General features: G+C 72.5%; 185 protein-coding genes and 11 pseudogenes (1 of these 196 cut by a window edge). 90 read left to right on the top strand and 106 right to left on the bottom strand.

What is annotated here, in order from left to right; all coding sequences use genetic code 11:
• From AB0K02_RS12680 to AB0K02_RS12660, 5 genes are all read left to right on the top strand, one after another.
• Positions 1-229, top strand: partial view of a TIGR03364 family FAD-dependent oxidoreductase gene (locus AB0K02_RS12680; protein WP_365992383.1) — the end only. The gene continues 905 nt to the left of window position 1, outside the view; the window shows 229 of its 1,134 coding nt (coding positions 906-1,134); its start codon lies beyond the left edge, outside the window; it ends in the stop codon at positions 227-229.
• A 637-nt stretch (positions 230-866) separates the two neighbouring features.
• Positions 867-1,907 (top strand): lyase, encoded by a 1,041-nt coding sequence (locus AB0K02_RS12675; RefSeq protein WP_365992382.1) that lies wholly within the window; start codon positions 867-869, stop codon positions 1,905-1,907.
• Complete coding sequence (locus tag AB0K02_RS12670; RefSeq protein WP_365992381.1) at positions 1,904-3,274, top strand: cytochrome P450; 1,371 nt, start codon at positions 1,904-1,906, stop codon at positions 3,272-3,274. Before AB0K02_RS12675 ends, AB0K02_RS12670 begins: the two co-directional genes overlap by 4 nt.
• A 273-nt stretch (positions 3,275-3,547) precedes the next feature.
• Entirely contained in the window at positions 3,548-6,361 is a 2,814-nt protein-coding gene (locus AB0K02_RS12665) for an AAA family ATPase (protein ID WP_365992380.1), read from the top strand.
• Positions 6,358-6,510: a hypothetical protein gene (locus AB0K02_RS12660; protein ID WP_365992379.1), complete on the top strand. Its 153-nt coding sequence runs from the start codon at positions 6,358-6,360 to the stop codon at positions 6,508-6,510. Before AB0K02_RS12665 ends, AB0K02_RS12660 begins: the two co-directional genes overlap by 4 nt.
• Here the strand turns inward: AB0K02_RS12660 and AB0K02_RS12655 are convergent.
• From AB0K02_RS12655 to AB0K02_RS12645, 3 genes are all read right to left on the bottom strand, one after another.
• A complete protein-coding gene (locus tag AB0K02_RS12655) occupies positions 6,504-7,961 on the bottom strand; it encodes an aldehyde dehydrogenase family protein (protein ID WP_365992378.1) in 1,458 nt (485 codons plus the stop codon). The genes AB0K02_RS12660 and AB0K02_RS12655 overlap by 7 nt on opposite strands.
• Positions 7,962-8,153: 192 nt before the next feature.
• Positions 8,154-9,017 (bottom strand): acyl-CoA thioesterase II, encoded by an 864-nt coding sequence (locus tag AB0K02_RS12650; protein WP_365992377.1) that lies wholly within the window; start codon positions 9,015-9,017, stop codon positions 8,154-8,156.
• 24 nt (positions 9,018-9,041) lie between these two features.
• Entirely contained in the window at positions 9,042-11,564 is a 2,523-nt protein-coding gene (locus AB0K02_RS12645; RefSeq protein ID WP_365992376.1) for a DUF3516 domain-containing protein, read from the bottom strand.
• 112 nt (positions 11,565-11,676) lie between these two features.
• Here AB0K02_RS12645 and AB0K02_RS12640 point away from each other — a divergent pair, with 112 nt between their 5' ends.
• A complete protein-coding gene (locus tag AB0K02_RS12640; protein WP_365992375.1) occupies positions 11,677-12,468 on the top strand; it encodes a metal-dependent hydrolase in 792 nt (263 codons plus the stop codon).
• 48 nt (positions 12,469-12,516) lie between these two features.
• On the opposite strand, the gene AB0K02_RS12635 is transcribed toward AB0K02_RS12640, so the two are convergent.
• The gene (locus AB0K02_RS12635; RefSeq protein ID WP_365992374.1) at positions 12,517-14,298 is read right to left on the bottom strand and encodes an ABC transporter ATP-binding protein; all 1,782 of its coding nucleotides are present in this window, start codon (positions 14,296-14,298) and stop codon (positions 12,517-12,519) included.
• Positions 14,295-16,097: an ABC transporter ATP-binding protein gene (locus AB0K02_RS12630; protein ID WP_365992373.1), complete on the bottom strand. Its 1,803-nt coding sequence runs from the start codon at positions 16,095-16,097 to the stop codon at positions 14,295-14,297. The genes AB0K02_RS12635 and AB0K02_RS12630 overlap by 4 nt, the downstream gene beginning before the upstream one ends.
• 177 nt (positions 16,098-16,274) lie before the next feature.
• On the opposite strand from AB0K02_RS12630, the gene AB0K02_RS12625 reads away from it, so the two are divergent.
• A complete protein-coding gene (locus AB0K02_RS12625; protein ID WP_365992372.1) occupies positions 16,275-17,864 on the top strand; it encodes a peptide-N4-asparagine amidase in 1,590 nt (529 codons plus the stop codon).
• A 229-nt stretch (positions 17,865-18,093) separates the two neighbouring features.
• On the opposite strand, the gene AB0K02_RS12620 is transcribed toward AB0K02_RS12625, so the two are convergent.
• Positions 18,094-18,540, bottom strand: coding sequence for a MarR family transcriptional regulator (locus AB0K02_RS12620; RefSeq protein ID WP_365992371.1), 447 nt, complete (start codon positions 18,538-18,540; stop codon positions 18,094-18,096).
• A gap of 111 nt (positions 18,541-18,651) precedes the next feature.
• Between AB0K02_RS12620 and AB0K02_RS12615 the strand changes: the two genes are divergently transcribed.
• The 3 genes from AB0K02_RS12615 (at position 18,652) to mltG (ending at position 22,282) form a co-directional block, all read left to right on the top strand.
• Positions 18,652-20,478 (top strand): ABC transporter ATP-binding protein, encoded by a 1,827-nt coding sequence (locus AB0K02_RS12615; RefSeq protein WP_365992370.1) that lies wholly within the window; start codon positions 18,652-18,654, stop codon positions 20,476-20,478.
• Positions 20,479-20,663: 185 nt separating this feature from the next.
• A complete protein-coding gene (locus AB0K02_RS12610) occupies positions 20,664-21,257 on the top strand; it encodes a hypothetical protein (RefSeq protein ID WP_365992369.1) in 594 nt (197 codons plus the stop codon).
• 164 nt (positions 21,258-21,421) lie between these two features.
• Entirely contained in the window at positions 21,422-22,282 is an 861-nt protein-coding gene (gene mltG / locus AB0K02_RS12605; RefSeq protein WP_365992368.1) for an endolytic transglycosylase MltG, read from the top strand.
• A 94-nt stretch (positions 22,283-22,376) separates the two neighbouring features.
• Here mltG and AB0K02_RS12600 read toward each other — a convergent pair whose 3' ends face one another.
• Complete coding sequence (locus AB0K02_RS12600) at positions 22,377-23,477, bottom strand: FAD-dependent oxidoreductase (protein ID WP_365992367.1); 1,101 nt, start codon at positions 23,475-23,477, stop codon at positions 22,377-22,379.
• A gap of 89 nt (positions 23,478-23,566) precedes the next feature.
• On the opposite strand from AB0K02_RS12600, the gene AB0K02_RS12595 reads away from it, so the two are divergent.
• Complete coding sequence (locus AB0K02_RS12595) at positions 23,567-23,989, top strand: YjbQ family protein (RefSeq protein WP_365992366.1); 423 nt, start codon at positions 23,567-23,569, stop codon at positions 23,987-23,989.
• Between the two features lie 151 nt (positions 23,990-24,140).
• Here the strand turns inward: AB0K02_RS12595 and AB0K02_RS12590 are convergent, their stop codons facing one another.
• From AB0K02_RS12590 to AB0K02_RS12570, 5 genes are all read right to left on the bottom strand, one after another.
• Entirely contained in the window at positions 24,141-26,168 is a 2,028-nt protein-coding gene (locus tag AB0K02_RS12590; protein ID WP_365992365.1) for a VWA domain-containing protein, read from the bottom strand.
• A 411-nt stretch (positions 26,169-26,579) separates the two neighbouring features.
• On the bottom strand, positions 26,580-28,166 hold the full coding sequence (locus AB0K02_RS12585; RefSeq protein WP_365992364.1) for a hypothetical protein: 1,587 nt from the start codon (positions 28,164-28,166) through the stop codon (positions 26,580-26,582).
• Between the two features lie 46 nt (positions 28,167-28,212).
• Complete coding sequence (locus tag AB0K02_RS12580) at positions 28,213-29,859, bottom strand: serine/threonine-protein kinase (RefSeq protein WP_365992363.1); 1,647 nt, start codon at positions 29,857-29,859, stop codon at positions 28,213-28,215.
• On the bottom strand, positions 29,856-31,601 hold the full coding sequence (locus tag AB0K02_RS12575) for an FHA domain-containing protein (protein WP_365992362.1): 1,746 nt from the start codon (positions 31,599-31,601) through the stop codon (positions 29,856-29,858). The genes AB0K02_RS12580 and AB0K02_RS12575 overlap by 4 nt, the downstream gene beginning before the upstream one ends.
• Positions 31,602-31,640: 39 nt before the next feature.
• Positions 31,641-33,245 (bottom strand): hypothetical protein, encoded by a 1,605-nt coding sequence (locus AB0K02_RS12570; protein WP_365992361.1) that lies wholly within the window; start codon positions 33,243-33,245, stop codon positions 31,641-31,643.
• A gap of 797 nt (positions 33,246-34,042) precedes the next feature.
• Here AB0K02_RS12570 and AB0K02_RS12565 point away from each other — a divergent pair.
• A complete protein-coding gene (locus tag AB0K02_RS12565) occupies positions 34,043-43,144 on the top strand; it encodes a SpvB/TcaC N-terminal domain-containing protein (RefSeq protein ID WP_365992360.1) in 9,102 nt (3,033 codons plus the stop codon).
• Between the two features lie 158 nt (positions 43,145-43,302).
• On the opposite strand, the gene AB0K02_RS12560 is transcribed toward AB0K02_RS12565, so the two are convergent.
• Positions 43,303-44,334, bottom strand: coding sequence for a saccharopine dehydrogenase NADP-binding domain-containing protein (locus AB0K02_RS12560; protein WP_365992359.1), 1,032 nt, complete (start codon positions 44,332-44,334; stop codon positions 43,303-43,305).
• Positions 44,335-44,436: 102 nt separating this feature from the next.
• Here AB0K02_RS12560 and AB0K02_RS12555 point away from each other — a divergent pair, with 102 nt between their 5' ends.
• On the top strand, positions 44,437-45,435 hold the full coding sequence (locus AB0K02_RS12555; protein ID WP_365992358.1) for a helix-turn-helix domain-containing protein: 999 nt from the start codon (positions 44,437-44,439) through the stop codon (positions 45,433-45,435).
• Here AB0K02_RS12555 and AB0K02_RS12550 read toward each other — a convergent pair.
• The 5 genes and pseudogenes from AB0K02_RS12550 to AB0K02_RS12530 form a co-directional block, all read right to left on the bottom strand.
• Positions 45,396-47,003 carry a DUF4139 domain-containing protein gene (locus tag AB0K02_RS12550; RefSeq protein WP_365992356.1) on the bottom strand — a complete coding sequence of 536 codons (1,608 nt, stop codon included), beginning with the start codon at positions 47,001-47,003 and terminating at the stop codon, positions 45,396-45,398. The genes AB0K02_RS12555 and AB0K02_RS12550 overlap by 40 nt on opposite strands.
• Positions 47,004-47,011: 8 nt before the next feature.
• Positions 47,012-49,129: a DUF4139 domain-containing protein gene (locus AB0K02_RS12545; protein WP_365992355.1), complete on the bottom strand. Its 2,118-nt coding sequence runs from the start codon at positions 49,127-49,129 to the stop codon at positions 47,012-47,014.
• Positions 49,130-49,205: 76 nt separating this feature from the next.
• Positions 49,206-49,469, bottom strand: coding sequence for a hypothetical protein (locus AB0K02_RS12540; protein WP_365992354.1), 264 nt, complete (start codon positions 49,467-49,469; stop codon positions 49,206-49,208).
• Positions 49,470-49,640, bottom strand: a complete 171-nt coding sequence (locus AB0K02_RS12535) for a hypothetical protein (protein ID WP_365992353.1) — start codon at positions 49,638-49,640, stop codon at positions 49,470-49,472. It abuts the gene before it with no gap.
• A 426-nt stretch (positions 49,641-50,066) separates the two neighbouring features.
• Positions 50,067-50,162: pseudogene (locus tag AB0K02_RS12530) on the bottom strand (RHS repeat domain-containing protein); the annotation flags it as partial.
• Between the two features lie 203 nt (positions 50,163-50,365).
• Between AB0K02_RS12530 and AB0K02_RS12525 the strand changes: the two are divergent.
• Positions 50,366-50,587 carry a hypothetical protein gene (locus AB0K02_RS12525; protein WP_177148189.1) on the top strand — a complete coding sequence of 74 codons (222 nt, stop codon included), beginning with the start codon at positions 50,366-50,368 and terminating at the stop codon, positions 50,585-50,587.
• A gap of 72 nt (positions 50,588-50,659) precedes the next feature.
• Here the strand turns inward: AB0K02_RS12525 and AB0K02_RS12520 are convergent, their stop codons facing one another.
• The 13 genes from AB0K02_RS12520 to AB0K02_RS12460 form a co-directional block, all read right to left on the bottom strand.
• A complete protein-coding gene (locus AB0K02_RS12520; RefSeq protein WP_365992352.1) occupies positions 50,660-52,876 on the bottom strand; it encodes a glycosyl hydrolase in 2,217 nt (738 codons plus the stop codon).
• 166 nt (positions 52,877-53,042) lie between these two features.
• A complete protein-coding gene (locus AB0K02_RS12515) occupies positions 53,043-54,641 on the bottom strand; it encodes a polyamine aminopropyltransferase (RefSeq protein WP_365992351.1) in 1,599 nt (532 codons plus the stop codon).
• Positions 54,642-54,647: 6 nt separating this feature from the next.
• Positions 54,648-55,085 (bottom strand): DUF350 domain-containing protein, encoded by a 438-nt coding sequence (locus AB0K02_RS12510; protein WP_177148190.1) that lies wholly within the window; start codon positions 55,083-55,085, stop codon positions 54,648-54,650.
• A 56-nt stretch (positions 55,086-55,141) separates the two neighbouring features.
• Positions 55,142-55,543, bottom strand: coding sequence for a DUF4247 domain-containing protein (locus tag AB0K02_RS12505; RefSeq protein ID WP_365992350.1), 402 nt, complete (start codon positions 55,541-55,543; stop codon positions 55,142-55,144).
• A complete protein-coding gene (locus AB0K02_RS12500; RefSeq protein WP_365992349.1) occupies positions 55,540-56,034 on the bottom strand; it encodes a DUF2617 family protein in 495 nt (164 codons plus the stop codon). Before AB0K02_RS12500 ends, AB0K02_RS12505 begins: the two co-directional genes overlap by 4 nt.
• Before the next feature lie 267 nt (positions 56,035-56,301).
• A complete protein-coding gene (locus AB0K02_RS12495) occupies positions 56,302-56,511 on the bottom strand; it encodes a Trm112 family protein (protein ID WP_365992348.1) in 210 nt (69 codons plus the stop codon).
• Between the two features lie 69 nt (positions 56,512-56,580).
• Positions 56,581-57,462 carry a hypothetical protein gene (locus tag AB0K02_RS12490; protein WP_365992347.1) on the bottom strand — a complete coding sequence of 294 codons (882 nt, stop codon included), beginning with the start codon at positions 57,460-57,462 and terminating at the stop codon, positions 56,581-56,583.
• 4 nt (positions 57,463-57,466) lie between these two features.
• Positions 57,467-58,216 (bottom strand): class I SAM-dependent methyltransferase, encoded by a 750-nt coding sequence (locus AB0K02_RS12485; protein ID WP_365992346.1) that lies wholly within the window; start codon positions 58,214-58,216, stop codon positions 57,467-57,469.
• Positions 58,213-59,523 carry a condensation protein gene (locus AB0K02_RS12480; RefSeq protein WP_365992345.1) on the bottom strand — a complete coding sequence of 437 codons (1,311 nt, stop codon included), beginning with the start codon at positions 59,521-59,523 and terminating at the stop codon, positions 58,213-58,215. Before AB0K02_RS12480 ends, AB0K02_RS12485 begins: the two co-directional genes overlap by 4 nt.
• Positions 59,520-63,701, bottom strand: coding sequence for an alpha-(1->3)-arabinofuranosyltransferase family protein (locus AB0K02_RS12475; protein WP_365992344.1), 4,182 nt, complete (start codon positions 63,699-63,701; stop codon positions 59,520-59,522). The genes AB0K02_RS12480 and AB0K02_RS12475 overlap by 4 nt, the downstream gene beginning before the upstream one ends.
• The gene (locus AB0K02_RS12470; protein WP_365992343.1) at positions 63,698-64,417 is read right to left on the bottom strand and encodes a class I SAM-dependent methyltransferase; all 720 of its coding nucleotides are present in this window, start codon (positions 64,415-64,417) and stop codon (positions 63,698-63,700) included. The genes AB0K02_RS12475 and AB0K02_RS12470 overlap by 4 nt, the downstream gene beginning before the upstream one ends.
• A complete protein-coding gene (locus tag AB0K02_RS12465) occupies positions 64,414-65,613 on the bottom strand; it encodes a glycosyltransferase family 4 protein (protein WP_365992342.1) in 1,200 nt (399 codons plus the stop codon). The genes AB0K02_RS12470 and AB0K02_RS12465 overlap by 4 nt, the downstream gene beginning before the upstream one ends.
• A 166-nt stretch (positions 65,614-65,779) precedes the next feature.
• The gene (locus AB0K02_RS12460; protein WP_365992341.1) at positions 65,780-66,763 is read right to left on the bottom strand and encodes a DUF3068 domain-containing protein; all 984 of its coding nucleotides are present in this window, start codon (positions 66,761-66,763) and stop codon (positions 65,780-65,782) included.
• A 184-nt stretch (positions 66,764-66,947) separates the two neighbouring features.
• Between AB0K02_RS12460 and AB0K02_RS12455 the strand changes: the two genes are divergently transcribed.
• Positions 66,948-67,100, top strand: a complete 153-nt coding sequence (locus AB0K02_RS12455; RefSeq protein WP_365992340.1) for a hypothetical protein — start codon at positions 66,948-66,950, stop codon at positions 67,098-67,100.
• Positions 67,097-68,305: a helix-turn-helix domain-containing protein gene (locus tag AB0K02_RS12450; RefSeq protein WP_365992339.1), complete on the top strand. Its 1,209-nt coding sequence runs from the start codon at positions 67,097-67,099 to the stop codon at positions 68,303-68,305. Before AB0K02_RS12455 ends, AB0K02_RS12450 begins: the two co-directional genes overlap by 4 nt.
• 360 nt (positions 68,306-68,665) lie before the next feature.
• Here the strand turns inward: AB0K02_RS12450 and AB0K02_RS12445 are convergent, their stop codons facing one another.
• The gene (locus AB0K02_RS12445; RefSeq protein ID WP_365992338.1) at positions 68,666-69,352 is read right to left on the bottom strand and encodes an HAD family phosphatase; all 687 of its coding nucleotides are present in this window, start codon (positions 69,350-69,352) and stop codon (positions 68,666-68,668) included.
• Between the two features lie 36 nt (positions 69,353-69,388).
• Positions 69,389-69,871 (bottom strand): Lrp/AsnC family transcriptional regulator, encoded by a 483-nt coding sequence (locus tag AB0K02_RS12440; protein WP_365992337.1) that lies wholly within the window; start codon positions 69,869-69,871, stop codon positions 69,389-69,391.
• A gap of 238 nt (positions 69,872-70,109) precedes the next feature.
• Between AB0K02_RS12440 and AB0K02_RS12435 the strand changes: the two genes are divergently transcribed.
• Both AB0K02_RS12435 and AB0K02_RS12430 read left to right on the top strand, forming a co-directional pair.
• Entirely contained in the window at positions 70,110-71,639 is a 1,530-nt protein-coding gene (locus AB0K02_RS12435; protein ID WP_365992335.1) for an FUSC family protein, read from the top strand.
• Between the two features lie 132 nt (positions 71,640-71,771).
• Positions 71,772-72,809, top strand: coding sequence for a lactonase family protein (locus AB0K02_RS12430; RefSeq protein ID WP_365992334.1), 1,038 nt, complete (start codon positions 71,772-71,774; stop codon positions 72,807-72,809).
• Positions 72,810-72,902: 93 nt separating this feature from the next.
• Here the strand turns inward: AB0K02_RS12430 and AB0K02_RS12425 are convergent, their stop codons facing one another.
• The 5 genes from AB0K02_RS12425 to AB0K02_RS12405 form a co-directional block, all read right to left on the bottom strand.
• Complete coding sequence (locus AB0K02_RS12425) at positions 72,903-73,820, bottom strand: hypothetical protein (protein WP_365992333.1); 918 nt, start codon at positions 73,818-73,820, stop codon at positions 72,903-72,905.
• A gap of 95 nt (positions 73,821-73,915) precedes the next feature.
• Complete coding sequence (locus AB0K02_RS12420) at positions 73,916-74,899, bottom strand: BadF/BadG/BcrA/BcrD ATPase family protein (protein ID WP_365992332.1); 984 nt, start codon at positions 74,897-74,899, stop codon at positions 73,916-73,918.
• A complete protein-coding gene (locus AB0K02_RS12415; protein WP_365992331.1) occupies positions 74,896-75,573 on the bottom strand; it encodes a uracil-DNA glycosylase in 678 nt (225 codons plus the stop codon). The genes AB0K02_RS12420 and AB0K02_RS12415 overlap by 4 nt, the downstream gene beginning before the upstream one ends.
• Positions 75,574-75,663: 90 nt before the next feature.
• Entirely contained in the window at positions 75,664-76,749 is a 1,086-nt protein-coding gene (locus tag AB0K02_RS12410) for an exo-alpha-sialidase (protein WP_365992330.1), read from the bottom strand.
• A gap of 288 nt (positions 76,750-77,037) precedes the next feature.
• Positions 77,038-78,117 (bottom strand): NADH:flavin oxidoreductase/NADH oxidase, encoded by a 1,080-nt coding sequence (locus AB0K02_RS12405; RefSeq protein WP_365992329.1) that lies wholly within the window; start codon positions 78,115-78,117, stop codon positions 77,038-77,040.
• 214 nt (positions 78,118-78,331) lie between these two features.
• Between AB0K02_RS12405 and AB0K02_RS12400 the strand changes: the two genes are divergently transcribed.
• Positions 78,332-78,682: a helix-turn-helix transcriptional regulator gene (locus AB0K02_RS12400; protein ID WP_365992328.1), complete on the top strand. Its 351-nt coding sequence runs from the start codon at positions 78,332-78,334 to the stop codon at positions 78,680-78,682.
• Positions 78,683-78,948: 266 nt separating this feature from the next.
• Here the strand turns inward: AB0K02_RS12400 and AB0K02_RS12395 are convergent, their stop codons facing one another.
• Positions 78,949-80,295: an FAD-dependent oxidoreductase gene (locus AB0K02_RS12395; protein WP_365992327.1), complete on the bottom strand. Its 1,347-nt coding sequence runs from the start codon at positions 80,293-80,295 to the stop codon at positions 78,949-78,951.
• 98 nt (positions 80,296-80,393) lie between these two features.
• Positions 80,394-81,059, bottom strand: coding sequence for a DUF305 domain-containing protein (locus tag AB0K02_RS12390; protein WP_365992326.1), 666 nt, complete (start codon positions 81,057-81,059; stop codon positions 80,394-80,396).
• A gap of 176 nt (positions 81,060-81,235) precedes the next feature.
• Here AB0K02_RS12390 and AB0K02_RS12385 point away from each other — a divergent pair, with 176 nt between their 5' ends.
• Positions 81,236-82,747, top strand: a complete 1,512-nt coding sequence (locus AB0K02_RS12385; protein WP_365992325.1) for a hypothetical protein — start codon at positions 81,236-81,238, stop codon at positions 82,745-82,747.
• Here AB0K02_RS12385 and AB0K02_RS12380 read toward each other — a convergent pair.
• The 5 genes from AB0K02_RS12380 to AB0K02_RS12360 form a co-directional block, all read right to left on the bottom strand.
• On the bottom strand, positions 82,723-83,391 hold the full coding sequence (locus AB0K02_RS12380) for a helix-turn-helix domain-containing protein (protein WP_365992324.1): 669 nt from the start codon (positions 83,389-83,391) through the stop codon (positions 82,723-82,725). The two genes, AB0K02_RS12385 and AB0K02_RS12380, sit on opposite strands and share 25 nt — an antisense overlap.
• Positions 83,392-83,548: 157 nt before the next feature.
• The gene (locus AB0K02_RS12375; protein ID WP_365992323.1) at positions 83,549-83,671 is read right to left on the bottom strand and encodes a hypothetical protein; all 123 of its coding nucleotides are present in this window, start codon (positions 83,669-83,671) and stop codon (positions 83,549-83,551) included.
• Positions 83,672-83,690: 19 nt separating this feature from the next.
• Entirely contained in the window at positions 83,691-84,389 is a 699-nt protein-coding gene (locus AB0K02_RS12370; protein ID WP_365992322.1) for a phosphatase PAP2 family protein, read from the bottom strand.
• A 33-nt stretch (positions 84,390-84,422) separates the two neighbouring features.
• The gene (locus tag AB0K02_RS12365; protein ID WP_365992321.1) at positions 84,423-85,358 is read right to left on the bottom strand and encodes a M56 family metallopeptidase; all 936 of its coding nucleotides are present in this window, start codon (positions 85,356-85,358) and stop codon (positions 84,423-84,425) included.
• 96 nt (positions 85,359-85,454) lie between these two features.
• Positions 85,455-86,006: a DUF5134 domain-containing protein gene (locus AB0K02_RS12360; protein WP_365992320.1), complete on the bottom strand. Its 552-nt coding sequence runs from the start codon at positions 86,004-86,006 to the stop codon at positions 85,455-85,457.
• A 226-nt stretch (positions 86,007-86,232) separates the two neighbouring features.
• On the opposite strand from AB0K02_RS12360, the gene AB0K02_RS12355 reads away from it, so the two are divergent.
• Positions 86,233-86,787: a GNAT family N-acetyltransferase gene (locus AB0K02_RS12355; protein WP_365992318.1), complete on the top strand. Its 555-nt coding sequence runs from the start codon at positions 86,233-86,235 to the stop codon at positions 86,785-86,787.
• A gap of 15 nt (positions 86,788-86,802) precedes the next feature.
• Here the strand turns inward: AB0K02_RS12355 and AB0K02_RS12350 are convergent, their stop codons facing one another.
• Positions 86,803-87,486, bottom strand: a complete 684-nt coding sequence (locus AB0K02_RS12350; protein WP_365992317.1) for a glycerophosphodiester phosphodiesterase family protein — start codon at positions 87,484-87,486, stop codon at positions 86,803-86,805.
• Between the two features lie 314 nt (positions 87,487-87,800).
• Here AB0K02_RS12350 and AB0K02_RS12345 point away from each other — a divergent pair, with 314 nt between their 5' ends.
• From AB0K02_RS12345 to AB0K02_RS12325, 5 genes are all read left to right on the top strand, one after another.
• Positions 87,801-89,195, top strand: a complete 1,395-nt coding sequence (locus AB0K02_RS12345) for a DUF6421 family protein (protein WP_365992316.1) — start codon at positions 87,801-87,803, stop codon at positions 89,193-89,195.
• A gap of 26 nt (positions 89,196-89,221) precedes the next feature.
• Positions 89,222-89,977 carry an SDR family NAD(P)-dependent oxidoreductase gene (locus AB0K02_RS12340; protein ID WP_365992408.1) on the top strand — a complete coding sequence of 252 codons (756 nt, stop codon included), beginning with the start codon at positions 89,222-89,224 and terminating at the stop codon, positions 89,975-89,977.
• Positions 89,974-91,035, top strand: coding sequence for a low specificity L-threonine aldolase (locus AB0K02_RS12335; protein WP_365992407.1), 1,062 nt, complete (start codon positions 89,974-89,976; stop codon positions 91,033-91,035). The genes AB0K02_RS12340 and AB0K02_RS12335 overlap by 4 nt, the downstream gene beginning before the upstream one ends.
• Before the next feature lie 75 nt (positions 91,036-91,110).
• Complete coding sequence (locus AB0K02_RS12330; RefSeq protein ID WP_365992315.1) at positions 91,111-91,713, top strand: transglutaminase family protein; 603 nt, start codon at positions 91,111-91,113, stop codon at positions 91,711-91,713.
• An 11-nt stretch (positions 91,714-91,724) separates the two neighbouring features.
• The gene (locus AB0K02_RS12325) at positions 91,725-92,417 is read left to right on the top strand and encodes a phenylalanine--tRNA ligase beta subunit-related protein (RefSeq protein ID WP_365992314.1); all 693 of its coding nucleotides are present in this window, start codon (positions 91,725-91,727) and stop codon (positions 92,415-92,417) included.
• 18 nt (positions 92,418-92,435) lie between these two features.
• Here AB0K02_RS12325 and AB0K02_RS12320 read toward each other — a convergent pair whose 3' ends face one another.
• A complete protein-coding gene (locus AB0K02_RS12320; RefSeq protein WP_365992313.1) occupies positions 92,436-93,158 on the bottom strand; it encodes a lysophospholipid acyltransferase family protein in 723 nt (240 codons plus the stop codon).
• Positions 93,159-93,402: 244 nt separating this feature from the next.
• Between AB0K02_RS12320 and AB0K02_RS12315 the strand changes: the two genes are divergently transcribed.
• The 5 genes from AB0K02_RS12315 to AB0K02_RS12295 all read left to right on the top strand — a co-directional run bounded on the left by AB0K02_RS12315 (position 93,403) and on the right by AB0K02_RS12295 (position 97,976).
• Positions 93,403-93,729, top strand: a complete 327-nt coding sequence (locus tag AB0K02_RS12315) for a thioredoxin family protein (RefSeq protein WP_365992312.1) — start codon at positions 93,403-93,405, stop codon at positions 93,727-93,729.
• Positions 93,730-93,928: 199 nt separating this feature from the next.
• A complete protein-coding gene (locus AB0K02_RS12310; RefSeq protein WP_365992311.1) occupies positions 93,929-94,534 on the top strand; it encodes a flavin reductase family protein in 606 nt (201 codons plus the stop codon).
• 181 nt (positions 94,535-94,715) lie between these two features.
• Positions 94,716-95,501 (top strand): electron transfer flavoprotein subunit beta/FixA family protein, encoded by a 786-nt coding sequence (locus tag AB0K02_RS12305; RefSeq protein ID WP_365992309.1) that lies wholly within the window; start codon positions 94,716-94,718, stop codon positions 95,499-95,501.
• Between the two features lie 55 nt (positions 95,502-95,556).
• Positions 95,557-96,519, top strand: coding sequence for an electron transfer flavoprotein subunit alpha/FixB family protein (locus AB0K02_RS12300; RefSeq protein ID WP_365992308.1), 963 nt, complete (start codon positions 95,557-95,559; stop codon positions 96,517-96,519).
• 167 nt (positions 96,520-96,686) lie between these two features.
• Entirely contained in the window at positions 96,687-97,976 is a 1,290-nt protein-coding gene (locus AB0K02_RS12295; protein ID WP_365992307.1) for an aldolase/citrate lyase family protein, read from the top strand.
• A 215-nt stretch (positions 97,977-98,191) separates the two neighbouring features.
• Here the strand turns inward: AB0K02_RS12295 and AB0K02_RS12290 are convergent, their stop codons facing one another.
• Complete coding sequence (locus tag AB0K02_RS12290) at positions 98,192-99,172, bottom strand: LacI family DNA-binding transcriptional regulator (RefSeq protein ID WP_365992306.1); 981 nt, start codon at positions 99,170-99,172, stop codon at positions 98,192-98,194.
• Between the two features lie 227 nt (positions 99,173-99,399).
• Between AB0K02_RS12290 and AB0K02_RS12285 the strand changes: the two genes are divergently transcribed.
• On the top strand, positions 99,400-100,359 hold the full coding sequence (locus AB0K02_RS12285) for an ROK family protein (RefSeq protein WP_365992305.1): 960 nt from the start codon (positions 99,400-99,402) through the stop codon (positions 100,357-100,359).
• Positions 100,360-100,510: 151 nt separating this feature from the next.
• On the opposite strand, the gene AB0K02_RS12280 is transcribed toward AB0K02_RS12285, so the two are convergent.
• Positions 100,511-100,687 carry a hypothetical protein gene (locus AB0K02_RS12280; RefSeq protein ID WP_365992304.1) on the bottom strand — a complete coding sequence of 59 codons (177 nt, stop codon included), beginning with the start codon at positions 100,685-100,687 and terminating at the stop codon, positions 100,511-100,513.
• A 166-nt stretch (positions 100,688-100,853) separates the two neighbouring features.
• Here AB0K02_RS12280 and AB0K02_RS12275 point away from each other — a divergent pair, with 166 nt between their 5' ends.
• Positions 100,854-101,888, top strand: a complete 1,035-nt coding sequence (locus AB0K02_RS12275; RefSeq protein ID WP_365992303.1) for an NUDIX domain-containing protein — start codon at positions 100,854-100,856, stop codon at positions 101,886-101,888.
• Here the strand turns inward: AB0K02_RS12275 and AB0K02_RS12270 are convergent.
• Both AB0K02_RS12270 and AB0K02_RS12265 read right to left on the bottom strand, forming a co-directional pair.
• A complete protein-coding gene (locus AB0K02_RS12270) occupies positions 101,862-102,569 on the bottom strand; it encodes an MBL fold metallo-hydrolase (RefSeq protein WP_365992302.1) in 708 nt (235 codons plus the stop codon). The genes AB0K02_RS12275 and AB0K02_RS12270 overlap by 27 nt on opposite strands.
• A gap of 96 nt (positions 102,570-102,665) precedes the next feature.
• Positions 102,666-104,030 (bottom strand): dipeptidase, encoded by a 1,365-nt coding sequence (locus tag AB0K02_RS12265; RefSeq protein WP_365992301.1) that lies wholly within the window; start codon positions 104,028-104,030, stop codon positions 102,666-102,668.
• Between the two features lie 110 nt (positions 104,031-104,140).
• Between AB0K02_RS12265 and AB0K02_RS12260 the strand changes: the two genes are divergently transcribed.
• The 3 genes from AB0K02_RS12260 (at position 104,141) to AB0K02_RS12250 (ending at position 107,816) form a co-directional block, all read left to right on the top strand.
• Complete coding sequence (locus AB0K02_RS12260) at positions 104,141-105,409, top strand: geranylgeranyl reductase family protein (protein WP_365992300.1); 1,269 nt, start codon at positions 104,141-104,143, stop codon at positions 105,407-105,409.
• A gap of 515 nt (positions 105,410-105,924) precedes the next feature.
• On the top strand, positions 105,925-107,154 hold the full coding sequence (locus AB0K02_RS12255) for a sensor histidine kinase (RefSeq protein ID WP_365992299.1): 1,230 nt from the start codon (positions 105,925-105,927) through the stop codon (positions 107,152-107,154).
• Positions 107,151-107,816 (top strand): response regulator transcription factor, encoded by a 666-nt coding sequence (locus tag AB0K02_RS12250; protein WP_365992298.1) that lies wholly within the window; start codon positions 107,151-107,153, stop codon positions 107,814-107,816. The genes AB0K02_RS12255 and AB0K02_RS12250 overlap by 4 nt, the downstream gene beginning before the upstream one ends.
• Before the next feature lie 66 nt (positions 107,817-107,882).
• Here AB0K02_RS12250 and AB0K02_RS12245 read toward each other — a convergent pair whose 3' ends face one another.
• Complete coding sequence (locus AB0K02_RS12245) at positions 107,883-109,358, bottom strand: MFS transporter (protein ID WP_365992297.1); 1,476 nt, start codon at positions 109,356-109,358, stop codon at positions 107,883-107,885.
• Between the two features lie 87 nt (positions 109,359-109,445).
• Here AB0K02_RS12245 and AB0K02_RS12240 point away from each other — a divergent pair, with 87 nt between their 5' ends.
• The gene (locus tag AB0K02_RS12240; RefSeq protein WP_365992296.1) at positions 109,446-109,856 is read left to right on the top strand and encodes a MarR family transcriptional regulator; all 411 of its coding nucleotides are present in this window, start codon (positions 109,446-109,448) and stop codon (positions 109,854-109,856) included.
• A 21-nt stretch (positions 109,857-109,877) separates the two neighbouring features.
• Here the strand turns inward: AB0K02_RS12240 and AB0K02_RS12235 are convergent, their stop codons facing one another.
• The 3 genes from AB0K02_RS12235 to AB0K02_RS12225 all read right to left on the bottom strand — a co-directional run bounded on the left by AB0K02_RS12235 (position 109,878) and on the right by AB0K02_RS12225 (position 112,414).
• A complete protein-coding gene (locus AB0K02_RS12235) occupies positions 109,878-110,615 on the bottom strand; it encodes a maleylpyruvate isomerase family mycothiol-dependent enzyme (protein ID WP_365992295.1) in 738 nt (245 codons plus the stop codon).
• Positions 110,616-110,698: 83 nt separating this feature from the next.
• A complete protein-coding gene (locus AB0K02_RS12230) occupies positions 110,699-111,043 on the bottom strand; it encodes a hypothetical protein (protein WP_365992294.1) in 345 nt (114 codons plus the stop codon).
• A 66-nt stretch (positions 111,044-111,109) separates the two neighbouring features.
• Positions 111,110-112,414, bottom strand: coding sequence for an MFS transporter (locus tag AB0K02_RS12225; protein ID WP_365992293.1), 1,305 nt, complete (start codon positions 112,412-112,414; stop codon positions 111,110-111,112).
• 76 nt (positions 112,415-112,490) lie between these two features.
• Between AB0K02_RS12225 and AB0K02_RS12220 the strand changes: the two genes are divergently transcribed.
• Together AB0K02_RS12220 and AB0K02_RS12215 are read left to right on the top strand one after the other, a co-directional pair.
• Positions 112,491-113,705, top strand: coding sequence for an ROK family protein (locus tag AB0K02_RS12220; RefSeq protein WP_365992292.1), 1,215 nt, complete (start codon positions 112,491-112,493; stop codon positions 113,703-113,705).
• A gap of 82 nt (positions 113,706-113,787) precedes the next feature.
• Positions 113,788-114,636: a YhjD/YihY/BrkB family envelope integrity protein gene (locus AB0K02_RS12215; RefSeq protein WP_365992291.1), complete on the top strand. Its 849-nt coding sequence runs from the start codon at positions 113,788-113,790 to the stop codon at positions 114,634-114,636.
• Positions 114,637-114,673: 37 nt separating this feature from the next.
• Here the strand turns inward: AB0K02_RS12215 and AB0K02_RS12210 are convergent, their stop codons facing one another.
• Together AB0K02_RS12210 and AB0K02_RS12205 are read right to left on the bottom strand one after the other, a co-directional pair.
• On the bottom strand, positions 114,674-115,255 hold the full coding sequence (locus AB0K02_RS12210) for a DUF4865 family protein (protein ID WP_365992290.1): 582 nt from the start codon (positions 115,253-115,255) through the stop codon (positions 114,674-114,676).
• A gap of 7 nt (positions 115,256-115,262) precedes the next feature.
• Positions 115,263-115,850, bottom strand: a complete 588-nt coding sequence (locus tag AB0K02_RS12205) for a TetR/AcrR family transcriptional regulator (RefSeq protein WP_365992289.1) — start codon at positions 115,848-115,850, stop codon at positions 115,263-115,265.
• 176 nt (positions 115,851-116,026) lie between these two features.
• Here AB0K02_RS12205 and AB0K02_RS12200 point away from each other — a divergent pair, with 176 nt between their 5' ends.
• Positions 116,027-116,311 carry an SHOCT domain-containing protein gene (locus AB0K02_RS12200; protein ID WP_365992287.1) on the top strand — a complete coding sequence of 95 codons (285 nt, stop codon included), beginning with the start codon at positions 116,027-116,029 and terminating at the stop codon, positions 116,309-116,311.
• A gap of 131 nt (positions 116,312-116,442) precedes the next feature.
• On the opposite strand, the gene AB0K02_RS12195 is transcribed toward AB0K02_RS12200, so the two are convergent.
• Both AB0K02_RS12195 and AB0K02_RS12190 read right to left on the bottom strand, forming a co-directional pair.
• Positions 116,443-116,964, bottom strand: coding sequence for an ATP-binding protein (locus AB0K02_RS12195; protein WP_365992286.1), 522 nt, complete (start codon positions 116,962-116,964; stop codon positions 116,443-116,445).
• Between the two features lie 182 nt (positions 116,965-117,146).
• Positions 117,147-117,470, bottom strand: coding sequence for a hypothetical protein (locus AB0K02_RS12190; protein WP_365992285.1), 324 nt, complete (start codon positions 117,468-117,470; stop codon positions 117,147-117,149).
• A 196-nt stretch (positions 117,471-117,666) separates the two neighbouring features.
• Here AB0K02_RS12190 and AB0K02_RS12185 point away from each other — a divergent pair, with 196 nt between their 5' ends.
• Positions 117,667-118,863, top strand: coding sequence for a PLP-dependent cysteine synthase family protein (locus AB0K02_RS12185; RefSeq protein ID WP_365992284.1), 1,197 nt, complete (start codon positions 117,667-117,669; stop codon positions 118,861-118,863).
• Positions 118,864-118,913: 50 nt separating this feature from the next.
• On the opposite strand, the gene AB0K02_RS12180 is transcribed toward AB0K02_RS12185, so the two are convergent.
• From AB0K02_RS12180 to AB0K02_RS12170, 3 genes are all read right to left on the bottom strand, one after another.
• Positions 118,914-119,396 (bottom strand): SRPBCC family protein, encoded by a 483-nt coding sequence (locus AB0K02_RS12180; RefSeq protein WP_365992283.1) that lies wholly within the window; start codon positions 119,394-119,396, stop codon positions 118,914-118,916.
• Between the two features lie 297 nt (positions 119,397-119,693).
• Complete coding sequence (locus tag AB0K02_RS12175) at positions 119,694-120,134, bottom strand: SRPBCC family protein (protein WP_365992282.1); 441 nt, start codon at positions 120,132-120,134, stop codon at positions 119,694-119,696.
• A 5-nt stretch (positions 120,135-120,139) separates the two neighbouring features.
• Entirely contained in the window at positions 120,140-120,985 is an 846-nt protein-coding gene (locus tag AB0K02_RS12170) for a DeoR/GlpR family DNA-binding transcription regulator (RefSeq protein ID WP_365992281.1), read from the bottom strand.
• A 309-nt stretch (positions 120,986-121,294) separates the two neighbouring features.
• Here AB0K02_RS12170 and AB0K02_RS12165 point away from each other — a divergent pair, with 309 nt between their 5' ends.
• Complete coding sequence (locus tag AB0K02_RS12165) at positions 121,295-123,643, top strand: hypothetical protein (protein WP_365992406.1); 2,349 nt, start codon at positions 121,295-121,297, stop codon at positions 123,641-123,643.
• Between the two features lie 43 nt (positions 123,644-123,686).
• On the opposite strand, the gene AB0K02_RS12160 is transcribed toward AB0K02_RS12165, so the two are convergent.
• From AB0K02_RS12160 to AB0K02_RS12150, 3 genes are all read right to left on the bottom strand, one after another.
• Positions 123,687-126,119 (bottom strand): right-handed parallel beta-helix repeat-containing protein, encoded by a 2,433-nt coding sequence (locus AB0K02_RS12160; protein ID WP_365992280.1) that lies wholly within the window; start codon positions 126,117-126,119, stop codon positions 123,687-123,689.
• Positions 126,120-126,249: 130 nt separating this feature from the next.
• Positions 126,250-126,858: a hypothetical protein gene (locus AB0K02_RS12155; RefSeq protein WP_365992279.1), complete on the bottom strand. Its 609-nt coding sequence runs from the start codon at positions 126,856-126,858 to the stop codon at positions 126,250-126,252.
• Positions 126,859-127,379: 521 nt separating this feature from the next.
• On the bottom strand, positions 127,380-127,844 hold the full coding sequence (locus AB0K02_RS12150) for a DUF6643 family protein (RefSeq protein WP_365992278.1): 465 nt from the start codon (positions 127,842-127,844) through the stop codon (positions 127,380-127,382).
• Positions 127,845-128,095: 251 nt separating this feature from the next.
• Between AB0K02_RS12150 and AB0K02_RS12145 the strand changes: the two genes are divergently transcribed.
• Positions 128,096-129,376, top strand: coding sequence for a TerD family protein (locus tag AB0K02_RS12145; RefSeq protein WP_365992277.1), 1,281 nt, complete (start codon positions 128,096-128,098; stop codon positions 129,374-129,376).
• An 18-nt stretch (positions 129,377-129,394) separates the two neighbouring features.
• Here AB0K02_RS12145 and AB0K02_RS12140 read toward each other — a convergent pair whose 3' ends face one another.
• Positions 129,395-130,585: a glycosyltransferase gene (locus AB0K02_RS12140; RefSeq protein ID WP_365992276.1), complete on the bottom strand. Its 1,191-nt coding sequence runs from the start codon at positions 130,583-130,585 to the stop codon at positions 129,395-129,397.
• A gap of 58 nt (positions 130,586-130,643) precedes the next feature.
• Here AB0K02_RS12140 and AB0K02_RS12135 point away from each other — a divergent pair, with 58 nt between their 5' ends.
• From AB0K02_RS12135 to AB0K02_RS12110, 6 genes are all read left to right on the top strand, one after another.
• A complete protein-coding gene (locus AB0K02_RS12135) occupies positions 130,644-131,432 on the top strand; it encodes an aspartate/glutamate racemase family protein (protein WP_365992275.1) in 789 nt (262 codons plus the stop codon).
• Between the two features lie 103 nt (positions 131,433-131,535).
• Positions 131,536-132,096: a hypothetical protein gene (locus tag AB0K02_RS12130; protein ID WP_365992274.1), complete on the top strand. Its 561-nt coding sequence runs from the start codon at positions 131,536-131,538 to the stop codon at positions 132,094-132,096.
• 96 nt (positions 132,097-132,192) lie between these two features.
• Positions 132,193-133,815, top strand: a complete 1,623-nt coding sequence (gene lnt / locus AB0K02_RS12125; protein ID WP_365992273.1) for an apolipoprotein N-acyltransferase — start codon at positions 132,193-132,195, stop codon at positions 133,813-133,815.
• 43 nt (positions 133,816-133,858) lie between these two features.
• On the top strand, positions 133,859-134,341 hold the full coding sequence (locus AB0K02_RS12120; RefSeq protein ID WP_365992272.1) for an NUDIX domain-containing protein: 483 nt from the start codon (positions 133,859-133,861) through the stop codon (positions 134,339-134,341).
• Positions 134,342-134,395: 54 nt separating this feature from the next.
• Positions 134,396-135,199: a 3-hydroxybutyrate dehydrogenase gene (locus tag AB0K02_RS12115; RefSeq protein ID WP_365992271.1), complete on the top strand. Its 804-nt coding sequence runs from the start codon at positions 134,396-134,398 to the stop codon at positions 135,197-135,199.
• Positions 135,200-135,282: 83 nt separating this feature from the next.
• Positions 135,283-137,184 carry a GAF domain-containing protein gene (locus AB0K02_RS12110; protein ID WP_365992270.1) on the top strand — a complete coding sequence of 634 codons (1,902 nt, stop codon included), beginning with the start codon at positions 135,283-135,285 and terminating at the stop codon, positions 137,182-137,184.
• A 181-nt stretch (positions 137,185-137,365) separates the two neighbouring features.
• On the opposite strand, the gene AB0K02_RS12105 is transcribed toward AB0K02_RS12110, so the two are convergent.
• The gene (locus AB0K02_RS12105) at positions 137,366-138,757 is read right to left on the bottom strand and encodes an MFS transporter (RefSeq protein ID WP_365992269.1); all 1,392 of its coding nucleotides are present in this window, start codon (positions 138,755-138,757) and stop codon (positions 137,366-137,368) included.
• Between the two features lie 272 nt (positions 138,758-139,029).
• Here AB0K02_RS12105 and AB0K02_RS12100 point away from each other — a divergent pair.
• Together AB0K02_RS12100 and AB0K02_RS12095 are read left to right on the top strand one after the other, a co-directional pair.
• Positions 139,030-139,137: pseudogene (locus AB0K02_RS12100) on the top strand (IS5/IS1182 family transposase); the annotation flags it as partial.
• A 377-nt stretch (positions 139,138-139,514) separates the two neighbouring features.
• Positions 139,515-140,276, top strand: a pseudogene (locus AB0K02_RS12095) (collagenase); the annotation flags it as partial.
• 218 nt (positions 140,277-140,494) lie between these two features.
• Here the strand turns inward: AB0K02_RS12095 and AB0K02_RS12090 are convergent.
• Positions 140,495-140,599, bottom strand: a pseudogene (locus AB0K02_RS12090) (ATP-binding protein); the annotation flags it as partial.
• A gap of 63 nt (positions 140,600-140,662) precedes the next feature.
• Here AB0K02_RS12090 and AB0K02_RS12085 point away from each other — a divergent pair.
• Together AB0K02_RS12085 and AB0K02_RS12080 are read left to right on the top strand one after the other, a co-directional pair.
• Positions 140,663-141,108, top strand: a pseudogene (locus tag AB0K02_RS12085) (sigma-70 family RNA polymerase sigma factor); the annotation flags it as partial.
• 53 nt (positions 141,109-141,161) lie between these two features.
• The gene (locus AB0K02_RS12080) at positions 141,162-141,536 is read left to right on the top strand and encodes a metalloregulator ArsR/SmtB family transcription factor (protein ID WP_365992268.1); all 375 of its coding nucleotides are present in this window, start codon (positions 141,162-141,164) and stop codon (positions 141,534-141,536) included.
• A 73-nt stretch (positions 141,537-141,609) separates the two neighbouring features.
• Here AB0K02_RS12080 and AB0K02_RS12075 read toward each other — a convergent pair whose 3' ends face one another.
• From AB0K02_RS12075 to AB0K02_RS12065, 3 genes are read right to left on the bottom strand one after another with little or no spacing between them, the layout of a single operon-like run.
• A complete protein-coding gene (locus AB0K02_RS12075; protein ID WP_365992267.1) occupies positions 141,610-142,665 on the bottom strand; it encodes an ArsO family NAD(P)H-dependent flavin-containing monooxygenase in 1,056 nt (351 codons plus the stop codon).
• Positions 142,662-143,432, bottom strand: a complete 771-nt coding sequence (locus AB0K02_RS12070; RefSeq protein WP_365992266.1) for an aquaporin — start codon at positions 143,430-143,432, stop codon at positions 142,662-142,664. Before AB0K02_RS12070 ends, AB0K02_RS12075 begins: the two co-directional genes overlap by 4 nt.
• A gap of 36 nt (positions 143,433-143,468) precedes the next feature.
• Positions 143,469-143,777, bottom strand: coding sequence for a metalloregulator ArsR/SmtB family transcription factor (locus AB0K02_RS12065; protein ID WP_365992265.1), 309 nt, complete (start codon positions 143,775-143,777; stop codon positions 143,469-143,471).
• A gap of 91 nt (positions 143,778-143,868) precedes the next feature.
• Between AB0K02_RS12065 and AB0K02_RS12060 the strand changes: the two genes are divergently transcribed.
• Positions 143,869-144,282: an arsenate reductase ArsC gene (locus AB0K02_RS12060; RefSeq protein WP_365992264.1), complete on the top strand. Its 414-nt coding sequence runs from the start codon at positions 143,869-143,871 to the stop codon at positions 144,280-144,282.
• Between the two features lie 15 nt (positions 144,283-144,297).
• Here AB0K02_RS12060 and AB0K02_RS12055 read toward each other — a convergent pair.
• From AB0K02_RS12055 to AB0K02_RS12045, 3 genes and pseudogenes are all read right to left on the bottom strand, one after another.
• Positions 144,298-144,793 (bottom strand): annotated as a pseudogene (locus AB0K02_RS12055) (GyrI-like domain-containing protein); the annotation flags it as partial.
• Between the two features lie 265 nt (positions 144,794-145,058).
• Positions 145,059-145,826 (bottom strand): annotated as a pseudogene (locus tag AB0K02_RS12050) (peptidase dimerization domain-containing protein); the annotation flags it as partial.
• Positions 145,827-145,911: 85 nt separating this feature from the next.
• Complete coding sequence (locus AB0K02_RS12045; protein ID WP_365992263.1) at positions 145,912-146,331, bottom strand: spore germination protein GerW family protein; 420 nt, start codon at positions 146,329-146,331, stop codon at positions 145,912-145,914.
• A 338-nt stretch (positions 146,332-146,669) separates the two neighbouring features.
• Between AB0K02_RS12045 and AB0K02_RS12040 the strand changes: the two genes are divergently transcribed.
• Positions 146,670-147,374 carry a GNAT family N-acetyltransferase gene (locus AB0K02_RS12040; RefSeq protein ID WP_365992262.1) on the top strand — a complete coding sequence of 235 codons (705 nt, stop codon included), beginning with the start codon at positions 146,670-146,672 and terminating at the stop codon, positions 147,372-147,374.
• Positions 147,375-147,574: 200 nt separating this feature from the next.
• Here AB0K02_RS12040 and AB0K02_RS12035 read toward each other — a convergent pair whose 3' ends face one another.
• The 3 genes from AB0K02_RS12035 to AB0K02_RS12025 form a co-directional block, all read right to left on the bottom strand.
• On the bottom strand, positions 147,575-147,904 hold the full coding sequence (locus tag AB0K02_RS12035) for a sulfurtransferase TusA family protein (RefSeq protein WP_365992261.1): 330 nt from the start codon (positions 147,902-147,904) through the stop codon (positions 147,575-147,577).
• Positions 147,904-148,575, bottom strand: a complete 672-nt coding sequence (locus tag AB0K02_RS12030) for a carbonic anhydrase (RefSeq protein WP_365992260.1) — start codon at positions 148,573-148,575, stop codon at positions 147,904-147,906. The genes AB0K02_RS12035 and AB0K02_RS12030 overlap by 1 nt, the downstream gene beginning before the upstream one ends.
• A gap of 118 nt (positions 148,576-148,693) precedes the next feature.
• Positions 148,694-149,179 (bottom strand): Lrp/AsnC family transcriptional regulator, encoded by a 486-nt coding sequence (locus AB0K02_RS12025; RefSeq protein ID WP_365992259.1) that lies wholly within the window; start codon positions 149,177-149,179, stop codon positions 148,694-148,696.
• Between the two features lie 81 nt (positions 149,180-149,260).
• On the opposite strand from AB0K02_RS12025, the gene AB0K02_RS12020 reads away from it, so the two are divergent.
• The 3 genes from AB0K02_RS12020 (at position 149,261) to AB0K02_RS12010 (ending at position 152,530) form a co-directional block, all read left to right on the top strand.
• The gene (locus AB0K02_RS12020) at positions 149,261-150,508 is read left to right on the top strand and encodes a MalY/PatB family protein (protein WP_365992258.1); all 1,248 of its coding nucleotides are present in this window, start codon (positions 149,261-149,263) and stop codon (positions 150,506-150,508) included.
• A 246-nt stretch (positions 150,509-150,754) separates the two neighbouring features.
• Positions 150,755-151,792 (top strand): PP2C family protein-serine/threonine phosphatase, encoded by a 1,038-nt coding sequence (locus AB0K02_RS12015; protein ID WP_365992405.1) that lies wholly within the window; start codon positions 150,755-150,757, stop codon positions 151,790-151,792.
• 78 nt (positions 151,793-151,870) lie between these two features.
• Positions 151,871-152,530, top strand: coding sequence for a TetR/AcrR family transcriptional regulator (locus tag AB0K02_RS12010; protein ID WP_365992257.1), 660 nt, complete (start codon positions 151,871-151,873; stop codon positions 152,528-152,530).
• A 114-nt stretch (positions 152,531-152,644) separates the two neighbouring features.
• On the opposite strand, the gene AB0K02_RS12005 is transcribed toward AB0K02_RS12010, so the two are convergent.
• The 8 genes from AB0K02_RS12005 to AB0K02_RS11970 form a co-directional block, all read right to left on the bottom strand.
• Positions 152,645-154,294 carry a carboxylesterase family protein gene (locus AB0K02_RS12005; RefSeq protein ID WP_365992256.1) on the bottom strand — a complete coding sequence of 550 codons (1,650 nt, stop codon included), beginning with the start codon at positions 154,292-154,294 and terminating at the stop codon, positions 152,645-152,647.
• Positions 154,291-155,571 (bottom strand): choice-of-anchor Q domain-containing protein, encoded by a 1,281-nt coding sequence (locus tag AB0K02_RS12000; RefSeq protein ID WP_365992255.1) that lies wholly within the window; start codon positions 155,569-155,571, stop codon positions 154,291-154,293. Before AB0K02_RS12000 ends, AB0K02_RS12005 begins: the two co-directional genes overlap by 4 nt.
• Positions 155,572-155,986: 415 nt before the next feature.
• Complete coding sequence (locus AB0K02_RS11995; protein WP_365992254.1) at positions 155,987-156,739, bottom strand: class I SAM-dependent methyltransferase; 753 nt, start codon at positions 156,737-156,739, stop codon at positions 155,987-155,989.
• Between the two features lie 138 nt (positions 156,740-156,877).
• The gene (locus tag AB0K02_RS11990) at positions 156,878-157,930 is read right to left on the bottom strand and encodes an alcohol dehydrogenase catalytic domain-containing protein (RefSeq protein WP_365992253.1); all 1,053 of its coding nucleotides are present in this window, start codon (positions 157,928-157,930) and stop codon (positions 156,878-156,880) included.
• Between the two features lie 26 nt (positions 157,931-157,956).
• Positions 157,957-158,964 carry an NADP-dependent oxidoreductase gene (locus tag AB0K02_RS11985; RefSeq protein ID WP_365992252.1) on the bottom strand — a complete coding sequence of 336 codons (1,008 nt, stop codon included), beginning with the start codon at positions 158,962-158,964 and terminating at the stop codon, positions 157,957-157,959.
• 335 nt (positions 158,965-159,299) lie between these two features.
• On the bottom strand, positions 159,300-159,764 hold the full coding sequence (locus AB0K02_RS11980; RefSeq protein ID WP_365992251.1) for an SPW repeat protein: 465 nt from the start codon (positions 159,762-159,764) through the stop codon (positions 159,300-159,302).
• A gap of 152 nt (positions 159,765-159,916) precedes the next feature.
• The gene (locus AB0K02_RS11975) at positions 159,917-160,600 is read right to left on the bottom strand and encodes a hemerythrin domain-containing protein (RefSeq protein ID WP_365992250.1); all 684 of its coding nucleotides are present in this window, start codon (positions 160,598-160,600) and stop codon (positions 159,917-159,919) included.
• A gap of 57 nt (positions 160,601-160,657) precedes the next feature.
• Positions 160,658-161,086, bottom strand: a complete 429-nt coding sequence (locus tag AB0K02_RS11970) for a DUF4383 domain-containing protein (RefSeq protein ID WP_365992249.1) — start codon at positions 161,084-161,086, stop codon at positions 160,658-160,660.
• A 463-nt stretch (positions 161,087-161,549) separates the two neighbouring features.
• Here AB0K02_RS11970 and AB0K02_RS11965 point away from each other — a divergent pair, with 463 nt between their 5' ends.
• The 3 genes from AB0K02_RS11965 (at position 161,550) to polX (ending at position 165,149) form a co-directional block, all read left to right on the top strand.
• Positions 161,550-162,371: an alpha/beta fold hydrolase gene (locus tag AB0K02_RS11965; RefSeq protein WP_365992247.1), complete on the top strand. Its 822-nt coding sequence runs from the start codon at positions 161,550-161,552 to the stop codon at positions 162,369-162,371.
• Positions 162,372-162,706: 335 nt separating this feature from the next.
• Positions 162,707-163,378 carry a triacylglycerol lipase gene (locus tag AB0K02_RS11960; RefSeq protein WP_365992246.1) on the top strand — a complete coding sequence of 224 codons (672 nt, stop codon included), beginning with the start codon at positions 162,707-162,709 and terminating at the stop codon, positions 163,376-163,378.
• 55 nt (positions 163,379-163,433) lie between these two features.
• A complete protein-coding gene (gene polX, locus AB0K02_RS11955) occupies positions 163,434-165,149 on the top strand; it encodes a DNA polymerase/3'-5' exonuclease PolX (protein ID WP_365992245.1) in 1,716 nt (571 codons plus the stop codon).
• A 230-nt stretch (positions 165,150-165,379) separates the two neighbouring features.
• Here the strand turns inward: polX and AB0K02_RS11950 are convergent.
• From AB0K02_RS11950 to AB0K02_RS11930, 5 genes and pseudogenes are all read right to left on the bottom strand, one after another.
• Positions 165,380-167,028: pseudogene (locus AB0K02_RS11950) on the bottom strand (FAD-dependent oxidoreductase).
• Between the two features lie 69 nt (positions 167,029-167,097).
• Positions 167,098-168,024, bottom strand: coding sequence for a diiron oxygenase (locus AB0K02_RS11945; protein WP_365992244.1), 927 nt, complete (start codon positions 168,022-168,024; stop codon positions 167,098-167,100).
• 410 nt (positions 168,025-168,434) lie between these two features.
• The gene (locus AB0K02_RS11940; RefSeq protein ID WP_365992243.1) at positions 168,435-170,756 is read right to left on the bottom strand and encodes an FtsX-like permease family protein; all 2,322 of its coding nucleotides are present in this window, start codon (positions 170,754-170,756) and stop codon (positions 168,435-168,437) included.
• Between the two features lie 2 nt (positions 170,757-170,758).
• Entirely contained in the window at positions 170,759-171,667 is a 909-nt protein-coding gene (locus AB0K02_RS11935) for an ABC transporter ATP-binding protein (RefSeq protein ID WP_365992242.1), read from the bottom strand.
• Positions 171,664-172,170: a PadR family transcriptional regulator gene (locus AB0K02_RS11930; RefSeq protein WP_365992241.1), complete on the bottom strand. Its 507-nt coding sequence runs from the start codon at positions 172,168-172,170 to the stop codon at positions 171,664-171,666. The genes AB0K02_RS11935 and AB0K02_RS11930 overlap by 4 nt, the downstream gene beginning before the upstream one ends.
• Positions 172,171-172,338: 168 nt before the next feature.
• Between AB0K02_RS11930 and AB0K02_RS11925 the strand changes: the two genes are divergently transcribed.
• From AB0K02_RS11925 to AB0K02_RS11900, 6 genes are all read left to right on the top strand, one after another.
• Positions 172,339-173,610 (top strand): ABC transporter substrate-binding protein, encoded by a 1,272-nt coding sequence (locus AB0K02_RS11925; protein WP_365992240.1) that lies wholly within the window; start codon positions 172,339-172,341, stop codon positions 173,608-173,610.
• 210 nt (positions 173,611-173,820) lie between these two features.
• Positions 173,821-175,500 carry a glycoside hydrolase family 13 protein gene (locus AB0K02_RS11920; RefSeq protein WP_365992239.1) on the top strand — a complete coding sequence of 560 codons (1,680 nt, stop codon included), beginning with the start codon at positions 173,821-173,823 and terminating at the stop codon, positions 175,498-175,500.
• Between the two features lie 29 nt (positions 175,501-175,529).
• Positions 175,530-176,861 (top strand): ABC transporter substrate-binding protein, encoded by a 1,332-nt coding sequence (locus AB0K02_RS11915; protein ID WP_365992238.1) that lies wholly within the window; start codon positions 175,530-175,532, stop codon positions 176,859-176,861.
• Between the two features lie 10 nt (positions 176,862-176,871).
• Positions 176,872-178,203, top strand: coding sequence for a sugar ABC transporter permease (locus AB0K02_RS11910; RefSeq protein WP_365992237.1), 1,332 nt, complete (start codon positions 176,872-176,874; stop codon positions 178,201-178,203).
• The gene (locus AB0K02_RS11905) at positions 178,200-179,129 is read left to right on the top strand and encodes a carbohydrate ABC transporter permease (RefSeq protein ID WP_365992236.1); all 930 of its coding nucleotides are present in this window, start codon (positions 178,200-178,202) and stop codon (positions 179,127-179,129) included. The genes AB0K02_RS11910 and AB0K02_RS11905 overlap by 4 nt, the downstream gene beginning before the upstream one ends.
• A gap of 225 nt (positions 179,130-179,354) precedes the next feature.
• Positions 179,355-181,574 carry an NADP-dependent isocitrate dehydrogenase gene (locus tag AB0K02_RS11900; RefSeq protein WP_365992235.1) on the top strand — a complete coding sequence of 740 codons (2,220 nt, stop codon included), beginning with the start codon at positions 179,355-179,357 and terminating at the stop codon, positions 181,572-181,574.
• Positions 181,575-181,799: 225 nt separating this feature from the next.
• Here AB0K02_RS11900 and AB0K02_RS11895 read toward each other — a convergent pair whose 3' ends face one another.
• The gene (locus tag AB0K02_RS11895; RefSeq protein ID WP_365992234.1) at positions 181,800-182,726 is read right to left on the bottom strand and encodes a glutamate ABC transporter substrate-binding protein; all 927 of its coding nucleotides are present in this window, start codon (positions 182,724-182,726) and stop codon (positions 181,800-181,802) included.
• 380 nt (positions 182,727-183,106) lie between these two features.
• On the opposite strand from AB0K02_RS11895, the gene AB0K02_RS11890 reads away from it, so the two are divergent.
• Complete coding sequence (locus AB0K02_RS11890) at positions 183,107-183,511, top strand: hypothetical protein (protein WP_365992233.1); 405 nt, start codon at positions 183,107-183,109, stop codon at positions 183,509-183,511.
• 499 nt (positions 183,512-184,010) lie between these two features.
• On the opposite strand, the gene AB0K02_RS11885 is transcribed toward AB0K02_RS11890, so the two are convergent.
• On the bottom strand, positions 184,011-186,461 hold the full coding sequence (locus AB0K02_RS11885; protein WP_365992232.1) for a SpoIIE family protein phosphatase: 2,451 nt from the start codon (positions 186,459-186,461) through the stop codon (positions 184,011-184,013).
• A gap of 141 nt (positions 186,462-186,602) precedes the next feature.
• Here AB0K02_RS11885 and AB0K02_RS11880 point away from each other — a divergent pair, with 141 nt between their 5' ends.
• The 4 genes and pseudogenes from AB0K02_RS11880 to AB0K02_RS11865 all read left to right on the top strand — a co-directional run bounded on the left by AB0K02_RS11880 (position 186,603) and on the right by AB0K02_RS11865 (position 190,296).
• Positions 186,603-187,076: a VOC family protein gene (locus AB0K02_RS11880; protein WP_365992231.1), complete on the top strand. Its 474-nt coding sequence runs from the start codon at positions 186,603-186,605 to the stop codon at positions 187,074-187,076.
• 185 nt (positions 187,077-187,261) lie between these two features.
• Entirely contained in the window at positions 187,262-188,626 is a 1,365-nt protein-coding gene (locus AB0K02_RS11875) for a cytochrome P450 (protein WP_365992230.1), read from the top strand.
• Positions 188,627-188,778: 152 nt separating this feature from the next.
• Positions 188,779-189,332 (top strand): annotated as a pseudogene (locus tag AB0K02_RS11870) (maleylpyruvate isomerase N-terminal domain-containing protein); the annotation flags it as partial.
• 67 nt (positions 189,333-189,399) lie between these two features.
• Positions 189,400-190,296 carry a hypothetical protein gene (locus AB0K02_RS11865; RefSeq protein ID WP_365992229.1) on the top strand — a complete coding sequence of 299 codons (897 nt, stop codon included), beginning with the start codon at positions 189,400-189,402 and terminating at the stop codon, positions 190,294-190,296.
• Positions 190,297-190,339: 43 nt separating this feature from the next.
• Here the strand turns inward: AB0K02_RS11865 and AB0K02_RS11860 are convergent, their stop codons facing one another.
• The 3 genes from AB0K02_RS11860 to AB0K02_RS11850 all read right to left on the bottom strand — a co-directional run bounded on the left by AB0K02_RS11860 (position 190,340) and on the right by AB0K02_RS11850 (position 192,215).
• Entirely contained in the window at positions 190,340-190,537 is a 198-nt protein-coding gene (locus tag AB0K02_RS11860) for a hypothetical protein (RefSeq protein ID WP_365992228.1), read from the bottom strand.
• A gap of 298 nt (positions 190,538-190,835) precedes the next feature.
• Complete coding sequence (locus AB0K02_RS11855; RefSeq protein WP_365992227.1) at positions 190,836-191,561, bottom strand: hypothetical protein; 726 nt, start codon at positions 191,559-191,561, stop codon at positions 190,836-190,838.
• Positions 191,562-191,828: 267 nt separating this feature from the next.
• Positions 191,829-192,215, bottom strand: coding sequence for a VOC family protein (locus AB0K02_RS11850; protein WP_365992226.1), 387 nt, complete (start codon positions 192,213-192,215; stop codon positions 191,829-191,831).
• A 396-nt stretch (positions 192,216-192,611) separates the two neighbouring features.
• On the opposite strand from AB0K02_RS11850, the gene AB0K02_RS11845 reads away from it, so the two are divergent.
• Positions 192,612-195,032, top strand: coding sequence for a SpoIIE family protein phosphatase (locus AB0K02_RS11845; protein WP_365992225.1), 2,421 nt, complete (start codon positions 192,612-192,614; stop codon positions 195,030-195,032).
• A gap of 41 nt (positions 195,033-195,073) precedes the next feature.
• A complete protein-coding gene (locus AB0K02_RS11840) occupies positions 195,074-195,541 on the top strand; it encodes a MarR family transcriptional regulator (RefSeq protein WP_365992224.1) in 468 nt (155 codons plus the stop codon).
• A gap of 30 nt (positions 195,542-195,571) precedes the next feature.
• Here the strand turns inward: AB0K02_RS11840 and AB0K02_RS11835 are convergent.
• Positions 195,572-196,742, bottom strand: a pseudogene (locus AB0K02_RS11835) (Tm-1-like ATP-binding domain-containing protein).
• Between the two features lie 223 nt (positions 196,743-196,965).
• Between AB0K02_RS11835 and zwf the strand changes: the two are divergent.
• The 6 genes from zwf to AB0K02_RS11805 all read left to right on the top strand — a co-directional run bounded on the left by zwf (position 196,966) and on the right by AB0K02_RS11805 (position 206,434).
• Positions 196,966-198,501 (top strand): glucose-6-phosphate dehydrogenase, encoded by a 1,536-nt coding sequence (zwf, locus tag AB0K02_RS11830; RefSeq protein WP_365992223.1) that lies wholly within the window; start codon positions 196,966-196,968, stop codon positions 198,499-198,501.
• On the top strand, positions 198,498-199,442 hold the full coding sequence (gene opcA, locus AB0K02_RS11825) for a glucose-6-phosphate dehydrogenase assembly protein OpcA (RefSeq protein ID WP_365992222.1): 945 nt from the start codon (positions 198,498-198,500) through the stop codon (positions 199,440-199,442). The genes zwf and opcA overlap by 4 nt, the downstream gene beginning before the upstream one ends.
• Positions 199,443-200,028: 586 nt before the next feature.
• Entirely contained in the window at positions 200,029-200,247 is a 219-nt protein-coding gene (locus AB0K02_RS11820) for a type A2 lantipeptide (RefSeq protein WP_365992220.1), read from the top strand.
• A 151-nt stretch (positions 200,248-200,398) separates the two neighbouring features.
• A complete protein-coding gene (locus AB0K02_RS11815) occupies positions 200,399-201,205 on the top strand; it encodes an HlyD family efflux transporter periplasmic adaptor subunit (RefSeq protein ID WP_365992219.1) in 807 nt (268 codons plus the stop codon).
• Positions 201,202-203,490: an NHLP family bacteriocin export ABC transporter peptidase/permease/ATPase subunit gene (locus tag AB0K02_RS11810; protein ID WP_365992218.1), complete on the top strand. Its 2,289-nt coding sequence runs from the start codon at positions 201,202-201,204 to the stop codon at positions 203,488-203,490. The genes AB0K02_RS11815 and AB0K02_RS11810 overlap by 4 nt, the downstream gene beginning before the upstream one ends.
• 67 nt (positions 203,491-203,557) lie before the next feature.
• Positions 203,558-206,434, top strand: coding sequence for an NHLP bacteriocin export ABC transporter permease/ATPase subunit (locus tag AB0K02_RS11805; protein WP_365992404.1), 2,877 nt, complete (start codon positions 203,558-203,560; stop codon positions 206,432-206,434).
• A 107-nt stretch (positions 206,435-206,541) separates the two neighbouring features.
• Here AB0K02_RS11805 and AB0K02_RS11800 read toward each other — a convergent pair whose 3' ends face one another.
• Positions 206,542-206,952 (bottom strand): hypothetical protein, encoded by a 411-nt coding sequence (locus AB0K02_RS11800; RefSeq protein WP_365992217.1) that lies wholly within the window; start codon positions 206,950-206,952, stop codon positions 206,542-206,544.
• Positions 206,953-207,279: 327 nt separating this feature from the next.
• Entirely contained in the window at positions 207,280-208,203 is a 924-nt protein-coding gene (locus AB0K02_RS11795; protein WP_365992216.1) for a MurR/RpiR family transcriptional regulator, read from the bottom strand.
• Between the two features lie 105 nt (positions 208,204-208,308).
• On the opposite strand from AB0K02_RS11795, the gene AB0K02_RS11790 reads away from it, so the two are divergent.
• The gene (locus AB0K02_RS11790) at positions 208,309-210,885 is read left to right on the top strand and encodes a SpoIIE family protein phosphatase (protein ID WP_365992215.1); all 2,577 of its coding nucleotides are present in this window, start codon (positions 208,309-208,311) and stop codon (positions 210,883-210,885) included.
• 95 nt (positions 210,886-210,980) lie between these two features.
• Positions 210,981-211,712 (top strand): annotated as a pseudogene (locus AB0K02_RS11785) (uracil-DNA glycosylase).
• On the opposite strand, the gene AB0K02_RS11780 reads toward AB0K02_RS11785, so the two are convergent.
• The 4 genes from AB0K02_RS11780 to AB0K02_RS11765 all read right to left on the bottom strand — a co-directional run bounded on the left by AB0K02_RS11780 (position 211,648) and on the right by AB0K02_RS11765 (position 217,077).
• Positions 211,648-213,774 (bottom strand): xanthine dehydrogenase family protein molybdopterin-binding subunit, encoded by a 2,127-nt coding sequence (locus AB0K02_RS11780; RefSeq protein ID WP_365992214.1) that lies wholly within the window; start codon positions 213,772-213,774, stop codon positions 211,648-211,650. The pseudogene AB0K02_RS11785 and the gene AB0K02_RS11780 sit on opposite strands and share 65 nt — an antisense overlap.
• Entirely contained in the window at positions 213,771-214,766 is a 996-nt protein-coding gene (locus AB0K02_RS11775; protein WP_365992213.1) for a xanthine dehydrogenase family protein subunit M, read from the bottom strand. The genes AB0K02_RS11780 and AB0K02_RS11775 overlap by 4 nt, the downstream gene beginning before the upstream one ends.
• On the bottom strand, positions 214,763-215,338 hold the full coding sequence (locus AB0K02_RS11770) for a 2Fe-2S iron-sulfur cluster-binding protein (RefSeq protein WP_365992212.1): 576 nt from the start codon (positions 215,336-215,338) through the stop codon (positions 214,763-214,765). Before AB0K02_RS11770 ends, AB0K02_RS11775 begins: the two co-directional genes overlap by 4 nt.
• 128 nt (positions 215,339-215,466) lie before the next feature.
• Complete coding sequence (locus tag AB0K02_RS11765; RefSeq protein ID WP_365992211.1) at positions 215,467-217,077, bottom strand: FAD-dependent oxidoreductase; 1,611 nt, start codon at positions 217,075-217,077, stop codon at positions 215,467-215,469.
• 164 nt (positions 217,078-217,241) lie between these two features.
• Here AB0K02_RS11765 and AB0K02_RS11760 point away from each other — a divergent pair, with 164 nt between their 5' ends.
• Together AB0K02_RS11760 and AB0K02_RS11755 are read left to right on the top strand one after the other, a co-directional pair.
• Positions 217,242-217,394, top strand: a complete 153-nt coding sequence (locus AB0K02_RS11760) for a hypothetical protein (RefSeq protein WP_365992210.1) — start codon at positions 217,242-217,244, stop codon at positions 217,392-217,394.
• Positions 217,395-217,437: 43 nt separating this feature from the next.
• Complete coding sequence (locus tag AB0K02_RS11755) at positions 217,438-217,800, top strand: hypothetical protein (protein ID WP_365992209.1); 363 nt, start codon at positions 217,438-217,440, stop codon at positions 217,798-217,800.
• Between the two features lie 51 nt (positions 217,801-217,851).
• On the opposite strand, the gene AB0K02_RS11750 is transcribed toward AB0K02_RS11755, so the two are convergent.
• From AB0K02_RS11750 to AB0K02_RS11735, 4 genes are all read right to left on the bottom strand, one after another.
• The gene (locus AB0K02_RS11750) at positions 217,852-218,559 is read right to left on the bottom strand and encodes a DUF6766 family protein (RefSeq protein WP_365992208.1); all 708 of its coding nucleotides are present in this window, start codon (positions 218,557-218,559) and stop codon (positions 217,852-217,854) included.
• Positions 218,560-218,646: 87 nt separating this feature from the next.
• Positions 218,647-219,060 carry a hypothetical protein gene (locus AB0K02_RS11745; RefSeq protein ID WP_365992207.1) on the bottom strand — a complete coding sequence of 138 codons (414 nt, stop codon included), beginning with the start codon at positions 219,058-219,060 and terminating at the stop codon, positions 218,647-218,649.
• Positions 219,061-219,065: 5 nt separating this feature from the next.
• Positions 219,066-219,458, bottom strand: a complete 393-nt coding sequence (locus AB0K02_RS11740) for a DUF6479 family protein (RefSeq protein WP_365992206.1) — start codon at positions 219,456-219,458, stop codon at positions 219,066-219,068.
• A 132-nt stretch (positions 219,459-219,590) separates the two neighbouring features.
• Positions 219,591-220,595 carry a LacI family DNA-binding transcriptional regulator gene (locus AB0K02_RS11735; protein WP_365992403.1) on the bottom strand — a complete coding sequence of 335 codons (1,005 nt, stop codon included), beginning with the start codon at positions 220,593-220,595 and terminating at the stop codon, positions 219,591-219,593.
• 402 nt (positions 220,596-220,997) lie between these two features.
• On the opposite strand from AB0K02_RS11735, the gene AB0K02_RS11730 reads away from it, so the two are divergent.
• The 6 genes from AB0K02_RS11730 to AB0K02_RS11705 are packed head-to-tail and all read left to right on the top strand — an operon-like array spanning position 220,998 to position 230,618.
• The gene (locus AB0K02_RS11730; protein WP_365992205.1) at positions 220,998-222,296 is read left to right on the top strand and encodes a sugar ABC transporter substrate-binding protein; all 1,299 of its coding nucleotides are present in this window, start codon (positions 220,998-221,000) and stop codon (positions 222,294-222,296) included.
• 24 nt (positions 222,297-222,320) lie between these two features.
• Positions 222,321-223,292 carry a sugar ABC transporter permease gene (locus tag AB0K02_RS11725; RefSeq protein ID WP_365992204.1) on the top strand — a complete coding sequence of 324 codons (972 nt, stop codon included), beginning with the start codon at positions 222,321-222,323 and terminating at the stop codon, positions 223,290-223,292.
• On the top strand, positions 223,289-224,149 hold the full coding sequence (locus AB0K02_RS11720) for a carbohydrate ABC transporter permease (protein ID WP_365992203.1): 861 nt from the start codon (positions 223,289-223,291) through the stop codon (positions 224,147-224,149). The genes AB0K02_RS11725 and AB0K02_RS11720 overlap by 4 nt, the downstream gene beginning before the upstream one ends.
• A gap of 36 nt (positions 224,150-224,185) precedes the next feature.
• A complete protein-coding gene (locus AB0K02_RS11715) occupies positions 224,186-225,508 on the top strand; it encodes a glycosyl hydrolase (protein WP_365992202.1) in 1,323 nt (440 codons plus the stop codon).
• A 30-nt stretch (positions 225,509-225,538) separates the two neighbouring features.
• Positions 225,539-227,557 (top strand): endo-beta-N-acetylglucosaminidase, encoded by a 2,019-nt coding sequence (locus tag AB0K02_RS11710; protein ID WP_365992201.1) that lies wholly within the window; start codon positions 225,539-225,541, stop codon positions 227,555-227,557.
• Between the two features lie 28 nt (positions 227,558-227,585).
• On the top strand, positions 227,586-230,618 hold the full coding sequence (locus AB0K02_RS11705; protein WP_365992200.1) for a glycoside hydrolase family 38 C-terminal domain-containing protein: 3,033 nt from the start codon (positions 227,586-227,588) through the stop codon (positions 230,616-230,618).
• The last annotated feature ends 68 nt before the right edge of the window (positions 230,619-230,686 follow it).

The raw sequence follows: 230,686 nt of genomic DNA, 5'->3' as shown, positions 1-230,686 counted from the left end.
CTTCGAGAACGAGGAGATCAACGAAGCCGTCCTCGCCTACCTGGCCACCTTCGCCACGCTTCCCGACGCTCGTGTCACCGAACGCTGGACGGGCTACTACCCCTCTCTGCGGGACGGGCGCACCGAACTCGTCGTCTCCCCCGAGCCGTCCGTCACCGTCGTCAACGGCGTCGGCGGAGCGGGCATGACGCTCTCCTTCGGCCTCGCCGAGGAGGTCCTCGGCGCCTGACGGCTGGAAGCGCCCCGGCAGTAACGCCCTGACGGTGTCGGCCCGTACGGGCCCGAGCGTGACGTCGGCCTTCACGACCCGGTTGTGGTGGTGAGGGCCGACGTCGTGCGGTGGGCGGCGCGCAGCGCGAAACGTCGGCGCACGAGGACGGACACGGGCGCTTGACGGGCTCTCGCGCACCTGGCGCTCCTCCCGGCCGGCCCTGCAGTTCTCGGCTTCCCGCGTCGAACACGTCCCTCCGCGACCGGTGCTGACGCAGTGACGGTTCCCGACCCATGACCTGCGGGGTTCCCCGGCCGGCCGTGCGCTCCGCGCGCGCGTGGACGGTCCTTCGGACTCCCCGGCGCCATGACTATGGCATTCGCATATGACTTCCCGAATAGCCGTCTGGCGATTGCCTGATGCGCCCCTGTATTTCGTGGCCGGATCGCGTTGACAGTCTGCTCGGTTTCGCGCGTTAATTGACCAGCTGAGGTCTTGGATCTTCTTGCACGGATGCGTAAATCGACCAATTTGGTGACCAGGGTGATCGTGGAAACATGTCGGGTCATACCGGAGTTCGGTGCGATCGCCTGGTCGTCGACGCGAGGAGCATTTCGGCGGGAAGTGTCGAATCCGGATTCCCCATGGAGGATTTGTGGCTCTTCTCGACTCCTTCACCATTCCAGATTTCCATCTTCCCTTCGAAGCCTCCAAACATCCGCAGTCGGCCCGGGCCAATGACGAGGCGACCTCATGGGCGCTTCACCATGGGCTGATCACCGACGCGGCGGAGCAGTTCGCCGGCATCGGCTTCGGGCACCTGTCCGGACGGGTGTGTCACGACGTGCCCTACCGGCACGTCGTGCTGCTTGCCGAGTGGATGGCCTGGTCGTTCGTACTCGACGACCAGCACGACCACCTCATCAGGGCGGATCGGCTGGAGGCATGGCGCCCCGTCACCGATGCGATCACCGGGTACCTGGCCACGGGGAGGATCGACAGCGCGCCGCAGCTGCGCCGGAATCCGCTGGTCGCCGGATTCGTCGACCTGTGCGACCGCATCCTCGCCGAGATGCCGCCGACCGTCCGTGAGCGCTACCGCGAGCACATACCCCTCATGCTGCGCTCCCTCGACCAGGAGGCGGCCAACCGGAACGCCGCCGAGCAGCCGGCGATCGACGACTACGTCCGCATGCGCCGGCACAGCTCCCAACTGCTGCCGATGATGGACATGGTGGAGGCCGCCCTGGGCCTCGAAGTGCCCCCCGAGGTGTACGACAGCTCCGCGTTCCAGGACCTCATGAGCAGTGCCCTGGACGTCATCTCATGGGGCAACGACGTCTTCTCCCTGCGCAAGGAGTTCTCCTGCGGGGACAACAACAACCTCGTCTCGCTCCTTGCCTGGTGGAACGAGTGGTCACTGCCGCAGGCCGTGCTCACAGTCCAGGAGCGCACCCGTTCCCGCGTCGAGGACTTCCTGACCGCCGCGCGGGAGCTGCCCGGCGTGCTGGACGCGCTCGGGGTGACGGACCCCTCCGCGCGTGCCGGGGTCACGCGCTGTGTGAAGAGCCATCAGGACTGGATGATCGGCGCGGACCTCTGGCAACGGTACGAGTGCACCCGCTACAGCGACGAACGGTGGGTCGCGGGCCTCGAGTCCACGTACACCCGCCCCGACCTGGTCCCGGGGACATGAGCGGCACGAGGGAGAAGTCGCCCATGGAGCACGCCGGCCCGTCACGCGACGCGGCGGTGGCTCCGGGGAGTCTGCCCGTCCTCGGCCACGCACTGCAGTTGTGGCGCAGGCCGATAGGGTTCCTGGAGTCGCTGCGGGAGCACGGCGATGTCGTGCGGGTCGACGTGGCCACCTGGCCCGTCCACGTGCTCACCAGCCCGGAACTGATCCAGACCGTACTGGTCGGCGACGCGAAGAACTTCGGGCGCGGCAGGGTCTTCGAGAGGCTGCGCCCGCTGTTCGGCAACGGTCTTCCGCTGACGGACGGCGAGTTCCACCGCAGGCAGCGCCGTCTGCTGCAACCGGCGTTCCACCGCCGGCACATCACCGCCTACGCGGAGATGATGTGCGGGCTGGCGGACGAGATGGCCACGTCGTGGACCGCCGGACAGCAGATCTCGGTGACGACGCAGATGCGCCGGTTCGCGCTGTCCTCGGTCGCGGCGATGATCTTCTCCGGCGACCTCGGGCGGTCGGCTGTCGAGGAAGTGCACCGCTCGTTCCCGATCCTCGTGGAGGGCATCCTCAGGCGAGCGATCATGCCGAAGTCGCTGGACCGGTTCCCTGTCACGATGAACCGCCGGTTCGACACGGCCGCCGCACGACTGCGCCGGATCATCGACGAGGTGATCGTGCGCTACGGCACCGAGGAGTCGGGCCGTGACGACTTTCTGTCTCTGCTGCTGTCGGCCGTGGACGCCGAGACGGGCGAACCCATGAGCGACGAGCAGGTGCGGGACGAAGTGATCTCCACCTTCTTCGCCGCGACGGAAACCTCGGCCACGGTGCTGTCCTGGATCTTCCATGAACTCGCCCGTCATCCGGAGGTGGAGGAGCGCCTGCACACCGAAGTCGACGAGGTGATCGGCACGCGGCCCGTGCGTCCCTCCGACATCGCCGCTCTCCCGTACGTGAACAACGTCTTCCAGGAGGCGCTTCGCCTGCATTCGCCGCTTCTGTTCACCAGGCGCGCCCTGGTCCCGGTGAAGCTCGGTGGCGTCTCTATCCCGGCCGGAGCCGAACTGGGCTACAGCCCCTACGCGCTCCATCGGGACCCCGCGCTGTTCCGCGAACCCGGAAGATTCGATCCGGACCGCTGGGACACCGACTCGGTGGACCGGCCGCGCCCTCACCGGTTCATTCCGTTCGGGGCCGGTCAGCACAAGTGCATCGGGGATTCCTTCGCGGCGTCGGAGATCGTCATCGCCGTGGCGGCCGTGGCGTCCCGGTGGCGGTTGGTCCACGCTCCGGGCACCACGGTGCGCGAAGTTCCCGCAGGCATCCCGCAGCCGGATGCGCTGACCATGATTCCCCTCGCACGGCACTGACGGAACAGGGCCCCGGCGTCTTCGAGACGGTGTCCGGCACGTCTCGCGCCTCCGCGCCTCCGGCCGCGTCAGCGGATGATACAGGCTCACCCACAAATGAGTGGCCGATTTCCCCGAAAATGGTCGCAAGGAGTATCACCCCATGCCCCTGACCGTACACTCGGCGGCACGCGCTTGAGGGGGCTACAGGTGACGCAGGTCGTGGAGCAGCAAGGGTGGGCTCATCAGCCCATTCTCGAACGGGAATCCGAAGTCACAGCGATCCAGCACGCGTTGGACCAGTTGCACGGAGCCGCGGCCAACGGCTCTGGTGCGCGACGAGGCGGGGTGCTCGTCTTCGCGGCACCGGCAGGCATGGGCAAGACCACCCTGCTCGCCGAAGCCCGCCGGCACGCCACCGAACGCGGCTGCACGGTGCTGTCCGCGCGCGGCGGCGAGCAGGAGAAGCAGGTGCCGTTCCATGTGGTGCGCCAGCTCCTCCAGCCCGCGGTCGCCGCCATGAGCGAGGGCGAGCACCGCGAGATCCTGGGGCACTGGTACGGCATCGTCGCACCGGCGATCGGTCTGACCGCCGCGCAGGACGGTGCCGCACCCGACCCCCAGGGTGTGCGCGACGGTCTCGACTGGGTCGTCACCCGCTTGTCGGTGCGCTCCGCGCCCGTCGTGCTCGTTGTCGACGACGCGCACTGGGCCGACGCGGAATCCCTCGCATGGCTCACCGCCTTCGCCACACGTGCCCAGGACCTCGGGATGCTGATCGTCGTGGCCTGCCGGCCGGACGAACTCCCGCACGGTGCCTCCGTGTTGAACGCCCTGGCCTCGCGCCACGGGGCACGCCCGCACCAGCTGGAGCCGCTCACATCGAGTGCGGTGGCGCGCATAGTGCGCAGCGCCCTCGGCGACGGCGCCGACGACCTGTTCTGCCGGGAATGCTGGGCGATCACCGGCGGAAATCCGTTCGAGGTCGTCGAGCTCACCGCGAAGGCCCGCGACCGCGGCCTGGAGCCACTGCGCGACAACATCGCCCACCTCCGTGATCTCGCATCGGCCGTCAAGGGCAGCGGGCTCATCGAACGGCTCGAACAGCTCGGTCCCTCCACCGTCCGGCTCGCCTGGGCCGCCGCGGTGCTGGGCACCGGCATCTCCACAAGGATCGCGGCGAGCGTGGCCGCGCTCGGCGACGCGCAGGTCAACGAGGCCATCGACCAACTGCACGCCGCGCGCATCCTGACCGTACTGACCACGGTGAAGCGCGACGAGGTCGTGGAGTTCTTCCACCCGCTGATCGCCACCGCCGTGTACCGGTCCATCCCTCCGGGCGTACGCGTCGCCATGCACGGCATGGCGGCGAAGGCAGTGATCGACGCCGGCCTCGGCGCCGGGGTCGCCGCCCGCCACATGCTGGAGATGCACCCGGAAGGCGACCCCTGGGTCGTGCAGCAGTTGCGCCAGGCCGCCCGTGAGAACTTCTCCGCGGGAGCCCCCGATGCGGCCCGCCGCTATCTGGCCCGCGCGCTGCGTGAACCGCCGGTTTTCGAGGACCGTGCCCACGTGCTGTTCGAACTCGGTTCAGCCAGTCTCCTCCACGAACCCACGACCACGATCAACCACCTGCGGGCCGCACTGGAAGAGCCCGAGATCGAACAGGGTCTGCGGGAAGACGTCGTCTACCGGCTCGCACAGGCCCTCGCCCACACCGGCAGGCTGGCCCAGGCGACCGAACTCCTCGCGGACGAGGCCCGTCGCACCTCCAGCGCCCGCGCCAAACTCCGTATGCAGGCCGAGCAGTTCAAATGGAATGCGGTCCGCGCCGACGAGCATGACTCGTCGGCCCGTTCCCGGCTGCTGGCCCAGTTCGCCAAGCGCCTCACCGGCCGCAGCCTGGCCGAACGCCACATCCTGGGGCTGCGGGGCTGGGACTGCGTGATGCGCGGCGAACCCTCCGCCAGGGCGCTGCAGTACGCGGAACGGGCTCTGGACGGCGGCCTGAGGTGGACCGACCAGGACTTCGGGTTCGAGGTGCCGGCCGTCATCGCTCTCACCCTCATGTACTGCGATCAGCCGGGCAGGGCCGAGGACCTGTTCAGCGACGCCATCACCGAGTTCGAAGCACGAGGATGGCGCGGCGCGCACCTGTCCTTCGCCTACACCCTGCTCGGCTACGTCCGCTACCGGCGCGGACGGCTCACCGAAGCAGAGGACTTCGTACGCCAGGGACTTGAGATCGCCGACCGGGTGGGGCACGGAATTCCCGCCCAGTGGCAGGCGATCGGCACCCTCATCGAGACCCAGCTGGCCCACGGACACACCGCCGAGGCCCAGAGCGTCGCCGAGTCCTACGACTTCGGCAGCAACTTCCCCAACTCGGTCATCTACCCCGACCCCCAAGCGGTCTGGGGAAAGCTCCTCCTGGCCAGCGGCATGAGCGACGAGGCCGAGCGGCAGCTCGCGGAAGCGGGCCAACGCCTCGACGGCCGGGGCACACGCAACCCCTCGTGGAGCCCCTGGCAACTCGACCTCGCCCTGGCGCAGGCCAGGCACCAACCGGAGAAGGCCCGTGCCACCGCGCAGGAGGCCGTGGCGCGTGCCCGCGCGTTCGGCACCGCCAGTGCCATCGGTCACGCACTGCGCGTCCAGGCGGCGACCACCGACGCGGCCGAGGCGGTCGTCCTGCTCCAGGAAGCCGTCGGGCACCTCGAGAAGTCCCCGGCCGCGTACGAACTCGCCCACGCGCTCGTCGACCACGGCACCGCCCTGCACGCCCTCGGCGACCTGGAGCGCGCCGCCCACCAGCTCTACTCCGGCATGGAGGCCGCGACCGGCTGCGGCGCCGAAGCCCTCGCGACCCGCGCCCGAACCGAACTCGCCGCCGCCGGACTGCGCCCGCGCCGCCGCCAGACCGCGGAACAGGACACCCTCTCCGAGGCCGAGAGCGCGGCGGCCCGCCACGCCGCTCTCGGACTCGACAACGCGGCGATCGCCGCCGAGCTCGGCATCGGAGAGGCCGCCGTGTCGAAACTGCTGTCCGCGGTCTTCACCAAACTGGGAACCGACCCCGTGGGCCTGCGCCGCACGCTCGGCATGTGATCCGGCGGGGCCGGACGGACGCCCTCCCCGAACACAACGTCGGCCTCCACGACCGCCACCAGGTCGTGGAGGCCGACGTCACGCGTGAACCGGACGTGACCGACAGCGTCGGTGACGTCCTGGCGGGGCCGCCGTTGTGCGCTCAGTAGGAGATACAGGCCGAATGCCACGCGGTGTAGAACTCCCACACCTGAGGCGAGCACTCCGGAGGACCGTACTGGGACGCCTTCGCGCCGGTGTGCGGCAGATGCGCGTACGCGCCGACGCCCGGCCGGTTCACGTGCAGCATCCCGGCCTCGAACCGTTCCACCGCCTCGAACGCCCGCGACTGGGAAGCCGTGAACACCGTCCCGCTCATTCCGTACCTCACCGAGTTCGCCGTGCGCATCGCGTCGTCGAACCCGTCCGCGTCGATGACGGCCAGCACGGGCCCGAACACCTCCTCCTGGGCGAGTTCGCTGTCCCAGGGAACATCCCGGATCACCGTCGGCTGCACGTAACACCCCTCCGGCAGCCCCTCCCGATCCTCCGTGCCGCCGCCGCACAGGATCTTGCCGCCGTCGCGCTGCGCCCCGGCGACCGCGGACAGCGCGGCGTCCCTGCGCACCGTGTCGACCACCGGGCACACCTGCGAGGCGGGATCGTCGCCCGGCCCCACCCGCAGGGCCGCCACCCGCGGCACCAGCCGCTCCAGGAACTGCTCCCGCACCCGTACGTCCACCACCGCCCGGCTCGTCGCACTGCACCGCTGCCCGGCCTGCCCGAACGCGCCGTGCACCACCGCGTCCACGGCCCGGTCCAGGTCGGCGTCGTCGCACACCACGACCGCGTTCTTGCCGCCCAGCTCCAGCTGCGTCCGCAGCAGCCGGTGCGCGCCGCCGGTGTGGATCGCGGTGCCCACGGCGAGGGAACCGGTGAAACTGATGCCCGCGACGTCCGGGTTGGCGACCAGCGCCTCACCGGCCGCCACATCGCCCTGCACCAGGTTGAGCACCCCGTCGGGCACCCCGGCCTCCTGGAAGACCTCCACCAGCAGCGCCGCGGTGAGCGGTGTGAGCGGCGAGGGTTTGAGCACCGCCGTGCATCCCGACAGCAGCGCCGGTGCCACCTTCCACATGGGGATGGCGAGGGGGAAGTTCCACGGCGAGATCAGACCCACCACACCGATCGGGCGGCGGAAGGTGTACGCGAGGGTCCGCTCGTCCTCCGCGGGCGCGGTCACCCCGCCGAGCAGGCGCGCCTGGCCCGCCGTGAAGTCGAGCACGGCACGCGCCCTGGCCACCTCGCCGCGCGCCTCGGCGAGCAGCTTGCCCTGCTCGCGCGTGATGACGGCGGCGAACTCCTCGGCGCGTTCGGTGACGAGCGCGCCCGCCCGCGCGAGACACGCCGCCCGCCTGATCGGCCCGAGCCCGCGCCAGCCGGGCAGCGCGGCCCGCGCCGCGTCGACCGCCCGGTCCACGTCGACGCCGCCCGACTCGGCGAACTCGCCGACGGCGTCGGTGAAGTCGGCCGGATTGATGTTCTCTCTGGTCAGTCCCGACTCGGCCGGGACCCACTGTCCGTCGATGAAGTTGAGCCCGAGGTGCTGTGACTGAGCCATGCCCTCCCCTTCGCTGGACCACGTCGGCACTGCTGCCGGACCCGGCCAGGCTCTCCGACGGAGCGGGCCGTCACAACGCGCGATTGCCGAATGCGGCCGATAGCCCCGGCCTATCGGTGGACGCGGGCGGTGGAGCGGCTGTCCCGAGGGGACGTCCGCGCCTGCTGCCGGCGGGCCCGGGGACCGGGACGGTCACACCGGCCGGAACAGGCCCTCCTGCACCACCGACACCAGCAGCCGGCCCGCCTGGTTGTAGATCCGGCCGCGCGCCAGGCCCCGGCCGCCGGTCGAGATCGGGGACTCCTGGTCGTACAGGAACCACTCGTCCGCCCGGAACGGGCGGTGGAACCACATCGCGTGGTCCAGCGACGCCATGTCGAAGCCGCGCGGCCCCCAGAGCGGCTCGACGGGGATGCGCACCGCGTCCAGGAGGGTCATGTCGCTCGCGTACGTCAGCGCACACGTGTGCACCAGCGGGTCGTCGCCCAGCGGTCCCACGGCGCGCATCCACACCGCGCTGCGCGGGTCCGCGTCCTTCAGCTCCTCGCGGGTCCACCGCAGCCGGTCGACGTAGCGGATGTCGAACGGCTGGCGCCGGGCCATCCGCTCCAGTGACTCGGGCAGAGCGCCCAGGTGGTCGCGGATCTCGTCCACGAGCATCGGCAGGGTCTCCGGGGCGGGAAGGTGCCGCGGCGGCAGCTGGTGCTCGATGCCGCCGGGTTCGGGGCGGTGGAAGGACGCCGTCAGATTGAAGATCGTCTTCCCCTGCTGGACGGCGGTCGTGCGGCGCGTGGTGAACGACCGGCCGTCCCGGACCCGTTCGACCTGGTAGACGATCGGCACACCCGGAATGCCCGGCCGCAGGAAGTACGCGTGCAGCGAGTGCACCGGACGCTCCCCGTCCGTCGTCCGGCCGGCCGCGACCAGCGCCTGGCCCGCGACCTGCCCGCCGAAGACGCGCTGAAGCGACTCCTCGGGGCTGCGCCCGCGGAAGATGTTGACCTCGATCTGCTCCAGGTCGAGCAGATCGACCAGCCGCTCGGCCGGATTCGTCATGACGGGTCGTCCTCTCGGTGCGGTTCAGAGCTGGCCGACGGAGGTGACGCGCACGACCGCCCGGCCCTCCTCGTCGGAGGCCGCCAGATCGACCTCCGCGCTGATGCCCCAGTCATGGTCGCCGTTCGGGTCGGCGAACGTCTGGCGCACACGCCACAGACCGTGCGCCGGGTCCTCCTCGATGGCGAGGAGCTTCGGGCCGCGGGCGTCCGGGCCGGTGCCCAGATCGTCGTACTCGTCCCAGTAGGCGTCCATCGCCTCGCCCCACGCCTCCTCGTCCCAGCCGGACTCGGCGTCCAGCTCGCCCAGTTCGCCGACCTGGTCGAGGGCGGCGAGCTCCACCCGGCGGAACATGGCGTTGCGGACCAGGACGCGGAAGGCACGGGCGTTCGCCGTGACCGGCTTGACCTGGTCGGCCTTCTCCTGCGCCTCCTCGGCCGTCTCCACCTCGGGGTTCGCCAGCTGCTCCCACTCGTCCAGCAGGCTGGAGTCCACCTGACGGACCATCTCGCCCAGCCAGGCGGTCAGATCCTCCAGGTCCTCGGTCTTGCGGTCGTCCGGGATGGTGTGGTCCAGCGCCTTGTACGCGCTCGCCAGATAGCGCAGCACGATGCCCTCGGTGCGGGCCAGCTCGTAGAAGGACGTGAACTCCGTGAAGGACAGCGCCCGTTCGTACATGTCACGGATGACCGACTTCGGCGACACGGGGTGGTCGCCGACCCACGGGTGCGACTTCCTGTACGTGTTGTACGCGTGCCACAGCAGCTCTTCGAGCGGCTTGGGGTACGAGATGTCCTGGAGCCGCTCCATCCGCTCCTCGTACTCGACGCCGTCCGCCTTCATCGCGCCCACGGCCTCGCCGCGCGCCTTGTTCTGCTGGGCGGCCAGGATCTGGCGCGGGTCGTCGAGCGTCGACTCGACGACGGAGACCATGTCGAGCGCGTACGACGGAGACTCCGGGTCCAGCAGCTCGAACGCTGCCAGCGCGAACGTCGACAGCGGCTGGTTGAGCGCGAAGTCCTGCTGGAGATCCACCGTGAGCCGGATCGTGCGGCCCTCGGCGTCGGGCTCGTCGAGCTGCTCGACCACTCCGCCGTCCAGCAGCGAGCGGTAGATCGCGATGGCGCGGCGGATGTGCCGCAGCTGGTTCCTGCGCGGCTCGTGGTTGTCCTCCAGCAGCTTGCGCATCGCCTCGAAGGCATTGCCCGGCCGGGCGATGACCGACAGCAGCATGGTGTGGGTGACACGGAAACGTGAGGTCAGCGGCTCGGGCTCGGAGGCGATCAGCTTCTCGAAGCTGTTCTCCGTCCAGCCGACGAAGCCCTCCGGGGCCTTCTTGCGCACCACCTTGCGGCGCTTCTTCGGGTCGTCGCCCGCTTTCGCGAGCGCCTTCTCGTTCTCGATGACGTGCTCCGGCGCCTGCGCGACCACGAAGCCCGCCGTGTCGAAGCCCGCGCGCCCGGCCCGGCCCGCGATCTGGTGGAACTCGCGCGCCCGCAGGGTGCGCACCCGGTTGCCGTCGTACTTGGTGAGCGCCGTGAACAGCACCGTGCGGATGGGGACGTTGACCCCGACGCCCAGCGTGTCGGTGCCGCAGATGACCTTCAGCAGACCCGCCTGGGCCAGCTTCTCCACCAGGCGCCGGTACTTGGGCAGCATGCCCGCGTGGTGCACGCCGATGCCGTGCCGCACGTAACGGGACAGGTTCCTGCCGAACGTGGTGGTGAAGCGGAAGTTGCCGATCAGCTCGGCGATCCTGTCCTTCTCCTCGCGCGAGCACATGTTGATGCTCATCAGCGACTGTGCCCGCTCGACGGCCTGCGCCTGCGTGAAGTGGACGATGTAGACCGGCGCCTGCTTGGTCTCCAGGAGCTCGGTCAGCGTCTCCGTGATCGGCGTCAGCCGGTACTCGTAGGAGAGGGGGACCGGACGCGTCGCGGAGCGGACGACGGACGTGGGCCGTCCCGTGCGGCGCGTGAGGTCCTTCTCGAACATCGACACGTCGCCGAGCGTCGCCGACATCAGGACGAACTGCGCCTGCGGCAGTTCCAGCAGCGGGATCTGCCAGGCCCACCCGCGGTCCGGCTCCGCGTAGAAATGGAACTCGTCCATCACTACCTGGCCGATGTCCGCGTCCTTGCCGTCACGCAGCGCGATCGAGGCGAGCACCTCGGCGGTGCAGCAGATCACGGGGGCGTCGGCGTTGACCGAGGCGTCGCCCGTCAGCATGCCGACGTTCTCCGTACCGAACAGCTTGCACAGGTCGAAGAACTTCTCCGACACCAGCGCCTTGATCGGCGCCGTGTAGAAGGTGACCTGGTCATTGGCCAGCGCCGTGAAGTGCGCACCCGCCGCGACCAGGCTCTTCCCGGAGCCCGTGGGGGTGGACAGGATCACGTTCGCCCCCGAGACCACCTCGATCAGGGCCTCCTCCTGAGCCGGGTACAGCGTGATGCCCCGCTCCTCGGTCCAGGAGGAGAAGGCGTCGAAGAGGGCATCGGGGTCGGCGTCGGGCGGCAGCTGATCGATAAGGGTCACGCCCCCCATCTTGCCTGGCTTCCGCCCGGATGAGGGAACCGGCCGCCGCAGTGAAGATCACGAACGGTACGCTGCCCTGTCAACTGGGGTGGAGCACAACGGCAATGGGGCGGGAACACACATGATGGGACCGGCGCACTCTCTGTCCGGGGCGGCTGCCTGGCTGGGGGTCGGAGCGGCGACGGCTGCCGCCGGCCACCCGATGCCGTGGCCCGTTCTCGTCGTCGGAGCGCTGATCTGCGCGGGCGCTGCGCTCGCCCCGGACCTCGACCACAAGGCGGCGACGATCTCCCGTGCCTTCGGTCCGGTCTCGCGCGGGCTGTGCGAGATCGTCGACAAGCTCTCGTACGCGGTCTACAAGGCGACGAAGAAGCCGGGGGACAAGCGCAGGACCGGCGGCCACCGGACCCTCACGCACACCTGGCTGTGGGCGGTGCTGATCGGCGGCGGGGCCTCGGTCCTGGCGATCACGGGCGGCCGGTGGGCCGTGCTCGCGATCCTTTTCGTCCACATGGTGCTCGCGGTCGAGGGCCTGCTGTGGCGGGCCGCTCGCGTATCCAGCGACGTCCTGGTCTGGCTGCTGGGCGCGACGAGCGCGTGGATCCTGGCGGGCGTGCTGGACAAGCCGGGCAACGGGGCGGACTGGCTGTTCACCGCGCCCGGTCAGGAGTACCTGTGGCTCGGCCTGCCGATCGTGCTCGGCGCCCTCGTCCACGACATCGGCGACGCGCTGACGGTCTCCGGCTGCCCGATCCTGTGGCCGATCCCGGTGTCCGGCAAGCGGTGGTACCCGGTGGGCCCGCCGAAGGGTATGCGTTTCCGGGCGGGCAGCTGGGTGGAGCTGAAGGTGCTGATGCCGGCGTTCATGCTGCTGGGAGGCGTGGGCGGGGCGGCGGCGCTGAACGTGATCTGAGAGGGCTTCCCGGAACCGGGGCAGCGCCCCGGCCCCAGGGCAGGGGCGTCACCCGTGCCAGGAGCGCCAGAGCGCCGCGTACGGTCCCTGCGCCGACACCAGTTCGTCGTGGCTGCCGAGCTCGCTGATGCGGCCGTTCTCCACCACCGCGATCACGTCCGCGTCGTGGGCCGTGTGCAGCCGGTGCGCGATCGCCACCACCGTGCGGCCCTCGAGCACCCGCGACAGCGAGCGCTCCAGGTGGCGCGCCGCCCGCGGGTCCAGCAGCGACGTCGCCTCGTCCAGCACCAGCGTGTGCGGGTCCGCCAGCACCAGGCGGGCCAGCGCGATCTGCTGGGCCTGGGCCGGGGTGAGCGGGACACCGCCCGAGCCGACCTCGGTGTCCAGGCCCCCGGACAGCGCCCGTGCCCACCCGTCCGCGTCGACCGCCCCGAGCGCCCCCCACAGCTCCGCGTCCTGCGCGGACGTACGGGCGAGGAGCAGGTTGTCACGGAGCGAGCCCACGAAGACGTGGTGCTCCTGGTTGACCAGCGCCACATGCTCGCGCACCCGTTCCGCCGGCATCCGGGACAGCTCGGCCGCGCCCAGCGTGACCCGGCCGGTGCGCGGGGCGTAGATGCCCGCGAGCAGCCGGCCCAGCGTGGACTTGCCCGCGCCCGAGGGGCCCACGAGCGCCAGCCGGGTGCCGGGCGCCACGTCCATCGAGACGCGGTGCAGCACGTCGACGCCCTCCCGGTACCCGAAGTGGACCCGGTCCGCGCGGACGTCGCGACCCTCCGGGCGCACCGCCCCTTCGCCCGCGTCCGGCTCGATCTCACGGACGCCGACGAGCCGTCCCAGCGACACCTGGGCGACCTGGAGCTCGTCGTACCAGCGCAGGATCAGGTTCACGGGGTCGACCATCATCTGGGCGATCAGCGCGCCCGTGGTCAGCTGTCCGACGCCGATCCAGCCCTGGAGCACGAACACGCCGCCGATCACGAGAACGGAACCGAGCACGGTGGCGTGCGTGACGTTGAGGACGGGGAAGAGCACGGAGCGCAGATAGAGGGTGTACCGCTCCCACGCCGTCCACTCCTTGATCCGCCGGTCGGACAGCGCCACCCGGCGCGCCCCGAGGCGGTGCGCCTCCACGGTGCGGCCCGCGTCGACGGTCTCGGCCAGCACGGCGGCGACGGCGGCGTATCCCGCGGCCTCCGACCGGTAGGCGGAGGGCGCCCGCCTGAAGTACCAGCGGCAGCCGATCACGAGCACCGGCACCGCCACGAGCACCGCGGGCGCCAGCGGCGGCGCGGTCACGGTGAGCCCGCCGAGCAGCAGCACGATCCAGAACACGCCGATCGTCAGCTGCGGGACCGCCTCGCGCATCGCGTTCGCCAAGCGGTCGACGTCCGTCGTGATACGGGACAGCAGGTCGCCGGTACCCGCTCGCTCCAGCACGCCGGGTGGCAGCCCGACCGACCGCACGAGGAAGTCCTCGCGCAGGTCCGCCAGCATCCGTTCGCCGAGCATCGCACCCCGCAGCCGTACCAGGCGCACGAACGCGGCCTGGATCACCAGCGCGACCGCGAACAACGCGACCGTCCGCTCCAGATGGAGCTCGCGCGCCCCCTCCGCCGCCCGCTCCACGAGCGAGCCGAGCAGCCACGGGCCCGCCATCGAGGCCACGACGGCGACGGTGTCGACGAGGACGAGGAGCCCGAAGGCCCGCCGGTGGCGGCGCAGCAGCCCGGCCACGTAGGCCCGCACCGTCGCGGGCGACCCCACCGGCAGAGTGGTCGCCGTCCGGGCAGCCGCCGGGTCGTGGTCGGGTGGCGCCACGCCGATCATGCTGTCTCCTCGATGTCGATCCCGGTCTTGAGGGCACCGTCGCCCGACGCGTGGACCGGGGAGAGCTGCTCCTGGTCGGTCTCGCGGGTGACGACCGCGCGGTACCGCGGTTCCCTGTGCAGCAGTTCGCGGTGCGTGCCCACTGCCGCCGCCTCGCCGTCGTGGACCAGGACGACCCGGTCGGCGCGGTCCAGCAGCAGCGGCGAGGACGTGAAGACGACCGTCGTGCGTCCGGAGCGAAGCGACCGCACTCCCTCGGCGATCCGCGCCTCCGTGTGCGAGTCGACGGCCGACGTCGGTTCGTCGAGCACCAGCACCTCGGGGTCGGCCACCAGCGAGCGCGCCAGTGCCAGGCGCTGGCGCTGGCCGCCGGACAGGGAGCGGCCGCGCTCGGTGATCGGCGCCTCCATCGGGTCCCCGTCGAGCGACGCCTGCGCGAGCGCGCCGAGCACGTCCCCGCACTCGGCGGCCGCGAGCGCGTCCGCCGCCGACACCGCACCGGACGCGGGCACGTCGAGCAGCTCGGTCGGCGTCCCGGACAGCAGGACCGGGTCCTTGTCCTGGACGAGGACCGCCGCCCGTGCGGCGTGCAGTGGCAGGTCGTCCAGGGCGACGCCGCCGAGCAGCACGGACGGCAGGCCCTCCGGCTCCGCGGGGTGCCCGCCGAGCCGTTCGGCCAGCCGGCCGGCCGCGTCCGGGTCGCCGCACACGACCGCGGTCAGCAGGCCGGAGGGCGCGTGCACTCCGGTGGACGGGTCGTACAGGTCTCCCGACGCCACCGCGTCGGTGCCCCTGCCGCTCGTGGATCGCTCCAGTGACAGGACCCGGGCCGCCCGGCGCGCGGAGGGACGGGAGAAGGAGTACGCCATGGCGATCTCCTCGAAGTGCCGCAGGGGATAGGCCAGCAGCATCACCGCGCTGTACGCGGTGACCAGTTCGCCCACCGCGATGCGGCCGTCGCCGACCAGCCCGACGCCGTGGTGGACGACGGCGATGATCAGGAGACCCGGCAGCAGCACCTGTACGCCCGCGATCAGCGACCACATCCGGGCACTGCGCACCGCCGCCCTGCGCACCTCCTGGGAGGCGCGGCGGTAGCGGGCCAGGAACAGCTCCTCGCCGCCGATGCCGCGCAGGACGCGAAGGCCCGCGACCGTGTCGGAGGCCAGTTCGGTCGCCTTGCCCGCCTTTTCGCGCTGCGTGTCCGCGAGCCGGGTCGCGCGCGGCAGCAGCGGCAGCACGCCCAGAGCCAGGACCGGCACCCCGATCGCGACCAGCACACCGAGCGTCGGCTGGTGGACCAGCAGGGCGACGCAGACGACCACGACCGTGACGGCCGCCGCCAGGAAGCGGGAGACCGCCTCGACGAACCAGCCGATCTTCTCGACATCGCCGGTCGAGACCGCGACGACCTCACCCGCCGCCACCCGGCGGGTGAGGGCCGAGCCCAACTGCGCTGTCCTGCGGGCCAGTAGCTGCTGGGTGCGGGCCGCGGCCGTGATCCAGTTGGTGACGGCCGTACGGTGCAGCATCGTGTCGCCCAAGGCGATGCCGGCCGTCGCGAGGGCCATCAGGCCGCCCGCCGCGGCGAGTGCGGACCCGGAACGCTCCACCACGGCCTGGACGGCGAGACCGACGCAGTACGGCAGCGCCATCACGGACACGAAGTGCAGCAGGCCCCAGCACAGGGACTTGACCTGTCCGCCCAGCTGGCCGAGGCCCAGCCAGAGGAGGAAGCGGGTGCCGGACCGGACGTCGGGTACTCCTGGATCGGGATAGGGAAGATCGCGAATCTGCATGACGTCCCAGAGCTCGTCGAAGAGGGGGAGGGAGCAGGGTGGTTCAAACCGTGCAAGGTTCGCGGTTCACCGCGCCTGTGAGCAAATGATTTTCTGCGCACGGCGGCACAGAACGCGCCAATGTCCATCAGCGGCGGTCTGGCGCGGCACAGCCCCCACACGCTTCACTCCTGAGCCATGAAGCGAAAGATCATGTCCATGATCATGGGGGCGGTCGTCGCCCTCGGCACGCTCATCGGAACGGGCCCCGCGGCAGCGGCCGAGACCCCGCCCGCGGAGTTCGGCAGCGACTGGCACGATCCCGTCAGCGCCGCCCCGCCCGTGGCACGCCCCGACACCAGATCGTGCCGAGTCACCGTCGCCGAGGCCCAGTTCCGCGACTTCACGCCCTACCGCGGCGCGTACGCACCGCCCGCCGAATGCGGCACCCGCTGGAGCAAGGTGGTGCTGCGGCTCGACGGCTCCGTGAAGGGACGCCAGTACGACCGGCTCGGCCACCTCGCCATCGGCGGGATCGAGATCCTGCGGACGTCCACCCCCCAGCCCTCGCCGGACGGCATCACCTGGTCCGTGGAGAAGGACGTCACCCGCTACAGCGACACCCTGCGCCGGGCGCAGCCCGTCGAGATGCTGATCGGCAACGTCGTCAACGAGACGTACACCGGCGTCATCGACGTCAAGGTCACCTTGACCTTCCACACCCCGGGGCGGGGCGCCCGGCCCGCCGAGACGCCCGACCAGGTGCTCACCCCCGACGGCACCGCCCTCACCACCCCGCGCAACAGCGAACGCATCGTCGCGGAGGTCTACGCGACCGGCTCGGGCGGCGGCTGCGAGGAGTACTGGTACATGACCGTCCCCGACGCCGCCCCGTACTCCTGCAAGGCCGCCGACGGGCCCTACCGGGAGGTGCAGATCCGCGTCGACGGGCAACTCGCGGGCATCGCCGCACCGTTCCCGACCGTGTGGACCGGCGGCTGGTCCAACCCGTTCCTCTGGTACGTCGTTCCGGGGCCGCGGGCCCTCGACGTCAAGCCCGTCCAGTACGACCTCACCCCCTTCGCCGCGCAGCTCAACGACGGCCGGCCGCACCGCCTGGAGGTGAACGTCGTCGGCGTGCCGCCCGGGCAGACCGGCTGGAGCACCCCTGTCAACGTCCTCGTGTGGCAGGACGAGGGGCAAGACGTCGTCACCGGCACGCTCACCCGCCACGAGGAGAGCCGCCCGCTGAACTCGGCGACGTACACGTCCGGTGCCGAACACCGCCTGGACACCCGCGGCGCACACCGCCTGACCGTCGCCGGGCACCTCGACACCTCGCACGGCAGGGTCGCCACGACGGTCGCCCGGTCCGTGGCGAACACCTCGGTCCACCGCTGGAGCGACGGCGAGAACCCCGACGCGCTCACCGCCGCGTGGACCGACGACGAGACGGTCACCAGGGGAGGCACCGTCACCACCACCCACCGCACGTACGAGATGGACGGGGTGACCACGCTCGGCGAGGGTGACCGGCTGCGCACCGTCCTCACCCTCGCGGACAAGGCCGACACCACCGTCACCCGGGGCGCGCGCAGGCTGTCGTGGTCGCGCCTCGACGACACGTACACCGGTGATGCCACGTACACGGCGAACGTTCCCCGCGACCAGCGGCACGCGGTCGGCACGACGGCCGAGCGCTACCGGCTGTACGGCTCCGGCGGCTGCTACGACCGCAGCCTGCGCACGGTGCAGGGGGTGCTGACCGAGGACCGGCGTCTGTGCTGAGGTGACAGGAGGGAGGGGGCCCGGCCGGCACGCAAGGCGGCCGGGCGGGCACCCGGCCGCGGGCCGGCCGGGCACGCGACGGCCCCCAGGGCTTCGAGCGGGCCAGGGCCTCAGGCCGACGGAGGGCACTGGCGGCGGCCGGGATGCGCCCGCAACGCCCGCTGTGGGCCTCCACCGGCGTGAGGGAACCTGCCACGGGGCCGGCGGCACCCGCTCCGGGAGGTGGCTCTCAGCAGCGCCGGCCCGGTCCGTCGACCAGTGTGGACAGCAGCTCGCCCAGGATCTCCCGCTGGTCGGCGGTGAGCGGGGCAAGGATGTCCTCCGCCGCCGCGCGGCGCGCGTCGCGCAGGGTCCGGAGCGCGGAGCGGCCGGTGTCCGTCAGCTCGATGCGGGTCACCCTGCGGTTGGCCGGATCGGGGACCCGCCGCACGCAGCCGCCCGCCTCCAGGCCGTCGACCAGGCTGGTCACGGCGCGCGGCACCACTTCCAGGCGCTCCGCGAGATCGGCCATGCGCGGCGGCCGGTCGTAGTGTGCGACGGTGCGCAGCAGGCGGGACTGCGCCGGGGTGATGGCGATGTCGGCGGACTCCAGCTGGCGCTTGTGACTGCGGTGGAGGCGGCGGGTCAGCCGCAGCAGCTGCTCGGCGAGCAGGCCGTCGGCATCGGAGGTGCTCATGACGGAACATTAGCAGGATGTCGTTCATTGTGAATACAGGTAACAGTGAGCTAGGCTCCCTGATGTCGTCCGCCGGACACCCCTGTCCGCCCGCCCACCGGAAGGAGCCCATTGCGCCCCGAGCACCCGACCTGGACCCCGCCGCCCAAGGACCCCGACCAGCCGCCCGCCGACGTGCGCCGCATCCTCCGCCTCTTCCGGCCGTACCGCGGCAGGCTCGCCGTCGTCGGGCTCCTCGTCGGCGCGTCCTCGCTGGTGTCCGTCGCGTCGCCGTTCCTGCTCCGCGAGATCCTGGACACCGCGATCCCGCAGGGCCGCACCGGGCTGCTCAGCCTGCTCGCCCTCGGCATGATCGCCACCGCGGTGATGACCAGCGTCTTCGGAGTGCTGCAGACGCTGATCTCGACCACGGTCGGCCAGCGTGTCATGCACGACCTGCGCACCGGCGTCTACGCACAGCTCCAGCGCATGCCGCTCGCGTTCTTCACCAGGACCCGCACGGGCGAGGTGCAGTCCCGCATCGCCAACGACATCGGCGGCATGCAGGCGACCGTCACCTCCACCGCCACCTCCCTGGTCTCCAACCTCACGGCCGTGGTCGCCACCGTCGTCGCGATGCTCGCCCTGGACTGGCGGCTCACTGTCGTCTCGCTGCTCCTGCTGCCGCTGTTCGTCTGGATCAGCCGCCGCGTCGGCCGTGAGCGCAAGAAGATCACCACACAGCGGCAGAAGCAGATGGCGGCGATGGCCGCCACGGTCACCGAGTCCCTCTCGGTCAGCGGCATCCTCCTCGGCCGCACCATGGGCCGGGCCGACTCGCTGACCCGGTCCTTCGCGGACGAGTCCGAGCGGCTCGTCGACCTCGAAGTGCGCTCCAGCATGGCGGGCCGCTGGCGGATGTCGACGATAGGCATCGTCATGGCGGCCATGCCTGCCCTGATCTACTGGGCGGCCGGACTCGCGCTCAGGACGGGCGGCCCGGCGATCTCCATCGGCACGCTCGTCGCCTTCGTCTCGCTCCAGCAGGGACTCTTCCGCCCGGCCGTCAGCCTGCTGTCCACCGGCGTGCAGATGCAGACGTCGCTCGCGCTCTTCCAGCGGATCTTCGAGTACCTCGATCTGTCCGTCGACATCACCGAGCCCGCGAAGCCCGTGCGGCTCGACAAGATCAGTGGCGACGTGCGCTTCGAGGCGGTCGACTTCGCGTACGACGCCGCGCAGAAGCAGCCGACCCTCGACCGGATCGACCTCGCCGTGCCGGCCGGCGGCTCCCTGGCCGTCGTGGGCCCCACCGGCTCCGGCAAGTCCACGCTCAGCTACCTGGTGCCCCGGCTCTACGACGTCACGGGCGGCCGCGTCACCATCGACGGCGTCGACGTCAGGGACCTCGGCTTCGACACCCTCGCGCAGGCCGTAGGCGTCGTCTCCCAGGAGACGTACCTCTTCCACGCCTCCGTCGCCGACAACCTGCGCTTCGCCAAGCCCGACGCCACCGACGAGGAGGTCGAGGCCGCGGCCCGCGCCGCGCAGATCCACGACCACATCGCGTCGCTGCCCGACGGCTACGACACCCTGGTCGGCGAGCGCGGCTACCGCTTCTCGGGCGGTGAGAAGCAGCGGCTCGCCATCGCCCGCACCATCCTGCGCGACCCGCCCGTGCTGATCCTCGACGAGGCGACCAGCGCCCTCGACACCCGCACCGAGCACGCCGTGCAGCAGGCCATCGACTCCCTGTCCGCCGGACGCACCACGATCACCATCGCCCACCGTCTGTCGACCGTCCGCGACGCCGACCAGATCGTCGTGCTGGAATCCGGACGCATCGCCGAGCGCGGCACGCACCAGGAGCTCCTCGACCGGGACGGCCGCTACGCCGCGCTGGTCCGCAGGGACGCGGAGCTGCGGCCCGACGCGGCCGTGACCGCCGACGTCACCTGACGGCCCGCGCCTGGGGCACCCAACGGCCTGCGTCCCACGGTCTCCTGACGGCCCGCGCCCCCTACGTCACCCAACGGCCTGCCCCTGACCGTCGCCTGACGGCATGTCGGCTCGTGGCAGTCCCCGGCTCATGAGCGGTACCCCGCGGGCCCGCCGAGTCGCCCCGTGCGGCATGATCGCCGGCCATGAGAGCTCTTCTTGGTGTCGACCTGCCGGGATTCCGTTCCATCGACCACGACGTATGGGCCGGCGACGAAGGCGACATCCTGTCGCTGCACTTCTTCGACCTGCCGCCGGACCTGCCCGCGTCCCTCGACGACGGCCCCACGCTGCGCGCCGCGCTCACCCGGCACACCGCCGAGGCCGGCGGCGGACTGATCGAGGCATCGGTCAAGACGCTGGGATCCCTGCCCGCCCTGCGCCAGATACTCAAGCTGCCGCTCCCGGGGCAGCCGAGCGGGCAGGTCTTCATCGGCAGCTTCACGGTGCCCCGCGCCACCTGCAGCACCGTCGTGAAGATCCAGGCGCCCGAGCGGGGGACGACCGGTATGCGCGAGGCGATGGTCATGGCCGAGGTCGGCCCCACCGACTACTTCCGCCCGCACCCCTACGCACCGGAGGTGCGGGGCGGTCTGCCCTTCCACGCGGCCGACCACGTCCAATGGGACGCCCGGTTCCCCGACCATCCGCTCAGCCGGGTCCGCCGCGTACTCGCCGCCCTCGCGGAAGGGGCGCGGCCGGCGCCGGAGTTCGCCGCGCTGCCCCCGTTCGCACCCTGAACGGAGCCGTGCGCGACGGCGACGCCGCTTCGCGGTGACGGTGGGGCGGTGGCGCTGCGGGCGGGCCGGACCCGAAGTGGGCGGCTCCGTCGAGCAGACGCGTCCTTCGTGTCGCGGCGCGGGAGGTACGGGGGCGAACGGGGTGTCCGCGTTAGCGTGCCCGTATGACGAACGCGCGCTCGTCGGCCCGCCGGGGGCGCGGATACCGCCTCACCCGGCGCGGCCGGCTGGTCCTGCTCCTCGGCACGGCCGTGGTGCTGGCTGCGGCCGCCGTCCTGGTGCCCTTCCTGCTGAGGGAGGAGAAGAGCGAGCGGCGCCGCCCCGCCCCCGTGTCGCTGGTGATCCCGGAAGGATGGCGCGCGGGCCAGGTGTACGCCGCCGTCGACAAGGCCCTGAAGCGCCCACCCGGCACCACGCGGACCGCGATCCGCTCGGCCCGGCTGAAGCTGCCGCCGGAGGCCCGGGGCAACCCCGAGGGGTACCTCTTCCCGGCCACCTATCCCATCGACGCGAAAACCACTCCGGCGAGCCTGCTCAGCTTCATGGTCAACACGGCGCACCAGCGGTTCGGGGCCACGGCCGTCACCGGGAGCGCCCGCAGGCGAGGACTCACCCCCTACGAGGCGGTCAACGTCGCCAGCATCGTGCAGGCCGAGGCGGACACGGCGTCCGACATGGGGAAGGTGGCCCGCGTCATCCACAACCGGCTCGCCAAGGGCATGCCGCTCCAGATGGACTCCACCCTCAACTACGCCCTCGATCGCAGCACGGTCGACACCACCGCCGCGGACACACGGCTCGACAACCCGTACAACACCTACGGCCGCACCGGCCTGCCGCCGACGCCCATCGACAACCCGGGCGAGGAGGCGATGCGCGCGGCCGTCGCACCGCCCGCGGGCGACTGGCTGTACTTCGTCACCGTCGAGCCCGGTGACACCCGCTTCACCAGTGACTACGAGGAACACCGGCGCAATGTGGCGGAGTTCAACGCGCGCCGGGCCGAGGCCCGGAACGCGGGCTGACCGCAGGCTCCGCTCCCGGGCACCGCCGCGGGACCCCGCTCCCGGGCGCCCCCGCAGGCCCCGCTCCCGGGCGCCGTCGCGGGACGGCCGCGCCTCACACCAGCGCGGGTTCGTGGCCCGGCGCCGGTTCGCGTTCCAGAAGCCGGGTGATCTCACGGACCGCCGCCCGCCCGGCCCGGTTCGCCCCGATCGTCGACGCCGAGGGGCCGTAGCCGACGAGATGGACGCGTGCGTCCCGTACGGCCCGCGTCCCCGCGAGCCGGATGCCGCCACCCGGCTCCCGCAGCCGCAACGGGGCCAGGTGGTCGATCGCCGCCCGGAACCCGGTCGCCCACAGAATCACATCGGCCTCCACCGTCCGGCCGTCGTCCCAGGCCACCCCCGTCGGCGTGATCCGGTCGAACATCGGCTCGCGCTCCAGCACCCCGGTCTCACGAGCGCGCCGGACGGCGTCGGTCAGCGGCAGCCCGGTCACCGACACCACGCTCAGCGGAGGCAGGCCGCGCCGCACGCGCTCCTCGACCATGGCGACGGCCGTCCGTCCGGCGTCCTCGTCGAAGGGCCCCTCGCGGAAGACGGGGGGCCGACGGGTCACCCAGGTGGTCTCCGCCGCCACCTCGGCGATCTCCATCAGGTGCTGGGTCCCCGACGCCCCGCCGCCCACCACGACGACGCGCTGCCCGGCGAACTCCTCCGGGCCGGGGTAGTCCGCGGTGTGCAGCTGACGCCCCCGGAACGTCTCCTGACCGCGGTAGCGGGGCCAGAACGGCCGGTCCCAGGTGCCGGTCGCATTGATCAGCGCGCGCGCCGACCACACTCCCTCGGAGCTCTCGACCGCCAGCCGGCCACCCTCCGCCTCGCGCACCGCGCGCACCTGCACGGGGCGATGGACCCGCAGGCCGAAACGCTCCTCGTACGCCGTGAAATACGCCCCGATCACCTCGGAGGACGGCCGGGCGTCGTCGGCACCCGTCAGTTCCATGCCGGGCAGGCTGTGCATGCCGTGGACCTTGCCGTAGGTGAGCGAGGGCCAGCGGAACTGCCAGGCGCCCCCGGGGCGCGGGGCGTGGTCCAGGACCACGAAGTCCCGGTCGGGCGCCAGGCCGGCGCGCCGCAGGTGATAGGCGGCGGACAGCCCCGCCTGCCCGGCGCCGATGACGACCACGTCCACGTCCTGTGCCCCAAAGTTGTTCACGGTTCTACCAACCGTGGGCGGGCCCGGGATCTTCCCGAAGGCGGCCGCGCGACGCGCGCCGGGCGGGCGACGGGCGGGAGTATGGAGCCATGCCAGGACACTTCACCACCACGACCCTGACCCTCACCACCGGATCGGGCGAGACGGTCACCGATCTGACGCACGCCTGTGAGCAGTTTCTCGCCCAGCACGCGGACGGCAGGGACGGCCTGCTCAACGTCTTCGTCCCGCACGCGACGGCCGGCGTCGCCGTCATCGAGACCGGGGCGGGCAGCGACGACGATCTGCTGGCGGCCCTGCACACACTCCTGCCCGCCGACGACCGCTGGCAGCACCGCCACGGCAGCCCCGGCCACGGCAGGGACCACGTCCTGCCCGCCTTCGTCCCGCCGCACGCGACGCTCCCGGTGCTCGGCGGCCGCCTGGAACTGGGCACCTGGCAGTCGGTCTGCCTGGTCGACACGAACAAGGACAACCCCAGCCGTCAGGTGCGGCTCTCGTTTCTCGGGTAGCGGCAGGTACGGCGGGACCGCGGGATCTCCGGCCGCACCACCGATGGCCCTGGGCGTCGGCTCTCGTGTGCCGCGTGCCTGATCCTCGACCGTACGGCCGAACCACCGGCCCGCCCCTTCCTGGCGGACCGGTGGTTCGGCGTCGGGGGCGTCAGCCCTTGTGGATCACGATCGACCCTCCCGCGAGGGCGGTCGTCGGGTCGGCGTCGGGTGCCGCGCCGATCTGGTTGTCGTAGACAAGCGTGTCGTCCGCGGTCTTCCACACCCGCATCCGGAAGGTGTCCGGCGCACCGTCGGTCGCGCTGAGCATGAACGAGTACCCGGTGGCGCCGTTGACCGTGCCCGTGCCCTTGAAGATGGCCTTGTCACCGGCGACGACCAGCCACTGGTAGTCGGCGGAGTGGAAGTTCAGGTTCCCGGCCTTGAACTGGAACTCCGTGCTGCCGGTGGGAACGGTCGCGCCCTTCTTGTACTTCGACACGAAGCCGAAGTTCGCGCGCCCGGTGGCCCCCGGGTCGGCCGGGTAGGCGCCGGCCGGAGAGTTGATCCAGCCGCCGCCGGTCACGAAGCCGCCGTCGGGGTCGTACACGACGACGAAGCCGCAGTGCTGGGTGTCGGACCCGCCGTCGTCGTCCGTGACGGTGACGGCGATGTCGTAGATGCCCGCGGCCGCGTACTGATGCGTGCTGCCCACCGGGGAGTTCACGCCGGGCACGTCGGTCGTCGTGCCGTCGCCCCAGTCGACGGACATCGTGTGGGTGTCGAGCGTGCCCGGGTCGGTGAACGTTCCGCCGAAGGAGACGTCCGTGTTCACCGCGTGCGGGTCGACCGGGCAGCTGGTGAGGGTGAGGTTCGGGGCGACGTTCTTGACCGTCACGGTCGCCGAGTCGTCGTCCGTGAGGCCGTTGTCGTCCGTCACGGTGAGCGTCACGGCGTCATCACCGTCGTCGAGACCGTTGTACGTGGCCACTGCCGCACCGGCGTTCGCCAGCGCCCCGATGCCGGCGTCGGCGCCGCTCCAGGCGTACGAGACGACGGTGCCGTCCGGGTCGTGGCTGGCGGAGCCGTCCAGGGTGACCGCGGAGCCCTCGTCGACGGTCTTGTCGGGACCGGCATCGGCGACGGGCGGCAGGCAGTTGACGGTGACGACGACCTTCGGGAAGACCACGGAGGCGTTCTGGTCGTCGTGGTAGACGACGGACTTGTTCACGTCCAGCGGCCCGCAGGGGGCACCGCGGTGCTTGACCTGGTATGTGATCTCCAGGTCCTCGTCCCCGAGTTCGGCACGGGACCAGGTGAACCCGTCGGCGGTGACGTTGTTCACGGCCGATCCGGCGAGGTTCGCGGTCACGGAGCCGGCCACGAGCTGCCAGGGCGCGTCGAGTGTGACGGCGATCGACGGGTGGGTGGCACCGGGGACCACGACCGCCTCGACGATCGCCTTCAGCAGGGTGTCGAGACTGCCGAAGTCACTTGCCGAGAAGGTGTTGTCGGAGCCCGGGCCGCTGGCGATGACCTCCAGGGTGGCGTGCTGGATCCCCCCGCCGACGCCGACGGCGAGGACGGTGGCCTTGGCCTGCAGGGCGGATGCCTCGGCGGCCGTGTTGCCGCTGGTCGCCTCGCCGTCGGTGATCACGATCACCAATTGGTTGCGGGCCGGGTCGTCGGGCCCCATGACGGCGTTGGCCTCGGCCAGGCCGCAGGCGATGCAGGTGCCGGTGTTCTGCTTGGGGTTGGTGTCGATGGCGTTCAGCACGGCGTCCTTGTCGCCGCTGAGGGCGCTGACGGGCGGTGTCACGCCGTCGGCGAAGCCGACGACACCGACCCTGCCGCCGTTGGTGAACAGCCCGTGGGCCGCCACACCGTTGACCACGCTCTTGGCGAAGTCCTTCAGCTGTCCCCACTCGGTGCCGTCGATGCTGCCGGACTCGTCGAGGACGAGCACCAGGTCGGTCGGTGTCGACTGGGTGCTGGACTCGCCGTCGAGTCTGAGTTTCACGGTCGAGGTGCCGTACCGGGCGACGGCCGTGGGACTGGCCGAGGCATCGGGCACGGGCGCCGCCGCGGCGCTGGGCGCCAAGGCGACCAGGCTGGTCAGGGCGAGGGCCAGGACCGCGAGTCCGGCCAGGAGCGTCCGTACGGGCATGGGCGTGCGCAGACGCGTCGATAACGCGTGCATTGATTCCCCCCTAGGAATCCAAGCGGCGAGACGGGAACGCCGATGTGCCCGTCTCTGCCGTTGTCCGCACGGAGCGTGCCGACTCGACCTCGTTTGCGTCAAGACGTTGAGCAGATCGGATATGTGTACGCATCTCCGGCCTCGGTGGAAAAGGGTGTGGTGAAGGGCTTTACCGATACGTCCGGTCTGCCGCATGGTGTCCCCTGTGCCTGTAGCCGAACCATGGGGGGTCCGGCAGGGCCGCAGACGTCTGGGGGGATGCGTGGTCTCACATGGAGTCGCGAGTTCGGCGGGCCGGGCGCCACGGGCACAGTGGGCGCCATGCCGGGGCAACGGCGGGGCGGCCCCCGCCGAGAGGGCGGGGGCCGGTCAGAGGTGAGTGCCCGTCAAAGAGACACCGTGCGGAACGCTTCAGGCGCAGGAGTAGCTGAAGGTGCCCTCCGCCTCGATCGGTGAGCCGTCCGGGCGCAGGACCTGGAGGCGGGCGGTGCCCCGGAAAAGGCCGGGGCCGCGAACGGTCCACTGGAGGTGGACCATGACCTCGCGCTCCCCCCTGCGGGCCGTTCGGGTCAGCTCGCCGGACTCCTGGCCGTCGCTGCGCAGCCAGCGGTAGGTGAGGGGCCCGCCGCGACCGTCGGTGGTCACGACGCCGGTCACTTCGGCGGTCTGGCCGCAGCTCAACTGCTGTGTGGGGGCCTTGACCTCGGCCGCCGTCACCGTCGGGCCGGCCGTTGGGCGCAGCAGCAGCCACAGGACGACGGCGACCGCCGCCGGCACCGCGACCGCTGCGAGCAGGCCGGCTCGTCGCCGACGACGCCCGCGCGTGGCGGCGGGCGCGGGGGCCGCCCACAGCGCGCGCAGGCTCTCCTCCTCGGTGAGCGGGACGCCGGGGCCGAAGCGCAGCAGGATCTCGTTGCCGCCGTCGCCGTCGCCGTCGCCGTCGCCGTCGCCGTCGCCGTCGCCGTCGCCGTCGCCGTCGCCGTCGCCGTCGCCGTCGCCGTCGGCGGACGCCGGGGTGGGGTGCGGGGCGGGGGTGCGCTGGTTCCGTTTGCCGAAGACGGTGGCCTGTTCGTCCGCGGCAGCGGTGGGCGGCGCGGACCGCCCACGCCTGCTGAGGACCGTGTCCTCGGGGTCGGATGCATCGGAGACGGCCGCCGTACGGTCCGCCGCCGTCGCGTCCGTGGCCCCCTCGGCGGCCCCCGTCTCGCGGTGCGCCGCCTCCGTGAGCTCCGTCAACGCGGCGGCCGCCGCCGTGCGCAGTGCGGCCCGGCGCAGGAAGTCCTGAGGAAGGGCCGCGCGCCCGGCGGTGAGCGTCGTACGTGCCGCGGCGAGGTCCCCGGACTCGGCGGTGGCGGAGCAGCGGGCGAACAGGTCCGCCGCCGGTGTACCTGGCTGCGCCCAGGCGGTGCCGAGCGTACGGGCGAGCGCCGCCCACGCCGCGATGTCGTCGTGCTGGGCGGATGCCGTCGAGGTGACGTGCCTGTCGTCGGCGTCCTCGGCCAGGGCCGTGGCCAGCGACGCCTCTACGAGCAGAGCGGTGCCGTCCGGGGCGAGTACGACGGAGCCCGGGGTGAACGAACCGTGGGCAAGTCCGGCCGCGTGCAGGGCGAGCAGGGTCTGCGCGGTCTCGTTGAGGACGCTCGCCGCGCTGCCCTCGTCCAGCCCGGGCGCGCCCGCGGCCAGCAGGTCGGCGACCGTACGCGCCGGCGGGCGCGCGACGATCAGCCACAGGTCCCCGGACTCCTGCACGAGGTCGACCGTGGCGGGCACACCCGGAAGCCGGAGTTTCGCCACCGCGACCACTGTGGCCGCGAGCCGCTCCCGCGCCCCCGGCGGAGAGAGCAGGGCGCGGTCGATCCGCAGTACGCCGTGCGGCGGTTCGCCGGCGTCGCCCGCTCCCAGGGCATGCCAGCTGCCGAACCGCCCCGCACGCGACCAGTCCGAGAGGGCACGTCCGGAGACCGTGGCGGGCATCGGGGTCGCCGGGGGTGTCGTCATCGTGTTCCGTTCTCCTCGCTGCTTGCTGCTCGCCGCCGGCTGTCGCTCAGCACGGCGGTGCGTCCGCGGATGCCGTCTGACGTCCGCTCGCGGACTGCGGGCTGCTGCTCACGGCGATGTTCCAGGTGCCCCTGCACGGGTGGCTCGAGAAGTCGCCCTCGAAGGTCACGGAGTACTCCGTGCCGCCCGACAGCCGGCGGGACTGCGAACCGTAGGACTCGGCGGGCGTGTTGCGGTAGAAGTCCGCGGTGAGCGTCAGCGGCCCGGTGCCGGTGGTGCGGACGGTCACATCGGCGATCAGCCGATATCCCGGTCCACGGCGCACGGAGCCGATGACGATCGTGATCGTGCCCGGCGTCGGCGGAGCGGGGGTCGTGGTCGTGGGGACCGGAGCGGTCGTCCCGGCCGGTCCGGGCTTGTCGCCCGGGGGAGGGGTGGCCGCCGTCGGCGTCCCGCCCGTCGCCGGGGCCGTCGTCGTTCCGCTCGGCAACGGGTCGGCCGAGGCGCTGCCGGACGGTGACCCGCTCGGCGTCGGCGTGGTCGTCGCCGTCGACGGCGATGCCGAGGGCGAGGGCGAGGAGGACGACGTGGCCGAGGAGGGGAAACCGGGCGCGAGGGTCCCGGACGGTACGGAGCCGGCCACCGTCGTCTTCGTGTCGTCCGGGCCGGCGGTCGCCACCGTCACCCCACCGGCCACCATGGCCAGTGCGGCCACCCCGACGGCCGTCTTCCAGAGGTGGCGCTTCAGGCGTCCCAGTACGGTCAGCGCCGGTGTCACCTCGTACACCGCCCCCGTCATCGCGAACGGGAACAACAGCGCCAGCAGGGCGGCGAGTTCGGCGAGCCTACGGCGCCCCCGCTCCTCCCAGCGCGCGCCGTACGCGTGGGTGGCAGCGTGCTCGAGCTCGGCGAGGAACGCCTCGATTCCGGGGCGGTCCGCCGGGTCCTTGGCCATGCCCATGCGCAGAAGATCGCGTACCGGCTCGGGGACGTCGTCCACCGGGACCGGTGCCCGCAGGTGCTGCAGCCGCAGCGCGATGAAGTCGTCGGCGAGGAACGGCCGCTGTCCGGCCAGGCACTCGTAGAACACAGCCGCCGCCGCATACACGTCACCCGCGGGACTCGCCGGCTCGCCGTCCCACTGCTCGGGCGCCATGTACGCGGGCGTGCCCGCGGCCTCCGCCTCGCGCCCGGCGCGCACGGCGATGCCGAAGTCGGCGAGGGTGCTCGAACCGTCGGCGCGGACCAGCACGTTCGCCGGTTTGTAGTCGCGGTGGACCACCCCGGCCGCATGGGCCGCGGCAAGGCCCAGGAGGGAGCCCTTGAGCAGGACCAGCGCCGCCTCAGGGCCCGTGGGCCCGTGCGCGCGCAGCATCTCACGGAGGGTGACCCCGTCCACCGCCTCCATGACGATCGCCGCGCCCCGCCGGGCCTCCACGTACTCGTACAGCCGCACCACGCACGGGTGCCGCAGATCGCCGAGCAGCCGCGCCTCCGCGCGGAACCGGGCCAGGAACCCCTGGTCACCGTGGAGCCGCTTGCTCAGGTACTTGACGGCCACGGGCACGCCCGTCGCCTCGTGCCGCGCCAGTACGACCCGGCCCCCGGCGCCCTGGCCGAGCGTACGCACGGTCGCGTAGCCGGGAACGGCCCAGTCGCCGTCCCCGTTCGGAACATTCCGCATCTTCGTCATGCCGCCCCCTCCACGGCCGCACCGTCCACCGGGCGCACCGGACTTTCGCCCGCCGCCCCGCGACGCCGCTTCACCACTCGTATCAGCCACCGAACCGGCGCCGCCCACACCGGGAACGCCACCAGCGCGACGACCACCGCCACGATCACCGTGTCCCACGGCGCGTCCACCCGCCCCTGCAGCCAGTCCCCGAGCCGGGAACGCCAGGCCAGCACGGCCATCACCAGGAATCCGTACGTCCCGACGATCACCGAGAAGCCGTACGCGGCCATGCCGGCCTGGCGTGCCCCCGGCCGGCGGCGCGCCCGCAGGTCCCGCCAGAGGCCCTTGCGGAAGTACGCGCTCGCCTCCTCGCGCAGCCGCGGCACGCGCAGCGCGTCGGTGAGTGCCTGGTAACCGTCCAGAGGCATCAGCGGATTGAAGTTGAACAGGGTGTTCAGATACAGCCCGAAGGCCAGGTGGAACAGTACGGCCGAGACGGGGCCGGCCGGCAGGTACGCCGCGCCCGCGGCGCACCAGCCCGCGAGGGCGGCGGTCGAGATCGGTCCCGAGAGCGCCACTACGACGCGGGACCAGCGGGTGCCGAACCACATGTCGCTCGTGTCCACGAACGCGAACGGCATCCCCATCATGAGCATGAAGCCGCCGCGCCGGACCGTGCGGCCGTAAGACTTCACGGCCAGCGCGTGAGCCAGCTCGTGCACCACCAGGGCCGAGATGTAACCGGCGGCCAGCGCCACCGGGCCCCAGACACCGGCTCCGCCGAAGTCCAGCAGGTGCTGCCGTCCCTGCGCCGTGAAGAACGCCACGGCACCGCCGACCACCGAAAGCCACACGAGCGTCACCCCGGTACGGGTGAAGAACCGCCAGCCGAAGAGGCCGTAGAGGCGCGTCACCGCGCCGTCGAGGCCCGGTACGGACACCTCCAGCTTGAGCAGGGACCGGTACACCGCCCGCCAGAACCGTCGCCAGGCCGTGGCCTCCTGCTCGTCCCGCTGTCCGGGCAGGCCGCGCAGCAGTTCCGCGCCTTCGAACGCCGCGAGCGCGGCCTCGATCCGCGGCAGCGCCAGCTCACCGAAGCGGTCGGCGTAGGAGAACAGCAGGTCCCGCACGGTGTTCTCGCCGTCGAGGGCGTTCCACAGGAACACCTCGCGCTCGTCCAGCTGGAGATACACGCCGGTTCGGGTGTTGCTCAGCACCCAGTGCGGTTCGCCGGGCCTGTCCGTGGGCACCTGCTTGAGCGCCCACCCGCTGCGGCGGCGGGGCCGCGCGGTGAGCGGTCCGTTCGCCTCCGGCACCTCCTGCTCGGGTGTGGCGGCCGGCAGCTCGGTGAGCTGGGTGCCGACCACCATGGTCCGGGAGCCGATTCGCGCGTTCCGCGGCTGCTCGAACACCATGCGGACGTCGCCGACGGACAGTTCGGCGCCGTCGGCGAGCCGCGCCGACCCGCCGTGGAGGTCCACACCCGCGACGGCCGTGCCGTTGAACGAGTCGAGGTCCTCGATCCGGAAGCCCGACGCGTCACGGACGACGCGGGCGTGGCGGCGCGACACACTTCCGTCCGAGAGGACGACGTCGTTGTCGGCGCCGCGGCCCAGCGTCGTGACCTGACCGGTCAGAGATACGAGGAGGGTGGGGTCGTCGAGGCCGCGCAACTGGGGCGCGGTGAACGACGTCGGTGCCGCGCCGCGGCGGAGAGTGCCGCAGCGCAGGCAGTACGGGAAGTCGCGGCGAACGTGCACGCGACAGGCGTGACAGAGCATTCCGGTGGGTCCGCCGCCTCAGGAACCGGTGATGAACGAACCGCCGGACAGGCCGCCGGGCGCGGCGTTTCCGAGGCGTGTCGAGTGGAGGTGGCTGCCGCCGAGGCGGTCGAAGCCAGGGCGGAACACGCCGCTGCCCGTACCGTCGGAGTCGGGGGCGGGGGTGTCCGCGTGGCCTCCGCCGCGGCCGCCCCCTTCACCGCCGTCACCGCCGCCGCTGCTACCGCCGCCGGTGTCGTCGCCGCCTTCGCCGGGGGCGTTGGGGCCGTGGCCGGGTCGGCGTTCGTTCTCCTGGCTGCCGCCGGAGTTGCCGCCGTCGCCGTCGCCGCCGGTGCCTCCGGTGTCACCACCACCGCTGCCGCCGCCCGTGTCGCCGCCGCCGTTTCCACCGCCGGAGTCGCCGCCGGGGGCGTTGGGGCCGTGCCCCGGGCGCCGTTCGTTCTCCTGGCTGCCGCCGGAGTTCCCGCCGCCGCCGGTGCCTCCGGTGTCACCACCACCGCTGTCGCCGCCCGTGTCGCCACCGCCGCCGTTGCCGCCGCCGCCATTGCCGGTGTCGCCGCCGGGGGCGTTGGGGCCGTGGCCGGGTCGGCGTTCGTTCTCCTGGCTGCCGCCGCTGTTTCCGCCGCTGCCACCGGAGTCACCGCCACCGCCGCTGTTCCCACCGCCGGAGTCGCCGCCTCCGCTGCCGCCCTCGCCGCGCTCGTACACGCCGCCGTTCCCGAAGCCACCGGGACCGCCGCCCGCATCGCCGAAGCCGTCGCCGGGGCCGCCGTCGAATCCACCGCCGAGGCCGCCGAACCCGCCTTCGCCCGCACCGCCGAATCCTCCGCCCAGGCCGCCACCACCGTGGCCGCCGAGGCCGCCGTCACCGTCGCCGAATCCTCCGCCCAGGCCGCCCGGTCCGTCACCGAACCCGCCGGGACCGTCGCCGAATCCTCCGCCGAATCCGCCGGGTCCGTCGCCGCCCAGGCCGCCGGGGCCGTCGCCGAATCCTCCGCCGAATCCGCCGGGTCCGTCGCCGCCCAGCCCGCCCGGTCCGTCACCGAACCCGCCGGGGCCGTGGCCCTCGCCGCGGAATCCGCCGGGTCCGTCAACCCCCAGGCCGCCGGGCCCGTGGTCGCCGAAGGAGCCGAAGTCACCGAACCCGCCCGCGCCGCCGAAGTCTCCCGGGTTGCCGAGGTCGTCCAGCAAGGAACCCCCGTCGCCGAAGCCCGGATCGGCGAGCGCGTCGCCGAGCAGGCTGCCGACGGCGGCGGCAGCCGTGTCGAGCGTGCCGGCCAGCTCGCGCGCGTCGCCCGGGTCAGCCGCGTCCACGTGCGGCGCCGCCGTGACGTCCGCGGCCGAGGCGTCCTGCGCGACGTGGTCGACGGACACGTCGTGGTGCGCCAGGGCGTGTCCCGCGTTGCCGAAGAAGAGCGCCGACTTGGACAGGCGTGCGTCGAGGGTGGCCGGACCTTCCGCCGAACCGGATTCCACGCGAAGCCCCCGCAACTCGGTGACCTGCTCGGGGCTCAGGCCGAGTCTTCGCGACACCTCGCCGGTGTCGCCATCGAGTTGGGCCGCGAACGCCGGGTCGACCGCCAGGCGGGTCATGGCATCGCGATAGGCGTTGTTTTCGGTCATGGCTGCCTCACGTTCTCCGTCGGTCTGCGTGTGATCGTGCTGATCCCGGCGGGAATGGAGGGTCCCCCTGGCCGGTGGCATGGATACCATTCCGGCCATCCCAACCGATGCCTGTTCGAAGCTTATAGGGGCCGTTGCCCGGCTCGCGCAAGGGCCTCAGGCGAGCGCCGGACGACCGCCGGTCATCGCTTCGACGGGCACGCGGGGTCGGTCCGCCTTCTGCGACTGCTCGGCGATGCCCGCCGCTCCTCGACGCTCCCGGCCGTGCTGCCGGCGCCTTCGGAGGAGCTTCCCGGTTCGCGGGTGACGACGAACGGCTCGACGCCGAGGCGGCGTTTGAGGCGTCGGTGGCCGCCCGCGGCGCCGGCACCGCCGGCACCGCCGGCCGGTCCGGGGCACGCAGGCCGCCACCGTACGGAGCGGCCGGGCGCGGCGGTCCGCGCCGAACCGGGGACTCCCCAGTTGTGCGCATCACGTGGCCGACTCGCCCACATTTCCTTCACAACCTGACCGGTTTCGTGCTGGTGGCGTGTGCGTGGCGCGGGTCATGATGCGTGCCGCGCTGCGGATCACCGCCGTACGCGCGTACGCGCCGACCACCGTGGCCGTCGCCGTTTCCCTTGCTCACCCGGCTCCGCTCGGACACGGACCGCCGGACAGGACAGATGCCGTGGCATGCACGAGGTGAAGGGTCGGGCTGGTCGATGACCGTTCAGGTGTGGAGACGTTTCCGGGTGGCCCCGGCGGCAGGAAAGCGCCGCCGTGCTCTTTCGGTCACGCTGGGACTCGCACTGTTTGTGTCCCTTCTGTCCGGCGGCAGCGGCGTCGTGCCCGGTGAGCCGAGCCAGGCCTCCGCCGCCGAACTCCCGCTCGGAGGCTGCATACCCGGCGGTTCGGCCGAAGCCTCGGCGGCGGGGCCCCGAGCCGCCGCCACCCCCGCCCGGCTGCTCGTCACCCCGGACAGCGGGCTGTTGCGGCGCGTCGAGCACCAGGGCGCCGAAGTGGCCATCGCCCCCGAAGCGGTCGCACAGTCGACGGAGATCGGCATCCAGGCGCTGACACAGGGGGAGCTGCCCGGGCTCGGCGCGGGGATGGAGAACGTCACCGGGGGCCCGCGCGGCTATCGGTTCACGCCCACCCCGCACCAGTTCGAGGCGGGCCTGACGGTCTCGCTGCCGTACGACCCGGATGCGCTGAAGGCAGCCGGGACGACTCCGGCGGACGTGCGCACCTTCTTCTTCGACGAGCCGCAGGGATGCTGGCGGGCGCTCGAGCGGATCGCCGTCGACGAGGAACGGCACCTGATCGTCTCGCGCACCGACCACTTCACCGACATGGTCAACGCGACGGTCACCGCCCCGGAAGGCCCCGAGCAGGTGTCGTACGACCCCACCCAGATCAAGGGCATCACCGCTGCCGACCCCACTGCCGGCCTGAACCAGATCGCGCCGCCTGCCGCGAACAACCAGGGCGACGCGCGTCTGACCTACCCGCTGGACCTGCCCGGCGGCCGCGGCGGACTCGAGCCCTCGCTCGCCGTGACGTACTCCTCCGCCGCTACGGGCAGCTGGCTGGGCACCGGCTGGAGTCTGACCACGCCCGCCATCGGAATCGAGACCCGCTGGGGTGTGCCGCGCTACGACGAGCAGGACGAGACCGAGACGTATCTTCTCGGCGGTGAGCAGCTGACCCCGGTGGCGCACCGCGCCGAGCTGCGGCCTCGCACCGTCGACAAGGTCTTCCACACGCGCGTGGAGGGCGGCTTCGCCCGCATCGTGCGCAACGGCGACTCGCCGAAGAACTACGCCTGGGAGGTCACCGACAAGTCCGGGGTGCGCTGGCTGTACGGCGGGGAGGGCGCCACACTCTCCGACAACGACGGCAACATCTTCTCCTGGGCCCTGCGCGAGGTGCGCGACCCGCACGGCAACACGGTGCGCTATCGCTACGCCCTCGTCGAGGACGCCGGGGTCGCGGGCGGCACCGTCAAGGGCCGTGAGCTGTACGTGCGGAAGATCTCCTACACCGGGCGCGGCGACCAGGACGGCCCGTACACCGTCACCTTCCTGCGGGACCGGGACCTCGAAGAGCCGCGCCGGACGGACGTGGCCATCGACGCCCGCGGCGGGTTCAAGCGCGTCACCGCCGATCTGCTGCGCCGCGTCGAGGTGCGGTTCGGCGGGCAGCCGGTCCGCCGCTACGACTTCGGCTACACAACCGGAGCGTTCCACAAGACGCTCCTGACGGCGATCGAGCAGTTCGACGCCGACGGCAAGGCGTTCAACCGGCACGAGTTCGACTACTTCGACGACATCCGCGACGCCAGGGGGCAGTACGAGGCGTTCGCCAAGGTCGACTGGACCTCGCCGGACGACAACGTCCGCAACGGCACGGTCGACGCCGTCAAGTCCGGCGCCGGCGAGGCGGGCGCACTCAACGGCAACACCTCGCGCGGCGCCGGAGGTCACCTCTACGTCGGATGGGGCGCGAAGCCGGGCAAGAGCGGCTCCATCGGTGTCAAAGCGGGCTACAACCGCAGCAAGGACGAGGGACTGCTCGCCCTGGTCGACGTGGACGGCGACAGCCTGCCGGACAAGGTGTTCGAGTCCAGCGGCGGATTCGTCTTCCGCAAGAACCTCTCCCGGCCGGGTGGACAACCGCGGTTCGCGGACCGGACCACCGAGCTGAAGAACCTGCCCGGCGTCCTGAGCGAGTCCGCGAGTTCGCGCACCATCGGTATCGAGGCCTATCTGGCGGGTGCCGCGCAGCTCGACTACGTCGACACCTTCTCCACCACCCGCCGCTACTTCACCGACGTCAACGCCGACGGCGTGGTGGACCTGGTCAACGGCTCATCCGTACTTTTCGGGCGCGTCGACGCGGACGGCACCCCCAGCTACGGCGCAGCCGCCGACACCCCGGTGCCGATCGGCTCCGGCACGGTCGACACCGACGCGCTGCTGCCCGACTACGGTCCGGACCGCGAGCGGCGCATCGCCTCGTTCCCGCTGATCGACTCCGTACGGCGGTGGACCGCGCCGTACGACGGCACCGTGCGGGTCACCGGCGCGGTCGCCCTCAAGCAACCCGAGGGGGAGCGGGCCGAGTTCACCGACCCCGACGGCGTGCGCGTCGCCATCCAGCACCAGGACCGCGAGCTCTGGTCGAAGCGCATCGGCGCCGACGACTACGAGGAGCAGACCCCCGAGGGCGTCGGCGCGATCGAGGTCCGGCGCGGCGAGCACCTCTACTTCCGCGTGGGCTCCGTCTTCGACGGCGCCCATGACCAGGTCGCCTGGGACCCCGCCATCACCTACGCCGGGCCGGCGAACGGCGACGCCACCGACGCCAACGGGCTGCCCCTGGGCACGTACACCGCGTCCGGGGACTTCACCCTTGCCGGGCGCTCCGCCACGATCACCGTGCCCGCCGACGGGACTCTGCACCTGTCCGGCGACGTGCGCAAGAAGGCCGCCACCACCGACGACGTCACCGTGCTGATCACCCGCGGCGACGAACCGGTCCTCGAGAAGACCATCGCCGCCGACGACAGCGGCAGCGTCCCCGTCGACCTGAACGTGCAGGTCACCGAGGGCCAGAAGTTGTCCTGGCGCCTCAAGACCGACTCGGCGATCGACGTGCGCGCCCTGGAATGGGCGCCGGTGGCCCGCTACACCACCGGCGTGGGCGAGCAGGCCGAGGTGGAGTTCCACGCCCCGTACGACATCGACACCTACCCGCACTCCAGCGCGAGCGCGCCGCCGGAGCCGTACACCGTCGCCGGTGGCGGCACCCTCACCGTGACTCCCCGCCTGACGGCGGCCGAGAGAGTCGAGGGCCGCGCGGTGTTCACGATCAAGAAGCGAGGCGCCCTGCTGGCCAAGCACGTCGTCCGGCTCGGCGCCGAGCCGCCCCGGCTGACCGTGCCCGCCCAGGCGGGCGACGAGCTGTACTTCGACTTCGCGGCGGCCGACCCGGCCCTGGCCGGAAAGCTCACCGGCCACACGGTGACGGTGGGCGGCGAGGAGCGGGTTGCCACCGTGCACAGCGCCGCTGTCGAGGGCGTCTTCGCCAGGCCCTACCGGGGCTGGGCCGCTGTCGGCTACAACGGCAACAAGGACCGGGCCGAACAGCCCATCAGGCAGGGGGACCTGACCGCTGAGAGCATCCGCGAGGGGCTGCCCGACAAGGTCGACCCGGCCGCGGACCGCGAGAACTTCGAGAAGGACCCGCGGATCACCCCGCCGAACGTGGTGCCCTTCACCCCGGACGCCGAGCACCGCCGCTGGGGCGCGGGCGAGTTCACCTGGGTGGCGGCCGCCACCGCCTCCAGCTCCCGCTACGGCGGCCAGAGCATCGGTCTGCCCACCGCCGGCGAGCTGGCCTCGGCGCACGCCGTACCCCGCATGTCCCGCAGCCGGCAGATCTCGCTGACCGGCAGCCTCGGCGGCGGCGTGGGCAGCATCGGCGGGAGCGTCTCCTTCGGCACCTCCAGCGGCGAGCTGGACTACCTCGACATGAACGCGGACGGGTTCCCCGACGTGGTCGGCGCGGGCGGCATCCAGTACACGGGCCCGACCGGCGTCCTCGGCACCACCCGCGGCACCGTTCCCGGCGGCAAGGTCCGCGAGTCCGAGACCCGCAGCGGAAACGCCAGCGCGGGCAGCGCCGCCCGCACGATCACCACCGGGCGCGGCCACGCCGACCCGCCGGCCTCCTCCAGCGCCAACACCGCCAGTTCCGGCAACGACATGCCCCCGCTCGGAGTGGGCGGCAACCTCGGCGCCAGCACGTCGGACGGCACCTTCGACCTGCTCGACATCAACGGCGACAACCTGCCCGACCGCGTGTACGAGGACGGCCGCGCCGCCCTCAACATCGGCTACCGCTTCGCCGCCCCCGAGCCCTGGCCCGGCGGCGAGCTGAACGAGGGCTCCGGTTCCAGCAGCGGTCTGAACCTCGGTTTCAACACCGACTTCTACGGCTTCGCCGGCGGCGTCTCCTTCGACCAGGACGCGTCCGCCACGAAGAGCTCCCTGGCCGACGTCAACGGCGACGGTCTGGACGACCGTGTCTTCGCCGGTGACCCCATCAAGGTGGCGCTCAACACCGGCAGTGGGTTCGCCGACCCCGTCCCCTTCCACGGCAGCCTGGGCGGCATCAACGCCGACAACAACGCCAAGGTCGGCGGCGGCGCCTACTTCACCATGTCCTACTGCTTCGTCACCGGCTGCATCGTCATCAACCCGGGCGCGAGCGTCTCCACAGGAGCGTCCCGCGCCCAGCAGATGTTGCGCGACATCGACGGCGACGGCCTGGCCGACCACCTCGCCTCCACCAAGGACAGCGAGCTGACGGTCGCCGCCAACCGCACCGGCCGCACCAACCTCCTCAAGAGCGTGGCCCGGCCGCTGGGTTCACGTATCGACCTCGCGTACACCCGCGACGGCAACACCTACGATCAGCCCGGCTCCCGGTGGCTGATGACCAGGGCGGCGGTCCACGACGGCCTGCCCGGGGACGGCGCCGACACCCAGACGCGCACCTTCCGCTACCAGGACGGCGCCTACGACCGGCTGGAGCGCGAGTTCCTCGGCTACGGCGAGGTGGCCACCGAGGAGCGCGCCGGCAACGGCACGGTCTACCGCACCGCGACCCGCGCCTACGACACCCGCGGCCACTACACCCGGGGTCTGCCCACGCGTGAGACGCTCGCCGGCGCCTCTGGCGCGCTGTTCACCGAAACCCTCTTCACCTACCGGCTGCGCGACATCGCCACCGACGAGGAGACCGGCGCCCGCTCCACCACCGCCACCGTCTTCCCGCAGCTCGTGCGCACCGAGCGACGCTGGTACGAAGGCCGGGCCGAGCCGGGCAAGCGCACCGTCGCGGAGCTGTCCTACGACCGGCTCGGCAACCTGACCCGCACCGTGGACCACGGCGAAGCGGGCACCGCCGACGACGTCGAGACCCTCACCCGCTACACCGAGTGCACCGACACCCACATCGTGGGCATCGCCCGGGCCGTCGAGGTCCGCGGCGCCGGCAAGCCGATGCGCAAGCGGGAGGCCACCGTCGACTGCGACACCGGCGACGTCACCCGGCAGATCGCCGAACTGGCCGACGGCACCGAGGCGGTCACCGACCTCACCTACCACGACAACGGCACGCTCAAGACGCTGACCCAGCCGGCCAACCACCGCGGCCAGCGCTACCAGCTGACCTACACCTACGACGGGCCCACCGGCACGTACGTCACCCAGACCCTCGACAGCTTCGGCCACCGCTCCACCGCGGCGCACGACCTGCGCTTCGGACAGCTGACCCGTTCGACCGACATCAACGGCCAGGAAATGAGGTCCGGTTACGACGCGGTGGGCCGGGTCACCTCGGTCACCGGCCCGCACGACCATGACGCGGGCCGCCCCACCATCGCCTTCGCCTACCACCCCGAGGCCGCCGTGCCCTATGCGGTCACTCGGCACCTGGACCGAGCCTCGGACGGCTCGGTCGGCGACGACACCATCGACACCGTCACCTTCACCGACGGCACGGGCCGCGTGGTGCAGACCAAGAAGGACGCGACGGTCGAGGGCACGGACGTGATGACCGTCTCGGGCCGCACCGTCTACGACGCGCTAGGCCGCGACATCAAGCAGTACTACCCGGTCACCGAACCGAAGGGCGCGGCCAACCTCACCTTCAACGACAGCTTCGACACGGTGCCCCCGGCCACGATCGGCTACGACGTCCTGGACCGCACCGTGCGCGCGCAGCTGCCGGACGGGACCGTGACCACCACGGCGCACGGCTTCGGCGAGGACCGCGTCGGCACCCAACAGTTCGAGACGGTGACCACCGACGCGAAGGGCATCCAGACCCGCACCTACGACGACGTGCGCGGACAGCGGACCGCCGTGCGCGAACCGGGCGCGAAGGACGGCCAGGCGCCCATCTGGACCAGCTACCTCTACGACCCGCTGGGGCAGCTCACCCAGGTACGCGACGGCAAGGGCAACACCACCACGTCCGCGTACGACGACTTCGGCCGCCGCACCACGCTCGACAGCCCCGACGCGGGCCGGACCACCACGGTCTACGACCCCGCCGGCAACGTCGTCCAGAAGATCACCGCGAACCTCGCGGCCAAGGACCAGGCAGTCACCTACACCTACGACCACAATCGCCTCAGCGAGATCAAGTACCCCGTCTTCACCGGCAACGACGTCCGCTACACCTACGGCGGACCGGGGGCACCCGGTAACGGCGCCGGCCGCGTCACCAGGATCGAGGACGCGGCGGGCGAGGTCCGGCGCACCTACGGCCCGCTGGGAGAGACCGCCGAGGAGACCCGCACCCTGCCCGGGCCCGGCCCGCACATCCGCTCATTCACCACGAGCTACCGCCACGACAGCTTCGGCCGCGTCCTGCAATTGACGTATCCCGACGGCGAGGTGCTGTCGTACGACTACGACAGCGGCGGGCAGGTGCGCGCGGCCAAGGGCACCAGGAACGGGTTCGGCTACGACTACCTCAAGCGACTGGACTACGACAAGTTCGACCAGCGCGTCCTGATGGAGCTCGGCAACGGCACCCGCACCCGCTACGACTACGACGCCGAGGACCGCCGGCTGGCGACACTGAAGTCCACGCTGCCCACCGGCTACGCCTTCCAGAACGTCAGCTACGGCTACGACGAGGTCGGCAACGTCACCCGCCTCGCCAACGACACCGAACTGCCCACCGACACCACCCCGAAGCTGGGCGGCCCCAGCACCCAGACCTTCGGCTACGACAACCTGTACCGCCTCACCGAGGCCAAGGGTTCGTACCGGTTCATGAAGAACAAGACCGACACCTACTCGCTCAGTACGTCGTACGACACGATCCACAACATCACCGGCAAGACCCAGCGGCACGCCGTCGTCGTCGGCAACGGCCATGAGCAGGTGCAGCGGAACACCACCTACAGTCACGCCTACGCGTTCGGCGGCGGCCGCCCGCACGCCCCCTCGGCCGTCGGCCCGGAGACCCTGTCGTACGACGCGAACGGCAACCTCGTCGACAGCGTGTCCGACACGCCGGGCAGCCCGCGACGCCAGCAGGTCTGGGACGAGGACAACCGCCTGGTCTGCGTCCACGACACGGCCAAGAACCAGGATCAGGCCCAGGATCCCTCGGCCTGCTACCAGCCGGGCAAGCCGCCGACGGTGCGCTTCACCTACAACGACCAGGGTGAACGGGTCGTCAAGGACGGCGCCCAGACGACGCTGTACCCCAACCAGCACTACTCGGCGCGCAACCAGACCGAGTTCAAGCACGTCTTCGTGGGCACCACGCGGATCGCCACCAAGACCTCCAAGCCGGGCAACGCCTACGAGAAGGACCAGTTCTTCTACCACGGCGACCACTTGGGCTCGACGGCCTTCGGCACCGACGGCACCGGCCGCCTCGCCGAACACCTCAACTACTTCCCCTCCGGCGAGACCTGGGTCGACGAGAATCCGGGGGAGAAGAACTCCTACCAGTTCACCGGCAAGGAACTCGACCAGGAAACCGGCTACTACTACCACGGCGCCCGCTACTACGACCCGCGCAAGGGTCTGTGGCAGGGGACGGATCCAGCCCTCGGCGACTACCTGGGAGGCTCGCCCAACGGCGGCGTCTACACGCCGGCGAACCTCTCCTCGTACGCCTACGCGATCAACAACCCGCTCAAGTTCACCGATCCGTCGGGCGCCTACCTCGACCTGGCCATCGAAGTGGTGAGCATCGGCATCGGCGTCACCAGCTTCGTCAGCAACGTCCGGCAGGGGAACTACTGGGCCGCGGCCGCGGATGCGGCGGGTGTGGTGGTCGACACGACACTGGCCGTGGTTCCCGGCGTACCCGGCGGCGTGGGCCTGGCCCGCAAGGCCGTCACCAAGGGTGCCGACGCCGTGCAGGCCGCCAAGGGCGCGGCCCACACGGCGGGCGCGGCCAAGGACGCCGCCCAGGCCGCGAGAGCCGCGGTCACGAAGGTCGACGACGCGGCGGGCGGAGCCCAGGCGGCGAGGTCGGTCAACGCGCCGTGCCCGCTGCCCAACAGCTTCCTGCCGAAGACCGAGGTCGTCATGGCCGACGGTTCCGCCAAGCCGATCGAGGACGTGGGCCTCGGGGAGCTGGTGCTCGCCACCGACCCGGAAACCGGCCGTACAGAGGCCAAGCCCGTCACCCACCTGATCGAGGGCACCGGCGCGAAGAACCTCGTCAAGGTCACCGTGGACGTCGACGGCGACAACGGGAACCGCACGGCCTCCGTGACGGCGACCGACGAACACCCCTTCTGGGTCGGGGAGTCAAAGCGCTGGGTCGACGCCGGGGATCTGAGGGCCGGCATGTGGCTGCGCACCGACACGGGCGCACACGTCCAGGTCACCGCGGTCACGGCGTGGACCGCCCAGCAGCGGGTCAACAACCTGACCGTCGCCGGCCTGCACACGTACTACGTACGCGCCGGGGCGTCACCGGTCCTCGTCCACAACTGCAAGGGAACCCTCAAGGAGGGAGACGCGGGGAGCTTCGGCGCCCTGAACAAGAAGGGCGACATCGGCGACGACCTCACCGCGCACCACATGCCGCAGAACGCGCTGGGGCACCTGCCGCGGAACGAGGGAGGCGCCCTGGCCATGCCGACGAAGCTCCACGAGCAGACCCGGACCTTCGGCGGCAAGGGGAACGGGACCAAGGCGGCGGACATGGGCAAGCCCTTCCGGCAGGTCCTGGCCAAGGACATCCGCGACGTCCGGCGCATCGGCAAGGACGCGTACGGCACCACCCGCTACTACAACCAGGGGCTGGGCGACCTCATGACCTACTACCGGACGTACTACCCGAACCTCCTGACCAAGACCCCGTAGCGCACGGACACGCACAGGGGCCCTGCCGGGTGATCCGGCAGGGCCCCTGTGTTCGGTGCCGGTACGGACCTCGGCGAGCGGCCGGCCTGCCGTCACGGAGCGGAGGGATCTGCGAGGCCGGCCCGCCGCGGGACGGCCTGGGGCGGCCGGCCCGCTCGTCACGGGCGCAGTTCCAGGGTGATGTGCGGGGACAAGGCGCGGAGGAAGTCGGGTGCGTCGAAGATCTCGCCGGCGGAGGCGACGCCGACCGTCCTGGTCCGTCCGGTGAGGATGCGGTCGACCGCTTCCACGGCGAGCGGTGCCGTGACGGCGTAGATGTCCTGGCCGCCGGCCACGGCGCGCCGTTCGGTGGTGCCGGAGCGTACGACGACGTCGACGAGGAACGTCTGTGCGGACCGCCCGTGTTCGTCGACCGCGGTGGGGGCCGGCGTGTCCGGGTCCGCCAGGCCGCCGGCCGCCTCGGTCGTCATGTAGGTGCGTACCTCGGGGACGGGCAGGTGGCTGGGGATGGTGACGACGTCGGCCATCGTGAACTCGCCGATGACGGCGCGGGGGCCCATCGGGTCGGGGAAGGACCACTTCAGGGTGGGCAGGTCGTCGTCGTGGTACTCCAACTGCCCGCCCGTGAAGCGGACGCGGCGGCCGTTTCGCCGCTCGGCGGAGACCTTGCCTGCGGCGCGTGTCCCGTCCGTGGGCTCCCAGCTGTTCAGGCCGTACGCGATGTGTGCCTCGTCGGCCTCGGTCCAGTCGCCCATCGCGGCGGTGGCCAGCAGGTCGCCGAGGCCGCCGTAGAAGGCCATCGCAGGGACGATCACCGCGCCCGCGTCGCGGGCACGGTCCGCGAAGTACGCGAACGTGTCGGCGTTGGCCTCGATCTCGGCCGCCACGTCCACGTAGGGAATCCCGGCGCGCAGGGCCGCTTCGATCACGGGGGCGGCCGTCGTGGCGAAGGGACCCGCGCAGTTGATGACGGCTGCCGCGCCGGCCAGCGCGTGGTCGAGCGAGCCCGGGTCGTCGACGGATGCGGGACGGACGTCGAGTCCGGGGTGCTCGTCCGCCAGCGCGTTCAGCTTGTCGGTGTCGCGCCCGGCCAGGACCGGGACGAATCCGCGCTCTCGCAGATGTGCCACCACGAACCGGCCGGTGTGCCCGTATGCGCCGTACACCGTCACCGTATGCCGCACTGCCATGACGTCTCTCCTGTGCTTCGACCGATCAACTGCGGCCATCCTCACGTGGTTGAGCACTCAGCCGTCAGTGTCTGGAACGACATGCCCCGTACACTTTCGGACATGGCAACTGTCGCGCTGGCCGTCACCGACGGAATGCTCCACTTCGAACTGTCCGTGGCCCACGAGGTCTTCGGCTCCGCCCCGGCCGCGGTCACCGTCCCCTGGTACGACCTTTCCGTCTGCGGGCCGGGCACCGTGCCCTTCGGCCGGTTCCACCTGGAGCCCGAGCACGGTCTCAACCGGCTCCAGGACGCCGACACCGTGATCGTCCCCGGCTGGGCCGACGTCGACGTGGACCCGCCCGCCGAACTGATCGACGCAGTGCGCGCGGCCCATGACGCGGGCGCCCGCGTCGCCTCCCTGTGCACCGGCGCGTTCGTGCTGGCCGCCGCCGGTCTGCTGAACGGAAAGCGCGCCACCACGCACTGGGCGCACACCGACGTCCTGGCCTCCCGCCACCCCGAGGTGGAGGTCGACCCGGACGTGCTCTACGTGGACAACGGCAGTGTGCTCACCTCCGCCGGCAAGGCCGCCGCGCTGGACCTGTGCCTTCATCTGGTCCGCCTCGACCACGGCTCGTCGATCGCCAACGCCGTCGCCCGCCGGCTCGTCGTCCCACCGCACCGGTCCGGCGGCCAGGCCCAGTTCGTCACGGCCCCCGTGCCCGCCCAGGACGACCAACCGCTCACCGCCCTGTTCCCCTGGATCATCGAGCGGCTCGACCAGCCGCTGACCGTGGAGGACCTGGCCCGCCAGGCCCGGATGAGCTCACGCCACCTGGGCCGCCACTTCCGCGCGGCAACGGGCACCACCCCGCTGCAGTGGCTCCTGGCCCAACGGATCCGTCACGCCCAGGAACTGCTGGAGAAAACCGACGACAGCATCGACGCCGTCGCGGCGGCCACCGGCATGGGCACCGCCACGACGCTGCGCCGTCACTTCAACCGCACTCTCGGCGTGCCGCCGGACACCTACCGCCGCACCTTCCGCTCACGAACCCGCCAGTCGACTCACCGGGCTCAGAGCCCGGTGACCTTGGCGCTCGCCGACAGCTCGTAGACCAGGGTGACCGTGCGGCGGCCGCCGGGAGGGAGGGCGACGTCCCAGCGGGCGATGCCCTCGGCGTCGACCGCGTCGGGCGCCGGGGAGCACGATTCCTTGCGCAGGCGTATCTCCACCGCCGAGACCTCGGAGACCGGGATCCGCTCCCGGAGCACGACCACCCGCTCGTCGCGCTCCCCGGGGGCGGAGAACCGGGACAGGTGCAGCCGGACCGTGTGGGTGACCACGGTCCGCTGGGTGATTCCGGCGGTGTCGCGGGACTCCTCGGCGTGCCGGACCACCCGGTAGTCGTCGCAGCTGCCGAAGGCGAGCTCGACGGCGGCGCCGGGGGCGGTGAAGTCCAGCGTGCCGCGGCCGCTGAAGCCGCTGCCGCGGACCAGATCCACGGGACCGGCGAGCAGCGCGTGGCCGGACAGGTTGTCGAACCGCACCACCCGCGTGACCAGGGGGGACAACTCGGGTGAGCAGGCGTACTCGCTGCGCGCCGGTGTGGTGAACGCGGAGAGCGGCACCCGGTGGGCGCGGCCGTCTCCGGGCACCGAGACCCGCGCGGGGGAGCTCAGCACCCGCGTCTCGCCGCCGTCGTCCACCCCCGGCAGGCCGACCACGGAGGCGGGGCCGAGGTCCCCGATCTCTTCCTCGCGCAGCTCGACGTCGACGGTGCGACGCTCCGCGGCCGTGCGCTCCTTGAGCGTCAGCCGGTCCTCGTCCAGCCGCGGCGGATCGCCGGCCGCCGCCGACCGTGCCGTCGACAGCGTCAGCCGTACGTCCGACCAGTCCTCGCCGGTGCGCTGCCAGACCATCGCGTCGGTCTCCAGCGTCAGGGACTCCCCGTCGAGCACGGCCCGGTAGGCGGGCCGCCACAGTGCGCAGGGGGTGAGGTGGCTCAGGCGCAGCCCGACCGGCCCGGCGGCAGCGGCCTCCACGGTCAGCTCGATGTGGGCGACCAGCTCGGCGGGCTCCTGCTCGGAGAGGTGCACGGTCCGCTGGGCTTCCCCGAGTTCGGCGGTCAGGGCGGCCAAGCGCGCTTGCGCAGCGCGGAGTTGCTCGCCACAGATGTCGCGCTCGTGGTCGACCCGGTCCAGTTCACGGGCCCAGCGGGGCCGTTCGCTCTCCCCGTAGCCGGCACCCTCGCCGATCTCGCGCAGGAGATCGGCGGCGAGGCGGCTGAGCAGGTCGAGGCGTGCCCGCAGCCGGTCGCGTCGCTGCCCCAGGGCCCGCCGCTCCTCCTCGAGGGCGTGTACGCGGCGGCGCAGGGCGGACTCGTCGTCGCTGGGCGGCAGCGGACCGCGCGGCGTCCAGCCGCGGACGATCCGGGCGTCGAGCACGGTGGCGGGGTGATCGGCGGTCAGCTCGGTGTGCAGCGTCCGGTCGACGGCCAGCGCGGTGACCGGCCCCAGACGCAGCCGCTGGACCCCGCTCTCCAGATCGAGCACGACGGCGCGTTCGATGTGGGCGCGGTCCTCGAGGCACGTGACGGCGGTGACGGGGAGGGGGATCGGCTGCGGTGCCGCGGTCTGCGGTGCCGCGGGCGGGGGCGCCGTGGGCTGGGGTGCCGTGGACATCAGAGGTGTCAGCTCCTGCGGTTGCCGCCGACCAGGGCCTTGCCGGTCGGAATGCGGATCTCGTAGCCGCCGTCGAGGGCGGCGGTGGCGCCTGCGGGCAGCTCCAGCCGCCAGACGCGCGTGCCCGGCGCATGACGCTCGGGCCCCGTGCCTTCCTCGGGCGCCGTCCAGTCGGCCCGTTCCTCGATGCGCACGTCCGGATCGGAGGTGACCGGCACGCGCTCACGGACCTCGACGGTGACGGGCCTCGCGAGCCGGTTGGCCAGCTCCACATGGACGCGGTGGTCGAGCACGGTGGTGTTGTTGCGCAGGCCCGCGGTCGACTCGTACAGGTTCGTACGGCGGGTGACGCGGATGCCCTCGGCCGGCCCGAGCCCGACCCGGCGGACCTCGCCGGGGGCGAGCGTGGGCAGCGCGGCGGTCAGCAGGAAGTCGTCGTCGACGGTGACCTCCACCGGGCCGGCCAGCAGTGCCTGGTCCGTGGCGTTGGACAGCACCGACGTCGCGTACGCGGTCTGCTCCACGGACGGCACGCAGAGGTACTCGGTGCGCAGTCCGACCGGGATCTCGCCGACGGTGACGGTGTGCCAGGTGCCGTCCGACGGAATGTCGACGCGGGCGGCGGCGTCGAAGCGGTGGTCGAAGGAGCCCGCCGACTCGCGGGGGCGCACGGCGTGTTCCGGCAGCGGCAGCGCGGCCACCGACTCGGCGCGGCGGCGGTACTCGGTCGCCACCGGATCGATGGGCGAGCCGGGGAACAGCCGGCCCCGGCGGCCGCCTTCCTCCTCGGGGCCGCACAGGACGAGGCCGGCGTAGTCGAGCTCGGCGCCGTCCGGCCGCGGCGGACCGACAGCCGGTGGCGGAGGCGGCGGCCCCGCCGTGCCGGGAGCCGCGGGTCCGGCCGGTGCCGTGGCGGCGGGGGCCGCAAAGGGCCCGCCCCCGGCCCCCGGCCTCCCACCGGGCCGCGACCGGGCCCCCCGCGTGTCGTGCTCGGGTGCCGCGCCGCGGAAGACCTCCGGGGGGCCGCCGTACGCGCCCCCGGGCGCGGCGAGCCCCGGGGGCGGCGCGCCGTAGGCCGGCGGCGCGGCGGCCGGTACCGGGGGTGGCGGCAGGGCCTGCGATGCCGGAACGGGCCCGGACGCGGCGACCGCCACCGGCGCGGCGGTCGTGGCGGCGGGGCGCGGGCCTGCCGCGTCGTAGCCGGAGAACAGGCCGGCGAGCCCGGCGGGTGGCTCGCGCCAGCCGGACGGCGCGGGGGCGGGCTGACGGCGCCCGATCCGGACCGAGCGGAGCCTCGGCAGGTCGGTGCGGCGCCGGAGGTCTGCGGTGGCCAGCGCGATGCGCACGCCGGTCCAGTCCTCGCCGGTCCGCTGGGCGACCGAGGCACGGAGCAGCAGACGGCCGCTTTCGTCGCCCTGACGGTGAGTGAGACGGTAGGTCGGCGCCCAGACGGCACCCGGCACTCCGTACTCCAACTCCAGCTCCACCTCCGCGTCACCGGAGCCGTCACCTGCACCGGCACCGGTGCCGTCGAGAGTGAGGACCGCGCAGACCGTGGTTTCCCCATGTGCTGACGGTGCGTCGGTGGAGGCCCGGACGAGCCGGTCGGCGGCGACGGTGAGCTCGTGTTCGACGGTGCGCAGCGCCTCCTCCAGTTCGACGAGGCGGGTGTGCAGACCCGTCAGCCGCTCGTCGACGAAGTCGGCGAGTTCCAGCCACGCGTCGACCGGCGTGCGGCGGTGCGGCTCCTCGCGCCTGCGGGCAGGCGGGACCGGGCGGAGAGCCCCGACTTCCTCGATCAGGCTCAGCTGTCGGTCCCGGCGAGCCTGCGCCGCCGCGCACTCGTCGCTCAGCCGCTCGACCTCGCGCCGCAACGTTTCGGACGTACCGGTGCCGAGCGGCTCGGCCTCGACGTCCACCCGTGCCTCGGTGACACGCAGCCCGGGGGCGCCCAGGACCCGGGCCCGCAGCGAGTCCGCGTCCAGCGAGCGGGGCAGCCCCGTCACCCGCACCCGGCCGTCGGGCGGCACGGTGCCCCGGGCCAGGCGGCGGCAGACCGCGCCCTGCGCGTACACCACGACCGCATCGAGGGTCGATCCCCACCTGTGTGCCGGCTCAGCTGTCATCTGCTCCGCCCCCCGCGCCGCGTTCATACTGCGCGAAGCCTACGCCGAGGCCGTCTGCGCGTCCGCGGCCGGAGGTTCACGGCTTCTGCTCGGTGGGCCGGCCGGCGTAGTGCTCGACCAGGTCGCCGATGAGCGTGAGCAGGGCCCCGGTCCGGTTCCGGTCCTCGCGCTGGTTCCGCAGCTTGTGGCCGAGCGTTCGGAGACCGGCCAGGGCGGCCGGGTCCCGGCGCCTCACCGCGTCGAGCAGCGGCGTGGTGACCAGATCCAGGCATTCCGTGAGCAGGCGACGGGTGGCTGGGGAGGACGGATTGGGGTCAGGGGCGGCGAACCCGCTGGTCACCTACCGGGCCGGGTCGGTCAGGCTCCAGCCGACGACGGTGCCGTGCTGGACGAGGAGCGCCACGTCGGGGGCGATGCCGATGCGGGCTTCCAGGGGCTCGTCGAGGACGTCGAGGTCGCGCAGGCAGGTGAGCACAGTGTCTCCGGGGGCACGGCAGAGCTCCGTGGTCACCCTCCAGGCGGAAGTACCGGGCCTCGTCGGCGCGGAGGCCGCCCGGGCGGACGGGGGGTGCGGCGGGGAGGCGCGCGGAGTCCTCGGCATCGGCGGCCTCACCGGCGATCTGGAACTCGGCGCCGACCAGGTCCCGGCTCGTCCGATCGAACCGGAGCTCGTCAGGCGTGTCCCACAGCCACGGCTGACTGCCGAAGGTGCCCAGGAGGAACCGCCCGCGTTCCTCGACGTCCGCGTACGTCGCGACGCGCACACGGAAGTCCCAAAAATCGAAGCGTGGCGTGATGGGCAGCGGATCGTCCGTCGCGCTCGCGCACCAGCCGTCACCGAACGTCAGCTTCATGGTCACTCCTGCCTCATCCGATCTGCTTCGCCGGTGCCATGTGTCCTCGTTGGCGGGACCTGCACGATGTCCTCGTGAGCGGCCGCCAGACGCTGTTCCGCGGTGCGGCGGCCGAGCGGGTCGTAGCGGTACCTCCACCGGGTCCTGTGGGGTGTGGTGACGGACGTGAGGCGGTTCTCCGTCCCACTCGACCAGTCGGAGGTGACTGATGCGCCGTAGACCACGACACGGGTCGGGGAGGGTTGGTTCTCCCGCGCCTTCGTTCGGGACCGGAACAGGTCCGCCCAGAGCCAGCGGCTCCTTGGCGGACGGGCGACCGACGTCGACCGAGGCCGGCCGGAGAGGGCCCGTGACCCGCTCGGCGGGGCATACTGGCTCCACGATGACGAATAGATCCGCGCCCCGGCGCCATCTGCCCACCAGCCCCTTCGCAGCCCCCACCGATCCGGTGATCAAGGACTTCGCCCTCGGAGACCGCGTCTCCCACGACCGGCACGGCCTCGGAAAGATCGTCGGTCAGGAGGCCGCTGGTGCCTTCCTCGTCGACTTCGGTGCCTGCCAGACCCGCATCGTCAGCCCCTACAAGGGCATGCACAAGCTCTGACCGCCCGGCTGCTGCCCGCGGACGTCCCGGGGCCCGGCCGCCGCGCGGCCGGGCCCCGGGTGCGTACAGCGGTCAGCCGGTGGTGAGCTCGTAGAAGCCCCGGCCGAACGTGGCCGCCACCATGCGGTGGTGGCCGGCGTCGTACTCGATGTCGTCCACCGGGACCGCGGGCATGCCCCGGCCCAGGCGGTACCACTGCCGCCCGCCCGACGGCGACGTGAAGACACCCTGGTCGGTGCCGATGTACAGCACCTTGCCGCGCCCGACGACCAGATCGTTGACGGGTGCGTCCGGCAGGTTCCCGGACAGGTCCTTCCAGTTCCTGCCGCCGTCCGTGCTGCCGTACACGTGGGCGAGTCCGGAGCCCGAGCGGTAGGCGGAGTGCGTGGTGTAGACCCGGTCGGGGTCGGCGGGGTCGACGACGACGCGGGTCACCCAGGGCAGCCCCTCCGCAAGCTTCGTCCAGGTGGCACCCAGGTTCCTGGTGACCCAGACCCGGCCGTCGTCGGTGCCGGCGTAGACGGTCCGGCCGTCACCGGCCGGTGCGATCGAGGTGATCGTCCCGTAATTGGTGTAGATCGGGTCGGGCCCGGGGCCGCCGGACAGGTCCGGGCTGATGGCCTTCCAGGTCGCGCCGCCGTCCGTGGAGCGGTTGAGCACCTCGGCGCCGTAGTACACGATCTTCGGGTTCCGCGGGTCCAGGACGACGGGCGTGAACCAGTTGCGCCGCTTGAAGGCCGTGCGGTCGGCGAAGTACGTCAGGGTGTCGCCGCCGTCGGTGGACCGGAAGCAGTTGCCGTACTGGTAGCAGGCGTACACCGTGTTCACGTCGGTCGGGTCGATGACGTTCTCCTCGCCGTCCCCGCCGAGGTACTCGTTGAAGGCGTCCCCTCCCCAGGAGCGCAGCGAGCCGTTGTCCTGCGATCCGCCGGAGATGCGCGAGGTGTCCTGCGGGCTGATCGCCGCGCTGTAGAGCTGGGTGTACGGCTCGTGGCGGGCCTTGACCCAGCCGCCGTCCCCGTTCGCGTCCGAGCGGTAGACCCCGCCGTCGTTGCCCAGGTAGACCCGGCCAGGCCTGCGCGGGTCCCAGACCATCGCGTGGTGGTCGACATGGATGCTGGTGTCGTCGTACGTCCAGGTGGCGCCGGCGTCCTTGGTGGTCATCAGCGGTACGCCGGCGACGTGCACGTGGCGCGCGTCCTTCGGGTCGGCCCAGATCTTCCCGAACCACCATCCGAAGGACGACTGCGACTGCGCGAGGTTCTGGTCCGCAGGGGTCCGGCTCCAGGTGTCGCCTCCGTCGGTGGAGGTGTAGAAGCCCTCGAAGGGGCCGCTGGTCCGGTTGACGATGGCGTACAGCCGCTCGCCCGCGACGGCGAGTCCGATCCGGCCCACTTCGGGGCCCGGTGCGGGCAGGCCGCCGCCGAGGCGCTGCCAGGTCCTTCCGTCGTCGGTGCTGCGGAAGATGCCGGAGCCCACGCCGCCGTAGGTGCGCAGTTCCGGCGTGCGGCGGTGGTCCCACATCACGGCGTACAGCGTCGAGCCCCGGACGAACACCTCGGTGGCGCCGGTGAACTGATTGGCTCCCGCGAGAATCCGCCCCCACGTGTCCCCGCCGTCCTCCGAGCGGTACACCCCACGGTCGCCGCCGCTGTTGTAGAGCGAACCGGCCGCGGCCACATAGACGCGCCGCGGATTGGCGGGGTCCACGGTGATCGCGCTGATCGCGCCGGAGTCGCGCAGTCCGATCGGCTGCCAGTGCCCGCCGCCGTCGCTGCTGCGGTACAGGCCGGTGCCCTCGTACGTGATGCTGCCGCCACCGGGGTTGGGCTCGCCGGTCCCCGCGTACAGGGTCCCGTCCGGGGCCGTGGCGACCGCTCCCATGGCCTGTGTCATGTCGTCCGGCCAGGCGGACTCGAAGGTCTGCCCGGCGTCCGTGCTGCGCCAGATCCCTCCGCTCGCGGCGGCGGCGTACACGGTGTCGGCCCGACGCGGGTCGAGCGCGAGCGAGACGATCCGCCCGCCGATGTTCGTGGGGCCGACCGCCTTCCAGCGTCCCCCGACCGTGGGCAGCCGGCGTGCCTGCGCGGCGGCGTCCGCGTGGGCGTGGCGCGGGATCGGCTGTCCGGGCAGTGTCTTCTGCAGGTACCGGTACTCGGCCGGTGCGGCGGGCCCGCGGACCGGGCGGTACACGTCGGGCGGACCCGGTGGTGCGGCGGCGGCCGGCGCCGCGATCACCGCGAGGCCCGCCGCAAGAGCTAAGACCAGCTGAAGGAGACGCTTGTGCATGGGCACCCTCTTCTTCGTCATGGCCATCTCAGGCCGTGCTGACGTTACGAGAGTCGGCAGCGCAACAGAAGGTCACGGGCGGGACTTTGCGCCGGACGGGTCTCAAGGGGCCACGGGTGGAGGCGTGTCGGGTGAGGGTGCGGGGGCGGGCGGGCGACGCGCCGGGTCAGTAGTTCTGCCACTCGCTGCTGGTGTACTCCAGGATCACGGGGTCCATCAGCGTGCTGGCCCGTACGTTCTGCGGGCGGCGGTCCACGGGGAAGACGGTGGCCGCCTCGAGGACGGCGTCGTCCAGGAAGCGCAGCGGCGGGGCGTCCTCGGCCAGGCGCAGGGCCGGCGGCGGCCCGGCCCTGCCGGGCGTCGCCAGGACGAAGCCCCAGTTGCCGAAGCTGGGGACGTCCACCTGGTACTCGGTGGTGCGGTAGCCGGCCTCGCCGATCGTCGCGGCGATGGACCAGTACGACTTGGGTGCGAAGAAGGGGGAGCCGCCCTGCACCATGACCTGGCTGTCCGGCTTCAGGACGTGGCGCAGCAGGTGGTAGAACTCGACGGAGTAGAGCTTGGCGAGCGCCGCGTTGTCCGGGTCGGGGAAGTCGATGACGACCGTGTCGTAGCGCCGGCCCGCGTCGCGCAGCCAGTTGAAGGCGTCGGCGTTGACGGCCGTGACCCTCGGGTCGTCGAGCGCCCGGCCGTTGAGTTCGCGCAGCGGTGCGAAGGTGCGGGCGAGCCGCGTCATCGCCGGATCGAGGTCGACCAGCGTGACCGTCTCGACGTCGTCGTAGCGCAGGACCTCCCGCAGGGCCAGGGCGTCGCCTCCGCCCAGGATCAGCACGGAGGACCGCTTCGCGGACAGGGCGGGGTGGACGAGGGCCTCGTGGTAGCGGTACTCGTCGACGGACGAGAACTGGAGGTCGCCGTTGAGGAACAGCCGGGTGTCCGGCTCCCCGGTGAACGCGGTGGACCGGGTGACCACGATGTCCTGGTACGGCGTGGTCTCGGCGTGGATGATCGGGTCGCGGTAGAGCTGCTGCCGCGCGGTGACCTCGATGTCGTCCGCCAGCGCGTACACGGTGCCGAGTACGGCCAGGACGGCGGCCATGCCGGCCAGCAGCGCGACGCGCACGAACCGGCGGGTCTGGCGGCGGAAGATCCACAGGACGACGAGGACGCCCGCGACCGCGTTGACGGCGCCCACCACCAGGGCGCCCTTGAGCTGGCCGAAGGCCGGGAGGAGCAGCAGCGGGAAGCACAGACCGCCGACCAGGGCGCCGATGTAGTCCACGGCGAACATGTCGGCGACGGCGCTGCCGGCCTCCTGACGCCTGATCCGCTGAAGCAGGGTCATCAGCAGCGGTATCTCGGCACCGATGAGCAGGCCGACGACGAAGGACACCACCACCATGGACGGCATGTAGATGCGCAGCCAGGCGAACGACACGTACAGGACGAGCACCGACAGCCCGCCGGCGAGCGCGAGCAGGCCCTCGACGAGGGCGAACGCGCCGACCGCGCGCCGCTGGAGCGGCTTGGCCGCCAGCGACCCGATCCCCATGGCGAACACCATGACCGAGATGACCACGGAGGTCTGCATCACGGAGTTGCCGATGAGGTAGCTGCCCAGCGCGGTGAGCGCCAGTTCGTAGACGAGGCCGCAGGCCGCGCAGAGGAACACCGAGAACAGCAGCAGGAAGCGCGCCCCCCGCGAGCGGGTCGCGGGCGGGCGGGCGGGGACCGGGGTGGTGCGGTCGAGCATGGTGGTGCCCATGCGAGGTTACGAGACGGCGGCGCCGACCATGAAGGCCGTGCCGATGTACATCGCGGCCTGCACCCAGGCTGCGGGGTGGGGGCGGTCCCCGTTGTCGTCGAGCACGGCATGACCGAGGCGGCCCGGGGTCAGCAGACCCACGACGCAGGAGATGAACGTCATCACGGCGACACCCGCGAGGCCGTACAGCAGGGTGCTGAAGAGGCCGAGGCCGAGGCCCAGTTCGGACTCGCTCGCCCTGATGGACTGGTCGATGACGAGGCCGATGGCGATCGTCTGGCCGGCGAGCAGGACCGCGGCCCCGCGGTTGCGCTCGGTCCAGACCACGTGCAGGAGCTTGCCGGGTGTCACGAGGTCGAGTGCGATGAAGCCGACCGCCATCACGATGAAGCCGACCAGACCGTAGAGCAGGGCGGTGCCTGCCGACTCGAGGATCTCTGCCACGGGGTGTGCCTTTCGGGGACGTCGTCGGTGGGTTCGGGTGGGTGGACCGGATGCGGTTACTTGCCGGAGCCGGGGCCGCCGCCGCGGAACGCGTCGCTGTCCGGGTCCGGCCACACGTTGCCGATGCGGGACTTCCAGCGGCGGTGGCCGTCGCGGTAGTCGTCGATCTCGATCATGCTGCCGCCCTGGTGGGGGCTGATCGCGACGATGTCGTCGCGATAGCGGAGGAACACGTGGCCGTCGTCCTCGACGCGGTCCTGCGACGTGGTGTTCTTGTGGATCTCGTCCCCGACCGCCGCCGGTGTGTCGACACTGTCGGTGTACGTCGGCCCGATGCCGTCGTACTCCTGGTGGATCCACGACCTCGGTACGTCGTTGATGTCGTCGGACCCACCGGCACAGGCGGTGAGCGCGACCGTGGCGAGCATCGTCACGCTGATGAGTCGGGCGGTCTTCATCGGGCCTCCAGCCGGGTGTGCGTCGCCACGATCTGGCGGCTCTGCGGATAGGTGTGCCAAGTGCGCCAGCTCAGTCCGGTGGCGTGCCGGTCGACGGTCAGCGCGGTGACGGCTTCGGGGGAGCCCGGGAAGATCCCGTACAGCGCCTCGGGGTTGTGGTCCGACCGGCTGCGGATCCATGCCACCCGGTTGCTGAACCCGGCCGGGGTGAAGTGCCGGACGCGCGCGCCGAATCGGTAGGTCCAGTCGTCGAACTCCTGGACCGCCGTCCCGGGCAGACCTCCCGCGACGCCGGGCAGACAGGCCACGGTCTCCCGGACCGGCCCGGCGAAGACCTGATGGGAGGCGCCCAGGAGTCTGAGCCGGACGTCGAGCCCGCCGACCTTCAGATCGCGCTCGGCGAGCGCGTCGAGCGCGGGCAGGGCCAGCGAGAAGGAGAGCTGGTCCGCGTCGGTGTCCAGATACGGGGTCGTCAGTGCTATGCCGCTCACGTACCGCTGCCCGCCCGGGGGTCGCAGGCGGCAGCCCCGGCGGGGCGCCCTCCTGGCGCGGCCGTCCGCTCACCGCGACCGGCACCGCGGACGGATCCGGTGGCGAGGACGGCGGACTGGGGCTTCAACGGTGATCCCTGTGACATGGAACGGGCAATGAGCGCGCTGAGTATGGCACAGCCGTTCCGCGTCACGGTGCGGGGGTGGCCCCCGCGGTCCGGGTCGGCGGGCGGCGGCGGCCCTGAGGCCGCGCCGCCGCCGGGGCGGTCAGCCGGTGGCCGCCCGCACGAAGCGCTCGTGGTCGTCCGCGGAGACCTTGACCCCGGAGGAGGGCAGCAGCTGCGGAATGCCGTCCACGATCGGGTAACTCAGATGGAGGCGCGGGTTGTACAGCACGCTCTCACCGGCAGGCAGCGTCAGCGGGCCCTTGTCCAGCGGGCAGGCCAGGATGCGCAGCAGCGGGTCGTCGGGATTCATGGGACGGGCTCCTCGTTCTCGTGGGAGGCACAGGCAGTGCAGGTGGCACAGGCGGTACGGCGGGCCGGGTCAGGTCTGCGGGTCGTGGCGCGGCATGGCCAGCAGCACGGACAGCGCCAGCGCGGTGCCCGCCACCCGCAGGGTCAGCAGCAGCGGATCGTCCGGCAGACGTTCCCCGAAGGTCAGCGTCCCCAGCACCGCCGTGAACAGGCAGGTGACCGTCGTGCAGACGGGCACGATCAGGGAGGCCCTGCACCGCTGCAGCGCGGCCTGCGACATGACGAGACCGGCGACGGCCGTGAACAGCAGCAGATACGGATACGGGGAGGCGAACAGCGACCGCGCCGCCTCGCCGACGCCGGCGCCCGTCAGCCGGCCGGACGCGCCCTTGATCGCCAGCGAACTGACCCCGTACAGCAGCCCGACGGCCACCCCGTAGCCGATGCCGTTCGTCGGCACCCGGTGCCGCCTCCTGGCCCGCGCCTCCACGCGTCCGTACAGCCATACCCCGCCCGCGAGCGCCGGCACGCATACGAGGAGCACCAGGGTCCACGGAGCCCCCGTGCCCACGACGTCCTCGCCCTCGCGGACCGAGGCGACGACCATCAGCAGCGCGACGAGCACGGCGCCGAACGCGTAGCGCTCGCGACCGGAGGGCTGTTCTCCGAGCACGGCGGAGGACAGCAGCAGGAGCAGGACGAGACCGGAGACGAAGATGCCCTGCGCGGCCGCGATCGGCAGCGCACGGTAGACGATCAGCTGGGCGACGAAGCCGGCGGCGAGCGCCAGCGCCCCGGCGATCCACAACGGGCTCGCCACCAGCACCGCGACGACGCGCGCCGGCCGCCGGGCCGACAGGGCGGGCAGGCCGCCGAGCGCCCGTTTCTCCAGCACGAACCCCACGCTGTACAGCACGTTGGCCAGCAGCGCCGCGCCCACACCCCACCACATGCCGCTACCTCCGCCGGGCGTGGGCCAGCAGGATGGACGACGCCGAGGGCACGGCGCAGACCGCCCGGTCCAGCAGCCGCAGCCCGCGCGGCACCCCGTGGAACGGAGCGCCCGCGATCCGTACGACCTCGAAACCGGACGCGGTGAGGAAGGAGCGCAGCGCGCGGGCGGTGTACAGCCGCAGATGACCGACCACTTCGCGGCCCGGCCGGCCGTGGACGGCGCGCAGGCTCACCTCCGAGAAGACGGGCTGCCATCCGGCCAGCAGCAGCGCACGGTTGTACCAGGCGGCCAGATTCGGCGTGGACAGCATCAGATGACCGCCGGGCTTGAGGATCCGCCGCAGCTCGTCCAGGGCCGAGTCGGGGTCGACGAGATGCTCGACGACCTCGCTGAACAGCACGGCGTCCGCACAGCCGGCCGCGAACGGGAGGCCGCCGTCGCCCAGTTCCCCGCGCACCGCGTGTGCGAGCCGGGGCCGGGCCCGGCGCAGGGCGTCCTGCGACCAGTCGACACCGACGATCCGGTGTCCGGCGAGGTACGGGGCCGCGGTGGCGGCCGCGCTGCCGTCCCCGCAGCCGACGTCGACGACGAGCGCGCCCGGCACGTCGAGCGCCCGGGCCAGCAGCAGCGCCTGGCGCCTGCTGCGCGCGTCGCCCGACGCCACCGGCACGGCGGGGTTCTCGTAGAAGGCGCGCAGGCCCGGGGGAACGGTGCCGCTTTCGCGCAGGCCGGGGGGAGCGGTGCCGCTCACAGGGCCTCCGCATCCGTCGCCGCCAGACGGCGGGCGAACACCTCGCGCAGCCGCAGCCCGTCGTCGTCGCCCAGCAGGGCCCGGGACCAGCGCAGTACCAGGTGCAGCCGGCCGCCCGTGGACGCCGTGGTGACGGTCAGACCGCGCGGCATCCGGGCGGGCGCCGAGAACCAGACGGCGCCCGCCCGGCCGGCCTCGCCGAAGTCCAGGGGGTAGGGGACGCGGCCGATGTTGCTGAGCAGCGTCGTGGACGTCCACGGCGCGGCCAGCCGCGTCAGGCCCCGGGTCGTCGCGGCCCTGGCGCCGACGGGCAGTACGGGCGCGGTCACCAGGGACGCGCCGCGCCCCAGTGGGGGACGGGGCCGTGCCTTGAGGGCGCGGGTGCGTTCCGCGGTGAGCCGCAGCAGGACGGCCATGTCGGCGCCGGCCGCCACTTCCGCTGCCCTGAAGCCGACCTCCACCAGGCGGGTGCCGTTGCCGATCGGCATCTCGGGACCGCGGCTGCGGTCGTCGACGGGCATCGTGATGCGCAGCGGACGCTCGGGCGCGCCGTGCTCGCGGTTCCAGTCGGCGACGGTCAGGGCCGTGGCGGCCATCAACTGGTCGTTGACCGTGTAGGGAGCGTCCGGCTCCCGTCGGGGCACGGGCAGTTCGGCCACCAGCATCGCGTTGCCGGGCACCGGCCCCGGTCTGCCCGCGGCGACCCGGGCGGGTCTGGCCAGTACGGGCGTACGGGCCGCCCTTTGAGCCGGTGCGGCCAGGGGCCGGACCGGGGACGGCACGACAGGGGCCGGGCGGCCGCTGAGGAACTCCGCCGCCGTCGCCGCGATCCGCAGGCACGACGGGCCGTCGAGCGCCGTGTGGTGCACCGTGAACAGGAGCACGCAGCCCGGTGTCCCCGGCTCCTCCACGACCTCCAGGCGCAGTGGAGGGGACGCCGACAGCGGCGGCGCCACGGTGAGCGCGCGTGCGCGGGCGAGCGCGAGGGCACCGGGCACGGGCGGCGGCACCGAGACGACGTCGGTGTCCGGCCCGTCCGTCAGCTCCCACTCGTAGCGCCGCGCGAACGGGCCGTGCGGCCGCTCCCTCATCAGCGCCCGCGGATGCCGGCGCAGCGCGTGGGTGAACGCCTCGCGCAGCCGGTCCGGTGGGATGCGGCCCGGCAGGTGGATCTCGATGTGCACCGTGTTGGGCTCCAAGGGGTCCGCGCAATGCCGGGCCACCTCGTCGACGACCGGAAACGGCACCCGGGCGAGCGGTCCCTCCGCGGCTGCTCGGGCGGTGGACTGTCGTTGAACGGTGGTCATCGGACCCTCCCTCTTTCGCTGTGGGACTCGTGTCCGTCGCCCGACGTCGCTCCGGTGGCCCGGTGAGACCCGCTCCGGCGTTCCCGGCCCACCGTCACCAGAGCGGCGAACAGCGCGGTCAGGGCGAGGAGTTGGGCCACCGGGCCGTACGCCCCCCGGCCCAGCGCTGCCGCCTCCCCGCTGCCGGCGACGGCGGCGGCCCCGGCACCGGCCATGGCCGCGAACGCGAGCGGACCGAGAACCGCCGGACGCAGCCACGCCACGACCGCGAGCAGGGGCACCACAACGGCGACGGGGCCGGCGACCACCGCACCCGCCAGCGTCAGCGCGACGGTGCCGAGCAGCAGCCCGGGGCCGGGCGGCGCAGCCTGCTCCGGCAGCGCCGACGCGGCAGGGGAACGACGGCGGACGAGGGCGAGTGCGGCCAGCAGGACCAGCAGCGCCCCGGCGCCGATCATCCCGGCGTCGTACACACGTGAGGGCTCGTAGAGGAGCGTCACCGTGCCGCCCTGGCCGGCCGGGACGAGCCAGGCCTGCTGCCAGCCGTCGATCCGCAGCGGCGTCAGCTCCCTGCCGTTCAGCGTGGCCTTCCAGCCCGCGTTGTGGTTCTCGTGGATCTGGAGGTACGAGGCCTCTCCCGCGCCCACCCGCACGGTGCGGTGGTCGCCGCCGCCCGAGACGGTCTCCACCCGGCGGGGCGTGCCGGCCTCGGCCCGCGACGGCCCGGTCGCGAGCGTGATCCCGGTGACGGCCAGCGGGCCGGCGTCCCCGGCCTCGACGGTGTGCGTGCCGCGGTCGAGCGGCACACGTCCGCCCTTGGTGCAGAGCGAGACGGCGACGGGCCGGCGCTCGGTCAGATCCCGTACCCGCCCCTCGGCGCGTGTCCCGAGGAACTGTCCGTCGACCGAGACGACCGGTCCCTTGCCGCAGGGCAGCGTGAACGTCGCGTCCGGGTCCGGCCGCGGCGCGCGGAACTTCTCCAGGGCGGGGATGTGGACCTCGCTCAGCCCGACCGGCAGCTGCAACCGGTCGTCGGCGACCGGGTTGTGGAGCGTCAGCGGCGCCGCACGGGAGATCGTGATGTCCATCCGGTCGGTGGTGATGGGGGAGAACCGCGCCATGCCGTTCTCGTCCACCGCCGCCACCGCCGTCCCGTCGGGCGAGCTGATCTGCACCTGCTCGGGCCGGGTGGCGAGCCCCCCTGCCGCCGCGAACACGATCTCGCCGACCGGCGTCTTCTTCGGCCAGGACAGGTGCAGGACGGGGCGTTCGCCCGCGACCCAGGCCGTGGTCAGGTCGCCGTCCGTGAGGTTCCTGGCGCTCAGGTTCGTGCCGAGGCGTGCCGTGGAGTCCGCGCTCACCAGAATCTTGTCGCGCTGTCCGGTGAGGCCGAACAGCAGCTGGTCGAGCGCGTCGCCCGGCACGGGCAACGCGCTCGCCCGCACCGAGTAGTCGCCGGGGCGAGCGGCGTCGAACTGCCGGTGCAGCCCCACCTCGGCCGGCACCGCGGACAGTCCGCCCGGATCGCTGCCGCGCCGGAGCGAGTAGACGACGGCGCCCGCGCCCTCGCGCGGAGCGTCGGCGGGCAGCTCCAGCATCCGGGTCACCTGCACACCGGGAACCGAGATCTCCGTGAATCCCGCGCCGGTCAGGCCGGGACGGCCCTGCTGGGAGTCCAGGATCGTGACCTTCAGCCACCGCGCGTCGCCCTCCGGGGCGGCCACCTGCTGCGCCGTTCCGTCCGGCCGCAGCGGGGACACCCTGCTGCCCCGGTCCGTCTCCACCCGCACCGACGTGGGAGCCGCGCGTACGTTGCCGCTCGGCAGCGGGGTCAGGGAAAGCGTCGCGGGTATCCGTGTGGGGCCGGTGAACGCGACGCGCAGCCACTCGCCCTCGGGCGAGCCCGGCGATCCCTCCGCCCAGCCGGTGTCGGGATTGCCGTCGAAGGCGTTCACCGGGTCGTACTGGGGCAGATGGAACAGCCAGTTCCCCACGGAGGACGCGCTGACGGACGCCGCTCCCCGCAGCACGGCCGTCGTGCGGTGCCGCTCCGCCGTCAGGGGCAGGATCTGCCGCGGCTGCGCGCCCGGGTCCTGCGCCGCCTTCTCGGGGTTGCGCTCCTGACGCGTGTACGTGTGCGACGTGTGCGAGTTCACCAGTCCGAAGCGGGTGTCGGCACGGCGCATCCCGTCGCCCGCCGCGTACAGGGAAGGACGGTCCACCCCGGGACGGGCGTCCCCCGCGAGGACGGCGGGGCGCCCGATGAGGGCGCCGTCGGCGGACAGCGGCAGCAGGGTCTCGGGCCCGCCGCTGACCACCGCCGTCGACGCCACCGGTGCCATCCGTGCCGTGCCGGGGCGGGCGGTCCCGGCGGGCGGCTCGTAGACCTCCACCGCGCGCTGGCGCGGGAAGAGGCCCTCGACCTGCACGGGGGTGTCGTCCGCGATGCGTCCGCCGGTGACCACCGGACCGAACCCGGTGACCCGCCTGTACCCGGACGCCTCCAGCGTGCGCTTCACCGTCGTGGTCGGGACGTGGCCGATCTGGTCCGGGTCGAGGTCGTTGCGCACGACGACGTGGTGGAGCCCCGCGCGGCCCAGGAACTCGCTCAGGCCCGGCACTTCGCCGCCGGACGTCAGCGCCTGCTCCACCGCGTCCATGGCCCGCCGGTTGCCCGGAGTGCCGAAGGGCACGTAGTCGCGCTGCGCCCAGGGCGAGCGGGCGAGGACGTCCAGCGGCTGGTCGATCGGCGAGCCCCACGTGTACAGGCCGTGCGCGGTCGCCGGCACGACGAGCGCCCGGTCCTCGGCCGCGTTCTCGGCCAGCCAGTCGGCGGTCGCCTCCCAGTACGCGGGCAGCTTCCGGAACGAACCGGGCTGCAGGATCGAGCCGTTGAGGTAGGGCCAGCAGAGGCCGGGCAGCACGAGGGCGGCCGCGGCCACGGGCGCGAGGCGGCGGGCGCGGGCGGGCACGGTGCGCGGCACCACGGCCGTGAGGTGCGTCAGGCCGAGGGCGAGCGCCAGCGCCATGCCGGTCTGGAACTTGTAGATGTTCCGGAACGGCACCAGGGGCCCGTTCAGCCAGCCCTGCACCGTCTCGTGGAAGGGGCCGCCCAGCGCGCCGCCGTACCCGGCGAGGGTCACGAGGGCGACCGTCAGCACGGTCAGCACCAGCCAGCGCCGCTCGGGGAGATCGCGCCGCGCGAGACCGGCGAGTCCGAGCGCGGCCGCGAGCGCCGACCCGGCGATCACCAGGGCTGAGGTGGCGACGGTCCAGCCGGCGGGCAGCCACGCCTCCCCGAAGTTCAGGTAGCCGACCCAGTTGCCCGCGCCGCGCAGCACCTCGGTCGCCGACATCGTCGCGGTGGTGGTCTGCGACGTCTCCACGTACGGCATGAAGTTCTCGCCGTACGTGCCGAGCAGCAGCAGCGGCACGATCCACCAGGCGGTCGCGAGGACCACGCACGGCGTCCACCAGGCGATCAGCGCGCGCTTGCGGGGCCCGGCCGGCCGGCACAGCAGGTACAGGCCGACGGGCAGCAGCGAGGCGAGGGTGGACGCAGCGTTCACACCGCCCATGAGGGGGATGACCAGCGCGGAGCGGGCAGCGGCGGTCCGGGGGCTCGTGCGGGGGTCGGTCAGCGGCAGCAGCACCCACGGGAGGAGGGCTCCGGGGAGGGCGGCGGCCGACGTCGAGCCGACGACGATGGTGTACGTCGGCCACAGGGCGTACACCGCGGCGCCGAGCAGCCGGGTCGCGGCGGAGCCGGTGCCCAGGCGCTCCGCAAGGCGCAGCGCACCCCAGAAGGCCGTGGTGACCACCAGCGAGAGCCACAGCCGCTCGGCGAGCCACACGGGCAGCCGCACGAGGTCGGCGGCCGCATGGAACGGCAGCATGGGGATCAGGTAGCCGGCGTACTGGTCCGCGATGCCGCCGAACCCGGCCCGGTCGTGCCACAACTGGCCCAGGTCGCGGAGGAACTTCCAGGGGTCGGCCACGACACCGAGCTTCGTCTCGAACGTCATCCGCCCCGGCGAGACGGCGAGGAACGCGACGAGGACCGCGGCCCAGAAGCCGAGCAGCCAGCGGCGCGAGCGCCGCGGCGGGGGCGGCGGGCCCGGCGGCGGGGGGCCGGCCGCGGGGGAGGCGGGCGGGCGGGCGTGGACAGCGCTGGTCATGGACACCGCCGGAGGATGAGGAGGAGGTTCCAGGTGGCGAACTCGCGCAGCCCCGGCACGAGGGGGACGAGCTGGGGGACGACGGGCCAGTACCGCGACCGCGCGGAGACGATCTGCACGTCGCCGCGGCCCCTGACGTGCCGCAGCGTCGCGCCGACGCCCACGGCGAAGAGGTTCTCCCCGAGGCGGTGCTTGGCCGGCCGGCCCGTCCGCCGCTCGTAGCGGGTCCGGGCGCGCTCCGCACCGAAGTAGTGCCAGGGCGCCCACTCGTGACCGCCCCACGGGGACAGCCAGTTGGTGAACGAGACGTAGACGAGCCCCCCCGGCCGGGTGACCCGCACCATCTCGCTGAGGAAGGTGCGGGGGTCGGACACGTGCTCCAGCACGTTGGACGAGAAGCACACGTCCGCCGCGCCGTCGGCGAGCGGCAGCAGATAGCCGTCCGCCACGACCGTGCCCGCGCCCGGCTCGGCGGCGAGCTCGGCCGGGTCCGGTTCGAACAGGTAGCCGTGGGCGCCGCGCCTGCGGAACTCCCGCGTGAAGTACCCGCGTCCGCCGCCGACGTCGACGACGACGCGGCCGCTCAGCCCCATGTGGCGCTCCACCTGGTCGGCCGCGTCCCGCGCCAGCAGGCGGTAGGCGGCATGGGGATCGTCCTGCTCGCGCAGGAAGGCCCGGAAGAGGGTGAGGGAGCGGCGGAACGACGGGTCCCTCACCTGCCCGCGCCCGTCGTCCCCGCGCCGCCCTGTGCGCCGGCGCGCTCCACGGCCTCGGCCGCCACCGCCCCGAACCGCCGTACGGTGCTGCTCCAGTGGAAGGCGGCGGCGCGCTCGGCCGCGGCCTTGCCCATGCCCTCACGCCGGTCGTCGTCGAGCGCCAGGGTGCACCACGCGGCCGCGAACGACGACTCGCCGCCGACGAGAACGCCGGTGACGCCGTTCTCCACCGAGTCCCGCAGGCCCGGCACGTCGAAGCCGAGAGCAGGCGTGCCGCGCGCCCCGGCCTCGGTCACCACGAGCCCCCAGCCCTCGACGGCCGCGGGGTGCAGCAGGAGCCAGGACGCGCACAGCAGCCGGTGCTTCTCCTCCTCGGTGACATGGCCGGTGAACTCGACGGACGGGCCCGCGAGGCGTTCGAGCCGCTGCCGTTCGGGACCGTCGCCGACGATGAGGAGCCTGCCGCCGGTCACTGGCCGGACCCGTTCCCACAGCCGCAGCAGGAGGTCGATGCGCTTGTAGTCGACCAGGCGGCCCAGGGCAAGGAAGAGCGGCGTCGTGGAGCGAGGCGTGCGCACGCCGGGCTCGTGGACCCCGTTGTGCACCACGCGGATCTGCCCCGGGTCCACGCCGATCGCCCGCAGCGCGCCCGCCGTGGACGGGGAGACGGCGACCAGGAGGTTGCCCCGGTGCGCCCGCGCCAGGGCCCAGTGCTCCAGCAGCCGCCCGGCCCGGGCGACGGGCGGGGGGAAGCGCATGTCCCACAGCTCGGTGTGCACGTGGTTGACCAGGCACAGGGTGGGACCGCGGTGCCACAGCGGTGTCAGGTACGGCATCCCGTTGCAGACCTCGACGAGCAGATCGCACGTGCCGATCTGCCGGGCGAAGGCCGAACGGGCGGCGGCGTAGTGCCCCAGCGCGCCGCCCGCCGACACGACGCGGTAGGGCCGTCGGTGCCCGGCGGGGCCGCCGCACAGGAGGGTGACGTCGTGGCCGCGGTCCGTGAGACCGCCGGCGAGCCGGTCGATCAGCAGCTCCGAGCCGCCGGCGGCGGGGTTGTCCAGGTCGCGGTGGGCGAGGAAGACGATGCGGCGGGGCGGCCCGGGGTCCTGCGGGGCTGCCACGGAGCGGCCGAGCGGGTGCCGGTGCGGGTGCCGTCCGGCGTCGAGCAGTGGGGGAGGTACGTGCTGGGGCATGCGTGCTCCAACTCGTTTCGCTGTGTGGGAGGTTGGGGGAGTGCGGCACAAAGGCCGCACGGTGGGGGAAAGGTGACCGGGTGGGGCCGTGCTCTGGTGGGGACAGCCAGTGTTCGGCACGTGTTCGACACACGGCTACTCACCGGTATGACAACTTGTGGGGCGGTCAGGCGGCCTGATTCGTCATCAGGTGAGCATCCGGATTCGCGCGTTCCGGTCGGCGTCCGCGTGCGACCAGCGCACCGCCGAGGAGGGCGAGCAGCGCGCCCAGGACCGCCGCCCCGGCCGGTGCGGTGGTACCGAGCAGCGCGAGCTTCTCGCTGTCCGCCGCGGCCAGGTCCACCTGCTGCCGTTGTGTACGGGGCGTGAAGGCGATTTTCTCGCTCGCCAGGAGCACGACCGCGTCCTTGTCCGAACCGGGCGCGCGCAGGGTCTTGCGAGGTCCGATGGCCGCGTACACGATACGGCCGGTGCGCCGGTCCGCGACCAGCTCGACAGCGCTGTTGGCGTACCACTCCTCGGCGAGCACCTGCGGCGTCCGCGGGCGCCCGACGAGCCGGCCCGGCACCTGGCGCACACCCGTCCTCGTGGGTGCGACGCTGCCGGTGAACCGCAGGCCCTCGTACCCCTGCACCGTCCTGCGGCCGGCGTAGCGGAGCTGCACCACCGCGCCGAGTGTGCCGTCCCACCAGCGGTAGGAGCGCTCCTCGACGTCGAAGGGGAACTTCAGGTACGCCTCGCCGTCGAAGGTGGGCGTCTCCTCGCAGCAGTGCACCGGCTCGTTGGTGGAGCGGTCGGTCACCCAGCGCTCCAGCGTCCACTGGAGGGAGTCGCGGGTGTCGGACGCGGGCAGCGTGCGATCGGTGTCGACGGATGTCGACACGTCCCAGACGGCGTTGCCGCTCCTGACACTGTCGGACACGTCGCCGCGGACCTGGCGGGTGATCGTGATCGTCTTCCCGTGCACGGTCCTGAGCTTCGAGGTGTCGAAGTAGCTTCCCTTACCGGTGAACACCGTGGTGGTGTCGACGTCGATCGGGGTGCGCTTGGCGTGCGGCTGGACGTACGCGACCAGGAGGGGGGCCAGGACCAGCAGGAAGACCCCGGCTCCCAGCAGGACAAGGGACATCGGTGAAGCGGTACGGCGCATCCGGGCACTCCTGAATCGAGAAACTCGCACGGAGATGCACGGGCCCGGGCCGGTCAGCCCTCGCGGGCCATGACAGTAGGGGCGCACTTGACGGATTGTCAATGTCCCGTCAACACTGTGCCTCCAGCCGGTGGGGCCGGCCGTACGGGGTGGGGATCGTCTCCAACGAGGAGCTGACCCGACTATGCGCAGACTGTTCGCCGCCGCAGCGACCGCGGTGGTCGCCGCGGCACTCGCCGTGGGCACGGCCTTCGGGATCGTCGCCGTGCTCGACGCCACTCCCGAGCAGCCGAACGTCCCGTTGATCAGCTACGACACCGCCCCGCCGGGACGATGACCCGCCCGGCATGGCGCGACGTGCCCCGGCCCAAGGTGGAGCGGTTCGCCGCCATCGCCCTCGGCGAGGCCGGTGAACTGGCCGAGGCGATCCTGCGTGAGATCCGCCACGACTTCCCGCACCTGCGGCTCGTGGAGGACGAGTCCGGCGAGCCCATGGCCCTCGTCGGCATCCGGCGCGCGATCGAACGCTTCGTGCAGCACCTGGCGTCCGGTGCCCAGGACCCCCGCGTGCCGCCCGAGGTGTTCCAGGAGTTCGGGCGGGGCGAGGGCCTGAACGGCCGCAGTCTCGACTCCCTCCAGGCGATCTACCGGCTCGGCGTCCGGCTCGCGTGGCGGAGGTTCGCCGAGATCGGCCAGCTGGTCGACATCGCCGCGCCCGCCATGTACGAACTCGCCGAATCCGGCTTCGAGTACCTGGACGGGCTCGTGGAGCAGTCGGTGCGCGGCTACGCCGAGGCGGCGGCCCGCCGTGCCGGGGAACGCCTGCGCCTCCAGCGTCAGTTGATCGACCGATTACTGGTCGAACACCGCGGCGACCCGGCCGCCGCGCTCGGCGAACGGGCCGCCCGCATCGGCTGGGAGCTGCCCCGGACGATCGCCGTGGGCTTGCTCATACGGCCGGCCAGGGAGGCCGTGGCGCCGGCCGTCGGGCAGGGCATCCTCCTCGACATGGAGAGCGAGCAGCCCCGCATCGTCATCCCCGAACCGGACACCGCGGGCCGCTGGGACATGGTGCGCCGGGCCACTGCCGGCTGGTCCGGCGCCATCGGGCCCTCGGTGCCGCTCGCCGCCGCCGCGACCTCGCTGCGCTGGGCGGAGACTGCGGTGCGGCTGGTGGAGAGCGATCTGCTGCCGCGGGGAGAGGTGCTGCACTGCACCGAACGCACGGAGGAATTGGTGCTGTTGCCCTCCCAGGAACTGATCGACGCGGCGGCGCCGCGCTGTCTCGCACCGCTGGAGGGCACGAGCCCCGTCCAGGCCCGCCGCCTCGCCGCGACACTGCTCGCCTGGATCGAGACCTCGGGCGGCGCCCCCGAGGTCGCGACCCGCCTCGGTGTCCACCCCCAGACGGCCCGCTACCGGCTGCGCCAGATCCGCGAACTGTGGGGCGACGCGATCGACGACCCGGACCGCCGCTTCGAAATGCTCCTGGTCCTGCGCGCCCAGCGCCTGCGCGGCGAACTGAAGGACGCCACGGAATGAACGCCGGGCAACTGACGACGAGGTCGCCGCCCCCGTGTGGGTTCTGCGCCTGGAGTGCCCGCGCCGGCTGCCTCGGCCGCCGCCCCGTCACCGGTCCGGCGTCGGCCGCCGTGGGCACTGCGTGCCGGCTGCTTCGGGCCGCCGCTTCGTCCCCGGTCCGGCGTCGGCCGCCGCCCGGCGCAGGGTCGTGGGCCCCCTGGGCTTCCGGCCGGCGCCACGGCCAGAGCATCCGCGGTGCTTCGCCCCCCGGACCGGGCGGCTCCGCCCCCTCGTTCGCACCGTCACCCACCGGAGGGTGGTGCCCCTGTCCCGGGAACCGGGCCCCTTGGCACTCCGCTCCCCGGTGCGGCCCGCCGCCCGTCAGCGCGGGGCCGTCGTCCAGGCGTACGCCGTCTGCGACGTGAACTCCCGCTGGCCGCCCGCGAACAGCAGGTCCGCCGCCAGGAACGCCGGGTCGGCCGCCGTGCCGGGGACGTACGGCACGGCGATGCAGCGCATGCCCGCCGCCCGTGCGGCCGCCGCGCCGGGCGGCGCGTCCTCCAGGACGACGCAGTCCGCCGGGTCCGCCCCCAGTCGGCGGGCCGCCTCCAGGAAGACGTCCGGCTCCGGCTTGCCGCGTCCGACCTCCTCCGCGGAGACGGTCAGCGGGATGTACGCGTCGAGGCCGGTCCCCGCGAGGACGGCCTCGATCGCGGCCCGCGACGAGCCGGACGCGACCGCCATCGGCACCCCGTCCGCCGCCAGACGCTCCACGAACGTCCGCATCTCGGGGAAGACGTCCGTCGACGCCCGTGCCAGCTCCAGGTAGATCCGGTTCTTCTCCGCCAGCAACTCGTCGAGCGGCGCGTCGATGGTGTACCGGGCCCGCAGGATCTCCAGCGTCTCGCGCGTGCCGATGCCGATGAAGGAAGTGTGCTCCGCCCAGTCGAAACCGGTCACCCCGTGCGCGGCGAGCACTCTGCGCCCCGCCTCGTAGTAGTTCGGCTCGCTGTCGACCAGAGTGCCGTCGAGATCGAAGATGACCGAGGGAGTGTGCGCAGGGCTCATGGCGTCCAGCATGCCAACAGCATGTCAAGGGACCGGTCAGCGGGATGAACCGGCTGCCTGCCCCACCGACTCGACCAGCGGCAGCAGCCGGTAGGGCACCCGCTCCCGCAGGGCCATCTCCGTCCGCGTACGGACCACACCGGGCAGGTTGATCAGCCGCTGGATCACGTCCTCCAGATGACCGTTGTCCCGCGCCACGACCCGGGTCAGCAGATCCCCGCCGCCCGTGATCGAGAACGCCTCGACGATCTCCGGCACGGCCGCCAGCGCCTCGCCGACCTCGTCCAGGTGGCCCTGGGTCACCTCGATGTGGACGAAGGCGAGCACCGGATGACCGAGCGCGGCGGGGGAGAGATAGGGCCCCGTGCCCGTGATCACGCCGTCGCGCTCCAGCCGGTCGATCCTGGCCTGCAGCGTGCCGCGGGCGATCTGGAGAAGACGCGCGTACTCGCGCACGCTCGTGCGCGGCTGTTCCATCAGCAGGCGCAGGATGCGGGTGTCGAGCTCGTCCACCGCCATGGTCCGTTGGTCCTTCCATGGTCGCCGTACACCTTCTGCCACTGTACCAATGGCCCAGTGCAATCCGGCCCGGTTGAGCCATTGACCCGATGATGTTTTCCTTGTAGCGACAGGGCGCTGCGCAGCGCCGGACCGGCGACGGAGCCGGACCGGACCCGCGGCGCCTTTGCCGTGTCCGAGGCCGCCGCAGAGCGGCGCGTCGATCAGCGAGGGGGGCGGGACGACCGTCGTGAGGAGCATGACCGGCCTGCAGCACATCAAGAGGGCGTTCACCGCGCCCGACCCGGGACGCATGCGGCTGCGCGTCTCGACGCGCGCCGTCCTCGGAGTCGGCCTCGCCGTCGCCGCCGCGGAGCTCGCCGGCCTCTCGCTCGTCGCCTCGATCACCGGCGGCCTCGCCGCCCTGCTCGCCCTGTTCACCGTCGCCGACCCGACGGTGCGCCGGCAGGCCGTGACGACGGCGCTGCTGCCGGCGGCCGGTTTCCCCGTCCTGGCGCTGGCCACCGTCCTGCACGGACAGCCGTCGGCACGCGCCGCCGCCTGGCTCGCCGTGGTCTTCTGCGGTGTCCACGCCCGCCGGTGGGGCCCGCGCGGACACGCGCTGGGGATCTTCGCGTTCATGATGTTCTTCGTCACCCAGTTCCTGCACGCCGTCCCCGCGCAGCTGCCCGAACTGTACGGAGCCGTCGCCCTGGCCCTCGCCGCCGCGTCCGCCGTCCGCTTCGGGGCCTGGTGCATCGAACGCCGGACACCCCCGCCCCCGCTGCCCGCGCCCCTGCCCGGCCGCGGCCTCGCCCGGCCCACCACCCGCCAGGCCTTCCAGGCCACCGCCGCGTGCGCTCTCGCGCTCGCGGCCGGACAGCTCGTGTCGGGGGACCGCTGGTACTGGGCCGTCGGCACCGCCTGGTGGATCTTCGTCAACACCGCGTCCCGCGGCGAGACGCTGATTCGCGGCTTCCGCCGGGTCGTCGGCACCGTCACCGGCATCGTCGCGGGCCTGCTGGTCGCCGTCCCGGTGGCGGGCGCGCCCGGCCCGACCGCCGTGCTGGTCGCCGTGTGCGTCTTCGGCATCTTCTACACCGCGGCCCCGTCGTACAGCTGGATGATGTTCTTCGTGACCGTCATGGCCGGTCTGCTCTACGGGCTGCTCGGCGTGCTCCACCCGGGCCTGCTGCTCCTGCGCCTGGAGGAGACCGCGGTCGGCGCGCTGAGTGCGGCGCTCGCCGTCGCGCTGGTCCTGCCCGTCACGACCCACACCGCGACCGACGCCTGGATCCGGCGCGCTGTCCGGTGCGTGCACGACTGCACCACCACGGCCGCGCGGCGCCTCGCAGGCGACGAGAGGGCGGATCCGGCACCGCTCGCCGCGGAGCTCGAGCTGCTGCTCGGCCGCGTACGCCTCTCGCTCGCCCCGCTGGTCCACCCGCTCAGCCCGCTGCGCGCCCGGAAGGCCCGCGCGCGCCGGGTCATCGAGCTGCTCGACGCGTGCGCACGCGAGGTACGCGGGCTGGCCGCCGTCGCCGCCGATCCGCAGGCGTCCCACGACGCCCGGCTCGCCGCGGCCTGCGGGCGCGTCGAGGCGGCCGCCCACGCGCTCGTGCCCGCGCGGCCCGTCCACTCGGCGGTCGCGACCGAGATCGTGCACGTGCCGCCGCACCACCCGGGGGCCGAGGCGGCGCTCGGCCACCTCCACGGCCTGGAACGCGCGCTCGCGGACCTCGCCCATCCGGTGCGCACGTCCCCGCGCGCCCCGCTCGTACCGGCGTGAGCGGCCTGCGGCGTGGACGCCGCTCCCGGCGACTCCTCTTGGTCTAGACCTGCTGCTAGCGTCGGGGCGGCGCACCCGTGTGCGGCCCGTGGGCGGTCCACGGGCACGGGGCGGGGCGGAGAGGGGACTGCTGTGGGTGACACAGGCGTGGGACGGGCCTTCATCGGTTCGTTCACCTCGGCGGGCGGACCAGGGGTCGTCGCGGCCTCGGTGGACACCGGAACCGGCGCCCTGACGGCCACCGCCGCCACCCGCTCGGTCACCGACCCCTCCTACCTCGCCGCGACGGACTCGGTCCTGTACGCCGTCTCCGAGACGGCCGACGGCGCGGTCGCCGCCTTCGACATCACGGGCGGCGCGCTGCGCCCGCTCGGCGAACCGGTACCCGTCGACGGCCACAGCCCCACGCACCTCGCGCTCGCCGGGGCCCGGCTGCTGACCGCCCACTACGGCTCCGGCAGCGTCAGCGTGCTGCCGCTCCGCCCGGACGGATCACCGGGCCCGGTCTCCTCGGTCGTCCGGTACGAGGGCCGCGGCCCCGACCCGGACCGCCAGACGAGGCCCCACGCCCACCAGGCACTGCCCGACCCGTCCGGGCGCTGGATGCTCGCCGTCGACCTCGGCGCCGATGCGGTACGCGTCCACGCCCTCGACACCGTCACCGGCACTCCGGCCGCCCACCGGACGACCGCGCTGCCGCCCGGCACGGGACCGCGCCACCTCGCGTTCCACCCCGGCGGCCGCCACGCCTACGTGCTGGGCGAACTGGAGCCGACGCTCACGGTGTGCCGCTGGGACGACCGCAACGGCACCCTGGAGCCGGTCGCCGCGCACCGCGTCCTGCCGGACGGCGCGGCGGGACCCGCGTACCCCTCCGCACTCGTCGTCGCGCCCGACGGCAGACGCCTGTGGGCCGCGATCCGCGGCCACGACGGCATCGCGGTGCTGGACCTGGACGAGACCGCCGAGGAGGCGCAGCTCGTGGCCACGGTTCCGTGCGGCGGCCACTGGCCCCGCGACCTCGCACTCGATCCCTCGGGCCGCAGGCTCTACGCCGCGAACGAGCGTTCCGGGGACGTCACCTGGTTCCACGTCGACCAGGCGACGGGCATCCCGCAGCCCACCGGCTCCCTGCCGGTCCCGGCCGCGTCCTGCGTGGTCCTCACCTGACGGCGCGGCGGTCGGCCGCACACACGCGAAGGGCCCGTGCCGGTCGAGACGTCGACCGGCACGGGCCCTTCGGCACCGGCGCCCGGCGGGATGTCAGCGCAGCTGAGTCCCCTGCGGCTGGGCGATGCCCAGGGCGGTCGCGTACTGCGACAGCACCAGCTTGCCGATCGCCGGGTACGCGCCGAGTGCCTCCGAAGCGGCACAGCCGGCATCCTTCACGGCGGCGTCGAGCAGCCCCTCCGGCAGCTCCGGGCCCACCAGGTACGGCGCCAGCGCCAGCTGGACGGAGCCCGAACCGCGCAGCTCCTCCGCGACCGCGGCCACCGAACCCGGCTCGTCGAGCGCCGCGGCCATCACCGGCACGGCCAGCCGGGCGGCCAGGAGCATGCCGGTGATACCGGCGGCCTGCACGGCCTCCTCGCCGCCCACCGTGGCGAGGATGATGCCGTCGGCCGCCGTCGCGACCGTGAACAGCCGCGCGCGGTCGGCGCGCGCCATGCCGGCCTCGGACAGCCGGACGTGCACGGCCTCGGCGAGCAGCGGGTGCGGACCGAGGACGTCGGTCAGCTCCACCGTGACCCGGCTGTCCATCAGCGCCTCGCGGATCCGTCGCATCAGCGCGTTGTCCGGGCCCGCCAGCAGCGGGACGACGACGGCGGCAGGGCCCTCGGGCTCCGCGACCTCGCGGCCGGCGGCCCTGGCGATCTCGTACCGCTCGGCGCGGACGGCCGCCGTGCGCGCGAGGACCGCCGTGAGCGTCGGGTACTCCTCGTCGTCGCCGTCGAGGTAGCCGATGGCGACGTCGAGCCCGGGCAGCTCGGAGCGGGCGATGCTGATGACTTCTTCGGCCAGGCTGCGCGTCGTGGGCGCGGGGGGACCGGGCACGGCGAGAACGAGCGCGGGCGCGCCCTCGGGAGCGGCCACGGGCTCCGGGCGGCGGTGTCGCCCGGTCTGTCGGGGGCGTGGCATTCGTACAGGCAGGCCGGGTGCAGGCCCAGTGGGGGAGCTCATGGCGCCGCATGCTACTGGCTTTGTGGGCGCGGCTGTTCGGGGAGGGTGCAGTCGTGCGTCTTCTGTCCGTGTTTATCCGTACGGCGATGAGTGGATCACGCGGTGCCGCCCGTCACGACGTGCAGCATGGCCGGATGGGGCGGCAGCAGCAGCCCGCCGGTCGCGACGGCCTCCGCGAGAAGCAGCGCGCCGGACAGCGGGTCCCCGGCCGCGGGGACGACGCGCGCCTGGGGGACCTGGTGCGCGAGCTCGGTCCGCAGGGGCACGAGCAGCGGGTCGCCGAGCTTCGGCACCCCGCCGGTCACCGCGACCTCGCAGCCGTCCGGCGCCTCGGCCTCCGCGGGGCACACAGCCGCGGCCGCCTCGGCGATGTGCGCGGCCGCACGGGCGAGGACGCCCGCCGCCACCGGGTCGTGGTCCGCGCAGGCGGCCACCTCGGGGGCGAAGGAGGCCAGCATCGCGGGCCGGTCGGCGCGGGGGTAGAGCAGCCCCGGCAGTTCGGCCGCCGGGCCGAACACGGCCTCCGTCCGCGCCAGCAGCGCCCGCGAACCGCCCCTGCGTCCGTCGTGCGCGCGCAGCGCCGCCTCGAGACCCGCCCGGCCGATCCAGGCCCCGCCGCCGCAGTCGCCCAGCAGATGACCCCAGCCGTCGGCCCGGCGCCACGACACGAGGTCCGTGCCGACCGCGATCATGCCGGTGCCCGCCGCGACCACGGCGCCGGGCCGCTGACCCAGCGCCCCCGCGTACGCGGTCACCGCGTCGGCGGCCAGCCCCAGCCGGCGTACGCCGAGCGAAGAGGCCAGCGCGGCGGGCAGCTCGGCGCGCAGCCGGCCGCCCAGCGTGGCCATCCCGGCCGCCCCGATCACCACGGCGGCCGGCTCGCCGCCCCCGGCCGTCTGAAGAAGGGCGCGCGCCATCGGGACGAGCTGCTCCAGCATGTGCCCGGCGTCGATCCCGTCCGGGCCCGTGCGCACCGGTTCGGCGGACACCGAGACCTCGGCCTTCTCCAGCGCACCCGCCTCGGCGAGCGCGACCCGCAGGCCCGAGCCGCCCGAGTCGACGCCGAGCACACGGATCACGGCAGCCGCCAGGCGACGGGCTGCCCGCCCTGCCGGATCAGCAGCTCGTTGACCCGGCTGAACGGGCGGGAGCCGAAGAAGCCGCGGTCCGCGGACATGGGCGAGGGGTGCGACGACTCGATCGCCGGCAGATCACCCAGCAGCGGGCGCAGATTGCGCGCGTCCCGGCCCCACAGGACCGACACCAGTGGCTTGCCGCGCGCCGCGAGCGCGCGGATCGCCTGCTCCGTGACCTCTTCCCAGCCCTTGCCGCGGTGCGCGGCGGGCTTGCGCGGCGCCGTGGTCAGCGCCCTGTTGAGCAGCAGCACGCCCTGACGCGTCCAGGGCGTGAGATCCCCGTTCGAGGGACGGGGATGGCCGAGGTCGGCGTGCATCTCCCGGAAGATGTTGTCGAGGCTGGGCGGCCACGGCGACACCTCCGGCGCCACCGAGAAGCTGAGCCCGACGGCATGGCCCGGCGTGGGGTACGGATCCTGCCCGACGATCAGCACCCGGACGTCGTCGAAGGGCTGCTGGAACGCGCGGAGCACATGCTGTCCGGCGGGCAGGTACGTACGCCCCGCGGCGATCTCCGCGCGGAGGAAGTCCCCCATGGCGGCGATGCGTTCGGCCACGGGGGCGAGAGCGTCGGCCCAGCCGGGCTCGATGATTTCTTTCAACGGTCGTGGTGCCACGGGGCGCCACTCTACTGGTGCGGTCAGCGCCCGCGGCACCACATGATCCGTTCCCCCGGCGGCCGTTGGCCGCCTTCGTGACCGGCCCCCTCAGCGCATCACCGCCGCCCGCACGCACAGCACGTCCGGGAGGTGCGAGGCGAGTTGCTGCCATGAGTCGCCGTCGTCCGCACTCGCGTACACCTCGCCGTTGCGATTGCCGAAGTAGACGCCGGCGGGGTCCGCGTCGTCCGTGCACATCGCGTCGCGCAGCACCGTCCCGAAGTGGTCGCCCTCGGGCAGGCCCTCCGACAGCGCTTCCCAGCTCCTGCCGGCGTCGCCCGTCCGGTAGACCCGGCAGCGCCGGCCCGCCGGGACGCGGTCGGAGTCGGCGGTGATCGGGAAGACGTACGCGGTGTCGGCGCGGTGCCGGTGCGCGGCCACCGCGAAACCGAAGTCGGACGGCAGCCCGGCGCCGATGTCGGTCCAGGTGGCCCCGGCGTCGTCGCTGCGGTAGACGCCCCAGTGGTTCTGGAGGTACAGACGGTCCAGGTTCGCCGCGTCCTGGGCGATCTTGTGCACGCACTGCCCGAACTCCGGGTTCGGATCGGGGAGGAAGACCGCCGACACTCCCCGGTTGGAGGGCGCCCAGCTCGCTCCTCCGTCGCGGGTGCGGAACACGCCGGCCGTCGACACCGCGACCGTGACGGCATCGGGGTCCCGGCGGTCGGTCACCACCGTGTGCAGCCCTTCACCGCCGCCCCCGGGGACCCACTGCGAGCGGGTCGGGTGCTCCCACAGCGGCCTGATGAGCTCGAAGGTCTCGCCGCCGTCCTCGGAGCGGAACAGCGCGGCGGGCTCGGTGCCCGCGTAGACCACGTCCGGTGCCGCGTCGGACGCCGGGTGCAGCTGCCACACCCGCTCCAGTGAGGCGCCGGTGTCCTTGGGGAACTTCACCGCCGGCTTCTTCGGCTCGATCCAGGTCTTGCCGAGGTCGTCCGAGTGGAAGACGGAGGGGCCCCAGTGCGCGCTGTCACCCCCGACGAGCAGCCGTGGCACCGCTCGGCGCATGTCGATGCCGACCGAGTAGACGGCCTGCGCATTGAAGTGCGGCCCCTCGAACTCCCACGCACCGCCCCTCCTGCGGCCGATGAAGAGCCCTTTGCGAGTGCCTACGGTGAGCAGTACATCGGTCATGGCCGATATCCCTCCAGGACGCCGTTGTCTCGGATACGGGCCAGTCTGCACCCGACCACTGACAGCGTCCTGCGATGCGGTCCGTGCGCACGTCGGCCTCGTGACAGGAGTGCGGACCGGACCGGCCGGCGAAACTCATCGGTGCGCGCGGGTGAATCTCCCGCACACGCGCCGAGCCCGCCGGGAGAGGTCTCCCGGCGGGCTCGGCGCCGGATGCCCCGCGCCTGCCGCCGCGCGGGACGGCGGCGGCAGGCGGCGGACGGCGGGCGTCCGGAAGGAGGGCAGCGGTCAGACGGAGCGGTGGTACTGCTGCGGCACGTGGACATCGGCGCCGAGCGTGCGGGCCGCGTGCCGCGCCCACGACGGGTTGCGCAGCAGTTCACGGCCGAGCAGCACGGCGTCCGCCTCGCCGTTGGAGAGGATCTTCTCGGCCTGCTCGGCCTCGGTGATCAGACCGACCGCGGCGACCGGCAGCCCGGTCTCCGCCCTGACCCGCGCGGCGAAGGGCACCTGGTAGCCGGGGCCGGTGGGGATGCGGACGCGCGCGGCGTTGCCGCCGGAGGAGACGTCGAGCAGGTCGACGCCGTGCTCCTTGAGGAGAGAGGCGAAGCGGACGGTGTCGTCGAGGGTCCAGCCCTGCTCCTCGAGCCAGTCGGTGGCCGAGATGCGGAACAACAGGGGCAGTTCCTGCGGCCACACCGCGCGCACGGCGTCGACGACCTCGAGCGCGAAGCGGATCCGGTTGTCGAAGGAGCCGCCGTACTCGTCGGTGCGGTGGTTGCTGTGCGGCGAGAGGAACTCGCCGATCAGGTAGCCGTGCGCGCCGTGGACCTCGGCGATCTCGAACCCGGCGTCGAGCGCGCGGCGGGCCGCGTCCGCGAACTGGCCGACGATCTCGGCGATCCCTTCCCGCGTCAGCTCGTCGGGCACGGGGTGCCCCTCGTCGAAGGGGACCGGACTGGGGCCGAGCGGCTGCCAGCCGTGCTCGTCGGCTCCGAGCGGCGCGCCGCCCTTCCAGGGCCGGTCGGTGGAGGCCTTGCGGCCGGCATGGGCGAGCTGGACGCCCGGAACGGTGTTCTGGCTCTTGAGGAAGCGGGTGATGCGCCGGAACGCCTCCACCTGCGTGTCGTTCCAGATGCCGAGGTCCGCGGGGCTGATCCGGCCCTCGGGGCTGACCGCGGTCGCCTCGACGAGGATCAGGCCGGTGCCGCCGGCGGCGCGCGCCGCGTAGTGGGCGAAGTGCCAGTCGCCCGCGACGCCCGCGTTCGGGCCGAAGACCTCCGCGCTGTACTGGCACATCGGCGCCATCCAGGCGCGGTTGGGGATGGTCAGCGAGCGCAGGGTGCAGGGCTGGAACAGCGAGCTCACGGCGGACTCCATTTCAGGCAGGGCGGAACCGGGGTACGGAATCGCGGGGCGGGACTCCGTCACGGTTCGTACGATACGCATCGTAGTACGGGAAGTGTCAAACTACGATACCCCTCGTACAATGGGGACCGGGGCGAGCCGCAGCGGCCGCGCCCCTGCCGTACCGAACCCACCGGACGAATCCCGGGCGAACCCCGGACGAAGCGGAGCCACCGTGACGAGCGTGAGCAGCGCCCGAGTTCTCGATCACCCCGCGCGGGACGAGATCCGGCTGGAGAGCGTGCTCCACGCACTCTCCGACCCCATGCGCATGCGGGTGGTCCGGGCCCTAGCGGCCACCCGTGACGAACTCTCCTGCTCGTACTTCGACCTGCCCGTCACCAAGTCGACGACCACCCACCACTTCCGGGTGCTGCGCGAGAGCGGCGTGATCCAGCAGATCTACCGGGGCACCGCCAAGCTCAACTGCCTGCGCCGGGACGATCTGGAGGCCCTTTTCCCGGGGCTGCTCGACAGCGTGCTCGCCGCGGCCGAGGGCGAGGACGAACGCCTGGCCGCACGCTGAACGGCCGGGCCCGGGCGGCCTGGGTCCGGCAGTCGGCGACCACGGCGGGTTCGGCAGTCGGCAGTCGGCAGTCGGGAGTCGGCAGGTTCGGTCCGGCGGACGGCGGGCTCGCTCCGGCAGGTGGCGGGTCCGGTCCGGCAGTCGGCGGGCACGTCCGGAAGACGGCCGCCACACCGGGTCCCGAGCGTGTCCCGCGGCACACGGGTGAGACCTGCTGCAGTCGGCGCCGCCCTCCGCCGGCTGTGCGGCCGGCCCCCCCTGCCGCCTCAGTCCGCCCCGTCCGCGGCCGTCAGCAGACCCTGCCAGTCCGCGATCTTGACCGAACGCCGGCCCAGCGTGCGGCCCAGTGCCTCCTCGGCCGACTCGATGGCCAGCCAGCCCGGCCAGGCGACCGGACGGTGTCCGGCCGCGCGCAGCTCCGCGACCGGATCGGCCGCGACCGGCCTGGCGGCCAGGCGTGCCGCGTCCTCCAGCAGCGAGGCGACGGTCTCCTTGGCGCACGGCCGGTTGGTGCCGATGACGCCCGTCGGTCCCCGCTTGATCCACCCCGCCACGTACTCGCCGGGTGACGGCACGCCGCCCCTGAGCACGCGCCCGGCCGCGTTCGGCACGATGCCGCGATCCGCGTCGAACGGGAGGCCGTCCGTCGGCACACCCCGGTAGCCCACCGCCCGCAGCACCAGCTGCGCCTCGATGTCCTCGTACGCACCCGTGCCCCGCACACCGCCCCGGCCGTCGGGCGCCGTGCGCTCGAAGCGGACCCCGGCGGCCCGCCCGCCGCGCTCCAGCACCTCGACCGGGCGCAGGAAGAACCGCACATGGATGCGGCGGGCCCTGCCCGTGGGCCGCCGGTCCGCCCATTCCCGTACGACCGCGAGGTTGCGCCGGACGACGGCGGGCACGGCCTCGGGATCGGCGTACGCAGTCTCCAGGGCGAGGTCCGCCGGCTCGACCAGCACGTCGGCCCCGGGCAGCGCGCCCAGTTCCCGCAGCTCCTTGGTGGTGAACTTGGCGCCGGACGGACCGCGCCTGCCCACCATGTGCACGTCGCGTACGCCGCTCGCCGCGAGCGCCGCCAGCGCCGGTTCGGGCACGTCGGTGGGCCGCAGTTCGTCCGCACCCCGGGCGAGGATGCGGGCCACGTCGACGGCCACGTTGCCGACCCCGATCACCACGGCCGACGGCCCGCCGAGCGGGAATCCGCCGGTCACCGCGTCGGGGTGGGCGCTGTACCAGGAGACGAAGTCGGTGGCGGAGTGGCTGCCGGGCAGGTCCTCACCGGGAATGCCGAGTCTGCGGTCCCGCGCCGCCCCCACGCAGTAGACGACGGCGTGGTACAGCTCCAGGAGCCGCGCCGGCGCCAGACCGTGCGCCCCGACCTCGACGTTGCCGAAGAAGTCGATGCGGTCGTCCTCCAGCACGGACCGCAGGTTGTTCTGCAGCGACTTGATCTTCTCGTGGTCGGGGGCGACCCCGTAGCGCACGAGTCCGTACGGGCAGGGAAGTCGGTCCAGGATGTGCACCCGGACGTCGGGCACGGCGGACTGCTGGACGAGGGACTGCGCGGCGTAGACCCCGCTGGGGCCCGATCCGACGACGGCGACGCGAAGCACGGCTGCGCTCCTTCCCGCAGGGGATTCCAGCATCGCACCGGCGTGCGCGCCTGGGGAGTCTCCAGCCGGAGTGTCGTCGCGGCACCGCCCGGCGGCACTCACATCGCTCGCATCCGGCCGATCTCGCTCGTCTGCTGCGCGATCACGTCGTTCGCCATCTCCTCCACCGCGACGTTGTTGCCGTGCGACAGGACGTCGGCCGCCATGGTGAGCGCCCCCTGGTGGTGGGTGATCATCAGTTCGAGGAAGAGCTCGTCGAAGTCGGTCCCCCCGGCACGGCGGAGCCGGTCCAGCTGGGCATCGGTGGCCATGCCCGGCATGGAGGCGTGGTCGTGCTCGTGGCCTCCTGCCGAGTCGCCGCCGCCGTGCGTCTTCAGCCACGCCCGCATCGCCCCCACCTCGGGCTCCTGCGCGGCGGCGATGCGGTCGGCGAGCCGCTCGACGCGCGGTGAGCCCGCCCGGCCGTCGGCCAGCGAGATCATCTCCAGTGCCTGCTGGTGGTGCGTGATCATCATGTGTACGTAGCGGAAGTCGGCGGTGTTGGGGCTGTCGTCCGGCACGGCCTTCTCGGCCTCCTCGGCGGACAGGGTCTTCGCCGGTTCTCCCGGCTTCCCGGGCGCGATGACCGACGCCCCCTTTTCCGGGCCCGCCTCGGCGTGGGCGCCGGAGTCCGTGTCGCAGGCCGCCAGGACGAGCGCGGCGGCGGCAACCGCCGCGGCCGTGAACGAGGTTCGAGTGCGCGCGGATCTGCGGGGCTTCAACACGGCGACCTCCTGTGGCACTTGGGGTGTTCGAGGAGCGTACTTGCTTGAACGCGCGGCGAGTCGATCAAAATCCTTCATTACATGTGCGTTGCCATCTGTTGAGATGTGCATGCAAAGGAAGATACTGCCGGGGTCCGTGAACCGTTCCACCAAGAACGGCGACAAGGGAGGACGCAGTGACCCCGTTGCACACCACCGGAGCGCGGCGCAGACGTGTCGGCGCGGCGGCGGCGGCCGCCGGTCTGCTGGCCGCGCTGCTGACCGCGGGACCGGCCGTCGCGATCCCCGACCCGGGAGACGCTCCGGCCGGGGGCGAGGTCTCGTCGAGCCAGGAGGCCGGGACCCGGTCCGCCATCGCGAGCGGTGAGATCCCCGCTGTGGACGAGATCGTCCACAGCGACAACATCGAGCACGTGAGCAACATCCCCAAGGACGCGATCAAGGGGACCAACTCGGACCTGGCGTTCCAGGGCTCCTATGCCTTCGCCGGCAACTACGACGGGTTCCGGATCTTCGACATCAGCGACCCCAGGTCGCCGAAGTCCGTGGCCCAGGTGCTGTGTCCCGGATCGCAGAACGACATCAGCGTCTCGGGCGATCTGCTCTTCCTCTCCACCGACTCCTCGCGCAGCGACAACTCCTGCAGCAGCACCTCGCAGCCCGCCACGGAGAAGTCGTCGTGGGAGGGCATGAAGATCTTCGACATCAGCGACAAGCGCAACCCGAAGTACGTCGCCGCCGTCGAGACCGCCTGCGGCTCCCACACCCACACCCTCGTTCCCGAGCGCAGGGACGTCTACGTCTACGTGTCGTCCTACGCGCCGAACGCCGCGTTCCCCGACTGCCGGCCGCCGCACGACGGCATCTCCGTGATCAAGGTGCCCCGCAAGGCCCCCGAGAAGGCCGCCGTCGTGAACTTCCCCGTGCTCTTCCCCGGCGAGGGCCCCGACGGAGGCGGCAACCCGGGCGGACCCACCAACCCGGGCGTCTCGAAGACCACCGGCTGCCACGACATCACCGTGCTGCCCTCCAAGGACCTCGCCGCCGGCGCCTGCATGGGCGACGGCATCCTGCTCGACATCGAGGACCCGGAGAACCCGAGGGTCATCGACATCGTCCAGGACAACGTGAACTTCTCCTTCTGGCACTCGGCCACCTTCAACCAGAAGGCGGACAGGGTCGTCTTCGGCGACGAACTGGGCGGCGGCGTCGCGGCCACCTGCAACACCCGGGTCGGCCCGAACCGCGGCGCCGACGGCATCTACGACATCACCGGCAAGGGCGACCGGCGCAAGCTGGTCTTCCGCAGCTACTTCAAGATCGACCGCCACCAGGCCGACACCGAGAACTGCGTGGCGCACAACGCCTCGCTGATCCCGGTCAAGGGCCGCGACATCATGGTCCAGGCCTGGTACCAGGGCGGCGTCTCGGTCGTGGACTTCACCGACGCCGACCGGGCCGAGGAGATCGCGTACTTCGAGCGCGGCCCCGTCAGCACGGGCAACCTCGTCGTCGCCGGTTCATGGTCCGCGTACTACTACAACGGCTACATCTACTCCAACGACATGGCCAAGGGACTCGACGTCCTGAGGATCGACGACCGGCGCACCGACGCCGGCGCGCGGGTGCGGATGCACGAGCTCAACGTGCAGACGCAGCCGGACTACTTCGAGGACTTCGAGGACTGATCCGGCACCTGGGCCGCCGCATCGGGACGAGACGTTCCGCCGGGTCCATCCGGGCCCGGCGGAACGCCGAGTTCCCAGTCCAGCCCGTAGCGCTGGAACAGCTCGGCGCGCAGCCGTGCGAGAGGCATGGGCGCGCCCGGCAGCAGCGCGGCGAACACCGCGCCCATCAGCAGGGCGCGCAGCAGCGGATAGTCGGTGTCCACGTCCGTGGAGCCGTACCGTTGCAACGTGTCGCGCAGCAGGGCGGCGAGCCGCTGCTGCTCCGGGCACTGCACGAACCCCTCGGCCTGCAGGATCCCCGCCATGTGCGTACGCATCAGCCGAGGGTGCTCCACCGCGAGGCCCAGGATCGCGTCGACGGCGCGTGCCAGGCGCTCCTGCCCGTTCTCGGTGCGGGGCTCGCGTTCGAGCGCGGCTTCCAGCGTGCGGTGCATGAGGCGGTGCACCGCGGACTGGAGCAGCTGGCGCTTGCCGGGGAAGTAGTACGAGACGAGACCGCGGGCCGAGCCCGCCCGGTCGGCGATGTCGCCGAGCGTCGTCGCCTCGAACCCCCGCTCGTCGACCAGCTCCACCGTCGCCTGCAGCATCCGCTCGCGCGAACGCCGACGAAGTTCTTCATTGACCTCTGCGCTCCGCGGGGACATCCTGGACTCCTGCGTTGACTGGCTCCGAGCCAATATACTCAGCGCGTCCCGTCTGCGGGCCCATCGGGGGCTGGTAGGCGGATGTGCTGCCCGGACCGGGCGACGCGGGGGATCGTCCGGTCCGGGTGGGTTCTTCCCCCGATTCCTTCCGCTGTCTTCAGTGTGCTCCGGTCGCGTCGCCGACCGGGTGCCCGGCAGACCGGCGCGCCCGGTCGACCAGTTCGAGGACCGGGCGCAGCCCCTCGGGCCGCTCGTCGAACAGCACCGCCGTGATCGCCATGCCGTCGATCCTTCAGGGCTCAGCGGCGCCGGGACAAGACCGCCCTGTGGTACGAGACCGTCGTCAGGGCCACCACGGCCGCCCCCAGCAGCCACCCGGCGACCACGTCGGAAGGCCAGTGGACGCCCAGATACATGCGCGTGAGGCCCACACCGGCGACGCTCACGACGGCGAGCACGACGCCCCACGCCCAGCCGGCACCGGACGCTCCGTAGTGCCGGGCGAGCCACAACAGCAGGCCGCAGGTGACCGCCGCCGTCATCGCGTGACCGGACGGGAACGCCGCGTACTGTGCGGAGTCGACCGGGTCCGGCCACTGCGGACGTTCCCGGCCCGCCACCGCCTTCAGCGACTGCTGCACGGCCGCCCCCAGGGCGCTCGCCGCGGCCACCCACACGGCGAGGAGCCGTTCGCCCCGCCGCCAGAGCCAGACGGTCGCCGTGGCGGCCAGCAGCCGCATCGTCCACGGGTCCCACACCCAGTCCGTCAGCACCCGGTTGACGCGGGTGAGCCCCGGCTCGGCGACCGCGGTGCTGTGCAGCGCCTCCGCGACGGCGCGGTCGAAGGCGAGCAGGGGGGACCAGGGCAGGACCACCAGCACGGTCAGCACGGCCGTGAGGGCGAGGCAGACCGTGCCCGTACGGGCCGCAGCGACCGTGCGCGGGGCCGGACGACGGACCGGGGAGGGGGCCGGGGTCAGCTGGTGCGAAAGGGGCATGCACCGATCCTGACCCCTCGGCGCGCGGTCCGGCTATCCCAGCGCGCGCAGTCCCGGGACGAATGCCACCAACAGCGGGACGACGGGAACCAGCGCCGCGGCCGCCGTCAGCTGGAGCCGGCGGCCGGCGGTGAACCGCGGGACCGGGGTCAGCAGCCGGTTCACCCGCTGCGGCAGCTCCGCGCCGGGCGTCGGGCAGGGGCCGAAGACCCCGCGTTCCTCGTTCAGTTCGACCAGGGCCAGGGCGATCGTCAGCCGCCCGAACCGCCGCGAGGCCACATCGTCCGCGGCCAGCTCGACCAGCCGGTGCATCTCGTCGCGGAACGCGGCGAACACCGGGATCTGCGGGAACCCGTTGGCCAGCGCGGCGGAACAGCGCAGCAGCCAGTCGTGCCGGGCCCGGGCGTGCCCCTGCTCGTGCGCCAGCACCGCATCCAGCTGATGACCCTTGAGCCTGCGCAACGCCGCGGTGGTGATGACCAGTTGGGGAGCGGTGCCCGGGAGCCACCAGGCGTCCGGCCGCTCGCCCTCCAGGACCACCAGCGGCTCGTCGCCGGGCTCCTCGCCGGGCAGCAGAGGGGAGCTCACCAGGAGCTCCCGGCGACGCCGGCGGCGCCGCGCGTGATCCCGCAGCACCTCCCGCGTGAGCATCGTCGCGGTCCACAGCCCGCCGCAGGCGAGGAGGACCGCCAGCACGGCGGACCAGGGCTCGTTCGCCCGCAGGGCGTAGGCCTCGACGACGCCGTTGGGCGCCGGGGCGAAGACATGACCGCGGACCAGCTGCCAGGCCGCGGCAGCGCTGAGGACCATGGACAGGGCGAACGACAGGAGCACGGCGGCGACCACGCACTGCCACACCCACAGCGCGACGACGGGCTCGCGCTCCGCCCAGTCGCCGCGCGACACGAGTCGTGGGGCGACAACGGCGGCCAGTACCCCGAGCAGAAGCAGCGCGAGCGAGACCATCATGCGATCCAGCCTATGAGCGCGGGGCTACCTGCAGGTATGGCCCGGCGCGTCAAGTGACGCACGCCACGGTTTGAACGCAGGACCGTCCGGGGCGGCTCACAGGGTCAGAAGCATCACCAGCATCGCCGTTCCCATCGAGACTCTGCAGGCCAGGGCCAGTTCCGGTGGGGCGCCCCACGAGGGCGCCGCCGGACCCGGGCTTCCGGCGGGGGCGGCGACCGGGACGAGGCGCAGGCCGGCGCGCAGCACGTACACCGCGAAATACACGACGAGCGCAGCCGTCAGCAGAGGGACTCCCGGGCGGGTGTGGGACGCGTGCGCGCCGCCGGGTCCGGCCATCGCCGCCGCCATGTAGACCATCGTCAGACATGCGACGAGATGGTGTCTGTGGCGGCGGGCGCGCAGCGCCCGTATCGCGCGCAGGGCCGCGGCGCCGAACACCACGGCGTACACCACCCAGTGCCAGGACGGAAGCGTGAGCACGGCAGCGGGCACGGCCATCGCCGCCATGCCGAAGCCCATCAGCGCCTCGCCACCGGCGTCCTCGCGCGCGTCACCCGAGCAACTGCCCATCCTCAGAAGGCAGTACGCCCCGGTCGCGGCGCACAGCGCCATGAGCAGCCATCCGGACGTCATCGGACCGTGCACGCGCATCTCCCCCTTCGACGGCGTCGAAGGGTGCATGCCCGCGGGCGCACGACGTACGCGAGCGCACGGGAGTACACGGGAGCGCGTCAGGGGCGCGGGGTGGGGGAGTCCACGAGGTGAGCGGGGCCGAACCCGCCGCTGGTGAGGCGTTACCCTCGTGCCACGCGTACCCACTCGTGCCGTCGGCGCCTCGCCGGCCCGGCACCCGGTCGAAACGGAGCCGCCCATGGACACCGCACCGCCCCGCGATTCCGGCGAGCTCACCTACCGTGACGCGGTGGCGGACGACGTCCCGGTGCTCGTCCCGCTGATCGAGTCGGCGTACCGCGGTGAGAGCAGCCGTACGGGCTGGACCACCGAGGCCGATCTCCTGCACGGTCAGCGAACGGACCCCGAGGGCGTACTCGCGGTGATCACCGCGCCCGGCAGCCGGCTGATGGTGGTCGAGCGCGACGGCGAGCCGATTGCCTGCTGCCAGCTGGAACACCGCGGCGACGCCGCCTACTTCGGCATGTTCGCCGTGCGCCCCGAACTCCAGGGCGGCGGTCTCGGCCGCCGGGTGATCGCCGAGGCGGAGCGCAGCGCGCGCGAGAGCTGGGGTGTGCGGGAGATGCACATGACGGTGATCAGCCTCCGCGAGGACCTGATCGCCTGGTACGAGCGCCGCGGCTACCGCCGTACGGGACAGATGAGCCCCTTCCCGTACGGCGACGAGCGGTTCGGCATCCCGCAGCGCGACGACCTGGCCTTCGAGCTGCTGGTGAAGGACCTCACCGGCTGATCGCAGCCGGCTCCGTCACGCGGTGAACCGCCCGGTGCGGCGGATCTCGGGGAAGTCGGTGGTCGCGCCCTCCAGTTCGAGGGCGCGCACCAGCCTCAGGTGCTCCTGGGTGTTGACCACCCAGCCGATCACTCCCAGCCCCGCGCCGTGGGCGCGTTCGACGGTCTCCAGCGTGAGCCTGCGGATGTTCAGCGCGAGCGACGCGGCGCCGACCGCCTTCGCCCGGTCCACGATGTCCGCTTCCCACCGGCTGGCGATCAGCACCGTGCGCACGCCCGGCACCAGTGAGGCGATCTCGGCGACGGCTTCGTCATGGAAGGACGAGACCTCCACCCGGGGCACCAGATCGCGGCGCTTCATCACCTGGGCCAGCGCGCGTGCCGCCGCCACGTCCTTGATCTCCGCCTGCAGCGGCGAGCGCACGGCGTCGAGAACCTCCTCGAAGACGGGCACGCGCTCGCCCATGCCCGCGTCCAGCTGACGCAGCTCCGCGAGGGTCTTCTCGGCGATCGGGCCGTTCCCGTCGGTCGTGCGGTCCACGTCGGCATCGTGCATGACGGCCAGCGCGCCGTCCTTGGTCAGATGCAGGTCCAGTTCGATGGCGTCCATGCCGCACTGCTCGGCGCGGACGAAGGAGCGCAGGGTGTTCTCCGGCTCGACGCCCATGACCCCGCGATGACCGATGGTGAGGAAAGTCAAGATTCTCTCGCTTCCGTCGACGGCGGCTCCCGGGGCCAGGCCCCCGCCCGCCCACGCGGTGGGGGCGCCCGCGGGTAGGGACGCAGCCTAATGGCCCCTCCCCTGCAGGGGACCGTTCTCGCACGGGGTGTCCGGAAGCTGCCCGTCCGTGTCTCGTGTGAAGTCCCGGACTGTCTGTGACGACGGCCACTCGCCGTAAAAACTTCTGCGATCAAGGGGGTGTGGCAGGAGAATTTTCGAAGCCTCCTCTTGTATGGAGGAACGCCGCACAGATACGGTGTCTTGACGCGAGGTTCTCCCGTGAAGGAAGTGACATGACGGAAATTCTTGTGCAGGGCATGGCCGACAAGGGCATATCTCACGACGGGCGGGTGGTCGACCACCCGAGCTGGCCGGTGCTCAAGAATGCCGTCGAGGAGATCCGCCCCTGGCAGTCCAAGGACGGCTCCATCGACTTCGACGCGGAGGGCGCCCCCGCCCGCTCCGACGCCGAGGCCGCCGTCGAGCGGGTCATCGCCGCGGTGGAGGACCTCTCCCCGCTGCTTCCGCACGACGACGCCTACCACCGGGCCCTCGTCGCCGACCTGCGCAAGTGGGCGAAGGACGGCTTCACCGTCCCGGACTTCCTGGACTCGCTGCTCGCGTTCCACCCGGCCGCCGGCCGCGAGGACGGGCTGCAGCATCTCGTCGTCTTCCCGATGTACACGCAGAACGGCAACCCGGACCGCAACCTCGAAGCGGTGGTCCTGCGCATGGTGTGGCCCGAGTGGCTCGCCGAGCTGGAGCGCACCCGCTACGACAATCCGCTCTTCTGTGGCATCACCTTCGAGGACTTCACCGCCGGGTACGACACCAACTCGGCCGTCCTCTTCCCGGAGACCATCGCCGTCCGCGAGGCCCCCGAGCGCTTCACCTGGGGCGGCATCTTCTGCGACCGCGAGGCCGCGCGCTTCCGTGCCGTGACCGAGGAGGCCGTGCGCGTCCTCGGCCTGGAGCTGCCGGACGACATCCGCGAGATGGTCGGCGACCAGAAGCGCTGTGAGCAGGCGTTCGTGCTGTGGGACATGGTCCACGACCGCACCCACAGCCACGGGGACCTGCCGTTCGACCCGTTCATGATCAAGCAGCGCCAGCCGTTCTGGATGTACGGCCTGGAGGAGCTGCGCTGCGACCTCACCGCGTTCAAGGAGGCCGTCAAGCTGGAGGCCGAGGGCAACCGGCACGGCCGCGACGTGCAGTACGCCGTCCTCTTCGACCGCATGTTCCGCTTCCCCGTCACCGGTGACCGCACACGCAACTACGACGGCCTCGGCGGCCAGCTGCTCTTCGCGTACCTCCACAAGCACGACGTGGTGCGCTGGACCGACAACACCCTGAAGATCGACTGGGAGCGGGCGCCGAAGGTCACGAACCAGCTGTGCGCCGAGATCGAGAAGCTCTACCGCGACGGCATCGACCGCCCGAAGCTGGTCCACTGGTTCGCCGCGTACGAGCTGGTCTCCACCTATCTCGCCCCGCACCCCGGCTCCAAGTGGGCCAAGGGCCCCGACGCCCTGGACCTGACCCAGCCTCCGCGCAAACTGGTGGACGACGTGCTTCCGGACGAGTTTCCGCTGAGCATGTTCTATGAGGCGCTCTCCAAGAAGCTGAAGAACGTGATCGCCTCCACCAAGGGGATCACCGCTGCTTCGGCCGGAGCGGCCGCGTGAGCTCTCGCATCCAGGAGGCGACCACCATGAACGGGAACGGCAACGGCGCGCTCGAAGGCGCGGTCGTGGCGGTGGCCGGTGCGGCCGGCCCCGCCGGACGGGCCACCCTGCTGAGGCTGGCCGAGGCCGGCGCGACCGTCGTCGCCTCCGACGCCGACGCCGAGCGTCTCGCCCAGGCCGTCGATGCCGCGCGCTACGCGCACGGCGGGGCCACGGTCATCGGCGACACCGTCGACCTGCTCGATCTGAACGCCGCCAAGGCGTGGGCGGACAAGACCGAGAAGGAGTTCGGCCGGGTCGACGGGCTGGTGCACCTCGTCGGCGGCTGGCGCGGCAGCGCCGGCTTCGCCGAGACGGACCCGGCCGACTGGGCCCTGCTGGAGAAGCTGCTGATCCGCACGGTCCAGAACACCTCGCTGGCCTTCCACGACGGACTGCTGCGCAGCGACCGCGGCCGCTATGTGCTCATCAGCGCCGCGGGAGCCACCAAGCCCACCGCGGGCAACGCCGCCTACGCCGCCGCCAAGGCCGCCGCCGAGGCGTGGACGCTCGCCGTCGCCGACTCCTTCCGCAAGGCGGGGGGCGATCAGGGCCCGGCGGCAGCGGCTGCCATCCTGGTCGTCAAGGCACTGGTGCACGACGCCATGCGCGCCGAGCGCCCGAATGCGAAGTTCGCGGGCTTCACGGACGTGACGGAGCTGGCAGAGGCCATCGCCGGAGTCTGGGACCGGCCCGCCGAGGAACTGAATGGACAGCGTCTGTGGCTGACCCCCAAACCCTGAAGACCGACGCCCGCCGTCACCACGACCCGTCCGTCCGCGGGTTCGCCAGTGACAACTACGCGGGCGCCCACCCGGAGGTGCTCGCGGCCCTCGCCCTCGCCAACGGGGGCCACCAGGTCTCCTACGGCGAGGACCAGTACACCGAGCACCTCCAGCGGGTCATGCACAGCCACTTCGGGCCGACCGCCGAGGCGTTCCCCGTGTTCAACGGCACCGGCGCCAATGTGACCGCTCTGCAGGCGCTCACGGACCGCTGGGGCGCGGTGGTGTGTGCGGAGAGCGCGCACATCAACGTGGACGAGGGCGGGGCGCCGGAGCGCATGGGCGGGCTCAAGCTGCTCACCGTGCCGACCCCGGACGGCAAGCTCACCCCCGAGCTGATCGACCGGCAGGCCTGGGGCTGGGAGGACGAGCACCGGGCGATGCCCCAGGTCGTCTCGATCACCCAGAACACCGAACTGGGCACCGTGTACACCGTGGACGAGATCCGCGCCGTCGTCGAACACGCGCACGGCCTCGGCATGAAGGTCCACCTCGACGGCGCCCGGATAGCCAACGCGGCCGCCTCGCTGGACGTCCCGATGCGGACCTTCACCAACGCGGTCGGCGTCGACGTGCTCACCTTCGGCGGCACGAAGAACGGCATGCTCTTCGGCGAGGCGGTCGTCGTCCTCAACCCGGACGCCGTCAGCCACATGAAGCATCTGCGCAAGATGTCGATGCAGCTCGCCTCCAAGATGCGTTTCCTCTCGGTGCAGTTCGAGGCGCTGCTCGCCAAGGACCTGTGGCTGCGCAACGCGCGGCACGCCAACGAGATGGCCCAGCGGCTCGCGGCGGGTGTGCGCACGGTCGACGGCGTGGAGATCCTCTACGCCGTCGAGGCCAACGCCGTCTTCGCGCGGCTCCCGCAGGACGTGACCCGGCGGCTGCAGGAGCGCTTCCGGTTCTACTTCTGGGACGAGGCGGCCGGGGACGTCCGCTGGATGTGCTCCTTCGACACCACGGAGGAGGACGTCGACACATTCGTCCAGGCGCTGAAGGAAGAGATGGCGCACTAGACAGAGCTGCATAAGGATGCGACCGACCGGAAAAGCATTGGCTTCCGGTCGGTCGTACTCCTAGTCTCGCCGGTCATGGAACTGAGACAGCAGATACCCGACCTGTCGGCGTACCTCGCGGCGGACGCGGCCATCGACCACGGCCATCCGCTCGTCATGGAAACCGCGGCGCAGCTGCGCGCGGATCACCCTGGCGCATACTCATACGCCAAGGGTGCGTACGAATTCGTCCGCGACGCCATTGCGCACTCCGCCGACAGCGGCGACACGCGGGTCACCTGGCGGGCTTCGGACGTCCTCGCGCTGGGGACCGGCATCTGCCACGCGAAGTCCCACGCGCTCGCCGCGCTGCTGCGCGCCGCAGGCATCCCCACGGCCCTGTGCTACCAGCGCCTCACGGACGAGGACGGCTCGAACCCGATGGTCCACGGACTGGTCGCGATCCGCCTGCCCGGCACATCGGGCTGGGCGCGCCAGGACCCGCGCGGCAACATCCCCGGCCTCGTCGACGCGCAGTTCTCGACGGGCGAGGAGCGGCTGGCCTGGCCCGTACGGCCCGAGTGCAGTGAAGTGGACTATCCGGTACTCTTCGCTGCACCACATCCGGCGGTCCTCACGGCCCTGCAGACGGCACCCGACCGGCCGGCCCTGTGGCGCACGCTGCCCACGGACATCTGAACGGCGGACCCATGGCACTCTCCCTCACCGTCTCGGACGAGGTGCGCGCACTCGCGCCCGGATTCGTCCACGTCGCCGTCGAGGCGCACGGCCTGGTGAACGGCCCCAGCTGCGACGGCAGTTCGGCGCTGCTGGACGACGCGGCACGCCGACTCGCCGGCCGTCTCGACGGCCGCGCCCCGCACGAGGACACACACATGGCGGCCTGGCGTGAGGCGTACACCGCCTTCGGCGCCAAGCCCTCGCGCACCCGCAACTCGGCCGAGGCGCTTGCCCGGCGGGCGCTCGCCGACGGCGGACTGCCCCGCATCAACGCGCTGGTCGACCTCTACAACGCGATCAGCGTCGCCCATCTGATCCCGGTCGGCGGCGAGGACACCGACCGCATCGCCGGCGGCATGCGCCTCGTACGGGCCACGGGCGCGGAGCCGTTCGTCACCGTCGCGGGCGGCGAGGAGAGCGTGGAGCACCCCGACGCGGGGGAGGTCGTCTGGTGCGACGAGGAGGGTGTCACCTGCCGCCGCTGGAACTGGCGCCAGGGCGTACGCACCCGTCTCACCGAGGACACGGTGAACGCGCTGTTCCTGCTGGAGGGCATGGCCCCGGCGACCGGCGGCGAGCTCGCGGCGGCAGCCGCCGAACTCGCCGAGGGACTGGAGAAGCTGAGCCCGGGGGCGCGGGTCACGGTCCACGCCCCGCGGTAGGACCCTGGGGCAGGGGCCTCAGCTGGCCTCGCGGACCTCGGCGGGCGTCGGTGCGGTGCCCCCCAGGTGCGCGGGGACCCACCAGGTGTCGCTCGCGTCCCTGGGACGCACCGGGTACGCGCGCTGGGCCGCCTCCAGCAGCTCCTGCACACGCTCGCGCAGCCGCCGCGTGAGGGCGCCCGCGTACTGGTCCGTCGGCGCCTCCATCGGCTCGCCCACCCGGATGGTCACCGGGATGTGCGAGCGCTTGAAGTTCCGCGGACGGCCCTTGGTCCACAGCCGCTGCGTACCCCACAGCGCCATCGGGATCAGCGGCACGCCGGCCTCCTGCGCCAGGCGTACGGCGCCCGACTTGAAGGACTTCAGCGTGAACGACTGGGAGATCGTCGCCTCCGGGAAGACGCCCACGATCTCGCCCGAGCGCAGCGACTCCAGCGCGTGCGCGTAGGCGGCCTCACCCTGCTTGCGGTCCACCGGGATGTGCTTCATGCCGCGCATCAGCGGTCCGGAGACCTTGTGGCGGAAGACCGAGTCCTTGGCCATGAAGCGGACCAGGCGCTTCTGCGGCAGCGCGGCGAGCCCGGTGAAGATGAAGTCCAGGTAGCTGATGTGGTTGCTGACCAGGACGGCGCCCCCAGAACGCGGAATGTTCTCCGATCCCTGAGTGTCGATCTTCAGGTCGAGCGCCTTGAACATCGTGAGTGCGGCGCCGATGACCGGCCGATAGACGAGCTCTGCCATCTGGGGAGGACCCTTTCGTCACGCCCGGGGAGGGTTCTCCCGGTGAAAGTTACGCTGCCGTAGGTTATCGGCATTGGAGGCGATCGTGCCCCATGTGGGGCGTACTGACCAGCCCTGGGGCCCGGTACGGGCGAGATTCTCATCACGTCCGGAGCCCCGTCGCCGCCCGTCCGCGCCCGTCACGGGGAATCATTGCCTTCCTGTGAACGCTACAGGGGGCACGACTCGACGGAGGTGGACCGACGTGCGCGCTGACGACCCGGAACGACGGCTCGGTGCGGCGGAGCTGGGCACGGGGCTCGGGCGGCGGGCGACGCTGGTCCAGTTCTCGACCGCCTTCTGCCAGCCCTGCCGTGCGACGCGCCGCACGCTGTCGGACGTCGCGGGCATGGTCGACGGTGTCGCGCACATCGAGATCGACGCCGAGGAACGGCTCGCACTCGTGCGGGACCTGGGCATCCGCAAGACGCCCACCGTCCTGGTGCTCGACTCCGCCGGGCGAGTCGTCACCCGGGCCTTTGGGGCACCCCGCAAGGCAGACGTCATCGCCGCGCTCGGGAAGGCCGTGTGACGTGCCGTGAGCCCGGTCGCACATTCCCGTGCGCACTTGACTGCACAGGGCAACGGTCGTCAGGCTGACGTCTGTGCCTCCAGTACTCCTTCTCTTCGGGCGGGTCCATGTGGACCTCGTCCGTCATGCGAGCGCGCGCTGTCCGGCTGACGTCGACGCCACAGCCGCCTAGTTCGCACCCATGCAGAAGGAATCCTCGATGACGGCCCCGACCGATCTCGGCACCGCACCCCTGACCTCTTCCTCCTCCGGCCTCGCCGCCCCCCTGCCCGGGTCCCCTGCCCGCCTCGTGGGCCCACAGCAGTCTCCGGCCGGCCGGCGTGCCGCCTCTCCCGCCGCCGACGAACTGCTGAAGTCGGTCTTCCGCCAGCACGCCGCCGGCGTCGCGGTGATCACCGCGCAGGGGGAACGTCCCGTCGGCTTCACCGCCACCTCGCTCACCTCCGTGGCCGCCGACCCGCCGCTGATCTCCTTCGGGGTGGGCACCGGATCGTCCAGCTGGCCCGTGGTCGCCGAGGCGGAGTACGTCGGCGTCCACATACTCGCCGAGCACCAGCGGGAGCTGGCCGCCACCTTCGCCCGCAGCGGCGCGGACCGTTTCGCCCCGCCCACCCGCTGGCGCACCGGCCCCGAGGGCGTGCCCGTCCTCGAAGGAGTGGTGGCGTGGCTGGCCGCCCGGGTGGTGGCACGCGTGCCCGCGGGAGACCATCGCCTCGTGATCGCCGAGGTCGTGACCGGGGACCCGGCCGGCGGAGGCCGTCCGCTGCTGTATCACCAGGGCCGCTTCACGGCGCTGCGCGACTGACCTGGCACGCCGTTGTCAAGGTCACAGTTCAAAGCGCTTGCTTAGCGGGAACAACCTCGGTGTACTGACGAGTAATATTTCGTTCGGAGCGCGGCCCGCCCCGACCGGGATCCGCCCCATCGGACGCCTATGCTGCGTTCACAAGGCAGTCCAGTAGAGACGATGCAGTAGGAGAGCCGGCGTGAGCCTGAGGATCGTTGTCTGTGTGAAGTACGTGCCCGACGCCACCGGCGACCGGCACTTCGCCGATGACCTGACCGTCGACCGCGACGACGTCGACGGCCTGCTGTCGGAGCTGGATGAGTACGCGGTCGAGCAGGCGCTGCAGATCGCGGAGGACGCCGACGACGCCGAGGTCACCGTGCTGACCGTCGGTCCGGAGGACGCCAAGGACGCGCTGCGCAAGGCTCTGTCGATGGGCGCGGACAAGGCGATCCACGTCGAGGACGACGACCTGCACGGCACCGACGTGATCGGCACCTCGCTGGTACTGGCCAAGGCGATCGAGAAGGCGGGCTACGACCTGGTCATCTCCGGCATGGCCTCCACGGACGGCACCATGGGCGTCGTTCCGGCGCTGCTGGCCGAGCGTCTGGGCGTCCCGCAGGTCACGCTGCTGTCCGAGGTCTCGGTCGAGGACGGCAAGGTGACCGGCCGCCGTGACGGCGACACCGCCTCCGAGCAGCTGGAGGCCTCCCTGCCGGCCGTCGTGTCCGTGACGGACCAGTCGGGCGAGGCGCGTTACCCGTCCTTCAAGGGCATCATGGCCGCCAAGAAGAAGCCGGTGGAGTCCTGGGACCTGGAGGACCTGGAGATCGACGCCGACGAGGTCGGTCTCGACGGCGCCTGGACCAAGGTCGACTCGGCCGCGGAGCGTCCGGCCCGTACCGCGGGCACGATCGTCAAGGACGAGGGCGAGGGCGGCAAGCAGCTCGCGGAGTTCCTCGCGAGCCAGAAGTTCATCTAAGGCTTCGGCCCCCCACTGCCCCCTCATACTTCGCAAGCAGGAGAGAAGAAGTCCCATGGCTGAAGTTCTCGTCTACGTCGACCACGTGGACGGTGCCGTCCGCAAGCCCACCCTGGAGCTGCTGACGCTGGCCCGCCGCATCGGCGAGCCCGTCGCCGTCGCCCTCGGCTCCGGTGCCGAGAACACCGCCGCCGCGCTCGCCGAGCACGGTGCCACCCGCGTGCTGACCGCCGACGCCCCTGAGTTCACCGAGTACCTCGTGGTGCCGAAGGTGGACGCGCTGCAGGCCGCGTACGAGGCCGTGTCGCCGGCCGCCGTGCTCGTCCCGTCCTCCGCCGAGGGCAAGGAGATCGCGGCCCGTCTCGCGGTCCGCATCGGCTCGGGCATCATCACCGACGCCGTCGACCTGGAGGCGGGTGACGAGGGTCCGGTCGCCACGCAGTCGGCGTTCGCCGCCTCGTTCACCACCAAGTCCCGCGTGTCCAAGGGCACCCCGGTCATCACGGTCAAGCCGAACTCGGCCGCCGTGGAGGCCGCCCCGGCCGCGGGCGCGGTCGAGGCCCTGTCCGTGTCGTTCTCCGACAAGGCCACCGGCACCAAGGTCGTCTCCCGCACGCCGCGTGAGTCGACCGGCCGTCCGGAGCTGACCGAGGCCGCGATCGTGGTCTCCGGCGGCCGTGGCGTCAACGGCGCGGAGAACTTCGCGGTCATCGAGGCGCTCGCCGACTCGCTCGGCGCGGCCGTCGGCGCCTCGCGTGCCGCCGTGGACGCCGGCTGGTACCCGCACACCAACCAGGTCGGCCAGACCGGCAAGTCCGTCTCGCCGCAGCTGTACATCGCCTCCGGCATCTCCGGTGCGATCCAGCACCGCGCGGGCATGCAGACCTCGAAGACGATCGTGGCGATCAACAAGGACGCCGAGGCCCCGATCTTCGACCTGGTCGACTACGGCGTGGTCGGCGACCTGTTCGACGTCGTCCCGCAGCTCACCGAAGAGGTCAAGTCCCGCAAGGGCTGACCGCACATCTTCCCGGCAGGGGCCGCGTGGTGATCTTCACCGCGCGGCCCCTGTCCGTTGTGGCGGACCATTGACGCAGATCACGGGCTCCCGTTAACTTCGTTCAACAGAATGTTGATTCCGTGAAGCGGAAAGCACGGACACAGGGATCTGCGGAGGGTGTGGGAATGGGTCAGCAGGAGAAGGTGGCGACGAGTCTCGCCGGCGCGGTCAGTGAGGGCATCGGCGCCTCCCTGGCGACGGTGGACGCGGAGCTCGCCCGCCGGTACCCAGGAGACCCCGGCACGCGCCAGCCCGTGCACACCGTCTACGTCCCGGGCAATGCCTTCGCCGCCGACACCGTCCGTACCTGGGGCGACGCTGCCCTGGCGGCGCTCGACGAGCACGCACCCGACGCCGCCGGCCTCGCCCGCGTCCTCGGCCTGAGCGACGACATGGCCGAGCCGGTGTACACGCGAGTACGCGCCAAGTTGGAGCGCGAGCCGATCGAGGACCTGCGCGTCGACTTCGAGGACGGTTACGCGGGCACCGACGAGGACGCCGACGCCGCACGCGCCGCCCGGCTGATCTCGCAGGCGTACGCGAACGGCACCGCCGCGCCCTACATGGGCATCCGCATGAAGTGCATGGAGGCCGCCGTACGCGACCGTGGCATCCGCACCCTCGACATCTTCCTCACCGGCCTGATGGAGGCCGGCGGCCTGCCCGACGGGCTCGTCCTCACCCTGCCCAAGGTCACATACGCCGAGCAGGTCTCCGCGATGGTGCGGCTCGTCGCGGAGTTCGAGAAGGCGCGCGGCCTGGAGAGCGGCCGCATCGGCTTCGAGATCCAGATCGAGACCAGCCAGTCCATCCTCGGCCCCGACGGCACCGCCACCGTCGCGCGCATGATCGACGCCGCCGAGGGCCGGGCCACCGGACTGCACTACGGCACCTTCGACTACAGCGCCTGCCTCGGTGTCAGCGCCGCCCACCAGGCCAGCGACCACCCCGCGGCCGACCACGCCAAGGCGGTCATGCAGGTCGCCGCGGCCGGCACCGGCGTACGGGTTTGCGACGGATCGACCAACGTCCTGCCCGTCGGGCCCACCGAGAAGGTCCACGACGCCTGGCGCCTGCACTACGGCCTCACCCGCCGCGCCCTCGCGCGTGCGTACTACCAGGGGTGGGACATGCACCCCGGCCACCTGCCCACCCGCTACGCCGCCGTCTTCGCCTTCTACCGCGAGGGCTTCGAGCAGGCCGCGGCCCGGCTGTCCGCCTACGCCACCCACGCGGGCGGCGACGTCATGGACGAGCCCGCCACGGCCAAGGCCCTGAGCTCCTACCTGCTGCGTGGCATCGACTGCGGCGCGCTCGACACCGCGGAGGTCGCCCGGCTGACCGGTCTCACGCGCGCCGACCTCGACGGCTTCGCGGCGCCCCGGCGCGGGGAGCTGACGGCCACAGCCGAGTGACAGCCGGCACCGGGCCCGCCGCTGCTCCTCGGGCTGTCCGCCGTCGTGGGCGTGTCCCAGGAACGGGGCAGGTCCGCTGACGGCAGTCCCTGGTCCCGGCACCGCCGGGATCAGGCCGGCGGGGGGTCTCCGGGTCGTGCCGCGGGATCAGGCCGGCGGGGGGTCTTCGAGTCGCGCTGCGGGATCAGGCCGGCGTCTCCCCGGCACCGCCGGGATCAGGCCGGCGGGGGGATCTCCCCGGAGCCGCGCGGGATGAGGACGGTCTCCAGCGTGACCTGCGCCGGTTCCTCGTTCACTCCGTCCAGCCTGCGGAACAGCCGCTCCGCCGCCGTACGGCCCAGGGCGGCCGCGTCCTGGGCGATCACCGTGATGCCGAGCAGGTCGGCGAGCTCGATGTCGTCGAAGCCGACCAGCGCGACCGGCTCCTCGCGTCCGGCGAGGAGCCGGACGACCGTCACCGTGACCCGGTTGTTCCCCGCGAAGATGGCGGTCACCGGCTCGGGGGCGCCCAGTACCGACGTCACCGCCTCGCGCACGCGCTCCGGCGCCGTGGAGCCCAGCGAGACCCAGGAGTCGTCGATCTCCAGACCGGCGTCCTCCATCGCCGCGCGATAGCCGCGCAGTCGCTCGACCGCGGTGTGGATGCGCGGCTGGTCGCCGATGAAGGCGATGCGCCGGTGGCCGTGTGCTATCAGATGCGCCACGCCCGCGCGTGCTCCGCCGAAGCTGTCGGACAGCACCGTGTCCGCCTCGATCCGGCCGGCCGGACGGTCGACGAACACCGTGGCCACGCCCGCCTTGATCTCCGGCTCCAGGTAGCGGTGGTCGTGACCCGCGGGGATCACGATGAGCCCGTCCACCCGGCGCGCGCACAGGGCGAGCGCCAACTCCTGTTCGCGGTCGGGGTCCTCGGCGCTGGAGCCGTTGATCAGCAGGGCGCCGTGCGCCCGGGCCACTTCCTCCACGGCCCGGCTGAGCGGCCCGTAGAAGGGGTCGGCGAGGTCCTCCAGCACCAGTCCGATGGACGCGGTGCGGCCCTTCCGGAGCACCCGCGCGCTGTCGTTGCGGCGGAAGCCCAGTGACTCGATGGCCTCCTGCACCCGCCGCTCGGTGTCCGGCGTGACGCCCGGTTCGCCGTTGACCACGCGCGAGACGGTCTTGAGGCCCACTCCCGCGCGGGCTGCGACGTCCTTCATCGTCGGCCGATTTCCGTAGCGGGGCTCGGGACCTCGAGGGCTTCCCGGCGGCTGCGGGGGACGAGTCGTATCGGCCACGGTGAGCTTTCTGTCCGACGGCAGGCGGTCGCGTTCGATGGTATGGGATGGTGTGGCGTCGGGCATAGGGCCTGGACAACGTTGTCAGGGCAATGGAGACTGTTGTCGAATCCGCAGGTCCGACAGTCTCTCCGGGGGATCGCACACCGATGCACACCAGCCTCGTCGCCGCTCTCGACATCGGCGGTACCAAGATCGCCGGCGCGTTGGTCGACGGGGGTGGCGCTCTCCTGCTGCGGGCGCAGCGCCCCACGCCGGCCCGGGAGAGCGGTGACGCGGTGATGCACGCGGTGGAAGGCGTCCTCGCCGAGCTGACGGCGTCGCCGCTGTGGCCAGGGGTACGGGCGGTCGGCATCGGCAGCGCGGGGCCGGTGGACCGCTCGGCCGGTACGGTCAGCCCGGTCAACGTCCCCGGCTGGCGCGACTTCCCGCTGGTCGAGCGGGTGTCACGGGCCGTCGGCGGTCTGCCCGTCGAGCTCGTCGGCGACGGCGTGGCGATGACGGCGGCCGAGCACTGGCTCGGCGCGGCCCGGGGATACGACAACGCGCTGTGCATGGTCGTCTCGACCGGCGTCGGCGGCGGTCTGGTGCTGAACGGCCGTCTGCACGCGGGCCCCACGGGCAACGCCGGGCACATCGGCCACATCAGCGTCGATCTGGACGGCGACGCCTGCCCGTGCGGGTCGCGCGGCTGTCTGGAGCGGATAGCCAGCGGCCCCAACATCGCCCGTCGTGCCGTGGAGAACGGCTGGCGTCCCGGTGCCGACGGCGACGCGACCGCTGCCGCCGTGGCCGAGGCGGCGCGCGCCGGCGACCCGGTCGCGACCGCCTCGTTCGAGCGCGCCGCCCAGGCGCTCGCCGCCGGGATCGCCGCCACCGCGACGCTGGTGGAGATCGACATCGCCGTGATCGGCGGGGGTGTCGCGGGCGCGGGGGACGTGCTCTTCACCCCGCTGCGCCGGGCCCTGCGCGACTACGCGACGCTGTCGTTCGTGCGGCGTCTGACGGTGGCGCCGGCGCGGATGGGCACGGACGCCGGTCTCGTGGGCGCGGCGGCGGCGGCGACGCTGGGCCGGGGCGAGACGGCGGTGGGAGCGGGCCGGGCATAGCCCTTGGGCGGGCGGCGTACCGCGCACAGCCCTTGGGCGGGCGGCGTACCGGGTTACGCGCCGGGGCGCGACCGAGTCCGTGACGGTCGTCCGCTCGGGGTGGGCCCTGCGTCTCGGGACCGGGACCCGGACGGAGCTCCCACCGAGGCGGTCACCAGGAGCGGTCCCCCTGCTGCTGCGGGACGACCACCAGGAACGCGTCCGACTCCAGGTCCATCACCACCTCGGCCGCCAGCCCCTCGTCCCGGCGGTGCCGGGCGTACTCCTCGGCGGCCCAGCTGCCCCGCGGATCTCCTGCCGGGAACTTCTCCAGAACAGTGCGGCGCATCGCGCACCCCCTCGTCTCTCCCGCTCCAACGACGGTCCCTCGGCAGGTGTCACGGGCAACGGCCCGGCCACAGTTCCGTCCCCGATCAGCCAACCCGTTCCGGCCCGGTGTTTCCGTGGCAGGGTGATGCGGGCAAGCCACTGTGGGCAACGGAAGAGGGGGACCCGTGATCGTCTGGATCAACGGTGCGTTCGGAGCGGGCAAGACCACTGCCGCACGCGAACTGATCGATCTGATCCCCAACAGCACCCTGTTCGACCCCGAGCTCGTCGGCGCCGGTCTGCGGTACGTGCTGCCGCAGAAGCGTCTCGACGACGTCGGCGACTTCCAGGACCTTCCCATCTGGCGGCGGCTCGTCGTGGACACCGCTGCCGCGCTCCTCGCCGAGCTGAGCGGGGTGCTGGTCGTGCCGATGACCCTGCTGCGTCAGGAGTACCGCGACGAGGTGTTCGGCGGGCTCGCCGCGCGGCGCATCCCCGTCCACCATGTGCTGCTGCGCCCGGATGAAACGATCCTGCGCGCACGAACAGCGGGCCGGCCCGTGCCCGACGCCCCGGACGGCGACCAGCGCGTCAGGCAGTGGTCGTTCGACCGCATCGATGCCTACCGCGCCGCGCTCGGCTGGCTCACCGCCGACGCGCACGTGATCGACACCAGCGGTATCGATCCGCGCGAAACGGCCCGGCGCATCGCCGCGGCCGTACGGTCGGGAGCCGCGGCCGCCTGCGAGATCGTCCAGACGCCCGAGCCCACCGCGGAGACCGTCGCCGCGGGCGTGCTCCTCTTCGACGAGCAGGACCGGGTGCTGCTCGTCGACCCGACCTACAAGCCCGGATGGGAGTTCCCCGGCGGCGTCGTCGAGCGGGGAGAGCCGCCGGCACGGGCGGGGATGCGGGAGGTCGCCGAGGAACTCGGCCTCGATCTGGCCGATGTCCCCCGGCTGCTCGTCGTCGACTGGGAGACCCCCCGGGCGCCGCGCTTCGGCGGACTGCGGCTCCTGTTCGACGGCGGCCGGCTCCTGGACGCCGACGCGCGGCGCATACGCCTGCCCGGACCGGAGCTGCGCGACTGGCGGTTCGTGGGCGAGCAGGAGGCCGCGCACCTGCTGCCGCCCGCGCGCTACGAACGGCTGCGCTGGGCGCTGCGCGCCCGTGAACGCGGCACCGTGCTCAACCTAGAGGCCGGCATCCCGGTCGGCTGACGCCTCCGCCGCGTCCAGCAGCGCCGCGGTGGCGTTCCCGGTCAGCGGGTCGCCGTGGCCGAAGCAGACCGTCGACGGCGCGAGCGAGGCCAGCCGGCGCATCGACACCTGCGCCGTGGCCCGGTCCACGTTGAACACCCCGAGCATCACCTGCCCGACCCCCGCCACGCAGTCACCTGTGAACAGCACCCCCTGGTGGGGCAGGTGGACGCCGATCGAGCCGTCGGTGTGACCGGGCGAGTGGACCACGCGCGCACCGCCGCCGAAGTCCAGCACGTCGCCGTCCTCGAGCTCCCGGTCCACCCGGGTCGGCGGCGCGGGCGGCACCGTGAGCCCGTGCTCGTACAGCGGGACCTCCCAGTCCAGCAGTACGGGCTCGGGCACGGGCGCCTCGCCCCGTACCACCGGGGCGTCGAGGCGGTGGGCCAGCACCTCGGCCCCGTACCGCGCGGCCAGCTCGCCGGCCGCGCCCACGTGGTCGCGGTGGCAGTGCGTCAGAACGATCCGCCGGAGGGCCGCCGGATCGAGCCCCGCCCCCCGTATCGCCCCCTCGATCAGCGGCGCGGCGTCCCGGTGGCCCGCGTCGACGAGCGTCAGCTCGTCGCCGTCGTGCCACAGGTAGGCCTGGCCGACCGGGAAGCGGAACATGTGCAGCTGCGGCAGTACCTGGATGACGTCCATGCGGCGAACGTACGCACAGGAGCACGCCCGCCGCCCGGAACTACGCTGCCGGCGATCTTCGCCGAGCGCGGAATCGCCTCCCCGCCCGGCAGGCGGTCAACCCCGCTTGGACTCGGCGTAGTTCGCCAGGAACAGCGCCTCCGCGACCGACAGCCGCTCCAGCTCCTCGGGGGACACGCTCTCGTTCACCGCGTGGATCTGCGCCTCCGGCTCGCTGAGCCCGATCAGCAGGATCTCCGCCTTCGGGTACAGCGCGGCGAGCGTGTTGCACAGCGGGATGGAGCCGCCCATCCCGGACGCCTGCATCTCCTCGCCCGGGTACGCCACGCGCATCGCCTCGGCCATCGAGGTGTAGGCGGGGCTGGTCACGTCCGCCTGGAACGGCTGGCCCTGACCCACCTGCTCCAGCGTCACGCGCGCGTTCCACGGAGTGTGCTTCTCGATGTGCGCGAACAGCAGCTTCGTCGCCTCCGCGGCGTCCTGGCCCGGCGGCACCCGCAGGCTGATCTGCGCCCGCGCGCTCGCCGGGATGGAGGGCGTGGCGCCCGCGACGGGGTGGCAGTCGATGCCGATCACGGTCACGGCGGGGCGGGCCCAGATCCGGTCGGCGACCGTGCCGTTGCCGGGCAGGCCGACACCGTCGAGGACCTTGGCGTCCTTGCGGAACTCCTCCTCCGGGTACTGCAGTCCCTCCCATTCGGCCTGCGCGGGAAGGCCGTCGATCACCGTCGACCCGTCCTCGGCGCGCAGCGAGTCCAGGACGCGGATCAACGCGGCCAGCGCGTCGGGCGCGGCCCCGCCGAACTGGCCCGAGTGCAGGTTCCCTTCGAGCGTGTCGACCTGGACGCGGATCATGGTCATTCCGCGCAGCGTCGCCGTCACCGTCGGCAGGCCCACCCGGAAGTTCCCGGTGTCGCCGATCACGACCGCGTCGGCCGCGAGCAGGTCCGGGTGCTCCTCCGCGTACCGCTCGAGGCCGCCCGTGCCCTGCTCCTCCGAACCCTCGACGACGACCTTCACCGAGACCGGCACGCCGCCGTTCGCCTTGAGGGCGCGCAGCGCGAGCAGGTGCATGATGAAGCCGCCCTTGCAGTCGGCCGTGCCGCGCCCGTACCAGCGGCCGTCGCGCTCGGTCAGCTCGAACGGCGGGCTCACCCAGGCGGCTTCGTCCAGCATCGGCTGCACGTCGTAGTGCGCGTACAGCAGGACGGTCGGCGCGCCCTCCGGGCCGGGCAGGAGCCCGTACACCGACTGCGATCCGTCCGGGGTGTCGAGCAGCGCGACGTCCTGGAACCCCTCCGCGCGCAACGCGTCCGCCACCCAGCCGGCCGCCGCCTCGCACTCGCTGCGCGGCGCCACCGCCTCGTCCGCCACCGACTGGAACGCCACCAGTTCGGCGAGCTCCGCCTTGGCACGGGGCATCAGCGAGGCGACGGTCTCGGCGATCGGATTCGCGGTCATGGGCACGCTCCTTGTGGGTGCGACGTTGTGCGATGTGTGTACGGCGAATGTGTGGTCGATCCTCCCACAGGGGGTGGGTGCGCTCCGCGCCGTAGGATGCGGTCGAGAGCATGGGCCATGGGTCGGATCGGGAGCAGAAGTACATCGTGAGCAGCGAGAACGATGCCACCGGAGCAGAGGCGGCACAGGAGCTTGGCGAGGGTCCCACCTGGGACGTCGTCGTGGTCGGCGCAGGACCCGCAGGAGCCTCGGCGGCGTACGCGGCGGCGGTGAGCGGTCGCAGGGTGCTGCTCCTGGAGAAGGCCGGACTGCCCCGCTACAAGACCTGCGGCGGCGGCATCATCGGCCCCTCGCGCGACAGCCTCCCGCCCGGCTTCGAACTGCCCCTGCGCGACAAGGTGCACGCCGTCACCTTCTCGCTGAACGGGAAGCTGGCCCGCACCCGCCGCTCCAAGCGGATGCTCTTCGGTCTGATCAACCGTCCGGAGTTCGACGCCGGCCTGGTCGAGCAGGCGGAGAAGGCGGGCGCGGTCGTGCGCACGGGCGTCACCGTCTCCCGTGTGGAGCAGCACGGTCCAGCCGTCCCCGACCGGCGCACGGTCGCCGTCGTGCTCTCGGACGGCGAGACGGTGCTGGCCCGCGCGGTCGTCGGGGCCGATGGCAGCGCCAGCCGGATAGGAGCTCACGTGGGGGTGAAGCTCGATCAGGTGGACCTCGGCCTGGAGGCGGAGATCCCGGTACCGGACACGGTCGCGGAGGACTGGGCGGGCCGGGTGCTCATCGACTGGGGTCCGATGCCCGGCAGTTACGGCTGGGTGTTCCCGAAGGGCCGGACGCTGACGGTCGGCGTGATCTCGGCGCGCGGCGAGGGCGCGGCGACCAAGCGGTATCTGGAGGACTTCATCGCCCGGCTGGGGCTGGCGGGTTTCGAGCCGGCCATCTCCTCCGGGCACCTGACGCGCTGCCGCAGCGACGACTCGCCGCTGTCGCGCGGCCGGGTGCTGGTCTGCGGGGACGCGGCGGGGCTCCTGGAGCCGTGGACCAGGGAGGGCATCTCCTTCGCCCTTCGGTCCGGGCGGCTCGCGGGGGAGTGGGCGGTGCGGATCGCCGAGGCGCACGACGCCGTGGACGCCCGCAGGCAGGCGCTCAACTACGCGTTCGCCATCAAGGCGGGGCTGGGTGTGGAGATGGCGGTCGGCAGGCGGATGCTCGCCGTCTTCGCGCGCAGGCCCGGTCTGCTGCACGCGGCGATCACCGGGTTCCGGCCCGCCTGGACCGCCTTCACCGACATCACGCGCGGGGCGACGTCGCTCGCGGGGCTGGTGCGGACGCACTCGCTGGCGCGGCGCGCGCTGGACGTGCTGGACAAGCGCGCGTAAGGGGGGCGTACGGCCCGGTCGCGGGCGCCCACGCGGCGGAGGCGGCCGGCCGGCCCGTCTGTGCGGCTCTCGGTCCGGTCACCGGTTCCGGTTCCGGGCCCGTCGCCGCGCCGGCTGACGCGGGCCCGGCGCCGCGACCGCGATCCGGGATCTCCTCCGAGCGGTCCGGTCAGTTCGAGCGGGTCACCGAGAACCGCGGCGCGTTCGTCGAACACTGTCCCGCGGCCGGACCGCACCCCGGTCAGGCCGCCGGCACGCCGCCGGGCTCAAGGAACCGGGCGTCGGCACGGCGCTCACCGTCCTCGTCGCCCCCCTGATCCGCGTCGTCCTGCTGCCGGTGACGATGCGGCTCGCGGGCAGGGCCAACGGGTGGGCGCCGAAGCACCTGCACCGGCTGCACGCCCGCTTCGGCCTCGCGGAGGCCCCGCGCCCCGGCCCGTACTGCGCAGGGAGTACGTGTGACCGCCACGCCGGGGTGACGTCCCCGTCCCGCGCCCGGGTCTAGCGTGGCCGGTATGGAACAGCGGCGCGCGCACAGGTGCGGTGGTCCACCCCGGGCACGGGGCGGACCACCGCTGATGCGTCAGTGGGAGGAACGGCGCAGCCGGGGCCGGATCCCCTGGGTGTCGACCGCGGCGCTGGCCGTCTTCGTCGTGGTCGGCACCGGCTTCGCCGCCGAGGGGCAGCCCGGGCGGGAACCGCTCGACGCCTTCGCGCGCGTCCTGCTCCTGATCGGCCCCGCGCTGCTCCTGCTGCGCATCCGCCACCCGGTCGTCGCGGTGTCGGGCGTGTGCGCGAGCGCCTTCGTCTACTTCGCGGCCGGCTACCCCTACGGACCGGTCTTCCTCACCATCGCCGTCGGCTGCTTCGCCGCGATCGTCGCCGGGCACCGGCGCGCCGCCTGGTGGTCCATCGGTCTGCTGTGGGCGGGCCACCTCATGATCGCGCACTGGCTCTACCGCTATCTGCCGCCGGGCGGCGACGACGCCGCTCCCTGGGGCCAGGAGGTCTTCGTCACCGCCTGGGTGGTGGCCGTCGTCGCCGCGTCGGAACTGGTCCGCGTGCGACGTGAGGTGTGGGCCCGGGAGCGTGCAGAGCGGGCAGCCGCCGAGAAGCGCCGCGCCGACGAGGAACGGCTGCGGATCGCCCGCGAACTGCACGACGTCCTCGCCCACTCCCTGTCCGTCGTCAACGTCCAGGCGGGCGTGGGCCTCGCCCTCCTCGACTCCGACCCCGAACAGGCGCGGGCCGCGCTGACCACCATCAAGGCCGCGAGCAAGGAGGCCCTCGGCGAGGTACGCCAGGTGCTCGACACCCTGCGGACCCCCGGCGACGCCCCCCGCGCGCCCGCCCCCGGCCTGGCGCGCCTTCCCGAACTCGTCGAGCAGGCGGCGAGCACCGGACTCACCGTCGACGTCGACACGGTGGGCTCCCTGCCCCCGTTGTCGCCCGGCGCGGACCTGGCCGCCTTCCGGATCGTGCAGGAGGCGCTGACGAACGTCGTCCGGCACTCGGGTTCGCGCACGGCCCGGGTGCGCATCGCCTACGCCGCGGGCCGGCTCGACCTGCGGATCGACGACGACGGCCCCGCCACCGGCTCCGACGCCGGGGGCAGCGGCAACGGACTGGCGGGCATGCGGGAGCGGGCCGCCGCCCTCGGTGGCACCATCGAGGCGGGTCCGCGGCCGGACGGCGGCTTCCGGGTCCGCGCCGAACTGCCCGCGCAGCCCAGGGAGACGACGTGATCCGCGTACTGCTCGCCGACGACCAGATGCTGGTGCGGGCCGGTTTCCGGGCGCTGCTCGACGCCCAGCGGGACATCGAGGTCGCCGGTGAGGCGTCGGACGGCGAGGAGGCTGTGCGCCTGGTGGGCGAACTGCGCCCGGACGTCGTCCTGATGGACATCCGTATGCCGGTGCTCGACGGTCTCGCCGCGACGCGCCGGATCACCGGTGACGAGCGCCTGAGGGACGTCAGGGTGGTCATGCTCACCACCTTCGAGCTGGACGAGTACGTCTTCGAGGCGATCCGCTCCGGGGCCTCCGGTTTCCTCGTGAAGGACACGGAACCGGAGGAACTGCTGCGCGCCGTACGGGCGGTGGTCGAGGGCGACGCGCTGCTGTCGCCGGGCGTCACCCGGCGGCTGATCGCGGAGTTCGCGGCCCGGTCCAGGGCTCCGGCGAAGGCCGGGGGACTCGACCGGCTCACGGAGCGCGAACGGGAGGTGATGGCGCTGGTCGGGATCGGTCTGTCCAACGAGGAGATCGCCCGCCGCCTGGTCGTCAGCCCGCTCACCGCCAAGACGCATGTGAGCCGGACGATGGTCAAGCTGGGCGCCCGCGACCGGGCCCAACTGGTCGTGCTCGCCTACGAGTCGGGCCTCGTCCGGCCCGGCTGGCTGGGCTGAGCCGGGAGCCGTGGAGCGGCCGGCGGGCAGGTGCCCGCCGGCCGCGTTCCCGTGGCGGTGCGGCTGTCAGTCGCCGACCTTCACCCGCTCCGGAGCCGGAACGGAGGCGGCGACGACGACCGACTCCCCGGTGGCGCGCCGCGCACGCAGTCCGGTGAGCGTGATCAGCAGTCCGACGGCCGCGATCGCCGTGACGACCACCAGGCCCGGCCGGAAGCTGTCCAGCACCTCCTGCGCGGAGCGGCCGTTCTCGCCGCCCGCGGTGATCACAGCGGTGACGACGGCCAGGAAGACGGCGCCGCCGACCTGGATCGAGGTGTTCAGCAGGCCGGACACCATGCCCTGCTCGTGGTCCTCGACGCCGTTGGTGGCCTGGATGTTGAGCGACGGGAAGACCAGTGCGCACGCCGCGCCGAGCAGCAGCATCGACGGCAGGATCACGGCGGCGTACGTGGGCGTCAGGTCGATCTGGAGGAAGAGCGCGTACGCGACGACCAGCAGCGAGAACCCGGTGGCGATCACGCGGGGCGTCCCGAAGCGGTCCACGAACGAGCCGATCTTCGTCGCGGACAGCGCGACCAGCGCGCCCGCGGGCAGGAACGCGAGCGCGGTCTGCAGGGCCGACCAGCCGAGCAGCGACTGCATGTACTGGGTCACCAGGAACTGGAAGCCCACGTACGAACCGAAGAAGAACGCCGCGCCGAGGTTCGCCCGGATCTGGTTGCCGGAGCGCAGCACGCCCAGCCGGATGAGCGGGTGCGCGCTGCGGCGCTCGATGGTGACGAACGCGGCGAGCAGGATCGCGGTGGCGGTGAAGGAGAGCAGCGTCTGCGCGGAGGCCCAGCCCACCTCGGGCGCCTGGACGACGGTGAAGACGAGCAGGAGCATCGACAGTGTGCCGGTGACGGCGCCGGGCAGGTCGTAGCCCTTGCCGGAGTCCTCCCGGCTGCTGCGCGGGATCAGCCTGACGCCGGCGACGAGCGCGATCAGCGCGATCGGCGCGGGCAGCAGCATGGTCAGCCGCCAGCTCACCTCGGTCAGCAGTCCGGAGAGCACGAGGCCCATGGAGAAGCCGGTGGCGGCGCAGGTGGTGTAGATCGACAGCGCGCGGTTGCGCTGCGGGCCCTCCTTGAAGGTCGTGGTGATGATCGACAGGCCGGCGGGTGCCGTGAAGGCGGCGCTGAGACCCTTGACGAAGCGGCTGACGATCAGCAGCGGGCCGGAGTCGACGAGGCCGCCGAGCAGGGAGGCCAGCGCGAAGACGGCGAGGGCGACGAGGAAGACGCGGCGGCGTCCGAGCAGGTCGGCGGCGCGGCCGCCGAGGAGCAGCAGGCCGCCGTAGCCGAGGATGTAGCCGCTGACGATCCACTGCAGGGTCGAGGTGGACAGGTCGAGATCGGTGGCGATCGAGGGAAGCGCGACACCGACCATCGAGACATCGAGGGCGTCGAGGAACATCGCGGCGCAGAGCACGAGCAGGGTGCCCCACAGGCGTGGGCTCCAGCGGTCCTGCGATGTGGGGACGTCGATCGGAGAGGTCATGCGGAGCACACTACATGCACATGCATTGACTGCAAGTGCATTTAATTCCGGTGCAACAATATGCGTCGTTTCTGCTAACGTGCGGTCATGGCTGCGACGAAATCCGAGCGCGTGCTCGTGAAGGAGTGGCGGGACGTCCTCGCGCTGCACGCGCGCACGATGTGCGAGCTCGATCGTGAGCTGCACCGGTTCGGGCTGGGCGCCAGCGACTTCGAAGTGCTGGACGTGCTGGCCGAGTTGGGCGGCGCGGAGGGGGCACCGGGCGAGTGCTCGTCCCGTGTCCAGGAGCTGGCCGGCCGCGTGCACCTCAGCCAGAGCGCGCTCTCACGTCTGATCGCCCGCCTGGAGAAGGACGGCCTGGTGACCCGGGGGATGTGCTCCGAGGACCGCCGCGGGGTGCGGGTCGCGCTCACCGAGGAGGGCCGCGCCCGCCACGCGGAGGTGAAGCCGCTGCAGCGCGCGGTGCTTTCGCGCATGCTGCCCGACACGCAGGACTGAGGCCGGCAACCGCGCCTGCCGTCAGACGACTGCCGAGGTCTCGCGCCACAGGCGCGCCAGTGCCGCATCGCCGGTGACGGACACGGCGTCCAGCGGCAGCCTGTTCCACAGCGTCAGGTACAGCCGGTCCGCCGGCCCGCTCAGCTCGCAGTCGCACGGACCCCCGCCGCCGCGTTCCGTGCGCGCGGGCTCCTGCGACAGCCGTACGGTCCACACGTCACCCGTGTCCGTGGCCGCGACGCGCAGCAGCCTGGGGGCAGTGGTGCGCACCCTGCTCCTGGGCCGTGCGTGGAACGCCGCCAGCAGCTCGTCGATGCCGTCCACCGCGAACTCCGCGGCGAACGGCCCGGGCTTGCCGTTTGACGCGGACTCGGCGTCCGCCCGGTGCACCGCCGTCTCATGGGCCTGGCGCCGCGCCCAGAAGGCCAGCGGCGAGGGCGCGGGCAGGAACGACCAGCACGCGAGGTCGGCGGGGGCCTCGCTCAGCGCCGCCACCAGCATCCCGTGCCCCTCGCGGAACCATTCGAGCAGCGCGTCGCCGTCGAGATCGGGTTCCCCGGCGTCCGGCCGGTACGAGGTGTGTCCCTCGGTGACGAACGACGTCGCCCAGCGGTGCACCGTCCCCGTGTGCCGCAGCAGGTCCCGCATCCGCCAGCCCGGGCACGTCGGCACGGGAGCCCCGGGCCCGGCGGCATCGGCGGCCGCCGCGAGCAACTGCCCCTCGCGGACCAGGTACTTGATGAGCGCCGAGGTCTCCATGGCGCAGATTCTGCCAGCGCGGCGGGACCCGCTCCAGGGCGCCTTGGGGCCTCGGACCGGGCCCCGAGCGCAGGCACCGGTTGTCAGGCCCCGTGCGGGCGCGCGGCCTGCGGTCCACCGCGCAGCAGCCGGACGAACAGGCCCAGCGCCCAGGCCTGGACGAGCGCCGCGACGACCAGCGCCGGGTAGAGGAACGCGGCGGACTCCACCACGCCCTCCCCGAACAGGGAGCCCAGCGCCATGAGCGCGAAGATCGTCGGCGCGGTCAGCAGGAACAGCCATATGCCGGCCATCGACGCGTCCTCGTGATGCACGAACAACGTGTCGACGGCCACGAAGAGGGCTGCCGCGGCGACCAGCGCCAGGTAGATCCTGGAGGCGAGGTCGCCGAAGGTCAGTCGTGCGAGCGAGGTCAGTCGTGCGTGCATGGCCGTCTCCCGGTGGTCGTCGTCCTCCCAGGCTCCGCCGGTCCGGGTGCCCGCACCTGAGTACGACTACTCAGCCGCCATGGGGGAAACGGCCCGGTTCCGTGAGTCCCCGGCATCCTGTGTGCGCCCGGCGGACCGGTCGCGCCGCGCGACCTCCGTGCCGGGGGCCGAGGCGTGCCGGGCGCCGTACGCGATCAGCGCGGCTCCGGCGGCCAGTGCCGCCACCGTCGTCAGCGCGACGGGCAGCGAGAACCAGTCGGCCAGGAAGCCGATCGCGGGCGGGCCGAGCAGCATGCCGCCGTAGCCGAGCGTGGACGCGGCCGCGACGCCGGCGGGCCCGGCCAGCGCGCCCGCCCTGCCGACGGCCACGGGGAAGATGTTCGCCAGGCCCAGACCGGCGACGGCGAAGCCCAGCAGCGCGAGCCACACGGTCGGCGCGAGCGCGCCGAGCAGCATTCCGGCCGCGGCGGTGGCGCCGCCGGCGACGAGTGTGCGGGTCTGGCCGAGCCGCTCCAGCAGCAGCGTGCCGGTGAGGCGGCCCGCGGTCATGGCGAGGGCGAACAGCGAGTAGCCGGCGGCTGCCACGCCCGGATGCGCGTGCAGATCCTGCTCCAGGTGCAGCGCACTCCAGTCGGCCATCGCGCCCTCGCCGTACGCAGTGCACAGCGCGATCACGCCGAAGAGGACCACCAGGTTGCGGGTGCGCCCCGTCAGGCGCGCGGGCGCGGTCCCGGTCGCGGGGTCGTCGGAGTCCGGCGCGGGGTGCGTCAGGAGCACGGGTCCGGCGGCGGCGGTGACCAGCAGGCCGAGCCCGGTGAGCGTGAGCAGGTGCGCGGTCGGGGACAGGCCGCCGGCGACGAGACCCCCGAGACCCGCCCCGAGCATGCCGCCGAGGCTGAACGCCGCGTGGAAGCCGGGCATGACGGGCCGGCGCAGGGCGGCGACCAGATCGACGGCCGCGCTGTTCATGGCGACGTTGATCCCGCCGTACGCGGCGCCGAAGACGAGCAGCACCAGACCCAAGGTGAGCGCGGAGTGCGTCAGCGGAGGCAGCGCCATGCTGAGCGAGAGCAGCACGGCGCTGCACACGGTCACGGCGTGGCTGCCGAAGCGGCGGCACAGCCGGCCGGTGAGCGTCATGGTGACCACGGCGCCGGCGGAGACGCCGAGCAGCGCGAGGCCGAGGTCGCTCGCGGAGGAACCGGTCTGTTCCTTGATCGCGGGAATGCGGACGACCCAGCCGGCGAAGAGGAAGCCGTCGAGGGCGAAGAAGACGGTGAGGGCGGTGCGGAGGCGGGACAGGGAGAGCGGGGCGGTGTTTCCGCCGGGTCCCCCCGTAGCGGCCGTCCGGAGTTTGTTTAGAAGCGGCACAAACTCAGGATAGGGGCTCGCGACGGTTGCGTACAAGGCGGCTGCTCACCGTCCGGATCATGGGACACTCACCTGCATGAACGGCAAGGCGACGAGTACCCGGACCAAACTCGAAAGAGGCCGCAGCGCCCTCGGCCCGGCACTGGAACTGGTGCACACCGGGCGGGCGCCCACGCGCGCCGTCCTCACCGCCGAACTCGGCGTCACCCGCGCCACCGCCGGAGCCGTCGCCGCCGAGCTCGAAGCGCTCGGCCTCATCCGGGTCGACTCACGGCCCGCAGCCGCCGCCGGGTCCCAGGGCCGTCCCTCGCACCGCCTCGCCGTCGACGACACCGGCCCGGTGGTCCTCGCCGCCCAGGTCCACGCCGACGGATTCCGTGCCGCGCTCGTCGGCCTCGGCGGCCGCATCGTGGCCACAGCGCCCGGCTGCGTCGCCGTCCAGGCGGATCCGGCGCAGGTGCTCGGCGAGGTCGTCGAGGCGGGCGCGGCGCTGCTGCGCGAGAGCGGCCGCCGCTGCGCCGGCGCCGGGCTCGCGGTGCCCTCCGCGGTCGCCGAACCCGAGGGGACCGCCCTCAACCCCCTGCACCTGGCCTGGCCGGCCGGTGCTCCCGTACGCGACATCTTCGCCGAACGCGTCGCCGCGGCGGGCATCCGGGGACCCGCCTTCACCGGCAACGATGTCAACCTCGCGGCACTCGCCGAGCACCGCCACGGCGCCGGCCGCGGCGCCCAGCACCTGCTGTGCGTCGCCACCGGCCACCGCGGCGTCGGAGGCGCGCTGGTGCTCGACGGCCGCCTGCACACCGGCAGTTCGGGCCTCGCGCTGGAGGTCGGCCACCTCACCGTCAACCCGGAGGGCCGCCCCTGCCACTGCGGCAGCCGTGGCTGCCTCGACGTCGAGGCAGACCCGCTCGCCTTCCTGACCGCCACGGGCCGCGACCCCGGTCCCGAGGTCTCGCTGCTCCAGCAGTCCAGGGACCTGCTGCGCGGGGAGTACGACGACCCGGCCGTGCGCAGGGCGGCGGAGGAACTCATCGACCGCCTGGGCCTCGGCCTCGCGGGACTGGTCAACATCCTCAACCCGGACCGGATCATCCTCGGCGGCCTCCACCGCGAACTGCTGGAGGCGGACCCGGAGCGCCTGCGCGCCGTCGTCGCCGACCGCAGCCTGTGGGGCCGCAGCGGGGGAGTCCCGCTCCTGTCGTGCACCCTCGACCACAACTCCCTGGTGGGCGCCGCGGAGCTGGCCTGGCAGCCCGTCCTCGACGACCCGCTGGCGGCGCTCGCCTGACGCACCGACGGGCGGGACGGCGGCCACCCGTCCGGAGGACGGCCCGGCGATCCGGGCCGTGCTTGCGGGTAGTCGACGACACATGACCCACACGCCCTCCGGGCCGCACCGCGCGCACCGGTTCGCGCACCTGCACCGCAGAGTGCTCGAATCACCCGTCGGGCTCGGCTGGAACCGCGGCCGGGAGATGGAGCTCATGCACCGGGCCATGGGCTTCGCCGCACTGGGTTTCGTCACCCTCGTGCCGCTGCTCGTGGTCGTGGCGGCCGCCGACCCGGTCAGCGCCGAAGGCTTCGCCCGGTGGCTCGGCGAGGGTCTCGGCGTCTCGCCGGGATCCCAGCGGCAGGTCGAGGAACTGTTCGGCATGCCCGGTCAGGCGCTCCAGCGCACCACGGCGTTCGGTCTCGCCGCGCTCGCCGTCTTCGGGCTCACCTTCGGGTCCGCCGTGCAGACGGGTTACGAGAAGGTGTGGGACCTGCCCACCGCCCGCTGGCACACCATGTGGCGCCACGTGGTGTGGCTGGCGCTGCTGATCCTCTTCCTCGTGGTGTTCGTCAACCTCCCGGAGCCGGACTCGGTCGTGGCCACCACATTCATCATGATCGCCGACCTGCTGGGCACGGTCCTGTTCTTCTGGACCTCCCAGCGCCTCCTGCTCGGCGGCCGGGTCCGTTGGCGCGCCCTGCTGCCCGGCGCGGTGGCCACCGCCGTGGCCCTGCTCGGGCTTCGGGTCTTCTCGCAGATGGTCTTCTCGCCGCTGATCGCCTCGAACGCCGTCACCTACGGCCCGTTCGGCACCGTCCTCGTGATCCAGACGTGGCTCGTCGGCGTCGGCGTGGTGGTCTACGGCGGGGCGCTCGCGGGCCGCCTGCTCCACGAGGAGCTGACCCGACGCAGGCTGCTCCGAGCGGTCGAGCACGACGACTTGTAGCCCACCGTCCCGCCGTGGGGCCGCCTGCGTACGGGCGTCACCAGTGCCGTCCCCGGCGCAGGGAGCCGCGCTCGGGCGACGAGACGTGCAGGACCTCGTACCGGTCTCCGGGCGCCGCCGGCGTGTCGTGGTCCCACAGGGTCACGTACAACAGCTCCCAGCGGTACGGGTCGACGCCGAGCGCCGCGCAGACCGCGCCCTCGTGTCGCGCCAGCCGTTCCGTCTCGGCAGCCGCCTCCTCGACGAGCGGGCCGGGCCGGACCCCGAGCGGAAGCCGCTGCCTGCGCCGGACGGCGGTGCGCGCCCTGGCCGCCGCCGCGGGCCCCTCGTGGTACGCGGCCCCCGTCCAGTGCTGCACCTCGGGGCGGCCGAAGTCGTCGGCGATGCCCTGAAATCCGGGCCCCCACAGAAAGCCGTTCATGCCCTCGGACGCGGTCCACAAGTACAGCGGCGCGTACTGGTTCACGGGCGAGCCGGCGGCGCGTTCGCGCATCAGGTACGCCTTGAGCCCGAGGCCGGGGAAGTCGTCCAGCAGATGGCTGCGGCGCGCCACGCGGTCGCGGACGATCCCCATGTCGTAATCGGCGGGCAGGGTGATCTCGTACTGCATCGCGTGCACGGTCGGGTCAACTCCTTCGGGCGGACGAGGGTGCGAGGAGGGCGAGCAGGCCGCGGACAGCCGCGTCGAAGGCGGCCGTCGAGCCGGAGGCGCGGGCCAGCACGTAGCCGCCCTGCACGGTGGCGACGATCGTCGCCGCGACCTCGGACGGGACGAGCGCGGCACTCAGCTCTCCGCTCTCCCGGCCCTCGTCGACGACGGCGGCGAGCCTGCCCCGCAGCCAAGCGAGCGTCTCGTCCACCGGCGCACGCAACGCGTCGCTGGCGACCACGTCCGGATCCATCGTCAGCCGGCCGACCGGGCATCCGCGCAGGACGTCGCGCTCGCGCAGCAGGTACGTGGTGATGCGCTCGTGCGCGGTGCCCGGACCGCCGAGCACCGCGTCCGCCGCCGCCCGCATGTCGTCGGCCGTGCGCCGGATCGCGGCCAGTGCCAGGTCGGGCTTGCCGGAGAAGTGGTGGTACATGCTGCCCTGACCCGCGCCCGCCTGCTGCTGGATCGCCTTCGGGCTCGTGCCCACGTAGCCGCGCTCCCACAGCAGTTCACGGGTCGCCTCGATCAATCGTTCCGAGGTGCTCATGCCGTCAGTGTACATACCAGTAGGTACAGAGGTCCGCGCCCGGCCCGGGGACGCCTTCCCCGCTCGCGCGTACTCCCCGGGAGGTACGCGCACAGCCGCTGGCCGTACGACGACGCGGCCCTCGTCCGGCGAGAACCTCGAAAGCGTCGACACAACCACCGGACGAAGCGCCACCGAGGAGCTGAACCGAGATGAACCACCTCGCCTACGACGGGCCCGGCCCGTGGATCGTCTTCTTCCCGCTGATCTGGGCGGCTGTCGTCGTCGGCGTCGTCACCGTCCTGCGCCGCACCGGCCTCCGGCACCCCCGGCGCGCCTCCTGGCAGGGCAGCCGGCCACCGATCGGAGAGAGCTCCCCCATCGCCCTGCTCGGCCGCCGCTTCGCCGCGGGTGAGATCGACGAGGAGGAGTACTGGCGGCGGCTGTCGGTCCTGGACGAGCAGTTCGGCCGTGTCGCCGGGGACGGTGCGGCATGACCACGCACCCGAACGGGGCCCGGACCACCGGGCCCCGCCCCGCCGCCCGGCCGTCCGGCCGCCCCGCCCCGCCGCCCGCCCGGACCATCGGGCCCCGCCCCGCCGCCCGGCCGTCCGGCCGCCCCGCCCGGTCAGCCGGCAACGGCCGACCGGGCGGTGGCAGTTGCGGCGTCGCTCTTCGCCTCGGGCACCTCGCAGAACGGGCCGGTGGTCGTGGCCCCGTACACCGCCGGGTACTCCGGCAGCGCGATCGCGGGGCAGGCCGCGGGAAGGGTGAACCAGACGACCTTGCCCGCGTCGCCGCGCGGCCGTACGCCCCAGCTCTCACTGACGGCGGCCACCAGCGCGAGGCCGCGGCCGTGGGTCTCGGAGGAGTCCGCGTCATGGACGGTCGGCAGACGCGGATCGCGGTCGTGCACGGAGACCGTGAGCCGGTCGAGCAGCAGCTCGACGTCCACGGTGCACGTCTTGTCGGGCTGGGCGTGCCGGTGCACATTGGTCAGCAACTCGGTGACGCCGAGCGCTGCCTGGTCGATCAGAGGATCGAGATGCCAGTAGCGCAGTTGCGCCGAGATGATTCTGCGGACCTGACCGATCCGCGACGGCAGGGCCTGGAGCTCCACCGTGCAGTGCCTGCTGGGCTGGCTGATCACGGCTGCGACTCCCCGAAATAGGTCCGGAAGAAGACGAGACAAGAGATCCAGCAGTCGGCCGCCTGCTGAACGTACCGGCGGGGCTGGATCTCAGCGTGACCGCCGGTGAACCCTGAGTGATGTGGAACCAGCGTGAACCACGGCCCGTGGGGCCGCAACTCGCGGCACTCCCGTGCCCGTTCTCAACTCCTGTCGCCGCCCGCCCCGCGCAGCGCCTCCAGGAAGCGTCCGGCGAGGGCCTTGCCGTCGGGCCGCCGGCTGCGCTGACCCATGGTCAGGCGGTACCGCTTGCCGTTCAGCGTCGCCACCGTGCTGTCGTCACCGGCGAACCACGGCCGGCCCGCGGTCACGGCCCGCACGGGCGCGCTCTCGATCACGCGGCCGTAACTCGTCATCAGCGCCAGCCGGCCGTCCTTGATCAGCACCTGACCAGCCCGGGTCAGTGAACGCGGCCAGCGTTCGATCCGTACGCCCGTGGCGCTGAAATCCGGCTCCGCGGTTGCCATCGTCTCCGCCCCCTTCACAGCGACTCCTGTGGGAAGTCTGCACACTTGGGCCGCCGTGCACCAGTGCGCCTGGTCAGAGCCTTGCACAAGCGACTCCTATGGATCCCCAAAGCGAATGTTTGCCCAGGTGAGGGGCTTACTGTTGCGGGTGGGCACACATCGTGGACCAGAGGCGGGCGAGGCGAGGACGGCACTCATGAACACGCGTGAGAATCCAGGGGCGGCACAGGCGGGCCGCGTATCCGCCGAACGGGTGAGACCGGACGGGGACCCGGCGGCGGCCACGTCCGGGGCGGTCGCGACCGTCGACGTGGACCGCACCGACCCCGCGTACCGGGAATGGCTGAAAGAGGCCGTGCGCAAGGTGCAGGCCGACGCCAACCGCTCCGCCGACACCCATCTGCTGCGCTTCCCGCTGCCCGAGGAATGGGGCATCGACCTCTACCTCAAGGACGAGTCCACGCACCCGACTGGCAGCCTCAAGCACCGCCTGGCCCGCTCCCTGTTCCTGTACGGCCTGTGCAACGGCTGGATCCGACCGGGCAAGCCCGTCATCGAGGCGTCCAGCGGCTCGACCGCCGTGTCGGAGGCGTACTTCTCGAAGCTGATCGGCGTTCCCTTCGTCGCCGTGATGCCGCGCACCACGAGCCCCGAGAAGATCCGGCTGATCGAGTTCCACGGCGGGCAGTGCCACTTCGTCGACGACTCGCGCCGCATGTACGAGGAGTCCGCCGCGCTCGCGGAGCGGACCGGCGGCCACTACATGGACCAGTTCACCTACGCGGAACGCGCCACCGACTGGCGGGGCAACAACAACATCGCCGAGTCGATCTACCAGCAGCTGCGGCTCGAACGCTATCCGGAGCCCGCCTGGATCGTGGCCACGGCCGGGACGGGAGGCACGTCGGCGACCATCGCCCGCTACGTGCACTACATGCAGTACGACACGCGGATCTGCGTCCCCGATCCGGAGAACTCCTGCTTCTTCGACGGCTGGACCCACGGCGACCCCGAGGCGAGTAGCGACTGCGGCTCGCGCATCGAGGGCATCGGACGGCCCCGCATGGAGCCGAGCTTCGTCCCCGGCGCCATCGACCGGATGATGAAGGTCCCCGACGCGGCGAGCGTCGCCGCCGTACGCGCCCTGGAGACGGCCATCGGGCGCAAGGCGGGCGGCTCGACCGGGACCGGCCTGTGGAGCGCGCTCAAGATCGTCGCCGAGATGGTGGCCAGGGGCGAGAAGGGCAGCGTCGTCACCCTGATCTGCGACCCGGGCGACCGCTACCTCGACAAGTACTACTCCGACGAGTGGCTGGCCGGGCAGGGCCTGGACATCCGGCCGTACGCGGCCGCGATCGAGTCGTTCCTGAGGACCGGTGCCTGGCCCTGCTGAGCGCCGCGCGGGGTGATCCGCCGGGGGCGGGCGGGGGCCGCGCCCCCGTGTCAGGGCGTACCGGATCCGGCCAGCCGGCGGTCCAGATTGCGCACCGCGTCCCTGAACGCCCGCCCCAGCCCTCCTCTGCCCAGCCGCAGCGCGAGGCGCAGCGGAGCGGGGCCGTCGGCGGCGAAGGTCCACTGGATGCGTGATCCCGTCGGCGTCGGTGTGATCCGCCACTCCTCCAACAGGGCGCGCAGGCCGGGGGCATTGGTCTGCTCGATGCGGTACGCGTAGCGGGTGTCCGGTTCCTTCGCAAGGATGCGCTCGGTGAACACCGTGCCGCCCTTGAGCCTGACCTCGCGGCCGGCACCGCCCTCCGTCGACCGGGCCGCTGTCACGGCCGTGAACCACTCGGGCAGGTGCTCCACGTCCTCGGCCAGCGTGGCGTACACGGCGGACGGCACGGCCGACACGGGGGCCGAGAACACCAGACGTATCGGTGCGTTCTCCACGAACTCCAGCTCGACCCGGCGCAGTTGGCGTGCCATGGTGCGGACCTCCAGTGGCGGCGAAGCGGTGTGGGGACCGCACACCCTAGCGGCGGCGGCGATGGATGTCCGCCCCTACGGCTTTCGCCGCGAGCACCTGTCCCGCCCTGTGCCTCGCACGCGGGCGACGCGTCTTACCCTGTGCCTCGCACGCGGGCAACGCGTTTTGCCCTGTGCCTCGCACGCGGGCAACAGGTCGCCCTTGCGCTGCTCGGGCGAGCTGTCCCGCCCTGCGCTGCTCGGGCGAGCAGTCCCGCCCTTCGCTCCCGCGCGGCACCGCGCGCAGCGCCGGCCCGCCTACGCCTCGCGCGCGAGCAGTCCGTCCAGCGCGCGGCCGAAGACCACCCGGCCCACCCGGCCGACCAGCCCGTCCAGCGGCCTCGGCAGCACGGCGATCCGCAGCTCCTCCACCCACACCACCGCCGAGCCCGTGCCCACCGCGTGCACCTCGATCTCGGCCCAGCCCCTGATCACCCGGCCGAGCTTGACCAGACGGCACCGCCCGGGGCGGCCGCCGACGGGCGGCTCCCAGCGCACGACCTCCATCGGGTCGTCGAAACCGAGCCGGCCGACACCGCTGCGAACCACGAACACCGTGCCCACATCCGTAGGCCCGCCGCTGCTCACCGACACCGACGTGAGGGGAACCCGCGCCGCGTGCGCGGGCCAGTCCGTCACCCGCAGCCAGCAGTCGTCGGCGGCCAGCGCGGTGGTCCGGCCGATGCGGAACACGGCCATGCCGCTCAGCCGCCCTGCTCGTGAGCCACCTCGTCCACACCGGCCACGACAAGGCCGGGCAGGTACTCGGCCATCTCCTCGCGCGCCTCGGCCGACAGCCCCGCGTCCGTCACCAGCGTGTCCACGTCCGACAGCCGGGCGAACGAACTCAGGCCCACGGTGCCCCACTTGGTGTGGTCGGCGACCACCACGACGCGCCGCGCGGCCTCCACGAGCCGGCGGTTGGTCTCCGCTTCCGCCAGGTTGGGCGTCGACAGACCGGCCTCCACCGAGATGCCGTGCACGCCGATGAACAGGACGTCGAAGTGGAGCGACCGGATCGCCTGATCCGCGACCGGCCCGACCAGCGAGTCCGACGGTGTGCGCACTCCGCCGGTCAGCACCACCGTCGCGGCCCCCGGCCGCGGGCCGCCCGCCGGGCCCGTACCCCGTGCCGAGTGGAAGACGTCCGCGACACGCACGGAGTTGGTCACCACCGTCAGGTCGGGCACGTCCAGCAGATGGTGCGCCAGCGCGTACGTCGTGGTGCCGCCCGACAAGGCGATGGCACTGCCCGGGGCCGCGAGCCGCGCCGCCGCCCGCGCGATGTCCTCCTTGGCGCTCAGCTCCAGCGCCGACTTGGCCTCGAACCCCGGCTCGTGGGTGCTCGGCTCGACGACCGGCACCGCTCCGCCGTGCACCTTCTCGACGACGCCCTGGCGGGCGAGGGCGTCCAGGTCGCGGCGCACCGTCATGTCGGAGACGTTCAGCCTGCGGGTGAGTTCGTTGACCCGCACGCCGCCGCGCCGTCGGACCTCGTCGAGGATCAGGGCACGCCGCTGCTCCGCGAGCAGGTTCTGGTTGTCGCTCACCGCCGGGGGACCGGTCCTTCCGTGTCGTCGCCACATCGTCGCGGCGCCTGTCGGCCAGGGTTTCTCATCCTCGCACGCGCCCCGCGGGCCGGGCTCGGGGAGATTTGCGCAAGTGGCGTGCGGCGCACCGTCATGATCCGGGATTCTGGTCGTGAAACGCAGCACGGCCGCGCATCGGCTGTTCCTCCCACCGACCCCGCGACGAGAGAGCGAGTCACCTCAGTGTCCCCTGCCACCCCGGCACCGCATGACGAAGGGCCCGCGCTGGAGCTGCTGGTCCACGGCGTCGGCGGAGCCACTCCGCAGGACATGCTCAAGGACCCGCGTACCGTCCGCATCACCGGCGACGACAAGGCCGCCGTGTACCGGCGTGCCGACGACGCCCAGGCCGAGCAGCACCCCGAGGAGTACCTCGACCGGCCCGTCCCCGAGGCGTACTGCTGGTCCAACCTCACCTCCGGCAACGGCGCGCGGGCCCTGTGGCTGCTGTTGCTCCCGTTCATGGTCGCCAACCTCGCCCACTGGATGCGTCCCAAGGCGAAGGGCAGCCGGCGCACGACCCGCCTGTACGGCGCACTGGTGCGGCTCGTCGCGCTGAGTCTCACGGTTCTTCTGACGGCCGCGGCCTGCGAGGTCGCGCTGGATTTGTTGGCGTGGCAGTGCGCGGGCTCGGCCGCGTGCAGCGGGGAACGGGCCTGGCTCGGATTCCTGTCGGCCGAGCAGGGCGGCTGGTGGTCCCAGCCGGGTCGGCGGCTGGCGCTCGCGGCCGTGGTGCCCACCGCGCTCGTGGTGCTGCTGTGGTACCTGTCCAACCGCACCTGGAGCGCGTACGAATCCCAGCGGCCGCCCACCGCCGCCGACGGATGCGTCCCCGGCGTCGACGCCGATCACGGTGACGACCCGGACGACTCGGACGATTCCGACGACCCCGACGACGACTCCGACGACGACTCCGACGACGAGGAGGTGTCCCGCTCGGAGGCCTCCGGGCCGCCGAGGCCCTTCGTGCGGCCCGCGCTCGGCAGGCCCGGTTTCTGGTACGGCCGCAGGCTCGTCGCCCGTCTGCGCGCCGCGCACACCGCGGCCGGATTCCTGACCGTCGCCGCCGCGGTGGCCGGCGCCGCCGCCCGCCACGACCGCTCGGCGGACGACACCCTGCTGAAGGTCTGCGGCGTACTGCTGGAAGCCGCACTGGCTCTCGCCGGCGCCACGGTGCTGTGGGTGGTGCTGCGCAGGGGGCGCAGCGAGAGACGGGTCGACGCGCGGCTCGACCGGGCCACCGTACGCTGTCTCCCCGGCGCCGCACTGGCGTTGCTCGCCCTCGCGCTCCTCTACGCCGCCTGGTCCCGGCCCTCCTGGGAGTCGGCCGCGACACTCCCCGGCGATGTCACCTTCCGGGTGATCGCCCTCGCCCAGGGCGCGCTCGTCGTCTCCCTCGCCGTGGTCGCCCCGCGGCTGCACCGCCGGGCACGCCACCCCCGCGCCGTGCTCCACGGCTTCGGCGGGCCGGCCGTCGCCATGCTCGCCTGCGCGCTCGGCGGCGTGATGACCGGCGGCGTGGCCCAGCGCGTCGCCGACTGGCTCGACGGGCCCGGCACGCCCGGCATGGACGAGCACGGCGCCATTCCCGGCCCGCCCGTCCTGCTCAGCTGGCAGGCGGCCGTGATACCGGCGCTGCTGATCGTGCTGCTGCTGCCCACACTCGCCCTCGCTGTGCGGACCTGGATCCTCGGGCGCCGCCTCGGCCCCGCCGTCGAGGCCGAGTACCGCGAGGACCGGCCGGATCCGGTCCGCACCCGGCGGATCGCCGGCACCCGTGCCCGGGCCCGACTGACCGACGACGCACCTCTGTTGGTCGGTCTCCTTGCCGGGGCCACGCTCCTGCTCGGGATCGGCGCCGTCGTCGGCGCCTGGGTGAGCGGGGAGGTGCCGGGCCGCGCGTTCGGCGACAGCGACGGCCTGACCGAATCCACCGCCGAGGCCGCCCAGGCGCTGGGCTCCTGGCTCGTCGGGTTCGCCTTCCTCCTGTTCGTCACCATGGGACGGCGCGCCTACCGCGACGCGTCCGCCCGCCGGACCATCGGCATCCTGTGGGACGTCGGCACGTTCTGGCCGCGGGCCGCCCACCCGTTCGCGCCGCCCTGCTACGCGGAGCGGGCCGTGCCCGACCTCACCTGGCGCATGTGCACCTGGACGGAGCGCAGCGGCGGGCGCCTCGTCATCTCCGGACACTCCCAGGGCAGTGTGCTCGCCGCGGCGGCCGTGTGGCAGCTGCCAGAGGCCACCCGCCGCCGCGTCGCCCTGTTGACGTACGGATCACCGCTGGAGAGGCTCTACGGCCGCTGGTTCCCCGCCTACTTCGGCCCGGCCGCGCTGCGGGAGCTCAACAGCCAGATGGACTGCTGGCGCAACCTGTGGCGGACCACCGACCCCATCGGCGGGCCGGTGCTGGTGCCTGCCGCGGGCGGTCACCCCGACGTCGACCGTGACGCGCTCAAGGACCCACTGGTCCACGGGCGTTCGGGCCGCTACCCGCTGCCGGAGCCGATCCTCGGCCACTCCGACTACCAGGCCGACCCGGCGTTCGCCAAGGAACGCGCGCATCTGCTCGACCGGCTGACCCCCGCCGTGCCCGCGCAGGCCAGGGCCGAACCCTGACCGCGCCGCGAGGGCTGTCCGGCCTGATCCGCCGGACAGCCCCTCAGGGCAGGTCCGGCAGATCCTCGGAGTAGAGCAGGCTCAGGTCGTCGGTGCTCATCTCGACGAGTTCCGCCACCCGCACCGCGTGCCGCTCCACCATGGACTCGAACGTCTGCCGCGCGGTACGGCCGTTGCCGAAGGCCGGCCCCTTCGGCAGCGCCGTGAAGTACTTCATCAGGGCCTCCGCCGCCCCCTCGCCCAGCCGGTACTCGTGCTCCTCGGCCTGCTGCTCGACGATCCGCAGCAGCTCCTCCGGCGCGTAGTCCGGAAACTTGATGGTCCGTGAGAAGCGCGACGCCACCCCGGGGTTGACGGTCAGGAAGCGCTCCATTTCTGCGGTGTACCCCGCGACGATCACCACGACCGCGTCCCGGTGGTCCTCCATCAGCTTCACCAGGGTGTCGATCGCCTCCTTGCCGAAGTCGCGGCCGGAGTCCTCGGGCGACAGCGCGTACGCCTCGTCGATGAACAGCACACCGCCGCGCGCCCGTTCGAACGCCTCCTGGGTGCGGATGGCCGTCGAACCGATGTGCTCGCCGACCAGGTCCACCCGGGACACCTCGACGAGATGGCCGCGTTCCAGGACCCCGAGCGAGGCCAGGATCTCGCCGTACAACCGGGCGACCGTCGTCTTGCCGGTGCCGGGGGAGCCGGTGAAGACCAGATGGCGGCGCACGGAGGCGGCCTTGAGCCCCGCCTCCTGCCGGCGCCTGCCCACCTCGATCATGTTCGTCAGGGTGCGCACCTCGCGCTTGACGCTGTCCAGGCCCACCAGCGCGTCCAGTTCGCCGAGGACGGCTGCGGAGCTGCGCGCCGGCTCGTCGGCGGGCACGGCCGGCCCCGCTCCTTCGCCGGCGGCCGGGGGAGCGGCGCCCGGGGCCGCGGGGAGGGCCGAGAGCAGGCCGGGGGACTGCGGCGCGGGGGTCAGCACGGCCACGGCGCGCTCGGCGCCGGGCCGCACCGTGCCGCTCTCGTCGCTCGTGCAGTCCTCAATGACCGGTCCGTCGTCCTCGCCGAACTCGTAACCGCCGCGCGCGCAGCGCTCCGTGCGACAGCGGCTCAGCATCGTGCGGCAGCCGTCCATGACGTGGAAGCCGTAACCACCGCTGCCCGTCACCCGGCAGCCGCGGAAGGTGCCCCGGCCCTCCGCCGACACGTAGAAACCGGCCTCGGCGGGCGAGGTGACCGAACAGCGCTCGATCAGCGGGTCCGCTCCCTTGGTCACGATCACGCCGGTCTGCGCCGCGTCGATCGTGCAGCCGTTCAGCGTGCCGCCGCTGCCGTGGTCACGGAACCAGGCGCCGGTGGACACCTCGCGGATACGGCAGTCGTCGAGCTGGGCGGTGGCGCCGTCGCTCACGGAGACCGCCGTGTTGCGCACCTGGGAGAGATCGCTGTCGACGACGTCGGCGCGCGAGCCGCGGTCCAGGACGAACAGGGCGTCCGGGACGTCGTGCACACGGCAGGAGTCGAGCACGACGGTCGCGCCGTCACTGACCCAGACCGCCGGGTAGTCGCCCGTACTGTCGTGGATCTCGCACTGGTTGGCGTCCACCCGGGTGCCCGGGTCCCACACGGACAGGCCATTGCGCCCGAAGCGGCGCACCGTCGAGCGGGTGAGCGTGAGCACGGAACGGGACCGCAGGTCGATCGCGTTCTCCGGGATGTCGTGGATGTCGCAGTCGGAGAGGGTCAGCACCGCGTCCGTGTCGAGCGTGACACCGTCCGAGGTGGTGCGGTGCACGGAGGAGTCGGTCAGGTGCGCGGCGGCTCGCGACGCGATCTGCACCCCGCTGCCCTTGACCTCGTAGATCTCGCAGCCGACGGCCTCCAGGCCGGTGCCTTCACCGGTCACCGTCACGCCCGCGCCGGAGGAGTGGTGGATCCGGCACCGGTCCAGACGGGGGTGCGCCCCGCCGCGCACCGACACCCCCGACTGACCGGCGGCGACCACCTCGCACTCCTCGAACACGCCGCTCGCGCCGTCGAGTACGGCGATGCCGACACCGGCCGGGTTGTCCACGGTGCAGCGGCGCACGGTGGGCCGTGCGGCACCGCGCACTTCGAGGCCCGCCGCCGAACGGGTCACGATCCGCAGGTCCGTGAGCTCCGGTGTGCCGTCCTCCACGAGCAGCGCGGGGGCCGCCGAGTCCTGGCCCTCCACGTGCAGGTCCTGGACGGTGGCGGACGCGCGTATGGTCAGCGGCACTCCGTCCACCGGAGCGATCCGCACCGAGCCCACCGCGCCCTCCGGCCCGCGCAGCGTCACCGCCCGCTGGACCACGAGATTCTCGCGGTACGTCCCCGGGGCCACGGTGAGGACGTCGCCGTCGCCGGCGGCCTCCAGGGCAGCGGCGAGCGACGCGTACTCACCCGTGCGGCGCCGCCATCGCGATGTGCCGGTGTGCGTCACCTGGACCGTGCCCTGTGCCATGGCGCTGCCTAGCCCCCACCTCGTGTTCTCGTGCATCGCCGCGCCGCTGACGGGGACGCGTCCCGCACCCCGCGTGGGGGTCGCACCACCGTAGCGCGAGCGGCGGACGGGAGTTGACGGGACCGGCGGGTCAGCTGCCGGCGCCGGCCCGTCCCCAGTCCGGACCCACCGCGGCCCAGGCGCGGTCCAGGTCGGCGAATCTGCGCCGCACCAGCTGCCAGAGCACGATCCGTCGGGCGCATTCAACGAGCAGGCCGAAGGCCAGGGCGGCACCGATCCCGGCGAGCGCCGCGTGCCCGCGGGCCGTGCCGGGATCCATGGGGCGGGGAATCATGCGGCCCGAACCGTCGGTCCAGAGCGTGAACGTGGCGCCCGTGCGCGCGGACCGCAGATACGTCGTCACGGTCCCCGTCCGGCGGGTGCCGTCGGGCGCCGTCCACTCGGCCGCCACCGCTCGGCGCTGCTCGCTCGCGGCGGCGGACTCGGGGTCGAAGGCCGCGGGCCCCGCCACGGTGGCCGGTCCCAGGACCGTGGCCGTCGTGGCATGGCGCTGCTGGCGCTGGATCCGCACGGACTGCCGCAGCGACTCGTCCGTCAGCGTGCCGGTGATCCAGCCGACGACCGGGGCGGCCGTGACGAGGACAAGCGCCGCGACGAGGGCCACCCACGCCTCGGCGAGGTCCGTCGCACGGCGCAGGGGATTGTGCCGCCAGCGCCAGATTCCCGCTGCTGCTCGCACTGCTCGCCACCCCCTCCTGTGTCCGTGACAGCCCGATACGGCCCGGAACGAGCGAGGGTCGCGCGATGAGAGAGCAACGTCCCCTCCGTCGGCCCCCGTGCCCGTCGCGAGGACGTCCTCGCGATCAGTCCAACGCAGGGCGCTGCGCGAACGGTTCCCGCCGGAAGGCGATTTCCACAGATCGGGTGCCGGAGGGCTCGGCGGCATTCAGCGGCATTCAAGGGGAGCGGGTGGACCGATGTCCGGTACGGCGAGGTGCACCGGCGGCACGCGGGCGCACCTGGGCGAGGCGCTCCGGCACAGTGCCCCGGCGGCGTCTCGGCGCAGGGCCGACTCCGGTCGTGGACCGCCCCGTTGCACGAGAACCCCGGCCGACGAGTCGGCCGGGGTTCCACCAGTGGTCTCCCCGCATCCCCCGCGGCTCCGCCACCGACATGCCGGCTGCGGTGCGCTCCCTGCGTGGCGTGCCGCGTCGCGGCCTGGCCCGGGGGCGCGCCGTCACCGGCTGCGTCACTGTGCCGTCAGTACCCCCGTCCCTGATACGGGCGGTTGTACGGGTCGTCGTACGGCGCGGGCGACGGCGCGGGCCGTGCCGCGGCCGGGCGCATGGCCTCGTACCCGGTGGCGACCGGACGCGGCTGCTGCGGCTGGCCCTGGTACGGCGTGCCGGCGTAACCGGCGTACCCGCGGGGCGCCGACGCCTGCTGCGGGATGTACGGCGCGGGCGCGTGCTGCAGCGGTACGGGCTGCGGCGTCTGCTGCGGGTAGCCGTAGGCAGGGGCCGGTGACGGTGCCGCCGGGAGGGCGGGCAGGGCCGCGGGGAGCGCCGGCAGGTAGCTGCTGCCGGTGTCGTACGCGGCGGGCACTCGGATCGGTGCGATCTGAGGCGTGCCCCGCTCCGCGACCAGAGAGTCGTAGATCGGGGTGTCGGGGAACGACGGCGCGGAGTAGTAACCGCCGCCGTAGGTGGCGCGGGGGGAGGTCATGGCACATAAGTTAAGCCCACGATGTGCTGGTTGGGGAGCCCGATAAGAGGGTTGTTTCGACAGCGCTGAGTGACCATGGATCCCCAATTCGAGCGAATCAGGCAAAAACGGTCGCACCAGCGTCTCGTCTTCATGTAAAGGGCAAGCGTGGAGAGGGTTACCGACGGGTCGGGCACGATCAGGTGGACGTATGCGGAATAGGTTGACGATGAATGAACTTCCGGGCGCAGGAACCGGTGACGGGGGCGGTCATGTCGATGCTTAAGGGAGCCAACACCGCGGTGGGGGCGCAGCGCGTCCGCGTCGAACTGGGGTGGCGGCCGGGGCCGGGCGTTCCGGACATCGACGCCTCGGCGCTTCTCCTGGCCGGTGGAAAGGTCCGCTCCGACGCCGACTTCGTCTTCTACAACCAGCCCGCGCACGCCTCGGGAGCCGTGCGCCACGAGGGGAAGCGGACCGGTCAGGGCGCCGCCACCGACGTCGTCGCCGTCGATCTCGACCGCGTCGAGGCCACCATCGACCGGATCGTGCTGGCCGCGTCTGCCGACGGCGGCGCCTTCGGGCAGGTGCCCGGGCTGCACATCCGCGTCCTGGACGCGGCGTCCGGCGACGAGCTGGCCCGCTACGACAGCCAGGACGCCACCGTCGAGACGGCGTTCGTGCTCGGCGAGCTCTACCGGCGTCAAGGGGCTTGGAAGTTCCGCGCGGTCGGCCAGGGGTACGGCAGCGGACTCGAGGGCCTCGCCACGGACTTCGGCATCACTGTGGACGAGCCCCGCCGGCCACAGGCGCCCGCCGCGGCCGCGCCGCCGCACGCCCCGGCGCACGCAGCCGCGCCGCCCGTCGCGGCTCCGCCGCCGGCCCCTCCCGCCCCGCCCGCAGTGCCCCCGGCCCCGGTACGGCTCACCAAGGTCACCCTGACGAAGGAGGCCCCGTCCGTCTCCCTGACGAAGCAGGGCGGCACCTCGGGAGCGATGCGCGTGAACCTGAGCTGGCAGGTGCGCAAGCAGTTCCAGGGCTGGGGCGCCAAGCTCGGCCGCGCCGTCGCCATGCACGGCGACCTCGACCTCGACCTGTGCGCCCTGTACGAACTCACCGACGGACGCAAGGGAGTTGTCCAGGCATTGGGCAATGCCTTCGGCTCCCTGCACCAGCCGCCGTACATCCACCTCGACGGCGACGACCGCACCGGCGGCACCCCCGGCGAGAACCTCACCGTCAACCTCGACCACAAGAGCGCCCTGCGCAGGGTCGTGATCTTCGTGACGATCTACGAGGGCGCGCGGAGCTTCGCCGACCTCGACGCGACGGTGACGCTCCAGCCCCAGCACGGCGCCGCCATCGACTTCTCGCTCGGCGAGTGCACCGTGCCCTCCACGGTCTGCGCCCTCGCCCTCATCACGAACACCGGATCGGACCTCGTCGTCCAGCGCGAGGCCCGCTTCCTCGTGCCCGAGAGGGGAGTCAGCCCCCAGCGCACCGTCGACCACGCCTACGGCTGGGGCATGAACTGGACGCCGGGCAGGAAATGAGGCCCGCGAGGCGGGTGTTCAGCGTTCCGGCGCGGCCTCGGGCCGGGCGTAGGTACGCCCCTTCCAGGCCGCGCCCCGGCCCCGGTGGTGCTGGACCGCCGAGTCGACGGTCATCAGCAGGTACAGCAGCGCGGTGAACGGCAGGGCGGGCGCGAGCAGCAGCGGTTGGCGGTAGTGGCGCAGCATCGGCGCGTACGTCCCCGCCATCACCGCCCAGGCGAGTCCGGCCGTCCACGCGGCCACCGGGTCGCCCGCCGCCGTCGCGGCCGTCAGCACGACGGGCGGCGCCAGATACACCAGGGCGAGCCCCGCCACCGTGGCCGCCAGCACCAGCGGGTTGTGCCGCAGCTGCGCGTACGCGCTGCGGGACACCATCCGCCACAGGTCCGCGAGCCGCGGATACGGACGCACGCTGACCACCCGCTCCGCGAGACCCAGCCAGATCCGGCCGCCCGCGCGGCGCACCGCGCGCGCCAGCGAGACGTCGTCGATCACCGCATGCCGGATCGACGCCGGGACGTTCGCCCGCACCGCGGTGGCGGTGCGCAGCAGGGCGCACCCGCCGGCCGCGGCGGCCGTCCGCGCGCCGGCCGTGTTGATCCGGCGGAAGGGGTAGAGCTGGGCGAAGAAGTAGACGAACGCCGGGACCACCAGGCGCTCCCAGCCGCTCTCGACGCGCAGCCGCGCCATCTGGGACACCAGGTCGTACCCGCCCGTGCCGGCGTCGCCGTCCCCGTGGGCCGCGGCCACCAGCGCGCGCAGGCTGTCCGGCTCGTGGGCGATGTCCGCATCCGTCAGCAGCAGGAACTCGGGATCGTTCGCCCGGGCCAGGGCGATCCCGTGCCGCAGCGCCCACAGCTTCCCGGTCCAGCCCTGCTCCGGTTCTCCCGGCGTCACGACCCGCAGCGGCAGCCCGCCGTGCCGCTCGGCGAGAGCGCGCGCGACCTCGCCGGTGCCGTCGCCGCTGTTGTCGTCCACGAGCACGATCTCCGCGCGGCCCGGATACCGCTGGCCCAGCAGGGACGGCAGGCTGTCCGGCAGGACCGCGGCCTCGTCCCGCGCGGGCACCACGACGGCGACGTCGGGCCACACACCGGGGTCCTCGCTCCGGGGCAGGCGCTGATCGGTGCGCCAGAAGAAGCCCTGGCCGAGCAGCAGCCAGCACCACGCGGCCAGCGATCCGAGGGCGGTCCACGCAAGGGCGCTCATGCGCCGCAGTCTGCCCCACGCCGGCGGGCCCGGAGCGGCGGTCGACTATGGTGACCGGGTGAAGATCGCGCTCATGGACTCCGGGATCGGCCTCCTCGCAGCGGCCGCCGTCGTACGCCGACTGCGGCCCGACGCGGATCTGGTCCTTTCCTCGGCTCCCGACACCATGCCGTGGGGGCCCCGTACGCCCGACGAGGTCACCGAGCGCGCGCTCGCCGTGGCCCGCGCGGCGGCCGCCCACCGGCCCGACGCGCTGATCATCGCCTGCAACACCGCCTCGGTGCACGCTCTGCCCGCGATCCGTGCGGAGCTTGAGCCGGACCTCCCCGTCGTCGGGACCGTGCCCGCCATCAAGCCCGCCGCGGCAGGCGGCGGCCCGGTGGCCATCTGGGCCACCCCGGCGACCACGGGCAGCCCCTACCAGCGCGGGCTCATCGAGGACTTCGCCCACGCCGTCGACGTCACCGAGGTCCCCTGCCCCGGTCTCGCCGACGCCGTCGAGAGCGCGGACGAGGCGGCCATCGACCGGGCGATCGCTGCAGCGGCCGCCATCACCCCGCCTCACGTCAGCGCCGTCGTCCTCGGCTGCACCCACTACGAACTCGTCGGCGACCGCATCCGCGCGGCCGTCGCCGCCCAGGGCGACGGGGACGCCCTCGCCCTCCACGGCTCCGCGGACGCGGTCGCCGCCCAGGCCCTGCGCCGCAGCGGTGCCCTCCCCGCGCCCGATGCCGAGCCCCGCGGCCGGCTCACGGTGCTGCTCAGCGGCCGGGAGGCCGAGCTGCCTCCCGCCGCCCTCGCCTACGCCGAGGGGCGCCTGCTCCAGGCGGTCACCCCCGCGCTCTGAGCCGCCGCCCCGTCGGCCGGCCGGCGTGCCGCCCGCCAGTCGTCACTACCCTCCGTCACGCCCGGACGGTGCTGTGTACGAGGATGCTGGGTACCCTCCTCACATGAGGCACCAGTTCCGCCACATGGGGCCCACCGTCGAGCCCCTTCCCGAAGTCTGGACCGGCCGGGCGACCAATCGCCTGCAGTGGGTGCTCGCGGCCGCGGGCGCGGCCTGCCTCGCGCTCGGCATCAAGCTCGCCGTCTCCGCCAACTGGGAGGCGAGTATCACGGCCCTGCTGATGGCGGTGATCGGGTGCGTCGCGGCGGGCCTGCTGATGCTCTACGGGACCCTGGCCTTCGTCCACCTGGAAGTCACGATCGACCGGGAGGCCCTCGAGGTGCGCTGCGGCCATGTGGGCCTGCCGCGCAAGCGCATCCTCCTCAGCGAGGTCGTACAGGCGGACTACGACCCGAAGGTCACCCCGCACCAATGGGGCGGCTGGGGCTGCCGCTGGCGCCCCGAGAAGGGGACGGCGTGGGTGGTGCGGCGGGGCGAGGGAGTGGTCGTGACACTGGCGTGCGGCGACACGTTCACGGTGACCGTCGACAACGCCGAGACGGCCGTGCGCGTCATCCGGGACCGCCTCACCCGGTCGAACACCGACCCCCTGTCGCAGGTCTGAACCCGGGCCGATCGCGTGGAGCACGGTCGTGCCGTCCCCGTCGCGCACGGTGACCGCGCTGCCGGACACACAGGGCACCGCCGTAGACTCCGGCACGTGAGCGCCACCATCACCCCAGTCGACACCCCGCAGCCCGCCCGCGCGGCCGGCCGCCCGCGGATACGGCGGTTCGTACGGCCCGCAGCCGCGGCCCTGTCCGGGGCGCTGCTCTACCTGAGCTTCCCGCCGAGGCCCCTGTGGTGGCTGGCTCTCCCCGCGTTCGCGCTGCTCGGCTGGACCCTGCGCGGGCGGCGGCCGCGGGCCGCGCTGGGCCTCGGCTGGCTGACCGGCCTCGGCTTCCTGCTCCCCCTGCTCGTCTGGACCGGCGAGGAGGTCGGCGCGGTCCCGTGGCTGGCGCTCGCCGCCGTCGAGGCGCTGTTCGTCGCGGTGACCTGTGTGGGCATGGCGGCCGTCTCGCGCCTGCCCGCGTGGCCGGTGTGGGGCGCGGCGGTGTGGATCGCCGGAGAGGCGGCCCGCGCGCGGATGCCGTTCGGCGGCTTCCCCTGGGGCAAGATCGCGTTCGGGCAGGCGGACGGTCTCTTCCTGCCGCTGGCCGCCGTCGGCGGCACTCCTCTGCTGAGCTTCGCCGTCGTGCTGTGCGGACTGGGACTGTACGCAACGGTGCGGGAGGTGGCGGCGCGCCGCCGCACCGCCGCCGTGCGGCGCGGGACGGCGGCCGCCGCGCTGCTGGCCCTCGTGCTGCCGCTCGTGGGAGCCCTGTGCGCCCGGCCGCTCGTCGACGACGCCGCCGAGGACGGCACCGCCACCGTCGCCGCCATCCAGGGCAACGTGCCGCGCCTCGGTCTCGACTTCAACGCTCAGCGCCGGGCGGTCCTCGACAACCACGCGCGGCGCACCGAGCAGCTGGCCGACGACGTGGCGGCGGGCAAGGTGCCCAAACCCGATTTCGTCCTGTGGCCGGAGAACTCCTCCGACCTCGACCCCTACCGCAACGCCGACGCCCGCCTCGTCATCGACGACGCCGTCAGGGCCGTCGGCGTCCCGACCGTCGTCGGCGCCGTGCTCACCCCGGAGACGGGCACGCTCCGCAACACGCTGATCGAGTGGGACCCGCGCCGGGGCCCCGTCGACACCTACGACAAGCGCCACGTCCAGCCGTTCGGCGAGTACATCCCGCTGCGTCCGCTCGTACGGTTGCTCAACTCCGACGTGGACCGCGTCAGCCGCGACTTCGGTCCGGGGCAGGAGGTCGGCGTCTTCGACCTGGCGGGAACGCGGGTCGGGCTCGTCACCTGCTTCGAGGCGGCGTTCGACGACGCGGCCCGCGACACCGTCACCCATGGGGCCCAGCTCATCTCCGTCCCCAGCAACAACGCCACCTTCGGCCGCAGCGAGATGACCTACCAGCAGCTGGCCATGTCGCGCGTACGGGCCGTGGAGCACAGCCGGTCCGTCGTCGTCCCCGTGACCAGCGGCGTCAGCGCCGTGATCATGCCGGACGGCGAGATCGTCCAGGAGACGCGCATGTTCACGCCCGACGCGCTCGTCGCCGAGGTGCCGCTGCGCTCCTCCCTGACGCCCGCCACCCGGCTCGGCGTCTGGCCCGAGGTGGCCCTGCTGCTCCTCGCGGCCGCCGCTGTGGGCAAGGCCGTCACCGATGCCGTACGCGAACGGCGCGGGCGCGCGGCCGCTGCGGTGGAGCAGGGCGCCGGCTCCTGACGTCTCCGGACGGCACCGGGGGCCGCCCGCTAGGGTCGCGGGCATGGGCACGCCTGACTTCATCCGTGACATCCGGGCCACCGCAGGCCACCAGCTGCTGCTCCTGCCGGGGGTGAGCGCCGTCGTGCTCGACGACGAGGGGCGCGTGCTGCTCGGCAGACGCGCGGACACCGGCAAGTGGTCGGTCATCGGCGGCATCCCCGAGCCGGGGGAGGAGCCGGCCAGGACCGCGGAGCGCGAGGTGTTCGAGGAGACGGCCGTACGGTGCGTCGCCGAGCGGGTCGTCCTCGTGCAGGCGCTGCCCGAGCCGGTCACCTATCCCAACGGGGACCGCTGCCAGTACATGGACATCACCATGCGCTGCCGGGCGGTCGGCGGCGAGGCCCGGGTCAACGACGAGGAGTCGCTCGAGGTGGGCTGGTTCCCGGTCGACTCGCTGCCGGAACTCAAGGAGTTCGCCCTGTTCCGGATCAAGCAGGCGCTGACCGAGGGACCAGCATGGTTCCACCCCACCATCGAGCAGTGAAGTATGGGCGTTGACCACATCGGTGGGGGAGTGATCGCTGCCTAGGGTGCACACATGACCGCGCCCCTCACCTCAGGTCCCGCAGAGCCCTCCGTCTCCCTCGACCTCGGCGGCCGCACCGCCCTGGTCACCGGTGCCGCGGGCGGCATCGGCCACGCCTGCGCGCTGCGGCTCGCGGCCGCGGGCGCGAAGGTCAGAGCCGTCGACCGCGACGCCGAGGGGCTGGCCGCGCTGGTGGAGCGGGCCGACGGACTCGCCGGCGCCGTCGAGGCGCGGGTGCTCGACCTCACCGACCTCGACGCCGCAGAGGCCGCCGCCGCGGGCGCGGACATCCTCGTCAACAACGCCGGACTGCAACTGGTCCGCCCCATCGAGGAGTTCCCGCCGGACGTCTTCCACACCGTGCTCACCGTCATGCTGGAAGCACCGTTCCGCCTGATCAGGGGCGCGCTGCCGCACATGTACGCGCAGGGCTGGGGGCGGATCGTCAACATCTCCTCCGTACACGGGCTGCGGGCCTCCGCCTTCAAGTCCGCCTATGTGGCCGCCAAACACGGACTGGAGGGGCTGTCCAAGACCGCGGCCCTCGAAGGCGCACCCCACGGAGTGACGTCGGTGTGCGTCAATCCGGGCTATGTGCGCACGCCCCTGGTCGAGAAGCAGATCGCCGACCAGGCGGCCGCACACTCCCTGCCCGAGGACCGCGTCCTGACCGACGTCCTCCTCAAGGACTCGGCGATCAAGCGCCTCATCGAGACCGACGAGGTCGCCGAGGCCGTCCTGTACCTCTGCTCGCCGCAGGCCTCGTTCATCACCGGCACCTCCCTGTCCCTCGACGGCGGATGGACCGCCCACTGACGGCGGGCGCAGCCGCCGACGGCGGCCGCCCGGTCGTCCACAGGGCTGGCGCGACCCCGCCCGCGACGGGTAATCCTGTGTCCATGTCCCTGGATCAAGCCGCCTACCTGGAACTCCTCGCCCGCGGCGCCGCAGTCGAGGCCTACGACAGGCCCGTCCTGCTCGCGCGGGCCGACGGCGCCGACGCCGCGTCGCTCGCCGCCGTCGAGCACGCCAAGCAGCTCGCGCTGCGGGTCCGTGCCGAGCTGGAGGGCCGCAGGCGGCGGGAGGCGGAGCTGTCCGCGCTCTTCGAGACGGCGCACGACCTGGCCGGTCTGCGCGACCTCGACGCCGTGCTGCGCGCGATCGTGCAGCGCGCCCGTTCCCTCCTGGGCACCGAGGTCGCCTACCTGAGCCTCAACGACCCCGTCGCCGGTGACACCTACATGCGGGTCACCGAGGGGTCGGTCTCGGCGCGCTTCCAGCAGGTGAGGCTCGGCATGGGGGAGGGCCTCGGCGGCCTCGTCGCACAGACCGCCCGCCCCTATGTGACCGAGAGCTACTTCGAGGACGCCCGGTTCGCGCACACCGGGCCGATCGACGCGGCGGTCAAGGACGAGGGGCTCGTCGCCATCCTCGGCGTGCCGCTGACGCTCGGCAGCCAGGTCATCGGCGTGCTGTTCGCCGCGGACCGCCGCGCCCGCGTCTTCGAGCGGGAACAGGTCGCGCTGCTCGCCTCGTTCGCCGCACACGCCGCCGTGGCCATCGACACGGCGAACCTGCTCGCCGAGACACGCTCCGCCCTGTCCGAGCTGGAGCGGGCCCACGCGATCATCCAGGAGCACAGCGGCGTCATCGAGCGCGCGTCGGAGGTGCACGACCGGCTCACCGAACTGGTGCTGCGCGGCGGCGGTGTCGACGACGTGGCCGCCGCGCTCTCCGAAGTGCTGGACGGCACGGTCGAGTTCACCGAGCACGGCCCACAGCTCACCGCGGCGGACGGCCGCGCGGGCCGCCACGGCGACGACTGGGTCGCCGAAGTCTCCGCGAGCGGTGAGGTGTTCGGCGCCCTCGTGCTGCGCGGCCACCCCGACCTCGACCCCGTCGACCAGCGCACCCTGGAGCGGGCCGCCATGGTCACCTCGCTGCTCCTGCTCGCCCGGCGATCGGCGCACGACGCCGAACAGCGCGTACGGGGCGAGCTGCTGGACGACCTGCTGGACGCGCCGGACCGCGACCCCCGCCTGCTGCGGGAGCGCGCGGCGCGGCTGGGCGCCGACCTGGACGTGCCCCACGTCGTGCTGGCGGCGCGGATCGACGGCCACCCGGACACCGGCTCCGCGGCGGGCCCCGAGTCGGCCGCGCGGGAGAGCGCGGACCGGCAGCGGCTGTGGTCGGCCGCATCGCACCTGGCCGCGACCCGTTGCGGCCTCGCCGCCGCACGGGACGGCGGCACCGTCCTGCTCCTCCCGCTCGGCCCCGACGACACCCCGGCCTCCCTCGCCCGCCAGACCGCCCGCCAACTGGCGGGCACACTGCGCGAGTCGGTGACCGTCGGGGCCTCGTCCCCGGTGGCCTCCCCGGCCGGCGACCCCGCTCCGATATCCGGCGCCTACGAGCAGGCGCGGCGCTGCCTGGACGCGCTGCGCCTGCTCGGCCGCTCCGGACAGGGTGCGGCCGCCGAGGACCTCGGGTTCCTCGGGCTGCTGCTGGCCGACCCGGGCGACATCGACGGCTTCGTGCACCGCACGATCGGCGAGGTGGTCGCGTACGACAGGCGCCGCGGCACGGACCTGGTCGGCACTCTCGACGCGTACTTCGCCAGCGGCATGAGCCCGGCCCGCACCAAGGACGACCTCCACGTCCATGTGAACACGGTCGCCCAGCGGCTCGAGCGCATCGGCCGGCTCCTGGGCCCCGACTGGCAGACGCCCGCCCGCGCCCTGGAGATCCAGCTGGCCCTGCGGCTGTACGGGATGTCCTCGGCGGTGGCGCACCGGGAATGACGCCGGCGGCTCCCGCCGGCGCTCTTGCGGCCGCAGCGCGCCCTGCGCCCCTCCCTCGAAGCCCCGCGCTTCCTGTGCCCTGCACGCCGAGCCCGTCCGCTCCGGGTCTGCGCGCGACACGAAGCCGCGCGGGACCGATGTGGTCCCGCGCGGCTCCGGTGTGGTGCGCAGCAGGTGCGGCTCAGGCGGTACGGGCGGCATCCGCCGACGGGGAGGACACGGAGTCCGTGGGGCTGTCGGAGGCGGGCTCCACGTCGTGGAGGCTCCGGTGCCTGGTCTCCTTGGCGCATCCGATGGCCACCACGGTGAGCAGGGCGGCGGCGATGACGTACAGGGCGATCGGCGTCGACGAGTCGTATTCGGCGAGGAGGGCGGTCGCGATGAGCGGCGCGGGGGCCCCGGCGGCGACGGAGGAGAACTGTGCGCCGATGGACGCCCCGGAGTAGCGCATGCGCGTCGCGAACATCTCGGAGAAGAACGCCGCCTGCGGCGCGTACATCGCCCCGTGCAGCACCAGACCGACGGTCACGGCCAGCAGCAGCGAACCGAAGCTGCCCTGGTCGATCAGCGTGAAGAAGGGGAACATCCAGGCACCGACGCCGATGGCGCCGATGAGGTAGACGGGCCGGCGGCCGATCCGGTCCGAGAGCGCGCCCCAGAGCGGGATCACCGCGAAGTGGACGGCCGAGCCGATGAGTACGGCGTTGAGCGCGGTCTGCTTGCTCATCTCCACCGCGGTCGTCGCGTACACGAGGATGAACGCGGTGATCACGTAGTAGCTGATGTTCTCCGCCATGCGCGCGCCCATGGCCACCAGCACATCGCGCCAGTGGTGGCGCAGCACGGCGACGAGCGGCATCTTCTCGACCTGACCGGCGGCTGCCTTGCGCTGCTCGGCCTGGGCCAGGGCGGCCTTGAAGACAGGCGATTCATCGACAGAGAGACGAATCCACAGGCCGACGATCACGAGGACACCGGAGAGCAGGAACGGGATCCGCCATCCCCACGAGGTGAACGCGGCGTCCGAGAGCAGTGCGGTGAGCGCGGAGAGCACGCCCGTCGCGAGCAGCTGCCCGGCCGGCGCGCCGGTCTGCGGCCACGACGCCCAGAAACCGCGCCGGCCCGCGTCGCCGTGCTCGGACACGAGCAGGACGGCCCCGCCCCACTCGCCGCCGAGGGCGAAGCCCTGCACGAGACGGAGGACGGTGAGCAGCACGGGCGCCGCGGTCCCGATGGTCGCGTGTGTGGGCAGCAGCCCGATCGCGAACGTGGCCCCGCCCATCATCAGCAGGCTGAGCACCAGCAGCTTCTTGCGTCCGAGCCGGTCACCGTAGTGTCCGAACACGAGCGCCCCGAGCGGCCGGGCGGCGAAGCCGACCGCGTAGGTGAGGAAGGACAGCAGGGTGCCGACGAGAGGGTCGGACTCGGGGAAGAAGAGCGTGTTGAACACCAGCGCGGCGGCCGAGCCGTACAGGAAGAAGTCGTACCACTCGATGGTGGTGCCGATGAGGCTCGCGGCGACGATGCGCTTGAGCGAGTTCGGCGCTGGTGGAGCGGTTTGTGCGGCGGCCATGTACACCACTTCCGGACGGTTGGCGGGGACGATTCCGTATCGCCACACCGTAGAAACACGCAGGTCACGGGCACATGTGGTGGGACACCATAGTTCTGTGGACGGGGGTGCGTGCGCCCACCATGGGGCGGTGTGGGGGTCTCCCCGGCATCACCGCGAGATCGGTCGATTTTCGACGAGCTGCTGCGGCTACGGTGACTTCCCCTGGGTTGCCGTAGCCGGTAGACGATCGGTCATCGCCGGGGGAGAAGCCGCATGACTTCCGCGCCGGCCAGACCAACCTGACCATGCGGCAACTCACGCCGCTGTTCGGGGCCTCCACGTCCGCAGCCGACCGCGTCATCGACCACCTCGGGCCGTCGCTCGCCCTGCAGCCACAGGTACTCGGCCCATGCGTGCCACTGCCGTTCCCCTGCCCCATGGCGAACGGGAGCGCGGTCGTCAGGCGCATGCGCTGCCCCGGAGCGACGAAATGGACTCGACGCGTCCCTGTCAGAAACATTGAAAAGCCATGTGACATGTGCCATTTTACAGCGTCAGCCCGTCGCGGACGGGACCCCCCAACTCCCATCCCCAGGAGTGAATCTTGCGTGCCATGGCCGTCGCCACCGCCCTGCTCATAGCCGCCGTCGCGGCATCTCCCGCCCAGGCCTCCCAGGCCGATCCCAAGCCGGACCACGTCTTCGCGGACCCGGGCCAGCGCCCGGCCCACGGCAATGTCAAAGGCGCTCCCGGCGCGACCGGGACCACCGGCGGCAAGCTGGAATCGCGCATCCTGCCGATCGTCCACAACTGCAGTCCGACGCTGCGGATCCGGGCCCAGGAGATGACCGCCGCCCAGCTGACGGCGACCTGCGCGAGTCTGGCCAACCAGGACGCTTACTTCCACGGCGTCGTCAAGGACTCGGGGCCGGTCGCGAACGACTACAACACCACCCTGGAGGTCTATGTCTTCAACTCAAGCGCCGACTACAAGGCCTACGCGGGGAGGATCTACGGCATCGACACCAACAACGGCGGCATGTACCTGGAGGGAGACCCCGCCAAGACGGGCAACCAGCCGCGGTTCATATGTTATGAGCGCACCGACGTGAGCCCCGGCTGGCAGATCTGGAACCTCAACCACGAGTACACCCACTACCTCGACGGCCGCTTCGACCTGTACGGCGACTTCAGCGCCAGCCAGACCACCCCCACCGTGTGGTGGGGCGAGGGCATCGCGGAGTACATCTCCTACTCCTACCGCGGCGTCACCTACGCCAGCGCGGTGGCCGAGGCCGGCAAGCACACGTACTCCCTGCGCACGCTGTTCGACACCACCTACGCCAACAGCGACGTCAACCGCACCTACAACTGGGGCTACCTCGCCGCCCGCTACATGGTCGAAAGGCACCCGGCCGACGTCGCCACCGTGCTCGGCCACTACCGCACCGGAAACTGGACCGCCGCGCGTGCCTTCCTCACCTCGCTGAACTACGAGAGCGACTGGAACACCTGGCTGACGGCCGTGGCGGCGGGCGCCTGACCCGTACGCCTGCTACGGGCCCAACTCCCCCGCAAAGGCACCGAGGCGACCGTCGGCGGCCACGGTGCGAGGTGGGGTGAGCCCTTCAACAGGCCGTCGGTCTTCGCGTGAAGCGCGGTCGCGAGGGAGCCCAACTCTGTCTTGCCGCAATGACGTTGGGCTCCCTCACCTCATGCGCGCGGTCGATCTCTTGGCGTCGATCATCTGGTTTGCCGGGCGGTGACCGGGACCGTGCTGTCCGCAGGGGTGTGCCGGAGAGCGTTGGACATGAGGTTGCCCAAGGCCTGGCGCATCCTCACCGGGGCGGCGTTCAGCCAAAGGCCGGGGCGGGTGAGGTTGCCCGGGCCCCACCGCCGGTCGCCGCCCCAAGTCGCCTCGGCCTGTTCGACGGTCACCATGACCAACTCGTGCGCCTCGCGGTCCTTCTGGGGGCCGAGCAGGACGCCGAGGACGTCGTCGCCGAGACATTCTGCGTGCTGCACCGCCGCTGGTATCGACTCCGGGCGCCGGAGGCCGCTGCGGCATACCTTCGATCTGTGGTGTGCAACTCGTGCGGATGCGCATACGGCGCCTGCAGGTCTCCCGACGGCATGCCGGCGTGGAGGTGTCCGACGTCGCCTCCGCCGAATCGACGGCGTTGACGCATGAGGATCAGCGGCAGGTCGTCGCCGCGCTGAAGAGCCTGCCTGGCCGGCAGCGTGAGGCATTGGTTCTCCGCTACTGGATGGACCTGAAGGAAAGGGAGATCGCCGAGGCGATGGGTATCAGTGCGGGTGCGGTGAAATCGCACATCTCCCGAGGGATGCACGCGCTGTCGCGGGCCATGGCTCCCTGGTACGACCCTCGCCACTCTGGTTCGACATGTGTCAACATAGACGCATGTCGAATGCGAAGGTGCTGCCGCTGCTGGAACCCGACGGCCAGGGTGTGGCACCGTGCTGCCCGCCGCTCACCGAGCGCCCCTTCACCGCGGAGGAGGCCGAGACGGCCGCACGGATGTTCAAGGCGCTGGGTGATCCGGTGCGGCTCCGGCTGTTCTCGGCGGTCGCCTCGCACGAGGGCGGGGAAGCGTGCGTGTGCGACATCTCCGACGTCGGGGTCTCACAGCCGACCGTGTCCCACCACCTGAAGAAGCTCAAGGACGCCGGTCTGCTGACGTCCGAGCGGCGCGGCACCTGGGTGTACTACCGGGTCGAGCCGTCGGTACTGGCCGCGATGGGCAAGCTGCTGACCGTGTCCCCGGCCGCGTCCTGAGGGCGAGCGGGACACGCGCGCCGTTGGCCGCCTGGCCGGCGGCCAACCGAGCCCATCCCCACGCCCCGCGGGCCTACGCGAGCAGGGCAGCGATCTCGCGTGCAGCCTCGCGGGCGGGGCGGCCGACGCCGATGAGGGTGGCGGAGGCCGGGCCGGTCCAGTCGCCGTAGCCGAGCAGGTGCAGGCGCGGCTCGTCCACGGCCCGTGTGCCCGCGGTGGCGATGCGGCCGCGTCGACCGCGCAGCTGGAGCGGGGCGAGAGGGGCGAGGGCGGCACGGAAGCCGGTGCACCAGATGACCGCATCGGCCTCGGCGCGGGTGCCGTCAGCCCATTCGACGCCGCCGGGGACGAGGCGGGTGAACATCGGGCTCGCTGTGAGCAGGCCGCGGTCGCGTGCCTCGCGGACCGGCCCCACTGCCACGATGTCGCCCAGGGAGGCGACTCCGCCTGTGTCGGTGCGTCGTTCCTCGAGGGCGCGGCGGCGGGCGGTGGCCGCGTCGAAGAGGGCGCGGCCGTCGATGTCGTCGGCCAGGTAGCGGGGCGGGCGCTGGGTGACCCAGGTCAGCTCGGTGTCATGGGCGAGGTCGGCGGCGATCTGGGCGCCCGAGTTGCCTCCGCCGACCACCATCACGCGCAGGCCCGCGAAGTCCTGCGGGCTGCGGTAGCCGACGGTGTGCAGCTGACGGCCCCCGAAGTCCCCCCGCCCTGGGACGGCGGGGAGGAAGGGGCGCCACCACGTGCCGGTCGCGCTGATCACGGCGCGGGCGCGCCAGTGGCCTGAGTCGGTTTCCACGCGCAGGAGCCGACCGTCCCGGTGGACACCGAGAACGCGTACCGGCCTCTCGACGGGAAGCTCGTACCGCTTCTCGTAGTCGGCGAGGTACTCCACGACGTGCTGTGCGTCGGGGTACTCCTGTCCGGGCTGTGGTGGCATGAGGCGGCCGGGCAGTGAGGAGTAGGCGGCCGGGGAGAACAGGTGGAGGGAGTCCCAGGCGTGCTGCCAGGCGCCTCCCGCTGTGGCCGGGGCGTCGAGGATGACGAAGTCGAGGCCGAGACGGCGCAGGTGGTATCCGGCGGCGAGCCCGGACTGGCCGCCGCCGATCACCACCACCTGGGAGGCGCGCGTCACTCGGCGGTGTCCCGCCCGGGCGCGAAGACGAGGGCGACCAGTGCCAGTCCGACCACGGCGCCGATCAGCTGCATGCTGATGAATCCCACGAGGGAACCGGGTGCGATGCCCGCGAACGTGTCGCTGAAGGTGCGGCCGATGGTCACCGCCGGGTTCGCGAAGGACGTGGAGGAGGTGAACCAGTACGCGGCCCCGATGTAGGAGGCGACCGCCACGGGGGCGTACCGCAGCTGGTCGGTGCGGGCCAGGCCGAAGATCAGCAGGATCAGACCCGCCGTGGCGACCACCTCGCCCAGCAGCAGATGTCCCGCCGACCGGTCGTGCGTGGACCACTCCACCAGCGCCTTGCCGAACATCGCGTCCGCCAGGACCGCGCCCGCGATCGCACCGACGATCTGCGCCGGGACGTAGACGACGACCTCGCGGAGCGTCACGCCCGCCCCGCCGCGCCTGGCCGTCCACCACTCGGCCAGCGTGACCACGGGATTGAAGTGCGCGCCGGAGACCGGGCCCAGCAGCAGAATCAGAACGCCGAGGCCGAAGACCGTGGCCAGGGAGTTGGCCAGCAGCTGCACGCCGACGTCCTGGGTCAGCTCGGTGGCCTGGATACCGGAGCCGATCACCACCGCCACGAGGGCCGCGGTGCCGACGAGTTCGGCGGCGGCCCGAGCGGTCAGCGGCCTGCGCGGCGGGGTGGCGCCCGGAGCGGGCTGCGGCTCGGCGGAAGACATCGCCGATTCCGCGGCGGACTCGTGGGTGGCGGTCAACAGGACTCCTTGGTGCGGTCGCCGGGGCGGCGAGGGTCAGGGGCAGGACCGCTTGTTGTCGGCGGCGGTGCGGGCGGACTCGGCAAGGCCGGCGAACTGGCCCGCGAGGGAGGCGATGACGTCGGGCCTGAGCCGGTAGTAGGTGAACCGGCCGCACGGCTCCGTCTCGACGACCCCGGCCTCGCGCAGCACTCTCAGGTGGTTGGAGAGGTTGGTCTGCCGGGCACCCGTCTCCTCCACGAGGTGGGTGGTGCACAGCATCTCTTTGGCGAGCAGGGTCACGATCTGGAGCCTGAGCGGGTCCGCCAGCACCCGGATCAGGTCAGTGTCGACTGACGTCATCATGGACTGATACTGTCACATCAGTGGTGGCTGACACCACCAGGTGCTGATGTCATTCACTCCTGATGCCGTCGCGAGACAAGAGAGACCTCTGATGTCCGACAAGCCCTCCGTGCTCTTCGTCTGTGTCCACAACGCGGGCCGTTCCCAGATGGCCGCGGCGTGGCTCACCCACCTGGCCGGGGACCGCGTCGAGGTCCGCTCCGCCGGCTCCGACCCGGGCGCCCACGTCAACCCGGCCGCCGTCGAGGCCATGGCCGAGGTCGGCATCGACATCTCCGCCGAGGTGCCGAAGATGCTCACCGTGGACGCGGTCAAGGAATCGGACGTCTGCATCACCATGGGCTGCGGCGACACCTGCCCGGTCTTCCCCGGCAAGCGGTACCTCGACTGGCAGCTGGAGGACCCGGCGGGACAGGGCGTCGAGGCCGTGCGGCCGATCCGGGACGAGATCAAGGTGCTGGTCGAGGGCCTGATCAAGGAGATCGCGCCGGATCCCCAGGCATGAGCACGGCGGCGGAACGTTCGACGGAAACCACTCGGTGAAGACGTCCCGCCACAACTCCTGGATGGCCTGCGGCACCGGCCCTGAGGTGGTGAAGACCGCCCAGGCACCGGACAGGACGGCCAACGCGGCCGTGCCCTCGGGAGCGACCACGGAGGTGACCACGCCGTGGTAGTAGTCGAGTTCGGTGCCCTCGGCGCGGCTGGGGTCCAGGTCGTCGCAGACGGCGACGATGCCGTGCGGCTCCTGGTCCGACAGCTTCTCCAGGCGCTCCAGTGCCTGCGGGTCGATTCCGCGGACGAAGTCCGTGATCGCCTGGTTCGGCCCCGCACGCACCAGCGGTAAACGGGCCTTGAGCCCGACGACGGTGAAGTCCGCCTTGCCCACAACGCGTTGTCATCTGTCGCATACTGCTGCTTCCCTCGACGGTGAGGCGGAAGGCCATCCGGGACTGGGAGCTGAGCGCGGCGCCGGTACGCCGGGCCTCGCCGGGTCCGACGCCGTGCATGCCACGGCGGCCCGGCTCGCTCCCTTTGGTGAGCAGTAGCCCCGCTTCATCGGGGCCCCACTCCATCCTCGGCAGCGCCCCGGCTCCCGTTGGCCGGTGTGCCGGTGACTGGTTTTCGGACCGGACACCGAAGCAGGGTCGTCGCCGCAGTCGTGCGGATCGCGAGGGCCCCGGGAGCACTCGGAGGAGCCTGCCCGGCCGTTCCGGCAGTCTGCCGGAACGTCCGGGCAGGACGAGGTCCTCGGGTCTCCCGAAGGCGCATTGCCGCCCGTCAGCTCAGGAAGCGGGAGAACATCCGGTACATGAACGCCGCCCCCTGCCGCAGCGCCTCGACGTAGATCCGTTCGTCGTTGCCGTGCATCGCGATGAGCTGGTCGTTGTCGAGTACGTAGGGGTAGACGCCGTATCCGGGGATGCCGCGCTCGCGCCACGGCGCCAGGCTGGTGCCTGCTTCGAACAGGGCAGGTGCGAATACCGTGCCGGGATAGGTCTCGCCGGCCGCGCCGGCGAGCGCACGGTACAGCGGAGTCTCGATGTCGGCCGGCGGCGTCGCCCATCTCTCGTCGAGTTCGTCGAGGTACTGCTCCTCGGTCCTGCCGGCCGGGGTGGCCAGTGTCACCTGGACGCCGCGGGCGGCTGTCATCTCGCGGATCTGCGCGAGGAACTCGCGAGGCTTCTGCCCGCCGGGAATGCCACGGCAGTTGATCCGGGCGTGCGCCGAGGACGGGATCACGTTTTCCTTGTAGCCGGAGTCCTCGATGACGAACGCGTGCGTGGTCCGGAGCAGGGCACGGTGCAGCCACGGGTAGGAGGACTTCGACACAACGACGCGCGCGGCCCGTTCCCGCGCGTTCTGGTCGCGCGCGCAGAGCATGAGCCTGATGGCGTGGGCGAACTCCGCGTTGCCGCTCGCCTTCGCCAGCGCCGTGAAGTACTCGCGCGTCACCGCGGTCAGGTGCACCGGCGCGAGCCAGCTGCCGAGTGCGGCGACCGCCCGGGACAGCGTCACGATTGCGGCGTCGGGATGGGGCTTGGAGGAGTGTGTGGCGGTCCGTCCCGCCTCTGTACGGCCGGAGTCGGCGACCTCGGCGTCCGGGCCGCCGCACCCGTGCTGTGCGTGGGCTTCAGCGCATGCGGCGCCTGGCGATGCGGCGGACGAGGCGCGGGACGAGGACGGCTGCCATCAGGGTGGCGAGCGGGGCGATGACGTCCGCCCACGGGCCCCGGATGGGTTTGTACGTGGCGGTGTCGTCCGTGATTTCGATGAAGCCGCAGGGGCGGGCTGTGGCTCCGCCGCCTCCTCCGCCGCCCTCGCCGGTCTTGGCGGTGCCGGTCTCGTGTCCGGCACCGCCGCCGAAGCCGAAGCCGATCGCGGCCACCGGGATGACGGTGACATTGCCGCGGGTCACGGGTTCGCCGTAGACGGCGGTCACCGAGGCCCGGGCGCCGAGTTTGCCGGCCAGGCGCTCGAGAAGGGTGACGGAGGCGTTCGCGGCGTTCGTGTTCGCGGGGACGGCCGGTTGCGTGGGGTCGGGGGTGGTCATCGGGTCTCTCCCTGGTCGGTGCGTACGGCGGTGCCGACCGTATGGCCGCTCAAGGCGCCGCCCAAGGGGACATGCGGAGAAGAGGCCCGCGGCGAGAAGCCGTCGGCAAGGGGAAGCCGGCGGTTCACGGCGCTGCCCTGGCCGGACGCGGCGGTGGACCCGGGGCAGCCCGCGTCGCGTCGCCCTTCAGGCGCATGTCTATGATCGCAACCCTTACCGGGCTCAGCGCAGACAGCGGGGTCGGCTCGAACTCGCGGCGCCTGCCCAGTCGGCAGCGCCGCCTGGCGTCGAGTGGCCTCGGTGCCTGACTTCCGGCACGACAGGAGAGGTACAGCACGATGGTGAACGGCGACGCCCTGGTACTCGACGACCCGGTGGGCGAGTCACTCCGCGGGCACCACGCACATGTCGCGCGGCGACTCGGCCGGGCTGCCACCTATCTGCCGGGAGTCGCGACCTTCTCCTCGGTCTCCGCCGACGCGGACGCGGCGGAATGGGCAGACCTGGCCCGCATACTCGGTCCGGGTGAACTCGCCGACATGTTCAGCTGTCCGGCCGTTCCTCCGCCGGGCTGGGAGCCGGTCTTCAGCCTCGAGGGCCGCCAGATGATCTGGCCCGGCAGCGGCGTCCCCGAGCAGCCTCGTACCGGGACCGGCGCCCTTGTGGTCGAACTGGGCGCGGACAGTGTGCCCGAGATGCTCGACCTCGTCGCGCGGACCCGACCGGGGCCGTTCTGGCCGCGTACCCACGAACTCGGCACCTACCTCGGCATCCGTGACAACGGCACGCTGGTGGCGATGGCGGGTGAACGGCTGCGGCCGCCGGGCTGGACCGAGATCAGCGTTGTCTGCACCGCTCCCGAGGCGCGCGGGCAAGGCCACGCCGCCCGCCTGGTCAGTGCGCTCGTCGCGCGTATCGTGGCTCGCGACGAACGTCCCTTCCTGCACGTGGCCGAGGCGAACACCGGTGCGATCGCACTCTACGAGCGGCTCGGTTTCAAGCTCCGCAAGCACGTGACCTTTCAGGGGTTCCGCACTCCGTGACGGCCCGACCAGGGCGAGAGCGGCGGATCGCCGCCGCGGCGCCCACGAATCGCGCCGACATCCCGCTCGTAGGCGGGCTCACCGGGTGTGAAGGCACCCTTCAGGTTTTGAAGGCACCGCTCACGCTGCCGGCTGCCACGCGGCCGATGGCGGCCAGGGGTCGCCCACACCTGGCGGCCGGCCTGCGACGTGAGCGGAGATCACAGCTCCCCGCCGCCGCCCGGCTTCACGGAGCCGGGCCGGACCGGGCGCCACGGCGCGTCCGGCTGGGTGGAGAGCGCCTCGGCGGTCAGCCGGAGGGCGTACACCTGCTGTGCCCCGGGGACGGGGCCGAGGTAGGTGTGGCCGGTCAGGTGGCACCAGGCCGGTAGGTCGAGCGGGGCGGCGGGGTCGGTGGCGATGACATGGACGACGGTGCCCGCCGGTGCGCCGTCGATCTGCTTGCGGAGGCGGATCAGGAGAGTGACGCAGAGCAGGCCGGTGCCGTCGACGGTCAGGTCGGCTTCGGCGGGCAGGGGCGGACGGTTCATCAGCCGGTCGTGGTCGAGGCGGTGTCGGTGCGCAGTGGCCGGTCCGCGGGCAGGTCCAGGCCGCGGAAGGTGATCGGGCGGGCGGTGCCTTCGGCGAGGCGATAGGACAGCCCGACAACCGCGGTGCGTCCGGAGGCGACCTGGTCGGCCAGTTCCCGGGAGCGGTCCATGAGGAAGTCGACGGTGTGCTGGACGTGTGTGGCGATGAAGCCGTCGTCCTCGCTCACGCCGGCGGCTTGAGCGGCCAGCACACTGGGGGTCACCCGCTCGATCACGTCCCGCAGGTGTCCTCGGGCGACCGTGCCGTCCGCCACGGCGGCGCGGGTCGCAGCGACCGCCCCGCAGGCGTCGTGGCCGAGGACCACGACCAGCGGGCAGCCCAGCACACTCACGCCGTATTCGATGCTGCCCAGGACCTCCGGTCCCGCAGCGTGCCCGGCGGTGCGCACCACGAACAGGTCTCCCAGACCCTGATCGAAGATGATCTCGGCGGCCAGCCGTGAGTCCGAGCATCCGAGCAGCACGGCGAACGGGTGCTGGGCGGGAACGATGTCGGCGCGGCGGGCGGCATCCTGATTGGGGTGGCGAGGGGTGCCGGCGGCGAAGCGTCGGTTGCCGGCCAGAAGCAGATCGAGGGCTTCGCGCGGGGTGCCAGGGGCGATGTCACTCATGTCCGCAGGCTACGACCGAATCCGGCCCGGCGATCAACCGGGGGCAGCGTTCGATGGGTGTGGTCGGTTTTTCGATGGGCGTGGTCGGGCTTCCCGTCGGCAGACCTGCCGGTCGCGGTCAACGGGCGGAAGCCGGTGTCGCCACCTCACGCGGCGGCCGTCCCGGCAAGGGCCGCGGGTGGACGGCCTGCTTCATCACGATGGTCGAGGTGAGGCCGCGGACCCCCGGCAGGTGGATGAGCACGGACTCATAGAGGTGCTGGTAGGACGGCAGGTCGGCGCTGACCACGCGGATCAGGTAGTCCGGTTCGCCGAACAGTCTCTGTGCCTCGACGACCTCGGGGATGTCGGCGAGCGCGGCGTCGAATTCCGTCACGGCGTCGGGCCGGCTGAGCGTGGCGAAGAGCAGCACCTCGAACCCGTATCCGAGGGCCGCGGCATCGACGACGGCACGGTAGCCGCAGATGACCCCGGCCGTCTCCAGTTCACGGACGCGTCGCTGGCACCTGGAGACGCTGAGCCGGACCCGCTCGGCCAGATCGGTGAGCGTGATCCGCCCCTCGGCCTGAAGGATGGCAACAATTTTGCGGTCAGTGGAGTCCACGAGCAAAATTCTAGCGCCGAGCCGCCTCACATGGGCAAAGCTCGTGAACATTTTGCGCGCTGTCGTGGCTAGCATCCAGCTATGGCAACCGACTTCACCCCCCTGGGTCAGGCGCGACAGGACGGCGCCGCGGGAACGACGGGATCGGTTTTCGACACCGTCGTGGACCGCAGGAACTCCAACTCCATGAAGTGGGCCTGTGCCCGTCAACTCCTGGCCGCCGACGAGGCCGCGGCCGACCCGCTGCCGATGTGGGTCGCCGACACCGACTTCAAGGCCCCCCAGGCCGTGATCGACGCGCTCCACCGGGCCGTGGACCACGGAGTCTTCGGATATCCCGGCGGCGCGCTGGACAGCTACGTCGACGCCGTGACCGGCTGGCAGGCCAAGCGGTTCGGCTGGGCGGTGCCGCGAGAGTGGGTGCTGCAGACCGCGGGCGTCATCACCACGCTCAAGACGGCGGTGCAGGCGTTCTCCGCGCCGGGCGATTCCGTCCTGATCCAGCCGCCGGTTTACGCCCACTTCCACAACGACGTCCTGCTCAACGGCCGCCACCTCGCGCTCGCCCCGCTGGAGCGGACGGACGACGGCTACCGGTTCGACGCCCGGACGTTCGAGGCGGCCATCCGGCCCGACACCAAGCTGTTCATCCTCAGCCACCCCCACAACCCCACCGGGAACGTCTGGACCGAGGACGAACTCAGGGCCATGGGCGAGATCTGCGCCCGGAACGGCGTCCTGGTCATCTCCGACGAGATCCACCAGGACCTCGTCATCAACCCGGCCAGGAAGCACATCCCGTTCGCTTCCCTCGGTGAGGAGTTCGCGCGAAACAGCATCACCTGCACGGCCCCCAGCAAGACGTTCAACCTCCCCGGCCTGCAGAGCGCCAACGTCTTCGTCCCCGACCCGAGGCTGCGCGAGGAACTGGCCCGCCAGTACGACCGCAATATGTTCCCGCTGGTCAACGTGCTGGGCATGGTCGCGGCCGAGGCCGCCTACGCACACGGTGAGCCGTGGCTGGAGGAGCTGCTCACCTACCTGCGCGGCAACCACGCGCACTTCGCTCAAGCGGTCAACAGCGCGACCTCGCAGGTGCGAGTGCTGCCGGCCGACTCCCTCTACCTGGCATGGATGGACTGTCGCGCCCTGGGGATGGACGCCGAGTCGCTTGACAAGTTCATGCTCACGAAGGCGCGCCTGTGGCTGGACAAGGGGCAGAAGTTCGGGGCCGAGGGCCACGGCTACATGCGGGTGAACCTGGGCTGCCCGCGCTCCACGGTCGACGAAGCCGTACGGCGGCTGGTCTCGGCCGTCGGGGATCTGTGAACACGGAAGGCCGCGGCATCCCCGCGCGCCGGGCGGCTGCCGCTGCGGGACACGGCGGCCCGGGCAGCGCCGGCCGGGCGGGCTGGTGATCCCTGCAAGCGGCTGATCGGCGGACACGGGTTCTGTGCCGTCACGGATCGATGTCCTGATCATCCCGATATGATCGGTTCTGTGATCACGTCAGGCCGACTCCGGCGCCGCCACCATGCGTACAGTGGCCCGCGCGAAGCCGTACTGCTGTCACCGGTGATCGTCACCGTCCTCGTCGCCGGCCTGGCGTTCTCCACTCCGAGGGAGATCGCCTTCAGTCGCCTCCTGCCCGCAGCGCCCGCCCTCGCGGCCGCGTTGTGGCCCGTGCTCCCGACGGTCCTCCTGGGGGCGTTCTGCCTGCTGATCATGATCAGCCTCAGCTTCTTCTACACCGATCTGGGGACGCCGTACACGGCTGCCGCGATCGTCGCCGTCACCCTGGCGGCCGCCTATGCGAGCCATCTCCGGCTCCAGCGAGAGGAGACGCTCTTCCAGGTACGGCTCGTCGCCGACGCGGCCCAGAAGGTGCTGCTGCGTCCCCTGCCGCACCGCATCCAGGACGTCGAAATCGAGTCGCTGTATCTGGCGGCCCAGGAGCAGGCCCGGATCGGAGGCGACTTCTACGAGGCGGCCGACACGCCGTACGGAGTCCGGCTGCTCATCGGCGACGTGCGCGGCAAGGGCCTGTCGGCGGTGGGAGCGGCCGCGGCGGTGATCAACTGCTTCAGGGAGAACGCGTACGACCAGCCCGACCTGAGGGGCATCATCCATCGCCTGCAGACCACCATCGCCCGCTACAGTGCCGCGATCCCCGCTGATGACCAGCCGGAACACTTCGCCACCGCTCTGATCGCCGAGATCCCGCACGGCAGCGGGCACGTCAGGATCCTCAACTGCGGGCATCCGCCCCCGGTGTTCGTGCGCGCCGGGGAGGTCCACGTTCTCGATCCCAGTCTTGCCTCGACACCCCTCAATCTCTCGGCGCTCCTCGGAGACCACTACTACGTGGACACCGTCGCCTTCGTCCCGGGTGATCAGATGCTGCTCTACACGGACGGCGTGACGGAGACCCGCGACCGCACCGGGGAGTTCTTCCCGCTGCCGGACTGGATGCGACAGCACGGCGCGGCGCCGCCCCGTGAGCTGCTGGACCGGCTGCACGGGGACCTGCTCCACTACGGCGGCGGAAGGATCGACGACGACGTCGCGGCCCTCGCCGTGCGCTGCCGGCACACATCGGGCCAGGAGCACTAGGCAGGCATCAGTCCGGACAAGGCCCGGGCGCGACGAAGTCGCGGCTCCGTGTCGCCCGTCTCCTCTAGAGTCGGCCGTATGACGCAGGCACCGGCCCACCACCGCGGCACGCGGTCCCGTGACGCGATACTCGACAGCGCAGCCGACCTGATGTCCCGCCACGGCTACGCCGCCACGTCCATCTCGATGGTCTCCGCCGCCTGCGGTCTGCCGGTCAGTTCGATCTACTGGCACTTCGGCAGCAAGGACGGGATCTACGTCGCGGTGCTGGAGCGAGCCAGGACCGTGCTGCTGGCGGCCCTGCCCCCGGCCGATGTGCCGGGCGCCGACGTGGCGCAGCGTCTGGACACCTTTCTCGTGGAGGTCGCCGACGCGTTCCAGCGTCACCCGCACGGTGTGAAACTGCTGTTGGGTCTGGGCACGGTGCAGCAGGACGCCAGTGCGGCAGCCGTGGCCGAGGTGCGTCGGTACCGCGACGCGCTGGTGGCCTGGGCCCGTGACGCGGTGAGTTCCGTCTTCTCCTTGCGTGACCGCCCGGAGGTGGCGGACGAGTTGGCGCGCTTCACGCTGAGGACGGCGAGCGGGACCGCCGTGGCCCGTTGGTTCGAGCCGGACACGGTCTTGGAGACCGGACCGCTGCGCGTGGCGTTGCTGGCGCTGGCCGCCCACCACGGCGTTCCGGTGCGGGGCGTCCCGGGCGGGGACGCCCCGCCGCGCGGGATCACGACCAGGGAGTGACGACCCCGTACGTGCCGCCCGGACCGGCGGTGCGCCGGGGCGTCCGGGCCTGCCGCAGCGTCCGGCGCCCGTCCCGGAGCAGGAGCGGAGCGATTGCCGATGTCATCGCGCGGCTCACCGGCGACCGGGGGAGGAGTGCCAGAACGCGCAGTGGTGGTCGGCCGCGAACCCGGTGGTGGGTCCTACCTGGTCCGGGGCCAGCACCTGGACGCGGTCTTCCTCAGCCGTGTAGCGGGGCCAGCGCGGAGTCCCGGGCACGTTGGGATCGCCGGTGGCCGTGAAGCGGGCCCAGTAGGCCGTCATGGTGGCGGACAGCCGTCGCTGGGCGGGCTTCAGGGCCGGTAGCGCTTCCGTGGGGAAGAGATAGGCCAGTTCGGAGGCGTGGAAGGCACCCTGCGGCGTGTGTGGTGCCGGGATGAACGGCGGTGCCTGCGGGTCGTGGAACTCGTACGCGTAGACGGGCGCCCGGGTGCTGTACAGCCGGCTCTCGGCCCGTGCCGGGCAGGCGAACCGCTGGTCGGTGCCGACGGCGGAGTAGGCCAGGTTGGGGGACGGATACGCCCGGGCAGGGTACGTGTCGAGGACCCCGGCCGCGTGTTCTTCGTGCTGCAGCCTGATCAGGGCGGCATACGAGGCAGGGGTCAGCGGGCCGCCGCCCAGCAGATCCACGTACAGAGCGGTGAAGTAGCGGTATTCGTCATGCGTGGTGCCGCTCAGGGTCGGGACAGCGTTCACCCGTCCCTCGGCCCACGCCGCGTGCGGGGGGCGCGGCAGGACGCGCGGCCCGGTGTTCGGGATCCACAAGGACGAGATCCCGGTCCCGGTGGCGCGGATGAGCTCGGTGGTGGGCACGGCCCGCAGACATGCCTTGACGGTCGTCGGCTCGGTGCAGCCGACCGAGGCCGCGAAGTCGCTTCCCCTCCGCTCGGCCACGTCGAGCGGAAGGGGCGTCAGACCGCCGCCGGCGGCGCAGCTTCCGCTCTGCTGGATCGCCCGGTGGAACAGGCCTTTCGCGGTCGGCGAGGCGATGTGGAGGCAGGTGTCCGCCGATCCCGCGGACTGACCGCCCAACGTCACCCGGTTCCGGTCGCCGCCGAAGGCACCGATGTTGTGTCGTACCCAGCGCAGCGCGGCCTGCTGGTCCATGAGGCCGTAGTCACCCGAGGCGTGGTCCGCGCTCTCGGCGGACAGGGCGGGGTGGGCGAGGAAACCCAATGCTCCGAGGCGGTAGTTGACGGTCACCACGACCACGCCCCGTGCGGCCAGTGCGGCGCCGTCGTAGTCGCTGCCCGCGCCGTAGACGTTTCCTCCGCCGTGCAGCCACACCAGCACCGGGAGGGGGCGGCCGCTGGTGACGGTGGGCGTCCACACGTTGAGGTACAGGCAGTCCTCCGTGGTGCTGCCGGTGCGGTTGGACTCCCCGGGCAGGACGGGGCCGCCGTCGGGGAGCAGTGTCAGCGGTAACTGGGGGCAGGGTTGGGCCGGTGCGGTGGCGTCCCGCACGCCGGACCACCGCGCCGCGGGGCGCGGCGGCCGCCAGCGCAGCTCACCGGTCGGCGGGGCGGCGAACGGGATCCCCTGGAAGACCCGCCCGCCGTCGGGGGCGGCCGAGCCCCGTACCCGGCCCTGGTCGGTGCGGACGATCAGGGAGCCGGGGCCCGTATCGGCGCGGGCAGCGGGCGGTTGAAGGGCCGGCGACAGGAGCAGGGCCGCGACGACGGCTGTGGCGCGGACCAGGGTGCGGCGCAGGGTCGGGGTTCTCATCCGTCGCTCCGGGTGGGGGTGGGGGTGGGGGTGCGGTCGGTCGGGACGTGTTCGTAGGCGCCGATGTCGCAGGCGGCGCCCTGGGGGCGGGTGACACCGCGCTGATCGGTGGCCGGGCAGCCGTCGGCCGCGTCCAGGGCGGGGCTGCCCGGCAGCAGCGCGGCCGTGTCCGTGGAGCCGCCGTTGTCCGCGACCGGCGCCAAGAGCGGGACCCGGCTGGGCAGATCACCCACGGCGGTGAGCCGGCAGCTGCCGTCGCCGTCGATGTTGTGCCCCAGCGACGTGATGGTGGCGAAGGCCCTCTCGCAGTCGGCGGCCGCGCCGTTGACGGTGTTGCCCGCGACGACGGAGTTGTGCAGGGTCATACGTCCCAGTGGCAGGTCCACGATGTCGGGGAGGGGCGCGGGCAGGCTGTCCAGGTAGGCCGGTGCGATGTTGATTCCGCCCCCGCCGTCGCTGGAACTGTTCCGCGTGATGGTCGAGTTGAGGATCCGTACGGTTCCCAGGCCGCGGATGTCGATGCCTCCGCCGTACCCGCCGAGGCTGCCGGGCCGGTCGCCGGGGTCCGTCACCCGGTTGTCGGCGACCGTCGAGTTCGTCACGGTGCCGCTGTCGTCGAATCTGATGCCCCCGGCCTCTCCCGCGGTGTTCCGGTTGACCGTGCTGTCCACGAGATCCAGGTGGGAGTCAGGGATGTTGAAGACTCCGCCGCCGTAGCCGGCGGAGTTCCCGGTGACGGCGACCCGGCGCAGCGTCAGGTGCCGTTCGTTGACGATGCCGCCGCCACCGGTGTCGGTGAAGGGCAGCTCGCGCTGTCTGGCCCTTCCCCCGGTGATCGTCACATCGGACATGCGGGTGTCCGCCCGCAGGCGGAAGACCCGGTCCAGGCGGTCGGCGTCGATGACGGTGCTCCGCGCGTCGGCTCCTTCGATCGTGGTGGGTGCGTCGACGTTCAGGTCGCCCGTGGTCGGGTCGGGATGGTCGCCGACGATCAGCCGGGGGTCGGGTGGGATCGTCAGCCGGTAGTGGCCGGGAGGCAGCGTGATCGTACTGCCCGGCCGGGCGTTGGCGGCCGTCACCGCCGCGCGCAGGCTGCAGGCGCCCGACGCGGTACGGCACCGGCCGTCCGACGGGTCGGCGTCCACGGCGTCGGAGGTGGTGTCCACGGTGAACTCCGCCGGCCCGGTCTCGGCGGGAGCGGAGGCACCGGCGGCGGGGTGCGCCGCGGAGGTGAGGAGGACGGTGGCGAGTGCCGCAAGGGTGACTCGGACCCTCATGAAGGGAACTCCTCTCGTCGAGGAATCTGGGTGTGCGAGGACTCGGAGCTGCGAGGGCTTCGCGCTGGTGCGGGATGCGCGGCTCGTGCGTGAGAAGGGGGCGGGGCTGCGCTGGAGCGGCGACGCCGACCGAGGAGGAGAAGAGGAACCGGCTGAGCGGGAGAATCGGGTCCGCGTCTGTAGTGAGCGTTCCATTCAGAGTGGGTCGTGTCCACACACCCACAGAGAATTGACCGAAGCGCAGCGGCTCCGAGGGGCATGGGTGTGCTGCCGAATGCAGCCAATCAGCTGGAAAAGGCCGGTCGTCGACAACGGTGATCGGTCGCGGCCGCGGCGAGGCGGCGCCCGGCCGCCCTCGCCCTCCTCGTCGGCACTCCGGGTGTCCGCCCGCTGTCCAGTTACCCGGCCGGCATGTCTACGCCTTCTTGCGGGCCTCGATGAGGAAGCGCTGCGAATGGGCCACGAAGGGGCCGTGACGCTCCATGAAGCCATGGAGCTCCACCAGGCGGTCACGGTAGGCGTCCACCGTGAACCCGGGGACGATCCAGATCACCTTGCGGAGGAAGTGGACCACCGCGGCGATGTCGTGGAACTCCATCCGGAGGGCCTCCTGACGAAGGCTCACGACATCCAGGCCGGCCGCCTCCGCGCGGGCCACCGCCACGATCGGGCTGCGAGCCGGGTGAACCGGCTGCGGGCCCATCAGGAAATCGGTCAGCTCGCGCACAGAGCCGGCGCCCACATCCTGCGAGAGGTACGTACCGTTCGGGCGCAGGACACGACGGATCTCGTCCCAACGCGTGCAGACCGGGTGCCTGCTGACCACCAGATCGAACTGGTCCGACGGGAACGGCAGATCGTCCGCATCGGCCACCTCGACCACATCGGCATGGAACTTTGCCAGGTTGCGTCGGGCAATCGCCAGGTTCGGCGGCCACGACTCGGTCGCCGCCAGCACCGGCGGTGCAACCGGAACGGAGGCCAGGACCTCACCCCCGCCGGTCTGGACGTCGAGCGCGGCCTCGGCCTTCGACATCCGCTCGGCGAGCAGCTTCGCATAGCCCCAGGACGGACGCTCCTCGGTCGCCCGGCCGGCGAACCAGGAGAAGTCCCAGCCCTCGACAGGGACTGCCTCCCCCTCAGCGACAAGATCTTCGAACGTGGACATGAGGTGAGAATGGCAGGCCGGCGGCCGAGCCCGCACCGGAATTGGACGTCCTCCGGGGTGACCGTCGCCCGCCTCGGACGGGACGAGGCGGGCTGAGGACGGTCAGCGGGCTGAGGAGGTTCAGCGGGTGGAGGACGGTCAGCGGGTGGGGTCGAGAAGGATCTTGCGGACGCCGTCGGAGCGGCCGGCGAACAGCTCGTACGCCGCCGGGCCGTCGGAGAGGGCGAAGCGGTGGGAGACCACGACCTCGGGCTTGATCCGCCCGGCTCGGGTGAGGGCGATCAGGGGAGGGAGCTCGTAGTGCACCGAGCAGAGCCCGATGGCGAATTCGAGTTCCTTGATCTGGGCCAGTCCCATGTGGAAGGGGAACGCCCTGCTCTGGCTGACTCCGATGACGCTGACCCGGCCGGCCTGCCGGACCGCCTTCAGGGCGAGTTCGATGGTGGCGTCCGAGCCGACGGCCTCCACCACGGCGTCAGGCCCGCGTCCGGCGGTCATGTCCCGTACGGCGGTCCGCGTGTCCTCGCCCTCGACCGGCTCGACGCCCAGGGTGGCGGCGAAGGCGCGGCGCTCGGGGACCAGGTCGGCGCCCAGGACCCGCGCGGCGCCCATCGCGAAGGCGGACTGGGCGGCCATGAGTCCGACCGGACCGAGACCGATGACCAGGACGGTCTCACCGGGCTGGATGCGGGCACGGCGGCAGCCGTACCAGGCCGTGGGGGCGTTGTCCGTGAGGACGACGGCGGCTTCGTCGGAGATGCCCTCGGGCAGGTGCACCAGATTGACATCGGCGTACGGCACCGCGAGGGCCTGGGCCTGGCTGCCCGGAAGCTGCGGGCCGACTCCGTAGCAGAGTTCGGTGCTGGACTTGGCGTGCTCGCACCGGGCGGTGAACCCGGCCGCGCAGGACCGGCACGAGGAGCAGCCGACCGAGGCGGGCACCAGAACCCGGTCCCCGGGCTTGAAACGGGTGACCTGGTCGCCGGTGTCGACCACCACGCCGACACACTCGTGCCCCGGTGTGTATCCCAGTTCCGCGCTGAACGGGTTGCCGCCGTAGATGTGGAGGTCGCTGCCGCAGATGCCGGCCGTGGTGACCTGGACGACGGCGTCGGTGGGGTTGCTGACGACCGGGTCGGGGACATCGCCGTAACGGATGTCGTGACGGCCGTGGTAGCTCAGTGCTTTCACCGGACTTCTCCCTCTCCGCCGCCCGGTCAGTCCGCGATCTTCAGCACGAGCTTGCCGTGGTTGTCACCACGGAAGAGGCGCATGAGGGTCTCGGGGAAGGCCGCCACTCCGCCGGACACGACATCCTCGAGAGACGTCAGCCGGCCCTCCGCCCGCCATGTGGCCAGTTGGGCGACGCCCTCGGAGTACCGGTCGGCGTAGTCGAACACCACCATGCCCGTCATGGAGGCGCGGTTCACCAGCAGCGACAGGTAGTTGGCGGGGCCTTGCGGCTTGGTGCTGTTGTACTGCGACACCGCGCCACAGACGACGACGCGGGCACCGCGCGCCAGCCGCGGCAGCACGGCGTCCAGGACGTCGCCGCCGACGTTGTCGAAGTACACGTCGACGCCGTCGGGGGCGTGCTCGCGCAGTGCCTTGCCGACGTCCTCCTTCTGGTAGTCGATCGCGGCGTCGAACCCGAGCTCGTCGACCACCAGCCGGCACTTGCGCTCGCCGCCGGCGATGCCGACGACCCGGCAGCCGAGGATCTTGGCGATCTGCCCGACGACGCTGCCGACCGCTCCCGCCGCTCCTGAGACGACGACGGTCTGGCCGGGCTCGGGGCGTCCGATGTCGATCAGCCCGAAGTAGGCCGTCATGCCCGACATGCCGAGCAGGCCGAGGTACGTCGCCAAGGGGGCCGCCGCCGCATCGACCTTGGTCACGCCGTGCCCGTCCGACACGCAGTACTCCTGCACGCCGAACGCGCCCGACACGTGGTCGCCGACCGCGAAACCGGAGTGCTTGGAAGCGATCACCCTTCCCACCGCGCCGGCGCGCATCACCTCGCCGATCTCCACCGGGCGGATGTAGGACCGGCCCGCGTTCATCCAGCCGCGCATCGCCGGGTCGATCGACAGACAGAGCACCTGCACCAGGAACTCCCCGTCGCCCGGCTGCCCGGCCGGCTCCTCGACGTGCTCCCAGTCGGTGGGCCGGGGCTCTCCCACGGGACGTGCGGCCAGGCGTACCTGGTGGTTGATCCTGCTCATCTCCGACGGCTCCTTCGACGGTCGCGTGACATCGGCGGCCGGTGACGGTCGGCGCGTCGGCGTCGTCACACCATCGACGCGCTCACCGCCCATACCGGCCAGTCGGTATGGGCGGTGAGCCTACGGCTGCCGTCCCGTCGGAGGCAAGAGGGGCCCGGTGCGACGTACGGCGCACCGGACACGGCCCACCCGGTGGCACGTGCGGGCGTGGCGGCTGAAGGCGGTCCCGCGGCGAGGCGGTGTCCGGCCTGGGCGCGGCCGGGCCGGTGCGGCACCGGGCAAGGAGACGGCCCCGGCGCGCTTGTCGTCGGGGCCGGTTCGTCGAGCGAGGGCGGTCAGCTGATGGGGCTGCGCCGGCTTGCCCGACCGGATCCGCCGCCTCCGCCTCGGGCACCTGCCGCAGCGGCCATCGCCAGGCCGCAGAGCAGGGCGACCACGCCGACGATGATGTTGCTGACGACGCTACGGGTGGTGGCCATGTCGCCGGATACGACCCAGGGGGAGATGATCGTCCAAGCGCCGATGGCGCACGCCGCCCACGCCATGGCGTGGGTGCGCTCGTATGCGGAGCCGAACCCGCCCAGGCACAGGGCGAAGGCGATTCCCGTGATCAGATTGCACACGGCCAGGTTGGTCAGCCCGCTGAAGCCGGCGATCCATGGCGAGGCCGCGAGGTACAAACCCGTGAGAAGGGCCAGTGTCTCGACGGCCTGGGCGCGCGGCGTGGTGGTCGCCCGCTCGAAGCGGGAACGCATCTCGGCCAGATCCGGGTGCTGCCCGATGTCTGCGTGTGTGGTCATGGTGCGCCGCCTCCTGTCAGCAGCCTTATGTGTCCTTTATGTCCATGGAACGTCTGTCCGGACAGCCGGTCAACCGGAGGAAAGGCCCCGCCGCTGCCGCACCGGACGGCCGTCGGCGGGCAGGGCCGCCGCTGATCGAGTGCGGCGACGGGTCAGTGATGCGCCCGTGCTCGCCGGACTGCCCACCAGGCAGTGACCAGTGCCGCCGTGATCATCACGAGCCTCCGGCCGCCTCCGGTCGGGGCACCGCCACGGAACAGGTCGCGGGCCCGGTCGAACGCGCTCAGCGGGATTCCGGCCACGGCGTTGCGGGGCGGGCGTCGGGACACGGACGGATGGGGGTGTGTGGGGGCGGTGCGTCGCACGGTCTCCCACGTGGTGCCCAGCCGGCGCAAGCGCGCGGGATCGTGATGGAGCGCTTCCTGCAGTCGCGGCAGGAGCACGTCTTCCTCGTCCTGGATGTCCTGCCGTATGAGGGCGAAGGCCCGGTCGACCAGCTCGTCGCGGCGGGGGTCGGCGGGCCTGGTGCGCTCGATGTCGGCGACCAGGTTGTTGATCTCCTGGTGCTCCCGCTCGACCCGTGAGGTGAGCTCTTCGCCGTCGTCTGCCAGCCGCCGCAGTGCGGGCCACAACACGGTCTCCTCGGCGAAGGCGTGGCTGAACGTCAGCTGGACGATGTGCTCCAGTGTCTGCTGCCGTTCCTGTGCCGGTTGGCCGCCTCCTGTGTAGAGGTTCATGAGGCGGTCGAGCTCGCCGTGGTCACGACGTTGCCGGGCGAGGACGCTTGCGTCGCCGCCGAGTTGCTCGATGCTCTGCTCTGTGATGGAGGGCGACATCGGTTTCTCCCAGGGCTTGTCGCGGTCCTCGGCGCGAGGAGCACGGAACCCGAGCGTTCAACGACGTGACGTCAGCGTGGTGCGTCGAGTCAGCAGGAGCCCCAGCGCGATCATGCCGGCGCCGAGTGCGAGGTGGAGCCAGTTGTCAGCGGTGTTCAGCGGTACGAAGTTGGCGGCGCTGTCGTGGTCGATGATCAGTCCGTAGATCCACAGCACCAGGTAGACGAGTCCGCCACCGATGAGGAACGTGCGGGCGGTGGCGGCTGTGCGGGCCATGGCGAGGCCGGCGACACCGAACAGCAGGTGCACGATGTTGTGAAGGATCGACACCTGGAAAAGCGCCAGCAGCTTCGCTTCCGAGTCGTGCGCGGCGAACTTCATGGTGTCGTAATCGGTCGTGACGCCGGGGACGAAGCCCAGGATGCCGACGAGGAGGAATACCGCTCCCACGAGCATCGCGGCTTGCTGCACGGGTGACCTGGTCATAGGGGTGCGGTGAGTGCTGGCCATGACGTGCCCTTCGTGACGCTCGGCCTCTGACGACCCGCGGGTACCCGGGGCGCGCCTGCCTAAAGCCGTCGGTGTCAGTGAATGCGCCGTTTCGCGGTGGTTTGTCGCGAGGCAGGTAGCGGCCGAGGGCGTGGGTGCGTCCGGACAGCTCGTACGGCAGCCCGGTGCGGCCCGGTGTGACCCGGGCCGCCTTCCGGGCTGGTCAGGGCAGGCGCTGCGGAACCCGGTGGGTTGACACGCGAGTAACCTCCGCGCAAAATCGCGGCACCGCACGACATTGTCGAACGGCGTTCGGGCCAGGACTCCTCAAGGGGTCCACCCTCTGGTGCCGGCGAACGGACGTGATCAGCGCCGTACCCGGTGGCAGCCAGATACCGCCGCCGACCACCGCAGCCACGACCTGTGGTTCCCGCTTCCGCTCGCCCCAGAAGGACACCCCGTGCCGAGACTGCGCCCCCTCCTCGCCGCCGCCGCTCTCGCGGTCACCGCTGCCATCGCCCAGCCCCTCCCGTCCGCCGTCGCCGAGACCACCGATGTCTCTCCGCCCGGAGCCAATGACTGGTCGTGCCGGCCCAGCGCCGAGCATCCCGACCCGGTCGTGCTCGTGCACGGAACGTTCGAGAACATGGCCAAGAACTGGCCGACGCTCAGCCCCAGGCTCAAGAGCGAGGGCTACTGCGTCTTCGCGCTGAACTACGGCGACAACGCCATCGGGCCCATCGCCGAGTCGGCGAAGGAGCTCGACTCGTTCGTCGGCGCGGTGCTCGGTGCCACCGGCGCGCGCAAAGTCGACCTCGTCGGACACAGCCAGGGCGGGATGATGCCCCGCTACTACATCAAGAACCTCGGCGGTGCGACGAAGGTCGACGATCTGGTCGGCATCGTTCCCTCCAACCACGGCACCCAGGGCCTGATCCCCGTGCCTGCCGGGTTCGAGAACACCCCCTGTCCGGCATGCGACGAGCAGCAGGCCGGGTCGCAGTTCCTGACCGATCTGAACGCCAGGGACGAGACGCCCACCGGCCCCGACTACACCGTCGTCACCACCAGGTACGACGAGGTCGTCACGCCGTACACCAGTGCCTTCCTGGACGGATCCGCCCGCGAGGTCACCAATGTGACCCTCCAGGACGCCTGCCCGCTGAACGCCATCGAGCACGACCAGGCCCCCAACGACCTGGTGGTCCACCAGTGGGTCCTGCACGCGCTGGAGCGCACCGGTCCGGCCGACCCGGCCTTCCTGCCCTCCTGCGTCGCCTGACGGCTCACGCGCCTGCCGCACGCATCTCGCGGCACGTACCCGCAGTGCCGGTCCGTGCCCGTGAGCCCCGGTGCCGGTGACCGGCCCGGGGCTCAGCGGCCGTTGTGAAGTATTTCCCGCACACGTCTTGCCAGCAGCCGGATACCCGGCAGTAACCTTTCGCTACCCCCGTACGGCACCGGTGCCTCATCCCTGCGGTTTCCGCGGACACGCGTCCGTTCCGCGACCGCTCAGGTCTTTCCGTGACCCGGGAACGACACGCTCTGGACAGTTTCCCCAGTGCCCCCGCGCTGTCCCACTTGCCGGAAAACCATGAGGTGACCGTGAGAAAACGCATGATCGTGGCTGCTTGGGCCGCCCTGCTGCTGCCCCTGGGGTTCGGGACTCCGGCCGGCGCAGCCGCCACGTCGACGTTCAACTCCTCCAGCCATCCCGTCCTGTTCGTCCACGGCTACAACGGCAGCGCTTCGAACTGGAACACCATGGTGAGCCGGTTCAAGAACGACGGCTGGCCCGCCGCGTACCTCGATCAGTGGAGCTACGACTCGCGCCAGTCCAACGCCACCACGGCCCAGCAACTGGCCGGTGAGGTCGACCGGTTGCTCGCCGCCACGGGAGCCTCGCAGGTCGATGTCGTCACCCACTCCATGGGCGGGCTCTCCTCGCGCCACTACCTCAAGAACCTCGGCGGCGATGCGAGGACCGGGGCATGGGTGTCGCTCGGCGGACCCAACCACGGCACCGACACGGCCAACGGCTGCTTCGACGCCTCGTGTGGCGAGATGCGCATCGGATCGGACTTCCTGACCGCCCTCAACTCCGGTGACGAGACACCGGGACCCCCTCGGTACGCGACCTGGTGGTCGCCGTGCGACACGGTCATCAACCCCGACAGCAGTGTCGCTCTCACAGGCGCAGGCAACACGCGGACCGCGTGCCTGAGCCACAACGGACTGCTCACCGACGCCACCGTCTACGCCCAGGTCCGCGACATGATCAACAGCTGAGCCGTCCCGACCGCCCTGCGCTGCCCGTATGCCCGCGCGGAAGCATCCTGGAAGCATGGTGCGAGCCAACGAGGAGGTCCAAGCGCTCCTCCAGGAGTACGCCGACCTCATCGCCATCACCGGAGGCGACGCCTTCAAGGCGCGTGCGTACGAGAAGGCCGCCCGTGCGGTCGGCGGCTACCACGCGGACGTGTCCCAGCTGGACGCCGGGCAGCTGCGGGAGATACCCAGCGTCGGCAGATCCATCGCCGACAAGATCGTGGAGTTCCTGCATTCCGGACATGTCTCGGTCATCGAGGAGCGCCGGGAGGCCATCCCGGCCGGCGTCCGCGAGCTCATCACCATCCCCATGCTCGGTCCCAGGAAGGCCATGGTCCTCTACGAGGAACTGGGCATCTCCTCCGTGGACCAGCTGCTCGACGCCATCCACGAGGAGCGGCTGCGCGACCTGAAGGGCTTCGGCGAGAAGACCGAGGAGAACATCCTCCACGGCATCTCCTTGATGCAGAAGGCCGGCGACCGCATTCTTCTCGACGCGGCGATGGACACCGCCGAACAGATCGTCGCCGAGCTGTCCCGCGTCACCGGCTGCGGACGATGCTGCTACGCCGGGTCACTGCGCCGCATGCGCGAGACCATCGGCGACATCGACATCCTGGTGGCCGCGGAACAGCCCCGCCCGTTCATGGACGCGGTCGCCGGCCTTCCGTACACCGCCGAGGTCATCGCCCGGGGCGAGAAGAAGACCAGCATCCGCACCACCAAGGGACTCCAGATCGACGTCCGGGTCCTGCCACCGGAGTCCTGGGGAGCCGGACTCCAGTACTTCACCGGGTCGAAGGCCCACAACATCCGCACCCGTGAGATCGCCGTGGGCCACAAGCTCAAGCTCTCCGAGTACGGACTGTTCCGCGTCAAGAGCGGCAGGAAGATCACCTCGGAGACGGAGGAGGAGATCTACGCCCGCCTGGGACTGCCGTGGATTCCCCCGACCCTGCGCGAGGACCGCGGCGAGATCGCCGCCGGACTGCGCGGCGAACTCCCCGACCTGCTCGACGAGGCGGACATCCGGGGCGACCTGCACACGCACACCGACCTCACGGACGGTCTCGCCTCGCTGGAGGACATGGTCACCGCGGCGGCCGAACGCGGCTACGACTACTACGCGATCACCGACCACGCCCCCGACCTCGCCATGCAGCGCATGACGAAGGAGAAGATCCTCGCCCAGCGCGAGCAGGTACGGGAACTGGACCGCCGGCACCACGGCATGCGGCTGCTGCACGGCACGGAACTCAACATCGGCCCCGAGGGCGAGGTCGACTGGCCCCTCGACTTCCTGGAGACCTTCGACCTGTGCGTGGCCTCCGTCCACTCCCACTTCAACCAGAGCCGGCAGGATCTCACCCGCCGTCTCGTACGCGCCTGTGAGAACCCGTGCGTCGCCGTCATCGGTCATCCCACCACGCGGCTGCTCGGCAAACGCCCCGGCATCGACGCCGACTTCGACGCGGTCTTCGAGGCCTGTGCGCGCACGGGCACCGCCCTGGAGATCAACGCGCATCCGAACCGGCTCGACCTGTGCGACGAGGACATCCTGCGAGCGAAGCGGTACGGCGTGAAGTTCGCGGTCGACTCGGACGCCCATGCCACCACGCACCTGCCGTACATGCGCTACGGAGTCGGCACGGCGCAGCGTGGCTGGCTCACCGCGGACGACGTCATCAACACCTGGCCGCTGACGAAACTGCGCCGCTTCCTGCGGCACTGATGTCGGGGGCGGCGTGGAGTGCCAGTGCTGCCGTACTGGCCTGTCCGCGGTTCGGTGTGTCCACGGTTCGGTGCGGCACCGGCGACCCGACGGCGGCCGGGAGGTGCGCGGACGACCTCGCGCGGCCGACGGCTCGCGCTCTCGGCGCCGGGAGCCCTCGGCGCCGCCGGTGCCTTCGCGGCGCCGGGCCGTCCGGTGCGGTGCACCGGACGGCCCCCGACCTCTGTGCCTCAGCGCGACAACGTCCAGCGGCCTCCCTTGGCGGCGGCCACCAGTTCGGGCACCGTGGCCAGCTTGACCCGTGGCCGGCCCGCCCGGCGGCCACGGGTCAGCTCGGCGCGTTCGATCGCGGCCAGGCCGCGGGCGTCGACGACCTGGCGGTTGCGGCGGCGGGCGAGGCGGTGGAACGCCTTCGGTGAGGCCGTCGGCGTGGGCAGCGAGCCCGCGACGGCATCGGCGAGGAGCGTGCCCACCGTCTCGGCGGCGCACGTGCGGTTGGCGCCGATGCCCCCCGAGGGCCCGCGCTTGATCCAGCCCACGACGTACGTCCCCGGCCGGCCCGTCACCCGGCCCGCCTCGTGCGGGACGGTGCCGGTGGCCTCGTCGAACGGCAGCCCGGCGACCGGCACACCGCGGTAGCCGACCGCCCGCAGCAGCAAGCCGGCCACCACCTCCCGCTCGCCGGAGTCACCCGTGACGCGTACGGCACGGACCTTCTCCGCGCCGAGCACCTCAGCCGCCGAGGAATGGAACCGGAAGACGATGCGACGCCCCGGCGCGGGCGGGAGCGAGAAGTCGACGCGGTCGCGGGCGACGCCCTGGATCACCGCGGCCTTGTCCTTCGGCCCGGCCGTGTCGATCGACGTGCCGGTCCGCGGATCGTGGTCGTCCACGACCAGCTCCACACCGTCCAGGTGCCTGAGCGCGAGCAGTTCGGACCGGGTGCACGCCGCGTCCTGCGGGCCCCGGCGCCCGAGCAGCACCACCTCGCGCACCGAGCCGGCGCGCAGGGCCGCCAGGGCGTGGTCCGCGATGTCGGTGCCTGCCAGCGTGTCGGGGTCCGCGACCAGGATGCGGGCGACGTCGAGGGCGACGTTGCCGTTGCCGACCACGACCACGCGCTCGGCGGACAGGTCGATCGCGTCGGGCGCGAGATCCGGGTGGGCGTTGTACCAGGCGACGAACTCCGTCGCGGAGATGCTGCCGGGCAGGTCCTCGCCGGGGATCCCGAGCCGGCGGCCGGCGGAGGCGCCCACGGCGTAGACGACCGCGTCGTGGTGTGCCGCCAGTTCCTCCGCTGTGATGTCCGGCCGACCTCCAGGCCCAGGTGCATCCGCACCCGGGGGTGCGAGTGGAACCGCCCGAAGGTGTCGCCGACCTTCTTCGTCGCGGGGTGGTCCGGCGCCACCCCGTACCGGACGAGGCCGCCGGCCACCGGGAGCCTGTCCACCAGCGTGACCGCGGCGTTGGTGTGCAGCAGCAGGTCCTCGGCGGCGTACATGCCGGCCGGGCCCGTGCCGACGACCGCGACCCGGATCGGCGCGAAGTCGGACGGCAGGCTGCGGTCGAAGGCCGGCTCGCCCCAGGAGTGGAAGTTCGGGCCGTCGTCGGCCGGTCGGGGCTCCTCGTCCTCGAAGTACTCCGCGTTGATCCGGGCGTACTCCTTCTGCGCCGCGGGCAGGCTGTCCACCGGGAAGATCGCGTCCACCGGACAGGCGTCGGCGCACGCGCCGCAGTCGATGCACGACTTCGGGTCGATGTACAGCATCTCCGTGCTGCCGAAGGCGCGCTCCTGCGGCGTGGGATGGATGCAGTTGACCGGGCACACGGCGACGCAGGTGGCGTCGCCGCAGCAGGTCTGGGTGATGGCGAAGGTCATGTCGTCAGCTCGGTTCGGCTCGGATTCGGCTCGGATTCGGCTCTGTCGGTCTCGGCTCGGCCGGCGCGGTCAGATCAGGCTCGCGCGCCTGTAGAACATCAGGGCCGGCCTGGTGAGCAGCCGGGCCGAGGCCAGGAACTCCATCAGGCCCGCGCAGCTCGAGCGCATCAGCGACTTGTGGTGCTCGTTGGCCTTCGCCTCGCCGACGGCGCGCTTGCCGTCGAGTCCGGCGTTCGCGTAGACGTCCTTGTTCACCATGCTGGTGACGATGACGTAGGAGGCGATCGCGATGAGGACGGCGTGGATCTGGCGGCGCAGCCATCCGGCCTTCTCCAGGTGCCTGCGCGTCTCGTCGCGGGCGAACTTCATGTGCCGCGACTCCTCGACGACATGGATGTTGTTGATGGTGCGGACGAACGGCACCACCCGCTCGTCGCGCATCCAGTCGCGCTGCATCACGTCGAGGACCTCCTCGGCGACGAGGATCGCGGCGTACGCGGCCTCGCCGAACGCAACCGTCTTGAAGACCCTGCCCAGTTCGACCGCGATCCGGTGCGGGCGGTACGCCGGTGCGCCGAGCTTCTTCGCGCCGCGGGCGAACATGACGGAGTGCCGGCACTCGTCGGCGATCTCGGTCAGGGCCCACTGGAAGCCGGCCTGGGTCGGGTCCTTGGCGTAGATGTCGCGAAGCACCATCTGCTGAAGGATCATCTCGAACCAGATACCGGTGCTGGCGACCGACGCGGCCTCCTGCCGTGTCAGCTCCTTGCGCTGCGCATCGGTCATCTCCCGCCAGTACGCCGTGCCGTACAACGTGCTCCACTCCGGGCTCGCACCGTGGAAGTCCTTGTCCAGCGGCGTCTGCCAGTCCACCTCCGTGGCCGGGTCGTACGACAGCGTCGCGGCCGATTCGAGCAGCCGCCGGGCGACGTCGTGGTCGCGGTCCTCGTCGGGGGCTCCGTCCTGGATCTGAGGCCGAACGGTGCTGCTTGCCATGGTGCGGCTCCTCGATGCGGTGGGTGGTGTTCCTTGCTCGCTGGTGCGGGGTGGGGGGTGCGGGGTGCGGGGTGCGTCGGGGCGACGGCAGGGCTGTGCGGCCGCCGGCCGCGGCTCGTGCCCACGCGGCGGCCGGCGGCCCGCGAGATCACCGTCGCCGCCGCTTGTTAGACGGACCGTATAGTAAGAGAGCCGCTCCGGCCTACCCCCGGGTAAGAAATCGTCAACGGCGGCCCGGCGCAGGGGGACTGGGGGCGTGGGGCTCCCGAGGAGGCCCGGCTCAGGGACGGCAGGCCGACGCGGCACCCATCTGCCGGACGTCCGGCACGAGGGCTCGGGAGAGGCCCGACGTGCCGAGCCGCCCGACGCCGCGGCCGACCCGACCGCCCGCAGTCAGCCGGCCCGTCGGCTCACAGCGTCTCGCTGAGCGAGTCCGCCAGCCTGCGACGGGCCGTCCGGGTCGCCGGAACCGAGGCCGCCGCCACCGCGCCGAGCACCGCAGCGGCGACCAGCGCCGACAGCACCGGCAGGGGCGGCAGTTGCGCGATGCCCGCGCCCATGCCGCCGGCGCCGCCCTGGGCGTCCACCAGCCGCCGGCCCGCCACGGCGCCCACCACCGTCCCGAGTACGGCGGACAGCAGCGCGGTCAGGCCGGCCGCCGTCACGATCACCGCCCCGATCTGGCGGGGCGTCAGGCCGATGGCCTTGAGGGCGAGCAGGTCACGGCCCCGGTCGCGTACGCCCGTACCGATCAGTGTGAGCAGCTCGATCAGGCCGATCAGCGCGAGCACCCCGATCAGCGCGGCGATCACCCCGCGCGCCGGTTCCAGACGGTCCGCCGGGTTGGGCGTCTCCCGGATCTCCAGCGCGCCGCCGCCCGCCTCGGCGAGCTCCGCGCTGACCGTGCGCGGGTCGGCGCCGTCGCGCAGCACCAGCGCGTGGAACCCGGGCCGCAGGCCCGGATCGCGCTCGCGCAGGGTGTCGACGGTCGTCGAGACGATCCGGCCGCCCGACTCCGGTTCGATGCTGCGCCCGACGATGTGGAGGATCTGCGGCCGTCCCTCGACCGTCATCCGCACCCAGTCGCCCACCCGTACGCCGAGCAGGTCCAGCAGCCCCTGGCCGGCGACCGCCTCGTCGGGGCCGTCGGGCGCCCGGCCCTCCACCACGGCGGACGGGTACGGCTCGTCGGCGGTGCCGAGCCCGCGCAAGGTGATGGTGCCCGTCTGGCCCGGTACGAGGGCCGCCGTCTCCACCCCGGGATGGACAGCGCTCACGTCGTCGACACCGGCGAGGATGCGCTCCAGCTCCGCCTCGGTCGGACCCCCCGGCTGCTCGGCCCGTACGGTCAGGGCGGCCGGCAGCCCCACCCGGTCCGGGTCGCTGCGGAACTGGTCCAGGGTCGACCAGGCGACCAGCGCCACGGTGATCAGCACCAGCGGCAGCGCGAGGCGGAGCACCGCCGCCACCGCGCCGCCCCGGCGCGCGAACGCGGCGCGCGTGCCGAGCACGAGGGCCGGCGGCACCCGCATGCCGAGCGCCCGTCGGCCGAGCGCGGTCATCGGCGCGGCGGTCGGCAGCGCCGCCCGGGCCACCGGGACCGCGGGCACGCGTCCGGCCCGCCAGGCCGCGAGGCCGGTCGCCGCCGCGATGAGCAGCACGGCACCGCACGGCAGGCCGATCATCAGGGCCGTGTGACCGGGCAGGTCCTGCCACAGGGCCACCGCGTCACCGATCCGCCCCGGTATCCGCGACCCGAGCGCGGCGATCGCGAGCGTGCCGAGCGCGACGCCCAGCAGCGCGAAGGCCAGGTGCTGCACGAGGAAGCCGCGGACCACCTGGCCGGGTGTGAACCCGACGGCCTTGAGCACGGCGATGTCCCGGAGCTGGCCGCGCACCCGTGCGGCGATCGCCCCCGACGCGGCGAGAGCCGCGGCCAGCAGCGCGCCCGTCCCGAACACGGCGAACAGCTGCCCCAGCAGCCGGTCGTCGCCGCCCGCCTCCGCCCGCGCCTGCTGCCACTTGGTGACCTGGGCGACGCGGTCGGCGCCGAGGAGCGTCACCGCGCGTTGGACGATGAAGTCGGTGTCGTCCGGGTCGTCCAGCCGCAGGCCGACGGTCTGCCCGCCGCTGCCGGGGGCGACCCGGTCGAGTGTGCCGGGCAGCACCCAGCCGATGCCCGGCTCGCCCCCCGGCCGGTACCGCGGCTCCGCGGCCTCCGCGACGCCCGAGACCCGCAGCGTGCTCGTCGACCCCTCCGGCCCGGCGACCCGCAGCGTGTCGCCCGGCTCCACCCACAGGGCCCGGGCGACCGACGTCTCCAGCACGACCGCGGCCGCGCCGCCGTCGCCGGACGGCGTGAGCCAGCTGCCCGAGGTGACCAGCGGCCGGGCGGTCCCCGGGGGCCGGGCGCCGGTCGCGCGCAGTTCGAGGCCGGCCCGTGCCCCGCGCGACTCGACCGTGGTCGTCGCGGTGCGGTACGGCCCGGAGAGCGCGGCCACGCCGTCGAGCCGGGACAGGCCGGTGGTGTCGGTTCCGGCGCGCGTGTGCAGCCAGATGTGCGCGCCCTGCGACTGGTTGAAGACCCGCTGCCAGGGGTTGGCCGCGTACCCGAACAGCGCGCCGGCCAGGAGCAGCGAGGCGATGATCCCGGCACTGGCGAGGACGACGAACAGGGCCTCCCCGCGGTGTGCCCGGAAGTCGGCGTGCGCCCAGCGCAGAGTCGCGCGCACGGTCAGTCCCCCAGTTCGAGCACGCCGGAGACGCCGCCGCCCGCGGCACGGTGCCCGGTGCCGAGCACCGCGTCGTCGGCGATGCGCCCGTCGAAGAAGCTGATGACGCGGTCGGCGGCGCTTGCCATCCGGGCGTCGTGGGTGACCATGACGATCGTCTGTCCGCGCTGGTGGAAGCGGGAGAGCAGCCGCAGCACCTCGCGGGTGCCCTTGCTGTCGAGGCTGCCGGCGGGCTCGTCGGCCAGCAGCAGCGCGGGGTGGTTGACGAGTGCCCGGGCGAGCGCGACACGCTGCTGCTCACCGCCGGACAGTTCGCCCGGCATGGACTTCTCCCGGCCCTCCAGCCCGAGCTCGGCGAGCAGTTCGGCGCGGGAGGCGCGCGCGGCCCGGGGCGACGCCCCGGCGAGCAGCGCCGGCAGTTCCACGTTGTCGGCGACGGTGAGGTTGGAGACGAGGTTGAAGAACTGGAAGACGATGCCGATGCTGCGGCGCCGCAGCACCGCCCAGCGGGCCTCCCGGTAGGCGTCGACCTGCTCCCCGCCGATCCACAGCCGCCCGCTGTCGGGCCGCTGGAGGCCGCCGATCAGGTGCAGCAGCGTCGACTTCCCGGCGCCCGACGGCCCCGTGACCGCGACGAATTCCCCGGGCCGCACGGTCAGGTCCACCCCGCGCACGGCGTGCACGGGGGCGCCCTCGCCGTGGTGGGTCTTGGTCAGACCCTCGGCGCGCACGATGGGTGTGCTCGCGGGTGGGGAGGGCGGGGCGTCCGGGTGCGGCGAGGAGTCCGGGCCGGCGTCGGCGCGGCCGCGGCCGCCCGGAGCGCCGGACGGCCGGACACCGCGGCCCCGGGCCTCGGACCCGGCCGTGCCGGGCAGCGCCCGGCGGCCGCCGGACGGCGCGTCGTGGCTCATTCCAGCTCCTCCTGACAACGTTCCAGCCAGTCGAGGTCGGCCTGCAGGTGCAGCATGGCTCCCTCTATCAGCAGCTGGGAGAACCTGTTGTCCCGGTCCTCGGACGCGGCCAGCTTCGACAGTTCCCGCATGGTGTTGAGGTACTGCCGCCGCTGCCTGTTGATCAGCACGATCGGGTCGGCGAGCCCAGACTGCGGCGCGAGCGCGAGCTTCATGAAGAACTCGTCCCGCACCCGCGGCTCGTCGGTGGTCTCCTCGAACCAGGCCAGCACGGCCTCGCGCCCGGCGTCGGTGAGCCGGTACGTCCGCTTGTTGGGCCGGCCCGACTGCTCGACGTCCTCGCCGTCGATCAGTCCGCTCTTCTCCAGCCGGCCGAGGGTGACGTAGATCTGGCCGACGTTCGGCTGAGGGTACGCGGCGCCCAGGAGCTTCTCAAGGTCCTGCTTGAGCTCGTAGCCGTGCGCGGGGCCCCGGGTGAGGAGGGCCAGGAGCGGCAGCCGCACGCGCTCCCCCTCTCTCCCGCTGCGTAGTCTGCTGTTGGCTGGGCAGTGGCACGTCCGGTCCGTCCGCCCGCCCCGTCTGCCTGGGCCTCTAGTATCGCCCATGCCTAACGGGTATATATAGGCCACGATGGTCGGCGGCGCAGCCGGATCGTGCACCGGGAGGAACCTATGCGGTGGATGCGTGCCGCGGGTAGGGGACTCCTGGCCGCGGCAGTGGTCCTTGCGGGATGCACCGGACTCGACGCGCGCGCCGGGGGAGCGGAGCCCGCCGGCCGGGGGCCGATGACGCTGGTGACGGCCGGCGACCTGACCGGCTATCTCCCGCCGCTGCTCGAGGACTGGAACGAGGAGCACCCCGGCGAACGCGTGACGCTCGTCGAGCTGCCCGAGTCGGCCGACGAGACCCGTGCGCAGATGATCAGCGAGCTGCGCTCGGGCAGCGACCGGTTCGACGTGCTGAACATCGACGTGGCCTGGACCTCGGAGTTCGCCGCTGCGGGGTGGATCTCGCCGCTGGAGCGCGACCGCTTTCCCCTGGACTCCTTCCTGAGTCCGGTGGTGGACACCGCGACCTTCGACGGGCGCCTGTACGCCGTCCCGTACGTGACCAACGCCGGGCTGCTCTACTACCGCCAGGACGTGCTGGACCGTGCCGGCGTGAAGCCGCCCCGCACCTGGGCCGAGCTGGCCCGCCAGGCCCGCACCCTCGCTCCGCGCCACGGCCTCGACGGATACGCGGGCCAGTTCCTGCCGTACGAGGGGCTGACCGTCAACGTCACGGAGGCGGTGCACTCGGCGGGCGGCTCGATCCTCCGGGACGACGGCGACCGGGTCACCGTGGACTCGGACGCCGCGCGTGCCGCCTTCTCCTTCCTCGCCGACGGTGTGCGCGAGGGCTGGATCGCCCGCGAGGCCCTCGGCTACAAGGAGGAGGAGTCCCGCCGGGCCTTCCAGGAGGGCCGGCTGCTGTTCCTGCGCAACTGGCCCTATGTGTACGCGGACGCGAGCGCGAAGGACTCCGAGGTGGCCGGGCGGTTCGGCGCGGTGCCCCTGCCCGGCTCCGACGGCCCCGGCACCAGCGTGCTCGGCGGCTCCAACCTGGCGGTCAGCAGCCATGCGCGCCACCCCGAGTCGGCCGCCGACCTGATCGCCTACCTCACCAGCGAGCGGGTCCAGCGGAAGGTCCTGACCGAGGGGTCGCTGCCGCCCGTGCGTGCCGCGCTGTACGAGGATCCGGCGCTGATCGCCGCCCATCCGTATCTGCCGACCCTGCGCCGGAGCGTGCTGTCGGCCGTGCCGCGCCCCAAGTCCGCGCGCTACGACCAGGTGAGCCTCGCCGTGCAGGCGGTGGCGCAGGACGTCATGGCGCTGCGCCAGACGCCCGAGCAGGCGGTCGAGCGACTGGCGCGCGAGCTCGGCGCCATTTCCCGCACCGACTGAGCCCATCGTCACCTCCCCAGGAGCCTCTACTTACATGTTAGGTAGAGGCTCCTCGCTATTGAAGTCCCCATAGCGGAACAAAACACCCCAGCTTTCGGTGGTTTACGTACGGATCGTTGACACCTCTGCGTCATGGCTACTTAACATGCATGCATAACAGCGCACCCGATCCGGGGCGCTCTCGCATTCAGCAGAACAGGTCGACGCGAGATGCTCAGCACGCTTCCGGCCGGCATCGGCCCCCTCTCCCGCAGCTCCGCCACACCCGAACCGTGGTGGCGCGACGCGGTGATCTACCAGGTGTACGTCCGCAGCTTCCTCGACAGCACGGGGGACGGGATAGGTGACCTGGCCGGCGTCCGTGCCGGGCTTCCCTACCTGCGGAAACTCGGCGTCGACGGCATCTGGCTCAGCCCCTTCTACCCCTCGCCGCAGCACGACCACGGCTACGACGTGGCCGACTACTGCGACGTCGACCCCGTCTACGGCGACCTCGCCGAGTTCGACCGGCTGGTCGCCGACGCCCGCAGGCTCGGGCTCAGGCTGCTGCTCGACATCGTCCCGAACCACTGCTCCAGCGAGCACCCCTGGTTCCGCGAGGCCCTCGCCGCCGCCCCCGGCAGCCCAGCCCGCTCCCGTTTCCATTTCGCCCCCGGCCGCGGCGCGGACGGCGCCGAACCGCCCAACAACTGGCGCGCCATGTTCGGCGGCCCGGCCTGGAGCCGGACCACGAACCCCGACGGGACGCCCGGGGAGTGGTACCTGCACCTGTTCACCCCCGAGCAGCCCGATCTCAACTGGCGCGACCCGGCCGTCGGCGACGAGTTCGAGCGGGTGCTGCGCTTCTGGCTCGACCGCGGCGTGGACGGCTTCCGCATCGACGTGGCGGCCGGTCTCTACAAGCACCCCGACCTGCCGGACTCGGACGACCCCGAAGCGGACGAGCGCTCCCGGGACTCGGTCAACCCGCTCGCCTGGAACCAGCCGGAGGTCCACGACGTGTGGCGCCGCTGGCGCGCGGTGTGCGAGGAGTACGCCGCACGGGACGGTCACGAGCGGCTGCTCGTCGGCGAGGTCTCCGTACCGACCGCACGCGAGCACGCCCTGTACGTCCGGCCCGACGAACTGCACCAGGCGTTCTTCTTCGACCTGCTCAGCGCCCCCTGGGACGCCGACGCCTTCCGCTCGACGATCGACGAGGCCGTACGCGACATCGCCGGCACCGGTTCCACCGTCACCTGGGTGCTCAACAACCACGACCAGGTCCGCACGGTGACGCGGTACGCGGGGGAACCCGGTGTCGAGGGCAGCGGACTCGGCGCCGCCCGCGCCCGCGCCGCCGCCCTGCTGATGCTGGCCCTGCCCGGCGCCGCGTACGTCTACCAGGGGGAGGAGCTCGGCCTGCCCGAGGTCCTCGACCTGCCGGACGAGGTCCTCACCGACCCGATCTTCCACCGCACCGGAAGCCGCAAGCGCATCCGCGACGGCTGCCGGGTTCCGCTGCCCTGGTCCGGCCATGCTTCCCCGTTCGGCTTCAGCCAGGGCGAGGCCGGGGCCCGGCCGTGGCTGCCGCAGCCCGAGTGGTTCGCGGAGCACGCCACGGACCGGGCCCTCGCCGACACCCGATCCTTCTGGCACCTGTACCGCGAGGGCCTGCAACTGCGGCGCAGCCTCCCGCAGTTGGGCGAGGGCACGCTCCGCTGGCTGGACGCGCCCCCGCACGTGCTGGCCATGGTCCGCGGCGACGGACTGATCTGCGCCGTCAACTTCGGCACCGAGCCCGTCCCCGCTCCCGCGAGCGGCACCCCCCTGCTGTCCAGCGGCCCCTGCCCCGACGGTGTGCTCCCCGGAGCGACCGCCGCGTGGTGGACCGCCGACCCCACCTCCTGACCGCCCCCACCCCTGGAAGGACCCTCACCATGCGACGACCCTCGAAGACGACCCGGCGGACGGCAGCGACGGTCTCGGCGGCCATCGCCGTCGCCCTGACCGCCACCGCCTGCGGCGGCACCACCGGCCCCGCGAGCGGCGGTGAACTCAGCGGCCAGACCGTCACCGTCGCCGGTGTCTGGACCGGCAGCGAGCAGAAGAACTTCAAGAAGGTGCTCGACGCCTTCACCGAGAAGACGGGTGCGAAGACCGTCTTCGTGCCCTCCGGCGACAACGTCTCCACCTTCGTCGGCAGCAAGATCGAGGGCGGCAACGCCCCCGACGTGGTGATGGTCCCGCAGGTCGGCGTGCTGAAGCAGTTCGCCTCCGAGGGCTGGCTCAAGCCGCTGTCGGACAAGACCGCCAAGTCGGCCACCGCCGGACTCGCCCCTGTCTGGAAGGACTACGGCACGGTCGACGGCACCTACTACGGCCTCTACTTCAAGGCGGCCCACAAGTCGACCGTCTGGTACAGCCCGGAGGCGTTCACCCAGGCCGGCGTCACGGAACCCAGCTCGTGGACGGGCCTGCTGGAGGCCGGCCGCACCCTCTCCGACTCCGGCCGGCCCGCCTTCGCGATAGCCGGCGAGGACGGCTGGACGCTGACCGACTGGTTCGAGAACGTGTATCTCTCGCAGGCCGGACCGGAGAAGTACGACCAGCTCGCCCAGCACAAGATCAAGTGGACGGACGAGAGCGTCGTCAAGGCGCTGACCACCCTGGCCGAGGTGTTCAAGGACAAGCAGCTCGTCGCCGGCGGCGCCCAGGGCGCGCTGCGCACCGACTTCCCCGCCTCCGTCGAGCAGGTCTTCGGCCCCGAGCCGAAGGCGGGCATGGTCTACGAGGGCGACTTCGTGGGGGGCGTGGCCAAGGACGAGTTCGGCAGGAAGCCGGGCGAGGACGCCAAGTTCTTCCCCTTCCCCGGCGTCGACGCCGGGGAGCCGCCGGTGGTCAGCGGCGGTGACGCGGCCGTCGTCCTCAAGGAGGGCAAGAACGCCGAGGCCGGGATGCGGCTGCTGGAGTTCCTGGCGACGCCCGAGGCCGCGGAGGTCTGGGCCGGCGCGGGCGGCTTCCTCTCGCCGAACAAGGAGGTCAGCCTCGACGCGTACAGCGACGACGTGAGCCGCGAGACCGCCGAGTCGCTGATCGGCGCGGGCAATTCGGTCCGCTTCGACATGTCGGACCAGGCCCCCGCCGCCTTCGGCGGGACCAAGGGCGCGGGGGAGTGGAAGCTGCTCCAGGACTTCCTGCGCGACCCGTCCGACCCGAAGGCCACCGCGGCGAAGCTGGAAGCCGCGGCTGCCAAGGCGTACCGGAACTGAGGCTGCTTTCATGGCTGACACGCTCAAGGCCCGCGCCGCGGCAGACCCGCGGCGCCGGGCCCAGCGCAGGAAGCGCCGCCTCGCGGTCGTCTTCGTCCTGCCCGCACTGCTGCTCCTCGGTGCGCTCGTCGTCTACCCCGTCCTCTTCTCCGTCGGCCGCAGTCTGTTCGACGCGAGCGGGGACCGGTTCGTGGGAGCGGCGAACTACACCGAGATGTTCAGCGATCCGGCCACGCTCAGGGCCATCCGCAACAGCACCGTCTGGGTCGTCGTCGCACCCGTCCTGCTGACCGGTCTCGGGCTGCTGCTCGCCGTGCTCACCGAGAAGGTGCGCTGGGCCACCGCGTTCAAGCTGGTGCTTTTTCTCCCCATGGCCGTCTCCTTCCTCGCCGCGGGCATCATCTTCCGGCTCGCGTACGAGCAGGACCCGGACCGGGGCGTGCTCAACGCCGCCGTCGTCGGCGTCCACGGCGCCTTCGCGGACCCGGCGGCGTATCCGACGGCCAGGGCCCGCGAGAACCAGGGTCTCGCCGGCGGCGCGGGCGGCCCGTACACCACCGAGGAGGCCGTGCACCCGGGAGGGACCGTCACCCTCGGCTTCGTGGGCGTCGCCCCCGGCGCCATGCCCGCCGGGGCGAAGTCCGCGGCCGTGAAGGAGCCGGGGGACGACGCGATCGGCGGGGTCGTCTACCTCGACTTCACCCCGGGCGGCGGCGGTGCGCAGGGAAAGGTCGACCCGGCCGAGAAGGGACTGCCGGGCATGACCGTCGAGGCCGTACGCGACGGGGCGGTCGCGGCCACCGCGACGACGGCCGCCGACGGATCGTTCCGCTTCGCCGGCCTGGACGACGGGGCGTACACGGTCCGGCTGCCCGCGTCGAACTTCGCCGCCCCCTACGAAGGCGTGAACTGGCTCGGCCCCGCCCTCGTGACCCCCGCGATCATCGGCGCCTACCTGTGGGTGTGGACCGGCTTCGCGATGGTGCTGATCGGGGCCGGACTCGCCGCCATCCCGCGCGACGCGCTGGAGGCGGCGAGGATGGACGGCGCCACCGAGGGCCAGATCTTCCGCAAGATCACCGTGCCGCTGCTCGCACCCGTGCTCACCGTCGTCTTCGTGACCCTGGTGATCAATGTGATGAAGGTCTTCGACCTGGTCTGGATCATCGCGCCGGGCCCGGTCCAGGAGGAGGCCAACGTACTGGCCACCCGCATGTGGCTGGTGTCGTTCGGCGGCGGCAACGACCAGGGGCTCGGCAGCGCGCTCAGCGTCCTGCTCCTCCTGCTCGTCGTCCCCGCGATGATCTTCAACGTCCGGCGGTTCAGGAGGAGCGGAGCATGAGCGGCCACAGCACCATCGAGCGCCCGCCCGTCGCCGAGGCCCCCGTCCCCGCGGCGGCCCCGGCCGCGCCGAGCCGTCCCGGGCGGCAGGGCCGCCTGGCCAAGTGGCTGAACAGCGGGATCGTCCAGGCCCTGCTGATCGTCGTGGCCCTGGTCTGGATCACGCCCCTGGCCGGGCTGTTCCTCTCCTCCCTGCGCTCGGAGCGGGACAACGCGTCCGACGGCTGGTGGACGGCGCTCAGCGACCCCTCCCAGCTGTCACTGGACAACTACACGGCGCTGCTGGAGGACTCCGGCATCACCGCCGCCTTCTGGAACACCGTTCTGATCTCCGTGCCCACCACGGTCCTGGTCGTCGGCATCGCCGCACTCGCCGGCTACGCCTTCGCCTGGCTCGATTTCCCCGGCCGTGACGCGATCTTCCTCGTGGTCGTCGGACTGCTGGTGGTCCCCGTCCAGATCGGGCTGCTGCCCGTGGCCAAACTCTTCGGCGCCGTCGGACTGTTCGGCACGATCGCGGGCGTCGTCCTGTTCCACGTCGCCTACGGCCTCCCGTTCGCGATCTTCCTGTTGCGGAACTACTTCGCCGAGATACCGCGCGAGATGCTGGAGGCCGCCCGGATGGACGGCGGCGGCGAATGGCGCATCTTCTCCCGGCTCGTGCTGCCGCTCGGCCGGCCGGCCATCGCGAGCCTCGCCATCTTCCAGTTCCTGTGGGTCTGGAACGACATGCTGGTGGCGCTGCTCTTCGCGGACAGCGGATCCCAGCCGCTGACCGTCGCCCTGCAGTCGCAGATGCGCCAGTTCGGCAGCAACATCGGCGTGCTGGCCCCGGGCGCGTTCCTCTCGCTGGTGGTCCCGCTGGTGGTCTTCTTCGCCTTCCAGCGGCACTTCGTCCAGGGAGTGATGGCCGGGTCGGTCAAGTAGGACCGGGAGACCGGCGTCGTCCGACCACGGGGCGGACGGCGCCGGTCTCGCGCGCGCGGACGTCGGCCTTGCCGCGTCCTCGGCCCTCCCGCCAGGCGCGGGCGGGCGGGATCGCTCCCTCCGGGGCGCCGATCACGACCGTGAGGAGGCCCCTGTCGAACAGGGGCCGATCACGAGATATCTTGATGTCGAGCAATGTTGCAGACGTGGAGAGCGGAGCACCCGGTGACTGACTCGACCATCATCTATACGCACACTGACGAGGCGCCCGCCCTGGCGACGTACTCGTTCCTGCCCGTGGTCCAGGCGTACGCCTCGACGGCCGGTGTCACCGTGGAGACCCGTGACATCTCGCTCGCGGGACGGATCATCTCCCAGTTCCCCGAGTACCTCGAAGAGGGCCGGCGCATCGACGACGCCCTCGCCGAGCTCGGCGAGCTGGCCAGGACGCCCGGCGCCAACATCATCAAGCTGCCGAACATCTCGGCCTCGATCCCGCAGCTGAAGGCCGCGGTCGCCGAGCTCCAGGAGCAGGGCTACACGCTGCCGGACTACCCGGACGACCCGAAGACCGACGAGGAGCGCGAGATCCGCGCCCGCTACGACAAGGTCAAGGGCAGCGCCGTCAACCCGGTCCTGCGCGAGGGCAACTCCGACCGCCGAGCCCCCGCCTCGGTCAAGAACTACGCCAAGGCGCACCCGCACCGCATGGGCGCCTGGACCTCCGACTCGAAGACGAACGTCGCCACCATGGGCGTCGACGACTTCCGCTCCACCGAGAAGTCCGCGGTCGTCGCCGAGAACGGCACCCTGCGCATCGAGCTCAAGGGTGACGACGGCTCCACCACCGTGCTGCGCGAGTCGGTTCCGGTCCTCGCGGGCGAGGTCGTCGACGCGTCCGTCATGCGCGTCGCCGCCCTGCGCGAGTTCCTCACCGCCCAGGTCGCCCGCGCCAAGGCGGAGGGCGTGCTGTTCTCGGTGCACCTGAAGGCCACGATGATGAAGGTCTCCGACCCGATCGTCTTCGGCCACGTCGTACGCGCCTTCTTCCCGAAGACCTTCGCGCAGTACGGCGAGGCGCTCGCCAAGGCCGGCCTCACCCCGAACGACGGCCTCGGCGGCATCTTCAAAGGCCTGGAGGCCCTGCCCGAGGGCGCAGAGATCAAGGCGTCCTTCGACGCCGAGCTCGCCGAGGGCCCGGCCCTCGCCATGGTCGACTCCGACCGTGGCATCACCAACCTGCACGTTCCGAGCGACGTCATCGTCGACGCCTCCATGCCGGCCATGATCCGCACCTCCGGCCACATGTGGGGCCCGGACGGCCAGGAGGCCGACACCCTCGCCGTCCTCCCGGACAGCAGCTACGCGGGCGTCTACCAGGCCGTCATCGACGACTGCCGCGCCAACGGCGCCTACGACCCGGCCACCATGGGCTCCGTGCCCAACGTCGGCCTGATGGCCCAGAAGGCCGAGGAGTACGGCAGCCACGACAAGACCTTCGAGATCCCGGCCACCGGCACCGTCCGTGTCGTCGACGCCGACGGCAACGCCGTGCTGGAGCAGGTCGTCGGCGCGGGCGACATCTTCCGCATGTGCCAGACCAAGGACGCCCCGATCAAGGACTGGGTGAAGCTCGCCGTCACCCGTGCCCGCGCCACCGGCGACCCGGCCGTCTTCTGGCTGGACGAGGGCCGCGCCCACGACGCGCAGCTGATCGAGAAGGTCAAGGCGTACCTGCCGGAGCACGACACCGAGGGCCTGGACATCCGGATCCTGTCCCCGGTCGAGGCGACCAAGCTCTCCGTCGAGCGCATCCGCCGCGGCGAGAACACCATCTCCGTCACCGGCAACGTGCTGCGCGACTACCTGACCGACCTGTTCCCGATCCTGGAGCTGGGGACCAGCGCCAAGATGCTGTCGGTCGTCCCGCTGATGAACGGCGGCGGCCTCTTCGAGACGGGCGCCGGCGGCTCCGCCCCCAAGCACGTCCAGCAGCTCGTCAAGGAGAACTACCTGCGCTGGGACAGCCTGGGCGAGTTCCTCGCGCTGGCGGTCAGCTTCGAGCACCTCGCGACGACCACGGGCAACGCACGCGCCCAGGTCCTCGCCGACACGCTGGACCGCGCCACCGGCACCTTCCTCAACGAGGACAAGTCGCCCAGCCGCAGGCTCGGCGGCATCGACAACCGCGGCAGCCACTTCTACCTGGCCCTGTACTGGGCCCAGGAGCTGGCCCGGCAGACCGACGACGCGCAGCTCGCGGAGGCGTTCGGGCCCCTGGCCAAGACGCTGGCCGAGCAGGAGCGGACCATCGTCGACGAGCTGATCGCCGTCCAGGGCTCCCCGGCCGACATCGGCGGCTACTACCAGCCCGACCCGGCCAAGGCCGCGGCCGTGATGCGTCCCTCGGCCACCTTCAACCAGGCGATCGCCACCCTCGGCTGACGCCGACGCACCGATCCGCCCCGGCCGGCGCCACGCCCGGCCGGGGCGGACCCGTGTCCGGACCCGTTTGCCGGGTGCGGAGCGGACCCGTTGTCGGGACCCGTTTGCCGAGCGCGGGGCGGCCGTGTGCCCGCGAAGGGGCCGGCTTCCTGCGCCGCGAAGCACGACCGCACGACGAAGGGGCGGCCACCCGATGACCGGTGGCCGCCCCTTGTTGACGAGGTGTCAGTAGCGGTCGACGAGCGGAGTGCCGGCGTACTTGGAGCCGGACAGACCCAGCGTCGCGTCGTACGCCTTCTCGTGGTCGCCGCTCGCGTCGTGCGCCTCGATCGAGTCCGAGACCGCCTCGCGCAGCGCCGTGTCGCCCTTGGCCATGCCGATGCCGTACGGCTCCTCGGTGAACGGGTTGCCGACGACCTTCAGCTTGTCCGGCGACTGCGCCGCGTACCCCAGGAGGATGGCGTCGTCCGTGGTCACGGCGTCGACGTCGCCGTCCAGCAGCCGCTTGACGCACTCGCCGTACTTGTTCGTCTCGACCGTCGTGGTGTTGTACTCGGGCTTCTGGATCTCACGCAGGGCCGTCGCGCCCTTGACGGAGCAGACCGTCTTGCCCTGCAGGGAGTACGGGCCGCCGATGGTGCGGTCGTCCTTGCGGACCAGCAGGTCGGCACCGGCCATGAAGTACGGCCCGGCGAAGCCGACCTTCTTCTTGCGCTCGTCGTTGATGGTGTACGTGCCGACGTACAGGTCCACCTCGCCGTTGGCGATGGCCGCCTCACGGCTGCGGGTGTCGATCGTCTTGAACTGGATCAGCCCGGGCGCGAAGCCGAGGTCCGCGGCGGTCATCTTGGCGATCTCGATGTCGAAGCCGGACCGCTGGCCGTTCGCGTCCTGGTGGCCCAGGTAGGGCTGGTCGTCCTTGACCCCGATCACGAGCTTGCCGGCCTTCTGCGCCCGGGCCAGCGTCGGGGAGTCGAAGGAGACGTCCGTCGCGACCTTGTACGTGGGCAGCTTGGGCCGGTCGAGGGTGCTGGTGCTGCTGGACGGGGTGTCACCGGCGGAACTCGTCCCGCCGCCGCTGCAGGAGGTGGCGGTGAGAGCGACCGCGATCACGGTGATCGCCGAGAACGTGGCCGACTTACGGGACTTCATGGTGCGACATCCTCTGTTCCAACGATCCGGGGGAGTGGACGACGCCTGGAGAGGCGTTCGCTCCCGCACCGAGACCGTGGCCCCCTGCCCACCGCTCTCGATTGTGAGGACCCTAAGGACGGGTACGCCGGTTCGTCACCACATCTGAGCTGAACTTGAGGATCACGTTCCGGAAACGGAGGGGTGAAACCGGGGCAAACGTGATGTCAACGGCGGGGTGATGGGGGTCCACGGCACGATCCGCGCCGATCCGGGGAAAAGCGCTGGTCGGAACGTGTGGGCGAAGGGGGATTCCCCCGGTTGTGGTGTGGCGTGTTGCGGGGAGGACCGCCGGGCCCCTAAATGAGGCAAATCCCAAAATTTCCCGGATCGGATGGCTCATGGTGCTCACCCACACGCTCGACCGTGGCGTACTGGTCGTCACGCTCCACGGCGACGTCATGATCAGTGACCGTGCCACGGTGTCGCAGCAGCTCGCGGAGGTCGTCCGGTCCCATATGCCGCGGGCCGTGGTGATCGAGCTCCGGACGTCGGTGGTGAGCACGGCGGCGCTCAGCGCGGTGCTCCGGGCGCACCGGCAGTGCGGTCAGGCGGGCACGACGCTGTCGGCGGTGGTCACGGTGGCGTCGGCCAGGCGCCTGCTCAAGGCCGGTACGGACGGCTCCGGCCTGCGGGTCTTCGCCCGCCGCTCGGACGCCGTCACAGCGGCGGTCACGCCCGCGGCGACGCCGCTCGCCCCTCCCGCCGCCACGGCCCCGCCGGCTGCCACCCCGGCCCCGGCCTGACGGGCGGGGGCCTCTCGGACGCCTGGGGGCCGGGGGCCTCTCGGACGCCGCCCTGAGGGCCGGGGCCCGAGGCGGGCCGGGCGGCTGCCGCGACGGCGGCTGCGCCTCCGCCGCGGTGACGCCGCTGCTGCCCGGCCGGTCCGACGGCCGGGCCGTCTCCGTCGTCGGCCTCGGCGCGGGGCGCAACGAAGTGCGCCGCATCACCGCCCCGACGGCCGATCGCCCAGCCTGCCGGCAGTCGTCCGTGAGCGGCTTCACTGCCGTCGTCGGAGGCGGGCCGGGAGCGATGGCACGGCCGGTGCGCGCCCGGTGACGTGCCGCCTCGGCCGCCGGGGCGCCGGTCCGGCACACCGGGCGTCGCGCGCCGGTCCGCACACAGGACCCGGGGCGCCGGGTGCCGGTCCGGGCGCACCGTTCGTCGTGCGCCGGTCCGGGCGCACCTGCGGTCACACCGCCGGTGCGCCGGTCCGTCACATCACCGGGGCGCCACGGCGGTCCGTCACATCACCGGGCTCCCCGGCGTCGGCGGGAGCAACTGCTCCGTCCACACCGTCTTGCCCTCCCGCGCGTGCCGTGTTCCCCAGCGCTCCGTCAGCTGGGCCACGAGCAGCAGCCCGCGTCCGCCCTCGTCGGTCGAACGGGCACGCCGCAGGTGCGGAGAGGTGCTGCTGGGGTCGGTGACCTCGCAGATCAACCGGTGATGGTGGATCAGCCGCAGGGTGACCGGGCCCCCGGCGTAGCGGTACGCGTTCGTCACGAGCTCGCTGACGATCAGCTCGGTGGTGAACACCAGCTCGTCCAGTCCCCACTTCGCCAGCTGGTCGGCCGTCAGGCGGCGGGCCTTCGAGGGCGCGGTGGCCTCCGCCGTCAGCTCCCACGTGGCGACGAGTTCCGGCGCCAGTCTGCTCGTCCGCGCCAGCAGGAGCGCCACGTCGTCACTGGGCCGTGCGGGCAGGAGCGCGTCGAGGACGTCCTCGGCCATCTCGTCCAGCTGCTGCGGACCGTACCCGCCGAGCACGGTGCACAGTCGGGCGATCCCGGCCTCCATGTCGTGCTCCTCGCCCTCGACGAGGCCATTGGTGTAGAGGGCGATCACGCTGCCCTCCGGCAGGGTCAGTTCCGCGGTCTCGAACGGCAGGCCGCCGAGGCCGAGCGGCGGCCCGGCGGGCAGGTCCGGGACGCTCACGGCGCCGTCCGGGGTCACCACCGCGGGCGGCGGGTGCCCGGCCCGCGCGATGCAGCACGCCCGGGCCACCGGGTCGTACACCGCGTAGAGGCAGGTCGCCCCCACCACCTGCTCCCCGGGGGCTCCCTCGTCGTCGTGCTCCTGCTCGCCGGCGAGCCGCGTGACGAGGTCGTCGAGGTGGGAGAGCACCTCGTCCGGTTCGAGGTCCAGGTCGGCCAGGGTGTTCACCGCCGTGCGCAGACGCCCCATGGTGGCGGCCGCGTTGATGCCGTGCCCCACGACGTCGCCGATGACGAGGGCGACCCGTGCGCCGGACAGGGCGATCACGTCGAACCAGTCCCCGCCGACCCCTGCCGCCCCGCCGGCCGGCAGGTAGCGATGGGCGACGAGGATCGCGGGATGCTCCGGCAGTTCCCGCGGCATCAGCCTCCTCTGCAGCGCCAGCGCCGTCCTGCGCTGCTGCGTGAACCGCCGTGCGTTGTCGATGGACACGGCGGCCCGCGCGGCCAGTTCGCCCGCGAGCGTGAGGTCGTCCTCCTCGAACGGTTCGGGCAGCCGGGAGCGCCACAGGCTCATGCACCCCAGCACGAGACCGCGCGCCGTGAGGGGCACCACCATCAGCGAATGCACCCCCCGTTGTTTCGCGGCCCCCGCGCGATCGAGACCCGCGAGCGCCTTCGGCAGGTCGACGAAGCGTTCGAGGACGGGACGCCGTTCCGACAGACAGCGCGCCTGCGGTGTGCCGGGAGCGAAGGTGGTGAGCGTGCCGACCGGGAGCATGATCTGTTCGGATTCGGATGTGACGCTGTGCAGCGCCGTCCTGCGCACCGCGTCCCCCCTGCTGTCGGGCACCGGCTCCTCGCCGCGGCTGACCTGCTCCAGCAGGTCGACCGAGACGCAGTCGGCCAGTCCCGGCACGGCCGCCTCCGCGAGCTCGGAGGCGGTCGTCCCCACGTCCAGCGTCGTGCCGATCCCGGCACCCGCTGCGCTGAGCAGCGCCAGCCTGCGCCGGGCCCGGTGGCGCTCGGTGACGTCCTCGACCAGCTGGGTCACTCCGAGCACCCGGCCGGTGGAGTCCTCCAGCCGGAACGCGGAGACATCGACGAACCGCTCCTTCGCGGGCGCGGCGAGCAGCCGGCAGGACTGCTCGGTGAAGATCAGCGGCTCCCCGGTGTCCAGCACCTCCCGCAGCCGGTCCTCCACGGTGTCCGCGTCCACCCGTACGAGGAAGTCTCCGATCCGGACCCCGCGTGCCTGTTCCGCCTCGAAGCCGCCGAGACGGGCGATCGCCCGGTTGACGCGCAGGACGCTCAGATCGGTGTCATGGACCGCGAGCCCGATCGGGGACCTGCGGAACAGGCCGTCCATCACCGCCCGGTCGATCTCCCACTGGACGACCTCGGCCGCGGGGGCACCCACCAGGAACCACTCCGTGCCCCCGTCGTCCCGCGCCACGAGCCGGGCCCGGACCCCGAAACCGAGGGTGCGCCCTTCCTTGACGCGGACGGGCACCACCCCGAACCAGCCCCGGTCCCGCACGCACGCCGCCACGGGCTTCAGGACGAGCCCCTCGTCCTGGGGGTCCACCAGGAGCTCGCTGACCTCCCGGCCGAGGGCCTCGCGGGCGGAGTATCCGAGCAGCGCCTCCGCGCGGTCGCTCCAGCCGGTGACCCGCCCGTGCGGATCCAGCACCACGGAGACGGCCCGGCCCAGCGAGAACGGGTCCTCCGGGCTCTCACTGATCAGCGTCACGGATCCGGTCATCGCTTCCATCCTCCGCCGGGACCCCGCCCCGCGCACTCGGTGGCCCTTCGGGGGAAGTCGGGAGGGGCAGCGATGAATTCCGCACGGCCGGGCGGTCTGCACCGGCAGAGACCCGTCCGACCACCAGGTCAGGAGAACGACATGCCCAGGATCACGCCCAATCTCTGGTTCGACACGCAGGGCAAGGAGGCCGCCGAGTTCTACGTCTCGGTCTTCCCCAACTCCAAGATCACCAACGTCTCGTACTACGGCGAGGCGGGCCCGCGCCCGGCCGGAACGGTACTGACCGTGGACTTCGTGCTCGACGGCCAGCCCTACACCGCGATCAACGGCGGACCGGAGTTCACCTTCGACGAGGCGGTGTCCTTCCTCATCGACTGCGCCGACCAGGAGGAGGTCGACTATTACTGGAGCAGGCTGTCCGAGGGAGGGCAGGAGGGCCCGTGCGGCTGGCTCAAGGACAAGTACGGGCTGTCGTGGCAGGTGGTGCCCGCCGTGCTGGAGGAGTTGCTGAAGGACCCCGACGCCCAGCGCGCCCAGCGGGCGATGAAGGCCATGCTCGGTATGGGCAAGCTGGACGTGGCGGCCCTGCGCGCGGCGGCCGACGGGGCCTGAGCGCGGCGGTGGTGACCGGGCGCGCGCCCCGACCGGCGGCGGCCGCCCGGCGCCGGAGTGCACGGCGACTGCCGGTGGCCGCCTGAGCGCCGTGGTCGAGGCCGGACGCGTCTCCTCGTCCAACGCCCTTTGACACAATGGGCGTTGAGACCGATGTGCGACGCCGCCGCCGACCTGGGGGGACCATGACCACCACTGCCGCACGCGTGCCCGGTCCGGCGGGGCTGCCGCTGCTCGGGTCGATGCTCGACCTCAAGCGGGACTCCCTCGGCACCTTCCTCGCCGCCCGGCGCGAGCACGGGGACGTCGTTCGCCTCACCGCCGGTCCGCCCGGGCTGCGGGCCGAGCTGTACGCCGTGTTCTCCGCCGAGGGCGCGCAGCAGGTGCTCGCCACCGAGGCGGCCAACTTCCGCAAGGACAACGCCTTCTACCAGGAAGTCCGCGAGTCCTTCGGCAACGGCCTGCTGACCAGTCAGGACGCCGACTATCTGCGCCAGCGCCGTCTGGTGCAGCCGCTGTTCACCCGGCGCCGCGTCGACGGTTACGCGGAGGCGGTCACCACCGAGACGGCGTCGATGCTCGCCGCCTGGCGCGGCGCCCCGGGCCGGACCGTGGACGTCGTCGCAGAGATGACGGGACTGACCCTGCGCGCGGTCGCGCGCATCCTGTTCGGCACGGACGTCGAATCGGCCGTCGCCGTCGTCGAGCGCTGCTTCCCCGTCATCGGCGACTACGTTCTGCGCCGGGGGTACTCGCCCGTCAACGTCCCGCGTGACTGGCCCACTCCGGGCAACCGCCGCGCCGCGGCCGCGACAGACGAGCTGTACGCGGTGTGCGACCGCATCATCGAGAAGCGGCGCGCGGAGGTGGACGCGGCGACCGGCGACGACCTGCTCACGCTGCTCGCGGCGGCGCAGAGCGAGGAGGACGGCAGCTTCGACGCCGCGGAGATCCGCGACCAGGTGCTGATCTTCCTGCTCGCGGGCCACGAGACGACCGCGACCTCGCTCGGCTTCGCCCTGCATCTGCTGGCCCGGCACCCCGAGCAGCAGGAGCGGGCGAGGGCCGAGGCGGCGAGTGTCCTCGCCGGTCGCACACCGGGCGCGGCGGACCTCGACTCTCTGCCGTACCTGACCAAGGTGCTCAAGGAGACCATGCGGCTCTACCCCGCGGGCCCGGTCGTCGGCCGCCGCGCCGTCGCCGCCACCGAGATCGGCGGTCACACCGTCCCGGCGGGCGCCGACGTGCTCGTCGCCCCCTGGGTGACGCACCGTCACCCGCGGTACTGGGAGGAGCCCGAGCGCTTCGACCCCGAGCGCTTCACACCCGAGCGGGAGAAGGAACGGCCCCGTTACGCCTGGTTCCCGTTCGGCGGCGGGCCGCGCGCCTGCATCGGCCAGCACTTCTCCATGCTGGAGTCCGTGCTCGCGCTCGCGATGATCCTCGGGGAGTACGAACTGACCGCGAAGGACGAGACGGTGCCCGTCGACACGGGGATCACCCTGCGTGCCGCCGGACCGGCCCGCTGCGTCCTGCGCCCCGTCTCCTGACAGGGACGGCCGAGGCCGGCAGGGATCGACATCGGGCGGACCACGACCCGTCCGCCCGGGGGATACGGTCCCGCCATGTCCCCCTCAGTCATGCCCCCTCGGCCGAGAACAGGTCCTCCTCCACCGTGACGGCGGACGACGTCGACCGCGCCGTGCGCCTCTGCCTCGACCTCCTGGGCTCCGTCCCGCCCGGCGCCAGGTGGGACGCGAAGGCGGGGACCCTGGAGTGGGACTGCTGGGAGACCGTCGAGCACCTCGCCGACGACCTGTTCGCCTACGCCGTCCAGCTCGGCCCGCACCGTCCCTCCCCGGACCGCGTCGTGCCCTTCGTCTGTGACAGCCGCAGGCCGGGCGGCCCCCGCAACACGGTGCACGTGGACCGCGGGGCGGGAGCGGCGGGGCTGCTGGAGGTCTGGAGTCGGGCGGGGGGTGCTGCTGACCGCCATGGTGCGCACGGCGTCGCCCAGTCTCCGTTCGCACCACGTGTTCGGGAGCTCCGACGCCGAGGGCTTCGCCGCCATGGGCGTCGTCGAGACCCTGGTCCACACCCACGACGTGGCACTGGGGCTCGGGCTGCGCTGGACTCCGCCGGAGGGACCGTGCGCGGCGGTGCCGGGGCGACTGGCCCATGCTGCTGTGGGCCACCGGGCGCGGCGATCTCCCCGGGCGGTGGCGCCGCACCGCACGGCGCTGGTACGGCGAACCGAGTCGTGAGCCATCCTGGTCGTGGGCCCTCCCGACGAGGGCGGGGGTGACGGGCCGCAAGGAGGACCGTGGACCTGCAGAGCATCCTCGACGAGCTGTACGGGCTGCGCCCGCAGGACTTCACCGCAGCGCGCAACGCACGTGCGGCCGAGGCCCGCAGGGCGGGGGACCCCGCCCTCGCGGAGCGCGTCAAGGCGCTGCGGCGCCCCACCGTCTCGGCGTGGGCGGGCAACCTCCTGGCGCGCCGCGCCCCGGAACGGGTCCGGCCGCTGCTCGGCCTCGGCGAAGGTCTGCGCAGCGCCCACCGCGGCCTCGACGGCGAGCAGCTGCGCGAGCTGAGCCGGCAGCAGCACCTCCTGGTCTCCGCACTGGCCCGTGAGGCACGCGACCTGGCCGCGGCGGAGGGGCAGCAGGTGGGGGAGACCGCCCTGCGGGAGATCGAGGGCACCCTGCACGCCGTGCTCGCCGACCCGGCGGCGGCCGAGGAGTGGGCGGCGGGCCACCTCGACCGGCCGCTGCCCTCACCGGTGGGCTTCGCGGCGGCGGTGGCGGATCCCGGCGTCGTGGCGGATCGCGCCCCCGCGCCCCGGCCGGGCGGGACGACACAGGCCGAGCGCCCGGAACACGGACCCGGGCGGGGTGAACGGGAGCGGCGCGCGGAACGGGACGAGGCCCGCCGGGCGGCCGAAGCAGCCGAGGAGGAGGCGCGCGACCGCGAGGCGGAGCACGCCCGGGCCGCCGAGGAGAGCGAGGACGCCGACGCCCGCGCCGCCGAGGCCGCCGAGCGAGTCGACGCGTTGACCGAGGAACTGAAGGCGGCACGGTCCGACCTGCGGGCGGCCGAGAAGGAGGCCCGGCGGGCACGCGAGCGGGCCCGTGCCGCGGACGTCGCGGCTTCCTCGGCGCGCCACCGGGCCCGCCAGGCGTCGCAGGACGTGGAGCGTCCGACGCCGGGCAGGGGGTGAGCCCGGCCGTCCGGGCCCGCCCGCTGCCGGCTCGCCGTCCGCCTCAGCGCTCGCGCATACGCGGAGAGCCGGGGCCGCCTTCGCCTTCGGACCCGCCGGGCCCGGCGTCGTCCGCACCCGGCTCCGGGTCGTTCGCCTGCTCGATGCGTGTGTGCTGCTGCCGTGAGCGCAGGTAGTCCTGCACCTCGTGCTTCATCTCGTCGTCCTTGCGCGGGCTCACGCGGTTGCTGCCACGCTCCATGGAGAGCGCACCTCCTTCGTGCCTTCGTCCTCTGCCCGGCCCCTACCCAAGGGTGACAAACCCACACGAAACACCATGCCGTATCCGGAGGGCTCGTCGGGCCGGAAGCACTGCCCAGTACCCGCAGGGACGCCGATCATGCGGAGTGCGTGCCGCGGACCTCCGCCGCGGCGATCGCCGAGGCGCGCCGATCGCCGAGGCCGAGTCGGCCCCCGGTGCGGCCATTCCCCGGACGTCGGCGCACGCATGCGCCCGGACAGCGAGGCTGCCCGGGCGGCAGCGTCCGGTCCAGGGGCGGTCAGGTGCCGTTCGCCGCTCCCGCCGCCCGTGTGCGGCGCACCAGCGCCGAGCAGCAGGTCAGGAGCGCCCCTGCCGCCGCGCCGAGCACGGCCGCGGCCCTCGCCGAGGTGAACGACTCCCCGAGGCCGCTGTTCAGCAGGCCGGCCATGCCCGCGCTCGCCACGGCGTGGAGCGCGACGACGCCCATGGTCAGTCCCGCCGTCGCGGCCCAGACGACCAGGGTGTCCCGCAGGGCGAGCCACACGGCGCACGCCAGGCAGAGCACCATGACGGCCGCGGACAGCGTCTGCGCGTAGCCGCCCGACCGCAGTCCCGCGAGGTCGGTCGGCAGGTGGAGGAGGCCGCAGGCGAACAGCAGGACCGCCGCGGGCCAGCGCAGCGCGGAGCGCAGCGCGGGGGAGACGGTGTGGCTGCTCGGCCCCGCGGCGAGCGCGCCGTCCAGCGCCGCCGTCGGACACATGGAGGTTTCCGGCGGCTCCTTCCGCTCCCGTGCCCTTTTCGGCCGCTCGGCCCGCACGGCGGGGGCGGGCGGGGAGTGCTTGCCGATCTCGGCGTGTCCGTCCGGGCCCTGCGCGGACCGCCCCGCCGACCGGGGCGGGGCGTGCCGCGTGCGGGGAGCCGGGTGCGCGGGGACGAGGAACTCGGTGTCGGACGCCGGCGCGGGCCCGGCGGGTCGGTTCATGCCGCGGTCGGCCGGATCTGGGGTGACGGGGTCGGGGGGCATGGCGCGGGCTCCGTTCGTGGACCAACCGTAGGCGTCCACCGTGTCTGTCTCGTGCTCATGAGGGGGGCGCGTGATCATGAGTGGCCGCGCCCTCGTTCCATCTAGTGCGCAGTTCCCCGCACCGCGCCATCGGGGGTCGGCCCCCGATGGGCCGTCGGGGCGAACGGGTCTCGGCCGGCGGGCGGCCGGACGGCGAACAGGGGCGGGGAGATGTCCCCGCCCCTGTCGGAGCACTACGCGATCCGTGCGGGCCGTCGGCCCGCGGGCTCAGCTGCCGCCACCCCCGTACGGCCGGGTGATGACCTCCATGCCGTGCCCTGCCGGATCGTGGAAGTACATGCCCCGCCCGCCGTCGTTGTGGTTGATCTCGCCCGGCCGCTTGCCGTGCGGATCGGCGAAGTACGTGACGCCCGCTTCCTCGATGCGCCGGAAGATCCCGTCGAACTCGTCCTCCGAGACCAGGAACGCGTAGTGCTGCAAGGGAACTTCGTCGCCGAGCGTCGCGAAGTCGAGGGTGACGCCGTTGCTGAGGGCGAGGGGGACGAACGGGCCCCACTCCTGCCCGACTTCGAGCCCGAGGACATGGGCGAGGAACGCGGCCGACTCGTGGTTGTCCCTGGCGAACACGATGGTGTGGTTGAACTCTGCTGACACTGTGGATTGCCTCCGTCGGGCAAACTCACGGGCACCTCCATGCCTCACCCGGTCGGTGACCGGCACGCGATGCCGTACAGGTGAGCGTAGAGCGGCCCCAGGGCCCCCGTCACGGCGTTTTTCCGCCGCTCGCACCTGCCCATGTGACGTCCTGCCGACGCGAGTTGGCGGCCCGTGACGCGGCCGGAAGCCGTCGGCGTGTCACGTCGGTGTCGGCCCGTCGCCGGATTCGCCGAGCGGCAGCGGGCCCGGTGGAGTTCAATGAGAGGCGCGGGGGACGAGCGCACAGCCGTCGCCGGACCCCGGCGGGACGGGGCAGCGGCCGACGCCGGGTGCGGACCGGCCCCGGGCAGGGACCGACGGATCACGGGAGCGCCCCCTGGGAGTGATCGACGAGTGAGCACCAGTGGCCATGTCCCCGGCAGCGGGCCGGACCGCCCGGAGGACGGCGCGCTCCTCGTGCTCGACGACGCCGGTACGGTGCTCGCCTGCACCGCGGCCGCCGCCCATCTGCTCGGAGCCCCCGCCGCAGGGATCAGCGGACGCGACGCCGGCGCGCTCTTCGCCGAACCCGGCGACTGGCCACGGCTGCGGGGCCTCGCGCCCGACGACCGTCCCCGCTCCCTTCGCGCCGCGCTGCGCGGGTCAGGCGGTCCGGTGCCCGTGCAGTTCGATCTGCTGCCGATCGAGGGCACACTGCCCGCGCGGTTCCTGCTGCGGATCACGCCCGCGGAACACGCCGACCGGCGGGAGGAGAACGAGGCCCTCGTGGGCGCGCTGTTCTCGCAGACGGGCATCGGGCTCGCCATCCACGACCCGCAGCTGCGCCTGACGCGCATCAATCCGCTGCCGGGGGACGTGCGCCCCGGGTCGGCGCGGCGCGACCCCTCCGGCGGCTCCCTCGGGCTGCGGATCGGAGAGCTGCTGGTCCCCGAGGACGCGGCGGTCGTCGAGGACCGGCTCCGCCGTGTCGCCACGACGGGCGAGCCGCTCGTCGACTTCGTCACCTCGGCACGGCTCGCCAGGGCCCCCGAACGCGAGCGGACCATCTCGCTGTCCGCGCTCAGACTGTCGGGCGCCAAGGGAGCCGTACGCGGCGTCGCCGTGACGTTCACCGACGTGACCGAGCACGAACGCTCCCGCAAGCGCGCGGCACTCGTCGCCACGGCGGCCTCCGCGCTCGGCCGGTCCCTGGAGGTCTCCCGCAACGCCCAGGTGCTGGCCGACCTGCTGGTCCCGGCGTTCGCCGATCTGGCCGCCGTGGACATCACGGAATCCGTGCTGGTGGGCGAGGAACCGGGCGCCTTCGCGACCGGGGCGCCGCTGTGCCGGGTCTCGGCCGTCGCGGCCCACGGCGGGTGGCCGAAGGAGCTGTACCCGCCCGGCTCCGTCATCCGCGTACGGGGCTACGAGAGCGACCGGCTGCGGCTCGGGTCGGCCGTCATCGTCCCCGACCTGGACGAGCTGCGGCCCAGGATCGCCGACGATGCCGACCGGGTGCGTCTGGTGCTCACCGACCGCGCCGCCTCGTACATGGTGGTGCCGCTGCAGGCCCGCGGGCACGTCCTCGGAGCGGTCTCGGTGTGGCGGAGCGGTGACCGGGCCCCGTTCGACGCACAGGACGCCGCCGTCGCGGAGGACATCGGCTCCCGGGCCGCGCTCGCCCTCGACAACGCCCGCCGGTACACCCGTGAGCGCCGCACCGCCGAGACCCTGCAGCGCAGTCTCCTGCCGCGCCCGCTGCTGAAGGTGACCGCGGCGGAGACGGCGGGGATCTACGTGCCCGGCAGGACGCTCGCGGGCACCGGGGGCAGCTGGTTCGACGTGATCACCCTCTCGTCGTCGCGGGTCGCCTTCGTCGCCGGTCATGTGCGGGGGCACGGTCTCAACGCGGCCGCCGCGATGGGCAGTCTGCGCACCGCCGTGCGCACGCTCAGCGACCTCGACCCGCCGCCGGACGAGCTGCTGACCCACCTCGACGATCTCGTGGTGCGGCTCGCGGAGGACGAGCAGCCGGGCGGCGCCGAGGGCACGGTACGCGGCGCGAGCTGCCTCTACGCGGTCTACGACCCGGTCAGCGCGCGGTGCACGATGGCGAGCGCCGGTCACGCGCCGCCCGTGCTGGCCCGGGCCGCCGGAGGCGCCGCGCCGGTCGGGCTGCCGGCCGGCCCCGCTCTGGGCAGGGAGGGCGCGCCCTTCGAACCGGTGGAGGTGGAACTCCGGCCGGGTGACCTGCTGGCGTTCACCGCCGGATCGCTGTCCGCGGAAGCCGGCGGCGCGGGCCGTGTGACCACGTATCTGGGCGAGGAGGCCGTCGGCGGCGGTGCCCGGCCGGTGCCCGAGATCGGCCGGGAGATGCTCGTGCCGTTCCTTGCCGAGCCTCCGGACCACGACGCCGCGCTGCTGCTGGCCCGGGTGGCCGTCACTCCTGAAGAGGCGGTCGCCGCCTGGGAGTTCCCGGCGGACGTGAAGATCGTGGCGGACGCGCGGGCCGAGGTCGCCCGCCGGCTGACCGCCTGGGGGCTCGACGACCTCGTGTTCACCACCGAACTGATCGTCAGCGAACTGCTCACCAACGCCATCCGGTACGCGGGCGGGCCGGTCGTCATCCGGCTGATCAGGGACCAGCGGCTGGTGTGCGAGGTGTCCGACCCCAGCCAGACCCAGCCGCATCTGCGCCGGGCGCGCCTCACCGACGAGGGAGGCCGCGGACTCTTCCTGATCGCCCAGCTCACGCACCGGTGGGGGAGCAGGTACACCGCGTCCGGCAAGACGCTGTGGACGGAGCAGCTGCTGCCCCCGCACCTGCGCCCGTGAGCGGGCCGGACGCACGACAGTAGCCATGTACAGTGTCCGGCATGAGCAAGGAATCCACGGGTCCGACGCCCGGCTTCCTGGTGTGGCGGCTGTCGATGAGATGGCGCGTCGCCGTCGACCGGGCGCTCGCGCCGGTGGGCCTGACCCACGCCCAGTACTCGCTGATGGCGACGCTGCACGGCCTCGACCGGTCCGGCGTACGCCCCAGCCAGCGCGAACTGGCCGACCACACCGGCCTCGAAGCGCTCTACGTGTCCAAACTCGCCCGCGCCCTGGAGGCCGAGGGGCTGATCGAGCGCGTCCGGGACGCCGCCGACAGCCGCGCGGTACGCCTGTCGCTCACCGAACGCGGACGGGACGTCACCGGCCGCGCCGTCGTGGTCGTCCAGGACCTGATCGGCCGGCTCCTCGCCCCGCTCGGCGGCCCGGACAGCGAGCGCACAGCCGCCTTCGTCCGCGACCTCACCGCCCTGCTCGACGCCCCGCTCGACCCGCCCGGCGGCCCGTAGGGCCGACGCACCGAGGCCCGAGGGGCCGTGTCACGCAGGGGCGGCCGCACGAGCGGTGATCATCCGGTGCAGGCGTTCCGCCGCCGCCCGGCCGAAGAGCGCGTCGTTGATGTCCGCGTCGATGTCGGTCACCGTGACCGCGCTGCCCCGCAGCCCCTCCCGCAGTGCGTCGAACAGGGCCGCGTCCGCCGCAGGGTCGTGGTACGGGCCGCCCGGGACGCCAAGCGTCGACAGGCCGCGCAGAGGCACCCACACCTCGGCCGGGCCCGTGGCCGCACGCAGTTTCGCGGCGATCCGCCGGCCCAGTTCGGCGCACTCCTCCGCCGTCGTGCGCACCACCGTGACCGAGGGGTTGTGCACCAGGACGTGACGCTCGCGCATCGCGGCAGGGAGCGTGTCCGGCGGGCCGAACTTCAGCATGTCCAACGCCCCGAGGCTCACCACCTGCGGCACACCGCGGAGCCCCGCGGCGGTGAGCCGGTCGGGTCCCGCCGTCAGGATGCCGCCGGCCAGGTCGTCCGCGACTTCGCTCAGCGTCAGGTCGAGCACGCCGGCGAACAGCCCCTGCCCCGCCAGCGACTCCAGGGTCCGCCCACCCGCCCCGCTGACGTGGAACACGAGGACCTCGTAGCCCAGCTCGGTCAGCCGCGCGCGGGCCGCGTCGACGCCGGCCGTCGTCACGCCCGCCATGCTCGTCGCCACCAGCGGCCGCTCGCCCGCGGCCAGATCGGCGGGGCGCAGCGCCCGGCGCCCGGCCGCGAAGCCCTTCGCCATGCCCGCCGCCGCGTCGGCCGCGTTCGCGAGGACCGGGGCGGAGACCGAGTTGATCCCGGCGATGTCGACGACGCTGTGCATCATCGTGATGTCCGTGGACCCCACGTACGGCGAGACGTTGCCCGCCGCCATCGAGGAGACCATCATGCCGGCCCGCACCGTACAGCCGCGCGACGGCCTCGGCCGCCCCGCGGGCCATCGCCGTCACGGCCGTGCCCCGGTCCCCCTGCGCGCGGAGCGCGGCCAGGTCCGTCCCGGCGGCGCGCGCCACCTCCTCGCGCGTGACGTCCGCGGTGAAGTGCGGCTGACCGATCACTCCCGTGTCGACGACCACCACCTCGACCCCGGCGCCGACCAGCCGCTCGCGCAGCCAGCCGTACTCCTCGCCCTTGGTGTCCAAGGTCCCCACCAGCACAACTGTCGCCATGACACGTACTGTTCGGTACATCCGGGCGCTGGGCAAGAGCGCCGCCGAGGCCGGGCGGGCCTGCGGTCCGGTGCCGGACGGCGCACCGCGTGTGCCGCCGTTCGGACCGCACGGGAATGGATCGACGCGTCGCTGCGCTGATGTGGCCGCACAAGATCGGGCGAGATGCGATCCTCGGAATTGGACGCACTCGAAGCCGTTCGCTCAAGGAGGCCTGACCCTCATGTCAGAGAACAGCGGCTGGGCGAATCCGCTGCGGGACCCGCTCGACCGGCGGCTGCCCCGTATCGCCGGGCCCTCCGGACTCGTGATCTTCGGAGTCACCGGGGACCTGTCCCGCAAGAAGCTGATGCCCGCCGTCTACGACCTCGCCAACCGGGGGCTGCTGCCGCCGGGCTTCTCGCTCGTCGGCTTCGCCCGCCGGGACTGGGCCGACCAGGACTTCGCGCAGGAGGTCCACGACGCCGTCGTGGAGCACGCGCGCACCCCCTTCCGCGAGGAGGTGTGGCAGCAGCTGGCCGAAGGAATGCGGTTCGTCCAGGGAGACTTCGACGACGACGCCGCCTTCGAGCAGCTGAGGGCGACGGTCGAGGACCTGGACAAGGCGCAGGGCACGGGCGGCAACTTCGCCTTCTACCTGTCCGTGCCGCCGAAGTTCTTCCCCAAGGTCGTCCAGCAGCTCAAGGACCACGGGCTCTCCGATGCGCCCCGCGGCTCCTGGCGGCGCGCCGTCATCGAGAAGCCCTTCGGCCACGACCTGGCCAGCGCGCGCGAGCTGAACACCATCGTGCACGAGGTGTTCGCCCCGGACGAGGTCTTCCGGATCGACCACTACCTGGGCAAGGAGACCGTCCAGAACATCCTGGCGCTGCGCTTCGCCAACACCCTTTTCGAGCCCGTCTGGAACCGGTCCTTCGTCGACCACGTGCAGATCACGATGGCCGAGGACATCGGCATCGGCGGCCGCGCCGGCTACTACGACGGCATCGGCGCGGCCCGTGACGTGATCCAGAACCATCTGCTCCAGCTGCTCGCGCTGACCGCCATGGAAGAGCCCGTCTCCTTCGACGCCGCTTCCCTGGTCACCGAGAAGCTGAAGGTCTTCAAGGCCGTCAAGGTGCCGGACGACCTGGGCCGGCACACCGTGCGCGCCCAGTACACCGGCGGCTGGCAGGGCGGGGCGAAGGCCGTCGGCTACCTCCAGGAGGAGGGCATCGACCCCGCGTCGAAGACCGACACGTACGCCGCGATCAGACTGGAGATCGACAACCGCCGCTGGGCGGGCGTCCCGTTCTACCTGCGCACCGGAAAGCGGCTGGGCCGCCGGGTCACCGAGATCGCGGTGGTCTTCCAGCGCGCCCCGCACTCGCCGTTCGACTCCACGGCCACGGAGGAACTGGGCCAGAACGCCCTGGTCATCCGCGTGCAGCCGGACGAGGGCGTGACCCTGCGCTTCGGCTCCAAGGTTCCCGGCACCTCGATGGAACTGCGCGACGTGACGATGGACTTCGCCTACGGCGAGTCGTTCACCGAGTCCAGCCCCGAGGCGTACGAGCGGCTGATCCTCGACGTCCTGCTCGGCGACGCCAACCTCTTCCCGCGCACCGAGGAGGTGGAGGAGTCCTGGAAGATCCTCGACCCGATCGAGCGGTTCTGGGACACCAACGGCTCCCCGGCCCAGTACCCCGCGGGCACCTGGGGCCCGAAGGAAGCGGACGAGATGCTCGCACGAGACGGACGGAGCTGGCGCCGGCCATGAAGATCGACCTCACGGACACCACCTCCAGCAAGATCAACAAGGCCCTGGTCCAGGGGCGCCGGGCCATCGGCACCCCCGCCGTCGGCATGGTGCTCACCCTGGTCATCGTCACCGACGAGGAGAACGCCTACGACTCCATCAAGGCCGCCGGCGACGCCTCGCGCGAGCACCCCTCGCGCACCCTCGTCGTCATCAAGCGCCATGCCCGCTCCCCGCGCGACCGCCACGACACGCGCCTGGACGCCGAGGTCCGCGTCGGCGGCGACGCGGGGGCGGGGGAGACGGTCCTGCTGCGGCTCCACGGCGAACTGGCCGAGCGCGCCGACTCCGTCGTCCTCCCCCTGCTGCTGCCCGACGCGCCCGTCGTCGTCTGGTGGCCCGTCGACGCGCCGCCGGTCCCGGCCCAAGACCCCCTCGGGGCCCTCGCCCAGCGCCGTATCACCGACGCGTACGCGGTCGAGGAGCCGCTGCGGGAGCTGGCCGCCCGCGCCTCCGGTTACGAGCCGGGGGACACCGACCTGGCATGGACGCGGCTGACCCCGTGGCGCTCCATGCTTGCGGCAGCGCTCGACCAGGCGCGGGCGGAGGTCGTCTCGGCCGTCGTGGAGAGCGAGGCGGACAACCCCAGTGCCGAACTGCTCGCCCGCTGGTTCGCCGACCGCCTCGGCGTGCCCGTCGAACAGGTCGTCACCGCAGGTCCGGTCGTCACGGCCGTACGCCTGCGCACCGCCGACGGCGAGATCCACATCGACCGTCCGGAAGGGCCCGTGGCCCGGCTCTCCATCCCCGGCCAGCCGAACCGCGTGCTCGCCCTCAAAGTGCGCACCACGGCCGAGCTGATCGCGGAGGAACTGCGCAGGCTCGATCCCGACGAAGCGTACGCCGCAGCACTTCACGCCCGGATCACCCCACCTGCGTCCGAGGCGGCCACAGGAGGCTGATTTCCTTCGTTTTCCGCGCACCGGGCGACCCGGTCCGGCATTTCCGACAATGCACCGGTCTCCACTTTCCGTAATTGCCCGGTGACGTCATTCATGGTCCGAGGGGTGCGGCGCACACGCCGCACCCCTCGACGCGTGAATGTCCTGTGACGTCCCGTCAAGCAACCTTCGCCTGCTCCGAATCTGCACAGTGAATGCGCAGGCGTCACACCGCCTTCTCGTCGCCGCCCCCGCTCTGACCAGCGAATATCTTGCTCTGTAGGGGAATGTCCCCTTCGTCGTCGGCACATGGGGCGTGCGCGTCGGGGCACCGTGCGGTGATCATGTGAAGGAGATGGCACCGAGTCATGTAGGGGCGTGCACGCGGCGGTAATACGGCGACCGCTCCCGGCCGCGATCCCGGCATTCCGCCGTCTTCGCGATTGGCCGCTCAACGCGCTTACGTGCTTTGATCCTTCGCACCGCGGGATTTCACTGGGTTCCCGGATCCGGGAATCTCCCCACCCCGTCGGGCGGCCGGCAACACGCTCATCGAGTGCGACCGGGCGCTGTCATTCAGAAATACCCATCCGAAGGGAAGCTTCTCATGAACTTCGTCCCCACCCAGGAGATCTCCGACAGCGAGCTGGACAACGTGGCCGGCGGCCTGCACAGCGCCACGGTGAGCAACGCCACCGCCGCTCTTGACACCGTCGTCCCGGTCTCCGGCACCGTTGCCACCGTCACCGGCGTCGTCGAGGGTGCCACCGGCATCAACGCCGCCGCGATCACCGGCCCGGTCAACGGCCTCGTCGCCGGTCTGTAAGACCTCCGCGGCCCGCCGGCCCGCTCTGCCGGCCGTGCCGAGCCGTGTGCCCCGGACCGATCCAGGCTCCGGGGCGCACGGCCGTGCGCAGTTTCCGACCCCCGGCGACTCCGGGGACCCGTACCGTTCAGGCAGTTGAGGGAAGAGTGTCGTGCAGTTCCGCCAACAGGCCCTTTCCAAGCTGCAGTCACCGGAGGAGATCGACCTTCCGGTGCGCTTCGCCCGCCCGCAGGGCCTCCTCGTCCTGGCCGTGACCGTCCTCGTCATGGTCGCCGGCGCCGTCTGGGCCGTCGCCGGGACAGTGACCTCCACCGTCTCCGCGCCGGGCATCCTCACCCACGGCCAGGGCAGTTACGTCCTGCAGAGCCCGGTCTCCGGACAGATCACCGAGGTGCTGGCGAAGGAGGGCGAACACGTCGAGGCCGACGCACCCCTGCTGAAGGTCCGCACCGCTCAGGGCACCGCCGTCGTCAGCACCATCGCGGCCGGACGGCTCACCACCCTCGTCGCCGCGATCGGCTCCGTCGTCACGACCGGCAGCGACGTCGCCGCCGTGGAAAGGGTCGACAGGCCCGGCGACCCGCTGATGGCCGTGCTGTACGTCCCCGCGGAGAGCGGCGCGGCCGTGCCCGTCGGCGCCCGCGTGGACCTCACCGTCCAGTCCGTCGCCTCGCAGAAGTACGGGGTGCTGCGCGGACGGGTCAAGGCCGTGGGCCGCACCGCCGAGACCCGCCAGCGCATCACCGCCTTTCTCGGCAGCAGCCAGCTGGGCGAGCAGTTCTCCAAGGACGGCCAGCCCGTGTCGGTGCTCGTCGAGCTGAAGAAGTCCCCCGGCACCGAGTCCGGCTACGACTGGTCCTCCTCGCAGGGCCCTCCCTACGCCCTCGAGTCCATGACCCTCGCCGGCGGCTCCGTCCACCTGGCCGCCCAGCATCCGATCGATTGGCTGCTGCCGTGACCGCACATCGTGACACCGTCCCCGCCCAGCGGCGGCTGCCGCCCGCGGGCCGCCGCAGACACCGCCCGGAGCCGGCTCCCAGCGGCCGGCGCGGCGCGCGCCGCGCCGCTCCACCGTCCCGCCGGCAGCAGAAGCCCAAGCCCGTCCGCACGCCCACCGTCCTCCAGATGGAGGCCGTCGAGTGCGGTGCCGCCGCGCTCGCCATGGTGCTCGCGCACCACGGACGCCATGTGCCGCTCGAAGAGCTCCGCATCGCCTGCGGCGTCTCCCGCGACGGCTCACGCGCCAGCAACATCCTCAAGGCCGCCCGCAGCTACGGACTCACGGCCAAGGGCATGCAGATGGAGGCCACGGCCCTCGCCGAGGTGCAGCCGCCGGCCATCCTCTTCTGGGAGTTCAACCACTACGTCGTCTACGACGGCACCGGCCGCCGCCTCGGACGCCGCGGCGTACACATCAACGACCCCGACAAGGGGCGTCGTTTCGTGTCCGTGGAGGACTTCGACACGAGCTTCACCGGCGTCGCCCTGGTCTTCGAACCCGACCGCACGTTCACCAAGGGCGGCCGCCGGCCCGGGATCATGAAGGCCGTGCCCGCCCGGCTGCGCGGCACCACCGGCACGCTGCTGGCCGCGCTGCTGGCCAGCCTCCTGCTGGTCGCCGTCGGCGCGGCGGTGCCCGCGCTGAGCCGCACGTACATCGACACGTTCCTGATCGGCGGGCAGACCTCGCTGCTGGGGCCCCTGTTCGCCTCGCTGGCGACCCTCGTGGCGCTCACCGCCGTACTGACCGGCCTGCAGCAGGCCAACCTGCTGCGCGGGCGCATCATCTCGTCCACGCTGGGCAGCGCCCGCTTCCTCAGACACCTGCTGCGGCTGCCGGTCACCTTCTTCGCCCAGCGCAGCCCGGCAGACCTCGTCCAACGGCTCCAGTCCAACGACGCGGTGGCCGAGACCCTGGCGCGCGACCTCGCGGCAGCCGCCGTCGACGGAGTCGTGGTCGTGCTGTACGCGGCGCTGCTGTGGACGTACGACCCCCAACTCACGGTCGTGGGCGTGCTCATCGCGCTCCTCAACGTGGTGGCCATGCGGATCGTCGTCCGGCTGCGGGCCACCCACACGCAGAAGCTGCGCGCCGACAGCGCACGGCTCACCAACACCTCCTACACCGGCCTCCAGTTGATCGAGACGATGAAGGCGACCGGCGGCGAGGACGGCTACTTCCGCCGCTGGGCCGGTCAGCACGCCACCACGCTGGAGGTGCAGCAGCGCCTCGGCGTGCCGAGCGCCGCACTCTCCGTCGTCGCGCCCACCCTGGCCACCCTCAACAGCGCCCTGATCCTGTGGATCGGCGGACTGCGGGCCGTCGAGGGGCACATCACCATCGGCCTGCTCGTCGCGTTCCAGGCGCTCGTCGCCCGCTTCACCGCCCCCATCACGCGCCTCAACGGCGTGGCCGGGCGCATCCAGGACTTCGCCGCGGACGTCGCCCGGCTCAAGGACGTCGAGAACTTTCCCGTCGACCCGCTGTACTCGCGCGAGGAGCCCGACGCGAGCACCCGCAGGCTCAAGGGCCATGTCACGCTGGAGGACATCACCTTCGGCTACAGCCCGCTCGACGCACCGCTGCTCAGCGGCTTCTCCCTCGCCGTCGGCCCCGGCCGGCAGGTCGCCCTCGTCGGCGGCTCGGGCAGCGGCAAGTCCACGGTCTCGCGGCTGATCTCGGGCCTGTACACCCCCTGGGAGGGGACGATACGCATCGACGGCGAACGGCTGGAGGACATCTCCCGCAGCGCCGTCGCCGCCTCCGTCGCCTTCGTCGACCAGGACATCTTCCTGTTCGAGGGCACCGTGCGGGACAACGTCGCGCTCTGGGACCCCTCCATCACCGACGAGGCGGTGGTCGCCGCGCTGGAGGACGCCGCCGTCCTCGACGTCGTCCGGCGCAGGCCGGACGGCATCCACAGCCGCGTCGAGCAGGACGGCCGCAATTTCTCCGGCGGGCAGCGCCAGCGACTGGAGATCGCCCGCGCGCTGGTGCGCCGCCCGAGCATCCTCGTGCTGGACGAGGTGACCAGTGCCCTCGACGCCGAGACCGAGCGCGTCATCATCGACAACATCCGCCGGCGCGGCTGCGCGTGCGTGGTCATCGCGCACCGGCTGAGCACCGTGCGCGACAGCGACGAGATCGTGGTGCTCGACCACGGCACGGTCGTCGAACGCGGCCGTCACGAGGAACTCGTCGCCGCCCAGGGGGCGTACGCCGAGCTGGTCAAGGAGCACTGACGTGTCATCCGCACACCCGGACGCAGGCCACACCGCGGCCGCGGGGACGCCGGAGACGACCGACGCGGTGATCCAGGCCTTCGGGGGCCTCGGCGCGCCCGTCGACTGCACCGGCCTGCGCAGCCTCCACCTCGAAGGCCCGCAGGTGCTGTGGCTGGTGCTCGGCGGCTTCCTCGACCTCTTCGCCGTGGACGCCGCCGAGCAGGGCCACTGGCACTTCCTCGGCCGGCTCGAACCCGGCACGCTGCTGCTCGGTCCGGTGGAGGGCCCGCGCCACACCCTCGTGGGGCGCCCCTCGCAGGAGTGCGTGCTGCGCCGCATCGCCCTGCGCGAGCTGTACCAGGACCCCTACGGGCAGGACCCGTACGCGACCCAGGGCATCCACGTACCGGATCCGTACGGTGCCCAGGACCCGTACGCCGCGCAGGATCCGTACGCCGCGCAGGATCCGTACGGTGCCCAGGACCCGTACGGCCCGGGAGCCTGGAGCCCGTTGGAGCACGCCTTCGCCCTGGGCGTCGGGCGCAGCCTCGGCGTCCTGTTCGAGGCGCCCCTCGACGGCCGCCCCGCCGACGCGGGCATGACCGACGAGGACATCCTGTGGATGCCCGTCGACCCGGGCAGCGTCCGCTACGGCGCCTCCTACAGTGCCGAGGCCGCGGCCGATCTGCTCGTCGAGGGCGCGATGTGGCAGCGGATGGTCAACCAGCAGTACCGTCTGCTGTCCGCGGTCGACCAGTGGATCGAACAGCTGGAACGCGCCCACGAGGACCGCGCGGCGGCCGGGATCAAGGCGGGCGAGGACGTCCGAGCCCGGGCCGACGAGGCGCTGATCGCCTCCATCGGAAAGCGCGGCGGAGGGCGCCGCACGGCCGGGGCGGACGGCGACGACGCCGTGTTCGCCGTGTGCCGCAGGGTCGCCGAGGCCGCCGGGATCACCCTGACCGAGCCCCCGAGAACCGCCGCCGACGAGGAACGCGTCAGCCCCGTCGAACGCGTCGCGATCGCCTCCCGCGTCCGCACCCGCCCCGTACGCCTCGCCGGCAGCTGGTGGCGCACGGACAGCGGCCCGCTGGTGGGGCACCGCGCGGCGTCCGGCGCACCCGTGGCGCTGCTGTGGCGGCGGGGGCGCTACGAGGCCGTCAACCCGCTCACCGGCTCGCGCACCCGCATCGGCAAGGACAACGCGGACGACTTCGAGCCGCGCGCGGTCATGTTCTACCGGCCGCTGCCGGAACGGCCCGCGAGCCTCTGGCGCCTGGCGCGCTTCAGCCTGCGCGGCACCCGCATGGACGTGCGCAACCTGCTGCTCGCCGGTCTCGTCACGGTCGTCGTCGGCGCCCTGGTGCCGGTGGCCACCGGGAAGGTGCTCGGCGTGTACGTGCCGAGGGCCGAGACCGGCCTGATCGTGCAGATGGCGCTCGCGGTGATCACCGCCGGCATCGTGTCGGCGGCGTTCATGCTCCTCCAGAACCTCACCGTCCTGCGGATGGAGGGCCGGATCGAGAGCGTCCTCCAGCCCGCCGTGTGGGACAGACTGCTGAGGCTGCCGACCCGCTTCTTCACCGAGCGCTCCACCGGCGAGCTGGCGAGCGCGGCGATGGGCATCAGCTCGATCCGCCGCGTCCTGTCCGGGATCGGTCCGGTCGCGCTCCAGTCGGGCACCGTCGGCGCGATGAACGTGGCCCTGCTGCTGTGGTACAGCGTGCCGCTCGCCCTCGCGGCCATGGGCATGCTGCTGGTGATCGGTCTCTTCTTCCTCGGGATGGGGCTGTGGCAGGTGCGCTGGCAGCGGCGGCTGGTGGAGCTCGGCAACAAGCTCAACAACCAGGCCTTCCAGACGCTGCGCGGGCTGCCCAAACTCCGCGTGGCGGCGGCCGAGAGCTTCGCGTACGCGGCGTGGGCACGGGAGTTCGCGCGCTCCCGCGAACTGCAGCAGCGCGTCGGCCGGATCAGGAACCTCACCACCGTGATGGACGCGGTCTACCTGCCGCTGTGCTCGCTCATCATGTTCATGCTGCTGGCCGGCCCGGCCCGCGGCAGCATGTCGGCGGGTGACTTCCTCACCTTCAACGCCGCCGTGACGATGCTGCTGACGTCGGTCACCCAGCTGACCGGCGTCCTGGTCTCGGCGGTCGCGGTGCTGCCCATGTTCGAGCAGGTGCGCCCGATCCTCGACGAGACGCCGGAGGTGCGGGGAGCCAGCGCGCAGCCGGGCGTCCTGTCCGGCGAGATGGAGGCGCGCAGGCTGTCGTTCCGCTACACCGACGACGGCCCGGCGGTCCTCGACGACGTGTCGCTGCGGGTGCGGCCGGGGGAGTTCGTCGCCGTCGTCGGCCCCAGCGGCTGCGGGAAGTCCACCCTGCTCAGGCTGCTGATCGGCTTCGACCGGCCGGACTCCGGGTCGGTGCTCTACGACGGCCAGGACCTGTCCGCCCTGGACCGCGCCGCGGTGCGCCGCCAGTGCGGCGTCGTCCTGCAGAACGCCCAGCCGCTGACCGGCTCGATCCTGGACTGCATCTCGGGCGCCGAGAGCTTCTCCCAGGAGGAGGTCTGGGCGGCTGCGGAGATGGCCGGACTCGCCGAGGACATCAAGCGGATGCCCATGGGGCTGCACACCATGATCTCCAACGGTGGTGCGATCTCCGGCGGGCAGCGCCAGCGGCTGATGATCGCGCAGGCGCTGGTGCGCCGCCCGCGCATCCTCTTCTTCGACGAGGCGACCAGCGCGCTGGACAACGAGACGCAGCGGACGGTGATGGACAGCACCCGCAAGCTGAGCGCCACGCGCGTGGTGATCGCCCACCGGCTCACCACGGTCATGGACGCCGACCGGGTGCTCGTCATGTCCGACGGCCGGATCGTGGAGGAGGGCCGCCCCGCGGACCTGCTCGCGGACCCCGGCGGACGGCTGTACGAGCTGGTGCGACGGCAGATGGCCTGAGGGCCGTGGGCAGCGCGGACGCCCGGCCGGGACCGGCCCGGCACGGTGCCGGTCCCGGTCCGGCGGCGGAAGGCGTCCTCGGCCCGGGTGTCCGGAGGCGGGCGCGGTTACGACACGCGCTGCGCGGGGGTGCGCCGGCGCGGCGCGGGGGGCGCGCCCTCGGCGAGCAGCGCGTCGGTGACGAGCCGGACGCCGCGCGCCAGCCGGTTCAGCTGGTCCAGTTCGACCGCGTACATCCGGATGCTGTTCTCGATGACCGCTTCCGCGACGCCGAGGGTCGGCAGCTCGGCGCGGGCCGTCTGGAGCGCCACGCGCACGGTGCGCGCCTCGTGCTGCAACTGGAGCCGGGCGTGGCGGGCGAGCAGGACGGTATGGCGGGTGAGCGGCGAGTACGCCGCGTAGCGGGCCGGCAGCAGGTCGCGGAGCCAGCGGGCGGCCGTGCGCTCCCAGTCGCGCGTTCCGGGGGCCTTGACCTGACAGGGCCAGTCCGGTCCGAGCGTGGTGAGGGTCTGGGACATCGTCGTCGCTTCCGGGTCATGCCGACGGGCTCTGATCGAGAGGCTTGTGGCGGTCCCGGCCCAGGGGTTGACCGGGACCGCCAGGGGCATCCGCGGTACGGCGGGTGCCCGGATTGAACACCGGAGCCGGTGCGAGGAGGGAGCACCGGCTCTGGATGTTCGGTCGTGGGGCAGGGGCGTGCTCGTGGTCCCGAGGACCCGCTGCCATGAGCAGTAAATATATATACCGTCGAGTAAGCAAGGGTATGAAAAATTTCATGCAACCCCGGGCATGAAAATGTCCCGGAAACACCCAGGTCACACACGAAAGTCGCCCGCCGCGGACCGTCAGTCCTCGAGGAAGAAGTCGTGCTGCTCGGCGACCTGCTCGTACCCCTCGAGACGGGCCTGCGTGCGCTCCGGGTCCGCGTCCGCCATCGCCTGCAGCACGGCGGCGGACAGGACGCCCGGAGCCGAGTACGAGTCGAAGACGAGCCGCGAGCCGGTCCCCGCCGTCAGCGACACATCGGCCTCGTCCACGAGCGGCCCGAGCGTCAGGTCCGTGATCAGCGCGACGCGAAGTCCCGTGCTGCGCGCGGCCCGCAGCGCCGCGAGCGTCTCGTTGGCGTGCCGCGGCATCGCGTACGCCAGTACCCACGTCCCGCCCGCCTCGCGCGACTGGAGCAGCGCGTCGTAGGCGACGCTGCCGCCACGGGTCACCAGCCGCACATCGGGGTGGATACGGCGTGCCGCGTACGCGAAGTACTCGGCGAGCGACACCGAGATCCGCAGGCCCAGCACCGTCAGCGGCATCGAGCGGGCCAGCTCCCGGCCGACGTCCAGGACCCGGTTGGTGTCGGCGAACACCCGGCGCAGGCTCTCCAGGTTCGCGATCTCCGCGTCGACGGCCGCCTGGAGTTCGTTGCGGCGGATCTGTTCGCGCGTCTCCTGCGCGCCGGCGACGGCCCTCAGCGCGATCGGCTGCAGCGCCTCTCGCAGGGCGGGGAAGCCGCTGTAGCCGAGGGAGGTCGCGAACCGGGTCACCGACGGCTGGCTGACGCCCACCCGCTCGGCCAGGTCCGTGATCGACAGGAACGCGGCCTCGGTCAGATGGTCGATCATGTACTGGGCGATACGGCGCTGTCCCGGCGACAGCCGGTGGCTTCCGAACAGGGCCCGGACCCTGTCCGCGGGCGCGACCTCGGGCACCGGCGACTGCCGGCCGGGGGTGATTGCCGCCGCCTGCGCACGTGCCTGCTGCCCTGATGGCACCGTGTGCCTCCTTGTCGTCCGGAACGGGCTCAAATCTAGCTCAGCCGCCGGACCCCATGGCCGCCTCGCGGGCGGCCGCAGGCCTGCGACCGCGACGGTCCGAAGATGCGGACCACTGCCGCCGGGGAGCATCCTGGCAGGGTGACCTGGAACGGTGCGGGCAGGCGCCACCCGTCCGCCCGGGCCGGAGCGGAACCCGCGGCGGCGGACGGGGGCGGCCCGGCGCCGGGGGAGCTGTCCATGGTGCTGGCCCAGGCGGAGGTGAGCGCCATCGAGGCCGTCGGCGGCTTCGCCGGCGGTCTCTACATGCGTTCCGGGGCACCCGAGCTGCTGCGTCTGGCCGTGATCGCCGGACTGCCCGCGAAGCTGTTCCAGCACTGGAGCCGGATGCACGTGAACCGGCCCTTCCCGCACTCCGACGTCTATCGTTCGGGCCGGCCCGTCTACCTCTACGACGCGGAGGAGGCCATGCGCCGCTACCCGCAGCTCATGGCCGGTCTGCCCTTCCCCTTCGCCTCGCTGTACGTGCCCATCACCCACGAGGGGGAGACGTTCGGGGTCCTCGCGGTGCTCCGGCCCGCCACACCCGGCCTCCCGGTCGACGAGGGCGACCGCCGCCGCCTCCACGAGATCGGCGCGAACCTCGCCGCCACGCTGGCCGCCATCGAGGCGGGCGGACCGCGCATCGAGTGGGACGACGAGCCGATGGCGGTCACCCTGCCCTCCGTCACCGCGCCGCCGGTACGCATCGGCTCGTTCGACTGGGACCTCGAGGCCGGGACGGTCACGGGCGACGAGGGCTGGTGCGCCATCCTGGGCACCACACCCGACCGGCTGCCGGTCACCGTGAAGGCGCTGGCCGCGCGGGTCGAGCCGGAGGACGCGTACGGACTGTGGGCGCTGGCCCGGCAGGCGGCTGCGTCCGACCGGCCGGTGAACCGCCGGATGCGGCTCCAGGGATCGGACGGACGACCGCATCTGCTGGAGATCACCGGCCGGCGCGGACGCCTGCGGGACGGCCCGCCGGGCACCCACCTGACCGGCTTCCTCATCGACCTGGGCGCCGGACCCGTCGTCGCCGAGGCCGCGGACCGGCTCCCGTACGGCGTGTGCAACGTCGACCGCCTCGGCCGCATCACCTACCTCAACCACCGGGCCGAGACCCTGCTGGCCCTGCCGCGCACCGAACTCGTGGGCCGCGTGCTGTGGGAGGCGGTGCCCTGGTTCGGGCAGGCCGCCTACGAGGACCACTACCGGGCAGCTCTGCTGTCCAGCGATCCGGTGCACTTCGTCGTCAACCGGGGCGGGGACTGGCTCTCGGTCTCCCTCTTCCCCGGGGCCGACGGGCTGACCGCGACCCTCAGCCAGGGCGAACACCCCGCCTACACGCCGGAATCCGTCGCCACCCCCGGCACCGGACTGGGACCGCCGGCCGACCGGGCCGTCGCCCTCTACCGTCCCGTCGCGCTCGCCATCGCACTCACCGAGGCGGTCACGGCCCGTCAGGTGTCCGCCGTCGTCACCGAGGAACTGCTGCCGGCCTTCGGCGGCCGGCAGCTCGCCATCTACCTGCTGAGCAACCGTCATCTCCACCTCGCCTGGGAGACCGGTTTCCCCCGCGGCTTCCTCAACCGGTTCGAAGGCGTCGGCCTCGACGCCAAGCTCCCCGGTGTCGAGACCCTGACCTCGGGCCGCCCCCTGTTCTTCGAATCCATGCAGCACCTGGCCGCCGCCTATCCGGGCATCCCCCTCGACGCCCACGTCGGGGCCCGCGCCTTCCTGCCGCTGATCGCCTCCGGCCGGCCGGTGGGCACCTGCATCCTCGGCTTCGACCAGCCGCGGGGCTTCGGCCCGGAGGAGCGCACCGTCCTCACCGCCCTCGCCGGACTCATCGCCCAGGCCCTCCAGCGCGCCCGGCGCTACGACTCCGAGGCCGCACTCGCCCGCGGGCTCCAGGACGGGCTGCTGCCTCGCCGACTGCCGGTGGTCGACCACGTCGACACCGTCGGCCGCTACCTCCCCTGCACGCAGGGCATGGACGTCGGCGGCGACTGGTACGACGTCGTGGAGACGGGCGGGGGACTCGCCATCGTCATCGGCGACGTCCAGGGGCACGGTGTCTCCGCCGCCGCCACGATGGGCCAGCTCCGCAGCGCCGTACGGGCCCTGGCCGTCAGCGGCCACAGCCCCGAGGAAGTGATGAGCGGCACCAACCGGTTGCTCATCGACCTCGACCCCGGCCAGTTCGCCAGCTGCTGCTACATCGTCCTCGACCCGGCCACGGGCAGCGCACGGGCGGTCCGGGCCGGCCATCTGCAGCCCCTGCTGCGCCACCCCGACGGCCGCACCGAGGTGCTCGAGCTGTCCGGCGGCGTGGTCCTCGGGGTCGACGCCGACGTCGTGTACCCGGTCACGGACCTGCGGCTCGCGCCCGGCGCCCTCCTCGCCCTGTTCACCGACGGTCTCGTCGAGCAGCCGGGGAACGACATCGACCAGGGCATCGAGAGCCTGCGCCAGACCCTGTCGGACGTGGGCTCGTCCCCGCTCGCCGACACGGCGGACCGCCTGATCAACGAGGCACGACGGAACGCCGACCGTCCCGACGACATCGCCCTGCTCCTCGCCGCCCGCTGGTCCGAGCCGTCGGACACGCCCTCGCAGCCGGCCCGGGGCGCCCGGTGACTGCCCGGCACGAGCGGTTCGCGCAGGGGGACGCCGACGCCGGTGAACCCGGCTTCCCGGCGCGTGCAGCCTCGCACTGCTCCGGTCTCGGTGAGCTGGACGCGCAGGTCGCACGGTGCCGGGCCTGCCCGCGTCTCGTCGCCTGGCGGGAGGGCGTCGCCGCGGAGCGGCGGGCCGCGTTCCGGGAGTGGGACTACTGGGGGCGGCCCGTCCCGGGGTTCGGGCCCGACGACGCGGTCCTCGCCGTCGTCGGCCTCGCCCCGGCCGCCCACGGCGGCAACCGCACCGGCCGGATGTTCACCGGGGACGACTCCGGAGACGTCCTGTTCGCCGCGCTGCACGCGGCCGGACTCGCCTCGTAGCCCACCTCCACCCACCGCGGTGACGGCCTCCGCCTGCGGGGTGTGCGGGTCACCGCTCCCGTCCACTGCGCGCCGCCGCAGAACCGGCCCACCCCGGAGGAACGGGACACCTGCCGCCCGTGGCTCGCAGCGGAACTCGGGCTGCTGACCGGGCTGCGCGGCGTCGTCGTGCTCGGCGCCTTCGGCTGGCAGGCGGTGCTGCCCGTTCTCGCCGCCGCCGGATACCGGGTGCCGCGCCCGCGCCCCCTGTTCGGGCACGGCGCCCATGTGACGCTGCCGGGCGGGGACGGGGCCCGCGAGCTCCACCTCTTCGGCTGCTACCACCCCAGCAGGCGCAACGTGTTCACCGGACGCGTCACCCTGCCCATGCTCGTCGAGGTGTTCCGCGGCGCGGCCCGTGTCACCGGCCTGGACCCGGCGCCACCGGCGTCCGGTGCAGATGTGCCAGGACCTTGTCCGGGGTGAGGGGCGGCTCCCGCAGCCGGGCGCCGACGGCATGGTGGACCGCGTTGCCGATCGCCGCCGCCGTGCCGACGATGCCGATCTCCCCGATGCCCTTGCTCCCCATGGGGTTGAGATGCGGGTCGTCCTCCTCGATCCAGTGGGCCTCGACCGCCGGCACATCGGCGCAGACCGGTACGTGGTAGGTGGCGAGGTCGCACTCGGCGAAGTCGCCGAAGCGTTCGTCCATGGTGCTGCCCTCGGTCAGTGCCATGCCAAGGCCCATCGTCATGCCGCCGATGAACTGCGAGCGCGCGGTCAGGGGGTTGAGGATACGACCGGCCGCGAACACACCCAGCAGCCGCCGTGTCCGCACCTCGCCGGTCACCGCGTCGGCCTGGACCTCGGCGAACACGGCCCCGAACGCGTGCCGCGCGTACGGCGTTTCCTCGGCCGTCTCCGCCTTCGTGTCGGCGGCGACCGTCAGGCCCTCGGCCGGCACACCGCCCGGCAGCCCGGTCAGCCGCGCCGCGAGCTCCGAAGCGGCCTTGTGCACCGCCCATCCCCACGACGCCGTACCCGCCGAGCCGCCCGCCAGCATCGCCGCCGGCAGTTCGCTGCTGCCGATGTCGATCCGCACCGCGTCGAGCGGCGCGTCCAGCACGTCGGCCGCGATCTGCGCCAGCACGGTCCGCGCACCGGTGCCGATGTCCGTCGCGTTGACGGCGATCCGGTACGTGCCGTCGGCGGCCGCGTGCGCGGTGGCGCGCGAGGGAGCGATGTAGAAGGGGTAGGTGCTCGAGGCGACGCCCGTGCCCAGCAGCAGATCGCCCTCCCGCCGCACCCCTGGCCGCGGATCCCGGTCGTGCCAGCCGAAGCGGCGCGCCCCCTCGCGCAGGCAGGCGACGAGACCGCGGCTGCTGAACGGACGGCCGCTGTCGGGCTCCCTGTCCGGCTCGTTGCGCACCCGCAGCTCCACCGGATCGATCCCGGCCGCCTCCGCGAGCTCGTCCATCGCGGACTCCAGCGCGTACATCCCGGACGCCTCTCCCGGCGCCCGCATCCAGGAGGGCGTGGGCACGTCGAGGGCGGCGACCCGGTGCACCGTACGGCTGTTGGGGGAGGTGTACATGACGCGGGCGGGCACCGCGGCCTGCTCCACGAATTCCCGCACCCGCGAGGTGTGCGTGACCACGTCGTGGTCCAGCGAGGTGATCACCCCGTCGGGCCCGGCTCCGATCCGCACCCGGTGCAGCGTGGGCGCGCGGTGCCCGACGACGGCCGCCAACTGCCGCCTGGGGAGGGCGAGGGTGACCGGGCGTCCCGTGTGGCGCGCGGCCATCGCGGCGAGCACCACCTGGGGCCGTGGCGTGCCCTTGGAGCCGAATCCGCCGCCCACGTGCTCGGAGACCACCGTGATGTCGTGCCGGTCCACCCCGAACATCCCCGCCAGGACGTCCCGTACGGTGCCGGCGCCCTGGCTGGAGTCGTGCACGATCAGCCTGCCGTCGCGCCATTCGGCGGTCGACGCGTGCGGCTCCATCGGATGGTTGTGGAGCGCGGTCAGCGTGTACTCGGCATCCACCCGCACCGCGGCCGCGGCGAACGCGCCGTCGGCGTCGCCGCGTTCACGCGTGCCCGGGTAGCCCCCGTTGACCTCGTCGGGCGTGTACAGGTCCGGACGGTCGCGGGCGAGCCGTACGTCGTGGTCCTCGGTCGCGTACGTGATGTGCACGGCGGCGGCGCCCGCGCGGGCGTTCTCCAGCGTGTCCGCCACGACGAGGGCCACGTACCAGCCGCGGTGCGGGACGCGTGCGTCCTGGAGCAGGGAGAGCGTCCGGTCGTCGGAGGGCACGAGCCGCGGCGCGTTCTCGTGGGTGAGGACGGCGAGGACGCCGGGGAGCGCGAGTGCGGCGCCGGCGTCGACCGCCGCGACGCGGCCGCGGGGCACACCGGCGGCCACGGGCCACGCGTGCGCCCTTCCCGCCGGACGGGCCTCGGCCGCGTAGCGTGCCCGTCCGGTGACCTTGTCGCGGGCCTCCAGACGGGCGGTGTCCGCGCCGAGGGCGCGGGCGGACAGCTTCATGACGCCTCCTGTGACCGCACGAGACCCGACAGCACGTCGACGGCGACGTCGCCGGCGAGCCGTACCTTGAACGCGTTGTCGCGCAGCGGCTCGGCCGCGTCCAGCTCCGCCTCCACCGCCTGCTCGAACGACGCCGCCGTGGCCGGCGCGCCCAGCAGCCGTTCCTCGGCCGTCCAGGCCCGCCACGGCCGGTGGGCGAGCCCGCCGAAGGCGAGCGCCGCATGCCGGATCCGGCCGTCGTCGACGGCGAGGACCGCCGCCACGGAGACCAGCGCGAAGGCGTACGAGGCCCGGTCGCGCACCTTGCGGTACACGGAGCGGGCACCCGCGGGCGGGGGCGGCAGCTCCACCCCGGTGATCAGTTCGCCGTCCTCGATCACGGTGTCCCGTTCGGGCCGGTCGCCGGGCAGGCGGTGGAAGTCCGTGACGGGGACGGCGCGTTCGCCGCCCGTGCCGCGCAGCCGGACCGATGCGTCGAACGCGGCGAGGGCGACGGCCATGTCGGAGGGGTTCGTGGCGACACAGTGCTGCGAGTGTCCGATGACGGCCAGATCGCGGTGCACCCCCTCCCGCGCCGGGCACCCCGTCCCCGGCACCCGCTTGTTGCAGGGCTTGGACACGTCCTGGAAGTACGTGCACCGGGTGCGCTGCAGCAGATTGCCGCCGGTCGTCGCGGCGTTGCGCAACTGACCCGACGCACCGGCGAGCAGGGCCTGCGACAGGGCCGGATAGCGGGAGCGCACGGCGCGGTGGGCGGCGAGGTCGCTGTTGCGGACGGTGGCGCCGATCAGCAGACCTCCGCCGGGCGTGTCGTCCACCGTGTCCAGCGGCAGCCGCCGGACGTCCACCAGCACCTCGGGAGCCGTGACGCCGAGCTTCATCAGGTCGACGAGGTTGGTGCCGCCGGCGAGGTACTGGGCGCCGGGACGGGCGGCGTACGCCTCGACGGCTTCCTCGGGGCTCGTGGCGCGGACATACGCGAACGGCTTCACGGCTTCGCCTCCGCGACCACGTCCTCGACGGCGGCCACGATGTTGGCGTAGGCACCGCAGCGGCACAGATTGCCGCTCATCCGCTCACGGATCTCCTCGCGCGTGAGCACCACGGCGCCGCCCGCGTGGTCACCAGCCGTGACCTGGGACGGATGACCTTCCGCGGCCTCGGCCAGCATGCCGGCCGCGGAGCAGATCTGGCCCGGTGTGCAGTATCCGCACTGCAGGGCGTCGCGCGCCACGAACGCCTCCTGGAGCGGATGCAGCCGCCCACCGTCGGCCAGCCCCTCGGCCGTGGTGATCCGCGCTCCGTCGAATGCCACCGCGGGCAGCAGACACGGGAGCATCCGGCGGCCGTCCACCAGCACCGTGCACGCCCCGCACTGGCCGTGGTCGCAGCCCTTCTTCGGCCCGGTCACGTCCAACCGCTCGCGCAGCGCGTCCAGCAGCATCGTGCGGTTATCGAGGGCGATCGTGTACGCGACGCCGTTGACATGGAGGGTGAGGACGGAGCTGTGGGTGTCCGTCGCACCGGCCGTCTCCTCGCTCCCCTGTGGCCTGCTCGGATCCACGCCTGGCACCTTTCCGTGTCGCGTCCGCGGCACCGCGGGCCGCCCGGCGGCGGCTCTTCCAGCCTGTGGCGGATCGCGCCGTCGCGCTCGCCGAGCGCGACGGGCGACGCGCTTCCCGTGCGTTCGGCTCAGGGCTCGTCCGCGCCTGGCGTGCCCGGCGCGTCCCGGCCGTCGGCGTCGTCGGCGCCGGTGACGTCGTGCTGTTCGAGCGGGCGTACGGCCGGCCCCTGGAGCACCGATCCGTCGACGCCGAACCGGGAGCCGTGGCAGGGGCACTCCCAGGTGCGTTCCGCGGCGTTGAACGACACCAGACAGCCCAGATGGGTGCAGCGGGCCGACACGGCGTGGCACACGCCCTCGTCGTCGCGGTACACGGCGCTGCGCCGCCCGGCAAGACGCACGACCGCTCCCGTGCCGGGCGGGATGTCGTCCGCCGAGTCCACGTGGGTCGTGCGCAGCCGGTCGCCGACGAAGTGCTGGGCGACCTCGGCCTGCTGGGAGAGCATCGTCGGCGCCTCGCGCAGGGTGCTCCACAGCCGGCGGGGGTCGTACAGCCGCGTCCAGGGCGGAGTGACGGCACAGATCAGGTCGGTGATCAGCCGTCCCGCCATGACACCGCTGCTCATGCCCCACCCGCCGAAGCCGGTCGCCACGAAGGTGTGCCGGGCGCCCGGGTGGAAGGCGCCGACGAGCGGGACCGAGTCGCTCGGGTCGTTGTCCTGCGCGGCCCAGCGGTAGCGCGTCTCGGTCACCGGGAAATGGGTGTGCATCCAGTCGTCCAGACGGCGGAACCGCTCGCCCACGTCGGCGGCGCCCGGCGTGAAGGACTCACCGGTCACGATGAGCAGCCGGCTGCCGTCGTCGAGCGGCGCGGTGCGCACCGACCGCTTTGTTCCCTCTTCGCAGATGTACATGCCGTCCGGATCACGGTCGGCCGGCAGAGGACCCGCGACGACCAGTTCCCGGCGCGGCGACATCCGGGTGAACAGCAGCGCCCGGTCGAAGACGGGGAAGTGGGTCGCCACCACGACGTCGCGGGCCGTGACGGTGTATCCGTTCTCCGTGGTGACCTGGCACGGTGTGCCCTCGCGCAGCCCGGTCACGCGGGTGCGCTCATGGATGGCGTTGCCGTACGCCGTGAGGTCCGCGGCCAGCGCGAGAAGGTACTTGCGCGGGTGGAACTGCGCCTGGCCGTCGATCCGCACGGCGCACGCCGGAGTGAACGGCAGCCCCGTCGACTCGACGTACGAGGCGTCCAGGCCGGCCGCACGCGCGGCCTCGGCCTCGGCGCGCAGCGCCGGGCGCTGCGCGGTGTCGCGGGAGTAGGCGTACGCGGGCACGCGCTCCAGCTCGCACTCGATGCCCAGTTCGGCGCAGATCTCGGCCACGCGCTCGACCGCCGCCTGCTGCGAGCGCGCGTACAGCTGCGCGCCCTCCGTGCCGCGCGTGCGGCGCAGCCGGTCGTAACGCAGCCCGTGCTGGGCGGTGAGCTTCGCGGTCGTGAAGCCCGTGACCCCGGATGCGATGCGGTCCGCCTCCAGGACGGCGACCGAGCGTCCGGCCCGGGTCAGTTCCCAGGCGGTGCTCAGCCCTGCGATCCCTCCGCCGACCACGACGGTGTCGACCGTCGTGTTACGGGTCAGCGGCGGATACGAGGTGCTGTCCGTGGTGCGGAGCCAGTGCGATTCGGTGGTGCGCGGAGGCGAGGTCACGGGAGGGGTGGGGGCGTCGTTCGGCATGCCGTGCGAGTGCCCCGCCCTCCGCGACCGAAGCATCGCCCCTGCGGCTTTTCGCTCGGCCGCCGGGACTGACGTGCCGCATCGCGGGTACCCGCAGCTCACGAGAACGACAACACCGTTCCGGCGCCGCCGCCGGTACCGAGGGACCAGAGGAGGTGTCAGCAGTGGATCCCCACGCCGACACCGAACCGTTGAGCAGCGACATCCCCGAGCATGAACGGGTGCGGACCTGTCTGCCCGCCGTCGTCCGGCACGGCGACGAAACGGAGCGGGGCGACAGCGGTGCCGACCCGGTCATCGTCCGGGGCGAGGACTGATCCCCCGGGACAACCGCCTGACTGCGTATGGGAGGCGCGGGCCATGGACGGAGCCGGACTGTCGCAGAGGGAACGCGCGATACTGGCCGGGATGGAAGAGCACCTGCGCACTGACGTGCTGCTCGACCGTCGCCTCGCGACGATGCGCCCGGGACGGTCGTTGACCGAAGCCGCCGGCCTGCTCCGGGAGCGTCTGCTCGCTCTCGGCACCGGCCTGGCCGGTGCCCTGACGGCGGTCCTGCTGGTGATGGCCGCGTCGTCCTCGTCGACCGCCCTGATCTGGGCGTTCGCCGCGACATGGGTGCTCACCCTGAGCGGGCTGAGCCTGCTGGTCTGCCGGTGGTCACGGCGGCTCGCGGCCGGCCAACGCGGCACGGACCCCTCAACCGGCGACCCGAAGGACTGAGCCCGCGGCCGTACTCCGGGCCCGTCCCGTACGCTCCCGGGCCCGTCGGCGTCAGCCCTCGACGCCCGTCGCCTCGTGGGAGGAGCCCACCGGCTTCGACTCCGGTGAACCCCGCTGGCGGAGATAGACCGACAGGATCACCATCGACGCCACCGCCAGCAGCTCCGACTGCCAGTTCTGCAGCGTGCGGTCCCAGAAGTCGGCCGACAGGACGTACTGGCCCCAGCTCATCGGCGCCTGCAGCCCGCGCAGATGCTCCTCGTTCAGGGCGACCATGCCCGCGATCGACTGAGCGGTCCACGAGGCAAGGAAGATCGCGCCCATGACGAGGCCGAGAGAGCGCGAGTACAGCGCCTGGCGCAGCCCCCCGGTGAAGGCCGAACGCGGCGAGTCGGGCCGCGCGAAGGCGCCCATCCGCTGTTCCCGGTCCGATTCGGTGCCCGCCTTGTGGAGCTGTTTGGACTCCGGCGACCCCAGCTGCAGGAGCCAGACGGTGAGGAAGATGAAGAGGAAGAACTGCAGGTACTCCGACTGCCAGTTCTCCGTGACGTCCACCGCGAACCGCGACGAGGTGACGTACTGTCCGAACCCGATCGGGTAGAGGTGCTCAGCGGTGAGTTCGCTGTTGAACTTGGCGTGTCCCGCGAACGCCTGACCCACGAGCGTGAGCAGGAACGCCGTGCCGAAGATCAGGGTCAGACCGTTCTGCTGCAGGGTCTTGAGGAAGGGGCCGCGCGGGGCGGGCTGCTGGCCGCTCAACGGTGCAGCACCCCCAACGCGATGAAGTACGCGAGCCCCAGCCCCACCACGGCGAGGCAGAGGACGAACAGGAACCGGGTCATCCGCTCATTCCCCCTTCACTTCGCAGGTGTAGGGCAGGCCGCCCGTCCTCGGTTCGCAGCCGGCCGCCGTGATCCGCCAGCCGTCGCGGAAGGTGGACAGGAAGAGCGTGTCGTGCCGCAGAACGACCCGGGCCTGACGGCCGTAGACGTCGACGCGTTCGACCGCGCCGCCGGCGGGCACCTCCGCGTCACTCAGCGCGGCGGCACACGACGTCTTCGCGGAGTCCTCGAGCTCCTCCACGGTTCCGGGGGCGAGAACGGCGCAGGCGCGCTCGGTCTGTCCCGAGCGGAGCGCCGCCTCGAACCGTTCGACGGCTCGTGAGGCGGCGCTCTCGCGCTCGGTGACCGACGCGCACCCGCTCAGCAAGAGCACCCCCGCCGCGGCGGCGGCGGGGAGCAGGAACGGACGGGGCGGCATCGGGGTCAGCCGCCGTGGCCGCCGCTGCCGAAGGCCCCGCCGCTCTCGTCGGAGTCGCGGGGCGGCTCCTTCTCGGGGGCGAGCCGGGACGGCATGTTCCCGTAACCGTGCAGTTCGTGCGGCGTCAGGCGGCCAGGCGCCTGGTGGCCCTCGGCGGGGTCCACCTCGTCCGGCTCGAGACGGCTCTCGTAGTGGCTCTGGTGCTCGGGCGGAACAGGTTGCTCCTCCCGTGCCGGAGGTGTGTCGCGCCGCCTTCTGGCGCCTACCTGCCAGACGATCCACACCAGCAGGACCAGCAGGCCGAGCACGACGAGGAGGAAGACGATGACCGCCGGTGCTCCCTCGCCCGCGGCGAGCAGCGTGGCGGCGTCCTGAGCCGTTTGACTGTAAGTGGCCATGACTATCGCGTACCCATTCTGGCTCTCTTATCAGCCAGTATGGACCCGGACGCCCTAATTGATGCCGCGGGGCGGATCCCCTGTGCCCACGGGATGCGCCGACCTGCGGCGTCCGGGCGGGGGTCGTGGGCGTCAGCCGTGGACCGGTGCCGTGCTCTCCCGTTCGATCAGCTCCGGCAGCGGCACCTGCACCGAGCGGGCCGTGCCGCCGTCGAGCAGCGCCGTGAGCTCCTGGGCCGCGATCCGCCCGAAGACGACCGGATCCCGGGAGAGCGCGGTGAGGTAGGGGTGCACCATGCGGCAGAGCACGGAGTCCTCCCACGACACGATCGACACGTCCGCGGGCACGGCCAGGCCCAGGCCCGCGACGACGGCGGCGCCGGCCGCGGCCATCACGTCGTTGTCGTAGACCAGCGCCGTGGGCGCGGCCTCCGACGACAGGACGCGCCGGGTGACGGCGGCGCCTTCCGTGTCGGAGTAGTCCGTCGTCACCGACCGCACCTCCGTCAGTCCGCGCCGCTCCGCCTCGTCGCGCAGCGAACGGATGCGCCGGTCGGTGTGGGCCAGCGAGGGCAGCCCGGCGATGTGCACGATGCGGTGGTGGCCGAGCTCGTGCAGCCGGCCGACCACGTGCGCCATGGCGCCGCTGTCGTCGGCCCGCACCTCCGAGAGGTTGGGGTGCCGGTCGGGCAGACCCCCGATGACCACGCCCGGCAGCCCCAGCTCGTCGAGGAGGGCCGGCCGCGGGTCGTCCGTCCGGGGGTCGACCACCAGCACACCGTCGACCCGGTGCTCGGCCCACCAGCGGCGGTGGACCGCGCACTCGGCGGCCACGTCGTCCACCATCTGGAAGAGCAGGCCCAGCTGACGCTCTGCCAGGACCTCCTGGATGCCGGAGATCAGCTGCAGGAAGAACGAGTCCACGCCCAGTGTGGTCGCGGGACGGGCCACGACCAGACCGACGGTCGCCGCGCCTTCCCCCGACAGCGCGCGGGCGGCGGTGCTGGGGCGCCAGCCGAGCTGCGCGGCGACGCGGCGGACGCGGTCACGGGTGATCTCCGAGACGCCCGGGCGGTCGTTGAGCGCGAAGGACACGGCGCTCTCCGAGACGCCGGCCCGCTGAGCGATGTCCTTCATCGTGGGCCGCCGGGCGGGAGTGCGCCGCGGCTGCGAAGTGTCCCTGACGGACGGGGTGTCGGCAGTCACCCGGACCCCTTTCCCAAGTCTGCGTGCCCGGCGCGAGCAGGCCGGTACACGGGCATCCTATGGCTTGCCCCGGGCCGGACGACAACAGTCGCCGATGGATCACTAAAGCGCTTGAGTACCAAGGTCCTAAAGCGCATTAGTCGATCTCGCCAAGGAATATCGACTACGGCTCTGACCTGCTGAGATGTCCACCAGCACCGAATGTGCGCGACGAATGTGTTGACTTTCTCCCCAGGCCCCGTGCAAGGTCTGCTGGGCGTGCGCAGCCGGCCGCCTGACCGAGCCGGCCGCCGTGTCCCGCCACGCCTCTGTGCCGAGCAAAGGAGCCGTTCCGTGCGCATCAACCGCAGGGCCTTCGCCGCTGCCGCCGTCATCGCCGTCGTCCTGCCGCTGAGCGCCTGTGGCGGCGGTTCCGGTTCGGGCGCGGCCGACGGCTCGGGCAGGATCGAGGGCAAGGTCGAAGGCGAGATCACCTTCCAGACCTGGAACCTCCAGGCCAACTTCAAGGACTACTTCAACGGCCTCATCGCCGAGTTCGAGAAGCAGAACCCGGGCACCGAGGTCAAATGGGTCGACCGGCCGGCCGAGGGATATGCCGACAAGATCAGCGCCGACGCCGCCGGCGGCACCCTGCCCGACGTCGTCAACGTCTCTCCCGACCTCGTCGCGCCCCTCGCCGAGGCGGGCCTCGCGCTGGACCTCGACAAGGCGGCGCCGCAGTACAAGAAGGAGTACCTGCCGGGTGCCTGGCAGGCCCACGAGGTACCGGGCGTCGAGGGTACGTACGCCTTCCCCTGGTACCTCAACACCGGTCCGCTCTTCTACAACAAGCGCCTGCTGAAGGAGGCGGGGCTCGACCCGGAGAAGCCGCCGACCACCTACGACGAGGTCTTCGACTACGGCCTGAAGATGGCCGAGAAGAGCAAGGGCGAGGTCGCCACCCTCGCGAACGTGCCCACCATCGAGGACTTCGGCCGCTACGGCGTGCCCCTGATGAACGAGGAGGGCACCGGCTTCGCGTTCAACGACGCCAAGGGTGTCGAACTGCTCACCCGCTACAAGGAGTTGTTCGACGCGGGAGCTCTGGACGCCCAGGCGCTGACCGCGACGCCCGAGTCCTCCGGCCACAAGTTCCTCACCGAGTCCGTCGCCATGAACCCGGGCAGCGCGCTCGACCTCGGCAAGTTCAAGAAGGAGGCCCCGAGCCTCTACGAGAACATCGGCATCACGGACCAGATCACCAGCACCGGCAAGGTGAACATGTACGTGATGGGTGTGATGGTCAACGCCCGGACCGAGCAGAAGCCCGCGGCCGTCGCCTTCGCCCACTTCGTGACCGACGCGACCCGCCAGATGGAGTTCGCGCGGCAGGTCGCCATCTTCCCGAGCACCGCCGGCTCCCTGGACGACCCCTACTTCACCAAGGAGGACGGAACCGACGAGACCCGGGTGCGGATCGCGGCCGCCAAGTCCCTGAAGACCGCGGTCAACTACACGCCGGTGCTGTTCAGCGAGCAGATGAAGACCGAGCTGCGCAACGCGGTCGCCCGTGCCCTGCAAGGGAAGCAGAGCCCCGAGGAAGCGCTTGACAACGCTGTCAAGACGTGTGACCGACTGCTGAAGCAGAGCTGAGCGGCCGAGCTGACCGACATCGCCATGAAGACCTCCACCGCCTCCGAGGCGATCTCGTCCGACCCAGCCGCGTCCGGCCCGGCGCCCGGGAGCTCCGGCTCCCCGGAGCGCCGGCCCGGCGGCGCCGTCCGCCGCCATCTGCCCTCCAGCCCCTGGCTGTTCGCGGCGCCCGGCCTGCTCGTCGTCGGCGCGTTCGTCCTGTACCCGTTCCTCAGCACCCTGGTCAACGCGTTCACCGACCGGCGCACCCTCGTCCCCGGCCAGTTCGTCGGACTCGCGAACTTCCGCGAACTGCTCGGCGACGAGATGTTCTGGATCGGCCTGCGCAACAGCACCCTCTACGTCCTCGGTGTCGTGCCCGCGCTGGTGATCCTGCCGCTGCTCCTGGCGATGCTCGTGCGGCGCCACATCCCCGGCATCACCTTCTTCCGCTCCGCCTTCTACACCCCGGTCGTCGCCTCCATCGTCGTGGTCGGCCTCATCTGGGTGTGGATGCTGGACGACCGCGGCCTGGTGAACGCGGTGCTGGAGGCGGTGGGCGTCGGCCGGATCGGCTTCCTCAGCGACCAGTGGCTCCTGCTGCTGAGCGCGATGGCCGTCACGGTCTGGAAGGGCCTCGGCTACTACATGATCATTTATCTGGCGGCGCTGGCAGACGTACCGCGCGAGCTGCACGAGGCCGCGGCTGTCGACGGAGCCGGACCCGTACGCCGCTTCTTCTCCGTCACCGTGCCGACCGTCCGCTCCACCATGGTCCTCGTCGGGGCGCTCTCCGCCGTCGCCGCCTTCAAGGTCTTCTCCGAGGTCTACCTGATGGCCGGGCCGAGCGGCGGCCCCGCGGGCGAGGACACCACGCTCGTCATGCTGGTCCAGCGCGTCGGCACGGGCCTGTCCGGCCGGGTCGGCTACGCCTCCGCCATCTCCGTCGTCGTCTTCGTCGTCACCGTCGCGCTCATGCTCCTGGTGCTGCGCGCCGACCGGAAGGAGGACGCGTGAGCAACCGGGGCATCACCGACGCCGAGGGCAAGCGCATCCCCGCCACCCAGCTCGTCCTGCGCTACGTCCTGCTGCTCGCCGTGCTCGCGCTGACCGTCGGGCCGTTCCTGTGGCAGCTGTCCACGTCGCTCAAGGGACCGCACGAGGACATCTTCAGCTCACCGCCGCGGTTCCTGCCGAGCGACCCGACGTATCGCAACTACACGCGCGTCGCCGAGACCATCCCCGTGTGGGACTACGCGTTCAACTCGCTCAAGGTCGCCGTCGCCAACGTCCTCACCAACTGCGTCGGCGCCGCCCTCGCCGGCTACGCGCTCGCCCGGCTCGGCTACCGCGGACGCAGCGCCGCCGTCCTGGCCTTCGTCCTCGCCATGCTCGTCCCCGTCGAGGGCATCATCATCGCCCAGTTCACCACCATGCGGGACCTCGGTCTCAACAACACCCTGCTCGGTGTGCTGCTGCCCGGGTCGGTCGCGGCGCTGAACGTCCTGCTGATGCGCAACGCCTTCCTCAACCTCCCGCAGGAGGTGGAGGACGCCGCCTTCGTCGACGGCGCCAACGTCTGGCAGCGGTTCGTGCGCATCGCGCTGCCCTCGGTCCGGGGCACCCTCGCCGTGGTCGCGATCTTCGCCTTCATGGGCGCCTGGGACGACTTCCTGTGGCCCCTGATCGTGCTCAGCGACCCCGAGAACTTCACCCTGACCATCGGCCTCAACTACCTCCACGGCACCTTCGCCAACGACGAACGGCTCGTCGCGGCGGGCACGATCATCGCCGTGCTGCCGCTGATCGTCCTCTTCGCCTGCCTCCAGCGGTTCTTCTTCCGCGGCGTCGGCGAGGGCGCCGTCAAGGGCTGACCGACACCACGACGAGATTGGGGACACCGCCTCTCCATGAGCACCGCCCCCCTGCGCTTCGGCGCCAACTACACCCCCAGCGAGGGCTGGTTCCACCACTGGCTGGACTTCGACATCGATGCCGTGCGCGCCGACCTCGACTCCGTCGCCGCCCTCGGCCTCGACCACATCAGGGTCTTCCCGCTCTGGCCGCTGTTCCAGCCCAACCGCACCCTCATCCGCCCGCGCGCCGTCGACCAGCTCGTCCGACTCGCCGACGCCGCGGCCGAACGCGGCCTGGACGTCAACGTCGACGGACTGCAGGGACACCTGTCCAGCTTCGACTTCCTCCCTGCATGGACCCGGACCTGGCACCGGCGCAACATCTTCACCGACCCCGATGTCGTCGCCGGACAGGCCGCGTACCTGCGCACCCTCGCCGCGGCCCTCGCCGACCGGCCCAACTTCATCGGCATGACCATCGGCAACGAGGTCGCCCAGTTCGCCGCGGCGCCCCACCCCGACCCCGACCGCGTCACCCCCGAGCAGGCCGGCGGCTGGCTGGAGCGGCTGCTCGCGGCCTGCGAGGAGGGCGCGCCGGGCCGGATGCACCTGCACGCCGAGTACGACGCCTCCTGGTACCAGGACGACCAGCCCTTCACCCCCGCCCACGCGGCCCGCATCGGCCCCGTCACCGCCGTGCACTCCTGGGTCTTCAACGGCACCGCCCAGCGGCACGGCCGCACCGGCACCGCCACCGAGCACCACGCCGCCTACCTCATCGAGCTGTCCAAGGCATGGGCGCTGGACGCCCGCAGGCCCGTGTGGCTCCAGGAGGTCGGCGCCCCCGCGCCGCACATCCCGGCCGAGCACGCCGCCGCCTTCACCGAGGCCACCGTCGCGGGCGCACTGGACTGCCCGGACGTGTGGGGCGTGACCTGGTGGTGTTCCCACGACGTCTCCCGCTCACTGGCCGACTTCCCCGAACTCGAGTACGGCCTCGGCCTGCTGACCAACGACCGGCAGGTGAAACCGGCCGGACAGGCCGTCGCCCGCATCGCCGAGGCGTGGCGCGGACGCGAGCACCGCCCCGCCCCCCGTACGACCGCCCTCGTCGTCGACGCGGGCGACGAGGACACCGCGCCCCGGCGCTCGGTGTGCGCCCCCGGCGGCCCCGTCTTCGAGGCGTTCGCGCGCCTGACCGCTGACGGGGCACGACCCACCACCGTCCTCGCGAGCCGCGCCGGCGACCGGGCGCATCTCGCCGCCCGCGGCATCACCGAGGTCGTCACGCCCGAACAGGCCGGTGTCACCCCCGAGCCGGTCCAGGGGGTCGTCCGGTGGATCAGGGCCGGACAACCCCCTCGCACCGCACCGTAAGCCGTCCACGACACGATACGGAGCACCGTCATGACCCCCCGCCTGAGCAGACGAGCCGTCCTCGCGGCATCCGCGGCCGCCGCCCTCACCCCGGCCCTCGTGCCGGGCACGGCCGCCGCCGCGAAGGAGAAGGCGCTCGGCGCGCCGTACGCCTCCTACTGGTACCCCGACTCGCTGCCCTCCGGCAGCCCCGGAGAAGGCATCACCTGGCGCAGCCTGAAGTCCTGGCGGGCCGAGCAGGACACGGACCTGCCCTTCAACAGGTCCGCCGTCCCGCTCGCGCGCCGGTTCACCCCCACCCCGGTGAACCGCACCGCCCGCGCCGGCCAGGCCCGCATCCAGTCCCTCGTCTCCTTCGCGCCCACGGCCTCCAACCCCTCCCAGGGCGCGCCCACCGCCGACTACTACGCCACCACCCACTGGGCGTACGTCGACGAACTGGTCTTCTGGGGCGGCTCGTCGGGCGAGGGCCTGATCCTCGCGCCCAACGCCCCCGTCGTGGACGCGGCCCACCGCCACGGCGTGCCGGTGCTGGGCAACGTGTTCCTGCCGCCCGTCGCCTACGGCGGTCAGCTCCGCTGGACCCGCGACCTGGTGCAGAAGGACGCCTTCGGCCGCTACCCCCTGGCCGCGCAGCTCGTCGCGGTGGCCGTCGCGTACGGCTTCGACGGCTGGTTCGTCAACGCCGAGACGGGCGGCGGCGACCGGGCGCTCGCCACCGACATGCGGGGCTTCCTCACCGAGCTGAAGAGCCTCGGCACCGCGAAGGGCCTGCGCGTCACCTGGTACGACTCGATGACCGTGGACGGGTCGGTGGACTGGCAGGACGCCCTGAACGACCGCAACCGGCCGTTCTTCGAGGCCGCCGACTCCATGTTCCTCAACTTCAACTGGACGCGCGCCGACCTCACCTCCTCCGGGCAGCTGGCGCAGCGGACGGGCCGCAGCCGGTACGAGCTGTGGGCGGGCGTCGACGTGGAGGCAAGCGGCTGGAACAAGTCCGTCGACTGGGACGCCGTCCTCCCCGAGCACACGGACGACGTCGTCTCGCTGGGCTTCTACCGGCCCGAGTGGACCCGCAACCATCTCCCGGCCGGACGCACCCCTGCCCAGTTCCACGCCGCCGACGACCGCTTCTGGAGCGGACGATCGCTCGACCCGTCCCGGCCGGACACCTCCGACACCTGGCGCGCCCCGGCGCTCGCCGTCGCCGACCGCTCGACGGTCACCGCCCTGCCGTTCGCGACCGTCTTCAACGCCGGGCACGGCCTGCGCTGGTACGAGGCGGGCAGGGCGGTCTCCGACACCCCGTGGAACCACCTCGGCCTCCAGGACCGCATGCCGTCCCGCCAGTGGGTCGTGCGCACCGAGGGGACCCGGCCCGCCGTCGGGTTCGACTTCGCCGACGCCTGGCACGGCGGCAGCAGCCTCCACGTCGACGGAGCCCTCGACGCGCCGGCCACGCTCGACCTGTACGCGACACGGCTGCCGCTCGCCGCGGACACCGTCGTGGAGCTGACGCACCGCGCCGACGCGGGAGAGGTCGCCGTCGAGCTGGCCGTCGCCACGGCGGAACCCGCCGGACCGGGCGAGCCCCACCCGTACACGTACATCCCCGTGGGCCCCGCCGGACCGGGCTGGACCACGCGGACCGTACGGCTCACGGGCCTGACCGGGACCGTGCACGCCCTCGGGGTCCGGCTCACCGGCAGCGGCGGCCGGGTGTCCTGGCGGCTCGGCGCCCTCGCCGTGCGCGCCGCCGGGACCGTGCCCCCGCCCGCCGCCCCCACGGCCCTGCGCGTCACCGACGCCTCGGCCGCGGGTCTGCGCTTCGCCTGGCGGCCCGCGCCCGGCGCCGTGCGCCACCACACCCTGCACCGCCTCCTGCCCGACGGGACGCGGCGCTTCCTCGGCGCCACCTGCCAGCGGGCCTTCTTCGTCCCCGGCCAGAAGCCCGAACAGGGCGAGCGGGCGGCCCGGTTCGAACTCCGCGCGGTGGGGGAGCTGTACAGCGTGTCCACCGCCGCGACGACCGACCACCTCTGGTAAATCACCCCCGACCCCCGGAGCACCCCTCATGCATGACGACCGCACCCTCGTCGAGGCGCGTCTGAGGCGCGTCCTCGACGAACGCATCCGCCCCGCCGTCCACCCCGCGTCCGTGCCGCTCGACGTCGCGGTGTGGAACGCGCCGGGCGAGCCCGTCCCGGTCGCCGAAGGACTCGCCGCGACACCCGCGCCGATCGCCGTGGGCGACCGGTGGGGTGCTCCGTGGGGCACCAGCTGGTTCACCGTCACCGGGACCGTGCCGGCCGAGTGGGCCGGCCGTACGGTCGAGGCGATCCTCGACCTGGGCTTCGACGAGAACATGCCCGGCTTCCAGTGCGAGGGTCTGGTCTACCGCCCCGACGGCACCCCGGTGAAGGGCCTCAACCCGCGCAACCAGTGGGTGCGCATCGGCGCGCCCGTCGCCGGCGGCGAAGAGGTCCGGCTGCACGTCGAAGCCGCGTCCAACCCCGTGATCCTGGACTACCACCCCTTCGTCCCGACGCGGCTCGGCGACAAGGAGACCGCCGGCAGCGAACCGCAGTACCGGCTCGCCCGCATGGACCTCGCCGTCTTCGACGAGACGGTGTGGCAGCTCGTGCTCGACCTGGAGGTGCTCGGCGAGCTCATGCACGAGCTCCCGGCGGACGGCCCCCGCCGCCACGACATCCTGCGCGCCGTGGGCCGCGCGCTGGACCGCGTCGACCTCCAGGACGTGAACGGCAGCGCCGCGGCCGCCCGCGCCGAGCTCGCCGGGGTGCTCGCCACCCCGGCCGAGCCCTCCGCGCACCGCATCAGCGCCGTGGGCCACGCCCACATCGACTCGGCGTGGCTCTGGCCGCTGCGCGAGACGGTCCGCAAGGTGGCCCGTACGACGTCCAACATGACGGCACTGCTGGAGGACGAGCCGGAGTTCGTCTTCGCCATGTCGCAGGCGCAGCAGTTCGCCTGGGTCAAGGAGCACCGGCCCGAGGTCTACGCCAAGGTCAAGAAGGCGGTCTCCGAGGGCCGGTTCGTGCCGGCCGGCGGCATGTGGGTCGAGTCCGACACCAACATGCCCGGCTCCGAGGCCATGGCACGGCAGTTCGTGCACGGCAAGCGGTTCTTCCTCGACGAGTTCGGCATCGAGAACGACGAGGCGTGGCTGCCGGACACCTTCGGCTTCGCGGCCGGGCTGCCCCAGATCATCAAGGCCGCGGGCTCAAAGTGGCTGCTCACCCAGAAGATCTCGTGGTCGCAGACCAACAAGTTCCCCCACCACACCTTCCTGTGGGAGGGCATCGACGGCACGCGCATCTTCACGCACTTCCCGCCCGTCGACACCTACAACTGCTCGATGAAGGGCAGCGAGATCGCCCACGCGGCGAGGAACTTCAAGGACAAGGGCGCAGCCCGCCACTCGCTCGCGCCGACCGGCTGGGGCGACGGGGGCGGCGGCACCACCCGCGAGATGGTCGCCAAGGCGGCCCGGCTGCGCGACCTCGAAGGGTCGGCCACCGTGACGTGGGAGACCCCCGCGGAGTTCTTCGCCAAGGCCGAGGCGGAGTATCCCGCTCCGCCGGTGTGGGTCGGCGAGCTCTACCTGGAGCTGCACCGCGCCACCCTGACGAGCCAGGCCAAGACCAAGCAGGGCAACCGGCGCAGCGAGCACCTGTTGCGCGAGGCCGAGCTGTGGGCGGCGACCGCCGCCGTGCGGACCGGATTCGCCTACCCGTACGAGCAGTTGGACCGCATCTGGAAGACCGTCCTGCTGCACCAGTTCCACGACATCCTGCCCGGCTCGTCCATCGCCTGGGTGCACCGCGAGGCGGAGAAGACCTACGCGGCCGTCGCCGACGAGCTGAACGGCATCATCGGCGAGGCCCAGCGGGCCCTCGCCGGAGACCCGGCGGCCGGCCGCGAACTCGTCTTCAACGCCGCCCCGCACGAGCGGCACGGTGTCGCGGCCGGCGGCGCCGCCGTGCCCGCCGAAGCGGGCGGCGCCCACCTGACCGGGCGCGACGGCGGCGGTTTCGTTCTCGACAACGGCCTGCTGCGGGTGGAGGTCGACGCCGACGGCCTGATCGTGTCCGCGTACGACATCGCCGCCGAGCGCGAGACGGTCGCGCCCGGCCGGGCGGCCAACCTGCTCCAGATCCACCCCGACTTCCCGAACATGTGGGACGCCTGGGACGTCGACGCGTTCTACCGCAACACGGTCACGGACCTGACCGACGCCGACGACGTGTCCCCGGTCGACGCCGGGTCGTCCGCGGCCGTGCGCGTCGTCCGCAGCTTCGGCGCGTCGAAGGTCACGCAGGTGCTCACGCTCACCCCCGGGGCCAAACGCCTCGACATCGACACCGAGGTCGACTGGCACGAGACGGAGAAGTTCCTCAAGGCGTCCTTCCCGCTCGACATCCACGCCGAGCGGTACGCATCGGAGACCCAGTTCGGCCACTTCCACCGGGCCACCCACACCAACACCAGCTGGGAGGCCGCCAAGTTCGAGGCGTGCAACCACCGCTTCGTCCACATGGAGGAGCCGGGCTGGGGCGTCGCGCTCGTCAACGACTCCACGTACGGCCACGACGTGACCCGCACCGTCCGCGCCGGCGACTCGGGCACCACGACCACCCTGCGGGTGTCCCTGCTGCGCGCGCCGCGCTTCCCCGACCCGGAGACGGACCAGGGCGTGCACCGCTTCCGCCACGCGCTCGTGCCGGGCGCCTCGATCGGCGACGCCGTCCGCGAGGGCTACCGCGTCAACCTGCCCGAGCGGCGCGTCCCGGGGGACACCGCGGTCGCACCGCTGGTCGGCGTCGACAACGACGCGGTCGTCGTCAGCGCCGTGAAGCTCGCCGACGACGGCAGCGGCGACGTCGTGGTGCGGCTCTACGAGTCGGCGGGCGGCCGCGCGAGGGCACGGGTCGTTCCCGGCTTCACGGCGGGCACGGTCACGGTGACGGACCTGCTGGAGCGCCCGCTCGCCGACTCGCTGCGGCACGAACTCGAGGACGGCACCGTGCGGTTGAGCCTGCGCCCGTTCGAGCTCGTGACGCTGCGTCTGACGCGCGGCGCCTGACAGCCGCGCGCACGGCCCGCCGCCTCACGCACCCCGGGGAGCCCGGGGGCGGCGGGGCCGTGTGGGCG

Source organism: Streptomyces sp. NPDC049597 (assembly GCF_040675505.1).
Classification (GTDB): Bacteria; Actinomycetota; Actinomycetes; order Streptomycetales; family Streptomycetaceae; genus Streptomyces.
This window is presented reverse-complemented; position numbering and strand designations above follow the sequence as displayed.

Coding starts and splice junctions, on each gene's coding strand:
- AB0K02_RS11740 (WP_365992206.1), bottom strand. CDS start 219,458: ATGGCCACTTACAGTCAAACGGCTCAGGACGCCGCCACGCTGCTCGCC.
- AB0K02_RS11920 (WP_365992239.1), top strand. CDS start 173,821: ATGCTCAGCACGCTTCCGGCCGGCATCGGCCCCCTCTCCCGCAGCTCC.
- AB0K02_RS12515 (WP_365992351.1), bottom strand. CDS start 54,641: ATGGGCACCACCATGCTCGACCGCACCACCCCGGTCCCCGCCCGCCCG.
- AB0K02_RS12475 (WP_365992344.1), bottom strand. CDS start 63,701: ATGACCAGCGCTGTCCACGCCCGCCCGCCCGCCTCCCCCGCGGCCGGC.
- AB0K02_RS11895 (WP_365992234.1), bottom strand. CDS start 182,726: ATGAAGTCCCGTAAGTCGGCCACGTTCTCGGCGATCACCGTGATCGCG.
- AB0K02_RS12445 (WP_365992338.1), bottom strand. CDS start 69,352: ATGAGCCCTGCGCACACTCCCTCGGTCATCTTCGATCTCGACGGCACT.
- AB0K02_RS12270 (WP_365992302.1), bottom strand. CDS start 102,569: ATGGACGTCATCCAGGTACTGCCGCAGCTGCACATGTTCCGCTTCCCG.
- AB0K02_RS12440 (WP_365992337.1), bottom strand. CDS start 69,871: ATGGCGGTGGACGAGCTCGACACCCGCATCCTGCGCCTGCTGATGGAA.
- AB0K02_RS12175 (WP_365992282.1), bottom strand. CDS start 120,134: ATGGCCGTGTTCCGCATCGGCCGGACCACCGCGCTGGCCGCCGACGAC.
- AB0K02_RS12355 (WP_365992318.1), top strand. CDS start 86,233: ATGGACACCGCACCGCCCCGCGATTCCGGCGAGCTCACCTACCGTGAC.
- AB0K02_RS12570 (WP_365992361.1), bottom strand. CDS start 33,245: ATGACCGAAAACAACGCCTATCGCGATGCCATGACCCGCCTGGCGGTC.
- AB0K02_RS12265 (WP_365992301.1), bottom strand. CDS start 104,030: ATGACCGCGAATCCGATCGCCGAGACCGTCGCCTCGCTGATGCCCCGT.
- AB0K02_RS12320 (WP_365992313.1), bottom strand. CDS start 93,158: ATGGCAGAGCTCGTCTATCGGCCGGTCATCGGCGCCGCACTCACGATG.
- AB0K02_RS11960 (WP_365992246.1), top strand. CDS start 162,707: ATGATCGTGGCTGCTTGGGCCGCCCTGCTGCTGCCCCTGGGGTTCGGG.
- AB0K02_RS12365 (WP_365992321.1), bottom strand. CDS start 85,358: ATGATGGTCTCGCTCGCGCTGCTTCTGCTCGGGGTACTGGCCGCCGTT.
- AB0K02_RS11800 (WP_365992217.1), bottom strand. CDS start 206,952: ATGTCCCAGACCCTCACCACGCTCGGACCGGACTGGCCCTGTCAGGTC.
- AB0K02_RS12290 (WP_365992306.1), bottom strand. CDS start 99,172: ATGAAGGACGTCGCAGCCCGCGCGGGAGTGGGCCTCAAGACCGTCTCG.
- AB0K02_RS12435 (WP_365992335.1), top strand. CDS start 70,110: ATGACCGGCCTGCAGCACATCAAGAGGGCGTTCACCGCGCCCGACCCG.
- zwf (WP_365992223.1), top strand. CDS start 196,966: ATGTCAGAGAACAGCGGCTGGGCGAATCCGCTGCGGGACCCGCTCGAC.
- AB0K02_RS11710 (WP_365992201.1), top strand. CDS start 225,539: ATGACCCCCCGCCTGAGCAGACGAGCCGTCCTCGCGGCATCCGCGGCC.
- AB0K02_RS11765 (WP_365992211.1), bottom strand. CDS start 217,077: ATGCCGAACGACGCCCCCACCCCTCCCGTGACCTCGCCTCCGCGCACC.
- AB0K02_RS11735 (WP_365992403.1), bottom strand. CDS start 220,595: ATGAAGGACATCGCTCAGCGGGCCGGCGTCTCGGAGAGCGCCGTGTCC.
- AB0K02_RS12240 (WP_365992296.1), top strand. CDS start 109,446: ATGGCTGCGACGAAATCCGAGCGCGTGCTCGTGAAGGAGTGGCGGGAC.
- AB0K02_RS12295 (WP_365992307.1), top strand. CDS start 96,687: ATGGGTCAGCAGGAGAAGGTGGCGACGAGTCTCGCCGGCGCGGTCAGT.
- opcA (WP_365992222.1), top strand. CDS start 198,498: ATGAAGATCGACCTCACGGACACCACCTCCAGCAAGATCAACAAGGCC.
- AB0K02_RS12550 (WP_365992356.1), bottom strand. CDS start 47,003: ATGTCCACGGCACCCCAGCCCACGGCGCCCCCGCCCGCGGCACCGCAG.
- AB0K02_RS12235 (WP_365992295.1), bottom strand. CDS start 110,615: ATGGAGACCTCGGCGCTCATCAAGTACCTGGTCCGCGAGGGGCAGTTG.
- AB0K02_RS12110 (WP_365992270.1), top strand. CDS start 135,283: ATGTCCCTGGATCAAGCCGCCTACCTGGAACTCCTCGCCCGCGGCGCC.
- AB0K02_RS11705 (WP_365992200.1), top strand. CDS start 227,586: ATGCATGACGACCGCACCCTCGTCGAGGCGCGTCTGAGGCGCGTCCTC.
- AB0K02_RS12560 (WP_365992359.1), bottom strand. CDS start 44,334: ATGGCAGTGCGGCATACGGTGACGGTGTACGGCGCATACGGGCACACC.
- AB0K02_RS11985 (WP_365992252.1), bottom strand. CDS start 158,964: ATGAGCAGGATCAACCACCAGGTACGCCTGGCCGCACGTCCCGTGGGA.
- AB0K02_RS12580 (WP_365992363.1), bottom strand. CDS start 29,859: ATGACGAAGATGCGGAATGTTCCGAACGGGGACGGCGACTGGGCCGTT.
- AB0K02_RS12495 (WP_365992348.1), bottom strand. CDS start 56,511: ATGAATCCCGACGACCCGCTGCTGCGCATCCTGGCCTGCCCGCTGGAC.
- AB0K02_RS12145 (WP_365992277.1), top strand. CDS start 128,096: ATGTCGATGCTTAAGGGAGCCAACACCGCGGTGGGGGCGCAGCGCGTC.
- AB0K02_RS12630 (WP_365992373.1), bottom strand. CDS start 16,097: ATGCAGATTCGCGATCTTCCCTATCCCGATCCAGGAGTACCCGACGTC.
- AB0K02_RS12030 (WP_365992260.1), bottom strand. CDS start 148,575: ATGAGTGACATCGCCCCTGGCACCCCGCGCGAAGCCCTCGATCTGCTT.
- AB0K02_RS12340 (WP_365992408.1), top strand. CDS start 89,222: ATGAACGGGAACGGCAACGGCGCGCTCGAAGGCGCGGTCGTGGCGGTG.
- AB0K02_RS12260 (WP_365992300.1), top strand. CDS start 104,141: ATGGGCCATGGGTCGGATCGGGAGCAGAAGTACATCGTGAGCAGCGAG.
- AB0K02_RS12180 (WP_365992283.1), bottom strand. CDS start 119,396: ATGGCACGCCAACTGCGCCGGGTCGAGCTGGAGTTCGTGGAGAACGCA.
- AB0K02_RS11925 (WP_365992240.1), top strand. CDS start 172,339: ATGCGGTGGATGCGTGCCGCGGGTAGGGGACTCCTGGCCGCGGCAGTG.
- AB0K02_RS12620 (WP_365992371.1), bottom strand. CDS start 18,540: ATGAGCACCTCCGATGCCGACGGCCTGCTCGCCGAGCAGCTGCTGCGG.
- AB0K02_RS12525 (WP_177148189.1), top strand. CDS start 50,366: ATGACGAATAGATCCGCGCCCCGGCGCCATCTGCCCACCAGCCCCTTC.
- AB0K02_RS12040 (WP_365992262.1), top strand. CDS start 146,670: ATGGTGAACGGCGACGCCCTGGTACTCGACGACCCGGTGGGCGAGTCA.
- polX (WP_365992245.1), top strand. CDS start 163,434: ATGGTGCGAGCCAACGAGGAGGTCCAAGCGCTCCTCCAGGAGTACGCC.
- AB0K02_RS11880 (WP_365992231.1), top strand. CDS start 186,603: ATGCCCAGGATCACGCCCAATCTCTGGTTCGACACGCAGGGCAAGGAG.
- AB0K02_RS12585 (WP_365992364.1), bottom strand. CDS start 28,166: ATGACGACACCCCCGGCGACCCCGATGCCCGCCACGGTCTCCGGACGT.
- AB0K02_RS12060 (WP_365992264.1), top strand. CDS start 143,869: ATGTCCGACAAGCCCTCCGTGCTCTTCGTCTGTGTCCACAACGCGGGC.
- AB0K02_RS12595 (WP_365992366.1), top strand. CDS start 23,567: ATGCCAGGACACTTCACCACCACGACCCTGACCCTCACCACCGGATCG.
- AB0K02_RS12650 (WP_365992377.1), bottom strand. CDS start 9,017: ATGACGAATCCGGCCGAGCGGCTGGTCGATCTGCTCGACCTGGAGCAG.
- AB0K02_RS12330 (WP_365992315.1), top strand. CDS start 91,111: ATGGAACTGAGACAGCAGATACCCGACCTGTCGGCGTACCTCGCGGCG.
- AB0K02_RS12625 (WP_365992372.1), top strand. CDS start 16,275: ATGAAGCGAAAGATCATGTCCATGATCATGGGGGCGGTCGTCGCCCTC.
- AB0K02_RS12480 (WP_365992345.1), bottom strand. CDS start 59,523: ATGACCACCGTTCAACGACAGTCCACCGCCCGAGCAGCCGCGGAGGGA.
- AB0K02_RS12230 (WP_365992294.1), bottom strand. CDS start 111,043: ATGCACGCACGACTGACCTCGCTCGCACGACTGACCTTCGGCGACCTC.
- AB0K02_RS11890 (WP_365992233.1), top strand. CDS start 183,107: ATGGTGCTCACCCACACGCTCGACCGTGGCGTACTGGTCGTCACGCTC.
- AB0K02_RS12115 (WP_365992271.1), top strand. CDS start 134,396: ATGACCGCGCCCCTCACCTCAGGTCCCGCAGAGCCCTCCGTCTCCCTC.
- AB0K02_RS11715 (WP_365992202.1), top strand. CDS start 224,186: ATGAGCACCGCCCCCCTGCGCTTCGGCGCCAACTACACCCCCAGCGAG.
- AB0K02_RS11875 (WP_365992230.1), top strand. CDS start 187,262: ATGACCACCACTGCCGCACGCGTGCCCGGTCCGGCGGGGCTGCCGCTG.
- AB0K02_RS11995 (WP_365992254.1), bottom strand. CDS start 156,739: ATGTCCACGTTCGAAGATCTTGTCGCTGAGGGGGAGGCAGTCCCTGTC.
- AB0K02_RS12140 (WP_365992276.1), bottom strand. CDS start 130,585: ATGAGCGCCCTTGCGTGGACCGCCCTCGGATCGCTGGCCGCGTGGTGC.
- mltG (WP_365992368.1), top strand. CDS start 21,422: ATGACGAACGCGCGCTCGTCGGCCCGCCGGGGGCGCGGATACCGCCTC.
- AB0K02_RS12490 (WP_365992347.1), bottom strand. CDS start 57,462: ATGTGGTGGGGTGTGGGCGCGGCGCTGCTGGCCAACGTGCTGTACAGC.
- AB0K02_RS12020 (WP_365992258.1), top strand. CDS start 149,261: ATGGCAACCGACTTCACCCCCCTGGGTCAGGCGCGACAGGACGGCGCC.
- AB0K02_RS12045 (WP_365992263.1), bottom strand. CDS start 146,331: ATGACCACCCCCGACCCCACGCAACCGGCCGTCCCCGCGAACACGAAC.
- AB0K02_RS11980 (WP_365992251.1), bottom strand. CDS start 159,764: ATGACCACACACGCAGACATCGGGCAGCACCCGGATCTGGCCGAGATG.
- AB0K02_RS12130 (WP_365992274.1), top strand. CDS start 131,536: ATGAGGCACCAGTTCCGCCACATGGGGCCCACCGTCGAGCCCCTTCCC.
- AB0K02_RS12455 (WP_365992340.1), top strand. CDS start 66,948: ATGCGCAGACTGTTCGCCGCCGCAGCGACCGCGGTGGTCGCCGCGGCA.
- AB0K02_RS11935 (WP_365992242.1), bottom strand. CDS start 171,667: ATGAGCCACGACGCGCCGTCCGGCGGCCGCCGGGCGCTGCCCGGCACG.
- AB0K02_RS11855 (WP_365992227.1), bottom strand. CDS start 191,561: ATGCCCCCCGACCCCGTCACCCCAGATCCGGCCGACCGCGGCATGAAC.
- AB0K02_RS12425 (WP_365992333.1), bottom strand. CDS start 73,820: ATGAGCTCCCCCACTGGGCCTGCACCCGGCCTGCCTGTACGAATGCCA.
- AB0K02_RS12280 (WP_365992304.1), bottom strand. CDS start 100,687: ATGCGCCGCACTGTTCTGGAGAAGTTCCCGGCAGGAGATCCGCGGGGC.
- AB0K02_RS12450 (WP_365992339.1), top strand. CDS start 67,097: ATGACCCGCCCGGCATGGCGCGACGTGCCCCGGCCCAAGGTGGAGCGG.
- AB0K02_RS12375 (WP_365992323.1), bottom strand. CDS start 83,671: ATGGCGATCACGGCGGTGCTGTTCGACGAGCGGCCCGAGGGGCTGCGC.
- AB0K02_RS12190 (WP_365992285.1), bottom strand. CDS start 117,470: ATGGCAACCGCGGAGCCGGATTTCAGCGCCACGGGCGTACGGATCGAA.
- AB0K02_RS12255 (WP_365992299.1), top strand. CDS start 105,925: ATGGAACAGCGGCGCGCGCACAGGTGCGGTGGTCCACCCCGGGCACGG.
- AB0K02_RS12555 (WP_365992358.1), top strand. CDS start 44,437: ATGGCAACTGTCGCGCTGGCCGTCACCGACGGAATGCTCCACTTCGAA.
- AB0K02_RS12150 (WP_365992278.1), bottom strand. CDS start 127,844: ATGACCTCCCCCCGCGCCACCTACGGCGGCGGTTACTACTCCGCGCCG.
- AB0K02_RS11910 (WP_365992237.1), top strand. CDS start 176,872: ATGGCTGACACGCTCAAGGCCCGCGCCGCGGCAGACCCGCGGCGCCGG.
- AB0K02_RS12220 (WP_365992292.1), top strand. CDS start 112,491: ATGAACGGCAAGGCGACGAGTACCCGGACCAAACTCGAAAGAGGCCGC.
- AB0K02_RS12465 (WP_365992342.1), bottom strand. CDS start 65,613: ATGCCCCAGCACGTACCTCCCCCACTGCTCGACGCCGGACGGCACCCG.
- AB0K02_RS11885 (WP_365992232.1), bottom strand. CDS start 186,461: ATGACCGGATCCGTGACGCTGATCAGTGAGAGCCCGGAGGACCCGTTC.
- AB0K02_RS12105 (WP_365992269.1), bottom strand. CDS start 138,757: ATGGCCGCCGCACAAACCGCTCCACCAGCGCCGAACTCGCTCAAGCGC.
- AB0K02_RS12460 (WP_365992341.1), bottom strand. CDS start 66,763: ATGCGCCGTACCGCTTCACCGATGTCCCTTGTCCTGCTGGGAGCCGGG.
- AB0K02_RS12010 (WP_365992257.1), top strand. CDS start 151,871: ATGACGCAGGCACCGGCCCACCACCGCGGCACGCGGTCCCGTGACGCG.
- AB0K02_RS12205 (WP_365992289.1), bottom strand. CDS start 115,850: ATGTACACTGACGGCATGAGCACCTCGGAACGATTGATCGAGGCGACC.
- AB0K02_RS11970 (WP_365992249.1), bottom strand. CDS start 161,086: ATGACCAGGTCACCCGTGCAGCAAGCCGCGATGCTCGTGGGAGCGGTA.
- AB0K02_RS12380 (WP_365992324.1), bottom strand. CDS start 83,391: ATGTCCCCGCGGAGCGCAGAGGTCAATGAAGAACTTCGTCGGCGTTCG.
- AB0K02_RS11780 (WP_365992214.1), bottom strand. CDS start 213,774: ATGAAGCTGTCCGCCCGCGCCCTCGGCGCGGACACCGCCCGTCTGGAG.
- AB0K02_RS11725 (WP_365992204.1), top strand. CDS start 222,321: ATGAAGACCTCCACCGCCTCCGAGGCGATCTCGTCCGACCCAGCCGCG.
- AB0K02_RS12655 (WP_365992378.1), bottom strand. CDS start 7,961: ATGGCTCAGTCACAGCACCTCGGGCTCAACTTCATCGACGGACAGTGG.
- AB0K02_RS12635 (WP_365992374.1), bottom strand. CDS start 14,298: ATGATCGGCGTGGCGCCACCCGACCACGACCCGGCGGCTGCCCGGACG.
- AB0K02_RS12670 (WP_365992381.1), top strand. CDS start 1,904: ATGAGCGGCACGAGGGAGAAGTCGCCCATGGAGCACGCCGGCCCGTCA.
- AB0K02_RS12505 (WP_365992350.1), bottom strand. CDS start 55,543: ATGAAGACCGCCCGACTCATCAGCGTGACGATGCTCGCCACGGTCGCG.
- AB0K02_RS12590 (WP_365992365.1), bottom strand. CDS start 26,168: ATGCACGCGTTATCGACGCGTCTGCGCACGCCCATGCCCGTACGGACG.
- AB0K02_RS12000 (WP_365992255.1), bottom strand. CDS start 155,571: ATGAGGGTCCGAGTCACCCTTGCGGCACTCGCCACCGTCCTCCTCACC.
- AB0K02_RS11755 (WP_365992209.1), top strand. CDS start 217,438: ATGGACGGAGCCGGACTGTCGCAGAGGGAACGCGCGATACTGGCCGGG.
- AB0K02_RS12300 (WP_365992308.1), top strand. CDS start 95,557: ATGGCTGAAGTTCTCGTCTACGTCGACCACGTGGACGGTGCCGTCCGC.
- AB0K02_RS12005 (WP_365992256.1), bottom strand. CDS start 154,294: ATGAGAACCCCGACCCTGCGCCGCACCCTGGTCCGCGCCACAGCCGTC.
- AB0K02_RS12410 (WP_365992330.1), bottom strand. CDS start 76,749: ATGACCGATGTACTGCTCACCGTAGGCACTCGCAAAGGGCTCTTCATC.
- AB0K02_RS11860 (WP_365992228.1), bottom strand. CDS start 190,537: ATGGAGCGTGGCAGCAACCGCGTGAGCCCGCGCAAGGACGACGAGATG.
- AB0K02_RS12165 (WP_365992406.1), top strand. CDS start 121,295: ATGCTCAAGGACCCGCGTACCGTCCGCATCACCGGCGACGACAAGGCC.
- AB0K02_RS11820 (WP_365992220.1), top strand. CDS start 200,029: ATGAACTTCGTCCCCACCCAGGAGATCTCCGACAGCGAGCTGGACAAC.
- AB0K02_RS12370 (WP_365992322.1), bottom strand. CDS start 84,389: ATGCCCCTTTCGCACCAGCTGACCCCGGCCCCCTCCCCGGTCCGTCGT.
- AB0K02_RS12610 (WP_365992369.1), top strand. CDS start 20,664: ATGAGAGCTCTTCTTGGTGTCGACCTGCCGGGATTCCGTTCCATCGAC.
- AB0K02_RS11905 (WP_365992236.1), top strand. CDS start 178,200: ATGAGCGGCCACAGCACCATCGAGCGCCCGCCCGTCGCCGAGGCCCCC.
- AB0K02_RS11945 (WP_365992244.1), bottom strand. CDS start 168,024: ATGGCAAGCAGCACCGTTCGGCCTCAGATCCAGGACGGAGCCCCCGAC.
- AB0K02_RS12160 (WP_365992280.1), bottom strand. CDS start 126,119: ATGGCACAGGGCACGGTCCAGGTGACGCACACCGGCACATCGCGATGG.
- AB0K02_RS11915 (WP_365992238.1), top strand. CDS start 175,530: ATGCGACGACCCTCGAAGACGACCCGGCGGACGGCAGCGACGGTCTCG.
- AB0K02_RS12065 (WP_365992265.1), bottom strand. CDS start 143,777: ATGATGACGTCAGTCGACACTGACCTGATCCGGGTGCTGGCGGACCCG.
- AB0K02_RS11790 (WP_365992215.1), top strand. CDS start 208,309: ATGCGGACCACTGCCGCCGGGGAGCATCCTGGCAGGGTGACCTGGAAC.
- AB0K02_RS12185 (WP_365992284.1), top strand. CDS start 117,667: ATGAACACGCGTGAGAATCCAGGGGCGGCACAGGCGGGCCGCGTATCC.
- AB0K02_RS12345 (WP_365992316.1), top strand. CDS start 87,801: ATGACGGAAATTCTTGTGCAGGGCATGGCCGACAAGGGCATATCTCAC.
- AB0K02_RS12310 (WP_365992311.1), top strand. CDS start 93,929: ATGACGGCCCCGACCGATCTCGGCACCGCACCCCTGACCTCTTCCTCC.
- AB0K02_RS11975 (WP_365992250.1), bottom strand. CDS start 160,600: ATGTCGCCCTCCATCACAGAGCAGAGCATCGAGCAACTCGGCGGCGAC.
- AB0K02_RS12545 (WP_365992355.1), bottom strand. CDS start 49,129: ATGACAGCTGAGCCGGCACACAGGTGGGGATCGACCCTCGATGCGGTC.
- AB0K02_RS12520 (WP_365992352.1), bottom strand. CDS start 52,876: ATGCACAAGCGTCTCCTTCAGCTGGTCTTAGCTCTTGCGGCGGGCCTC.
- AB0K02_RS12080 (WP_365992268.1), top strand. CDS start 141,162: ATGTCGAATGCGAAGGTGCTGCCGCTGCTGGAACCCGACGGCCAGGGT.
- AB0K02_RS12285 (WP_365992305.1), top strand. CDS start 99,400: ATGCACACCAGCCTCGTCGCCGCTCTCGACATCGGCGGTACCAAGATC.
- AB0K02_RS11840 (WP_365992224.1), top strand. CDS start 195,074: ATGAGCAAGGAATCCACGGGTCCGACGCCCGGCTTCCTGGTGTGGCGG.
- AB0K02_RS12245 (WP_365992297.1), bottom strand. CDS start 109,358: ATGACCTCTCCGATCGACGTCCCCACATCGCAGGACCGCTGGAGCCCA.
- AB0K02_RS12120 (WP_365992272.1), top strand. CDS start 133,859: ATGGGCACGCCTGACTTCATCCGTGACATCCGGGCCACCGCAGGCCAC.
- AB0K02_RS12645 (WP_365992376.1), bottom strand. CDS start 11,564: ATGGGGGGCGTGACCCTTATCGATCAGCTGCCGCCCGACGCCGACCCC.
- AB0K02_RS12325 (WP_365992314.1), top strand. CDS start 91,725: ATGGCACTCTCCCTCACCGTCTCGGACGAGGTGCGCGCACTCGCGCCC.
- AB0K02_RS12640 (WP_365992375.1), top strand. CDS start 11,677: ATGATGGGACCGGCGCACTCTCTGTCCGGGGCGGCTGCCTGGCTGGGG.
- AB0K02_RS12035 (WP_365992261.1), bottom strand. CDS start 147,904: ATGAACCGTCCGCCCCTGCCCGCCGAAGCCGACCTGACCGTCGACGGC.
- AB0K02_RS11745 (WP_365992207.1), bottom strand. CDS start 219,060: ATGCCGCCCCGTCCGTTCCTGCTCCCCGCCGCCGCCGCGGCGGGGGTG.
- AB0K02_RS12215 (WP_365992291.1), top strand. CDS start 113,788: ATGACCCACACGCCCTCCGGGCCGCACCGCGCGCACCGGTTCGCGCAC.
- AB0K02_RS12200 (WP_365992287.1), top strand. CDS start 116,027: ATGAACCACCTCGCCTACGACGGGCCCGGCCCGTGGATCGTCTTCTTC.